The organism is Kineococcus lubricus (assembly GCF_050871965.1).
In the GTDB taxonomy this organism is placed as follows: Bacteria; Actinomycetota; Actinomycetes; order Actinomycetales; family Kineococcaceae; genus Kineococcus.
The window spans coordinates 1-185,990 of the sequence record NZ_JBJLSK010000007.1 but is presented as its reverse complement, the minus strand read 5'-3'; the positions used below and the strand labels follow the sequence as shown (position 1 = coordinate 185,990).

At 74.9% G+C, this 185,990-nt stretch carries 178 protein-coding genes, 5 tRNA genes, 1 rRNA gene, 1 pseudogene and 2 riboswitches; of the genes and pseudogenes, 139 read left to right on the top strand and 46 right to left on the bottom strand.

The genetic code is table 11. The features are described 5' to 3' along the window. Positions 1-117: ribosomal RNA gene (gene rrf / locus ACRYRX_RS07565) — 5S ribosomal RNA — on the top strand. Positions 118-235: 118 nt separating this feature from the next. Here rrf and ACRYRX_RS07560 read toward each other — a convergent pair. Then, on the bottom strand, positions 236-1,444 hold the full coding sequence (locus ACRYRX_RS07560; protein ID WP_432511222.1) for a DUF1015 family protein: 1,209 nt from the start codon (positions 1,442-1,444) through the stop codon (positions 236-238). A gap of 84 nt (positions 1,445-1,528) precedes the next feature. Here ACRYRX_RS07560 and ACRYRX_RS07555 point away from each other — a divergent pair, with 84 nt between their 5' ends. From ACRYRX_RS07555 to ACRYRX_RS07495, 13 genes are all read left to right on the top strand, one after another. Then, complete coding sequence (locus ACRYRX_RS07555) at positions 1,529-1,939, top strand: tetratricopeptide repeat protein (protein ID WP_432511221.1); 411 nt, start codon at positions 1,529-1,531, stop codon at positions 1,937-1,939. Next, positions 1,936-3,006 carry an HAD-IIA family hydrolase gene (locus ACRYRX_RS07550; protein WP_432511220.1) on the top strand — a complete coding sequence of 357 codons (1,071 nt, stop codon included), beginning with the start codon at positions 1,936-1,938 and terminating at the stop codon, positions 3,004-3,006. Before ACRYRX_RS07555 ends, ACRYRX_RS07550 begins: the two co-directional genes overlap by 4 nt. Before the next feature lie 78 nt (positions 3,007-3,084). After that, a complete protein-coding gene (locus tag ACRYRX_RS07545; protein WP_432511219.1) occupies positions 3,085-3,303 on the top strand; it encodes a hypothetical protein in 219 nt (72 codons plus the stop codon). Position 3,304: 1 nt separating this feature from the next. Then, the gene (locus ACRYRX_RS07540; protein ID WP_432511218.1) at positions 3,305-4,117 is read left to right on the top strand and encodes a TlyA family RNA methyltransferase; all 813 of its coding nucleotides are present in this window, start codon (positions 3,305-3,307) and stop codon (positions 4,115-4,117) included. Next, positions 4,114-5,046, top strand: coding sequence for an NAD kinase (locus ACRYRX_RS07535; RefSeq protein ID WP_432511217.1), 933 nt, complete (start codon positions 4,114-4,116; stop codon positions 5,044-5,046). The genes ACRYRX_RS07540 and ACRYRX_RS07535 overlap by 4 nt, the downstream gene beginning before the upstream one ends. Before the next feature lie 14 nt (positions 5,047-5,060). After that, positions 5,061-6,878, top strand: coding sequence for a DNA repair protein RecN (gene recN / locus ACRYRX_RS07530; RefSeq protein WP_432511231.1), 1,818 nt, complete (start codon positions 5,061-5,063; stop codon positions 6,876-6,878). A 14-nt stretch (positions 6,879-6,892) separates the two neighbouring features. Beyond that, a complete protein-coding gene (gene steA / locus ACRYRX_RS07525) occupies positions 6,893-8,113 on the top strand; it encodes a putative cytokinetic ring protein SteA (protein WP_432511216.1) in 1,221 nt (406 codons plus the stop codon). A 52-nt stretch (positions 8,114-8,165) separates the two neighbouring features. Next, a complete protein-coding gene (locus ACRYRX_RS07520; RefSeq protein WP_432511215.1) occupies positions 8,166-9,182 on the top strand; it encodes a copper transporter in 1,017 nt (338 codons plus the stop codon). Further along, the gene (locus ACRYRX_RS07515; RefSeq protein WP_432511214.1) at positions 9,179-10,018 is read left to right on the top strand and encodes a hypothetical protein; all 840 of its coding nucleotides are present in this window, start codon (positions 9,179-9,181) and stop codon (positions 10,016-10,018) included. The genes ACRYRX_RS07520 and ACRYRX_RS07515 overlap by 4 nt, the downstream gene beginning before the upstream one ends. A gap of 17 nt (positions 10,019-10,035) precedes the next feature. Continuing rightward, entirely contained in the window at positions 10,036-11,631 is a 1,596-nt protein-coding gene (locus ACRYRX_RS07510; protein ID WP_432511212.1) for a lipid II flippase MurJ, read from the top strand. A gap of 14 nt (positions 11,632-11,645) precedes the next feature. Further along, positions 11,646-12,695 (top strand): glycosyltransferase family 4 protein, encoded by a 1,050-nt coding sequence (locus tag ACRYRX_RS07505; RefSeq protein ID WP_432511211.1) that lies wholly within the window; start codon positions 11,646-11,648, stop codon positions 12,693-12,695. A gap of 45 nt (positions 12,696-12,740) precedes the next feature. Continuing rightward, positions 12,741-14,459, top strand: coding sequence for a CTP synthase (locus ACRYRX_RS07500; RefSeq protein ID WP_432511210.1), 1,719 nt, complete (start codon positions 12,741-12,743; stop codon positions 14,457-14,459). Then, positions 14,456-15,130 carry an NUDIX domain-containing protein gene (locus tag ACRYRX_RS07495; RefSeq protein WP_432511209.1) on the top strand — a complete coding sequence of 225 codons (675 nt, stop codon included), beginning with the start codon at positions 14,456-14,458 and terminating at the stop codon, positions 15,128-15,130. Before ACRYRX_RS07500 ends, ACRYRX_RS07495 begins: the two co-directional genes overlap by 4 nt. 3 nt (positions 15,131-15,133) lie before the next feature. On the opposite strand, the gene ACRYRX_RS07490 is transcribed toward ACRYRX_RS07495, so the two are convergent. Then, positions 15,134-16,054: a methyl-accepting chemotaxis protein gene (locus tag ACRYRX_RS07490; protein ID WP_432511208.1), complete on the bottom strand. Its 921-nt coding sequence runs from the start codon at positions 16,052-16,054 to the stop codon at positions 15,134-15,136. Next, positions 16,051-16,590: a PAS domain-containing protein gene (locus ACRYRX_RS07485; protein ID WP_432511207.1), complete on the bottom strand. Its 540-nt coding sequence runs from the start codon at positions 16,588-16,590 to the stop codon at positions 16,051-16,053. Before ACRYRX_RS07485 ends, ACRYRX_RS07490 begins: the two co-directional genes overlap by 4 nt. Positions 16,591-16,695: 105 nt before the next feature. Between ACRYRX_RS07485 and xerD the strand changes: the two genes are divergently transcribed. The 15 genes from xerD to ACRYRX_RS07410 all read left to right on the top strand — a co-directional run bounded on the left by xerD (position 16,696) and on the right by ACRYRX_RS07410 (position 31,683). Continuing rightward, positions 16,696-17,754: a site-specific tyrosine recombinase XerD gene (gene xerD / locus ACRYRX_RS07480; RefSeq protein WP_432511206.1), complete on the top strand. Its 1,059-nt coding sequence runs from the start codon at positions 16,696-16,698 to the stop codon at positions 17,752-17,754. A 310-nt stretch (positions 17,755-18,064) separates the two neighbouring features. Then, a complete protein-coding gene (locus ACRYRX_RS07475) occupies positions 18,065-18,880 on the top strand; it encodes a ParA family protein (RefSeq protein ID WP_432511230.1) in 816 nt (271 codons plus the stop codon). Between the two features lie 208 nt (positions 18,881-19,088). Then, positions 19,089-21,698: an AMP-binding protein gene (locus ACRYRX_RS07470; protein WP_432511205.1), complete on the top strand. Its 2,610-nt coding sequence runs from the start codon at positions 19,089-19,091 to the stop codon at positions 21,696-21,698. Between the two features lie 161 nt (positions 21,699-21,859). Further along, positions 21,860-22,591 carry an SAF domain-containing protein gene (locus tag ACRYRX_RS07465; RefSeq protein ID WP_432511204.1) on the top strand — a complete coding sequence of 244 codons (732 nt, stop codon included), beginning with the start codon at positions 21,860-21,862 and terminating at the stop codon, positions 22,589-22,591. Between the two features lie 3 nt (positions 22,592-22,594). Next, positions 22,595-23,413, top strand: a complete 819-nt coding sequence (locus tag ACRYRX_RS07460) for a hypothetical protein (RefSeq protein WP_432511203.1) — start codon at positions 22,595-22,597, stop codon at positions 23,411-23,413. Continuing rightward, positions 23,410-24,747: a CpaF family protein gene (locus tag ACRYRX_RS07455; RefSeq protein ID WP_432511202.1), complete on the top strand. Its 1,338-nt coding sequence runs from the start codon at positions 23,410-23,412 to the stop codon at positions 24,745-24,747. The genes ACRYRX_RS07460 and ACRYRX_RS07455 overlap by 4 nt, the downstream gene beginning before the upstream one ends. Beyond that, positions 24,744-25,616, top strand: coding sequence for a type II secretion system F family protein (locus ACRYRX_RS07450; RefSeq protein ID WP_432511201.1), 873 nt, complete (start codon positions 24,744-24,746; stop codon positions 25,614-25,616). The genes ACRYRX_RS07455 and ACRYRX_RS07450 overlap by 4 nt, the downstream gene beginning before the upstream one ends. After that, on the top strand, positions 25,613-26,575 hold the full coding sequence (locus ACRYRX_RS07445; protein ID WP_432511200.1) for a type II secretion system protein: 963 nt from the start codon (positions 25,613-25,615) through the stop codon (positions 26,573-26,575). Before ACRYRX_RS07450 ends, ACRYRX_RS07445 begins: the two co-directional genes overlap by 4 nt. A 24-nt stretch (positions 26,576-26,599) precedes the next feature. Next, a complete protein-coding gene (locus ACRYRX_RS07440; RefSeq protein ID WP_432511199.1) occupies positions 26,600-26,827 on the top strand; it encodes a hypothetical protein in 228 nt (75 codons plus the stop codon). Continuing rightward, the gene (locus tag ACRYRX_RS07435) at positions 26,794-27,231 is read left to right on the top strand and encodes a TadE/TadG family type IV pilus assembly protein (RefSeq protein ID WP_432511198.1); all 438 of its coding nucleotides are present in this window, start codon (positions 26,794-26,796) and stop codon (positions 27,229-27,231) included. Before ACRYRX_RS07440 ends, ACRYRX_RS07435 begins: the two co-directional genes overlap by 34 nt. Beyond that, the gene (locus ACRYRX_RS07430) at positions 27,228-27,629 is read left to right on the top strand and encodes a TadE/TadG family type IV pilus assembly protein (protein ID WP_432511197.1); all 402 of its coding nucleotides are present in this window, start codon (positions 27,228-27,230) and stop codon (positions 27,627-27,629) included. Before ACRYRX_RS07435 ends, ACRYRX_RS07430 begins: the two co-directional genes overlap by 4 nt. After that, positions 27,626-28,087 (top strand): pilus assembly protein TadG-related protein, encoded by a 462-nt coding sequence (locus ACRYRX_RS07425; RefSeq protein ID WP_432511196.1) that lies wholly within the window; start codon positions 27,626-27,628, stop codon positions 28,085-28,087. The genes ACRYRX_RS07430 and ACRYRX_RS07425 overlap by 4 nt, the downstream gene beginning before the upstream one ends. Further along, positions 28,084-28,641 carry a hypothetical protein gene (locus ACRYRX_RS07420; RefSeq protein WP_432511195.1) on the top strand — a complete coding sequence of 186 codons (558 nt, stop codon included), beginning with the start codon at positions 28,084-28,086 and terminating at the stop codon, positions 28,639-28,641. Before ACRYRX_RS07425 ends, ACRYRX_RS07420 begins: the two co-directional genes overlap by 4 nt. Further along, positions 28,641-29,807: a hypothetical protein gene (locus tag ACRYRX_RS07415; RefSeq protein WP_432511194.1), complete on the top strand. Its 1,167-nt coding sequence runs from the start codon at positions 28,641-28,643 to the stop codon at positions 29,805-29,807. The genes ACRYRX_RS07420 and ACRYRX_RS07415 overlap by 1 nt, the downstream gene beginning before the upstream one ends. Before the next feature lie 19 nt (positions 29,808-29,826). Continuing rightward, entirely contained in the window at positions 29,827-31,683 is a 1,857-nt protein-coding gene (locus ACRYRX_RS07410) for a LysM peptidoglycan-binding domain-containing protein (RefSeq protein WP_432511193.1), read from the top strand. 28 nt (positions 31,684-31,711) lie between these two features. On the opposite strand, the gene ACRYRX_RS07405 is transcribed toward ACRYRX_RS07410, so the two are convergent. Next, positions 31,712-32,407, bottom strand: coding sequence for a YqeB family protein (locus ACRYRX_RS07405; RefSeq protein ID WP_432511192.1), 696 nt, complete (start codon positions 32,405-32,407; stop codon positions 31,712-31,714). A 39-nt stretch (positions 32,408-32,446) separates the two neighbouring features. Next, positions 32,447-36,985 (bottom strand): FtsK/SpoIIIE domain-containing protein, encoded by a 4,539-nt coding sequence (locus ACRYRX_RS07400; protein WP_432511191.1) that lies wholly within the window; start codon positions 36,983-36,985, stop codon positions 32,447-32,449. 113 nt (positions 36,986-37,098) lie between these two features. On the opposite strand from ACRYRX_RS07400, the gene ACRYRX_RS07395 reads away from it, so the two are divergent. The 9 genes from ACRYRX_RS07395 to ACRYRX_RS07355 all read left to right on the top strand — a co-directional run bounded on the left by ACRYRX_RS07395 (position 37,099) and on the right by ACRYRX_RS07355 (position 44,619). Further along, on the top strand, positions 37,099-38,055 hold the full coding sequence (locus tag ACRYRX_RS07395; RefSeq protein WP_432511190.1) for a segregation and condensation protein A: 957 nt from the start codon (positions 37,099-37,101) through the stop codon (positions 38,053-38,055). Between the two features lie 92 nt (positions 38,056-38,147). Beyond that, positions 38,148-38,855: an SMC-Scp complex subunit ScpB gene (gene scpB, locus ACRYRX_RS07390; RefSeq protein WP_432511229.1), complete on the top strand. Its 708-nt coding sequence runs from the start codon at positions 38,148-38,150 to the stop codon at positions 38,853-38,855. A gap of 179 nt (positions 38,856-39,034) precedes the next feature. After that, entirely contained in the window at positions 39,035-39,847 is an 813-nt protein-coding gene (locus tag ACRYRX_RS07385; protein ID WP_432511189.1) for a pseudouridine synthase, read from the top strand. Between the two features lie 35 nt (positions 39,848-39,882). Continuing rightward, complete coding sequence (gene aroH / locus ACRYRX_RS07380; RefSeq protein ID WP_432511188.1) at positions 39,883-40,245, top strand: chorismate mutase; 363 nt, start codon at positions 39,883-39,885, stop codon at positions 40,243-40,245. 7 nt (positions 40,246-40,252) lie between these two features. Next, on the top strand, positions 40,253-41,365 hold the full coding sequence (locus ACRYRX_RS07375; protein WP_432511187.1) for a prephenate dehydrogenase: 1,113 nt from the start codon (positions 40,253-40,255) through the stop codon (positions 41,363-41,365). 47 nt (positions 41,366-41,412) lie between these two features. Beyond that, positions 41,413-42,201, top strand: a complete 789-nt coding sequence (gene cmk, locus ACRYRX_RS07370) for a (d)CMP kinase (protein WP_432511186.1) — start codon at positions 41,413-41,415, stop codon at positions 42,199-42,201. Next, positions 42,198-42,962: a lysophospholipid acyltransferase family protein gene (locus ACRYRX_RS07365; RefSeq protein WP_432511185.1), complete on the top strand. Its 765-nt coding sequence runs from the start codon at positions 42,198-42,200 to the stop codon at positions 42,960-42,962. Before cmk ends, ACRYRX_RS07365 begins: the two co-directional genes overlap by 4 nt. A gap of 110 nt (positions 42,963-43,072) precedes the next feature. After that, a complete protein-coding gene (gene der, locus ACRYRX_RS07360; protein WP_432511228.1) occupies positions 43,073-44,488 on the top strand; it encodes a ribosome biogenesis GTPase Der in 1,416 nt (471 codons plus the stop codon). A gap of 57 nt (positions 44,489-44,545) precedes the next feature. Next, positions 44,546-44,619 (top strand) — tRNA-Pro (locus ACRYRX_RS07355). 100 nt (positions 44,620-44,719) lie between these two features. Here ACRYRX_RS07355 and ACRYRX_RS07350 read toward each other — a convergent pair. Both ACRYRX_RS07350 and ACRYRX_RS07345 read right to left on the bottom strand, forming a co-directional pair. Further along, complete coding sequence (locus tag ACRYRX_RS07350; protein ID WP_432511184.1) at positions 44,720-45,280, bottom strand: TetR/AcrR family transcriptional regulator; 561 nt, start codon at positions 45,278-45,280, stop codon at positions 44,720-44,722. Positions 45,281-45,307: 27 nt separating this feature from the next. Beyond that, on the bottom strand, positions 45,308-45,643 hold the full coding sequence (locus ACRYRX_RS07345; protein WP_432511183.1) for a YnfA family protein: 336 nt from the start codon (positions 45,641-45,643) through the stop codon (positions 45,308-45,310). Positions 45,644-45,750: 107 nt separating this feature from the next. On the opposite strand from ACRYRX_RS07345, the gene ACRYRX_RS07340 reads away from it, so the two are divergent. The 3 genes from ACRYRX_RS07340 to ACRYRX_RS07330 are packed head-to-tail and all read left to right on the top strand — an operon-like array spanning position 45,751 to position 48,478. Further along, the gene (locus tag ACRYRX_RS07340; RefSeq protein WP_432511182.1) at positions 45,751-46,590 is read left to right on the top strand and encodes an ABC transporter ATP-binding protein; all 840 of its coding nucleotides are present in this window, start codon (positions 45,751-45,753) and stop codon (positions 46,588-46,590) included. After that, positions 46,587-47,360, top strand: coding sequence for an ABC transporter permease (locus tag ACRYRX_RS07335; protein ID WP_432511181.1), 774 nt, complete (start codon positions 46,587-46,589; stop codon positions 47,358-47,360). The genes ACRYRX_RS07340 and ACRYRX_RS07335 overlap by 4 nt, the downstream gene beginning before the upstream one ends. 23 nt (positions 47,361-47,383) lie before the next feature. Then, positions 47,384-48,478, top strand: coding sequence for an ABC transporter substrate-binding protein (locus ACRYRX_RS07330; protein WP_432511180.1), 1,095 nt, complete (start codon positions 47,384-47,386; stop codon positions 48,476-48,478). 12 nt (positions 48,479-48,490) lie between these two features. Here ACRYRX_RS07330 and ACRYRX_RS07325 read toward each other — a convergent pair whose 3' ends face one another. Next, on the bottom strand, positions 48,491-49,078 hold the full coding sequence (locus ACRYRX_RS07325; protein WP_432511179.1) for a hypothetical protein: 588 nt from the start codon (positions 49,076-49,078) through the stop codon (positions 48,491-48,493). Between the two features lie 182 nt (positions 49,079-49,260). Between ACRYRX_RS07325 and hrpA the strand changes: the two genes are divergently transcribed. Then, positions 49,261-53,421 (top strand): ATP-dependent RNA helicase HrpA, encoded by a 4,161-nt coding sequence (gene hrpA, locus ACRYRX_RS07320; RefSeq protein WP_432511178.1) that lies wholly within the window; start codon positions 49,261-49,263, stop codon positions 53,419-53,421. A 12-nt stretch (positions 53,422-53,433) separates the two neighbouring features. Here the strand turns inward: hrpA and ACRYRX_RS07315 are convergent, their stop codons facing one another. Continuing rightward, positions 53,434-54,189, bottom strand: coding sequence for an SDR family NAD(P)-dependent oxidoreductase (locus ACRYRX_RS07315; RefSeq protein WP_432511176.1), 756 nt, complete (start codon positions 54,187-54,189; stop codon positions 53,434-53,436). 132 nt (positions 54,190-54,321) lie between these two features. Here ACRYRX_RS07315 and ACRYRX_RS07310 point away from each other — a divergent pair, with 132 nt between their 5' ends. The 9 genes from ACRYRX_RS07310 (at position 54,322) to ACRYRX_RS07270 (ending at position 60,066) form a co-directional block, all read left to right on the top strand. Beyond that, positions 54,322-54,930: a CDP-alcohol phosphatidyltransferase family protein gene (locus ACRYRX_RS07310; protein ID WP_432511175.1), complete on the top strand. Its 609-nt coding sequence runs from the start codon at positions 54,322-54,324 to the stop codon at positions 54,928-54,930. Next, positions 54,927-55,799 (top strand): DUF881 domain-containing protein, encoded by an 873-nt coding sequence (locus tag ACRYRX_RS07305; RefSeq protein WP_432511174.1) that lies wholly within the window; start codon positions 54,927-54,929, stop codon positions 55,797-55,799. Before ACRYRX_RS07310 ends, ACRYRX_RS07305 begins: the two co-directional genes overlap by 4 nt. An 11-nt stretch (positions 55,800-55,810) precedes the next feature. Then, complete coding sequence (locus tag ACRYRX_RS07300; protein WP_432511173.1) at positions 55,811-56,143, top strand: small basic family protein; 333 nt, start codon at positions 55,811-55,813, stop codon at positions 56,141-56,143. Then, a complete protein-coding gene (locus tag ACRYRX_RS07295) occupies positions 56,140-56,913 on the top strand; it encodes a DUF881 domain-containing protein (protein WP_432511172.1) in 774 nt (257 codons plus the stop codon). The genes ACRYRX_RS07300 and ACRYRX_RS07295 overlap by 4 nt, the downstream gene beginning before the upstream one ends. Before the next feature lie 40 nt (positions 56,914-56,953). Continuing rightward, the gene (gcvH, locus tag ACRYRX_RS07290) at positions 56,954-57,337 is read left to right on the top strand and encodes a glycine cleavage system protein GcvH (protein ID WP_432511171.1); all 384 of its coding nucleotides are present in this window, start codon (positions 56,954-56,956) and stop codon (positions 57,335-57,337) included. Between the two features lie 134 nt (positions 57,338-57,471). Continuing rightward, positions 57,472-57,996 (top strand): FHA domain-containing protein, encoded by a 525-nt coding sequence (locus tag ACRYRX_RS07285; protein WP_432511170.1) that lies wholly within the window; start codon positions 57,472-57,474, stop codon positions 57,994-57,996. A 41-nt stretch (positions 57,997-58,037) separates the two neighbouring features. After that, positions 58,038-58,751: a transcriptional regulator FtsR gene (ftsR, locus tag ACRYRX_RS07280; protein WP_432511227.1), complete on the top strand. Its 714-nt coding sequence runs from the start codon at positions 58,038-58,040 to the stop codon at positions 58,749-58,751. Positions 58,752-58,838: 87 nt separating this feature from the next. After that, positions 58,839-59,318, top strand: coding sequence for a bifunctional nuclease family protein (locus tag ACRYRX_RS07275; protein WP_432511169.1), 480 nt, complete (start codon positions 58,839-58,841; stop codon positions 59,316-59,318). Positions 59,319-59,466: 148 nt separating this feature from the next. Next, positions 59,467-60,066 (top strand): MerR family transcriptional regulator, encoded by a 600-nt coding sequence (locus ACRYRX_RS07270; RefSeq protein ID WP_432511168.1) that lies wholly within the window; start codon positions 59,467-59,469, stop codon positions 60,064-60,066. Between the two features lie 74 nt (positions 60,067-60,140). On the opposite strand, the gene ACRYRX_RS07265 is transcribed toward ACRYRX_RS07270, so the two are convergent. Next, entirely contained in the window at positions 60,141-60,833 is a 693-nt protein-coding gene (locus tag ACRYRX_RS07265; RefSeq protein WP_432511167.1) for an SMI1/KNR4 family protein, read from the bottom strand. Between the two features lie 141 nt (positions 60,834-60,974). Then, positions 60,975-61,736, bottom strand: a complete 762-nt coding sequence (locus tag ACRYRX_RS07260; protein WP_432511166.1) for a ParA family protein — start codon at positions 61,734-61,736, stop codon at positions 60,975-60,977. A 50-nt stretch (positions 61,737-61,786) separates the two neighbouring features. Further along, positions 61,787-61,882, top strand: a riboswitch (glycine riboswitch). A gap of 79 nt (positions 61,883-61,961) precedes the next feature. Between ACRYRX_RS07260 and gcvP the strand changes: the two genes are divergently transcribed. The 6 genes from gcvP (at position 61,962) to ACRYRX_RS07230 (ending at position 68,982) form a co-directional block, all read left to right on the top strand. Then, complete coding sequence (gcvP, locus tag ACRYRX_RS07255) at positions 61,962-64,838, top strand: aminomethyl-transferring glycine dehydrogenase (protein WP_432511165.1); 2,877 nt, start codon at positions 61,962-61,964, stop codon at positions 64,836-64,838. Between the two features lie 38 nt (positions 64,839-64,876). Beyond that, positions 64,877-65,359 carry an NfeD family protein gene (locus tag ACRYRX_RS07250; RefSeq protein WP_432511164.1) on the top strand — a complete coding sequence of 161 codons (483 nt, stop codon included), beginning with the start codon at positions 64,877-64,879 and terminating at the stop codon, positions 65,357-65,359. Next, a complete protein-coding gene (locus ACRYRX_RS07245) occupies positions 65,359-66,414 on the top strand; it encodes an SPFH domain-containing protein (RefSeq protein WP_432511163.1) in 1,056 nt (351 codons plus the stop codon). The genes ACRYRX_RS07250 and ACRYRX_RS07245 overlap by 1 nt, the downstream gene beginning before the upstream one ends. Before the next feature lie 70 nt (positions 66,415-66,484). Further along, positions 66,485-67,996 (top strand): cryptochrome/photolyase family protein, encoded by a 1,512-nt coding sequence (locus ACRYRX_RS07240; RefSeq protein ID WP_432511162.1) that lies wholly within the window; start codon positions 66,485-66,487, stop codon positions 67,994-67,996. After that, positions 67,993-68,400, top strand: a complete 408-nt coding sequence (locus ACRYRX_RS07235) for a PPOX class F420-dependent oxidoreductase (RefSeq protein WP_432511161.1) — start codon at positions 67,993-67,995, stop codon at positions 68,398-68,400. Before ACRYRX_RS07240 ends, ACRYRX_RS07235 begins: the two co-directional genes overlap by 4 nt. An 18-nt stretch (positions 68,401-68,418) precedes the next feature. Next, a complete protein-coding gene (locus tag ACRYRX_RS07230; RefSeq protein WP_432511160.1) occupies positions 68,419-68,982 on the top strand; it encodes a dienelactone hydrolase family protein in 564 nt (187 codons plus the stop codon). 32 nt (positions 68,983-69,014) lie between these two features. On the opposite strand, the gene ribA is transcribed toward ACRYRX_RS07230, so the two are convergent. Genes ribA through ACRYRX_RS07215 form a run of 3 tightly spaced genes read right to left on the bottom strand, consistent with a single transcriptional unit; the run spans position 69,015 to position 71,024 of the window. Then, positions 69,015-69,662: a GTP cyclohydrolase II gene (gene ribA / locus ACRYRX_RS07225; protein ID WP_432511159.1), complete on the bottom strand. Its 648-nt coding sequence runs from the start codon at positions 69,660-69,662 to the stop codon at positions 69,015-69,017. A 10-nt stretch (positions 69,663-69,672) separates the two neighbouring features. Continuing rightward, the gene (locus ACRYRX_RS07220; protein WP_432511226.1) at positions 69,673-70,086 is read right to left on the bottom strand and encodes a SufE family protein; all 414 of its coding nucleotides are present in this window, start codon (positions 70,084-70,086) and stop codon (positions 69,673-69,675) included. Positions 70,087-70,130: 44 nt separating this feature from the next. Further along, positions 70,131-71,024: a sulfurtransferase gene (locus ACRYRX_RS07215; protein WP_432511158.1), complete on the bottom strand. Its 894-nt coding sequence runs from the start codon at positions 71,022-71,024 to the stop codon at positions 70,131-70,133. Between the two features lie 138 nt (positions 71,025-71,162). On the opposite strand from ACRYRX_RS07215, the gene zapE reads away from it, so the two are divergent. Beyond that, positions 71,163-72,191 (top strand): cell division protein ZapE, encoded by a 1,029-nt coding sequence (gene zapE, locus ACRYRX_RS07210; protein WP_432511225.1) that lies wholly within the window; start codon positions 71,163-71,165, stop codon positions 72,189-72,191. 22 nt (positions 72,192-72,213) lie between these two features. On the opposite strand, the gene ACRYRX_RS07205 is transcribed toward zapE, so the two are convergent. The 4 genes from ACRYRX_RS07205 to glgX are packed head-to-tail and all read right to left on the bottom strand — an operon-like array spanning position 72,214 to position 79,251. Continuing rightward, positions 72,214-72,855, bottom strand: a complete 642-nt coding sequence (locus ACRYRX_RS07205; RefSeq protein ID WP_432511157.1) for an NUDIX hydrolase N-terminal domain-containing protein — start codon at positions 72,853-72,855, stop codon at positions 72,214-72,216. Between the two features lie 17 nt (positions 72,856-72,872). Beyond that, entirely contained in the window at positions 72,873-74,606 is a 1,734-nt protein-coding gene (gene treZ / locus ACRYRX_RS07200) for a malto-oligosyltrehalose trehalohydrolase (RefSeq protein WP_432511156.1), read from the bottom strand. A gap of 59 nt (positions 74,607-74,665) precedes the next feature. Then, positions 74,666-77,095, bottom strand: a complete 2,430-nt coding sequence (gene treY / locus ACRYRX_RS07195) for a malto-oligosyltrehalose synthase (protein ID WP_432511155.1) — start codon at positions 77,093-77,095, stop codon at positions 74,666-74,668. Positions 77,096-77,109: 14 nt separating this feature from the next. After that, entirely contained in the window at positions 77,110-79,251 is a 2,142-nt protein-coding gene (glgX, locus tag ACRYRX_RS07190) for a glycogen debranching protein GlgX (RefSeq protein WP_432511154.1), read from the bottom strand. Between the two features lie 243 nt (positions 79,252-79,494). Here glgX and ACRYRX_RS07185 point away from each other — a divergent pair, with 243 nt between their 5' ends. Further along, a complete protein-coding gene (locus ACRYRX_RS07185) occupies positions 79,495-80,493 on the top strand; it encodes a YihY/virulence factor BrkB family protein (RefSeq protein WP_432511224.1) in 999 nt (332 codons plus the stop codon). Between the two features lie 4 nt (positions 80,494-80,497). On the opposite strand, the gene ACRYRX_RS07180 is transcribed toward ACRYRX_RS07185, so the two are convergent. The 5 genes from ACRYRX_RS07180 to ACRYRX_RS07160 form a co-directional block, all read right to left on the bottom strand. Further along, on the bottom strand, positions 80,498-81,421 hold the full coding sequence (locus tag ACRYRX_RS07180) for a hypothetical protein (RefSeq protein WP_432511153.1): 924 nt from the start codon (positions 81,419-81,421) through the stop codon (positions 80,498-80,500). A 456-nt stretch (positions 81,422-81,877) separates the two neighbouring features. Further along, a tRNA-Val gene (locus tag ACRYRX_RS07175) sits at positions 81,878-81,952 on the bottom strand. Between the two features lie 34 nt (positions 81,953-81,986). After that, positions 81,987-82,060, bottom strand: a tRNA-Cys gene (locus ACRYRX_RS07170). A gap of 32 nt (positions 82,061-82,092) precedes the next feature. After that, positions 82,093-82,165 (bottom strand) — tRNA-Gly (locus tag ACRYRX_RS07165). A 243-nt stretch (positions 82,166-82,408) separates the two neighbouring features. After that, positions 82,409-82,837, bottom strand: coding sequence for an SsgA family sporulation/cell division regulator (locus ACRYRX_RS07160; RefSeq protein WP_432511152.1), 429 nt, complete (start codon positions 82,835-82,837; stop codon positions 82,409-82,411). Between the two features lie 309 nt (positions 82,838-83,146). Between ACRYRX_RS07160 and ACRYRX_RS07155 the strand changes: the two genes are divergently transcribed. From ACRYRX_RS07155 to ACRYRX_RS07105, 11 genes are all read left to right on the top strand, one after another. Next, positions 83,147-83,761, top strand: a complete 615-nt coding sequence (locus tag ACRYRX_RS07155) for a TIGR02611 family protein (RefSeq protein WP_432511151.1) — start codon at positions 83,147-83,149, stop codon at positions 83,759-83,761. A gap of 88 nt (positions 83,762-83,849) precedes the next feature. After that, a tRNA-Val gene (locus tag ACRYRX_RS07150) sits at positions 83,850-83,921 on the top strand. A 17-nt stretch (positions 83,922-83,938) separates the two neighbouring features. Continuing rightward, positions 83,939-84,502, top strand: a complete 564-nt coding sequence (locus tag ACRYRX_RS07145; RefSeq protein WP_432511150.1) for an MOSC N-terminal beta barrel domain-containing protein — start codon at positions 83,939-83,941, stop codon at positions 84,500-84,502. Positions 84,503-84,544: 42 nt separating this feature from the next. Then, positions 84,545-86,515, top strand: a complete 1,971-nt coding sequence (thrS, locus tag ACRYRX_RS07140) for a threonine--tRNA ligase (RefSeq protein WP_432511149.1) — start codon at positions 84,545-84,547, stop codon at positions 86,513-86,515. 1 nt (position 86,516) lies between these two features. Further along, on the top strand, positions 86,517-87,068 hold the full coding sequence (locus ACRYRX_RS07135) for an HIT family protein (RefSeq protein ID WP_432511148.1): 552 nt from the start codon (positions 86,517-86,519) through the stop codon (positions 87,066-87,068). Between the two features lie 18 nt (positions 87,069-87,086). Beyond that, positions 87,087-87,710 carry a phosphatidylinositol phosphate synthase gene (gene pgsA / locus ACRYRX_RS07130; RefSeq protein WP_432511147.1) on the top strand — a complete coding sequence of 208 codons (624 nt, stop codon included), beginning with the start codon at positions 87,087-87,089 and terminating at the stop codon, positions 87,708-87,710. Further along, positions 87,707-88,627 (top strand): phosphatidylinositol mannoside acyltransferase, encoded by a 921-nt coding sequence (locus ACRYRX_RS07125; RefSeq protein ID WP_432511146.1) that lies wholly within the window; start codon positions 87,707-87,709, stop codon positions 88,625-88,627. Before pgsA ends, ACRYRX_RS07125 begins: the two co-directional genes overlap by 4 nt. Before the next feature lie 2 nt (positions 88,628-88,629). Next, a complete protein-coding gene (locus ACRYRX_RS07120; RefSeq protein WP_432511145.1) occupies positions 88,630-89,760 on the top strand; it encodes a glycosyltransferase family 4 protein in 1,131 nt (376 codons plus the stop codon). Then, positions 89,757-90,314, top strand: a complete 558-nt coding sequence (locus tag ACRYRX_RS07115; protein ID WP_432511144.1) for a hypothetical protein — start codon at positions 89,757-89,759, stop codon at positions 90,312-90,314. Before ACRYRX_RS07120 ends, ACRYRX_RS07115 begins: the two co-directional genes overlap by 4 nt. Before the next feature lies 1 nt (position 90,315). Continuing rightward, positions 90,316-91,269 (top strand): pyridoxal 5'-phosphate synthase lyase subunit PdxS, encoded by a 954-nt coding sequence (pdxS, locus tag ACRYRX_RS07110; RefSeq protein WP_432511143.1) that lies wholly within the window; start codon positions 90,316-90,318, stop codon positions 91,267-91,269. Further along, positions 91,266-91,787, top strand: a complete 522-nt coding sequence (locus ACRYRX_RS07105; RefSeq protein ID WP_432511142.1) for an NUDIX hydrolase — start codon at positions 91,266-91,268, stop codon at positions 91,785-91,787. Before pdxS ends, ACRYRX_RS07105 begins: the two co-directional genes overlap by 4 nt. A gap of 18 nt (positions 91,788-91,805) precedes the next feature. Here ACRYRX_RS07105 and ACRYRX_RS07100 read toward each other — a convergent pair whose 3' ends face one another. Both ACRYRX_RS07100 and ACRYRX_RS07095 read right to left on the bottom strand, forming a co-directional pair. Beyond that, the gene (locus tag ACRYRX_RS07100) at positions 91,806-93,071 is read right to left on the bottom strand and encodes an amidohydrolase (RefSeq protein WP_432511141.1); all 1,266 of its coding nucleotides are present in this window, start codon (positions 93,069-93,071) and stop codon (positions 91,806-91,808) included. 35 nt (positions 93,072-93,106) lie between these two features. Next, entirely contained in the window at positions 93,107-94,669 is a 1,563-nt protein-coding gene (locus tag ACRYRX_RS07095; protein ID WP_432511140.1) for an AbgT family transporter, read from the bottom strand. Positions 94,670-94,826: 157 nt separating this feature from the next. Here ACRYRX_RS07095 and ACRYRX_RS07090 point away from each other — a divergent pair, with 157 nt between their 5' ends. The 4 genes from ACRYRX_RS07090 to ruvC are packed head-to-tail and all read left to right on the top strand — an operon-like array spanning position 94,827 to position 98,020. Further along, positions 94,827-95,879 carry an Lrp/AsnC ligand binding domain-containing protein gene (locus tag ACRYRX_RS07090; RefSeq protein WP_432511139.1) on the top strand — a complete coding sequence of 351 codons (1,053 nt, stop codon included), beginning with the start codon at positions 94,827-94,829 and terminating at the stop codon, positions 95,877-95,879. A 28-nt stretch (positions 95,880-95,907) separates the two neighbouring features. Next, positions 95,908-96,525, top strand: a complete 618-nt coding sequence (gene pdxT, locus ACRYRX_RS07085; RefSeq protein ID WP_432511138.1) for a pyridoxal 5'-phosphate synthase glutaminase subunit PdxT — start codon at positions 95,908-95,910, stop codon at positions 96,523-96,525. A gap of 54 nt (positions 96,526-96,579) precedes the next feature. Further along, positions 96,580-97,341, top strand: a complete 762-nt coding sequence (locus tag ACRYRX_RS07080) for a YebC/PmpR family DNA-binding transcriptional regulator (RefSeq protein WP_432511137.1) — start codon at positions 96,580-96,582, stop codon at positions 97,339-97,341. A gap of 58 nt (positions 97,342-97,399) precedes the next feature. Then, positions 97,400-98,020, top strand: coding sequence for a crossover junction endodeoxyribonuclease RuvC (gene ruvC, locus ACRYRX_RS07075; RefSeq protein ID WP_432511136.1), 621 nt, complete (start codon positions 97,400-97,402; stop codon positions 98,018-98,020). Here the strand turns inward: ruvC and ACRYRX_RS07070 are convergent. Next, the gene (locus ACRYRX_RS07070; protein ID WP_432511135.1) at positions 97,933-98,658 is read right to left on the bottom strand and encodes a dienelactone hydrolase family protein; all 726 of its coding nucleotides are present in this window, start codon (positions 98,656-98,658) and stop codon (positions 97,933-97,935) included. The genes ruvC and ACRYRX_RS07070 overlap by 88 nt on opposite strands. 108 nt (positions 98,659-98,766) lie before the next feature. Here ACRYRX_RS07070 and ruvA point away from each other — a divergent pair, with 108 nt between their 5' ends. From ruvA to ACRYRX_RS07035, 7 genes are all read left to right on the top strand, one after another. Continuing rightward, the gene (gene ruvA / locus ACRYRX_RS07065; RefSeq protein WP_432511134.1) at positions 98,767-99,390 is read left to right on the top strand and encodes a Holliday junction branch migration protein RuvA; all 624 of its coding nucleotides are present in this window, start codon (positions 98,767-98,769) and stop codon (positions 99,388-99,390) included. Continuing rightward, on the top strand, positions 99,390-100,451 hold the full coding sequence (gene ruvB / locus ACRYRX_RS07060; protein WP_432511133.1) for a Holliday junction branch migration DNA helicase RuvB: 1,062 nt from the start codon (positions 99,390-99,392) through the stop codon (positions 100,449-100,451). The genes ruvA and ruvB overlap by 1 nt, the downstream gene beginning before the upstream one ends. A 144-nt stretch (positions 100,452-100,595) precedes the next feature. Then, positions 100,596-100,970, top strand: a complete 375-nt coding sequence (gene yajC, locus ACRYRX_RS07055; RefSeq protein WP_432511132.1) for a preprotein translocase subunit YajC — start codon at positions 100,596-100,598, stop codon at positions 100,968-100,970. 186 nt (positions 100,971-101,156) lie between these two features. Next, positions 101,157-103,025 (top strand): protein translocase subunit SecD, encoded by a 1,869-nt coding sequence (gene secD, locus ACRYRX_RS07050; RefSeq protein WP_432511131.1) that lies wholly within the window; start codon positions 101,157-101,159, stop codon positions 103,023-103,025. Beyond that, complete coding sequence (gene secF, locus ACRYRX_RS07045; protein ID WP_432511130.1) at positions 103,025-104,002, top strand: protein translocase subunit SecF; 978 nt, start codon at positions 103,025-103,027, stop codon at positions 104,000-104,002. The genes secD and secF overlap by 1 nt, the downstream gene beginning before the upstream one ends. Next, positions 103,999-104,553 carry an adenine phosphoribosyltransferase gene (locus tag ACRYRX_RS07040; RefSeq protein ID WP_432511129.1) on the top strand — a complete coding sequence of 185 codons (555 nt, stop codon included), beginning with the start codon at positions 103,999-104,001 and terminating at the stop codon, positions 104,551-104,553. The genes secF and ACRYRX_RS07040 overlap by 4 nt, the downstream gene beginning before the upstream one ends. A gap of 111 nt (positions 104,554-104,664) precedes the next feature. After that, complete coding sequence (locus tag ACRYRX_RS07035; protein ID WP_432511128.1) at positions 104,665-107,121, top strand: RelA/SpoT family protein; 2,457 nt, start codon at positions 104,665-104,667, stop codon at positions 107,119-107,121. On the opposite strand, the gene ACRYRX_RS07030 is transcribed toward ACRYRX_RS07035, so the two are convergent. Beyond that, entirely contained in the window at positions 107,093-107,719 is a 627-nt protein-coding gene (locus ACRYRX_RS07030; RefSeq protein WP_432511127.1) for a hypothetical protein, read from the bottom strand. The two genes, ACRYRX_RS07035 and ACRYRX_RS07030, sit on opposite strands and share 29 nt — an antisense overlap. An 85-nt stretch (positions 107,720-107,804) precedes the next feature. Continuing rightward, complete coding sequence (locus ACRYRX_RS07025; RefSeq protein WP_432511126.1) at positions 107,805-109,400, bottom strand: DUF349 domain-containing protein; 1,596 nt, start codon at positions 109,398-109,400, stop codon at positions 107,805-107,807. A 125-nt stretch (positions 109,401-109,525) separates the two neighbouring features. Between ACRYRX_RS07025 and ACRYRX_RS07020 the strand changes: the two genes are divergently transcribed. After that, entirely contained in the window at positions 109,526-110,209 is a 684-nt protein-coding gene (locus tag ACRYRX_RS07020) for an MBL fold metallo-hydrolase (RefSeq protein ID WP_432511125.1), read from the top strand. Here ACRYRX_RS07020 and ACRYRX_RS07015 read toward each other — a convergent pair. Next, positions 110,206-110,874 carry a pentapeptide repeat-containing protein gene (locus tag ACRYRX_RS07015; RefSeq protein WP_432511124.1) on the bottom strand — a complete coding sequence of 223 codons (669 nt, stop codon included), beginning with the start codon at positions 110,872-110,874 and terminating at the stop codon, positions 110,206-110,208. The two genes, ACRYRX_RS07020 and ACRYRX_RS07015, sit on opposite strands and share 4 nt — an antisense overlap. Positions 110,875-110,905: 31 nt before the next feature. Beyond that, the gene (locus tag ACRYRX_RS07010) at positions 110,906-111,577 is read right to left on the bottom strand and encodes a hypothetical protein (protein ID WP_432511123.1); all 672 of its coding nucleotides are present in this window, start codon (positions 111,575-111,577) and stop codon (positions 110,906-110,908) included. Between the two features lie 337 nt (positions 111,578-111,914). On the opposite strand from ACRYRX_RS07010, the gene ACRYRX_RS07005 reads away from it, so the two are divergent. The 5 genes from ACRYRX_RS07005 to ACRYRX_RS06985 all read left to right on the top strand — a co-directional run bounded on the left by ACRYRX_RS07005 (position 111,915) and on the right by ACRYRX_RS06985 (position 115,935). Beyond that, positions 111,915-112,283 (top strand): hypothetical protein, encoded by a 369-nt coding sequence (locus ACRYRX_RS07005; protein ID WP_432511122.1) that lies wholly within the window; start codon positions 111,915-111,917, stop codon positions 112,281-112,283. Between the two features lie 128 nt (positions 112,284-112,411). Then, a complete protein-coding gene (locus tag ACRYRX_RS07000; protein WP_432511121.1) occupies positions 112,412-113,005 on the top strand; it encodes a GTP-binding protein in 594 nt (197 codons plus the stop codon). Then, positions 113,002-113,391 carry a roadblock/LC7 domain-containing protein gene (locus ACRYRX_RS06995; protein WP_432511120.1) on the top strand — a complete coding sequence of 130 codons (390 nt, stop codon included), beginning with the start codon at positions 113,002-113,004 and terminating at the stop codon, positions 113,389-113,391. Before ACRYRX_RS07000 ends, ACRYRX_RS06995 begins: the two co-directional genes overlap by 4 nt. A 73-nt stretch (positions 113,392-113,464) precedes the next feature. Beyond that, positions 113,465-115,294, top strand: a complete 1,830-nt coding sequence (gene aspS, locus ACRYRX_RS06990; protein ID WP_432511119.1) for an aspartate--tRNA ligase — start codon at positions 113,465-113,467, stop codon at positions 115,292-115,294. Beyond that, positions 115,294-115,935 carry a phosphatase PAP2 family protein gene (locus ACRYRX_RS06985; RefSeq protein ID WP_432511118.1) on the top strand — a complete coding sequence of 214 codons (642 nt, stop codon included), beginning with the start codon at positions 115,294-115,296 and terminating at the stop codon, positions 115,933-115,935. Before aspS ends, ACRYRX_RS06985 begins: the two co-directional genes overlap by 1 nt. Here the strand turns inward: ACRYRX_RS06985 and ACRYRX_RS06980 are convergent. From ACRYRX_RS06980 to ACRYRX_RS06955, 6 genes are all read right to left on the bottom strand, one after another. Then, complete coding sequence (locus tag ACRYRX_RS06980; protein ID WP_432511117.1) at positions 115,873-116,082, bottom strand: hypothetical protein; 210 nt, start codon at positions 116,080-116,082, stop codon at positions 115,873-115,875. The genes ACRYRX_RS06985 and ACRYRX_RS06980 overlap by 63 nt on opposite strands. A gap of 121 nt (positions 116,083-116,203) precedes the next feature. Beyond that, the gene (locus tag ACRYRX_RS06975; protein WP_432511116.1) at positions 116,204-118,240 is read right to left on the bottom strand and encodes an ArnT family glycosyltransferase; all 2,037 of its coding nucleotides are present in this window, start codon (positions 118,238-118,240) and stop codon (positions 116,204-116,206) included. After that, complete coding sequence (locus ACRYRX_RS06970) at positions 118,237-119,556, bottom strand: bifunctional glycosyltransferase family 2/GtrA family protein (protein ID WP_432511115.1); 1,320 nt, start codon at positions 119,554-119,556, stop codon at positions 118,237-118,239. Before ACRYRX_RS06970 ends, ACRYRX_RS06975 begins: the two co-directional genes overlap by 4 nt. 18 nt (positions 119,557-119,574) lie before the next feature. Next, complete coding sequence (locus tag ACRYRX_RS06965; RefSeq protein ID WP_432511114.1) at positions 119,575-121,152, bottom strand: sensor histidine kinase; 1,578 nt, start codon at positions 121,150-121,152, stop codon at positions 119,575-119,577. Positions 121,153-121,176: 24 nt separating this feature from the next. Next, positions 121,177-121,935: a response regulator transcription factor gene (locus ACRYRX_RS06960; RefSeq protein WP_432511113.1), complete on the bottom strand. Its 759-nt coding sequence runs from the start codon at positions 121,933-121,935 to the stop codon at positions 121,177-121,179. Between the two features lie 152 nt (positions 121,936-122,087). Beyond that, entirely contained in the window at positions 122,088-122,543 is a 456-nt protein-coding gene (locus tag ACRYRX_RS06955) for an STAS domain-containing protein (protein WP_432511112.1), read from the bottom strand. A 114-nt stretch (positions 122,544-122,657) separates the two neighbouring features. On the opposite strand from ACRYRX_RS06955, the gene ACRYRX_RS06950 reads away from it, so the two are divergent. Together ACRYRX_RS06950 and ACRYRX_RS06945 are read left to right on the top strand one after the other, a co-directional pair. Next, a complete protein-coding gene (locus ACRYRX_RS06950; protein ID WP_432511111.1) occupies positions 122,658-124,013 on the top strand; it encodes a replication-associated recombination protein A in 1,356 nt (451 codons plus the stop codon). Then, positions 124,013-124,531 (top strand): type II toxin-antitoxin system PemK/MazF family toxin, encoded by a 519-nt coding sequence (locus tag ACRYRX_RS06945; protein ID WP_432511110.1) that lies wholly within the window; start codon positions 124,013-124,015, stop codon positions 124,529-124,531. The genes ACRYRX_RS06950 and ACRYRX_RS06945 overlap by 1 nt, the downstream gene beginning before the upstream one ends. A 7-nt stretch (positions 124,532-124,538) precedes the next feature. Here the strand turns inward: ACRYRX_RS06945 and ACRYRX_RS06940 are convergent, their stop codons facing one another. Further along, entirely contained in the window at positions 124,539-126,884 is a 2,346-nt protein-coding gene (locus ACRYRX_RS06940) for a glycoside hydrolase family 65 protein (RefSeq protein ID WP_432511109.1), read from the bottom strand. Between the two features lie 194 nt (positions 126,885-127,078). Between ACRYRX_RS06940 and alaS the strand changes: the two genes are divergently transcribed. Genes alaS through ACRYRX_RS06920 form a run of 4 tightly spaced genes read left to right on the top strand, consistent with a single transcriptional unit; the run spans position 127,079 to position 132,293 of the window. After that, positions 127,079-129,760 (top strand): alanine--tRNA ligase, encoded by a 2,682-nt coding sequence (gene alaS / locus ACRYRX_RS06935; protein ID WP_432511108.1) that lies wholly within the window; start codon positions 127,079-127,081, stop codon positions 129,758-129,760. Positions 129,761-129,767: 7 nt separating this feature from the next. Beyond that, complete coding sequence (gene ruvX, locus ACRYRX_RS06930) at positions 129,768-130,322, top strand: Holliday junction resolvase RuvX (RefSeq protein WP_432511107.1); 555 nt, start codon at positions 129,768-129,770, stop codon at positions 130,320-130,322. An 11-nt stretch (positions 130,323-130,333) separates the two neighbouring features. Continuing rightward, complete coding sequence (gene mltG / locus ACRYRX_RS06925) at positions 130,334-131,428, top strand: endolytic transglycosylase MltG (protein WP_432511106.1); 1,095 nt, start codon at positions 130,334-130,336, stop codon at positions 131,426-131,428. 4 nt (positions 131,429-131,432) lie between these two features. Then, positions 131,433-132,293 (top strand): shikimate dehydrogenase, encoded by an 861-nt coding sequence (locus tag ACRYRX_RS06920; protein WP_432511105.1) that lies wholly within the window; start codon positions 131,433-131,435, stop codon positions 132,291-132,293. A 15-nt stretch (positions 132,294-132,308) separates the two neighbouring features. Here the strand turns inward: ACRYRX_RS06920 and ACRYRX_RS06915 are convergent, their stop codons facing one another. Further along, positions 132,309-132,941, bottom strand: coding sequence for a hypothetical protein (locus ACRYRX_RS06915; protein WP_432511104.1), 633 nt, complete (start codon positions 132,939-132,941; stop codon positions 132,309-132,311). Between the two features lie 221 nt (positions 132,942-133,162). Between ACRYRX_RS06915 and ACRYRX_RS06910 the strand changes: the two genes are divergently transcribed. After that, positions 133,163-134,401: a globin domain-containing protein gene (locus ACRYRX_RS06910; protein WP_432511103.1), complete on the top strand. Its 1,239-nt coding sequence runs from the start codon at positions 133,163-133,165 to the stop codon at positions 134,399-134,401. Here ACRYRX_RS06910 and ACRYRX_RS06905 read toward each other — a convergent pair whose 3' ends face one another. After that, positions 134,402-135,946: a GGDEF domain-containing protein gene (locus ACRYRX_RS06905; protein WP_432511102.1), complete on the bottom strand. Its 1,545-nt coding sequence runs from the start codon at positions 135,944-135,946 to the stop codon at positions 134,402-134,404. It lies immediately after the preceding gene. Between the two features lie 275 nt (positions 135,947-136,221). On the opposite strand from ACRYRX_RS06905, the gene ACRYRX_RS06900 reads away from it, so the two are divergent. From ACRYRX_RS06900 to aroB, 15 genes are all read left to right on the top strand, one after another. Next, positions 136,222-137,562, top strand: coding sequence for a type IV pilus twitching motility protein PilT (locus ACRYRX_RS06900; RefSeq protein WP_432511101.1), 1,341 nt, complete (start codon positions 136,222-136,224; stop codon positions 137,560-137,562). Positions 137,563-137,576: 14 nt separating this feature from the next. Further along, positions 137,577-138,830, top strand: coding sequence for a type II secretion system F family protein (locus tag ACRYRX_RS06895; protein ID WP_432511100.1), 1,254 nt, complete (start codon positions 137,577-137,579; stop codon positions 138,828-138,830). A gap of 225 nt (positions 138,831-139,055) precedes the next feature. Next, entirely contained in the window at positions 139,056-139,529 is a 474-nt protein-coding gene (locus ACRYRX_RS06890) for a type II secretion system protein (RefSeq protein WP_432511099.1), read from the top strand. 101 nt (positions 139,530-139,630) lie between these two features. Then, positions 139,631-140,023: a type IV pilin protein gene (locus tag ACRYRX_RS06885; protein ID WP_432511098.1), complete on the top strand. Its 393-nt coding sequence runs from the start codon at positions 139,631-139,633 to the stop codon at positions 140,021-140,023. 35 nt (positions 140,024-140,058) lie between these two features. Beyond that, positions 140,059-141,321, top strand: coding sequence for a type IV pilus modification PilV family protein (locus ACRYRX_RS06880; protein ID WP_432511097.1), 1,263 nt, complete (start codon positions 140,059-140,061; stop codon positions 141,319-141,321). Next, a complete protein-coding gene (locus tag ACRYRX_RS06875) occupies positions 141,318-142,022 on the top strand; it encodes a PilW family protein (RefSeq protein WP_432511096.1) in 705 nt (234 codons plus the stop codon). The genes ACRYRX_RS06880 and ACRYRX_RS06875 overlap by 4 nt, the downstream gene beginning before the upstream one ends. Before the next feature lie 12 nt (positions 142,023-142,034). Then, complete coding sequence (locus tag ACRYRX_RS06870; protein ID WP_432511095.1) at positions 142,035-143,744, top strand: pilus assembly PilX N-terminal domain-containing protein; 1,710 nt, start codon at positions 142,035-142,037, stop codon at positions 143,742-143,744. A gap of 1 nt (position 143,745) precedes the next feature. Then, positions 143,746-144,534, top strand: a complete 789-nt coding sequence (locus ACRYRX_RS06865) for a prepilin peptidase (RefSeq protein WP_432511094.1) — start codon at positions 143,746-143,748, stop codon at positions 144,532-144,534. Positions 144,535-144,639: 105 nt separating this feature from the next. After that, positions 144,640-145,686, top strand: coding sequence for a type IV pilus assembly protein PilM (gene pilM / locus ACRYRX_RS06860; protein WP_432511093.1), 1,047 nt, complete (start codon positions 144,640-144,642; stop codon positions 145,684-145,686). Then, positions 145,683-146,333, top strand: coding sequence for a PilN domain-containing protein (locus tag ACRYRX_RS06855; RefSeq protein ID WP_432511092.1), 651 nt, complete (start codon positions 145,683-145,685; stop codon positions 146,331-146,333). Before pilM ends, ACRYRX_RS06855 begins: the two co-directional genes overlap by 4 nt. 25 nt (positions 146,334-146,358) lie before the next feature. Next, the gene (gene pilO, locus ACRYRX_RS06850; protein WP_432511091.1) at positions 146,359-147,012 is read left to right on the top strand and encodes a type 4a pilus biogenesis protein PilO; all 654 of its coding nucleotides are present in this window, start codon (positions 146,359-146,361) and stop codon (positions 147,010-147,012) included. Then, positions 147,012-148,196, top strand: a complete 1,185-nt coding sequence (locus ACRYRX_RS06845; protein ID WP_432511090.1) for a hypothetical protein — start codon at positions 147,012-147,014, stop codon at positions 148,194-148,196. Before pilO ends, ACRYRX_RS06845 begins: the two co-directional genes overlap by 1 nt. Positions 148,197-148,239: 43 nt before the next feature. Next, complete coding sequence (locus ACRYRX_RS06840; protein ID WP_432511089.1) at positions 148,240-149,682, top strand: cell wall-binding repeat-containing protein; 1,443 nt, start codon at positions 148,240-148,242, stop codon at positions 149,680-149,682. A 107-nt stretch (positions 149,683-149,789) separates the two neighbouring features. Further along, positions 149,790-150,404: a shikimate kinase gene (locus ACRYRX_RS06835; RefSeq protein WP_432511088.1), complete on the top strand. Its 615-nt coding sequence runs from the start codon at positions 149,790-149,792 to the stop codon at positions 150,402-150,404. Further along, positions 150,401-151,489, top strand: a complete 1,089-nt coding sequence (gene aroB / locus ACRYRX_RS06830; protein WP_432511087.1) for a 3-dehydroquinate synthase — start codon at positions 150,401-150,403, stop codon at positions 151,487-151,489. The genes ACRYRX_RS06835 and aroB overlap by 4 nt, the downstream gene beginning before the upstream one ends. A 9-nt stretch (positions 151,490-151,498) precedes the next feature. On the opposite strand, the gene ACRYRX_RS06825 is transcribed toward aroB, so the two are convergent. Further along, positions 151,499-152,209, bottom strand: coding sequence for a hypothetical protein (locus ACRYRX_RS06825; protein WP_432511086.1), 711 nt, complete (start codon positions 152,207-152,209; stop codon positions 151,499-151,501). 97 nt (positions 152,210-152,306) lie between these two features. After that, positions 152,307-152,675 carry a hypothetical protein gene (locus tag ACRYRX_RS06820; RefSeq protein ID WP_432511085.1) on the bottom strand — a complete coding sequence of 123 codons (369 nt, stop codon included), beginning with the start codon at positions 152,673-152,675 and terminating at the stop codon, positions 152,307-152,309. Positions 152,676-152,962: 287 nt separating this feature from the next. Between ACRYRX_RS06820 and efp the strand changes: the two genes are divergently transcribed. Next, positions 152,963-153,526, top strand: a complete 564-nt coding sequence (gene efp / locus ACRYRX_RS06815; RefSeq protein WP_432511084.1) for an elongation factor P — start codon at positions 152,963-152,965, stop codon at positions 153,524-153,526. Continuing rightward, positions 153,526-153,936 carry a transcription antitermination factor NusB gene (gene nusB, locus ACRYRX_RS06810; protein ID WP_432511083.1) on the top strand — a complete coding sequence of 137 codons (411 nt, stop codon included), beginning with the start codon at positions 153,526-153,528 and terminating at the stop codon, positions 153,934-153,936. The genes efp and nusB overlap by 1 nt, the downstream gene beginning before the upstream one ends. A gap of 74 nt (positions 153,937-154,010) precedes the next feature. On the opposite strand, the gene ACRYRX_RS06805 is transcribed toward nusB, so the two are convergent. Both ACRYRX_RS06805 and bldD read right to left on the bottom strand, forming a co-directional pair. Beyond that, positions 154,011-154,493: a hypothetical protein gene (locus tag ACRYRX_RS06805; RefSeq protein ID WP_432511082.1), complete on the bottom strand. Its 483-nt coding sequence runs from the start codon at positions 154,491-154,493 to the stop codon at positions 154,011-154,013. A 684-nt stretch (positions 154,494-155,177) separates the two neighbouring features. Further along, the gene (gene bldD / locus ACRYRX_RS06800; RefSeq protein ID WP_106206055.1) at positions 155,178-155,672 is read right to left on the bottom strand and encodes a transcriptional regulator BldD; all 495 of its coding nucleotides are present in this window, start codon (positions 155,670-155,672) and stop codon (positions 155,178-155,180) included. 280 nt (positions 155,673-155,952) lie between these two features. On the opposite strand from bldD, the gene pyrR reads away from it, so the two are divergent. From pyrR to ACRYRX_RS06705, 19 genes are all read left to right on the top strand, one after another. Next, positions 155,953-156,510, top strand: coding sequence for a bifunctional pyr operon transcriptional regulator/uracil phosphoribosyltransferase PyrR (gene pyrR, locus ACRYRX_RS06795; RefSeq protein WP_432511081.1), 558 nt, complete (start codon positions 155,953-155,955; stop codon positions 156,508-156,510). After that, positions 156,510-157,469: an aspartate carbamoyltransferase catalytic subunit gene (locus tag ACRYRX_RS06790; protein WP_432511080.1), complete on the top strand. Its 960-nt coding sequence runs from the start codon at positions 156,510-156,512 to the stop codon at positions 157,467-157,469. Before pyrR ends, ACRYRX_RS06790 begins: the two co-directional genes overlap by 1 nt. Then, complete coding sequence (locus ACRYRX_RS06785; protein ID WP_432511079.1) at positions 157,466-158,758, top strand: dihydroorotase; 1,293 nt, start codon at positions 157,466-157,468, stop codon at positions 158,756-158,758. The genes ACRYRX_RS06790 and ACRYRX_RS06785 overlap by 4 nt, the downstream gene beginning before the upstream one ends. Continuing rightward, complete coding sequence (locus ACRYRX_RS06780; protein WP_432511078.1) at positions 158,755-159,273, top strand: PH-like domain-containing protein; 519 nt, start codon at positions 158,755-158,757, stop codon at positions 159,271-159,273. The genes ACRYRX_RS06785 and ACRYRX_RS06780 overlap by 4 nt, the downstream gene beginning before the upstream one ends. Further along, positions 159,270-160,475, top strand: a complete 1,206-nt coding sequence (gene carA / locus ACRYRX_RS06775) for a glutamine-hydrolyzing carbamoyl-phosphate synthase small subunit (RefSeq protein WP_432511077.1) — start codon at positions 159,270-159,272, stop codon at positions 160,473-160,475. Before ACRYRX_RS06780 ends, carA begins: the two co-directional genes overlap by 4 nt. Then, positions 160,475-163,780, top strand: coding sequence for a carbamoyl-phosphate synthase large subunit (gene carB / locus ACRYRX_RS06770; RefSeq protein WP_432511076.1), 3,306 nt, complete (start codon positions 160,475-160,477; stop codon positions 163,778-163,780). Before carA ends, carB begins: the two co-directional genes overlap by 1 nt. Beyond that, a complete protein-coding gene (gene pyrF, locus ACRYRX_RS06765) occupies positions 163,777-164,631 on the top strand; it encodes an orotidine-5'-phosphate decarboxylase (RefSeq protein WP_432511075.1) in 855 nt (284 codons plus the stop codon). The genes carB and pyrF overlap by 4 nt, the downstream gene beginning before the upstream one ends. A 38-nt stretch (positions 164,632-164,669) precedes the next feature. Continuing rightward, positions 164,670-164,990, top strand: a complete 321-nt coding sequence (locus ACRYRX_RS06760) for a hypothetical protein (RefSeq protein WP_432511074.1) — start codon at positions 164,670-164,672, stop codon at positions 164,988-164,990. 368 nt (positions 164,991-165,358) lie between these two features. Further along, positions 165,359-167,074: an ABC transporter substrate-binding protein gene (locus tag ACRYRX_RS06755; RefSeq protein WP_432511073.1), complete on the top strand. Its 1,716-nt coding sequence runs from the start codon at positions 165,359-165,361 to the stop codon at positions 167,072-167,074. 28 nt (positions 167,075-167,102) lie between these two features. Continuing rightward, entirely contained in the window at positions 167,103-168,107 is a 1,005-nt protein-coding gene (locus ACRYRX_RS06750; protein ID WP_432511072.1) for an ABC transporter permease, read from the top strand. Then, positions 168,104-169,015: an ABC transporter permease gene (locus ACRYRX_RS06745; protein ID WP_432511071.1), complete on the top strand. Its 912-nt coding sequence runs from the start codon at positions 168,104-168,106 to the stop codon at positions 169,013-169,015. The genes ACRYRX_RS06750 and ACRYRX_RS06745 overlap by 4 nt, the downstream gene beginning before the upstream one ends. Continuing rightward, entirely contained in the window at positions 169,012-170,007 is a 996-nt protein-coding gene (locus tag ACRYRX_RS06740; RefSeq protein ID WP_432511070.1) for an ABC transporter ATP-binding protein, read from the top strand. The genes ACRYRX_RS06745 and ACRYRX_RS06740 overlap by 4 nt, the downstream gene beginning before the upstream one ends. Then, the gene (locus ACRYRX_RS06735; protein WP_432511069.1) at positions 170,004-171,044 is read left to right on the top strand and encodes an ABC transporter ATP-binding protein; all 1,041 of its coding nucleotides are present in this window, start codon (positions 170,004-170,006) and stop codon (positions 171,042-171,044) included. The genes ACRYRX_RS06740 and ACRYRX_RS06735 overlap by 4 nt, the downstream gene beginning before the upstream one ends. A gap of 98 nt (positions 171,045-171,142) precedes the next feature. Next, positions 171,143-171,475: an integration host factor, actinobacterial type gene (gene mihF / locus ACRYRX_RS06730; protein ID WP_432511068.1), complete on the top strand. Its 333-nt coding sequence runs from the start codon at positions 171,143-171,145 to the stop codon at positions 171,473-171,475. Next, complete coding sequence (gmk, locus tag ACRYRX_RS06725) at positions 171,472-172,053, top strand: guanylate kinase (protein WP_432511223.1); 582 nt, start codon at positions 171,472-171,474, stop codon at positions 172,051-172,053. The genes mihF and gmk overlap by 4 nt, the downstream gene beginning before the upstream one ends. A gap of 31 nt (positions 172,054-172,084) precedes the next feature. After that, positions 172,085-172,348, top strand: a complete 264-nt coding sequence (rpoZ, locus tag ACRYRX_RS06720) for a DNA-directed RNA polymerase subunit omega (RefSeq protein ID WP_106206095.1) — start codon at positions 172,085-172,087, stop codon at positions 172,346-172,348. Continuing rightward, the gene (gene coaBC, locus ACRYRX_RS06715) at positions 172,345-173,622 is read left to right on the top strand and encodes a bifunctional phosphopantothenoylcysteine decarboxylase/phosphopantothenate--cysteine ligase CoaBC (protein ID WP_432511067.1); all 1,278 of its coding nucleotides are present in this window, start codon (positions 172,345-172,347) and stop codon (positions 173,620-173,622) included. Before rpoZ ends, coaBC begins: the two co-directional genes overlap by 4 nt. Then, on the top strand, positions 173,623-174,822 hold the full coding sequence (gene metK, locus ACRYRX_RS06710; RefSeq protein WP_432511066.1) for a methionine adenosyltransferase: 1,200 nt from the start codon (positions 173,623-173,625) through the stop codon (positions 174,820-174,822). Positions 174,823-174,863: 41 nt separating this feature from the next. Then, a complete protein-coding gene (locus ACRYRX_RS06705) occupies positions 174,864-176,870 on the top strand; it encodes a primosomal protein N' (protein WP_432511065.1) in 2,007 nt (668 codons plus the stop codon). A 20-nt stretch (positions 176,871-176,890) separates the two neighbouring features. On the opposite strand, the gene ACRYRX_RS06700 is transcribed toward ACRYRX_RS06705, so the two are convergent. Further along, entirely contained in the window at positions 176,891-177,187 is a 297-nt protein-coding gene (locus tag ACRYRX_RS06700; protein WP_432511064.1) for a DUF6458 family protein, read from the bottom strand. 226 nt (positions 177,188-177,413) lie between these two features. Here ACRYRX_RS06700 and def point away from each other — a divergent pair, with 226 nt between their 5' ends. The 5 genes from def to ACRYRX_RS06675 all read left to right on the top strand — a co-directional run bounded on the left by def (position 177,414) and on the right by ACRYRX_RS06675 (position 182,299). Then, the gene (gene def / locus ACRYRX_RS06695; protein WP_432511063.1) at positions 177,414-177,959 is read left to right on the top strand and encodes a peptide deformylase; all 546 of its coding nucleotides are present in this window, start codon (positions 177,414-177,416) and stop codon (positions 177,957-177,959) included. Then, a complete protein-coding gene (gene fmt / locus ACRYRX_RS06690) occupies positions 177,959-178,879 on the top strand; it encodes a methionyl-tRNA formyltransferase (protein ID WP_432511062.1) in 921 nt (306 codons plus the stop codon). Before def ends, fmt begins: the two co-directional genes overlap by 1 nt. Next, the gene (locus tag ACRYRX_RS06685; protein ID WP_432511061.1) at positions 178,876-180,327 is read left to right on the top strand and encodes an RsmB/NOP family class I SAM-dependent RNA methyltransferase; all 1,452 of its coding nucleotides are present in this window, start codon (positions 178,876-178,878) and stop codon (positions 180,325-180,327) included. The genes fmt and ACRYRX_RS06685 overlap by 4 nt, the downstream gene beginning before the upstream one ends. 72 nt (positions 180,328-180,399) lie before the next feature. Next, the gene (locus ACRYRX_RS06680; RefSeq protein WP_432511060.1) at positions 180,400-181,176 is read left to right on the top strand and encodes an isocitrate lyase/PEP mutase family protein; all 777 of its coding nucleotides are present in this window, start codon (positions 180,400-180,402) and stop codon (positions 181,174-181,176) included. Between the two features lie 79 nt (positions 181,177-181,255). Then, positions 181,256-182,299, top strand: coding sequence for an alpha-hydroxy acid oxidase (locus ACRYRX_RS06675; RefSeq protein ID WP_432511059.1), 1,044 nt, complete (start codon positions 181,256-181,258; stop codon positions 182,297-182,299). A 13-nt stretch (positions 182,300-182,312) separates the two neighbouring features. Here the strand turns inward: ACRYRX_RS06675 and ACRYRX_RS06670 are convergent, their stop codons facing one another. Beyond that, positions 182,313-182,717 (bottom strand): type II toxin-antitoxin system death-on-curing family toxin, encoded by a 405-nt coding sequence (locus ACRYRX_RS06670; protein WP_432511058.1) that lies wholly within the window; start codon positions 182,715-182,717, stop codon positions 182,313-182,315. Beyond that, a complete protein-coding gene (locus tag ACRYRX_RS06665) occupies positions 182,714-182,965 on the bottom strand; it encodes a hypothetical protein (protein WP_432511057.1) in 252 nt (83 codons plus the stop codon). Before ACRYRX_RS06665 ends, ACRYRX_RS06670 begins: the two co-directional genes overlap by 4 nt. Positions 182,966-183,029: 64 nt before the next feature. Between ACRYRX_RS06665 and rpe the strand changes: the two genes are divergently transcribed. The 4 genes and pseudogenes from rpe to ribH all read left to right on the top strand — a co-directional run bounded on the left by rpe (position 183,030) and on the right by ribH (position 185,870). Further along, entirely contained in the window at positions 183,030-183,701 is a 672-nt protein-coding gene (rpe, locus tag ACRYRX_RS06660) for a ribulose-phosphate 3-epimerase (RefSeq protein ID WP_432511056.1), read from the top strand. 94 nt (positions 183,702-183,795) lie between these two features. Then, positions 183,796-183,922, top strand: a riboswitch (FMN riboswitch). A gap of 192 nt (positions 183,923-184,114) precedes the next feature. After that, positions 184,115-184,759 (top strand): riboflavin synthase, encoded by a 645-nt coding sequence (locus ACRYRX_RS06655; protein ID WP_432511055.1) that lies wholly within the window; start codon positions 184,115-184,117, stop codon positions 184,757-184,759. After that, positions 184,756-185,358 (top strand): annotated as a pseudogene (gene ribB / locus ACRYRX_RS06650) (3,4-dihydroxy-2-butanone-4-phosphate synthase); the annotation flags it as partial. The gene ACRYRX_RS06655 and the pseudogene ribB, both read left to right, overlap by 4 nt. A gap of 29 nt (positions 185,359-185,387) precedes the next feature. After that, positions 185,388-185,870, top strand: a complete 483-nt coding sequence (gene ribH / locus ACRYRX_RS06645; RefSeq protein ID WP_432511054.1) for a 6,7-dimethyl-8-ribityllumazine synthase — start codon at positions 185,388-185,390, stop codon at positions 185,868-185,870. The last annotated feature ends 120 nt before the right edge of the window (positions 185,871-185,990 follow it).

Here is a 185,990-nt window from a genome sequence, read left to right as displayed (position 1 = left end):
TCCGGTGGTCATAGCGGTGGGGAAACGCCCGGTCTCATTCCGAACCCGGAAGCTAAGCCCACCAGCGCCGATGGTACTGCCCGGGAGACTGGGTGGGAGAGTAGGTCACCGCCGGCCACTCACTCTTTGAGTAGTGAGACCAGTTGAGGGAAGATTCGCCCCGAACGCGTTGAGCGTGTGGGGCGGGTCTTCCCTCTTCTGCTTTCTAAGGTCGCGAGTCACAGGTTCACGTGGCTCAGCGCAGCCGCAGCACAGTGCCGGCGAGAGGTTTCGGTCTGAAGGACGTGGTCTTGCGTCCCATCACGTGCCCGCCCTCGACCGCTCGCAGCAGGGCGGGGAACGACGACTGCGGGAGAAGGACCGCTGCGGCTGGGTCCACCGACGTCCAGATCTCGTCGAGGTCATGTTGATAGCGCACCGCTTCCGAGGGGACGCCACTCGCACGGACGACCGCGTCGACCCAGGCGCCGCTCCCGATGGCACGACCGGCCTCGACGGGAGCCGCCTCCACCACGATGGCGCGATCCGGCAGGAGGACCAGCGCCTGCTCACCGCCCAGCCCAGCGGCGATGCGACGGGCCGCCTCGCGCGTGGTCGCCGTCACCGTGCGGCACCGAGGGGCGTGCTCGACGAGCTCTCGAGCAGCCGTCGCAGGCAGCACGCGGTGCAGGGCCAGCAAGTCGACCGGCTCGAGGCTTTGATCCGCCACGGCCACGAGGAGGGCCGCCGGACGTCCCGTTCGTCGGGCGATGCGCTGCACCGCGGCGAACCGGTGGTGGCCGTCGGCGATGAGGAACCGGTGCTCGGCCGAGGCCGTCGCCAGGGCCTGGACCGTCGTCGGGTCGCGCAGCTGCCAGATCTCCAGCCACGGGACCTCGTCGTCGTGCAGGGCGACCCCCACCAGGCGGCCCAGCTCCTCCGGACGGGTCCAGGCGATCGGCCAGGGGGCGTCGTCCACGAGGAGCACGGGTTCGGAGTCGACGCCGGTGGCCTCCAGACGTTGCACGCGGGCGGCGACGACCTGGTCGAACACGTCTTCGTGGGGGTGCACGCGCGGGTCGCCCGGGCTCACGGCGAGGGAGGCGAGCAGGAAGTGCTGCGTACGCCCCTCCCGTCGCTGCCGCACGACGTAGAACGACGACGGGTCCTGGACCAGCACCCCGGTGTCCAGCCAGCGGTGCACCTCCGGCCCGACGCCCGAGCCGTACTCGGGGCGTTCCAGGTGCGTGACCACGTACGGCGACGACGCCAGGAACGCCGCCCGGTGGGACCGGCCGAGCTCGGTGTGCGGGGGCGCCACCAGCGAGGCGAGGGGACCGGCGACGGCCGGGTCGTACCGCAAGCCGGGGAAGGGCGCCAGCAACGGTCCGTGCGGCGGGGCGGCGAGTGCGGTGCCGTCGCGCGAGTCCGGCTGGGCGCGCGCCCCCGTGCGTGCAGCCTCCACCCGTCGCATCCTACGGTCGGGGTCCGCGGCGTCCGCGTCATCGGGTGCTGCTCGACCCCCGATCGCACCGGAGGAGGACCGTCCGTGTCAGGAGCCGTCGGCAAGCCGGCCGGGGGACCGTACGAGTGGCTGCAGCGGGGACTGGCGCTGCTCGAGGCGGGCGAGGCCGCCGCCGCCGCGACCCTGCTCGCCCGAGCCCACGCCGAGGAACCGGGCTCGACCGGCGTCCTCGAAGCCCTCGCCCGGGCCCGGTACGACGCCGGCGACGTGGCGGGAGCGGCGGAGGCCTTCCGGGCCCTCACGTCCGCACGGCCCGCCGACGACTACGCTCACTTCGGGCTGGGGCTGAGCCTCAGCCGTCTCGGTCAGTTTGGCCTCGCCGCCGAGCACCTGGCCATGGCGCACGCGATGCGCCCGGACAGGCCCGAGTACGCCGACCGCCTGCGACAGGTCCGCGCCACCATCCGGGCGCGGCAGAGCCCGGAGACCCCGTGAGCACGCCGACCACCGCCACCCTGCTCCCGTCCACGGGAACGCTGCTCGACGAGCACGACGTCCTCCTGCTCGACCTCGACGGCGTCGTCTACGTCGGCGCCGACGCCGTCCCGCACGCGCCGGCGGCGCTGCGGCGCGCCGTCGAGGCCGGTCACCGCCTCGGGTTCATCACCAACAACGCCTCGCGCCCGCCCGAGACCGTCGCCGCGCACCTGCGCGACCTCGCCGTCCCGGCCGCCGACGAGGACGTCGTGAACTCGGCGCAGACCGCCGCCGACCACCTCGCCCTGCGGTTCGCCGCGGGGTCGCCGGTCCTCCTGGTCGGCACCACGGGTCTGCGGGTGGCGCTGGAGCAGGTGGGGTTGCGTCCTACCGAGGACCGGCACGAGGCCGTCGCTGTCGTCCAGGGGTTCTCTCCGGACCTGGGCTGGCGGCAGCTGGCCGAGGCGACCCACGCCGTCCGCTCGGGTCTGCCCTGGATCGCGACGAACCTCGACGCGACGGTGCCGACCCCGGGTGGGCCGGCGCCGGGCAACGGCCTGCTGGTCGACCTGGTGGCGCGCGCCGCGGGCCGGGCCCCCGACGTCGTGTGCGGCAAACCCGAGCGGGCGCTGTTCGACGCGGCGGTGCAACGGCTCGGGGCCGAGCGCGCGGTCGTCGTGGGCGACCGCCTGGACACCGACCTGCAGGGCGCCCGGACGGCCGGGCTGCGCGGTCTCCTGGTGCTCACCGGGGTCACCGGGGTCCGCGAGCTGCTCGCGGCGCAGCCGCACGAACGCCCCACGTACGTGGGGCAGGACCTCCGCTCGCTCGAGGACGTCCACCCCGAGGTCGCGGTCGAGTCCGTCGGCGGGACCGTCACGGCGTCGTGCCGGCGGGCCCGGGTCAGCGCCGGTCCGGCCGGGATCGACGTGCGTGCCGAGGAGGCGGGGCCGGACGGGCTGGACGTCCTGCGCGCGGCCGCCGCCGCGGTCTGGGCCGTGCACGACACCGGCGCCGCGTGGGGGGACGAGGTCGTGACCGCGGCGGTCACCGTCGTGGAGAAGGCGCTGCGGACGTCCGCCTGAGCGGCCGAGCCGCCGGTCGACGCGCGGTTGTGGACGGTCTGCCGGGCGATGTCCGGGACGGCTTGTAGCGTGACGCCCGTGACCGATCCCGAGGGCCCGTCGACCCCCGCGCCCGCGCCGCCGCGTCCGTCGGTGCCCGTGCCCGCGCCCGAGCAGGCCGGTGAGCACGACCGGGTGCTCGAGGCCGCCCTCGCCCGTCTCGACGGGCTCGACGCCCTGGGCGTCCACGAGCACGTCGAGGCCTACGCCGCCGTCGACCGCGCGCTGCGTGAGCGACTGGCCGGCGCGGAGGGCTGACGTGGCTGCACGCCGACTGCGGCTGGACGCCGAACTCGTGCGCCGGGGACTGGCGCGTTCGCGCGAGCACGCCGGGCAGCTGGTGACGTCCGGGCGGGTGCGGGTCGCCGGTTCCACGGCCTCCAAACCCGCGACCCAGGTCGACCTGGCCGCCGCCATCGTCGTGGAGGACTCCGGTGAGCACGACGAGTACGTCTCGCGGGGCGCGCACAAGCTCGTCGGCGCGCTGGACGCCTTCGGCGTCGACGTCACCGGTCGCCGGTGCCTGGACGCCGGGGCCAGCACGGGAGGCTTCACCGACGTCCTGCTGCGCCGCGGCGCCGGCCACGTCGTGGCGGTCGACGTCGGGTACGGGCAGATCGCCTGGTCGCTGCGCACCGACGAGCGGGTGACCGTGCTGGAGCGCACCAACGTCCGGACCCTGGAGCCCGAGGTGGTCGCCCCCGCCCCCTCCCTCGTGGTCGCCGACCTCTCCTTCATCTCCCTCGGCCTCGTGCTGCCGGCCCTGGTCCGCTGCGTCGCACCCGACGCCGAGCACGTCCTGATGGTCAAACCCCAGTTCGAGGTCGGCCGCGAAGCGCTCGGCGCCGGCGGGGTCGTCCGCAGCTCCGAGCTGCGGGCCGAGGCCGTGCGGGGCGTCGCGGCCGCGGCCGCCGCCCTGGGCCTGGGGGTCCGGGGCGTCGCGGCCAGCCCGCTGCCCGGGCCCAGCGGGAACGTCGAGTACTTCCTGCACCTGGCCGCCGGCGCCCCGGCGCTGGCGGAGGACGACCTCGCCCGGGCCATCGCCGAGGGCCCGCAGGCGGGGCTCGCGTGAGCGGCGCCGGGCGCGGACCCTCCGCCCGCAGCGTGCTGGTGCTCGCCCACACCGGGCGCCCGGAGGCGCTCAACGCCCTGACGAAGGTGGTGCACCGCTTCCACGAGGCGGGCATCCGCACCGTCATGACCCGCGAGGAGGCGGCCGCCCTCAGCGTGGCCGACCGCGGGCTCGTCGAGGAGTGCGAGCTCGAAGGCGCCCTCGACGGCGCCGAGATGGTCATCGTCCTCGGCGGGGACGGGACGATCCTGCGCGCGGCCGAGCTCGTCCGCGGCACCGACACCCCGCTGCTCGGGGTGAACCTCGGGCACGTCGGGTTCCTCGCCGAGGCCGAGCGGGAGGAGATCGTCGGCACCGTGGCCCGCGTCGTGGCCGGGGACTACCGCGTCGAGGAACGCATGACGCTCGACGTGCGGGTGAGCGTCGAGGGCCGCGTCGTCGCTTCGTCCTGGGCGGTCAACGAGGTGTCGGTCGAGAAGGCCAACCGCGAGCGGCTGCTCGAGCTCGTCGTCGACGTCGACGGCCGGCCGTTGAGCACCTTCGGCGGTGACGGCGTCATCGCGGCCACGCCGACCGGGTCGACGGCCTACGCGTTCTCCGCCGGTGGCCCCGTGGTCTGGCCCGAGGTCGAGGCGCTGCTCGTGGTGCCCATCAGCGCCCACGCCCTGTTCGCCCGGCCCCTGGTGATCGCCCCGACCTCGGTCGTGGGGGTCGAAGTCCTGTCCGGGACGGGCGGGGGAGGCGTCCTGTGGTGCGACGGCCGCCGCACCTTCGCCGCCCCCGCCGGCGCGCGCGTGGAGGTGCGCCGCTCGGCCCTGACCGTGCGGCTGGCCCGCCTGAGCACCGGCGTCTTCACGGATCGTCTCGTCGCCAAGTTCGGGCTCCCGGTGGTCGGCTGGCGCGGACCGCGATCGACGGACGGAGGCTGACCGTGATCGAGGAGATGCGCATCCGCTCGCTCGGCGTCATCCGCGACGCCCGGCTGCCCCTGGGCCCGGGGCTGACCGTCATCACCGGGGAGACCGGTGCGGGCAAGACGATGGTCGTCACCGGCCTGGGTCTGCTCATGGGGGAGCGCGCCGACGCCGGGGCCGTCCGCGCCGGTGACGACGCCGCCGTCGTGGAGGGCCGGCTGCAGGTCGCCGACGACGGCCCGGTCGCCGCCCGCGCCCGCGAGGCTGGTGGCGAGGTCGACCACGGCGAGCTGCTCATCGCCCGCACGCTGTCGGCCAACGGCCGCAGCCGGGCGCACGTGGGCGGCCGCAGCGCCCCCGTCGGGGTCCTCGCCGAGATCTCCGAGCACCTCATCGCCGTGCACGGCCAGACCGACCAGCTCCGGCTGCGCTCGGGCAGCCAGCAGCTGCGCGTCCTGGACGCCTTCGCCGGAGCCGACCTGGTCGACGACCTCACCACCTACCAGCGCGTGCACGCCCGCTGGCGCGCGGTCGGCGCCGAGCACGACCACGTCGCGGCGCACACCGTCGAACGGGCCCGCGAGGCTGAGCTGCTGCGCCTGGGCCTGGAGGAGGTCGAACGGGTGGACCCCCAGCCGGGGGAGGACGCCGCGCTGCGGGAGGAGGCCGAGCGGCTCGCCCACGTGGAGGTCCTGCGCGCCGCCGCGGCGACCGCGCACGAGGCGTTCAGCGGCGAAGGGGCCGAGGGGGTCCCCGAGGGCGGCGCGGACAGCCGGGTCGACGCCGCCCGCCGGGCGCTGGAGCAGGCCGGCGACCACGACCCCGCGCTGGCGGCCCTCGCCGCCCGGGCCCAGGAGCTCTCCTACCTCCTGGCCGACCTCGCCACCGACGTCGCCGCCTACGCGCAGTCCCTGGACGCCGACCCGGTGCGCCTGGAGGTCGTCCAGGAGCGGCGGGCCCAGCTGAGCGCCCTCGTCCGCCGGCACGCCGACGACCCGTCCGAGGGGGTCGCCGGGGTGCTCGCCTGGGCCGAGGGCGCGTCGCGGCGGCTGCTCGACCTCGACGACGACGGCCGGCTGGAGGCGCTGGCGAAGGAGCGCGACGAGCTGGAGGCGGAGCTGCGCACGCTCGCGGCCCGGTTGAGCGCGGTGCGCCGCTCGGCGGCGGCCGACCTCGAGGAGCGCGTCGCGGCCGAGCTGGTGGCGCTGGCGATGCCCAGCGCCCGCCTCCAGGTGGCGGTCAGCACCGGGCAGGACCTCGGTCCGAGGGGGTGCGACGGCGTCGAGCTGCTGCTGGCGGCGCACTCGGGCGCCGCGCCGCGGCCCCTGTCCCGCGGAGCCTCCGGCGGTGAGCTGTCCCGCGTCATGCTCGCCCTCGAGGTCGTCCTCGCGGGCGCCGACCCGGTGCCCACCATGGTCTTCGACGAGGTCGACGCCGGGGTCGGTGGGCGGGCCGCGGTGGAGATCGGCCGGCGCCTGGCGCGGCTGGCCCGCAGCACCCAGGTCGTCGTGGTGACGCACCTCGCCCAGGTCGCCGCGTTCGCCGACGCGCACCTGACCGTGGTCAAGACCGACGACGGCAGCGTCACCGAGTCCGGGGTCGTCCGGCTCGACGACGACGGCCGGGTCGACGAGCTGGCCCGCATGCTCTCCGGGCGCGGGTCGGGGACCGAACGCGCCCACGCCGAGGAGCTCCTGCGCTCAAGCCGTGCCGAAGCGGTGCAGGACGAGCCGGCCGGGCGTCCTGCCCGCGCGCGCAGCACCAGGGCCGCGCGGTCGGGCGGCCCGCGCGTGGGACGATCGGGGGCGTCCCCGGGCACGGGCGGGGGACGACGGGCACAGGGGTGAGGGGGAACGGACCGGTGGCGAGACGTCGGCGGGGGCACGGCGTCACCGCGTCGGGAGCGGCGGTCGGTTCGGCCGCCGACGCCGACGGGGCCCGCGGCACCGTCCGCGTGGACCGCCGGACCAAGCGCCTGACCAAGCGGCTGCGCCCCGGCGACATCGCCGTCATCGACCACCTCGACCTGGACCGGGTCTCGGCCGAGGCGCTCGTCGCCTGCGCCCCGGCCGCCGTCGTGAACGCCTCGCGCAGCACCTCCGGCCGGTACCCCAACCTCGGCCCCGGCATCCTCGTCGAGGCGGGCATCCCCGTCCTCGACGACGTCGGCCCCGAGGTCATGGCCGAGCTGTCCGAGGGGGCGACCGGCACCCTCACCGAGGACACCCTGCTCGTCGACCAGCGCGTCGCGGCCCGCGGCCGCCGCCTCAGCGCCGACGTCGTCGCCGCCGACATGGAGACCGCCCGCGCCGGGCTGTCCCTGCAGCTGGAGGCCTTCGCGGCCAACACCATGGAGTACCTGCGCCGCGAGCGCGAGCTCCTGCTCGACGGGGTCGGGGTCCCCGACATCCGCACCGACCTCGACGGCCGGCACGTCCTCATCGTGGTCCGCGGCTACCACTACAAGGAGGACCTGGTCACGCTGCGGCCCTACATCCGTGAGTACAAGCCGGTCCTCATCGGGGTCGACGGCGGGGCGGACGCGATCCTGGAGGCCGGGTACAAGCCGCAGCTCATCGTCGGTGACATGGACTCGGTGTCAGACAACGCGTTGCGCAGCGGCGCGGAGGTCGTCGTGCACGCCTACCGGGACGGGCGCGCGCCCGGCCTGGAGCGGGTGCGCTCGCTGGGCATCGACGCCGTGGTCTTCCCCGCGACCGGCACCAGCGAGGACGTCGCGATGCTGCTGGCCGACGACAAGGGCGCCACCCTCATCGCCGCCGTCGGGACGCACGTCACCCTGGTGGAGTTCCTCGACAAGGGCCGCGCCGGCATGGCCAGCACGTTCCTCACCCGGCTGCGGGTCGGGGGCAAGCTCGTCGACGCCAAGGGCGTCTCCCGGCTGTACCGCTCCCGGGTCTCCGACGCGCAGGTCCTCGTCCTCGTCCTGGCCGGGGTCCTCGCCCTCGTCGCGGCGCTGCTCGTGACCCCCACCGGGCAGGCGATCCTCGCGGTCACCGGCGCGCGGCTGGAGGACGCCTGGGCCTGGGTCGCGGGGCTGTGGCCCGGACAGGGCCCGTGACCGGGCCCGGCCCCACCCGCACCCGCACCAGCTCCGACCGACAGGACACGCAGTGATCGACTTCCGGTACCACGTCGTCTCGCTGGTGTCGGTGTTCCTCGCCCTCGCGGTCGGCATCGTGCTCGGCGCGGGCCCGCTCAACGAGGGCATCTCCACCGGCATCACCGACCAGGTCAGGCAGCTGACCGAGGAGAAGAACGCCCTGCGCACCGAGCGCGACGACGCGCTGCGCACCGCCGACCAGCAGGACGCCTGGGCGCAGGCCGTCGCCCCGGCCCTGGTGGCCCGCCAGCTCGGCGGCCGCAGCGTCGCCATCGTCGAGCTGCCCGGCGCCGACTCCAGCCAGGTCGACGCCACCGTCGACGTCCTGGAAGCCGCCGGAGCCTCGGTGTCCTCGCGGGTCACGGTGCAGGACAAGTGGTTCGACACCTCCTCGACCGCGGTGGCCGACCGCCGGTCCACGGCGTCGGGCCTGGGCGCCCAGCCCGCGGCGACCCCCACCACCGACGGCGGCGCCACCGACGACAGCACCGACGACAGCACCGGCACCGCGCAGGCGGACGCCCTGCTGGCCACCGAGCTCGCCCGGTCGCTGGTCACCCCCGAGCTCGCGCAGGCCGGGGCGCCGGACCCCGGCGCGCAGACGGCGCTGGCCACCCTGGTGGACGCCGGGCTCGTCGAGGTCAGCGGCGGGGCGGACTCCGCCGCGGCCCGCGGCACCCTGGCCCTCCTCGTGGGCGGGGCGGCCGACACCGACGCCACCAGCGCCGCGCAGGACTCGACCGCCGCCGCCCTGAGCGCGCTGGCCCGCGAGCTCGACGCCGCCAGCGCCGGCGCGGTGCTCGCCGGCCCCGCCGAGTCCGCCGCCGACGGCGGCCCCGTCGCGGTCCTGCGCGCCGACGGCGACCTGGCCGCCGCCGTCAGCGGTGTCGACGACCTCGACTCCCCGATCGGGCAGGTCAACGTCGTGCTGGCCCTGCGCCAGCAGCTGTCCGGCGGAGCGGGGCAGTACGGCACGTCCGACTCGGCGACGGCCGTCAGCCCGCCGCTGCCGGCGGCCGCGCCGTGAGCGCGCTGCGCACCGCGCTCGCCGTCGCCGCGGCGCGCGGGGCGGGCCGGCGGGCCGGGGAGCTGCTGCGGCGGCGACCGCCCGGCGGGACGCAGCGGTGGGACCGCGTGAACCACGCCGGACGGGTCGTGACGCTCCTGGAAGGGCCCACGGCCGCGCTCGCCGTCACCGCCGGGACCGTGGCCGCGACCTCGCCCTGGCGGGCCGCGGGAGCGCTGGCCGCGGTCGGCGCCGCCGGCTTCGGCGCCCTCGACGACCTCACCGAACGCGCCGGTGACCGGGCCGGCGGGGCCCGCGGGCTGAAGGGGCACCTCGCCGCGCTGCGCCGGGGCCGGCTGACGACCGGCGCCTGGAAGGTCCTCGGCATCGGGGCCACCGGCCTGGCGGCCGCCGCCGTCGTCGAACGCCCCCGCACGCCCGCCGCCGTCGCCGACACCGTGCTGGGCGGCGCGCTCGTCGCGGGATCGGCGAACCTGCTCAACCTCTTCGACCTGCGACCGGGGCGGGCCGCGAAGGTCGCCGCCGTCACCGGCCTGTCGCTGTGCCCGGGACGGGGAGCCGGACCGGCCCGCCCCCTGGCCGGGGCCGTCGTGGGCGCCTGCACGGCCGTCCTGGCCGACGACCTCGCCGGGGGCAGCATGCTCGGCGACACCGGGGCCAACGCGCTGGGAGCCGTCCTCGGCGTCGCCGCCCTGGCGCGCTGGCGCCGCCCCGGCCGGGCCGCGGCCCTGGCCGTCGTCGTCGGGCTCACCCTGGCCTCGGAGAAGGTGAGCTTCAGCCGGGTCATCGAGGCGCAGCCGCTGCTGCGCGAGCTCGACCGGCTCGGGCGCCCGTGACGGCACGGACCCGGTCCGTGGCGGCCGCCGCGGCGTCCGTGGCGATCCTCACGGTCTTCGCCCGGATCGCCGGGTTCGGGCGGGTCCTCGCCTTCAGCCAGACCGTCGGCGAGACGTGCCTGGGCACCGCCTACACGACCGCCAACCTCGTCCCGAACGTGCTGTTCGAGGTCGTCGCCGGGGGAGCGCTGGCCGGGGTCCTCGTGCCGCTGCTGTCCTCCCGCCTGGCCTCGGCCGACCCCGCGGACCGGGCCGCCGCCTCGCGCACCGCCTCGGCCGCGCTCACCTGGAGCGTGCTGGTGCTGCTGGTCGTCGCCGCGCTCACGGCCGCCCTGGCCCGGCCCGTCATGGCGCTGATGCTGCAGGACGGCGCCTCGGCCCGCTGCGGGGACTCGCTGCTGACCACCGGGACGGTGATGCTGTGGGTCTTCCTGCCCCAGGTCCCGCTCTACGCGGTGGCCGTGGTCTTCGCCGGGGTGCTGCAGGCACAGCAGCGGTTCACCGCCGCCGCCGCCGCCCCCCTCGTCTCCAGCCTCGTCGTCGGCGTCAGCTACCTCGTCGTCGGCGCGCTCGTGCCGGCGGCCGTCGTGCGCGCCGGGCTCGCCGACGTCCCCGCCGCGGGCGTGGCCGTGCTGGCCGGGGGCACCACCCTGGGGGTCCTGGCGATGGCGCTGACCCAGGTGTCGGCCCTGCGCGGACCGGTCCGCTGGCGCCCCGCGCTGCGCCCGGCCCCCGGCGACGGCGGCCGGCTGCGGACGCTGGCGCTGTCCGGCCTGGCCGTCCTGCTGGCCCAGCAGGTCGTCACGGTCGCGGTCGCGGTCGTGTCCAACGACGCCGGCGAGGGCGCGCTCAACCGGTGGAACTACGCCTGGACGCTGTTCCTGCTGCCGTACGCCGTCCTCGCCGTCCCCGTCGCGACCGCCGTCTTCCCCCGGCTGGCCCGCGCCGCCGACGCCGGCCGCGCCGAGCTCGCCGGCCTGCTGGCGCCCTCGGTGCGGGTCGTGCTGCTCGTCAGCTCCCTCGGGGCGGCCGCGCTGGCCGCGGTGGCCGCCCCGGTGGCCGTCGTGTTCGTCGGCGGCGCCGTCGGGTCCGGCCGCACGGGGGACCTGTCCTTCGCGCTGGTCCTGTTCGCCCCCGCCCTGCTCGGCTACGGCCTCGTCGCGCTGCTGACGCGGGCGCTGTACACCCTCGGGGCCGGTCGCAGCGCCGCCGCCGGGGCGGTCGCCGGCTGGGCGGTGGTCCTCGCCGGCCTGCTCGTCCTGCCGCCGCTGCTGCCCGGCGACCGCGTCGTGGCGGCCCTCGCGCTCGCGCACACCCTCGGCCTGAGCACCGCCGGGGCCCTGTTGCTGCGGTCGGTGCACCGCGCGGTGCCGGGGGCCCTGAAGGGGCTGGGCCGCGCCCTGGGCGCCGGGCTGCTGTGCGCGGTCGCCGGCGGCGCCGCCGGGGTCGCGCTCACCGCCCGCTGGCACCTGGAGCACCCCGTCGCGGCCGTCGGGCAGGGCGTGCTGGCGGCCGCGGTCGCCACCGTCGTCTGGGCCGGCGTCGCCCGGCTGAGCGTCCCCCGCGAGCTGACGGCGCTCGCGGGCAACCTCCGGCGGGTCGTCCGCCGGTGAACCCGGGAGGCACCGTGGGACCGGTCGTGTTCGTGCTCGGCAGCAGCGCCGGCGGCGTCGGGCGGCACGTCGCGGCGCTGTGCGCCGGGCTGCGCGCCGACGGCACCGACGTGCGCGTCGCCGCCCCGGCCCAGACGTTGCGGCGCTTCGACTTCGGCGTGCCCACGACCGCCGTGGAGATCGGCGCGAGCGTCGACCCGGTCCGCGACCTGCGGGCCGCGCGGGCCCTGCGCCGGGCCGTCCGCGCGCTGCCCGGGGCGCTCGTGCACGCCCACGGCGTCCGTGCCGGCTTCGTGGCGACGCTCGCGCTGGGGAGCCGCACCCCGTTCGTGGTGACGCTGCACAACGCCGTCCTGGGGTCGGGGGCGAGGGCGCGGCTGGGTGCGGCGGTGCTGGGCGTGGTGTGCCGCCGCGCCGACGTCGTCCTCGCCGTCTCCGGGGACCTGCTCACCCGGGCCCGCCGGTCCGGCGCGGGCGTCGCCGACCGGGCCCTCGTCCCGGCGCCGCCGCTGCCGGCCGGGGACGCCGCCCGGGGCCGGGCCGTCCTGGGCCCCGGGCCCGTCGCGCTGGCCGTCGCGCGGCTCGCGCCGCAGAAGGGCCTGGGGACGCTGCTGGAGGCGGCGGGCCGCAGCGGCGTCCCGGTCGCCGTCGCCGGGGACGGGCCGCTGCGCGCGCAGCTGGCCGCCACGATCCGCGAGCGCGGTCTGCCGGTGCGGCTGCTGGGCCGGCGCGACGACGTCGCGGACCTGCTGGCCGCCGCCGACGTCGCCGTGAGCGCGAGCGTCTGGGAGGGGCAGCCCGTCTTCGTCCAGGAGGCCCTGCGGGCCGGGGTCCCGCTGGTGGCGACCGACGCCGGGGGAACCCGGGAGGTGACCGGTGAGGCCGCCGTCCTGGTGCCGGTGGGTGACGCGGCGGGCCTGGCCGACGCCCTGCGGCGGCTGGCCGCGGACCCGGCGGAGCGGGCCGTGCGCGCCCAGCGCTCGGCCCAGCGGGCCGCGGAGCTGCCCACCGGCCGGGCCGCCCTCGAGCAGGTCCGGCGGGTCCACCGCGCCGCGCGCGGCTGAGCCGGTCGTCGCGGTGCCGGGGGCCGTCGGGTACGATCGAACCCCGTGGCGAACCGCAGCACCCCCGAGTCCCAGACCCAGCACGTCTTCGTCACCGGGGGGGTGGCCAGCTCCCTCGGGAAGGGTTTGACGGCCTCCAGCCTCGGTCGCCTGCTCCGTGCCCGCGGTCTCCGCGTGGCCATGCAGAAGCTCGACCCGTACCTCAACGTCGACCCCGGCACGATGAACCCGTTCCAGCACGGTGAGGTCTTCGTCACCGACGACGGCGCCGAGACCGACCTCGACATCGGCCACTACGAGCGCTTCCTCGACGTGCGCTTCGACGCCTCGGCCAACGTGACCACCGGGCAGGTGTACTCCTCGGTCATCGCCAAGGAGCGGCGCGGGGAGTACCTCGGCGACACCGTCCAGGTCATCCCGCACATCACCAACGAGATCGTCGACCGGATGCGCGCCCAGGCCCGCGACGACATCGACATCATCATCACCGAGGTCGGCGGGACCGTCGGCGACATCGAGTCGCTGCCGTTCCTCGAGGCCGCCCGCCAGGTCCGTCAGCGCCTCGGGCGCGACAACGTGTTCTTCGTCCACGTCTCCCTGGTGCCCTACATCGGGCCCAGCGGGGAGCTGAAGACCAAGCCGACCCAGCACTCGGTGGCGCAGCTGCGCAACATCGGCATCCAGCCCGACGCGATCGTCTGCCGCGCCGACCGGGAGATCCCCGAGGGGGTCAAGCGCAAGATCGCCTCGATGTGCGACGTGGACGACGAGGCCGTCGTCGCCGCGATCGACGCGCCGTCGATCTACGACATCCCCAAGGTCCTGCACCGCGAGGGCCTGGACGCCTACCTCGTCCGCAAGCTGGGCCTGAGCTTCCGCGACGTGGACTGGTCGACCTGGGACGACCTGCTGCGCCGCGTGCACAGCCCCCGCCGCCGCGTCGAGATCGCGCTGGTCGGCAAGTACATCGACCTGCCGGACGCGTACCTGTCGGTCACCGAGGCCCTGCGCGCCGGTGGTTTCGCCGAGGACGCCAAGGTGGACATCCGCTGGGTCCCCGCCGACGAGTGCGCCACCCCCGAGGGCGCGCAGAAGCAGCTGCACGGGGTCGACGCGATCTGCGTGCCGGGTGGTTTCGGCGTCCGCGGGATCGAGGGCAAGCTCGGCGCGCTGAAGTGGTCGCGCGAGAACGGCGTCCCGACCCTGGGCCTGTGCCTGGGCCTGCAGTGCATGGTGATCGAGTACGCGCGCAACGTCGCGGGCCTGAAGGACGCCAGTTCCACCGAGTTCGAGCCGGACGCGCAGCACCCGGTCATCGCGACGATGGCCGAGCAGCGCGAGATCGTCTCCGGCGAGGGCGACATGGGCGGCACGATGCGCCTGGGCTCCTACGAGGCGTTGCTGCAGAAGGGTTCCGTCGTCGCGGCGACCTACGGCAGCGAGCGGATCTCCGAGCGGCACCGCCACCGCTACGAGGTGAACAACGCCTACCGCGACACGCTGTCCGCGAAGGGGCTGGTGTTCTCCGGGACCTCCCCGGACCGTGAGCTGGTCGAGTTCGTCGAACTGCCCGCGCAGGTGCACCCGTACTACGTGGGCACCCAGGCGCACCCGGAGTTCAAGTCGCGCCCGACCCGCTCGCACCCGCTGTTCTCCGGACTGGTGGCCGCGGCCCTGGACCGCCAGCGCGAGGGGCAGCTCATCGACGTCGACCCCGAGCCGGTCGCCGAGCTGGGCGAGGAACTCACGGAGTCGAACGCGTGAGCTTCCCCGCCGAGCTGGAGGTCCCCGTCGTCGACGGCGCGGACCTGTCCGACGTGCCCGTCCAGCGGCGGCTGGCCGGGTCCGAGGTCGTGTTCACCGGCCGCGTCTGGGACGTCGTGCGCGAGGAGGTCGAGCTGCCGGACGGGAAGACCGTCGTGCGCGACCTGCAGCGCCACCCCGGGGCGGTGACGGTCCTGGCCCTCGACGGCGAGGAGAACGTCCTGTTCATCCGGCAGTACCGGCACCCCGTGCGGCGGGAGCTGTGGGAACTGCCCGCGGGCCTGCTCGACGTCGACGGCGAGGCGCCCCTGCTCGCCGCCCAGCGCGAGCTGGCCGAGGAGGCCGACCTGGTCGCCTCGGACTGGGCGGTCGTGGCGGACTGGTTCAACTCCCCGGGCGGGTCCAGCGAGGCGAACCGGATCTACCTGGCGCGCGGCCTGTCGGCCGTGCCCGAGGCCGACCGGCACGTGCGCGAGGACGAGGAGAAGGACCTGGTGCCGGTGCGGGTGCCGCTGGCGCAGGCCGCGCGGGCGGTGCTGGAGGGGCGGTTGACCAACCCCGGCACCGTCATCGGCGTCCTGGCGCTGCAGGCGGCCCTGGCGCAGGGGCCGGCCGTGCTGCGCCCGGCCGACGTCCCGTGGCCGACCGGGCTGAGCACGCCGGCGCGCTGAGGCTCAGGACCCCCGGACCGTCGCGACGAAACCGGTCACCTGCTGCTGCAGGAGACCGGCGACCTGCGACAGCCCGGTGGTCCCGGAGCCGCCGGAGACGGCGTCGGTGATGGCGCCCACCTCGGCGTCCATGCCCTCGATGCTGCGGGCGACGCCCTCGATGACGCCCACCGCCTCCTCGGTCGCCTGCTGGGAGGCGGCGACCTGGGCGGCGATGACGGCGTTTGACTGCGCGGCCTGGTCGGCCAGGCGCTTGACCTCCTCGGCCACGACGGCGAACCCGCGCCCGGCCTCACCGGCGCGCTCGGCCTCGATGGTGGCGTTGAGCGACAGCAGCCGCGTCTGGGCCGCGACCTTCTCGATGAGCTTGACCGCCTCCTCGATGCGGGCCGAGGCCTCGCGCAGCGACCCGACGGTGTGCACGGCGCGCTGCGCCTGCTCGACGGCCTCGCGGGCGGTGCGGGCCAGCTCCGCGGCCCCCGACCCGGCGCTGGTGGCGCCGGCGCTGACCTGCTCGGAGGCCGACAGCACGGTGCTCTCCAGCTCGTCGGCCAGCGCCAGCCGCGCCGCGGTGGCCCGGTCCAGCTCGGCGCCGGCGTTCGCGCTGGCCTGCCGGGCCGCGTCCAGGACCCGGGCGCCGTTGCGGAACGCCCCGCGGGTCCCGCCGAGCAGGAACCGGCGGTGGAACCGGCCCTCGCTGGCGGCCGTCAGCGTCGCCGAGGCGTCGCGCACGAAGGCGTCGGTCATGTCGAGCTGGTGGTTGAAGGCGGTGCGCAGCTCCACGAGCAGCGGGTCGTCGCCCAGGTGCGGGACGCGGGCCTCCAGGTCGCCGTCGGCGGCCCGGGCGGCGACCTGGACGACGGCGCGGACGGCCGTGCCGTAGTCGGTGCCCCGGGCGGCGGTGGTGCGGCGCAGGCGGTTCACGCGGCGTCCCCGGCCGGGATGAGGGACCAGACGAACTCGTCGTAGGTCTGGCCGGCCAGGCGCTCGGTCAGCAGCGCGCGGGAGGCGGCGAGGGCGTCGGCGGGGCGGGCGTGACCGGCCTCGGCGGCCAGCAGGTCGTCGTACAGGCGGCGCACCGCGGCCACGGCCGCGGGGGCCGGGGCGCGACGGCTGGAGTGGTAGCCGAGCAGCCGGCCCGTGGCGTCGACGCTGGGGGTGACGTGCGCCAGGACCCAGTAGTGCGCGCCGTCGGCCGCGAGGTTGACGACGTAGGCGAAGATCTCCTGACCGCCGCGCAGCGTCTCCCACAGCAGGTCGAAGATCGCGCGGGGCATCGCGGGGTGACGGATGAGGTTGTGCGGCTGTCCGACGGCCTCGGCCTCGGTGAGGGCGGAGACGCGCAGGAAGACGTCGTTGGCGTAGGTGATCACACCTCGGGAGTCGGTCTTGGTGACGATGAGCTCGTCGTCGCCGAATCGGCGTTCGACCCCGGACGGTGACGTTCTCGGTGCGCGCACGTCGTCGTCATCGGCCGAACGGGTGACGGCCTTGAGGGGACCTGCGGCCCTGGTCCCCGCGTGGGGCCCCGTCCTGGACCGGGTCGGTCCCCTAGGGTCGTCCGTGTGTCCGCACCGTCCCTCGCCACGCGCCCGGGTCCGCCCGAGGGGGAGGAGCCGGCGGCGCTGCACCGGGCGGTGCGCGACTACCTCGGGCACCTGCAGGTGGAGCGCGGGCTGTCGGCGAACACCCTGGGCGCCTACCGCCGGGACCTGGCCCGCTACGTGCGCTTCCTCACCGCCCGCGGGGTGCTGGACCCGGCCGGCGTCGACGAGGCCGCCGTCAGCGCCTTCGTCGTGGCGCTGCGCTCGGGGGGTGACGGCGGTGCGCCCCTGACGGCGAGCTCGGCGGCGCGCGCAGCCTCGGCCGTGCGCGGCTGGCACCGCTTCCTGCACGCCGAGGGCCGCAGCCAGGACGACCCGGCGGTGGGGGTGCGCCCGCCGACCCCGCCGCGGCGGCTGCCGTCGGCGCTGACGCTGGAGGAGGTCGAGCGACTGCTGGAGACGGCCGGGCTGGGCGGGGACGGGGCGCTGGCGGCGGTCCCGCTGCGGGACCGGGCGCTGCTGGAGGTCCTGTACGGCTGCGGCGCGCGCATCAGCGAGGCCGTGGGCCTGGACGTGGACGACGTCTCGGCCGAGGTGCTGGGGGAGACCGGCGTCGTCCGGTTGCGCGGCAAGGGGTCCAAGGAGCGGGTCGTCCCCGTCGGGTCGTACGCGCAGCGGGCGCTGGAGCAGTACCTGGTCCGGTCCCGGCCGCAGCTGGTCGGTGGCGGCCGGGGGACGCCGGCGCTGTTCGTGAACAGCCGGGGCGGGCGGCTGTCGCGGCAGAGCGCGTGGGCGGTGCTGCAGTCGGCGGCGCGGCGGGCGGGCATCACGCGCGCGGTCTCCCCGCACACCCTGCGGCACTCCTTCGCCACGCACCTGCTGCGCGGCGGGGCCGACGTGCGCGTGGTGCAGGAGCTGCTGGGCCACGCCTCGGTGACGACGACGCAGGTCTACACGCTGGTCACCGCGGACGACCTGCGCGAGGTGCACACCGGAGCGCACCCGCGGGCGACCGGGACGGACGGTCCGCGCACGGATCCTCACGACCCGTCGACCCCGGTTCCCCGGACGGGCGACTAAGGTCACCGCAGACCGTCCTGACCGCCGACCGCTCCGACGACCGCCCGAGGAAGTGCCACCTCCCGTGACCAGCGAGTTCCCGCCGCCCGCCACCGCCACCCCGTCCGTCTTCGGGCCCGGCGTCGACGCGTTCCGTGAGCGGGCGTCGCAGCCGCCGGCGCCGGTGGCCGTCGCCCCGGCGGGTCCGTCCGAGCCGCAGCCCCCGCAGCCCGCGCCGGCGGCCGCCGAGGCGGGCCTGCCCGGCGGTGAGGCGCGGGCCGTGCAGTCGCAGATCGAGCTCGGCCCGCAGGACGGCCCCACGGGCCGGCCGATGCCGGTGTTCCCGGTGCCGGCCCGTCTGGAGCACCACGGCCCGGCCCGGGTGATCTCGATGTGCAACCAGAAGGGCGGGGTCGGCAAGACGACGACCACCATCAACCTGGGGGCGGCGCTGGCCGAGTACGGCCGCCGGGTGCTGCTCGTCGACTTTGACCCGCAGGGGGCGCTGTCGGCCGGGCTCGGGATCAACCCGCACGAGCTGGACAAGACGGTCTACCAGCTCCTCATGGAGCGCGGGACCGACGTGCGCGAGGTGATCCGGGAGACGTCGGTCGAGGGGCTGGACCTGCTGCCGGCGAACATCGACCTGTCGGCCGCCGAGGTGCAGCTGGTGGGGGAGGTGGCGCGCGAGTCGGTGCTGGCCCGGGCGCTGCGCCCGGCGCTGGCCGACTACGACGTCGTGCTCATCGACTGCCAGCCGTCCCTGGGGCTGCTGACGGTGAACGCGCTGACCGCCTCGCACGGCGTCCTCATCCCGCTGGAGTGCGAGTTCTTCGCGCTGCGGGGGGTGGCGCTGCTGGTCGAGACGATCGAGAAGGTCCAGGAGCGGCTGAACCCGGCGCTGGAGATCGACGGGATCCTCGCCACGATGTACGACGGCCGGACGCTGCACAGCCGGGAGGTCGTGACGCGCGTCGTGGACGCCTTCGGCGACGACGTGTTCCACACCGTCATCGGCCGCACCGTGAAGTTCCCCGACGCGACCGTCGCCGCCGAGCCGATCACGTCGTACGCCGGCACCCACCCCGGGGCGGAGGCCTACCGGCAGCTGGCGCGCGAACTCGTGGCGCGCGGCGACGCGGCCTGAGACCTCCCGCCACGGAAGGGTTCTCTACGTTCCCGACCCTGTCCTGCCACTCCTCGTGACCCCGGAAAAACCCTCGGTAGCAGATCATCGACCAGTCGGAGAGATCTGACCGGGAACTGCTCCACTGGGCCGAACGGCTGCCCCGGTTCGGGCTATGGTTCGGCCACACGAGACCGGATCCCGCACCGGTCGGGGGAGGGGCTCACCCGTGGGGGGCAACGCAACGACGGACGTCGTGGACGAGGGGTTCACGAGGTTCTCCGAGGAACACGCGCAGGGTCAGCTGATCCCGCGCATCGTCGACGTGGCCCTGGCCCGCGCCGAGGAGGTCGTCGCCGCGGACGGCGCGGCGCGGCTGCGCGGGGCGGACCTGCTGGTGCGGGCCGCGCGGGTGCGCGAGGCCGTCCTGGCCCACCACGCCGCGCCGGGCGCCGTGGCCCAGGACCTGCCCGTGGCCGTGCTGCGCGGCCACGACGTCGGTGCCGTGGCCGCCGTCGTGGGCGTCATCGCCGCCGGCCACCCCGTCGTCGTGCTCGACCCGACGACGCCCGCGGCCCGGCTGCGGCACTACGTGCAGGCGGCCGGCGCCACGCTCTGCGTGAGCGACGCCGACCGCCGCTCCACCGCCGCCCAGGTCGCCGACACGGTCGTCGACCCAGACGGTTCCGCGCCCGCCGGCGCCGACCACCTCGCCGCGGCCGCCGCCCTGCTGGGGACCACCGCCGCCCCCGACGACGTCGCCGTCATCGTCTACACCTCCGGGTCCACCGGGGCGCCCAAGGGCGTCGCCTGCGACCACCGCTCGATCCTGCACGACACCTGGGTCAACTCCGAGGGCACCGGCGCCTACGGCGCCGGGAGCGTCGTGGCCCACCTGCTGCCGATGGCCTTCAGCGCCGGCACCACCCCCACGCTGGCCGGCCTGCTGGCCGGGGCCCGCCTGGAGCTGTTCGACCCCCGCCGCCGCCCCGTCACCGACCTGCCCGGCTTCCTCGCCGACGTCGGCGCCGACGTCCTGCTCGCCTCCCCGGCCATCCTGCGCGGCCTGGTCACCGCGCTGGGTCCCGCGGGCCGCCTCGACGGGCTGCGCACCGTCACCATGGCCGGCGAGACCGTCCACGGGGCCGAGCTGGCCGCCGTGCGCCGCGTCGTCGGTCCCGACTGCGTGCTGCGCAACCGGTACGGCTCCACCGAGACCTGGCTGATGACCGAGTACGCCATCGGCGGTGACGACGAGGCGCCCGAGGGCGCCACCCCCGTCGGGTGGGCCGTCCCCGGGGCGCGGCTGCAGGTCGAGCTCGAGGACGGCGCCCTGGCCGACACCGGCAGCGGCCGCATCGTCCTGACCTCCCGCTGGCTCGGGGCCCGCTACTGGCGGAACCCCGCCAAGACCGCCGAGGTGTTCACCGACAACCCCGACGGCTCGCGCAGCTTCCGCACCAGCGACGTCGGCACCCTCGGGGCCGACGGGTGCCTGCGCCTGCTCGGCCGCCGCGACCACAGCGTCAAGATCCGCGGCCTGCTCGTCGAACCCGGCGAGGTCGACGCGCTGCTGTTCGCCCAGCCGGAGGTCCGCGAGGCCCTCGTCGTGGGGCGGGAGAACCCGCGGACCGGGCGGACGGGCCTGGTCGCCTACGTCGTCCCCGAGGGCCCCCGCCCGCAGGCCTCGGCGATCCGCGCCACCGTCCGCGAGAACCTGCCCTCGCACATGGTCCCCGAGCACGTCGTCTTCCTCGACGCCCTGCCGCGCACCGAGCGCGGCAAGCTGGACCGGTCCCTGCTGCCCGAACCGCCGCGCAGCAGCGCCCCGTTCGAGATCCCCCGCTCCAGCTGGGAGGAGGTCGTCCACGAGCAGTTCTGCGCCGTCCTCGAGCTCGACGACGTCTCCGTGCACGACGACTTCTTCGAGCTCGGCGGCGACTCCCTGGCCGCCGAGGCGCTCGTCAGCCGCATCGAGGCCCTCGGCGACGCCCAGGTGAGCACCCGCGGGGGGACGTCGCTGCTGGCCCAGGCCCCCACCGTCGCCTCCTTCGCCGCCGCCGTCCGCTCCACCACCCGCAGCGCCCGGCCCACCCTGGTCCCGCTGCGCCCCGAAGGCCACGACCGGCCGCTGTTCCTCGTCGCCGGCGCCGGCGGGGCCGCGCTCGCCCTGCGCACCCTGGCCCGCCGGATCGCCCCGGGGATCCCCGTCCTGGGGCTGCAGGCCAACGGCCTGGAGAACCGGGCCCTGCCGGACTGGTCGGTCGAGCGGATCGCCCGCCGGCACGTCGCCACCGTCCGCGAGCAGCAGCCGACCGGCCCGTACCGGCTCGCCGGCCACTCCCTGGGCGGGCTCGTCGCCCTCGAGATGGCCCACCAGCTGCGCCGCGCGGGGCAGGAGGTCGAGCTCCTCGCCGTCCTGGACTCCTTCCCGCCGGACCCCGCGCTCATGCCCGTCCCGCAGTACCCCAGCACCCTCGCCAAGGTGAAGGAGGGCCTGTCCCTGGCGCTGACCGGCGTCAAGGCCCACGCCGGCCTCGGGCACTACGTCCGGTTCTTCCGGCAGGGGAACTTCCTGCAGCGCAGGTACACCACGGACGTCTACGACGGCCGGACGCTGGTCCTGGTCGCCGCCGACGACGTCGACGCCCCCGCCCGCCGGCAGTGGGGACCGCACCTGTCCGGGCCGTTCGAGGTCGTCCCCGTGCCCGGGGAGCACATGTCGATCCTGCGCGAACCGCGGGTCGGCCTGGTCGCCGACCTGCTCTCGCAGTGGTTGCGACCCGAGGTCGTCGACCTGCGCGACCCCAGCCCCGCGCCGGGGCACGCCCACCGCTGACCCGCCCCCGGGGGGTCCCGCCGCCGGCGGCGGGACTCACCCGATCCGACCACGCAGCGCCACCGCGGTCTGGGCGAGGCGGGTGACAGGCGGGCCCCGGACGGCGCAACCGGACGCCGTGCGTCAGCGGCCCGGCGTCCGGGGCTGGCACCGTCGTGGCCATGCCCACCGCTGTCCCGGCGATGCCACGCGCCCCGAAACCCGCCCCGACCGCCCCCGGTGCGCGGTTGCCCGGGCCCGTGCGCGAACGGCGTCCCGCCCTCATCGCGTTCGGCCTCGTCCTCGTCGTGGGGGGCGCGCTCGGCAGCGCCCTGGTGGTGCACCGCAGCGGTGACCGCGTCGACGTCCTCGTGGCCCGGCACGACATCGCCCCCGGTGACCTGCTCACCGCCGACGACCTCGGCACCGCCCGCGTCGCCGCCGAGGGCGCCGCGACCGTGCCCGCCTCGGCGCTGGGCAACTTCGTCGGCACCTACGCCACGACCCGCATCCCCGCCGACACCCTCGTCAACCGCACGATGTTCCTCGCCGGTGACACCGTCCCCGCCGAGGCCGCCGTCGTCGGCGTCGTCCTGGGCCCCGAGCAGCGCCCCACCACCCCCCTGACCTCCGGCGACGTCGTGCGCGCCTACCTCGTCTCGGCCGACGGGGCGACCACCGTCACCGGCCAGCCCGCCGGGACGGTGCTGCTGGGCGCCGCCCGCGTCGTCGCCGCCGGCGGCGCCTCCACCGGGACCGTCACGGGACCGGTCACCAGCGACTCCGGGACGGTCTCCCTGCTGGTCCCGGCGGACGACGCCGCCGGCGTCGTCGCCGCGGCCGCCGCCGGCCAGATCGCCCTCGTCCGGCTCGCCGACGCCACCACCCCGCCCGTCGACCTGGTCCGGGAGTGAGTCGTGGCCGTCGTGACCTTCCTGTCCGCCAAGGGGTCCCCGGGCGTGACCACCACCGCCCTGCTCGCCGCCGCGCTGTGGCCGCGCCCGGCCGTCCTCGTCGAGGCCGACCCGGCCGGCGGTGACCTCGCCGCCCGCGTCCCGGCCCCCGACGGCGCCCCGCTGGACGCCGACCGCGGCCTGCTGCCGCTGCTGACCTCCGCCCGCCACGGCCTGCGCGCCTCCCAGGTCCTCGACCAGGCGCAGGTCGTCGCCGGGGGCACCCGCGTCGTCGTCGGCGTGGGTGGCCCCGAGCAGTCCACCGCCGCCGGACCGGCGTGGTCGGCGCTCGCGGGCGCGCTGCGGGAGCTGGACCGCGAACCCACGGGCCCCCTCGACGTCCCCCTCGACGTCCTCGTCGACGCCGGCCGGGTCGGGGCCGACCCGGTCCACCTGGACCTGCTGCGGGCCAGCGACCTCGTCGTCGCGCTGGTCCGCTCCGAGGTCGCCGCGGTGCTGCACGCCCGCGAGCGGCTGCGGGTGCTGGGCGGTGCGCTGCGCCGCCCGGACGGCTCCGCGCCGCGCACCGGGGTCGTCGTGGTCGGTGACCTGCGCCGGGCCGCGCGCCGCGCCGACGACTGCGCCGCGGTCCTGGCGGGCCCGGCGGTCGAGGACCTCGGGCGGCTGCCGCTGGACCCGGCCGGGGCCGCGGTGTTCGACGGCGCCGGGACCGCCCGCCCGGAACGGACCGCGCTGGTGCGCGCCGGGCGCGCCGTGGTGGCGACGCTCGCCGCCGCCGCGACCACCGCTCACCGCCTCCCGGCCGGGGCGGGCGCCGCGTGAGCACCGCCACCCCCACCGCCCGCGAGCGCGTCGACCACGACCTCGTGCGGCGCCTGCGCGGCGCCGTCGCCGAACGGCTGAGCGCGCAGCGGCGGCGCGACGACGACGCGGGCCGGCGGCCCGTGTCGGGCGCCGACGAGCGCCAGTTCGCCCGTTCCCTGGTCGTGCAGGTCCTGGAGGACCACGCCCGCGCCGAGCTGGAGGCCGGCCGCACGCCCCTGTCGGCCCCCGCGGAGGAGGCCGTCGCCGGGGCCATCGTCGCCGCCCTGTTCGGCGTGGGCCGGCTGCAGCCGCTGCTGGAGGACCCCGACGTGGAGAACGTCGACATCAACGGTTTCGACCGGGTCTTCGTCAGCTACGCCGACGGCCGGGAGGAGCTGCACGGCCCGGTCGCCGAGTCCGACGAGGACCTCGTCGAGCTCGTCCAGGTCCTCGCCTCCACCGTGGGCCTGACCAGCCGGCCCTTCGACGCGGCGAACCCGCAGCTGGACCTGCGGCTGCCCGACGGTTCCCGGTTGTCGGCGGTGATGGGCGTGTGCCAGCGCCCCGCGCTGAGCATCCGGCGCGCCCGCCTGTCCAGCGCGTCGCTGACCGACCTGGTCGGCTCGGGCTCGATGACCGAGGACCTCGCGCAGTTCCTGCGCGCCGCCGTCCGCGCCCGCAAGAACATCATGATCGCCGGGTCGACGAACTCGGGGAAGACGACGCTGCTGCGCGCCCTGGCCGCCGAGATCGGCCCGCACGAGCGCATCATCACGGTCGAGCGCGCGCTGGAGCTCGGGCTGGACGCCCAGCCCGGGCACCCCAACGCCGTCGCCTTCGAGGAACGCCTGCCGAACTCCGAGGGCGTCGGCGGGGTGACGATGGCCGAGCTCGTGCGCCGGTCGTTGCGCATGAACCCCAGCCGGGTCATCGTCGGGGAGGTCCTGGGCGACGAGATCGTCACCATGCTCAACGCCATGAGCCAGGGCAACGACGGCTCGCTGTCCACGATCCACGCGAACTCCTCCGCGGAGGTGTTCAACCGCATCGCGACCTACGCGCTGCAGGCCGAGGAGCACCTGCCCGTCGAGGCCAGCCACATGCTCATCGCCGGGGCCGTCGACTTCGTCGTGTTCCTCGACAAGCAGAACACCTACCACCTCGGCGGCGGGCTGCGCCGCGTCGTCGCCAGCGTCCGCGAGGTGACCGGTGTCGACGGCCGGGTGCTGAGCTCGGAGGTGTTCGTGGCCGGCGCCGACGGCGTGGCCCGGGCGCACGCGCCGCTGCAGTGCGCCGACGACCTCGAGGCCGCCGGGTACGTCGCCCCCGTCGTGCAGCGGTGGGGTTCGTGAGCCCCGTGGACCCGCTGACCGCGGTCGCCCCGGAGGTCCTCGCCGCGCTCACCGCCGCGGCCGCCGGGCTCGGTGTCGTCGTGGTGGTCCTCGGCGTCCGGGGCCGGGTGCCAGGCCCCAGCGGCCGCCCCGGCCGACGGGGCGTCGCGCGCCTGGGCCGGCAGGCCCTGTTCGGCCTCGGCGCGGGGCTGCTCACCCTCGTCCTGACCCGCTGGGTCGTGGCCGGGATCGGCATCGGCCTGCTCGTGGCCGGCTGGCAGCGCCTGCTCGGCGGCAACGCCGAGGAGCACCGCGGCATCGCGCGGCTGGACGCCCTGGCGAACTGGACGGAGTCGTTGCGCGACACCATCGCCGGGGCCATCGGCCTGGAGCAGGCGATCCCGGCCACGGCGGGGACGTCGGCGCCGGCGCTGCGCCCGGCGCTGAACCTCCTGGTGGACCGGCTGCGCATCCGCGAACCCCTGCCCGGCGCGCTGCAGCGGTTCGCCGACGACGTCGACGACCCCAGCGCCGACGTCGTGGTGGCCGCGCTCGTCCTGAACGCCCGGCTGCGCGGCCCGGGGCTGCGCGACGTCCTCACCGCGCTGGCGGCCTCGACCCGCGAGGAGCTCGACGTCCGCCGCCGCATCGAGGCCAGCCGGCGCAGCATCCGGCGCAGCGTCCAGATCGTGCTGCTCATCGTCCTGGGCGTCATGGGCCTGCTCGCGGTGTTCAACCGCGACTACGTCGCACCGTACTCGACGTTCTCCGGCCAGGTGGCGCTCGTCCTCGTCGCGGCGCTCATGGTCGCGGGGCTGACGTGGCTGCGGCGCCTGGCGCGGGTGGAGACCCACGAACGGTTCCTGGTCGGGGCGGGGGGTGCGCGGTGAGCGACCTCCACCTGGCGCTCGGGACCGGTGCCGTGACCGCGGCGGGACTGGCCGTGCTGTGCGGTGCGCTGGTGCGCCCGCGCCCCTCGGTGTCCGCGCAGGTGGCCCGCTACGACGGGGCGCGCCGCTCGAACCAGCGCACCGTCCTGTCCGCCGCCGAGGCCGCCGCCTCCGCCGCGCCCGACCGCGGGTTGTTCGGGATCTCCGCCGCGTTCGGCCGCGGCATGGCCCGGGTCGCGGACCGGCTGGAGGTGCTGGCCGCCGAGCGCGGCTGGCGGCTGCGGCGCACCCGCGCCGACCTGGCCGTCCTGGGCCGGCGGACCGGGGAGTTCCTGGCCACGAAGGTGGTGGCCGGTCTCGTCCTGCTCCTGCTGGCGCCGGTGTGCTGGTTCGTGCTGCGCGCGTTCGGCGTGCCGCTGCCCGGCGGGGTCCCGCTGTCGCTGGCGGTCGTCCTGGGCGGTGCAGGTTTCCTCGTGCCCGACCTGGCCCTGCGCGGCGAGGCCGCCCGCCGGCGCAAGGACTTCCGCCGCGTCGTCGGGGTGTTCTCCGACCTCGTCGCGATGAACCTCGCCGGCGGCCGCGGCCTGCCGGAGGCGCTGCTGAGCTCGGCGTCGGTCAGCGACTACTGGGCCCTCGTCCGGATCCGGCAGGCGCTGTCGGGGGCCCGGCTGGCCGGGGGAACCCCCTGGCAGGCCCTGGGGGACCTGGGCACCGAGCTCGCGGTCACCGAGCTCACCGACATGGCCGGGGCGCTCGCGCTGGCGGCCGACGACGGGGCGAAGATCCGCGCCTCGCTCGCGGCGCGCGCGGCCACGCTGCGCCGCAAGGACATGGCCGACGTCGAGGGGGAGGCGGGGGAGAAGTCGCAGTCCATGCTCGTCGCCCAGCTCGTGCTGTGCACCGCGTTCATGGTGTTCCTCGCCTTCCCCGCCGTCCACAACCTCATGGCCACCTCGTGAAAGAAACCCTCGAAGGAGAAACCGATGTCCTCCACGTTCCTCGTCCGCTGCGCGCGGATCCTCTCGGCCCGCACCCGGCGGGCGGCGGCCACGGGCCGCGACGCGGGCGCCTCCGCGCTGGAGTGGGCGATCATCGCGGCCGTGGCGGTCGTGGCGGCCGCGTTCATCGGCGGCGCGATCTTCAACATCGTCAAGACCAAGAGCACGGAGCTGACGACGTGCTCGGAGGTCACCGTGGGCACCGCCTGCTGACCCACCTGCGCGGCGACACCGGTTCGGCGGCGCTGGAGATGGCGTTCATCGCCCCGGTGTTCCTGCTGCTGGTGTTCTCCGGGATCCAGGTCGGGTTGTGGGCCTACGGGCGCTCGGTCGCCCTGGCCGCGGCCCGCGAGGGCGTGGCGCAGCTGCGCGTCGTCCCCGACGAGCAGTTCGCCGCGGCCGCCGACCCCGTCGTGCGGGCCCACGTCGAGCAGTTCGCGACGAGCATCGGCCGCGAGTCCCTGCTGTCCCCGCAGGCCGGCACGAGCTGGAGCGCGGACGGGGTGTCCGTCACCGTCCAGGTCACCGGCCGCGTCATCAGCCTCGTCCCGGGCCTGGACCTGACCACGACCCAGCGGGCCACCGGGACGGTCGAGCGGTTCGGGAACACCCGGTGAGGCGGGACGAGGGGTCGCTGGCCCTGGAGTTCACGCTCGTCGCACCCGTGCTGCTGCTCCTCATCGCGCTGCTGCTGGCCTGCGCGCGGGTCTCGACGAACTCGGCGACCCTCGACACCGGGGTCCGCGACGCCGCCCGCGCCGCCACGACGTCGCGGTCGGCGGACGCCGCGGCCCAGCGCGCGTTCGCCGTCGTGCAGGCCGCGGTCGGCCCCGGCGACTGCGCCGACAGCCTCGTGGTGGAACCGGTGACGGAGTTCACCGCGGGCCGGCCGGTGACGATCACGGCCCGCTGCACGTACCCGGTGGCCGACCTGGGCCTGCCCGGCCTGCCGGGGAGCCTGACCGTCAGCAGTTCGTTCTCCTCCCCGCTGGACCCGAACCGGGAGCTGTCGTGAACCGCTTGCGCGACGAGGGCTCCATCGCGCCCGCCGTCCCGGTCCTGGCCCTGGTGCTGCTGCTGCTGGCCGGGCTGGTCGTCGACGCGTCGCGGCAGCTGGCGGCCCGCGCGCGGGCCGTCGCCTACGCCGAGGAGGCCGCCCGGGCCGGGGCCGCGGCGATCGACCTGGACGCCCCCGAGCTGGAACTGCTGCCCGAGGGTCGGGTCGCCGAGCGGGTCACCGCGTACTGCCGGGCGGCCGCCGCGTCGGGCGCCCCCATCGTCGACCCCGGGAACTGCTTCCGGGGCACCACGGCCACCGGCGACCCGCAGGGACGCCGCATCGTCGTGCAGACGCACGTCGAGATCGTCCTGCCGTCCACGCTGCTGGGCATCGTGGGCGTGCAGGAACTGCGGGCCGCCGGTGACGGCCGGGCCCGCCCCTTCGAAGGAACCCGAGAGGAGGACGCGCAGTGAGGAGGACCGTGCTGCTGGTGCTGCTGGTGCCGCTGCTCGCCCTGGCGGCGTGCTCGCGCCCGTCGGACGTCGCACCCCCGGTCGCCGCCGCGGCCCCGGCGACGGCGAGCCCCGCCCCGACGGCGGCGCCGGGTCTCGACGGGGACGCCGCGGTGGCCGCCTTCCGCGGGTACCTGCGCGAACAGGCCCTCGCCGTCAACGCGGGGACCGCCGACCCCGCGGCCGTCCCGGGGTTCACCGCGACCCTCACCCCGGCGGCGCTGTCCTGGGCGCTGCCCCTGCTGGCCGACAACCTCGGCGACCGGATGCCCGGGCCGTACCCCTCGGGCGTCCTGGAGTCCCGGCGCCCGGCCGAGGACCGCGTCGAGCTGCGGGTCTGCCTGCAGGACAGGGGCTGGCAGGTCGACCGCACGAGCGGGCAGACCCTCAACGCCGCCCACCACGGCACCGCGCAGGTCGTGGTCGTCCGGGTGGACGACCGCTGGCTCGTGGACGACGTCGTCGCCGACGGCGGCGACTGCGCGGCCACCGACGTCGTGCCGGAGCGGTTCTGATGCGCCGGCTCTGCGCGCTGCTCGGGGTGCTCGCCGTCGTGGCCGCCACGGCGGGGGCCGTCCCGGCGCAGGCCGCCGAGGCCGGCGGTGCCCGGTTGCTGTCGGGAGGCGGTGGCGACGGCTTCGGCTCGGTCGGGGCGTGCAGCTACCGCACGAGTTCCACCGGCGGGTACTGGATGCGGTGCTCCGACGCCGGCGCGGCCCGCAGCTACCGGGAACTGCTCGCCGGTGCCCCGGTCCCGACGTGCTGGCTGCTGCCCCGCGGCAGCGAGGCGAACCTGACCCCGAAGGACTCCGCGCCCTTCGCCCGGACCCTCGCCCGGACCGCTCCTCAGCCCACCGCCCAGCCCGCGCTGACGCCCGACCCCGTGCCCACCCCCACCGAGGCGCCCACGCGAACCCCTACCGGAACTCCCACGGGAACTCCCACGGGAACTCCCACGGGAACTCCCACGGGAACTCCCACGGGAACTCCCGTGGTCACCGAGACGACCCCGACGACCCCGACGACCCCGACGACCCCGGTCGAACCCGTCGAGACGTTCCTCCAGGCCTGCCTGTCGACGCCGCCGAACCCGGTGACCCTCGCCCCGCCGTACGACCTCGGGTTCACGACCCGCGAGGTCGAGTTCCGGCGCAGCGACCCCACCCGGCCGCCGTTCTGGTTCGAGCTCACCGCCGGGCAGCGGGCCTACCTGGTCCGCAGCGAGTACCGCGGGAACATCAACCCCGGGACCCTGGTGACCACCCCCTCGCGCACCCCGCGCATCGGGCAGACCGTGGGGTTCACCGTCCTGGGGGAGGACGGCCGCGAGATCGAGAAGGGGACGTCGAGGATGCGCGGCGTCCTGGAGTTCCTCGAGGTGCGGACGGGTGAACCCGGCCGGCCCACCGTGCGGTGCACCGGGTCCGGACGGGTCCTGGAGGCCGGCGCCACCGACCGCACCGGCGAGGACGTCTGCTCGTTCACCTACCGCCAGACCTCCGCCGGGCGCAGCACCACCCAGCCCGACACCTACCCCGTCCGCGGGACCGAGCACTGGCAGATCCAGGTCAGCGACGACGACGGCGCCAGCTGGGGCGACGTCCGTCCCGTCGAGCGACCCGTCGAGCTGGACCTGCGGGTCACCGAGATCCAGACCCTCGTCGTCCCCCTCGCCCCCTGAGCACCCGGAAGGTCCCGACGTGAGCACCGCCACCCCCACCCGCAGCGGCCGCCGCTCCGCGGCGCGGCTGCCCCGCGCACCGCTGACCCCCCGCGAGCGCGCCGGGGAGGTCGCCCGCGGGCTGCTGGCCGCCGCCGTCCTGCTCGCCGTCCTGACCGGGGTCCCGTGGGCCCTGGCGGTGCTCGTCGGGAACCCGCTGCCGGGCACCCTGCCCGAGCGCGGGTGGCTGGACGCCGAACTGTCCGCGACGGCCGTCCTCGACGTCCTCGCGGTCGTGCTGTGGGGGGCGTGGGCGCACTTCGTCGTGTGCGTCGTGGCCGAGTTCCGCGCCTGGGCCGTCGGCGCCCGGGCCGCCGCGGTGCCGTTCGGCGGCACCAGCCAGGTGTTCGCGCAACGGCTCGTGGGCGCCGTGCTGCTGCTGGCGGCCGGAGCCGTCTGGGTGCCGGGGACCGTGACCGTCGTCGACGCGGTGGCGGTGAGCGCGCGCACGTCCGTCACCGCGGACGCGACCGGTCCCGGGATCGGCACGGGGCCCGGTGGGGAGTCCGGGGCGGCCCGGCAGGTCGCCGCGCCCGACGTGTCCTGGTCCGCGGGACCCTCCGTCGCCGCCGACGCGGCCGCACCCGTGGTGCACGTCGTGCAGCCCCCGAACGGCCGGCACCACGACTGCCTGTGGGACATCGCCGAGCGCACCCTCGGCGACCCGTTGCGCTACCACGAGATCTTCGAGCTGAACCGCGACCGGGTGCAGCCCGACGGCGCCCGCCTCGTCGACGCCGACCTGATCCGGCCCGGCTGGACGCTGCTGCTGCCGGCCGACGCGACCGGTGCCGTGGCGGCCCTGCCCGCCCCGGTCGGTGAACCGGCTCCTGCCCCGGCGCCGGCCCCCGCTCCCGCGCACGACGCGCCGGCCTCCCCGGGCGTCCTGGAGCGCGGTGCCCTGTCCGGCGGGCTGGTCGCCGTCGGCCTGCTCACCGCGACCCGCCGGACCCGCCGGGACCAGGTGCCCGCCCCCGCCGAGCGCGGGCTGGACGACCCCGCCCGCGCGGCGTTCCTCGACCGCGCGCTGCGCCACCTCGCCGCCGCCGCGGACGGGCAGCGGGCGGTGCTGCCCGAGCTGCTCGCCGCCCGCCTCGGGCCGGACGCGCTGCGCCTGCACTTCGCGGCCGCCCCCGCGCTGCCCGCCCCGGCCCCGTTCACCGCCGACGGGACGACCTGGACGGTCCAGCGGCAGGCGCTGGAGGCGAGCGCCCCGGTCGCCGGGCGCCCCGCGGCGCCCTACCCCGCGCTCGTCGACGTCGCCCGCGTCGGCGAGGAGGACCTGCTGGTCGACCTGGAGGCCGCCCCCGGCCTGGTCGCCCTCGGTGGCGACGACGCGACCGCGCACGGGCTGGCGCTGTCGGCGGCGGCCGAGCTGGCCGTCAACCCCTGGTCCGACGGCGTGCAGGTGCACCTGGTGGGGTTCGCCGGCCCGCACGCCGACCTCGCGCCCGGCCACGTGCGGGACGTGTCCTCCCTCGCCGGTCTGCTGCACGACCTGGAGCAGGTCGCGGCCGAGCACGAGCGCACCGCCCGCGCCCTGGGCCTGGACGGCGTCCTGCTCGGCCGCCGGTCGCGGGAGGCCACCCGCCCGCGCCCCCACGTGGTGGTCCTGTCCGGCCCGCCGTCGCCGGCCGACGCCGCGCGGCTGGGTGCGCTGGTCGCCGCCGGGCGCACGCCGTTCGCGGTGCTCGTCGTCGGGGTCGTCCCCGACGCGCGGTGGCGGTTCGGGTGCGGCGCCGACGGTTCGATCGACCTCGGCGTCCTGGGCGTGCGCGGGCGCGCGTTCACCCTCACCGAGGCCGACTACGCCGAGCTGGGCCGCCTCGGCGACTGACGCCGGCCCTCCGGGGCGGGCGGGCCCGTCAGCCCTCCCGCACCCGGCGCACCTGCAGCCGGCCGTCCCGGACCCGCGCGACGAGACCGGCCCCGGTCAGCTCCTCGTCGACCGCCCACCGCGCCGCCACCTGCTCGGCGCCGTTCCCGGCCGCGGCCCGGCGGCGGCGCAGCAGCGCGGTCTCCTCACCGCTGAAACCGGGCCGGCCGTCGGCCCACGGGACGAAGTCGGCCTCGAACGGGTCCTCCGCCCCCAGCGGCCAGCCGTGCGCGGCCAGCGCGTCCCGGACCCGGCCGGCGGACAGGTCCGCGACGTCCAGGCGGGCGCGCAGCCCGCCGCCGGGGCGCAGCAGGACGAGGTCGCGCCCGTCGCGGAAGGCCGCGTCCACCTCCTCCCGCCCCACCCACACCTCCCGGCCGCGGTGGCGGTGCTCGAGGTGGTCGTCGTCGACGTCCAGCTGCGGGGCGTCGGCGACCGCGCTGGCCGCCAGGGCGACCCCGCCCAGGAGCCCGGCCCCGCCCAGGACCGGCAGCGACCAGACGCGGTCGACGTCGGCGAGCAGGCGGACCAGGCCGTGCACCGGGATCGGCGTGCGGTCGAGCAGGGCGCTCAGGCCGCGGGCCAGGTCGGGCCCGAACCACCCCAGCGCCACCCCCAGCAGCGTCACCCCGCCGAGCAGGACGGCCAGCACGACGCGCGACAACCGCACCCGGGACGTGTCCACGCACCGATCATGGAGCGCCCGCGGCCCCGGGCACCAGGGTCAGGGCAGCAGGACCTGCACGCTCTCCCCGGACCCGGCGCGCACCAGGAACCCCCGCCCCGGCGGGCCGCCGAGCACGCTGCGGGACAACCGCAGGCCGAACAGGTCGCCGTCGTTGACCGACCGCGGGGTCAGCAGGATCCCCGAACGGCCCCGCTTCAGCGCCGTCACCGGCCCCCGGTACATCGCCTGCAGCTCCTCCAACCCACCGGCCCCCACCACCAGGCACCCGCTGTCGCGCGACGCGTCCAGGTGCGCGCTCACCGCGTCGGCCAGCAGGCCGTCCTGCCCCAGCAGCTCCAGGTCGTCGACCAGCAGCACCGACGGCGCGAGCCCCGCCCCGGGAGCCAGCGCCGCCGTCGCCGCCGCGACGGCCTCGCGGTCGGACTCGGTCGTCAGGCACGCCAGCACCCCGGCGCGGTCGGCCAGCTCGCGCAGCGGCGACCGGCGCGCGGTGACCACCCCGACGCGGAACCCGCGCTCCAGGGCCTGCTCGGCCAGCACCCGCAGCACCGTGCTGCGCCCCGACCGGCGCGGGCCGGCGACCAGCAGCCCCGGGCCGTCCTCCAGCGGGTCGAAACCCCGCAACCCCAGGGTGTCCCCACCGACGGCCACCTCCAGCCGGTCCGGCGCCCCCGTCGCGGGGAACCCCGCCGGGAACTCCTCCTGGGCCCGCGACAGCGCCAGCCGCGTCGGCAGCACGTCGACCCGGAACGGGCGCAGCGCCACCGGCAGTTCCCCCGCCCCGGCGCTCGCGCGCCGCCCGAGCCGTTGCAGCGCAGCGACCTGCTCGGTGCCCGAGGGGTCCTCGACGAGCAGGTGGACCTGCGTCTCGACGGGCTGCTCGGCGGTGGGGTCGGCCCGGAAACCCCGGCCGGCGGGCATGGTCGCGGGCACCTGCCGACTCGGCAGCCCGATGGCGCCGAAGTCGCCGGGGTCGGTCAGGCGCAGGACGAGCTTGTCGTCCAGCAGCGTCGAGACGCGCCCCACCAGACCGGTCCGGTCGACGGTCGCCACGACGCTGACGCCCATGGCGCCGCCCTCGGCGAGGACCTGCTGCCAGGCGTCGACCAGGCGCCCGCCGTCCAGCGGCTCGAACGCGGCGACGAAACCCTCCCACCGGTCCAGCAGCACCAGCAGGTGCGGCAGCCGGTCGGCGGGGTCGGCGGCCGCGCGCTGCTCGGTCACCGAGGCGAAACCCAGGTCGGCCAGCAGCGCCTGCCGCCGCGCGATCTCCGCGCGCACCCGGTCGGTGAGCCGCGCGACCCGGTCGACCTGGTCGCGGGTGACGACGGCCCCGGTGTGCGGCAGCGCCGTCAGCGGCAGCAGGGCGCCGCTGCCGCAGTCGATCCCGTACACGTGGACGTCGGCCGGGTGGCAGGTCGAGGCCACCGCCCCGGCCAGGGCCCGCAGCACCGAGGAACGCCCCGACCGGGAGGCGCCCACGACCCCCAGGTGCGCGCCGGAGGTCAGCGAGAACACCGCGTCGTCGCGGCGCTGGTCGGCCGGCAGGTCCACCGTCCCGAACCGCAGCCCGGGGACGGTGCCCCGCACCACCTCGCCCGCGGGCAGGACGGAGCGCCCGGGCAGGGCGGGCAGCCACGGGCTGCGCCGGGCGCTCAGTCCCAGCGAGCCCGCGGCCGCGCGCAGCCCGCTCACCAGCCGGGCCAGGTCGGTGGGGCCCTCTCCGGACGGGTCCTCCTCAGCGGCCGGTTCCCGCCGGTCCGGCACGAGCGCGAGCTCGCCGACGCGGGTGCGGGCCCCCGCCCCGGCCCGGCCCCCGACGCGGGCGGTCTGGAACGCCGTCAGCGACGACGTCCCGGAGCGGGAGTACGCCCGGCCCGGGGTGGTGCGGGCGATCCGCGCCGCCTCCGGTCCGTCCAGCACGTCCTGGCTGTCCTGGACGTCGGTGACGCGCAGCGCGATCCGCAGCGCCGTGTTCGACCGGATCTCGGCGCTGACGACCCCCGCGGGCCGCTGGGTGGCCAGCAGCAGGTGCACCCCCAGCGAGCGGCCCCGCCGGGCGATGTCGACCAGGCCGGTGACGAAGTCGGGCAGCTCGGCGACGAGCGCGGCGAACTCGTCGATGACGATGAGCAGCCGCGGCACCGGCTCCAGGGCGCCGTCCCGGTCGCGGGCCGCGGTGTAGTCCTCGACGTCCTTGGCGCCGGCGGCGGCCAGGAGGTGCTCGCGACGGCGCAGCTCGGCGCCCAGGCTCACCAGCGCACGGGTCGTCAGGTGCCCGTCCAGGTCGGTGACCAGGCCGACGGTGTGCGGCAGGTCCCGGCAGTCCTCGAACGCCGCCCCGCCCTTGTAGTCGACGAGCACGAACGTGAACTCGTCCGGCCGGTTCCCCACCGCGAGCGAGGCGATGATCGTCTGCAGCAGCTCGGACTTGCCCGACCCGGTGGTGCCCGCGACCAGGCCGTGCGGGCCGTCGGCGCGCACGTCCAGGACGTGCGCGCCCTCGGGACCGACCCCCACGGGGGCCAGCGTCGTCCGCCCGCCGGCGCCCCAGCGCCGCACCAGCTCACCGGGCAGGGCGTCGGCGCCCAGGTCGAGGCCGAGCAGGTCCAGCAGCCGGGAGGAGGCCGGCAGGTTCGCCGCGAGGTCCTCGTGCGAGGAGTCCCGCAGCGGCGCCAGGGCCCGCGCGACCCGCTCGCACCACCCCGGCGTGACCTCGTCCAGCCGCACGTCCTCCACGACCTCCGCCCCCGTCACGCTGACGGTGGCCGCCCCGGTGGCGGTGAACTCCACCACGGCCGCGCACTCCTGCGGCAGGGCGCGGACGTCGTCGTCCAGGCACAGCAGCCGGACGCCGACCGCCGGGCCGTCCCGCAGCAGCGTGACGACCCCGGGCAGCGCCCGCAGCCGGTGGGCCCCGTCGAGCACGACGAGGACCTCCGGGCCGGCCGGGGCGGCGTCCCGGTGCGGGCCGCGCAGCGCGTGCCGGGCCCCGACGAGGTCGGTCAGCTCGGACAGCCGCGCCGTCAGGGACGCCTCGTCGACGCCGGCGGCGACGTCCGCCCCGGGACCGGCGTCCTCGCGGTGGGCGTGCGGGAGCCAGCGCACCCAGTCCCACCCGCGGGTGTCCGCGGCGGTGCTCAGCAGCACCACCCGCAGGTCCACCGGGCTCGTCAGCACCGCCTGCTGGGCCAGGACCCAGCCGGCCACGGCACCGCGCCGGGCGGCGGGCCCGGCCACGCCCAGCACCCCCGCGGCGGCCAGGTCCACCACGACGGGGACGTCGGGCGCGCTCCAGCGCAGCGGGCCCTCGTGGGCGGCGCGCGCGGGGTCGGTCAGGGTGACCTCGCTGGGCTGGTCGGCGGTCCCGATCCGGGTGGCGAGCCGGTCGGGGTCCTCGCGGCGGCGCTCCCACAGCCGCGCCCGCGGCCCGACGGCCGTCAGCAGCACCGTCGCGGGGTCCGGCGCGGCGGCGTGCCGGGCGCGCTGCTCGGCCAGCAGCGCGGCGTGGGCGTCGGCCCGGACCGCCGCCGAGCGCGCGCGGTGCCCGGCCAGCTCCCGCCGGTACCGCCGGGAGGCCTGCCGGCGGGAGGTGGTGACGTTCCCGACGGCCATCACGGGGGACAGGACGGCGAAGGCGAGCGTGTACGGCGAGCGCGTCGCGGCGTACAGGGCCAGCGACAGCACCAGGGGCGCCAGGACGGTGAGCCACCCGACGGCCTGCTTGTCGGGCCGGGTGGGGACGGCGGGCAGGGCGAAGGCGCTGGGGCGCTCGGGCGGCAGCAGCCGCGGCGGCCGGTTGACGTCGACCGTCGCGCCCCGGGGGGAGCGCTCGAGCACGGCGTCGGGGGTGCTGTCCGCGGCCCGCAGCTCCAGCACGGTCCCCGGGCCGGTGTCGGCGCCCACGACGAGCTGAGCGCCGGGCGGCCACGGCTGGGACGGGGCGAGCGGGCGCCGGTCGAGGCTGAGCAGGGGGCGCCCGGCGTCCGGGTCGAGGGTCTGCACGGGGTCGGCGGGGCCGGTGCGGGCGGCCCGCCGCCGGGCGCGGCGGCCGGTGGCGGTGGTGGCTCCGGCGGGCACGACCAGCGGTCCGGGGAGCCGTCGCCGCCGCACGGGGGCGGGGCGCAGCGTCGCGGCCAGGGCGGCGTCGGTCTCGAGGTGGACGGCGCCCCCGGCGGTGACGGTCAGCCGCACCGCCCGCGGCGGCCCCTCACCGAGCACGACGTCGGCGGCCGGATCGGACCCGACGTGCACGGTCCCGGTGCGCAGCCGGTGGACCCGCCCGGCGCCGGGACCGGAGACCACCCGCAGCTCCACCGCGCCGTCGGGTTCGGTGAGGACGTCGGGGACGGCGGCGCCGGCGCCCAGCACGACGCCGCTGCGGATCCGGCTGAGTCGCAGCGGTTCGGCGGGGTCGAGGGCGTCGGCCCCGAGGAACAGGGGCGCGTCGCCCGCGCCGAGCGCGCGGGCCAGGTCGCCCACCGAGGCGTCCTCGCCCACCTCGACCGCGACGTCCCGCGGCCCGCGGCCGGCGGTGGACCCGGCGGGCGGCAGCAGGGTCAGCAGGAGGCGCACCCACCCATGCTGTGCGCCGCCGGTGCGCCGGGGCGGGGCCCGGCGGCCGGACCACCCGGACGCACGCACCGACGGTGACCGGCTTCACCCGTCCGGTCGCTACCGTGGGGGCCGTGAGCGCACCGCCCCGGACCCCCGCCGCCCCCGGGCCGGACGCGCCGGCGAGGAGCCCCGGGGAGGACCCGGGTGGGCGGCGGGGCTTCACCGTCACCCTCCCGAACTTCAGCGGCCCCTTCGACCTGCTGCTCGGCCTGATCACCAAGCACCAGCTCGACGTCACCGAGGTCGCGCTGGCCGGCGTCACCGACGAGTTCATCGCCCACATCCGCGCCGCGCAGGAGGCCGCCCGGCAGGGCGGGGCCGACTGGGACCTGGACGAGGCCAGCGAGTTCCTGCTGGTGGCCGCGACCCTGCTCGACCTCAAGGCGGCCCGGTTGCTGCCGGCCGCCGAGGTGGAGGACCCCGAGGACCTGGCGCTGCTGGAGGCGCGGGACCTGCTGTTCGCCCGGCTGCTGCAGTACCGCGCCTACAAGCAGGTGGCGCAGCTGCTGGCGGACCGCTTCGCGCAGGCCTCCCGCCGGGTGCCGCGGGCGGTCGCGGTGGAACCGCACTTCGAGAAGCTGCTGCCCGAGCTGGTGCTGCGGGTCAGCCCCGAGCAGTTCGCCGCGGTCGCCGCCCGCGCCCTGACCCCCCGGCCCGTCCCGGCCGTCGCGCTCGACCACCTGCACGCCAGTTCGGTGAGCATCCGCGAGCAGGCGCTGCTGGTGGTGGACCGCTTGCAGCGCAACGGGACCGCGTCGTTCGCCGACCTCGTCGCGGACGCCGGGGACGGGGAGCTGGGGACGCTGGTCATCGTGGCGCGGTTCCTGGCGGTGCTGGAACTGTTCCGCGAGCGGCGGGTGCGGCTGGAGCAGACCGAGGCGCTGGGGGAGCTGACCGTCCGCTGGGACGGGCACCCCGGCGCCGGGGAGCTGGACCCCGCGGCGGCGGTGCCGGCCGGGCTGGACGAGTTCGACGGGACCAGCGCCGGGACGGCCGGCGGGGGACGGACGGAGGGGGACGCACCGTGAACGCAGACGCCGATCAGGGCCCCGGCACCGCGGTGCCGGAGCACGACGAGGACCCGGGCCGGCGCGTGCGCGGCGCCCTGGAGGCCGTGCTGATGGTCGCCGACGAACCGGTGACCGCGGCGGCGCTGGCCCGGGCCACCGGCGAGCAGCCCGACGAGGTCGACCTGCTGCTGCGCGAGCTGGCGGGGGAGTACTCCGAGCAGGGCCGCGGGTTCGAGCTGCGCGAGGTCGGCGGGGGGTGGCGGGTGTACTCGCGCGCCGACCACGCCGACGTCGTGGAGGCGTTCCTGCTGGACGGCCAGACCGCGAAGCTGACCCAGGCGGCGCTGGAGACCCTGGCGATCGTCGCCTACCGCCAGCCGGTCAGCCGGGCCCGCGTCTCGGCCGTGCGCGGCGTCAGCGTCGACGGGGTCATGCGGACGCTGCTGACCCGCGGGCTGGTCTGCGAGGCGGGGGTGGAAGCGACCTCGGGGGCCACGCTCTACCGCACGACGGAGGAGTTCCTGCAGCGCATGGGCCTGGACTCCCTGGAGGACCTGCCGCCGCTGGCGCCCTTCCTGCCCGACGAGGTGTCGGTGGAGGACCTCGAACCGGTCGAGGTGCTCGCCGGGTCCGCGCCCGCCCCGGTCGAGGAGACCCCGACCGAGGACGTGGCGGCCGAGGACGTGGCGGTCGAGGACGCCCCGGAGCTGAGCGACAATGGTGGGTCGGACCCGGCCCACCCGCCGGCCGACCCGCGGCCGGTCGCCCGGCCGCACCACACCGAGCACCACCCCCAGCAGACGGAGGACCAGTCATGAGCCCGCAGGCACCCCGCGCAGGCGGCGGCCGAGGGCAGGGCCGCCCCCAGCGACCCGCGACCGGCCGCGGCCAGTCCCCCAAGAACCAGCCCCCGAAGGGGAAGAGTCCCCGCGGGGGTTCGTCGAAGGGCGCGGCGGGACCGGCGCAGCCCGGTCAGCGCCGCGGCGCGGCGAAGCGGATGACGGACCGGATCGCGCCGGCGCCGCAGCCGCCCCGCCGCGGTCCCGCCCAGCCCAAGGCCCGCCCGGGCGTCGACGTGCACGACCCCGAGGGCGTGCGCCTGCAGAAGGTCCTCGCCCAGGCCGGGGCCGGTTCGCGGCGGGCCTGCGAGGAGATGATCGCCGCCGGGCGCGTCACCGTCGACGGCGAGGTCGTCACCGAGCTCGGCGTGCGCATCGACCCCACCCGGCAGGTCGTCCACGTCGACGGCATGCGGTTCAGCATCGACGACGAGCTCGTCTACATCATGGTGAACAAGCCCAAGGGCGTCGTCTCGACCATGTACGACGAGCAGGACCGGCTGAACCTCGCCGACATGGTGGGCCCGCGCGAGCAGCGCCTGTTCCACGTCGGCCGCCTCGACCTGGACACCGAGGGGCTGATCCTGCTGACCAACGACGGGGCCCTGACGCACCGCCTGCAGCACCCGTCCTTCGGCGTGAAGAAGACCTACCTCGCCGAGGTCCGCGGTCCCGTCAAGCGCGACCTGGGCAAGAACCTGCGCGCCGGGGTGGAGCTGGAGGACGGGCCCGTCGCGGTCGACTCCTTCAAGCTCGTCGACTCCAAGCCGGGGTACGCGCTCGTCGAGGTCGTGCTGCACGAGGGCCGCAAGCACGTCGTGCGCCGCCTGCTGGAGGCCGAGGGGTACCCCGTCCTCAAGCTCGTCCGGGTCCAGATGGGCCCGATCGTGCTGGGCGACCTCAAACCCGGCAAGAACCGGCGCCTGACCCGCGGGGAGATCCAGCAGCTCTTGGCGGTCGCGGGTCTGTGACCGGGCCGGGGGGAGCAGCCGGTAGCCTGCCGCGCGTGTCGGTGCGGGCGGTTCGTGGTGCGGTGCAGGTCGACGTGGACGAGCGCGAGGAGGTGCTGGCGCGGACGCGGGAACTCGTCTCGGAGGTCATCCGGGTCAACGACCTGACCCTCGAAGACTTCATCAGCGTCATCTTCACCTCCACCGCCGACCTCAACTCCGAGTTCCCCGCCGTCGCCGCGCGTGAGCTCGGCATGGGGGACGTGCCCCTGATGTGCGCCCGCGAGCTGGAGATCACCGGGTCGATGCCGCGGGTGATCCGCCTGATGGCGCACGTGGAGACGGCGCGCCCGCGCAGCGAGGTCCGGCACGTCTACCTGGGCGGTGCGCAGGCCCTGCGGCGCGACATCGCGCAGTGATCCGCCGGTGACCCTCGACGCGGCCGCCCCGCCCCGCACCACCGGCACCGTCCGGGTGGTCGGGACGGGGCTGCTGGGCACCTCGGCGGCCCTGGCCCTGTCGCTGCGCGGCGTCGACGTCGTGCTGACCGACCCGTCCCCGACGGCCGTGGCGATCGCCCGGGACCTGGGGGCCGGGCGCTTCGCCGCCGACGGCGACGACCCGGCGCTGGTCCTGGTGGCCTGCCCGCCGGACGTCGTGGCCGACGTCGTGGCCGACGAGCTGGACCGGTTCCCGGCCGCCGTCGTCACCGACGTCGCGAGCGTCAAGGGGGGCCCGCTGGCGGCGCTGCGGGCCATGGGGGCCGACCTGTCGCGGTACGTCGGCTCGCACCCGATGGCCGGCCGGGAGCGCTCGGGCGCGGTGGCCGCCCGCAGCGACCTGTTCGCCGGCCGCCCGTGGGTCGTGGCGGCCACCGAGGACTCCCGTCCCGTCGCGGTGCAGGCGGTCCACGACCTCGCCGTCGACTGCGGGGGCGTCCCGGTGACGATGGCCGCCGACGCCCACGACGAGGCCGTCGCCCTCGTCTCGCACGCCCCGCAGGTGGCCTCCAGCCTGGTCGCGGCCCGGCTGCGGGAGGCCTCCGAACCGGCCGTGGGGCTCGCCGGCCAGGGGTTGCGCGACGTCACCCGGGTCGCGGGCAGCGACCCGGCGCTGTGGGCGCAGATCCTCGCCGGCAACGCCGGTCCGGTGGCCGGCGTGCTGGAGGCGCTGCGCCGCGACCTCGACGACGTCATCGGCGCCCTGCGGGCCCTGGCCGAGGACCCCGCGGCCCCCGGGGCGCGCATCCGGCTGGCCCGGGCGATCGCCGACGGCGGCGCCGGCCGCGACCGCATCCCCGGCAAGCACGGCTCGGCCCCCGCGCTGTACACCGCCGTCGTGGTCGTCGTCCCCGACCGCCCGGGCGCGCTCGGGCGGCTCCTGACCGACGTGGGGGAGGCCGGGGTGAACCTGGAGGACCTGCGCCTGGAGCACTCCGAGGGGCAGGCCGTGGCGCTGGCCAGCATCGACGTGCTGCCCGCGGCGGCCGCCCCGCTGACCGAGGCGCTGCGCGCGCGGGGCTGGACCGTCCCGGGCTGACGGCGGCGGGTTCCCGGGGAGGGGGCCGCGTCGACTAACCTCGTCCGGTGTCCTCCACCCCCACACCCAGCGGTCCTGTCGCGTCCCCGGACGCCGCCGGCGAGGTGCCCGTCGTGACCGGTGCGCTCGTCGTCGCCGTCGACGGCCCGTCCGGCAGCGGGAAGTCCAGCGTCAGCCGGGCCGTGGCCCGGGCCCTGCGGGTCGGGTTCCTGGACACCGGCGCGATGTACCGCGCCGTGACGTGGTCGGCGCTGCGGGCCGGGATCGACCTGGCCGACCCGGCGGCCGTCGCCGCGCACGTGCGCACCGTCGCCCTCGCGGTGGGCACCGACCCGGCCGCCCCGACCGTCGCGGTCGTCGCGGACGGCGCGGAGACCGACCTCACCGAGGCCGTCCGCACGCCCGAGGTGACCGCGCACGTCAGCGCCGTCGCCTCCGTCCCGGCCGTGCGCCAGGACCTCGTCCTGCGCCAGCGCGCGCTCATCGAGTCCGCCTGCCTGGCCCCCGCGGCCGGGCGCGCGCCGGGCGTGGTGGCCGAGGGGCGCGACATCACGACCGTGGTGGCCCCCGAGGCGGACGTGCGCGTGCTGCTGACGGCCGAGGAGTCGGTGCGGCTGGCCCGCCGCGCCCAGCAGGACCTCGGCGCGGCCGACGAGGCCGCCCTGGCCGCCACCCGCGGGAGCGTCGTGGACCGCGACCGGGTCGACGCCCGCACGACCGCCTTCACCACGGCCGCCGACGGCGTCGTGACCGTCGACTCCACCCACCTCGACTTCGAGGGCACCGTCGCGGCGGTCCTCGAGGTCGTCGCGCGGGTCCGGGGGGAGGGCGCGTGAGGCTGCGGCCCAACCGCGCCCCCTCCGGCGGCGGCGCGCCGGGCGCCCCGTTCGCGTGGACCCGCCTGGTCGGCAAGGTCCTCGCGCACGGCGCCTGGGACTCGCGAGTGATCGGCGCGCAGAACGTCCCGGCGACCGGCCCGGTCCTGTTCGCCGCGAACCACGCCTCGATCATGGACGGGCCGCTGCTGTACGGCGTCACGCCCCGCCCGGCGCACTTCCTCGTCAAGCGCGAGATGTTCGAGGGGCCCCCGCTGAAGCGGTTCGTCGGGTGGGCGCTGCTGCAGGCCGGCCAGATCCCGATCGACCGCAGCCGCGGCGACCGGGACGCCCTGCAGTCGGTCCTGGCGGTGCTGGCCGCCGGGGGTGCCGCCGGGGTGTTCCCCGAGGGCACCCGGGGGCGCGGCGACGCCGCCAGCGTGCGGTCCGGCATCGCCTGGATCGCTCTGCAGTCGGGGGCGCCGGTGGTGCCCGTGGCGTGCCTGGGCGCGCACCTGCCCGGCGAGCCCCGCCGGTCGGTGCCGCCGGTGCGCCGCCGGCTCACGTTCTGCTTCGGCGAACCGTTCAGGGTCGTGCGCGCCCCCGGCGTCCCCGGCCGCGCCGCCCTCGCCGAGGCCGTGGAGCAGGTCCGCGAGAAGCTCTCCGGCCACGTGCTGGAGTCCCTGCAGCGCACCGGGATCGCTCTTCCCGATGACGAAGCCGCCGACGAGCTCGGGCTCGGCGAGATGGCGTCCGACGACGTGCCAGGAGGCACCCGGTGAGTCCCACCGACGACACCCCCCAGAACACCACCCAGAACACCACCCAGAACACGTCCCAGGACGTCTCCGGGAACCCCGGCGAGGTCCCCGACGAGAACGTCGAGCAGGCGCTGCGCGTCGGCCTGCAGGAGTACGACCTCTCCGAGGAGGACGTCGCGCTCCTGGACGCCGACGGCGCGCAGGACGACGGGGACGCCCCCGCCGGGCCGCTGCCGGTGCTGGCCGTGGTCGGCCGCCCGAACGTGGGCAAGTCGACGCTCGTGAACCGCATCATCGGCCGCCGCGAGGCCGTCGTGGAGGACGTCCCCGGCGTCACCCGCGACCGCGTGGCGTACCCGGCGAACTGGGCCGGGCGCGACTTCACCCTCGTCGACACCGGCGGCTGGGAGGCCAAGGCCGAGGGGCTGAACCTCGCCGTGGCCGACCAGGCCGAGCTGGCCATCGAGCTGGCCGACGCCGTGATGTTCGTCGTCGACGGGACCGTCGGCGCGACCGCCGGGGACGAGCAGGTCGTGCGGCTGCTGCGCCGCTCCGGGCGCCCCGTGGTGCTCGTCGCGAACAAGGTCGACGGCCCCAAGCAGGAGGCCGACGCCACCGAGCTGTGGTCCCTGGGGCTGGGGGAGCCGTTCCCCGTCTCGGCCCTGCACGGCCGCGGCACCGGCGACGCCCTCGACGCGGCCGTCAAGGTGCTGCCGGAGGTCTCCGCGGTCGGCGGCGGCCTGCTGCCCGAGGGCGGCCCGCGGCGGGTGGCCCTGCTGGGCCGGCCCAACGTCGGCAAGAGCTCGATGCTCAACCAGCTCGCCGGCTCCGAGCGCGTCGTGGTCCACCCCACGGCCGGCACGACCCGCGACCCGGTCGACGAGATCATCGAGCTGGGCGGGCGCACCTGGCGCTTCGTCGACACCGCCGGCATCCGCCGCCGCGTGCACCTGACCAAGGGCGCGGACTTCTACGCCTCGCTGCGCACGCAGACGGCGCTGGAGAAGGCCGAGGTGGCCGTCGTGCTCGTCGACGCCAGCGTGCCGATCGCCGAGCAGGACATCCGGATCATCTCCACCGTCGTGGAGTCGGGCCGGGCGCTGGTCGTGGCCTACAACAAGTGGGACCTGACCGACGAGGAACGCCGGCACTACCTCGAGCGCGAGATCGAGAAGGAGCTCGTCCAGATCCCGTGGGCCCCGCGGGTCAACGTGTCGGCGCAGACGGGCCGGCACATGGAGAAGCTCGTGCCGGCCATCGACCAGGCCCTGGAGTCCTGGGAGACGCGCATCCCCACCGGCCGGCTCAACGCCTTCCTCGGGCAGATCGTCGCCGCCCACCCGCACCCGGTCCGCGGGGGCAAGCAGCCGCGCATCCTGTTCGGGACGCAGGCCTCGACCCGCCCGCCGCGCTTCGTCGTCTTCGCCAGCGGCTTCCTGGAGGCCGGGTACCGCCGGTTCATCGAGCGCCGGTTGCGCGAGGAGTTCGGTTTCGTCGGCACGCCGATCGAGCTGAGCGTGCGGGTGCGGGAGAAGCGCAAACGATGAGGTAAGGTTCTACCCGGCTCGCAGGACGGGGGCCGGGTAGTACCAGCACCATCGATTCGGGCTGTGGCGCAGCTTGGTAGCGCACTTGACTGGGGGTCAAGGGGTCGCAGGTTCAAATCCTGTCAGCCCGACCGGATCGCAGCGGGTGTCCACCTCACGGGGTGGGCACCCGCTTCGTCGTTCCCGGGGCGGGGCCTGCCCGGGGCCTGCCCGGTGCCTGCCCGGTGGGCCTCAGGCGCCCAGCGGCCACCAGGACGGCACGAGCCGCGCGAACGCCGCCAGGAAGTCCCCGGCGTCGCGCACCTCGCGGGTCAGCCACGCCGACAGCGCCCCGGTCGTGCCCTCGGCCACGTACCGGGCCACCAGGTCGACGTCGGCGACGGGGGAGCGCAGGGCGCCGCGGTCGGCCAGCAGCAGGATCGAGGCGTGGAAGTGCTCGGCCAGCAGCGTGCGCAGCGTGCCGTCGGTCGGGCTGCCCAGGCTGCGCAGGTAGACGGCGCGGTGCCGTTCGAGGTGGGCCAGGACGTCCAGGGTGGTGGCGCGCACGGCCGCGGCCCAGTCCCGGTCCCCGCTCCCGCCGAGGTGGCGCTCGCGGGCGTCGTCGAGCTCGCCGCGCAGCACCTCCCGCAGCAGCGCGGAGGGGGACTCGCTGTGCTCGTAGAACGTCGACCGGTGCACGCCGGCGGTGCGGGCGACCTCGGCGACGGACAGGGTCTCGGGGGCACCGCCCGCGGCCAGTTCCAGCACGGCGGCCGACAGGCGCTCGAAACTCCTCTGCGCCCGTGCGTCCACCCCGGAACCCTACCCGCGCCGGCCGCCTCAGCGGGGACGGGGCGCGTACATGATGATCGCGACCCCGGCCAGGCACACCAGGGCGCCGGCGACGTCGTACCGGTCGGGCCGGTAGCCGTCCACGAGCGCGCCCCAGGCCAGGGACCCGGCGACGAACACGCCGCCGTAGGCGGCGAGGACGCGCCCGAAGGAGACGTCGGGCTGCAGGGTGGCGACGAAGCCGTACAGGCCCAGGGCGATGACGCCCGCCCCGACCCACGCCAGGCCGCGGTGCTCGCGCACGCCCTGCCACACCAGCCACGCCCCGCCGATCTCCAGGACGGCGGCGAGCACGAAGAGCACGATCGAGCGCACGGTGTCCACCCCGCGGACGGTACCGGCGGGCCGTCCGGGGCGGATCCCTGCTTCAAGGTTCAAGCAGAGCGGGGGTGGCGCGGCTGCCGGCCCCCGCGCCCGGATAGGGTCGCGACATGCCCAGCGAGCAGCCGTCCGACCTGCCCTTCGTGGCCGTCAGCGACGCCTGCAAGACCTACGGCAGCGGCCAGCGCGCCGTCCAGGCCCTGGCCCACGTCGACCTGCAGGTCCCGCGGGGCCGGTTCGTCAGCGTCATCGGCCCCTCCGGCTGCGGCAAGTCCACCCTGCTGCGGATGATCGCCGGGCTGGAGGAACCCGACCGCGGGACCGTCCGCATCTGCGGGCGCACCACCGCCCAGGCCCGCGCCGCCAAGGTCGTCGGGTTCGTCCCGCAGGCCCCGGCGCTGCTGCCCTGGCTGGACGTCCTCGGCAACGTCCGGGTGCTGGAGAAGGTCAACCGGCGGGCCGGGCGCGGCCGCGAACCCCAGCGCGGCCTGGCCTCGGACCCGGTGGCGCTGCTGACCCGGCTGGGGCTGGGGGACGTCCTGCACCGCCGTCCCGGGCAGCTGTCCGGCGGCATGCAGCAGCGCACCGCGATCGCCCGCGCGTTCGCCCTCGAACCCGACGTCCTGCTCATGGACGAGCCGTTCTCGGCGCTGGACGAGTTCACCCGCGAGTCGGCGCAGCTGCAGCTGCTCGACGTCTGGCAGGAGCTGCGGACCACCGTCGTGTTCGTCACCCACTCCATCGCCGAGGCCGTCCTGCTGTCCGACACCGTCGTGGTCATGGCCGCGGCCCCGGGCCGGGTCGCCGGGGTGGTCGAGGTCGACCTCGACCGGCCGCGGCACCACGGCCTGCTGGACTCCACGGCCATGCACGACCACGAGCACCGCGTCCGGGAGATCCTCGAGACGGCCTGGAACCCGCTGGCCGGTTCCGGGCGGGACGTGGCGTGAGCGGCACCCCCCGGTGGGTCCACCCGAGGTTCTGGCTCCCCACGCTCGTCGCGCTGCTCGCCGCCGCGGCCGCCTGGACCTGGGTGGCGCGCGAGAACCCGTACGTGCTGCCGAGCCTGTCCAGCGTCGGGCAGCAGTTCCTCGACCAGCCCGAGCTGTACCTGACGAACGCCTGGACGACGCTGCAGGAGGCCCTGCTGGGCCTGCTGACCGGCGGTGTCGCGGCGGCGCTGCTCGCGGTGCTGGTCTGCGAGTCCACGATCTTCCGGCGCGGGCTGACGCCGCTGGCCGTCATCCTCAACGTCACCCCCGTGGTGGCGATCGCCCCGGCGCTCGTCGTCGCGTTCGGGTTCGGCATGCTGCCCAAGGTCATCGTCACCGGGCTCATCACGTTCTTCCCCGTGCTCATGAACACCGTCACCGGCCTGCGCTCGGTCGACCGCCACGTCCTGCAGGTGTTCCGGACCGTGGACGCCTCCCGCCTGGACGTCCTGCTGCGGCTGCGGTTCCCCAGCGCCCTGCCGTACCTGTTCTCGGCCCTACGCGTGGTGTTCCCGCTGTCCCTGGTCGGGGCCATCGTCGCGGAGTTCTCCGCCGCCGGCGCCCAGGCCGGCCTGGGCACCCTCATCAGCGTCGCCAGCTCGAACTCCCAGCTGGACCGGGTTTTCGCCGCGATCGCCTGCCTGGCCGCGATGGGATCGCTCATGCTGCTGGTCGTCACCACCGTCGAGCGTCGTGCGCTGTCGTGGCACGACTCCCAGCACCGCTGACCGCCGAGGACCAGGAGAGACCCGTGAACCGCCTCCGCACCGCCGTCACCGCCGGCGCGACCGCCGCGCTGCTGCTCACCGCCTGCGGCGGCGCCGACGAACCCACCGGGGGTTCCACCCCCACCGGCAGCCGGGGGTCGGCGGTCACGCCGGAGCGGTGCCGCGCCAACGAGGCCGCCGGGACGATCACCTACGTCACGGGGTTCCAGTACCAGGCCTCGGCCAGCATCCTGGACCCGATCGCGGCGCGCGCCCTCGGCTACTTCGACGACCTGTGCCTCGACGTGGAGATCCAGCCCGGGACGGGGGAGACCGCGCAGAACGCGCAGCTGGTCGCCGCCGGCACCGCGCAGATCTCCTCCATCGCCGGCAACGGCGACGTCCTGGTCAACGTCGCCAACGGCGTCGACGTCCAGGCCGTCGCGATGTTCGGGCACGTCCCCGTCGCCACCCTCATGACCGAGCCGGGCACCACCGACCTCAAGCAGCTCGAGGGGACCACGCTGGGCCAGAAGGGCGCCCTGCCGGTGACCATCGAGGCCATGCTGCGCGCCGCCGGCGTGGACCTGTCGAAGATCACCCAGGTCGTCGTCGGCTACGACCCCACCGTCCTGGTCCGCGGCCAGGTGCAGTCGCTGACCGGTTACAAGTCCAACGAACCCCTCACCCTGGCCGCGAAGGGCGAGGAGGTTACCCAGTGGAACCCCGAGGACTTCGGCGTCCCCGGGTCGATGGCCACCACGATCGTCGACCCGGGGTTCCTCGCCGAGCACCGCGGTGCCGTCGAGGACTTCCTGCGCGCCCAGCTGAAGGCCTACGCCTACTGCGGGGAGCACGCCGCCGAGTGCGTCGCCGACGCCGCGGCGCTGTCCCAGGCCGGGTACGACACCGACCACAACGTGCAGGTCTGGCAGACCGAGGACCGGCTCGTCCGGGACTCCCTGCCCGCCGGGCAGGTGCTCGGCCAGATCGACGAGACCACCGTCCGGACCGAGGGCGACTTCCTCGTGCGGATGGGGCAGATCCCCGCCGTCCCGGACCTGTCGCAGGTCGTCGTCGCCGACCTGGTGCCGTCGCTGTACGACGACGGCGGCAGCCTCGTCTGGCCCGTCCCCTGAGGACCGGCCCGCTCAGGCCGCCGGCGCCGGGAACCGGTACGACACCCAGGTCGACCCGGTGTCGGTGCCCAGGACGGTGCCGTCGAAGGCGTGCCGCTGGGAGCTGAAGCCGGTCACGAGGTAGCGGTGGAAACCGGCCTGCTGCCCCGCCGCGCAGGTCTTCTCCCGCACCAGCCCGGCGCGGTCGGCCAGGACGTTCTTCAGCACGACCGGGGCGGAGACCGACGTGGTGCCGGCGGGGGCGACCGCGTCGACGAGGTAGCCGTTGTTGTACCAGGGCGCCCCGCCGAGGTCGCCGGTGACGACCCGGCCCACGTCGGTGCCCGTGCCGGGCACCACCTGGCCGCCGGCGAAGCACGCCACGGACAGGCGCCCCACGAGGCGCGACTCGACGTAGGTGTTCTCCGGGTGCGCGGCCAGCGCGCTGCGGACGCTGAGGGCGCCCCCGCGCAGGACCACGGAACTGTCCACCGAGGTGTCCCCGGCGGTGGCGTGGGCCGCCTGGGCGCCCACGGCGGCCAGGCCGGTGCCGAGGGCCAGCGCGGCGGCGGCGCCGAGCGCCCGCCGGGCGACGGTACGGGTGCGTGCGTGGACGAACATGGTGTCTTCCCCCCAGAAGATCGTCGAGTCGTCACCCCCCGTGACGACCGGAGGCAGCTTGGCCCGTCCGGGGGACGCGGCACAAGCGGAATGCCCGAATCGGACCGCGGGAACCGCACGGGGGGTGAGGGACTGGTCCGAACGGGTGGGGGTGCGCCCCGGGCGCCTAGACTCGACGGGCCATGTCCTCCTCCTCGTCCTCGTCCTCCTCCCGATCCCGGTCCCGCAGGCGCTCCTCCCGCGACACCGGTCCCCGGCGCACCGGGGCACCGGCGCGGGCCCTGCCCGACGACCCCCGCGCGCTCGACCTCGCGCAGCGCCTCGGCGCGGTCTCGCTGCGCGAGGAGGACCGCGTCCGGCGCCGACTGGCCGGGCTCGCGCGCCGGCCCCGCGAGGCGTTCGAGGCCGAGCTGCCCGCCCTGGAGGAACTCACCGCGGCGGCCGAGGCGCGCACCGCCCGGCGGGCCGCGTCGGTGCCCGCGGTCGACTACCCCGAGCAGTTGCCCGTCAGCCAGGAGAAGGACCGGATCGCCGCCGCCCTGCGCGAGCACCAGGTGATCGTCGTCGCGGGGGAGACCGGGTCGGGCAAGACGACCCAGCTGCCGAAGATCTGCCTGGAGATCGGCCGCGGCGTGCGCGGCCGCATCGGGCACACCCAGCCCCGGCGCATCGCGGCCCGCGCCGTCGCCGAGCGCGTCGCCGAGGAACTGCACACCGAACTCGGCGGGACGGTCGGGTACGCGGTCCGGTTCACCGACACCGTCGGCGAGGACAGCCTCGTCAAGGTCATGACCGACGGCATCCTGCTGGCCGAGATCCAGCGCGATCCCGAACTGCTGCAGTACGACACGCTCATCGTCGACGAGGCGCACGAGCGCAGCCTGACGATCGACTTCCTGCTCGGCTACCTCGCGCGGCTGCTGCCGACCCGGCCCGACCTCAAACTCGTCATCACCTCCGCGACGATCGACCCCGAGCGGTTCTCCCGGCACTTCGGCGGGGCGCCGATCCTGGAGGTCTCCGGGCGCACCTACCCGGTCGAGGTCCGGTACCGGCCGCTGCTGGCGGCCGAACTGGCCGAGGAACTCCTCGGGGCCGACCTCGACGACGCCGGGGACTCCCTGGACTCCGACGACGCGCTGGAGCAGCTGGTCGGCGACGACCGGGACCAGACCGAGGCCATCCTCGACGCCGTCCGCGAACTGGGCGCCGAGGGTCCCGGCGACGTCCTGGTGTTCCTGCCCGGTGAACGGGAGATCCGCGACACCGCCGACGCGCTCGGCGACCTGGTGCGCGAACGGGAGTTCCGCGGGACGGAGATCCTGCCGCTGTTCGCGCGGCTGTCCGCCGAGGAGCAGCACCGGGTGTTCCGGCCGCACGGGAACCGGCGGATCGTGCTGGCCACGAACGTCGCCGAGACGTCCCTGACGGTGCCCGGGATCCGGTACGTCGTCGACGCCGGCACCGCCCGCATCTCGCGGTACTCGCACCGCACGAAGGTGCAGCGCCTGCCGGTCGAGCGGATCTCGCAGGCGTCGGCGAACCAGCGCGCCGGGCGCTGCGGCCGCGTCGCCGACGGCATCTGCATCCGGCTGTACTCCCAGGCCGACTTCGAGTCGCGCCCGGAGTTCACCGACCCGGAGATCCTGCGGACCAACCTCGCCGCGGTCATCCTGCAGATGGCGTCCCTGGGGCTGGGGGACATCGCCGCGTTCCCCTTCGTCGAACCCCCCGAGCAGCGCGCGATCACCGACGGCCTGGGGCTGCTGGCCGAGCTGGGGGCGCTGGAGGAGGCCCGCCCGGCCGACCGTGGGGTGCCGCGGCTGACCCGGACCGGCCGGGACCTGGCCCGGCTGCCGATCGACCCCCGGCTGGGGCGGATGGTGCTGGAGGCCCAGCGCAACGGCTGCCTGCGCGACGTCCTGGTCGTCGTCGCGGCGTTGTCGGTGCAGGACCCGCGCGAACGCCCCCTCGAGCAGCGCGACCGGGCCGCGCAGCTGCACGCCCGGTTCCGGAACGAGACGTCGGACTTCCTGACCTACCTGAACCTGTGGTCCTACCTGCAGAACCTGCAGCGGGACCTGTCCAGCTCGGCGTTCCGGCGGCGGGTCAAGAGCGAGATGCTGCACTTCCTGCGCATCCGCGAGTGGCAGGACACCTACGCCCAGCTGCGCCGCGTCGTGCGGGACCTGAAGTTCGAGGTCGAGCGGCCCGAACCGGCCGAGCTCGCCGAGGGGGAGCTGTTCCCCGACCCCGGGTACGACGCCGACGCCGTCCACCGGTCCCTGCTGGCCGGGCTGCTGGGCAACATCGGGCTCAAGGACGTCCGGGAGGAGCAGAAGGGCCGGCGGGAGAACCGCCGGGCCCAGGTGGAGTACCTCGGCGCTCGAGGGGCGAAGTTCGCGGTCTCGCCCGGTTCGGCGCTGGGCCGCAAGAACCCCGACTGGGTCGTGGCCGCCGAACTCGTCGAGACGTCGCGGCTGTGGGCGCGCGTGGTCGCCGGGATCGACCCCCGCTGGATCGAGCCGCTGGCCGAGCACGTCGTCAAGCGCACGTACTCCGAGCCGCGGTGGTCGCGCAAGCGGGCCGCGGTCGTGGCCGACGAGCGGGTCACCCTGTACGGCGTCCCGGTCGTGGCGAACCGGACCGTCCCCTACGGCGGGATCGACCCGGAGCTGTCCCGCGACCTGTTCCTGCGCAACGCCCTGGTCGAGGGCGACTTCGAGACCCGCCACGAGTTCTTCCACCGCAACCGCGAACTGCTGGCCGAGGCCGAGGAGCTGGAGCACCGCGCCCGCCGCCGCGACATCGTCGTCGACGACGAGGTGCTGTTCGCGTTCTACGACGCCCGGATCCCCGCGGACGTCGTCTCGGGCCGGCACTTCGACGCCTGGTGGAAGGACGCCCGCCGCCGCGACCCCGACCTGCTCACCTTCGACCCGGCCATGCTCGTCACCGAGGAGGACGCGGTCAGCGAGGAGCAGTTCCCGCTGTCGTGGCGCCAGGGCGACCTCGACCTGCGGCTGGAGTACGTGTTCGACCCCGGCTCGCCCGCCGACGGCCTGACCGTCGACGTGCCCGTGGAGGTCGTCAACCGCTTCGACGACCGGGACCTGCTGTGGCAGGTGCCGGGTTTCCGGCACGAGCTGGTGACCGCGATGATCCGCTCCCTGCCCAAGGAGCTGCGCCGCAACCTCGCCCCGGCGCCGGACAAGGCGGCCCGGTTCCTGGAGCGGGTCCGCCCGCACGAGGAGCGGTTCTGGGCCGCGTTCGAGCGGGAACTGCCGCGGCTGGGCGACGGCACCGAGATCTACGAGCAGGACGTCGACTGGTCGAAGGTCCCGGCGCACCTGCGCCCCACCTTCCGGGTGCGCGGCGCCGACGGGGAGGTCCTGGCCGCCGGCAAGGACTTCGCCCGGTTGCGGGCCCAGCTGGAGCAGACGGTCGAGCAGACCCTCACCGAGGCCGCCGACGAGGTGCAGCGCACGGGGGAGACGTCCTGGGCGAACCTGCCGCCGGAGATCCCCCCGACCCACACCAGCGTCGTCCGGGGCACCGACGTCACCTCGTTCCCCGCCCTGGTCGACGAGGGGGCGACCGTGGGGTTGCGGACGTTCCCGACCGCCGGGCAGGCCGCCGTCGCGCACCGCGAGGGCGTGCTGCGGCTGCTGTCGCTGGCCCTGCCGTCCCCGGCGAAGGCCGTGCTGGACGGCCTGTCCAACGACGCGCGGCTGCTGCTGGCCCGCGCCCCGCACGGCGACGCGAACGCCGTCGTCGCCGACGCGGCCCGCGCCGCGGCGGCGCACCTGCTCGACGAGGCCGGCGGGGCGGGCGTGCGGACGGCCGCGGGTTTCGCCCGGCTGGTCGAGGCCGTGCGGCCGCGGTTCACCGCGCTCACCGCGACGACCGTGGACCGGACGCTGCGGGTCCTGCGCACCGCCGCCGCCGTGGAGAAGAACATCTCCCGGACCGGCAGCCTGGCGCTGGTGCCGTCGCTGGCCGACGTCCGCGAGCAGTTCACCGGGCTCGTGCACGCCGGTTTCGTCGCCGAGACGGGCGTCGACCGCCTCCCGGACCTGCTGCGGTACCTGCAGGGCATCGACCGCCGGCTGGCGACGATGCCCGACAACCCGCAGCGGGACCGGGTGCGGATGGCCGAGTTCGCCCGCGTCCGCGACGCCTGGGTGCAGCGGGTGCGCCGGGCCGGGACCCCGGTGCCGCCCGAGCTCGCGCGGATCCGGTGGACCCTGGAGGAACTGCGGCTGCAGAAGTTCGCCCAGGGGATCCCGACGGCGCACCCGGTCAGCGACGAGCGCGTCCTGAAGGCGCTGGCCGAGACCTGAGCCGTCGCCGCCTCAGTGCGCCGCGTAGCCGCCGTCGACGAGGTGGTAGGACCCGGTCACGAAGCTCGCGGCGTCGCTGGCCAGGAAGGCGGTCAGCGCGGCGACCTCCTCGGGGGTCCCGAGCCGGCCGGTGGCGTGCTGGGCGGCCAGGGCGGCCTGGGCCTCGTCGGACAGGTTCGCCTCCAGCAGCGGGGTGCTGATGAACCCCGGGCCGATCGCGTTGACCCGCACGCCCTGCGCGGAGTACTCCAGCGCGGCGTTCTTCGTGAGGCCGACCACGGCGTGCTTGGAGGTGACGTAGGCGCTGGAGCGCGCGATGCCGACGCTGCCGAGCACCGAGGCCATGTTCACGATCGAGCCGCCGCCGGCGGCGACCATCGCGGGGATCTGGGCCTTGAGGCCGTAGAACACGGCGTTGAGGTTGACGTCGATGACCTTGTGCCAGGAGTCGAGGGAGTACTCGGCGACGGGTTCGGCGTCCCCGCCGATGCCGGCGTTGTTGACGGCCACCCTCAGCGGGGCCAGCTCACCCGCCGCGGCGACCATCGCGACGTTCGCGTCGTAGTCGGTCACGTCCCCCGCGAACGCGCGCGCGGTGCCACCGGCGGCGGTGATCTCGGCGGCGACCGCCTCGGCGGCGGTGCGCGACAGGTCCGCGACGAGGACGGCGGCGCCGTTGCGGGCCAGTTCGAGGGCGACGGCGCGGCCGATGCCGGAGCCGCCGCCGGTGACGACGGCGGAGCGGTCGGCGAGGTCGTAGGTGGGCACGGTGATCTCCTCTGATCGTGTCTTCGACAGGTGTCGGACTACCGTCCGACTGTACGCCGGGCGGGCGGCCCCCGGAGGGCGGGGACGTAAGCTGCTGGGTCCGGACGGGTGAACGGGTGGGGGGCGGACGGCGTGACGACGGCGGACGGTCAGGTCGTCAGCGACCGGGTCCTCACGCTGCCCAACGCGCTGAGCGCCCTGCGCCTGCTGCTCGTCCCCGTCTTCGCGGTGCTCATCGTCGCCGGCCACGACGGCTGGGCCCTGGTGGTGCTCGCGGTGAGCGGGGCCAGCGACTACCTCGACGGGAACCTCGCGCGGCGCTGGAACCAGGTGACGCGGCTGGGCCAGGTGCTCGACCCGTTCGCCGACCGGCTCTACATCCTCACGACGCTGCTGGGGCTGGCCTACCGCGGGCTCATCCCCTGGTGGCTCGTGGTCGTGCTGGTGGCCCGCGACGCCACGATGCTGGCCACCCTGCCGGTGCTCGCGCGGCTCGGCCACAGCGCGCTGCCCGTGCACCTGCTCGGCAAGGCCGGGACGTTCTGCCTGCTGTACGCCTTCCCGCTGCTGCTGCTCGGGGAGGTCTCCCGCACCCTGTCCCTGGTCGCCGGGGCGCTGGGCTGGGCGTTCGCCCTGTGGGGCACCGGGCTGTACTGGTGGGCCGGGGTCCTCTACCTGCGGCAGGTCGCCCAGCTCCGGCGCGAGCACCAGCAGGAGCAGCAGCGGGAGCGGGACCGGTGAGGTTGCCGAAGCTGCCGAGGCTGCCCGTCCACCCCGACCCGGACCGCGACCCCGCGGCCAGCACCCGGCTGCTGACCGAGGTCATGACGCGGCCGCTGGACCCCGGGTACGCCGCCGCGGCCGAGCGCGGGGCCCGGACGGGGGCCGGCCGCTCCGCCCCGGCGCGGGCCGGGACGGTCCTGGCGCTGCTGGCCGTCGGCGTGCTGTTCGCCGTCGCCGGGGTGCGGGCGGCGGCCGCCGGACCCGCCGACGACCGCGGGCGCGCCGCGCTGGTCGAGCGCATCGAGGACGGCACCGCCCGCGCCGACGCCCTCGGGGCCCGGGCCGCGGACCTGCAGGCGGGCAACGCGGAACTGGCCGCCCGGCTCGGGGGCGCCCCGGCCGCCTCGGCCGACGCCGAGTCCGCCGCGCTGTCGGTCGCCGCCGCCGGGACGCCCGTCACCGGCCCGGGGCTGGAGGTCGTCCTCGACGACGCGCCGGCCACCGCCGAGGGCACGGGCACCTCGGGGCGGGTCGTCGACCGCGACGTGCAGCTCGTCGTCAACGGCCTGTGGGCCGCCGGGGCCGAGGCGGTCGCCGTCAACGGCCAGCGGCTGGGGGCGCTGTCCTCGATCCGGGCCGCCGGGGAGGCCGTGCTCGTCGACTACCGCCCCCTGACGCCGCCGTACACGATCTCCGCCGTCGGTGACCCCGCGGCGATGCAGACGGCGTTCGCGACCTCGGTCGCGGGCCGGTACCTGCAGGTCCTGCGGGACAACTACGGCGTGCGCGCGCGGGTCGGCGCGGCCGACGACCTCACCCTGCCCGCCGCGCGGCTGGACCTGCGCTCGGCCCGCGGCGCGGACGGGTCCGCGGGGCCGGGACAGTAGGGTCTCCCGTCGTGATCGCCGCCCTCGGACTCCTGGTGGGCATCGTCGCCGGGGTGCTGCTGCACCCCGAGGTGCCGGTGTTCCTGCAGCCCTACCTGCCGATCGCGGTGGTGGCCGCGCTCGACGCGGTCTTCGGCGGCCTGCGCGCGGTGCTCGACGGGATCTTCGACGACAAGGTGTTCGTCGTCTCGTTCCTGTCCAACGCCGTCGTCGCGGCCGTCATCGTCTACCTCGGCGACCAGCTCGGCGTCGGGTCGCAGCTGTCGACGGGCGTCGTCGTCGTGCTGGGGGTGCGCATCTTCTCCAACGTCGCCGCGATCCGCCGGCACCTGTTCCGCGCATGAGCGGGCCGACCCCGCCCGCGGGCCGCGGCGGACCGCGGCCCCGGCCGTGGCGCCGGCTGTGGCGGGCCGCGTCCCCGCGGGTGACCCGCGGTCAGGTCCTGGCCGGGGTCCTGTGCGCCGCACTGGGTTTCGGTTTCGCCGTCCAGGTCCGGCAGACGTCGACCTCCGGGCTGGCCGACCTGCGCGAGAGCGACCTGGTGCGCATCCTGGACGACACCACCGAGCGCGGGGACCGGCTGGCCGGGGAGGTGCAGGAGCTCGAGGCCACCCGCCGCGAGCTCACCGAGGGCTCGGACCAGGCCCGGGCCGCCGAGGAGGCCGCGGCCGCGCGGGCCCAGGAGTTCGGCCTGCTGGCCGGGACGCTGCCGGCGCGCGGGCCGGGGATCGTGGCGACCGTCACCGACCCGGCGGGCTCGCTGCGCTCGACGAACTTCATCCAGCTCGTCCAGGAGCTGCGCGACTCGGGGGCCGAGGGCATCCAGGTCGGCCGGACCCGGGTGGTGGCGCAGACGGCGTTCACCGACGCCCCGGCCGGCTCCGGCGGCGTGCTGGTGGACGGGACGCTGGAACGCTCCCCGTACGTCGTCACGGTCATCGGGGACCCGCCCACCCTGGCCACGGCCCTGGACATCCCCGGCGGGGTGCGCGAGACGCTGCGCTCGGCCGGCGCCGACCTCGACGTGCGGCAGGCACCGGGGGAGGACGGCGTGTCGATCACCGCCTTGCACGCCGTCTCGGCGCCTCAGTACGCTCGCCCGGCACCGCCGTGACCCGTCGGCGGGTCCCGTCTGCCGAGGAGCCCCCCGCCCCATGTCGAACGTCCCCGCCGACCTGCGGTACACCAGCGAGCACGAGTGGGTGCGCGTCGAGGCCGACGGCACCGTCCGGGTCGGGATCACCGACTTCGCCCAGGACCAGCTCGGCGACGTGGTCTACGTCTCGCTGCCGGCCGAGGGGGAGACCGTGACCGCGGGCGCGGCGGTCGGGGAGGTCGAGTCGACCAAGAGCGTCAGCGAGATCACCGCGCCGGTCTCGGGCACGGTCTCGGGCCACAACCCCGGGCTGGAGACGCGCCCGGACCTGGTCAACACCGACCCCTACGGCGACGGCTGGATGTTCACCATCACCCCCGAGGACCCTGCGCAGGCCGCGGCGCTGCTGGACGCCGGGGCGTACGCCCAGCACGTCGGCTGACGCCCCGCCCACGACGTCCGGCAGGCGGGCTGACCTGCGCGGTCGGTCCCGGCTACTGTTGTCCACGAAGATCCGAGCGTGACCGCCCGCCTGCAGGGAGTGGTCACGTGCTGTGCCAGCGAGAGGTGGTGTCGATGTCTGCGCCGGGCTCCGGGCCGACTCAAGGGCCGACGGGTGGTCAGGACGAGGGGACGGGCCCGGAGCGTTCCTCCGCCGAGCGCCCCGTCGACTCCACGATGTCCTTCGCGGGACTGGCCGTCCCCGAGGTCCACGAGAGCGCCGACCGGGGGCTGACCCCCGACGACACCGAGGCGATCGACGCCCTGCCCGCGGGGTCGGCGCTGCTGGTGGTGCGCCGCGGGCCCAACGCCGGGTCCCGCTTCCTGCTCGACGCCGAGCGCACCTCGGCGGGGCGTCACCAGACCAGCGACATCTTCCTCGACGACGTCACCGTCTCGCGCCGGCACGCCGAGTTCCTGCGCGCGCCGGACCCCGTGACCGGTCCCGGTTTCCGGGTGCGCGACGTCGGCAGCCTCAACGGCACCTACGTGAACCGCGAGCGCATCGACGACGTGGTCCTGCGCGCCGGTGACGAGGTCCAGATCGGCAAGTACCGGCTGGAGTTCCACCCGAGCCCGCGGGTGCAGGGGGAGGCGTGAGCGCGGCGAGCGCCCGGTCGCTGGACCCCGCCGCGCCGCGGATGACCATCGGGGAGGTCATGGCGATCCTGTCGCCGGAGTTCTCCGACCTGACGATCTCCAAGATCCGCTTCCTGGAGGAGCAGGGCCTGGTCGAGCCCGGGCGGACGGCGGCGGGCTACCGCAAGTTCTCCTCCGACGACGTGGACCGGTTGCGGTACGTCCTGGCCGCCCAGCGCGACCACTACCTGCCGCTGAAGGTCATCCGGGAGAACCTCGAGGCCCTCGACCGCGGCCTGGAGCTGCCCGACCCCTCCGAGTCCGCCCCCCGGGTGCCCGGGCACGCGGTCCCGGTGGGCGTCCCGGGGACGGACCGCTTCGACGGGCACGCGGCGAGCCTGCGGCTGACCCGCGGTGAGCTGCTGCGCGAGTCCGGGGTCGAGGCCGAGCTGCTCGACGCGCTGGAGGGGTACGGCGTGCTGTCGCCGGCCCCGGGCGGCCCCTGGTACGACGGTGAGGCGCTGGAGGTGCTGCGGGCCGCCGCTGCGCTGGCCGCGCACGGCATCGAGGCCCGGCACCTGAGGGTGTTCCGCACGGCCGCCGACCGGGAGGTCGCGCTGGCCGAGCAGGTCGCGGCCCCGCTGCAGCGCTCGGGCCGGGCCGGGTCCGCCGAGCAGGCCGCCCGCGCCGACCAGGTCGCCCGCGAGATCGCCGCGGCGTGCCTGCGGCTGCACACCGCGCTGGTCGCCGGGGCCCTGGGGCGGACCGGCCGGTGAACGCGCCGGGGCCCTGGGGCGGACCGGCCGGTGAACGCGCCGGGGCCCGACCGGCCCACCGGCCCGTTCCGGGGGTACGGTGAACCCGTGCGAGCGCTCGATGTCATCGGCGTCAGGGTCGAGATGCCTTCCAACAACCCGATCGTGCTGCTGCGCGAGCGGGACGGCGACCGTTACCTGCCCATTTGGATCGGCGCGCCCGAGGCCAGCGCGATCGCCTTCGCCCAGCAGGGCGTCGTGCCGCCGCGGCCGCTGACCCACGACCTGCTCAAGGACGTCATCGAGGCCGTCGGCCGGCGTCTGGAGGAGGTCCGCATCGTGGCGGTCAAGGACAACGTCTACTTCGCGGAGCTGGCCTTCGACGGTGGGCTGACCGTCAGCTCCCGCACCTCCGACGCCATCGCGCTGGCGTTGCGCGTCGGGTGCCCGATCGTGAGCGCCGAGGGGGTCCTCGACTCCGGCGGGGTGCCCGTCCCGGACGAGGACGAGGACGAGGTGGAGAAGTTCCGCGAGTTCCTCGACCACATCACCCCGGAGGACTTCGAGTCCGGTTCGGGCGACCGGTAGGGCCTGCGGGCCCGGGAGGTGTCACAGGATGGTCACGAGGAACGCCACGCCGCGCGCCTCGTTGACGCTCCGGGGGTGCTCTTCTACGGTCAGTACAGGGAACGCTCCGGTCGAGACCTCGACGGGTGGCGATGACGAGGAGGCCGGCGTGAGCAGTGGCGACGCAGTCGCAGGGTCGTCGCAGAAGGTGTCCCCCCCTGCGCGTGCCCAGGGCGTGCTGTTCGCGGAGGACCTCCCCGTGCTCGACGACGAGGTCGGCTACCGCGGGCAGACCGCGTGCAAGGCCGCCGGGATCACCTACCGCCAGCTCGACTACTGGGCCCGCACCGACCTGGTCGCCCCCAGCGTCCGCGGGGCCTCGGGGTCGGGTTCGCAACGCCTCTACGGGTTCCGGGACATCCTCGTCCTGAAGGTCGTCAAGCGGCTCCTGGACACCGGGGTGTCGCTGCACCAGATCCGCACCGCGGTCATGCACCTGCGCGAGCGCGGCATCGACGACCTCGCCCAGATCACGCTGATGTCCGACGGCGCCAGCGTCTACGAGTGCACCTCGGCGGACGAGGTGATAGATCTCGTCCAGGGTGGCCAGGGCGTCTTCGGGATCGCCGTCGGCCGCGTGTGGCGCGAGGTCGAGGGCGAGCTGGCGTCGCTGCCCAGCGAGCGTCCGGCCGACCGCGCCCAGGGCGACAGCGCCATGGTGCTGGCCGACGAGCTGTCCCGCCGCCGGGCCGCCCGCGAGGCCGGCTGACCCACCCGTCACGCACGACGACCCCCGCACCGCCGAGCGGTGCGGGGGTCGTCGTGCGTGCGGCCGGTGTCCGGTCAGTCGAGCAGTTCGGCGCGGGGCAGCGCCTGCAGGGCGAACGGGTCGGTGACCCAGTCGTGCGCGTCGGGCAGCCAGATCACCGCGGCCAGCAGCGCGTCGGCCCAGGTGCTGAGCAGCTCGTCCAGCCCCACCCGCCAGGAGTGCTGGTAGCTCTCCTTGTCCTCGGCCAGCACGAGCTGCTCCACCACGGCCCGGCTGGAACCCAGCCGGACGGCGATCAGCTCCTCGTCCCGGGCGAAGACCGGCAGCAGGGCCGGGGGTGCGGCCAGCCCCGGGCCCTGGCCCGTGGCGCGCTGCACGGCCTCGTCCAGACCCAGCGGCACCCAGCCGCCGGGACCGACGGTCGGCGCGCTGGTCCGGAAGGTCGTGCGGACCGGGTCGACCCCGTCGGCCGCGCGCCACCAGGCGCGGGCCCCCCGGGGCAGCAGCAGACCCATCTGGCGTTCCACGGCGTCCAGCCGGGCGTCGTCGACGCCCGGGCGCAGCCGGGTCGCGATGTCGGCGCCGGTGCGCGTCCAGTGCGACCGCAGCCGCTGCACCAGACCGGCGATGCGGTCGGCCTCGGGATCGGCCACCGCGACCCGCACGGGGGCCGGGACCGGTGCGGCGGTCCGGGCGGCCCGCACGACGCGGGCCTGGTCGGCGCGGCCGGTGCGCCCGGCCTCGAGGGGGGTGTTCGACGACGTCACGGAACCTCCTAGGACCCGCAGCGGAGCGGGGAGAGCGGGGCAGTACCCACGGGGACGATCCCGGGCACACGCCGTTCCTGGACGGTAGACGCTCGGCGATCATCCCGCACCTCGGACGGCGGCCGAACCCCGCCGGTTCCCTCAGCCGCGCAGCAGGACCCGGTCCAGGACGTCGTCGAACTGCCCGGCGAGCGTCTTGGCGGTGCGGGCCCGCAGCGAGTGCAGCGGCACGCCGGCCCCCTGCGACTGCGGCACGCAGACGCGGTCCGGCAGCGGCTCCAGGACGAGGTCGCCGAACAGCGACCGCAGCTCCTCGTACCGGAACCGCTGCTCGCCCGAGCGCTGGGTGAACCGGTTGACGAGGACCCCCACCAGGCGCGGGCCCGAGCGCAGCGCGCGGATCTCGCGCAGGGTGCGGTCGACGGCGGCCACCGAGAACCGGCTGGCGTCGGAGACGACGAGGACGGCGTCGGCGGCCTGCCACGCCGAGCGGGTCAGGCCCCCCAGCGACGGCGGCGTGTCGATCAGCGCGACCTCGTGGTCGTCGAGCTTCTTCAGCGCCCGGCGCAACGCCTTCAGCCCCTCCTCGTCGGCCTCGGGGGTGTCCAGCCGGGCCGAGGACGCCGACCCCGTCAGCACGTCCAGCAGGCCGGGGTGGTCGTCGACCCACCCGCTGGGGGCCACGGCCTCCTCGGCCACGCGGCGCTTGGGGGCCTGGAGCACCGCGGCGACGTCGTGCCGGCGCTGGGCGGTCACGTCGAGGCCGGACGTGGCGTCGGCCTGGGGGTCGAGGTCGACGACGAGGGTGCTGGTGCCGCGGTGGAGGGCTGCGGACGCGAGCCCGAGGACGACGGAGGTCTTGCCCACCCCACCTTTGGCGCTGCTGACGGCGAGGCTGATCACGGCGGGCAGGATACCGGCGCGCCGGACCCCCTAGACTCCACGCAGGCCGTTCACCTCGTGTGGGAGAGACCTCGATCCGTGCGGACCGGGGCGCCGAAGGGGCAACATCCCCGGAACCTCTCAGGCGGAAGGACCACGCGGGGCAAGGCCGCTCTGGAGCCGGTCCCTCGCGGGCCGGTGACAGACGGGGAGGTCCACCCGGTTCCCGCGATCCCCCGGAGCGTCATGACCTCGCTGTCCGTCCCCCCCGCGCCCGCCGTCCCGGCCGCCGAGCGCACCGCCGCACCCGGCGCCCTGCCGTTCAGCGCCCGGCACATCGGCCCCGACGCCGGCGCCGTCGCCCGCATGCTGGAGGTCGTCGGGCTCACCGGCCTGGACGACCTCGTCGACCGGGCCGTCCCGGCCGGCATCCGCGACGGCGCCCTCGACCTGCCCGCGGCCCTCGACGAGACGTCGGTGACGGCCGCGCTGCGGGCGCTGGCCGCGAAGAACCGCGTCGTGCCGTCGATGATCGGCCTGGGCTACCACGGCACCCGCACCCCGGCCGTGGTGCGCCGCAACGTCCTGGAGGACCCCGCCTGGTACACGGCCTACACGCCGTACCAGCCGGAGATCTCCCAGGGCCGCCTCGAGGCGCTGCTGAACTTCCAGACCGCCGTCACCGACCTCACCGGCCTGGACGTCGCCAACGCCTCGCTGCTCGACGAGGGCACCGCCGCGGCCGAGGCCATGACGCTGGCCCGCCGCACCTCCAAGGCCCCCGCCGGGGCCGCGTTCGCCGTCGACGCCGACGTCCTGCCCCAGACCCTGGCCGTCCTGCGCACCCGCGCCGTCCCGCTGGGCCTGCGCCTGGAGGTCGTCGACCTCGACGCCCCCGACCCCCTCGCCGGGATCGGCGACGTCTTCGGGCTGCTCGTGCAGTACCCCGGCACCTCCGGCCGCGTCCGCGACCTCACCGGCGTCGTCGCCGACGCCCACGCCCGCGGGGCGGTCGCCGTGGCCGCCGCCGACCTGCTGGCCCTGACGCTGCTCGTGGCGCCGGGGGAGTTCGGCGTCGACGTCGCCGTGGGCTCCAGCCAGCGCTTCGGCGTCCCGATGGGCGCCGGCGGCCCGCACGCCGCGTACATGGCCGTCCGCAAGGGGCTGGAGCGGTCGCTGCCGGGCCGGCTCGTGGGGGTCTCCGTCGACGCCGACGGCAACCCGGCCTACCGGCTGGCGCTGCAGACCCGCGAGCAGCACATCCGCCGCGACAAGGCGACGTCGAACATCTGCACCGCCCAGGTCCTGCTGGCCGTCATGGCCGGCTGCTACGCCGTCTGGCACGGGCCGGACGGCCTGCGCGCCATCGGGACGCAGGTGGCCCGCCGGGCCGCGGGGCTGGCCGGTGCGCTGCGCGCCGGGGGCGTCGAGGTCGTCCACGACGAGTTCTTCGACACGGTCCTGGCCCGCGTCCCCGGCCGGGCCCGCGAGGTCGTCGCCGCCGCGCTGGCGGCGGGCGTGAACCTGCGCCCGGTCGACGCCGACCACGTCGGGCTCACCGTCGACGAGACCACCTCCGACGCGCACGTCGCCGCCGCGCTCGCCGGGTTCGGGGTCCAGGCCCCCGCGGCGGACGCCGACCCCGCGCTGCCCGCCGCGCTGCGCCGGACGTCGGGGTTCTGCACCCACCCGGTGTTCTCCCGGCACCGCTCCGAGACGGCGATGCTGCGCTACCTGGCCCGGCTCTCCGACGCCGACTACGCCCTGGACCGCGGGATGATCCCGCTGGGCTCGTGCACCATGAAGCTCAACGCGACGACCGAGCTGGAGCCCATCTCCTGGCCCGAGTTCGCCGACCTGCACCCCTACGCCCCGGCCGACCAGCTCGCCGGGACCGCCGAGCTCGTGGCCGACCTCGAACGCTGGCTGGCCGAGGTCACCGGGTACGACGCGGTCTCCCTGCAGCCCAACGCCGGGTCCCAGGGCGAGTTCGCCGGGCTGCTGGCCATCCGGGCGTACCACCTGGCCCAGGGGCAGGGTGAGCGGACGACCTGCCTCATCCCCAGCTCCGCGCACGGCACCAACGCCGCCAGCGCCGTCATGGCCGGGCTGAAGGTGGTCGTCGTCGCGTGCGACGAGGCCGGGAACGTCGACCTCGACGACCTGCGCGCGAAGGTGGGCGAGCACGCCGACGACCTCGCCGCGCTCATGGTGACCTACCCCTCGACCCACGGGGTGTACGAGGAGTCGATCCGCGAGGTCTGCGCCCTCGTGCACGACGCCGGGGGCCAGGTGTACGTCGACGGGGCGAACCTCAACGCCCTGGTCGGGCTCGCGCGGCCGGGCCGGTTCGGCGCCGACGTCTCGCACCTGAACCTGCACAAGACGTTCTGCATCCCGCACGGCGGCGGCGGCCCGGGCGTGGGGCCCGTCGCGGTCCGCTCCCACCTCGCCCCGTTCCTGCCCTCGACCGCCCCCGACGCCGGCGGCGTCGGGATGGTGTCGGCGGCCCCGTTCGGCTCGGCCGGGATCCTGCCGATCCCGTGGGCGTACCTGCGGCTCATGGGCCCCGACGGCCTGCGCGCCGCCACCGTGCAGGCGGTGCTGTCGGCGAACTACGTCGCGGCGCGGCTCGCCGACGCGTTCCCCGTGCTCTACCGCGGCCCGGGCGGGCTCGTCGCCCACGAGTGCATCCTCGACCTGCGCCCGATGACGAAGGCCACCGGCGTCACGGTCGACGACGTCGCCAAGCGGCTCATCGACCACGGGTTCCACGCCCCGACCATGTCGTTCCCCGTGGCGGGCACCCTCATGGTCGAACCCACCGAGAGCGAGGACCTCGCCGAGCTCGACCGGTTCTGCGACGCGATGCTCGCCATCGCCGCGGAGGTGCAGGAGATCGCCGACGGCCGCTGGGCCGTCGCCGACTCCCCGCTGCGGCACGCCCCGCACACCGCGGCCTGCCTCACCGGCGAGTGGGACCACCCGTACACGCGCGCCGAGGCCGTCTACCCGAACGGCACGGACCCGCGCACCAAGTACTGGCCGCCGGTGCGGCGCATCGACGGGGCCGCGGGCGACCGCAACCTCGTCTGCTCCTGCCCGCCCCTGAGCGCCTACTGAGCACCGCGCGGCCCCCTGGGTAGGATCCGGCCCAGGGGGTGATCACCGTGGAGTTCCTGGACGCGCTGCTGGACCGCAGTTGGCTGCTGTGGATCGCCGCGGCCCTGGTCCTGGGGATCCTGGAGATCACCGCGATCGACCTGGTGTTCGCGATGCTGGCCGGCGGGGCGCTCGCGGGCGCCGCCGCCGACGCCCTCGGCCTGGGCTTCGTGGGGCAGGTGCTCGTGGCGGCCGCCGTCGCCGGCCTGCTCATCGGCACGATCCGGCCGGTCCTGCTGCGCCGGTTGCGGATGCCCCCCGTCGGCACGACCAACGCCGCCGCCCTCGTCGGGCGGACGGCGCTGGTCCTGGCCGAGGTCACGGTCCGCGGCGGCCAGGTCAAGCTGGTGGGGGAGACGTGGTCGGCCCGGTCGGCCGGCCCGTCCTTCGCCGTCGGCGACGACGTCGTGGTCACCGCCATCGACGGCGCGACCGCCGTCGTCGGGCCCCTGCCCGTCGCACCGCTGGAGGAGAAGCCCTGATGGACAACGTCGTGACCCTCGTCGTGCTGCTCCTGGTCGTCCTGTTCGTGGTGACCGTGATCATCCGGACGATCCGGATCGTGCCGCAGGCCACCGCCGTCATCGTCGAACGGCTCGGCCGGTACTCCCGGACCCTGGACGCGGGGCTGCACTTCCTGGTCCCGTTCATCGACAAGGTCCGCGCGAACGTCGACCTGCGCGAGCAGGTCGTCTCGTTCCCGCCGCAGCCGGTCATCACCTCCGACAACCTCGTCGTGAGCATCGACACCGTCATCTACTACCAGCCGACCGACCCGAAGTCGGCGACCTACGAGATCGCGAACTACATCCAGGGCATCGAGCAGCTGACCGTCACCACGCTGCGCAACGTCATCGGCTCCCTGGACCTGGAGCAGACCCTGACCAGCCGCGACCAGATCAACGGCCAGCTGCGCGGGGTGCTCGACGAGGCCACCGGCCGCTGGGGGATCCGCGTGAACCGCGTGGAGCTCAAGGCGATCGACCCGCCGGCCAGCGTGCAGGACTCGATGGAGAAGCAGATGCGCGCCGAGCGCGACCGGCGCGCCGCGATCCTCAACGCCGAGGGGCTCAAGCAGTCGCAGATCCTCACCGCCGAGGGCGAGAAGCAGTCCTCGATCCTGCGGGCCGAGGGGTCGGCGCAGGCGGCGATCCTGCGCTCGCAGGGTGAGGCGAAGGCCATCACGCAGGTGTTCGACGCCATCCACCGCGGCGACCCCGACCCCAAGCTGCTGGCCTACCAGTACCTGCAGACGCTGCCGCAGATCGCCAAGGGCGACGCGAACAAGGTGTGGATCGTGCCGAGCGAGCTCAACGACGCGCTCAAGGGTTTCGGCTCGATGTTCTCCGCCCACGGCGCCACCCCGCCGGGTCCGGACGCTCCCCGGCCGCCCCGGGCCCCGCGGGAGGAGCCGCGGACGCACTTCGAGGAGGTCGTCCTGGAGGACCCGGACGAGGCGCTGAAGCGGGCCCGGGCCGAGGCCGAGGGCGCGACCCGCGACGCCGAGGGCGCCACCCGGCTCGGCAAGGACGCCTGACCCCGCCGTCCGGGCCCGTCCCGGGCCGTCCCGGGGTGCCGAACCGCCGCCGCCTGGTCACAGTGGGACCGTGCCGGAACCAGACACCTCGCCCCGGACCCGGCGGTGGCTGTTCGCCGACCAGCTCGGACCGCACTTCCTCGACGCCCCGCGCCAGCCCGTCCTGCTCATCGAGTCCCGCGAGGTGTTCCGCCGCAGGCGGTTCCACCGGCGCAAGGCGCACCTGGTGCTGTCGGCGCTGCGGCACCGGGCGGCCGAGCTGGGGGACCGGGCGGTGTTCGTCCGGGCCGGGACCTACCGCGAGGGGCTGGCCCGCTACCGGGACGGGCACGACGAACCCCTGAGCGTGTGCGACCCCACGTCGTACCGGGCGCGGCGCTTCGTGCGGACGCTGCCGGACGTCGAGGTCCTCCCGTCCCGGGGTTTCGTGGTCTCCGAGGAGCAGTTCGCCGGGTGGGCCGCGCGCCGCGGTGACCGGCGCCTGCTCATGGAGGACTTCTACCGCGACGTCCGGCGGCACCACCGGCTGCTCATGGACGGCGACGGCCCCGTGGGCGGGACCTGGAACTACGACCACGACAACCGCGAGGGCCCGCCGAAGCGGGACCGCCTCGAGGTCCGCGAACCCTGGTGGCCCACCGAGGACGCGATCGACGAGGAGGTCCGCGCCGACCTCGACCGGTGGGTGCGCGACGACGGGATCGAGTTCACCGGCACCGACGGCCCGCGCCGGTTCGCGGTCACCCGCCGCGAGGCCCTCACCGCGCTGCGGCACTTCCTGCGGCACCGGCTGGAGCAGTTCGGCGTCTACGAGGACGCCATGCTCGCGCAGGACCGGTGGATGTCGCACTCCCTGCTGTCGGCACCGCAGAACCTCGGCCTCCTCGACCCCGTGGAGGTGGCGCGCCGCGCCGAGGAGCACGGCCGCGCGCACGGCGTGCGGCTGGCCTCGGTCGAGGGTTTCGTCCGGCAGGTCGTGGGCTGGCGGTCCTACACCTGGCACCTGTACTGGCACCTGGGGGAGGACTACCGGCGGCGCAACGCCCTGCGGGCCCGGCGCCGGCTGCCGCGCTGGTTCACCGACCTGGACGCCGACGCCGTGGAGGCGAACTGCCTGCGGGACGTCCTGGCCGGGGTGCGCGACGAGGGGTGGGTCCACCACATCCCGCGGCTCATGGTGCTGGGGAACTGGGGGCTGCAGCGCGGCTACGACCCCGCGGACCTGGCCGACTGGTTCTGGACGAACTTCGTCGACGGCTACGACTGGGTCATGACGACGAACGTGGTGGGCATGTCCCAGCACGCCGACCACGGTGTGCTGGCCACGAAGCCGTACGCCTCCGGCGGGGCCTACATCGACCGGATGAGCGACTACTGCGGGGGGTGTCGCTACGATCCGAAGGTGCGGGTCGGTGAGGACGCCTGCCCGTTCACCGCCGGGTACTGGAACTTCCTCGCCGGGCACCGGGAGGACCTGGCGGGCAACCGGCGGATGACCCGGGCCCTGCGGGGGCTGGACCGGCTGCGCGACCTCGACGGCGTGCTGCACCAGGAGTCCGAGAGAGGGAGTGGGCCACCGTGACCGACGTCGGCCGCGCACGGGAACTGCTGGGGCGGACGTCCTTCGTCCTGCTGACGACGTTCCGCCGGGACGGGCGGCTCGTGCCGACCCCGGTGTGGGTCGCGCCGCTGGACGAGGAGCGGCTCGTGCTCGTCACGCAGGACACGACGGGGAAGGTGAAGCGGGTCCGCCGCGAACCCCGGGTCCTGCTCGCCCCCTGCGGGCGGCTGGGCAAGCCGCTGGGGCGGCCCGTCGACGGGCACGCCGTCGTGCTGGACGACCGGGAACTGCCGGAGGCCGAACGCGTCCTGTCCGCCAAGTACGGGCTGCAGTTCGGGGCCTTGAACGCCGTGGAGGGGCTGCTGCAGCGGCGGGGGCGGATGACCGGGCGCCGGGTGGCGGTCGCGCTGACCGTCACGGGATGATCGCCGAGTGAGCGACCGGTGAGCGACGTCGTCGTCTTCCACCACGCCCAGGGGCTGACCGCCGGGGTCCGGTCCCTGGCCGAGCGGCTGCGCGACGCCGGGCACCGCGTCCACACCCCCGACCTGTACGACGGGCGGACGTTCGCCACGCTGGAGGACGGCGTCGCCTTCGCCCGCACGACCGGTTTCGAGGAGGTCGCCGCGCGCGGGGTGCGGGCCGTCGAGGGCCTCACCGGCGACCTGGTGCTCGTCGGCGTCTCGCTGGGCGTCGTGCCGGCCGAGGGCATCGCCATGACCCGCCCCGGGGTCAGCGGCGTCGTGCTGGTCAGCGGGGTCGTCCCGCCGGCCGCCCTCGGCCGGCCCTGGCCCGAGGACCTGGCCGTGCAGGTCCACGCGATGCGCGACGACCCCGACGGCGACGTCGAGGAGGCGCGGCAGCTGGTCGCCGGGCTCGACGCCGCGGAGCTGTTCCTCTACGACGGCGACGCGCACCTGTTCGTGGACGACAGCCTGCCCGAGTACGAACCCGCCGCCACGCAGCTCCTGGTGGAGCGGGTGCTGGCCTTCGTCGCCGACCACTGACCCCGGACCGCACGCCGGGGCGTCGCGGCGGGTCAGCCGACGCCCGGCAGCCGGTGGCCCATCCGGTCCCGCTTGGTCCGCAGGTACCGCAGGTTGTCGCTCGTCTGCGCGACCGGCAGGTCGCGGCGGCGCAGCACCGGGATCCCGTGCGCCTCCAGCGCCCGCACCTTCACGGGGTTGTGCGTCATGAGCTCGACGTCGCGGACCCCCAGGTCGCGCAGCACGGCCGCGGCGCCGGTGTAGTCGCGCGCGTCGACGGGCAGCCCGAGGTCGAGGTTCGCCTCGACCGTGTCGCGCCCGGCCTCCTGCAGGGCGTAGGCGGCGATCTTCTCCGCCAGGCCGATGCCCCGCCCCTCCTGGCCCCGCAGGTACAGCACCACGCCGCGGCCCTGCGCGGTGATCGCGTCCAGGGCCGCGTGCAGCTGCGGGCCGCAGTCGCAGCGCAGCGACCCCAGCACGTCGCCGGTCAGGCACTCCGAGTGCAGGCGGACGAGGACGTCGTGCCCGTCCCCGATCTCCCCGGCGACCAGGGCCAGGTGCTCCACCCCGTCGGCCTGCCGGTGGGCCACGGCGCGGAACGTCCCGGAGGTCGTCGGCAGCACGGCCTCCCCGACCCGGGTCACCGGCAGGTGGGGGTGCTCGTCCAGCCCGTCGGCGTGCAGCTCCGCCGCGTCCGTCACGGGACCCCGGTCAGGCCGCCGTGGCGACGCGCACCTGGCGCTTCACCCGGGCCAGCATCCCCGTCATGCCCCGCATCCGCAGCGGGCTCACGGCCTGCTCCAGGCCGAGCCGGTGGCACACGTCCGCGGGCAGGTCCAGCACGACGTCCGCGGGCAGCCCGTCCAGGCCCTCCTGCAGGACACCGGCGAACCCGCGCGTCGTCGGGGCCTCCGCGGGAGCGGCGACGTGCAGGTGCACGGCGTTCGCGTCGTCCACCTGCACGGCGATGAACACCGGCGACTGGCACTCGTCGACGCGTTCCATCCTCTCCAGGTGCCCGTCCAGCTCCGGCGGCAGCGGCCGCAGGCCCTGGCTGAACTCCAGCAGCAGCTGCAGGCGCTCGCGCTCGCCGAGCGCCTGGAAGTCCTCGACGATCCCGGCCATCGCCGGCGGCAGACCGCTGGTCGGGTCGTCGTCCAGCCCCGACGTCACTTGACCGAACCCTTGTCCTCGCCGCGGGCGATGGGGACGCGCACCGCGTTGCCCCACTCCGTCCACGAGCCGTCGTAGTTGCGGACCCGCTCGAAACCGAGCAGCTGGGACAGCACGAACCAGGTGTGGCTGGACCGCTCCCCGATGCGGCAGTACGCGATCACGTCGTCGTCGGGGGACAGGCCCTTCTCGTCCTGGTAGATCGCCTCCAGCTCCGCCCGGCTGCGGAAGGTGCCGTCCTCGGCGGCCGCCCGCGCCCACGGCACCGAGTCCGCGCCCGGGATGTGCCCGCCGCGGACCGTGCCCTCGTCGGGGTAGTCGGGCATGTGGGTGCGCTCACCGGTGTACTCCGGCAGGGAGCGGACGTCGACGAGCTTGCCGCCCAGGTGGGCCAGGACGTCCTCCTTGAACGCGCGGACCGCCGCGTCCTGGCGCTCCACGACCGGGTACTGCGTCGCCGGCCGCCGGGGCGCCTCGGTGGTCATCTCGCGCCCCTCGGCGACCCACTTCGCGCGGCCGCCGTCGAGCAGCCGCACGTCCGGGTGGCCGAACAGGGTGAAGACCCACAGCGCGTACGCCGCCCACCAGTTGTTCTTGTCGCCGTAGATCACCACGGTGTCCTCGCGGGAGATGCCCTTGGCCGACATCAGGCGGGCGAACCCCTCGCCGTCGACGTAGTCGCGGGTCACCGGGTCGTTCAGCTCGGTGTGCCAGTCGACCTTCACCGACCCCGGCACGTGGCCGGTGTCCCACAGCAGCACGTCCTCGTCGCTCTCGACGACGACCAGCCCGGGCTCACCCAGGTGCTGCGCCAGCCAGCCGGTCGTGACCAGCTTCTCGGGGTGTGCGTAGGCGGCGAGCTTGGCGTCGGTGTCCAGCGGGGTGCTCACGTGCGTCCTCCAGCGACTCGGTCGGCTACGAGAACGTCGTGGGCTGCCCGACCGTTCCCGCCGCCCGCGATCCTGCCAGACCCGTCCGGCGCCGGCGCCGTCCGCTCACTAGGCTGGACCGTCGTGACCGGCTCTCAGATGCGACTGGACTCCCTCGCCGACCGCAACCCCCGCGTCCCCCCGCAGCAGCTGGTCGCCGAGCTCGTCCCGCCGCCCCGGTTCTCCGACGTCCGGTTCGCCACGTACGTGCCCGCCCCCGAGCACCCCTCCCAGGCCGAGGCCGTCGCCGGCATGAGCGCCTTCGGCGAGCGCGTCCTGGCCGGCCCGCCCCGCCGCCGGCTCTTCGGCCGGCGCTCCGCGCCCGCCGGGCCGCCGGGGATCTACCTCGACGGCGGGTTCGGCGTCGGCAAGACCCACCTGCTGTCCTCCCTGTTCCACCAGGTCGTCACCGAGGGCGGCCGCACCGCCGCGTACGGCACCTTCGTGGAGTACACCAACCTCGTCGGGGCCCTCGGCTTCCTGCCCGCCGTGGAGGCGCTGGCCCCCCACCAGCTCGTGTGCATCGACGAGTTCGAGCTCGACGACCCCGGCGACACCGTCCTGATGTCGCGCCTCATGCGCGAGCTCGTCGACCGCGGCGTCAAGCTCGCCGCCACCTCCAACACCCTGCCCGGGGCGCTGGGGGAGGGCCGGTTCGCCGCCCAGGACTTCCAGCGCGAGATCCAGGCCCTCGCCGGGCAGTTCGCGGTCCAGCGCGTCGACGGGGAGGACTACCGCCACCGCGGCCTGCCCGCCGCCCCCGCCCCGCTGTCCGACGCCGACGTCGAACGGGTCGCCACCGGCCGCGAGGGCGCCACGTTCGACGACTTCGCGACCGTGCTCGCCCACCTCGCCGAGGTCCACCCCAGCCGCTACGGCGCCATGGTCGGCTCCACCACCGCGGTCTGCTTCCGCGACGTGCGCACCGTCACCGACCAGATGGTGGGGCTGCGGCTCGTCGTCCTCGCCGACCGGCTCTACGACCGGAACATCCCCGTCGTCGCCTCCGGCGTCCCGTTCGACGCGGTGTTCACCGACGAGCTCGTCAACGGCGGGTACCGCAAGAAGTACCTGCGCGCGGTGTCGCGGCTGTCGGCGCTGGCCCGGGACGGGGCGGCGCTCGCCTGAGCGCCGCCCCCCGGCAGGGGCCTCAGTCCCACTCCGTCGGCAGCGACGGGTCCCGGTGGTGGGCCAGCAGCCGCTCCAGCTCCCACCGGCTGATGCGCCGCTCGCTCAGCTCCGGCAGCTCCTCCAGCCCGAACCAGCCCACCTCCAGGGTCTCCAGCTCGCTCGGCGCGACGCGCTCGCCGACGACCCGGCACAGGAAGTACAGGTGGAACACGCTGACCGGCATCGGCGGCTGCTTGCCCCGCGCGTCGCGCTCCCAGACCCCGACGACCTTGACGACCTCCACGGGCCAGCCGGTCTCCTCCAGCACCTCCCGCACGGCGGCCGGGCCGGGCCGGTCGCCGGGGTCGGCCCAGCCGCCCGGCAGCGACCACAGCCCGTCGCTGCGCTCGCGCAGCAGCAGGAACCGCTCGCGGTCGTCGACCACCCCGGCCCGCACGTCGACCTTCGGGGTCGCGTACCCGGTGTCGGCGTCCAGGACCGCGCGCAGCACCTCCCGCGGGGTCGTGGACACCGCGGTCAGCAGGTCGGCGGCCAGTTCGGTCAGCTCGCGGTAGCGGGCCGCGTCGTAGTCCTTGGCCGGGTCCCCCACGGAGTACGTCAGCCCGTCCTGGGCCAGCGCGGCGATGCGGACCGCCGCCCGGCGGACGTCGTCGGTGGGCACGGGGCCGGACGGTCCGGTCACGCCGGCGACGCCACCCGCAGCACCACGACGGCCTCGGCGGCCGTCCGGACGCCCTCGCCGAGCAGTTCGGGGGCGGGTCCGTCGGTGAACGCGGCGAGCACCTCGAGGGGGGCCCCCTCGACCTCGACGTCGGCACCCTCGCCCAGCGTCACGACCACCCGCACGTCACCGCGGTGCAGCACCAGCGCGTTGCCGGCGACGTCCACCCGCACCCGGCGCAGGTCCGTGAACGGTGGCAGCTCCCGCCGCAGCGAGGTCAGGGTGCGGTACCAGTCGAGCACCCGCGCGTGGGCGGGTTCACCGAGCTCCTCCCAGCGCAGCACCGAGTTCTCCCGGGTCGCGGGGTCCTGCGGGTCCGGCACGTCCTCGGCGTCCCAGCCGTGGCTGCCGAACTCCCCGCGCCGGCCCTCGCTGACGGCCTTGCCCAGCTCGGGGTCGGGGAAGCTGGTGAAGAACTGCCACTTCGTCGAGGCGTTCCACTCCTCACCCATGAACACCATGGGGGTGAAGGGTCCCAGCAGGTAGAGCGCCGCGCCCGCGGCCTGCCGGGTGACGGGCAGCAGGTGCCCGATCCGGTCCCCGACGGCCCGGTTGCCGACCTGGTCGTGGGTCTGCAGGTACCCCAGGAACGCCGTGCCCGGGACCGCCGCGCGGTCGACGGGTTTCCCCCACACCCGGTCGCGGAACGTGGAGAACCGCCCGGCGTGGAAGAACGCCTCCTCGAACACCGTCTTGACGACCTCGGGGTCGCCGAAGTCGGCGTAGTAGCCCTGCCGCTCACCGGTGAGCCAGGCGTGCAGCGCGTGGTGCACGTCGTCGTCCCACTGCGCGTCCATCCCGAACCCGCCCTGCGCGGTGGGGGTGACCATGACGGCGTCGTTGAGGTCGGACTCGGCGACCAGGCCCAGCGGCCGGCCCAGCTCGCGGGACAGCTCGGCCGTCTCGTCGGCCAGCTGCTGCAGCACGTGCCGGCCGGAGTCGTCGACCAGGGCGTGCACGGCGTCCAGGCGCAGCGCGTCGACGTGGAAGTCGCGGAACCAGCGCAGCGCGTTGTCGACGATCCAGCGGCGCACCTCCACGGAGTCGTCGTCGTCGAGGTTCACCGCGGCGCCCCACGGGGTGTCGTGCTTGTCGGTGAAGTACGGGCCGAACTCGGCCAGGTAGTTCCCGCTCGGGCCCAGGTGGTTGTAGACGCAGTCCAGGGCCACGGCCAGGCCCCTGGCGTGGCAGGCGTCCACGAACGCGGCCAGGCCGTGCGGGCCGCCGTACTCGTGCTGCACGGCGTACGGCGCGACGCCGTCGTACCCCCAGTTCCACGGCCCGTCCCACGCCGAGACGGGCAGCACCTCCACGACCTCCACCCCGAGGTCGACGAGGTGGTCGAGGTGCTCGGCGGCCGCGGCGAACGTCCCGGCCTCGGTGAACGTCCCGACGTGCAGCTCGTAGAACACCGCGCCGCGCACGTCCCGGCCCGGCCAGTCCCCGTCGGTCCAGCGGAACTGCGCGGGCTCGACGACGGCGCTGGGGCCGTGCACCCCCTCGGGCTGCCAGCCCGACCGCGGGTCCGGGCGCGGGTCGCCGCCGTCGAGCCGGAACGCGTACCGGCTCCCGCTCCCCTCGGCGCTCCACCACCCCGGCCGGGGGGAATCGGTGCGCCGCATCGGGACACCGGTTCCGTCGAGGACGAGTTCCACCTCACGCGCGCGCGGCGCCCACACTCCGAACTGCATGGGCCCACCCTGTCGGACGAGCGGCCCGGCGGCGACTCGTGGCCGCCGGGCCGTCCGGGTCAGGGTTCGCGGACGAGCAGCGCGACGGGCAGCGCGGCGAGCAGGTCGGCGATCCGCACCGAACCGCCGTCGTGCACGGCGTCGTCGAAGGCGTTGCGCCAGCGGCCCTCGGGCAGGGTCAGGGTGTGCTCGCCCCAGCCGCCGTTGCGTTCGAGCGAGACGGACAGCCGGGTGGTGACGGCGACCGCCACCGGGGCGGCCACCGGCCCGCGGGCGAACGCGAGGGCGTTGCCCGTCGAGGTCGGCACGGGGGAGTAGTCCCCGCCGGCGAACGCGTCCGGGTGGTCCCGGCGCACGCGCAGCGAGCGCGAGACGACGAGCAGCTTCTCGTCGTCGAGGTCGGCCGGGGCCCGGCCCGCGTCCAGCGCCTCCAGCCGCTGCGCCCGCTGCCCGTAGTCGACGGCCCGCCGGTTGTCCGGGTCGACCAGGGACAGGTCGACGACCTCGCTGCCCTGGTAGACGTCGGGGACGCCGGGCATGAGCAGCTGCACGAACTTCTGGCTCAGCAGCGCCACCCGCGCGGCCGGGGCGGAGGCGTCCACGAACGCCGCGACGGCGGCCAGGACCTGCTCGTCGCCCAGCACGCCGGTCGCGAACCGCTCCACGGCGGCCTCGTACGCCTCGTCCGGGGCCGTCCACGTGGTGTGGTCCTTCGCCTCGCGGGTCGCCTTGCGCAGGTACTCCAGGAGCCGGTCGGCGCTGATCGGGCCGTCCGCGCCCCAGGTGCCGAACACCGTCTGCCAGATCAGCACCTCGGTGCGGGCGTCCAGCTCGGCCGAGCGGTGCTCGGCGGCCAGCTCCCGCCACGACGCCAGCGCCTCGGCCCACTCCGCGGTGAACTCCGACAGCACCGACAGCCGCGCCCGGACGTCCTCGCTGCGCTTGGTGTCGTGCGTCGACAACGTCGTCATGGTCGCGGGCCAGTCCCGGGCCAGGCGGCCGGCGAAGGCGTGGAACTCCTCCGGGGAGGTCCCGAACCGGGTCGGGTCGCCGCCGACCTCGTTGAGCGAGCTCAACCGGAACCACCGGTAGAAGGCGGTGTCCTCGATGCCCTTGGCCATCACCGGCCCGCAGGTCTGCTGGAACCGGACGACGAACTCGGCCGCGCGCGGGTCGTCCGCGGCGGCGCGGCCCAGCGCGAGGTCGACGACGACGGCGAGGGTGTCGTGCCGCTCGGCCGGCAGGCGGGTCCGTGCGGTCTCGGCGGCGTGGTCCAGCACCGCGACCGCCTCCGCCGGGGCCGTCTCGCCCGGGACGACGTAGGCGCGGTACTGCTCGACGGCGACGAGGAGCTCCACGACGGACTCGTGCAGACCCCGGCGGGTGTGGTCGCGCAGGTTCACGTCGTCGTGGCAGATGCCGGCCAGCAGCTCGACGAGGCGGTGGACCTCGGCGTACAGGCCGTGCTCGACGACCTCGCGCTTGGCCTCCTCGACGATCGCGTGGAAGGGGCGCGACTGCTCGGTGAGGTCGGCGTACAGCGTCGACAGCGGCTCGGCCCCCGCGGGGTCGAGGAACACCCCGCCGACGCGCTGCAGCGCGTCATACCCGGTCGTCCCGGCGCACGCCCAGTCGGTCGGCAGCAGCTCGTCGCCCTCGAGGATCTTCTCCACCACGACCCACGCCGACGACCCGTCCCGCTCGGTGGCGGCGGCCAGCCGGGCCAGGTACCCGCGCGGGTCGGCCAGGCCGTCGGGGTGGTCGATCCGCAGGCCCTGCAGGTCCCCCGAGCGCACCAGCTCCAGCATCAGCTCGTGGGTGGCGTCGAAGACCGCGGGGTCCTCCACGCGGACCGCGGCGAGGGTGTCCACGTCGAAGAAGCGCCGGTAGTTCAGCTCCTCGTCGGCGACCCGCCAGTGCGCCAGCCGGTACCACTGCCGGTCGACGAGCTGCTCCAGCGGCAGGTCCTCGGTGCCCGGCCGGACCGGGAAGACGTGGTCGTAGTAGCGCAGCACCGGTTCGTCCCCGCTGCGGTCCAGGGACAGCTCCCCGGCCGCGAGCACCTGGCCGATCCGCTGCCCGAGCACGGCCATGAGGATCGCCCGGTCCGGCACCGACCAGTCGACGTCGAACCAGGACGCGAACGGCGAGCCCGGCCCCTCGCGCAGCACCGACCACAGCTGGGCGTTGTCCCGGGCGGGGGTGGGGACCGCGACGTGGTTGGGCACGACGTCGGCGACCGCGCCCAGCCCGTGCGCGCGCAGCTGCGCGGACAGCCGGTCGAAGGCCTCGCGCCCGCCCGCCTCGGGGTTCAGCCGCGAGTGGTCCACGACGTCGTACCCGTGCATCGACCCCTTCGCGGGGGCCAGGATCGGGGACAGGTAGGCGTGCGAGACGCCCAGCGCGGCCAGGTACGGCGCGCGGTCCGCGGCGTCGTCGAAGGTGAAGGCGGGCTGGATCTGCAGCCGGTAGGTGCCGGTCGGTACCACCGCGGGGCGGTAGCTCACTTGTCCCCCAGGGGTTCACGGGCCAGGACGAGGATGGAGCGGGCCGCCACCGGCAGCCGGGCGCCGGGGGAGAAGGCGGACTCCTCGGTGAAGATCGAGACGATGCCGACCTGGTCGTCGGCGGTGTCCAGCCGCGGGCGCCAGTCGTCGCCGTAGGCCTTCTCCGGCAGGGTGAACTCCACCTGCTCGTGCCAGGGGTTGTACAGCACCAGGAACGAGTCGCCGACGATGCGCTCCCCGCGCCGGTCCGGTTCGGGGATGGCCTCGCCGTTGAGGAACACCATGACGGTGCGGTTGGAGTGGTCGGCCCAGTCGGCGTCGGTCATCTCGTGGCCCTCGTTGGAGAACCACTCGATGTCGCCGACCTCGCTCTCACCGCCGCGGCCGGCCTCCCCGGCGAAGAACCGGCGGCGCTGGAACACCGCCTCGGAGCGGCGCAGCGCGACGATCCGGCGGCTGAACTCCAGCAGCTCGCGCTGCGGCTCGGACAGGTCCCAGTGCACCCAGGACAGCTCGTTGTCCTGGCAGTACACGTTGTTGTTGCCGCGCTGGGTGCGGCCCAGCTCGTCGCCGTGCAGGATCATCGGCACGCCCTGCGACAGCAGCAGCGTCGTCAGCAGGTTGCGGTGCTGGCGCGCGCGCAGCGCGATGATCTCCGGGTCGTCCGTCTCGCCCTCGACGCCGCAGTTCCAGGACCGGTTGTGCGACTCGCCGTCGTTGCCGCCCTCGCCGTTGGCGTCGTTGTGCTTCTCGTTGTACGAGACCAGGTCCCGCATCGTGAAGCCGTCGTGGGCGGTGACGAAGTTGATGCTTGCGATGGGCTTGCGCCCGGAGTGCTCGTACAGGTCCGAGGAGCCGCTGATGCGGCTGGCGAACTCGCCCAGCGTCTTCGGCTCCCCCCGCCAGAAGTCGCGGACGGTGTCGCGGTACTGCCCGTTCCACTCGGTCCACAGCGGCGGGAACCCGCCCACCTGGTACCCACCGTCGCCGACGTCCCAGGGCTCGGCGATGAGCTTGACCTGGGAGACGACCGGGTCCTGCTGCACGAGGTCGAAGAAGGCGCTGAGCCGGTCGACCTCGTGGAACTGCCGGGCCAGCGTGGCGGCGAGGTCGAAGCGGAAGCCGTCGACGTGCATCTCGGTCACCCAGTACCGCAGCGAGTCCATGATGAGCTGCAGGACGTGCGGGGACCGCATGAGCAGGCTGTTGCCGGTGCCGGTGGTGTCGAAGTAGTGCTTCTTGTCGTCGTCGACGAGGCGGTAGTACGCCTGGTTGTCGATGCCGCGGAAGCACAGCGTCGGGCCCATGTGGTTGCCCTCGGCGGTGTGGTTGTAGACGACGTCGAGGATGACCTCGATGTTCGCCTCGTGCAGCGCCCGCACCATCGACTTGAACTCCTGGACCTGCTGACCGCGCTGACCGGTCGAGGAGTAGGCGTTGTGCGGGGCGAAGAAGCCGATGGTGTTGTAGCCCCAGTAGTTGGACAGCCCCTTGTCGACGAGGTGGGTGTCCTGCACGAACTGGTGGACCGGCATCAGCTCGACGGCCGTGATGCCCAGGGCGGTGAGGTGCTCGATGACCGCCGGGTGGGCCATCGCCGCGTAGGTCCCGCGGATCTCCTCCGGCACGTCCGGGTGCAGCATCGTCAGGCCCTTGACGTGCGCCTCGTAGATCACCGACTCGTGGTACTCGTGCCCGGGGCGGCGGTCGTTGCCCCAGTCGAAGAACGGGTTGACCACGACCGAGAGCATCGTGTGCCCCAGGCTGTCCTCGACGTTCACCTCGTCGGGACGGTCGAAGTAGTAGGAGAACAGCGACTCGTCGCCGTCGACCTGCCCCTCGATGGCCTTGGCGTAGGGGTCGAGCAACAGCTTCTCCGGCTGGCAGCGCGACCCGCTCTCGGGGTGGAAGGGACCATGGACGCGGTAGCCGTAGCGCTGGCCGGGCATCACCGCGGGCAGGTAGGCGTGCCAGACGAAGCCGTCGACCTCGGGCAGGTCGAGGCGCTGCTCCTCGCCGCTGTCGTCGATGAGGCACAGCTCGACCCGCTCGGCGACCTCGGAGAACAGGGCGAAGTTCGTCCCGGCCCCGTCGTAGGTGGCGCCCAGGGGGTAGGGCCGTCCGGGCCAGATCTGCATCGGGGGGGTTCCTCCAGCGGTGAGGGCGGTCGCGCGGTGATCGGTGGAGCGGGTGGTGCCACGTCATCATGTCGGTAGACGCCGCCGAGCACCTCCCGAGCGCCCCCGCGGGCCCGGCCGGGGTGGCGGCGGACCCGGGGCCGGTGGTCCGGCTACCGTGTCCCGGTGCCCGTGGAGCCCTCCCGTCCGGGTCAACACCGCCCCGACCGCGGCGCGCCGGACCACCGGGAGGACGAGGTGAGCATGCACGAGGCCCTGCCCGGTCGCCAGACCCCGCCGCCGGCGGAGCCGGACCGGCCGCGGGCCGAGCGCGCCCGGGGCCCGCTGCCGCTGCGCGCGTGGCGGGACCTGCGGACGCTGGCCGCCGGGACCCTGGAGGCCTGCATGCGCTTCCGGGTGACGGGGCTGGCGGCCGAGGGCGGCTTCTTCGCCCTGCTCTCCCTGCCGCCGCTGGTCTTCGGGCTCGTCGCGAGCCTGGGGTACCTGGGGCGCTGGCTGGGGGAGGAGGACGTCACCGCCGCCCGGTCCGAGCTCACCCGGGTCACCGAGTCGCTGTTCACGTCCCAGGCCATCGCCGACGTCATCCTGCCCACCTTCGACTCGGTGACGACCGCCGGGCGCGCGGACCTGACCCTGCTGGCCTTCGCGGTGAGCGTCTGGTCGGGGTCGCGCGCGCTCAACGTCTACGTCGACACGATCGCGATCATGTACGGCCTCGGCGGGCACCGCGGCATCGTCCGGACCCGGCTGCTGTCCCTGTCGACGTACCTGGTGGCCCTGCTCGTCGGGGTCGTCGTCGTGCCCCTGGTGCTCATCGGGCCGCGGCTGCTGGGGCACTGGCTGCCGGCCGACCTGGGCTGGCTCGTGACGCTGTACTGGCCGGTCGTGCTCGTCCTGTCGGTCTTCTGCCTGGCGACCCTGTACCACCTGTCCACACCCGTGCGCTCGCGGTGGTGGCGCGACGTGCCCGGCGCGCTGCTGGCGCTCGTGGGCTGGCTGGGCATCTCCTGGGTCCTGCGCTGGGCCCTGTCGTTCTCGGTGGCCGGGCCGTCCACGTCGATCTACGGCCCGCTGGCCGCCCCGATCGTCGTGCTCATCTGGTTCTACTTCCTGGCGATCACGGTGCTCATCGGGGCGGCGCTGAACTCCGCGGTCGACCGCGTCTGGCCCGACCCCACCAAGGCCGCCGCCCGCGAGGCCGCCCGGGTGCAGGCGGCCGAGCGGCGGCGGTGGGTCCCCTGAGCGGTCAGCGGCGCGGCAGGGCCACCCGCGAGTAGCGGTAGCCGACCATGCGCTGGAAGTGCCGCAGGCCGTTCGACAGCTGCGGCGGTGGGGTGGAGTCGGTCAGGTAGCGGACGCCGCGCTCGGCGAGGGCCTGCACGAGCACCGGCATGAGCAGGTAGCGCGCGTCGCTGTGCGCGGGGGAGGCCCCCAGCGTGCGGAAGTACCGCAGCAGCGCCCACTCGCCGTCCACCGGGGTGACGGACAGCATGATCGGCTCGCCGTCGGCGTCGGTGGCGACGATCCACAGGTCGTGCTCGAGGAGGTCGGAGTTGTCGGGGGCGGCGTTGCGGTACTGCGCGTCGGCGTGGACCTGCTCGGCGGCGTTGGCGCGCTCGACCAGGGCCCGGCGCTCGGCCGGGTCGTCGACGAAGCGGTACCCGACGCCCTTCTTCTGCGCCGCGCGGACCTTGCGGCGCAGCGTCTGGCGGTTGGCGCCGACGACGTAGTCCGCCCCGTCGGCCGGGACGTCGAGCACCGCGACCCCGGTGGAGGCCACGGTCAGGCCGCCCAGGTGGCGGGTGAGCAGCGTCGAGCGCAGCACCCGCCCGGCCGGGCCGTCACCCAGGACCGCCGGGATCCGCGGCAGCCGCAGGACCGCCCCGACTGCCGCGGCGGTGGTCACGGGGTTGCGGGCGGCGAACCGCAGGGCGTGCCCGCTGCCGTCGGCCGCCTTCTCCTCGCGGTCGGCGACGTAGTCGGTCAGGAAGGTCGCCAGGGCGGCCTCGGAGGTGCGCTCGGCGAGCCGGCGCGGCAGGTCCTCGCGCACGAACCGGGCGGCCGCGCCCAGGCCGTCCCGGACCCGTGCGGGGCGCGGACCGCCGTCCTCGGGGCCGTGGCGGTGCGGGGCACCGGTGGAGACGAGACGGACCAGGTCGAGCGCGCGCACGGCAGAGGACTCCTCGGGTCGGGATCGGTGGGGTGGTGCCTGTCGGTCAGCGGGTGGTGCGGCCGCGGCCGGCGGGCGAGGGGCCCGGCGGCGCGGGGGGCGGCGCGGCCGGGACCGGCGCCGGCGAGCGCGAGGTCACGGGCGCAGCCTGCACCGCGGACCTGGGGGGAGGCTCGGACCCGGTGCACGCGGACCGTGTGACTCCCGAGCTGTCGGGCGCTGGGAGGGGGACGGCATGGACGTCACAGTACGTACTCGGCGTCGCGCCCACGGCCTCGTTACGGATTCGTTAACCCGTTGAGCCGCAAGCGGATCCGCCACGTGAGTGACGACTCGTCACCGTCCGTTCCTCACGTTGCGTGAGGGTGCGACGAGTGGATGCCGTGCGTGAGGGGGACTGTCCCCGGGAACGACGAGAGGGCCGGGTCCGTTGTCGGACCCGGCCCTCTCGGGGGGTGGTGGGCGATACTGGGATCGAACCAGTGACCTCTTCCGTGTCAGGGAAGCGCGCTACCGCTGCGCCAATCGCCCTCGTCCTCCGTCCTGGGAGCTACCCAGGACCGAGTGGAGGTGGAGACGGGATTCGAACCCGTGTGGACGGCTTTGCAGGCCGCTGCCTAACCTCTCGGCCACTCCACCGTGAAGCTCGTGCCCGGCAAGCCGAACCCCCGAGCGGACGACCGGACTCGAACCGGCGACCCTAACCTTGGCAAGGTTATGCGCTACCAACTGCGCTACGTCCGCGTGCCCCGCGTTCCCCCGCCGTTTCCGGCCGGTTCCCCGTGGCGTTGAAAACATTAGCCGACATCCCCGGCTCGGCCAAATCCCCTCCCGGCCGGCGCGGGCGGACCGCGGGGAACCGTTGCGGCGCAACACCCCCGGTGGCGGCTGAGGGGAGCCGGGACGCCCGGCCCGGCCGGGACGACGACGGGCCCGCCCCGGCCTCGGTGCCGGGACGGGCCCGTCGGGGCACGTCGCGTCGTCGGGTCAGGACACCAGGCGGGCGATCAGCTCGTCCAGGTCCAGGTGGCGGCTCTCCCGGCCGGGGGGCACCAGGGCGTCGGCGCGGCGCAGGAAGCGCCGCACGTCGGCCTCGTCGGCCTCCAGCTCCGCGTTGCCGTCCGGGGACGACAGGCGCAGCAGGGTGCGCGGGCGACCGTCGGGGGACTCCGGGCACGGCCGCACCTGCACGTCTCCGGTGCCGGCGGGTGCGGTCAGCCCCTCCCTCAACAGGTCCCGAGCGAAGACCCACTCCACGTCGGCGTCGCCACCGCGGAAGACCGCGTGGATGGCGTACGGGTCGTCAGCTCCGTAGTGGAGGCTGGCGGGGACGGGGAGTCCCGGACCGCTGGTGGTCCGGAGCCGCAAGGACACGTCGACGTCGACCTCGGTCTTGCGGTGCGGCAGTGCAGGCACGTCGACCTCCGTGTGCTCATGGCCGCTGACGGGCTCCAGCGACCGTGTTGACGAGTTTCCCACCGATGCGGCTCTTGAAACACTCGAACGACGCAACTCGGACGTCGGCGCGTCGCCGTCGGTTCCCCCGGCGTTCGGCGGGGTGTGCCGGGCGGGCGCGGCGGCCGGTCCGGCGTCCCCGAAACCTGCACATCCGCCGGGAGCGTCCGGCCCCCGTCGGTCGTTGGACACCCCGACGACGAGGACGGCGGGACGCGACCGGTGGGCGGTCGCCGGGCCCGCGGTGGACGGGAGCACGGGGTGCGAGCTGTGCACGACACGCACGACGCGAGGGGCGCCGGGGACGCCGTGGAGCGGTCCGGTGAGGACCCGGTGGCCCCCGGGGGCGGGGCGTTGCCCGACCCTCCCGCGGCACCCGCGCGGGTGCGCGGGGAGGTGGGTGGCGAGGCGCCCGGCGGGGCGGCCGGCGAGACGGCCGGCGAGGCGGCCGCGCTGACCCCCCACCAGCACCGCGTGCGCCGGGCCCGGGCGGCGCTGCACGCCCGCCGCGAGCGCATCCGCGCCGACGCCCACCGCAACCGCGTGTACCGCGCGGTGGTCGGCGCCCTCGGCTCCCTGGTCGTCGTCGTGGGGCTGGCGCTGGTCCCGCTGCCCGGTCCGGGGTGGCTGGTGGTGTTCATGGGGCTGGCGGTCCTGGGGACGGAGTTCTCCTCCGCGCAGCGCCTCAAGCGCTTCGGGGAGCGCCAGGTGCACCGCTGGACCCGGTGGATCGCGCGGCGGTCCCTGGCCACCCGCGCCGCCCTGGGGACGGGGGCCGCCGCCGGGGGGGCCGCGCTGGTCTGGGGGTACCTCGCCTGGCAGGGGCTGCCGAGCTGGACGCCGGAGGTCGTCACCGCCCAGCTGCGCTGGGTCCCGGGGCTGTGACGCCCGAGGGCCCGCGGACCTGCGTGGTCGTGAGCACGGCCCCGGGTCCGGTATGGTTCTCAGGCCGGTCGCGTTCAGCGCGACGACCGGGCGATTAGCTCAGTGGTAGAGCACTTCGTTCACACCGAAGGGGTCACTGGTTCGAACCCAGTATCGCCCACCCAGCACAATCGCGGGGTGTCCGTCACCGGAACCCTGCGCGAGATCGGCCTCTTCCCCGTGAAGTCCACCCGGGGGCTCTTCCCCCCGTCGGCGCCCGTCGGTCCCGACGGCCTGGACGGTGACCGCGCCTTCGCGGTGCTCGACGCCGCCGGCGACGTCCTCGCCGCCAAGCGGCACCCGGCCCTGGCCCGGCTGACGCCCGTGCCCTCCCCGGCCGGCCCGCGGCTCGCCGTCCCCGGCGACGTCCCGCTGGAGGACTTCCTCGGCGTCCCCGGGGCCGTGGTGGGGCCCGTGCCCGGCGGTGCCCGGCAGGTCGCCGCCGTCCACGTCGTGACCGTGCGGCAACGGGCCGCCGCCGGGGCGGGGGACACCTCCCGGGCCAACCTCGTCCTCGACCTGCCCGGGCCCGACGAGCCGCCGGCCGGGGACTGGGTCGGGCGCGGGCTGCGGGTCGGGGCCGTCCACCTGGAGGTCGTGGCCGTCCCCCGGCACTGCGGGGGAGCGTTCGCCCGGGTGCGCACGCCCGGCACCGTCCGGGTCGGGGACGTCGCCGAACTCCTGCCCGCCGGGCCCGGCTAGAGTCGTCCGGTCGACCCGTCCGACCAACCCCGGAGGCCCGCGGTGCCCGCCCAGCTGTCCATCACCCGTTCCGGCGAGCCGCAGCAGGTCGCCGCCGGCACGACGGCGGGCGAGCTGTTCACCGAGGACCGGGACGTCGTCGTCGCCCGCGTCAACGGCGAGCTGCGCGACCTCTCGCACGTCCTGGCCGACGGGGACGTCGTCGAGGGGGTCCCGGTGTCCTCCGACGAGGGCCTGGCCGTCCTGCGGCACTCCACCGCGCACGTGATGGCCCAGGCCGTCCAGCAGCACTTCCCCGAGGCCAGGCTCGGCATCGGCCCGCCGATCCGCGACGGCTTCTACTTCGACTTCGACGTCGAGCGGCCCTTCACCCCCGAGGACCTCAAGACGATCGAGAAGACGATGCAGCGCATCGTCAAGGAGGGGCAGCGGTTCGTCCGCCGCGACGTCTCCGACGACCAGGCCCGGGCCGCGATGGCCGCCGAGCCCTTCAAGCTCGAGCTCATCGGGCTGAAGTCCAGCGCCGGGGAGGCCGCCGAGGGCGCCTCCGCCGAGGTCGGCGAGGGCGGCCTGTCGATCTACGACAACGTCCGGCGCGACGACACCGTCGCCTTCAGCGACCTGTGCCGCGGCCCGCACGTCCCCACCACCCGGCTCGTCGGCAACGGCTTCAGCCTGCTGCGCAGCGCCGCCGCCTACTGGCGCGGCAGCGAGAAGAACCCGCAGCTGCAGCGCATCTACGGCACCGCCTGGCCCTCCAAGGACGAGCTGAAGGCCTACCAGGAGCGGGTCGCCGAGGCCGAGCGCCGCGACCACCGGCGCCTGGGCGCCGAGCTGGACCTCTTCTCCTTCCCCGACGAGATCGGCTCCGGCCTCGTCGTGTTCCACCCCAAGGGCGGGGTGGTCAAGCGGGAGATGGAGGACTACGTGCGCCGCCGTCACATCGAGGAGGGCTTCTCCTACGTCGGGACGCCGCACATCTCCAAGGGCGGCCTCTTCGAGACCTCCGGGCACCTGCCGTACTACGAGGACACGATGTTCCCCGGCATGGAGCTGGAGAACTCGAAGTACTACCTCAAGGCCATGAACTGCCCGATGCACAACCTGATCTTCCGCTCGCGCGGCCGGTCCTACCGGGAGCTGCCGCTGCGGTTCTTCGAGTTCGGGTCCGTGTACCGGTACGAGAAGTCCGGCGTCGTGCACGGCCTGACGCGGGTGCGCGGGCTGACCCAGGACGACTCGCACAGCTACGTCACGCCCGAGCAGGCGCCGGGTGAGATCAAGCACCTGCTGGACTTCGTCCTGGGGCTGCTGCGCGACTTCGGCCTCGACGACTACTACCTCGAGCTGTCCACCCGCGGGGACTCGGACAAGTTCATCGGCTCCGACGAGGAGTGGGCCAAGGCCACCGAGGTCCTGGAGACCGCGGCCCGCGAGACCGGCCTGGAACTGGTCGCCGACCCCGGCGGCGCGGCGTTCTACGGCCCGAAGATCTCCGTTCAGGCCAAGGACGCCATCGGCCGCACCTGGCAGATGTCGACCATCCAGTACGACTTCAACCAGCCCGCCCGGTTCGAGCTGGAGTACACCGCCACCGACGGCTCCAAGCAGCAGCCGGTGATGATCCACTCGGCGAAGTTCGGCTCGCTGGAACGGTTCTTCGGGGTGCTCGTCGAGCACTACGCCGGCGCGTTCCCCCCGTGGCTGGCCCCCGTCCAGGTCGTCGGCATCCCCGTCGCCGACGCGCACGTCCCGCACCTGCTCGAGGTGGCGGACAAGCTGCGGGCCGCCGGGGTCCGCGTCGAGGTCGACGACACCGACGACCGGATGCCGAAGAAGATCCGCACCTGGACCAAGCAGAAGATCCCGTTCCTGCTCATCGCCGGGGCCGAGGACGTCGAGAACGGCGCGGTGTCCTTCCGCTTCCGCGACGGCAGCCAGGAGAACGGCGTCCCCGTCGCCGACGCCGTCGAACGCATCGCCGCGGCGGTGCGCGACCGGGTCCAGGTCTGAGGTGGGGACCGAACCCGCGGGGGACTTCGCGGGCGAACCCGACGGGTTCGGCCGGCTGTGGACCCCGCACCGGATGGCGTACATCCAGGGTGAGCACAAACCCGCCGACGCCGAGGCCGGGAGCTGCCCGTTCTGCCGGGCCCCCGGCCGCTCCGACGCCGACGGGCTGATCGTGCACCGCGGGGAGCACGTGTTCGCCGTCCTCAACCTGTTCCCGTACAACCCCGGCCACCTCATGGTGTGCCCCTACCGGCACGTCTCGGCCTACGTCGACCTCGACGCCGCCGAGCTCGCCGAGTTCACGGCGTTCACCCGTTCCGCCGTCCTGACCCTGCGGGCCGCCTCGAACCCCGCCGGGTTCAACCTGGGCATCAACCAGGGCGCCGTCGCCGGGGCGGGCATCGCCGCGCACCTGCACCAGCACGTCGTGCCCCGCTGGCAGGGCGACGCGAACTTCCTGCCCGTCGTCGGCCGCACCAAGGCGCTGCCCGAACTGCTCGAGGACACCCGGGCGCGACTCGCCGAGGCGTGGGTCACCGACCCGATCGCCTGAGCCCTACCCTTCGAGACGATGCTCAACAAGTACGCACGCGCGTTCGCCACGAAGATCTTCACCCCCCTGGCGCGCCTCCTGCTGCGGCTGGGGGTCACCCCCGACGCGGTCACGATCGTCGGGACCCTCGGGGTGGTCGCCTGCGCGCTCGTGCTGTACCCCACCGGGCACCTCTTCTGGGGATCGCTGGGCATCACCGTCTTCGTGCTGTCCGACACGATCGACGGGACGATGGCCCGCATCCGGGGGCGTTCGGGGAACTGGGGCGCCTACCTGGACTCCTGCCTGGACCGGTTCGCCGACGGTGCGATCTTCGCCGGGCTCGTCGTGTGGTTCGCCCGCGGCGGCGACAGCGACCTGACCGCCGGGCTGGCCCTGGCCTGCCTCGTCCTGGGCAGCGTCGTGTCCTACGTCAAGGCCCGCGCCGAGGGGCTCGGCCACACCGCGAACGTCGGCATCGCCGAACGCGGCGAACGGATCGTCGCGGTCCTCGTCGGCGCCGGCTTCGTCGGCCTCGGGGTCCCGCTGCCGTTCCTGCAGGTCATCCTCGGCCTGCTCGCGCTCGCCAGCCTCGTCACCGTCGCCCAGCGCATGACGACCGTGCGGCGCCAGGCGCTGGCCGCCCCCGCCGCCGACGCGTGAGCGCGCGCGACCGGCTCACCACCGCGGGCTTCCGGCTGGGCTGGCGCCTGACGCGCGCCCTGCCCGAACCCCTCGCCGTCGCGGCCACCGCCCGCCTCGCCGACACCGTCGCCGCCCGCGGCGGGCCCCGGGTGCGCCAGCTGCGCCGCAACCTCGCCCGCGCCCGCCCGCAGGCCACGGCCGCCGAGCTCGACGCCCTCGTCCGCGACGGGCTCCGCAGCTACGCGCGGTACTGGCTGGACGTCTTCCGGCTGCCGTCCTGGTCGCCGGAGCGGATCACCGGGACCGTCCGCGCCCGGGGCGCCGAGCGGGTGCGCGCCACGCTCGGCTCCGGCCGCGGGGTCGTCTGCTTCCTGGGGCACCTGGGCAACTGGGACCACGCCGCGGCCTGGGCGACGTTCGACCTGGCCCCCGTCGTCACCGTCGCCGAGCGGCTCGAGCCCGAGGCGGTGTACCAGGAGTTCCTGGCCTTCCGCCGCTCCCTCGGGATGGAGGTCCTGCCGCTGGGCGACCCCGCGACCTTCCCGACGCTGCTGCGCCGGCTGCGGGCCGGGGCGTTCACGGCGCTGCTGGCCGACCGCGACCTGTCCGCCACCGGGGTGCCCGTCGACTTCCTCGGCGAGCGCGTGTCGATGGCCGCCGGACCCGCCACGCTCGCCGTCGCGACCGGGGCCGCGCTGGTGCCCGTCGGCGTGTTCCACGAGATCCGCGACGGTGAGCGGGTGCTCGTCGTCGACTTCCGCCCCGAGGTCCCCGTCCCCGCCCCGGCACCGGGGGAGAGCACCCGCGAGCACCGGCGGCGGGCCGTGGCGACCCTGACGCAGCGCTGCGCCGACGAGATCGCCGCCGCCGTGCGGGCCCACCCCGACGAGTGGCACGTCCTGCAGCCCCTCGTCCCCGCCGGCCCGGAGCGCTGACGGTGCGCATCGGCATCGTCTGCCCGTACGCCTTCGACGTCCCCGGGGGCGTGCAGTTCCACGTCCGCGACCTCGCCGAGCACCTCATCGGGCTCGGGCACCACGTCCGCGTCCTGGCCCCCGCCGACGACGAGTCGACGCTGCCGCCGTTCGCCGACCCCGGCGGCAGCGTCGTCGCCGTGCCCTACAACGGGTCCGTGGCCCGGCTCTCGTTCGGCCCGGTGACCGCGGCGAAGGTGCGCCGCTGGCTCACCGACGGCGCGTTCGACGTCCTGCACGTGCACGAACCGCTCTCGCCCAGCACCTCCCTGCTGGCGCTGTGGGCCGCCACCCCCGAGCTCAGCGGTCCCCTCGTGGCCACCTTCCACACCGCCAACCTGCGCTCGCGGGCCATGCAGGCGGCGTTCCCGCTGCTGCGGCCCAGCCTGGAGAAGATCTCGGCGCGCATCGCCGTCAGCGAGGACGCCCGGCGCACCGTGGTCGAGCACGTCGGCGGCGACGCCGTCGTCATCCCCAACGGGGTGTTCACCGGCGACTTCGCGCGCGCCCCGCGGCGGCCGGAGTGGACCGGCACCCCCACCGCGCCCGTCGTCGCCTTCGTCGGGCGGCTCGACGAACCCCGCAAGGGGCTGCCGCTGCTGTGCGAGGTCGTGCCCCTCGTGCGGGCCGCCCTGCCCGGCACCCGCTTCCTGGTGGCCGGCCGCGGGGACGTCGAGGCGGCCCGCGCGCTGCTGACCGACCCCGCCGACCGGCGGGCCGTGGAGTTCCTCGGTCCGGTCGACGACCGCGCCAAGCAGTCGCTGCTGGCCGGGGCCGACGTCTACCTCGCCCCGCACACCGGCGGGGAGAGCTTCGGCATCGTCCTGGTGGAGGCCATGGCCGCCGGGGTCGCCGTCGCCGCCGCCGACCTGGGCGCCTTCCGCCGGGTCCTGGGCGAGGGGGCGCACGGAGCCCTGTTCGCGTCCGGGAACGCCCGGGCCGCCGCCGCGACGGTCCTGGCGCTGCTGCGCGACCGGCCCGCCCGCGACCGCCTCGCCCGGGCCGGGCAGGTCGCCGCCGGCCGCTACGACTGGTCCGTCGTGGCCTCGGAGGTCCTGGCCGTCTACGAGACCGTCGCGGCGGGGGCCCGGTGACGGCGCTCGTCTGGGCCCTGACCGGGCTGCTCGTGCTCGCCGCGCTGGCCGGGTGGCTGTCGGCGACCGCCCAGCGCGTGGACCGGCTGCACCGGCGCGTGGAGACCAGCCGGGCCGCCCTCGACGCCGAGCTGACCCGCCGGGCCGCCGCGGCCCTGGAGTACGCGACCTCCGGTGAGCTCGACCCCGCCTCCGCCCTCGTGCTGGCCGACGCCGCCACGGCCGCGCTCGACGCCCCCCGCACCCCCGCGGCGCTGCGGGAGGCCAGCGACGCCGACGACGCCCACCGCTGGCGGGCCGAGAGCGACCTGACCCGCGCCCTCGGCGCGGCGCTGCCCCCCGCCGACGGGCCAGGACTGGCCCGGGTGGCCGACGCGGCCCGCCGGGTGGAGCTCGCCCGCCGGTTCCACAACGACGCCGTCGTGCAGACGCGCCGGTTGCGCGGCAAGCGGATCGTGCGCTGGGCGCACCTCGCCGGGCGGGCCCGGGTGCCGGAAACGGCCGACTTCCTCGACGAGTTCCGCGGTGGGGGCGGCGGCGTCGCCGGGTCGTAGGATGACGCCCCCTGAACCGTCCGGACGATCGCGAGGCGACGACCCAGTGAGCACCGACAGCACGACCAGCGGCCCCAGCGTCGGGACCAGCCGCGTCAAGCGCGGGATGGCCGAGATGCTCAAGGGCGGCGTCATCATGGACGTCGTCACCGCCGAGCAGGCCCGCATCGCCGCCGACGCCGGTGCCGTGGCCGTCATGGCCCTCGAGCGCGTCCCCGCCGACATCCGCGCCGAGGGCGGCGTCTCGCGCATGTCCGACCCGGACGTGATCGAGCAGATCATCGACGCCGTCTCCATCCCCGTCATGGCCAAGGCCCGCATCGGCCACTTCGTCGAGGCGCGGGTGCTGCAGTCCCTCGGCGTCGACTACATCGACGAGTCCGAGGTCCTCACCCCGGCCGACTACACCCACCACATCGACAAGCACGAGTTCACCGTCCCGTTCGTGTGCGGGGCGACGAACCTGGGGGAGGCGCTGCGGCGCATCACCGAGGGCGCGGCGATGATCCGCTCCAAGGGCGAGGCCGGCACCGGTGACGTCTCCAACGCGGTGACCCACATGCGGACCCTGCGCGCCGAGATCAACCGGCTGCGCTCGACGCACCCCGACGAGCTCTACGTCGCCGCCAAGGAGATGAGCGCCCCCTACGACCTGGTCAAGGAGGTCGCCGAGACCGGGAAGCTGCCCGTGGTGCTGTTCACCGCCGGCGGCATCGCGACCCCCGCCGACGCGGCGATGATGATGCAGATGGGCGCCGAGGGCGTGTTCGTCGGCTCCGGCATCTTCAAGTCCGGCAACCCCGCCCAGCGCGCCGAGGCCATCGTCAAGGCGACCACGTTCCACGACGACCCCGACGTCATCGCCAAGGTCTCGCGCGGCCTGGGCGAGGCCATGGTCGGGCTCAACGTCGAGGCCATCCCCGAACCGCACCGGCTGGCCACCCGCGGCTGGTGAGCGACCCCCTCGGCCCGGAGTGGGGCCACGGCCCCGACGGCCGCCGCACCCGCAGCGCGTCCCGCGTCGTCCTGCTCGACGACGCCGGGCGCGTCCTGCTGCTGCGCGGGACCGACCCCGCCCGCCCCGGCACCGACTGGTGGTTCACCGTCGGCGGGGGCCGCGGACCGGGGGAGGACGCCCGCGCGGCCGCCGTCCGGGAACTGCGCGAGGAGACCGGCCTGGTCGTCGACCCCGCCGTCCTGGACGGCCCGGTCTGGGTCCGCACCGCGGAGTTCGACTTCCTCGGCGCCGCCTGCCGCCAGCACGAGGAGTTCTTCGTCCACCGCGTGCCGGCCGCGACCGCCCTGGACGACGCCGGGTGGACCGACCTGGAGCGGTCGTCGGTGAGCGGGTGGCGGTGGTGGGCCCCCGCCGAGCTCACCGCCGCGGCGGTGACGCACTACCCGCCCGACCTGGCCCGGCTCCTGGCGCAGCTGCCCGCGGTCTGGACCGGGGAACCGCTCACCGTCGAGTGACCCCCGGCCCGCGCCCGGTCAGCCGCGACGCACCAGCCGCTCCAGCACGTCCACGGCCACCACGAGGCAGTCCTCGTCGACGTCGAACTCGGCGTGGTGGTGCGGGCCGGGGTTGCCCCCGCCCACCAGCACGTACGCGGCCGTCCCGCCGGCGTCCTGCACCTGCCGCATGAACAGCGTCGCGTCGTCGCTGCCGGACATGGTGTGCGTGCGGCGGAACTCCAGGACGTGCCCGGCCGTCTCCGGGGCGTCCTCCACCGCCAGCTCCACCAGGTCGATCACCGCGTCGTCGGGCACGGTGCCGGCCGCCGCACCGGTGACCTCCACGGCCACGTCCACGCCGTAGGTCGCCGCCGCACCGCGCACGGCCCGCAACGCCCCGTCCCGCAGGTCCTCGTGGGCGCGGTCGGTGCTGCCGCGGACCTCGAAGGTCAGCCGGGCGCTCGCGGGCACGATGTTCGCCCCGCCCCCGGCGTGCAGGGTGCCGACGTTGACGCGGGTCTCCCCGGCGCTGTGGCGGGGCAGGCCCAGCAGGGTCAGCGTCGCGCTCGCGGCGGCGGCCAGCGCGTTGCGCCCCCGCTCCGGCGCAGCGGCGGCGTGCGCGGCCTCCCCGGTGAACTCCACCGCGAACTTCGTCGTGGCCAGCGCCCCCGTGGCGCCGCCGACGACGGTGCCCACCGGCAGGTCCAGGCCCACGTGCACGGCGAGCATCCGGTCGACCCCGGCCACGACGCCCGCGGCGACCATCGGCCGAGCGCCGCGCACCCCTTCCTCGGCGGGCTGGAACACCAGGCGCAGGGTGCCGGGGAAGTCGCGGTCGGCCAGCCGGTGCAGCAGGCCCACCCCGATCGCGGTGTGCGCGTCGTGCCCGCAGGCGTGCATCCGGCCCGTCGTGGACCCGAAACCCTCCCGCTGCGGCCGGTGGTGCGCGGCGGTGGACTCGGTGACGCCCAGGGCGTCGAGGTCGCAGCGCAGCCCCCACACCGGGCCGGGCCGGTCCCCGGTGATCTCGGCGACCAGGGCGGTGCCGTGGTCGCGGAAGAACGCGGCGCGGTCGGCGGGGGTGCCGGCGGCCACGGCCCGCTCGGCCCAGCTGGCGCGCTCGGCGGCGTCGGGGTAGCCGGACACGTCGCCCAGGTCCATCGCCTCCGCCCCGGTGCGCAGCGTCAGCGGCAGCCCGGCGAGCTCGGTCTCCACCCGCCACGCGGTGCGGATCTCGCAGAAGCCCGGTTCGGCGTGGCGGTGCAGGTCGCGGCGCAGCCGCACGAGGTCGTCGCGGTTCACGGTGGTCGTCTCCAGATCGGTCGGGGTCGCTCGGGTCACTCGGGCAGGCGGATCGGACCGCCGGGGCCCAGGGGCAGGTCGAAGGCGAAGAACAGGCCGAGGACCACCAGCCACACGACGAGGAAGGGCAGCACGAACACCGCCATGCGCGACATCACCGTCCCCAGCTTCGCCCCCGGTTCCCAGCGCTGGACGAGGGTCAGCAGGATCACCAGGTAGGGGTTGAGCGGGCTCAGCGGGGAGGACGCCGAGTCGCCGATGCGGAACGCGGCCTGCGTCAGCGCCGGGTCGTAGCCGAGCAGCATGAACGCCGGCACGAACACCGGGGCGACCAGCGACCACAACGCCGACCCGGACGTGATGACGAGGTTCAGCGTGAACACCAGCAGCACGAACAGCACGACGGCGGTGAACCCCGTCAGCCCCACCGACTCCAGCAGCGCGGCCCCCTCGACGGCGAGCCAGGACCCGAGGTTGGACCAGCTGAACAGGGCGATGGCCTGGGCGATGACGAAGATGAGGACGACGTAGCCGGCCATGGTCTTCACCGACTCGGCCATGACCGCCGGCAGCGCGTCGCGCCCGGGCAGCGTCCCCGCGACCACCCCGTAGACGATCCCGGCGAGCAGGAACGCGCCGAAGATCACCGGGATGACCCCGCTCAGCAGCGGGGAGGGCACCAGGGTGCCGCCCTCGCCCTGCAGGGGGCTGCCCGGCCACAGCCACGCGAGCGCCAGGCCGCCGAGGTAGACGACGAGGACGGCCACGGTCGCCAGCAGGCCGCGGCGCTGCGCCGGTTCCAGGCGCAGGCTGCCGAGGTCGTCGGTGGCCGCGGTCGAGGCGGCCGCGTCGAAGGCCCCCAGGCGCGGTTCGAGGACGCGGTCGATGAGGAAGCCGCCCAGCAGACCCAGCACGACCCCCGAGGTGGCGGTGAAGGCGATGTTCATGAGGACGTTCAGGTCCGACACGTCCGCACCGGGCAGCACCGAGGCGGCCTCGACGGTGATGCCGTACAGCAGCGTGTCCAGGACGCCGACCAGCACGCCGCCGGAGTACCCGGCCACGACGCAGGCGAAGGTGCCGATCATCCCGGCCACCGGGTGCCGGCCCGCCTTCAGGAACACCAGCGCGGCCAGCGGCGGCAGCACGATGGTGGCGACGTCGCTCATGACGTGCCCCTGGCAGGCGACCAGCGCGACGGCGTAGGGCACGACGCGGCGCGGGGCGCGGCCGAAGACGGCGGTCACCGCCGCCCCCAGCAGCCCGGACCGCTCCGCGACGCCGACGGCCATCAGCATCATCAGCACGGTGCCGAACGGCGGGAAGGAGGAGAAGTTCGTCGCGAAGCTCGACAGCAGCCACAGGACGCCGTCGGTGGACAGGAACCCCTGCACGGGCAGGACCTCGTCGCTGCCGGGCACGGTGACGGTGGCTCCCGCCCACGCCATCGCGCTGGAGACCAGCGCGATCGCCGCGAACAGGTAGCAGAACAGGAAGAACGGGTGCGGCAGGGCGTTGCCGGCCCGCTCGATGCCGCGCAGGACGCGGTCGAAGGCGCGTGCGGCGGGCGAGGGACGCGCGGTCGTGGACGCGGACACGGGGCTCCTCGGGGGTCGGGGGCGCAGGGCGCGGGGAGGACGGCCACGAGCGGTGGCCGCCGCGGCTGGTGACGACCCACCCTGCGGGTCGTGGCAGTCTCGGGGCCCGAAGTGGCGGATAGTGCCACGCAACGGCGGTCGGGAGGCGGATCGGGTCGTGTTGAGCGAAGCCGACCTGGAACTGGTGGAGGCGCTGCAGATCGCCCCGCGCGCCAGCTGGGTGCAGCTGGGGGAGGTGCTGGACCGGTCCCCGGCCTCGCTGGCGCGGCGCTGGCAGCGGCTGGAGTCCACCGGCCGGGCGTGGACGGCCCTGGTGCCCTCGGCGCGGGCGCTGGAGGAGATGGCCCTGACGCACGTGCAGGTCCGCTGCCGGCCCGGGCAGGTCCAGCGGGTCGCGCGCGACCTCGCCGAGGACCACCAGGTGCTCACCGTCCACTCCATCACCGGCGACTACGACGTCCTGCTGCTGCTGCGCACCGACGGGGCGGCCTCCCTGGAGCGCTACCTCGGCGAGCGGATCGGCTCGCTGCCCGGGGTCGTGCGGCAGCGGGCGCTGCCGGTGCTGCGACCGGTCCGGCACGGCAGCACGTGGCGGCTGGGGACGCTGGACCCGCAGCAGCGCCGGCGGCTGCGCGAGGCGGCCCCGCCGCCCCCGTCCCCGGGGGCGCGCCCGGCCCCGTTCGACGAGCGGGTGGTGGCGGCGCTGACCGTGGACGGTCGCGTCACCGCGACCGAGCTGCAGGAGCGCCTGCGCGACGAGGGCGACGGGACGCGCTCCAGCCTGAGCACCGTGCGCCGCGACCTGGCGCGCGTCCTGCGCTCACCCGCGGTGACCGTCCGCTGCGAGGTGTCCGCCCCCGAGGCGGGCTGGCCGATGGCCGGGGTCCTGTGGTGCCGGCTGCCCGCGGCCCGGCTCAGCGAGCTGGCCGCCGGGGCGTGGGACGACGGGACGGAGTTCGGCGCCGGGCTGCCCGAGGCCCGCTCGTGCACCGTCGTGGCCGGCAGCGTCAACCTGCACCTCACCGTGTGGCTGCGCGGCATGTCCCACCTGCAGGCCATCGAGCACCGGCTCGCCGCGCTCGAACCGGAGCTGGAGGTGGTCGACCGCTCCGTCGTGCTGTCCAGCCTGAAGCGCATGGGGGCCCTGCTGGAGGACGGGCGCCGCGTGCGGGCGGTCCCCACGGCCCTGCTGGGCGGGGGGAGCTGGTGAGGACCCGCCCAGCCCCTACGCTGCCGCGGTGAGCGCACCGCACCCCACCGTCGGCGTCCTGGCCCTGCAGGGCGACGTGCGCGAGCACGTGGCCGCGCTGGAGGCCGGCGGGGCGCGCGCGGTGCGCGTCCGGCGGCGCTCGGAGCTGGAGGACGTCGACGGGCTGGTCCTGCCCGGCGGTGAGTCGACGACGATCGACCGGCTGCTGCGCGTCTTCGAGCTGCGCGAGCCCCTGCGCGCCCGGATCGCCGACGGCCTGCCGGTGTACGGGTCGTGCGCGGGGATGATCCTGCTGGCCGACCGCCTGCTGGACGGTGCGCGCGACCAGCAGACGCTGGGCGGCCTCGACGTCACCGTGCGCCGCAACGCCTTCGGCCGCCAGGTGGACTCCTGGGAGGAGGACCTGGAACTGGCCGGGATCACCGGGGCGGGGCCGCCCGTGGACGCCGTCTTCATCCGCGCCCCGTGGGTCGAGGAGGCCGGGCCGGACGTCGAGGTGGTCGGCCGACTGGGCGCCGGGCCCGCCGCGGGTAGGATCGTCGCCGTGCGGCAGGGCGCCCTGCTGGCCACGTCGTTCCACCCGGAGATCACCGGGGACGACCGGGTGCACCGCCACTTCGTGGCGATGGTGCAGCAGCGCCTCTGAACGGGCACACACGTTTTTCGAACGGCCAGGTTTCAGCGAGGCGGAGGGAAGCACATGTCCGGCCACTCCAAGTGGGCGACGACCAAGCACAAGAAGGCCGTCGTCGACGCCAAGCGCGCCAAGAGCTTCGCTCGGCTCATCAAGAACATCGAGGTCGCGGCCCGCACCGGCGGCGGCGACCCGGCCGGCAACCCGACGCTCTACGACGCCATCCAGAAGGCGAAGAAGACCTCGGTGCCGGCCGACAACATCGACCGCGCCGTCAAGCGCGGCTCCGGGGCCGAGGCCGGCGGTGCCGACTGGCAGACCATCACGTACGAGGGCTACGGCCCCAACGGCGTCGCGCTGCTCGTCGAGTGCCTGACCGACAACAAGAACCGGGCCGCCATGGAGGTCCGCACCGCGATGACCCGCAACGGCGGCTCGCTGGCCGACCCGGGGTCGGTCGCGTACATGTTCAGCCGCAAGGGCGTCGTGGTCGTCGGCAAGGAGGGCACCAACCTCACCGAGGACGACGTGCTCACCGCGGTCCTGGAGGCCGGGGCCGAGGAGGTCACCGACCAGGGCGACACCTTCGAGGTCGTCAGCGAGGCCACCGACCTCGGCGCGGTCCGCGACGCGCTGAAGGAGGCCGGCATCGAGTACGACTCGGCCGACAACAGCTTCGTCCCCAGCGTGCAGGTCCCGCTGGACGCCGAGGGCGCCGCGAAGGTGTTCCGGCTCATCGACGCCCTCGACGACTGCGACGACGTGCAGAACGTCTACGCGAACTACGACGTCTCCGACGACGTCCTGGCGGCCCTCGAGGACGCCTGACGCTGCGGGCGAGGACCGGTCACGGCCCCCACGACGGCTTCGTGCCATCGTGGGGGCCGTGCGCGTCTTGGCGGTCGACCCCGGGCTGACCCGTTGCGGGATCGGGGTGGTCGACACCGTCGCGACGGGCCGGCGGGCCGCGATGGTCGGCGTGGGGGTCGTCCGCACCCCGGCGACGGACCCCGTCGAGGCGCGGCTGCTGGCGATCAGCGAGGGGCTGGAGTCCTGGCTGGACGAGCACCGCCCCGACGTCGTGGCCGTCGAGCGGGTCTTCGCGCAGTCCAACGTGCGCTCGGTGATGGGGACCGCGCAGGCCGCGGGGCTGGTGCTGGTGGCGGCCGCCCGCCGCGGGCTGCCCGTGGCGATGCACACCCCCAGCGAGGTCAAGGCCGCCGTCACCGGCAACGGGCGCGCCGACAAGGAGCAGGTCACCGTCATGGTCACCCGCATCCTCGGCCTCGACGCGCCCCCGCGACCGGCCGACGCGGCCGACGCCCTGGCCCTGGCGCTGTGCCACCTGTGGCGCGGGGGTGGGACCTCCCGGCTGGAGGCCGCCGCCCACGGCGCGCTCGTGACGGGGCGCCGGAACGCCTACGCCGAGGCCGAGGCGGCCGCCAGGCGCCCGCGCAGGAACGTCGTCGTCCGCTCCCAGGCCAGCTCGGCCGACTCCCGCCGGTAGCTGGGCCGCTCGTCGTTGTAGAACGCGTGCGGGGCGGGGTACTCGTGCACCGTCACCTCGACCCCGGCCTGCTCCCGGATCCGCTGCGCGGTGGCGTGGACGGCCTCGAGCGGGACGGAGGTGTCCTCCTGGCCGTAGTGGCCCAGCACCGCGGCCCGCAGCCCGGAGTAGTCGGTGTCCGGGCCGGGGACGCCGTACCAGGGGACGGCCGCGCCGATCCGCTCGCCCTGCTGCGCGGCCAGCGTCAGGACGAACGCACCGCCCATGCAGAAGCCCACGGCACCGACCGCGGCCGACGTGGTCTCCGGCCGCTCGAGCAGGTACGTCACGGCGCCGGCCAGGTCGCGGGCCGCGCGTTCGGGCGGCAGCTCGGCCAGGAACCGCGCCGCCTCGGCGGAGTCGTGGGTCGTGCGGCCGCCGTACAGGTCCGGGGCCAGCGCGACGAACCCCTCGGCGGCGAGGCGGTCGACGACGGCGACGACGTGGTCGGTCAGGCCCCACCACTCCTGGACGACGATCACGCCGGGTCCGCCACCGGACGCGGGCGTGCGCAGGTAGCCGTGGGCGTGGCCGGTCTCGGTGCCCGGGGCGTCGAAGGTGACGTTCTGGCGCGGGTTCTCGTGCTGCTCGTGGCTCACGGTCGCACTCTGCACCCGGCGCCGCGGCGGCGCGCCTGGGGGGTCGTGTCGGCGGGGGCGTCTAGCCTCTCGTACACGTGTTCGTGCTCGTTCGTCCCTGGAGGTGTGGTGATCGCGTCGGTGCGCGGGCAGGTGCTCGCGGTGCGGCTGGACTCCGCGGTCGTGGAGGTCGGGGGGGTCGGCATGTTCGTCCTGGCCGCCCCGGCGACCCTGGCCGGTCTGCGCGTCGGTGAGGAGGCGCTGCTGCACACCACCCTGGTGGTGCGCGAGGACTCCCTGACGCTGTTCGGGTTCGCCGACGCCGACGAGAAGGAGGTCTTCGAGATCGTCCAGACCGCCTCCGGCGTCGGGCCGAAGATGGCGCTGGCGATGCTCGCCGTCCACCGCCCCGACGGGATCCGCGCGGCCGTGGCCGCCGAGGACCACGCGGCCCTCGTGCGGGTCCCCGGCATCGGGAAGAAGACCGCGCAGCGCATCTGCCTGGAGCTGGGCGACCGGCTGGGCCCGCCCTCGGGCGCGGCCCCGGCGCAGGCGGCCGTCCCGACCGGTGACGCGCGCAAGGACCAGGTCGTCGAGGCGCTGGTCGGCCTGGGGTACCCGCTCAAGCAGGCCGGCGACGTCGTCGACGTCGTGCTCGGCGGCCCGGACGGTGGCCCGGACGGGGACTCCCCGGCCGACCTCGACGTCGCCGCCACGCTGCGGGCGGCCCTGCGGCACCTGTCGGGCCGCTGATGGAGGACCGTCTGGTGACCACGGGGGCCGACGAGCGCGAGCGCGCCGCCGAGTCCGCCCTGCGCCCGCACGGCCTCGACGAGTTCGTCGGGCAGAAGGTCGTGCGCGAGCAGCTGTCCCTCGTCCTGGACGCGGCCCGGGCCCGCCGGGCGCCGAGCGACCACGTCCTGTTCTCCGGCCCGCCCGGGCTGGGCAAGACGACGCTGGCGATGATCGTCGCCGAGGAGATGGGCGCGCCGCTGCGGCAGTCCAGCGGGCCGGCGATCCAGCACGCCGGGGACCTGGCCGCCGTGCTGAGCTCCCTGGACGAGGGCGAGGTCCTGTTCCTCGACGAGATCCACCGGATGGCGCGCCCGGCCGAGGAGATGCTCTACATCGCGATGGAGGACTTCCGGGTCGACGTCGTCGTGGGCAAGGGGCCGGGCGCGACGGCGATCCCGCTGGAGCTGCCGCGCTTCACCCTGGTGGGGGCCACGACGCGGGTGGGGCTGCTGCCGGCGCCGCTGCGCGACCGGTTCGGCTTCACCGGGTACCTCGACTTCTACACCGCCGAGGAGCTGGTGCAGGTGCTGCGCCGCAGCGCGTCCCTGCTGGGGGTGCAGCTGACGGCCGAGGGGGCCGCCGAGATCGGCCGCCGCTCGCGCGGGACGCCGCGCATCGCCAACCGGCTGCTGCGGCGGGTGCGGGACTGGGCCCAGGTGCGGGGGTCCGGGATCGTCGACCGCGCGGCCGCGCGGGCCGCGCTGGCGGTGTACGAGGTCGACGAGCGCGGCCTGGACCGGCTCGACCGCGCCGTCCTGGACGCCCTGTGCCGCCGCTTCGGCGGGGGGCCGGTGGGCCTGTCGACGCTGGCCGTCGTCGTGGGCGAGGAGGCCGAGACCGTCGAGACGGTCGCCGAGCCGTTCCTGGTGCGCGAGGGGCTGCTGGGCCGGTCCCCGCGCGGGCGGATCGCCCTGCCGCAGACGTGGGCGCACCTGGGGCTGACCCCGCCGCCGGACGCGGCGGGTTCGGCGTGGCAACCCGCCCTGGACGACGAGGATCCGCCGGGGCCGACCGGGTGACCCCTAGACTCCTCGGGCGAGTCGGTCCCGCGCGGGTCCTGCGGAACCAGGCAGGTCGTCGCCGCGTTGGGTCGGCCGAGTCGGCACAGGGCCGGCGCAGGCACCGGCGAGCCGTCGATCCCGCCGGTGCGGAGAGGGATTGTCGTGGGTGGTAGCAGCAGCTCCTTGTTCTTCCTGCTGATCATGGCTGCCCTGCTGGTGTTCATGTTCAGCCGGACGCGCAAGCAGCAGAAGGCCCAGCAGCAGATGCAGAACAGCATCGGTCCGGGCTCGGAGGTCATGACGACCTCGGGCATGTTCGGCACCGTGGTGGAGCGGACCGACGAGTACGTCGTCATCGAGATCGCCCCCGGTCTGCGGACCCGGTGGACGCCGCGGGCCGTGGCGCGCGTGGTGACCCCGGCCGAGCAGGTCCCCGACTCGCTGGAGGGGCTGGACCTCACCAAGCGCGACGACGTCCCCACCCGTGAGCAGGACACGCCGGGTGACGACACCCAGGGCGGTGCTCCCCGTCCCTGACGACTACTGGTAAGACAGCAGTCGTCCACGAGCAGTGACAAGCTTGTGCTGACCGGGTGACGCTCCGTCACCCGGTCGGCCCCTGTCCCGAGGTATCGAGTGTCCAACGACCGGCCCACCGGGCCCCCACGCGTGCGCCGCGGCGCACCGATCCGTCGACCCCGCCCCGGCCGCACGCTGGCGGCCATGGTGCTCGTCGTCGTCGCCGTCTTCGCCGCGGTGGGGGCCGGGTCGATCTGGAGCGACGCCCGCTGGTCGCCCGGGCTGGCCCTCGACCTCGAGGGCGGGACGCAGGTCGTCCTCACGCCGCGCTCGCTCACCGGCGGGGCCGTCCCGACCGAGCAGGTCGAGCGCGCGGCCGAGATCATCCGCCAGCGCGTCGACGCCACCGGCCTGTCCGAGACCGAGGTCCAGGTCCAGGGCGGGCAGAACATCTCCGTCTCGATCCCGGGGCAGGCGACCCGCGAGCAGCTCGACCTGATCTCGCAGTCGGCGCAGCTGCGCATGCGCGTCGTGCTCTACGCCGAGCCGACGCAGGCGCCCGCCGCCGAACCCACCCCCAGCCCGACCGACGGGGCCACGCCCACCGACGGCGCGAGCGCGACCCCCGAGCCCACCGCCACGGTGACCTCGACGGGCGAGCCGACCCCGACGCAGAGCGCCGACGGCGCCGCGGCCCCGGCGGCCCTGCAGGCCGCGACGACGCCGCCGGCCGAGGTCCCCGCCGACACCGCCACCACCCCGCCGACGCTGGCCGACATCGCGACCCCGACGCCCACCCCCGGTCCCGGGCAGCCCAGCAGCACGCCGTCCGTCGCGCCGACCGACGCCAGCGACCCGGCCTGGCGGGACATGCCCGAGGTCGCCCAGCTCTTCTACGCCCTCGACTGCTCCGACCCGGCCCAGCGCCAGGGCGGCATCGTCGACGACCCGGCCAAGCCGCTGGTGACCTGCGCCCAGGACGGCTCCGTCAAGTACGTCCTGGGCCCGGCCGAGCTCCAGGGCACCGACCTCGTCAGCGCCACCTCGGCGCAGGAGACGAACAGCTCCGGGTTCAACACCGGCCGCTGGGTCGTGCGGCTGAAGTTCAACGCCGAGGGTGCGCGCACCTTCTCCGACCTCACCACGCGCATCTCCACCCTGGAGTCGCCGCGCAACCAGTTCGCCGCCGTCCTCGACGGTCTCGTCGTCACCGCCCCCTCGGTGGACCAGCGCTACGGCGCCGACGTCGACATCACCGGGAACTTCACCCAGGAGTCCTCCGAGGCGCTCGCCCAGCAGCTGCAGTTCGGCGCCCTGCCGGTCTCCTTCCGGGTCGACACCGAGCAGCAGGTCTCGGCGACCCTGGGCTCGGACCAGCTGCGCAACGGCCTGATCGCCGGGCTCGTGGGCCTCGTCCTCGTCGTGGCGTACATGCTGGTGCAGTACCGCGCGCTCGGGCTGGTGACCGTCGCCAGCCTCGTCCTGGCCGCGGCCCTGAACTACGGCGTCATCCTCCTGCTGGGCTGGCTGCAGGGCTTCCGCCTGAGCCTGGCCGGCGTGGCCGGGCTCATCGTCTCCATCGGGGTCACGGCGGACTCCTTCATCCTGTTCTTCGAGCGGGTGCGCGACGAGATCCGCGACGGGCGCATCCTGTCCTCGGCCGTGGAGGCCGGCTGGCGCCGGGCCCGGCGCACGATCCTCGTCTCCGACGCCGTCAGCCTGCTGTCGGCGGTCGTGCTGTACCTCCTGGCCGTCGGCAACGTCCGCGGCTTCGCGTACACCCTGGGCATCACGACGATCATCGACCTCGTCGTGGTCGTGCTCTTCACCCACCCGGTCGTGGCCCTGCTCGCGAGGACGAAGTTCTTCGGCGGCGGGCACAAGCTGTCCGGGTTCGACCCCGAGCACCTCGGGTCGGTCGTGGCCCGGCACGCGCTGCACCACGGCGAGCACCGCCCGACGGTCGCCGAGCTGCGCCGGGCCGAGCGCGAGGCCGCGCGCGAGAAGGCCCGCAGCGGCGGCGGGACCGAGGCCGGGCACGGCGCGGACGACGAGAACGAGGGCGGTTCCTGATGGGCATGGCGCAACTGGGCAACCGGCTCTACACCGGTGAGTCCGCCTTCGACTTCGTGGGCCGCCGGAAGCTGTGGTTCCTCATCGCCGGCGCGCTCGTCCTCGTCTCGGCGGTGCTGCTGTGGAAGCCGGGGCTCACGTACGGCATCGAGTTCGAGGGCGGCACGGAGTTCCGCGTGTCGGGCACCTCCGACCAGCAGGCCGCGCGCGAGGCCGTCGAGGCCGTCGTGTCCGGTTCGGTCCCCACGGTCACCACCGCGGGATCGGGGGTCCGCGTCCAGACCGAGACGCTGACTACCCAGCAGCTCGACGCCGTCAGCGGTGAGCTCGCCCAGCGCCTGGACGTCCCGCGGGACAACGTCACGACCTCGACGGTCGGGCCGAGCTGGGGCTCCGACGTGACGCGCAAGGCCCTCACCGGGCTCGTCGTGTTCCTGGTGGTCGTCTCGATCGTCATGGCGCTGTACTTCCGGGCCTGGACGATGGCGGTCGCCTCGCTGGTCGCCCTCTTCCACGACCTGATCATCACCGCGGGGGTCTACGCGCTCACCGGGTTCGAGGTCACGCCGGCGTCGGTCATCGGGTTCCTCACCATCCTGGGGTACTCGCTGTACGACACCGTGGTGGTGTTCGACAAGGTGCGCGAGAACACCGAGGAGGCCTTCCTCCACCGCGACCGCACCTTCGCCGACGCCGCCAACCACGCCGTGAACCAGACCGTCGTGCGCTCGGTCAACACGACCGTCGTCGCGCTGCTGCCCGTCGCGGCCATCCTCTTCATCGGGGACCTGCTGCTGGGCGCCGGGACGCTGCGGGACATCAGCCTGGCCCTGTTCGTCGGGATGCTCGTCGGGGCGTACTCGTCCATCTTCGTGGCGACCCCGCTGCTGGTGACGCTGCGCACCCGGGAGGCGCGGGTCGCCGCGCTGGACCGGGACGTGCGCGCCGGCGCGCAGGAACCGGCGGCCTCGCAGTGACCTCGTCGCCGACCGCCGGTGCCGGGTCGACCTCGGCGGTCGTGGCCGCCGGGATCCGCGACGTCCCGGACTTCCCGCAGCCGGGCGTGGTGTTCAAGGACATCACCCCGCTGCTGGCCGACCCCTCCGCCCTGAGCCGGGTCACCGCCGCGCTGGTGGAGGTGGCGCAGCAGGTCGGCGCCACCGTGATCGCCGGGATCGAGGCCCGCGGGTTCATGCTCGCCGCGCCCGCGGCCGAACGGGCCGGCCTGGGGTTCTGGCCCGTGCGCAAGGCGGGCAAGCTGCCGCCGCCGGTGCTGCGCCGGGACTACGCGCTGGAGTACGGCACCGCCGCGCTGGAGCTGGCGGCCACGGCCGTCCGCCCCGGCGAGCGCGTCCTGCTGGTCGACGACGTGCTCGCCACCGGCGGCACGGCCCGCGCGGCCTGCGAGCTGCTGGAGGAGGCCGGGACCGAGGTCGCGGCCCTCGTGGTGCTCCTGGAGCTGGCGGCCCTGGGCGGCCGCGCGCCGCTGGGGGACCGGCCCGTGGTGGCCCTGCGCACCGAGCCCTGAGGCCGGGCCCGGGGCCGGGCCCCGGGCCGGGTGGCGCGGCGCTGACCGGTGGTGTCACGCCGTGCCGGGCCGCGACCTAGACTGGACCCCCGGACGACGACGGAGGACGCCATGGCAGACGGCACCCACACCCACGCCGAGCCCCCCGCCGCCAGCACCCCGGCCCAGCCCGCGGCCACCCCCGAGGCGGGGGCGAGCCGGCCGGCGGCGATCGTCCCGGCGCCCGGCCCGGTCCAGCGCCCCGCGAACGGCTCCCGGCCCAACGGCCCCGAACGCCGCCGCGGTCAGGAGAGCTACACCGGCCCGGTGACCGCGGGGCGGATGCTGTCCCGGCTGGCCCGCTTCGGCCAGCAGCGTCAGCAGACCGTCTCGCCCGTGCTCGAACCGTTGCTGCGGACGGTGCGGACGACCCACCCCAAGGCCGACCTGTCGGTGGTGGAGAAGGCCTTCGAGCGCGCCGAGCGCGCCCACGACGGCCAGCGGCGCAAGAGCGGCGACCCGTACATCACCCACCCCGTCGCGGTCGCCACGATCCTGGCCGAGCTGGGCATGACCCCGCCCACGCTGGCCGCGGCGCTGCTGCACGACACCGTGGAGGACACCGACTACCAGCTCGCGACGCTGCGGGAGGAGTTCGGCGACGAGATCGCGCTGCTCGTCGACGGCGTCACCAAGCTCGACAAGGTCACCTACGGCGACGCCGCGCAGGCCGAGACGGTCCGCAAGATGATCGTCGCGATGGCCAAGGACATCCGCGTCCTGGTCATCAAGCTGGCCGACCGGCTGCACAACGCCCGCACCTGGCGCTACGTCTCGGCCAGCTCGGCGGAGAAGAAGGCCCGCGAGACGCTGGAGATCTACGCCCCGCTGGCGCACCGGCTGGGCATGAACACCATCAAGTGGGAGCTGGAGGACCTGTCGTTCGCGACGGTCTACCCCAAGGTGTTCGACGAGATCGTCCGGCTCGTCGCCGACCGCGCCCCGGCCCGCGAGGAGTACCTGCAGGGGGTGCGGGCCCAGATCGAGGAGGACCTCAAGAGCGCGCGGGTCAAGTCGACCGTCACGGGCCGGCCCAAGCACTACTACTCGATCTACCAGAAGATGATCGTCCGCGGCCGGGACTTCGCCGAGATCTACGACCTCGTCGGGGTCCGCGTCCTGGTCGACTCGGTGCGCGACTGCTACGCCGTCCTGGGCGCGCTGCACGCGCGCTGGAACCCGGTCCCGGGCCGGTTCAAGGACTACATCGCGATGCCCAAGTTCAACATGTACCAGTCGCTGCACACGACGGTCATCGGGCCCGAGGGCAAGCCCGTCGAGATCCAGATCCGCACGTACAACATGCACCAGCGCGCCGAGTACGGCGTCGCGGCGCACTGGAAGTACAAGGACGACCCCAACGCCGTCGCCGGGCAGGCGCGGCCGCAGACGGAGATGGACTGGCTGCGCTCGGTCGTGGAGTGGCAGCGGGAGTCCACCTCGGGCGACTTCCTGGACGACCTGCGCTGGGAGATCGGCGCGAACCAGGTCTTCGTGTTCACGCCCAAAGGCGACGTCCAGCAGCTGCCCGCCGGGTCCACCCCGGTCGACTTCGCCTACGCCGTCCACACCGAGGTCGGGCACCGCACGATGGGGGCCCGGGTCAACGGCCGCCTCGTGCCGCTGGACTCGACCCTCGACAACGGCGACCTCGTGGAGATCTTCACCTCCAAGGCCGACGGGGCGGCCCCCAGCCGCGACTGGCTCAGCTTCGTCAAGAGCCCCCGGGCGCGGAACAAGATCAAGCAGCACTTCTCGAAGGAGCGCCGCGAGGAGGCGATCGAGGAGGGCAAGGACGAGATCGCCCGCGCGATGCGCAAGCAGCACCTGCCGCTGCAGCGGCTGCTCACGCACGACTCCCTGCTCGTCGTCGCCCGCGAGCTGAACCACCCCGACGTGTCCGCGCTGTACGCGGCGGTGGGGGAGCGGCACGTCTCGGCGCAGCACGTCGTCGACAAGCTCATCGCGTCCGTCGGCGGGGAGGCCGCCGTCGAGGAGGACCTCGCCGAGGCCACCACCCCCGGCCGCAACCGGCCCAGCCGCAGCAGCGGCGAGGCGGGGGTCGTCGTGGCGGGCGCCGGTGACGTGTGGGTGAAGCTCGCCAAGTGCTGCACCCCGGTGCCCAACGACCCCATCGTCGGGTTCGTCACCCGCGGGGCCGGGGTCTCGGTGCACCGCGGCGACTGCGAGAACGTCGTCCGGCTGCGGGAGGAACCCGAGCGCATCGTCGAGGTGCAGTGGGCCTCGGCGATGCCGAGCGGGCAGGCGCGGCTGTTCCTGGTGCAGATCCAGGTCGAGGCGCTGGACCGGGCCCGGTTGCTGTCCGACGTCACGCGGGTCCTGTCGGACAACCACGTCAACATCCTGTCGGCCACGGTGAGCACCAGCCGGGACCGGGTGGCGCTGTCGAAGTTCTCCTTCGAGATGGCCGAGCCGAGCCACCTGAACCAGGTGCTGGGCGCGGTCCGCCGCGTCGACGGCGTCTTCGACGCCTACCGCGTCATGGCCTCGCGTCCGCAGAAGGGCTGAGCGGCCCGGTCCGGCGCCGGCCGTCGCGGGGCAGGGCCAGCGCGCGCCGCGCGGTCCGGACGTGCGCGCGGCCGCGGGCGAGCTCGCTGGCCGCCTGCACGGCCGCCTCGTCGAGCAGCCCCGCCGCGGCCAGCGCCGTGCGCAGCCGCTCCGCGCGGTGCGGGTGGACGGCGGCGACGTCGAGCAGGCCCCGCGCCGGCACGGTCAGGGTCAGCGGGCCCAGCGTCGTCAGCTCCCGCGGGTCGGGCCGGCGCCGGCTCACGGCGAACCGCAGCCCGGTCCCGGCCGGGACCGGCGGCAGCCGCCGGCCGCACAGCAGGACCTCGGCCGGGGTCCGCACCGGGTCGCCGAGGTGCACCCACAGCGCGGCCGCGCCGAGCACGACGGCGCCGGGCGGCAGCAGCAGGGCCAGCGCCCGGGCCCGCACCAGCGCGTCGACCCCCACGTCGGCGGCCACGACCACGTCACCGACCACCCGCTGGAGCACGCCCGCGCGCAGGTCGCGCTCGGTGCCGGCGCGGTCCGGCGCCCGCCAGGGGTGGGTGGGGTCGACGTCGGCGCCGCGGCGCAGGACGGAGGGGAGCCAGCCGGTGTCCACCCCCGCAGTCCAGCAGGTGCGCCCGGACGGCGCACGGCCCCCGCCCACGGGTGTGGACGAGGGCCGTGCGGTGGTGCCGGTGCGCTCAGCGGGCGTCGCGCAGCGTGGCCTGAGCGGCGTCGAGCCAGGCGCGACGAGCGCGCAGCGCCTCCTCGGCGCGGGCCAGGGCCCGGGTGTCGCCGGCGGCGCGGGCCTTCTCGACGTCGGCCTCCAGCTCCCGGATCGCGCTCTCGAGCTGACCGGCGAGGCCACCGGCGCGCGCCTGGGTCTCGGGGTTGGTGCGCGACCAGCGGGCCTGCTCGGCGTCGCGGACGGCGGTCTCGACGGCCCGCAGCCGGCCCTCCACCCGGCCGAGGTCGGCGCGCGGCACCTTGCCCGCGGCCTCCCAGCGGTCCTGGATGCTGCCCAGCGCCTTCTTGGCGGCGTTCAGGTCCTTGATCGGCAGCAGCGCCTCGGCCTCGGCCAGCAGCTGCTCCTTGACGACGAGGTTCTCCTTGAACTCCTCGTCGACGGCCTCGTTGGCGGCCGTGCGGGCGGCGAAGAACACGTCCTGGGCGGCGCGGAAGCGGTCCCACAGCGCGTCGTCGTCCTTGCGGCCCAGCCGGCCGGCGGCCTTCCAGCGGTCCATCAGCGCGCGGTAGGCGTTGGTGGTGCCGCGCCAGTCCGTGGAGGTCGACAGCGCCTCGGCCTCGGCGACGAGCTTCTCCTTGTCGCTGCGGACGGAGTTGCGCTGCTCGCCGAGGGCGGCGAAGTGGTGCCGGCGCATCTTGTCGAAGGCGCTGCGGGCGTGGCTGAACCGCTTCCACAGGTCGTCCTCGGAGCGCTTGTCGAGCCGGCCCTCGCGCTGGGCGGCCTTCCACTCCTCGAACAGGGTGCGCAGCCGCTCGCCGGAGGCGCGCCACTGGACCTTCTCGGGGTCCTGGGCGGCGATCTGCTCGGCCTCCTCGACGATGCGCAGGCGCCCGGCGCGCAGTTCCTCGCGGTGCGCGGCGCGGGCGCGGTCGGCGGCGGCGCGGGCCTCGTCGGCCACGGTCGCCAGCGCCTCCACCCGGGCGGCGAGGTGGTCGAGGTCGCCCACGGCGCGAGTCTCGGCCAGCGCGGTGCGCAGGGCGCTGACGCCGGCGACGATGTCCTTGCCGCCCAGCTCGGTGCTGCGCAGCCGCTGCTCGAACAGGTCGACCTGGGCCACGACCTCCTCGAACTTGCGCACGTAGTAGGCGATCGCCTCCTCGGGGGTGGCGTCGGGGTAGGCGCCGACCTCGTGCTCGCCGTCGGCGCGGCGGACCCAGACGGTGCCGTTCTCGTCCACGCGCCCGAAGGCCGCCGCCGCCTCGCGGTCGACGTTCGTGGTGTGCCCGACCTCGGCGGCCGCCTCACCGGTGCCGCTCGCGGCCGCCGGGTTCGCCGGCGGGGCCGGGACGGCGGGGGCCGGGCGCGGGGTCGGGCGCGGGGAGCCGGGGACGGGGCGGGGCCGCGGACCGGCGGCGCCGGCCTGCGAGGGCTCGCCGTTCTCCTGCGGTTCCTCCTGCGGCTGCTCCCCGGCCTCGTCGGCCGGCGGCTCGGCCACCGGGGCGGCCGTCTCCTGGACGGTCTCCGCGTCGGTGGTCACGGGGGTCTGGGGGGTGTCCGCCACGTCCTGGGGGGACGCCGGCTCCTGGGGCTGCTCGGTCACCTGCCTCATTCTAGGTCCCAGGCCCTCGAACGGCGCAGCCCGTGACCGCGCGCCGCCGGAACGTGCACGACGTGGCGGTGCGGCCGGTGCCGCCGGACCCGTGGTCGCGGTAGGTCGTCAGTACGCTCCCGTGCGTGCTCATCGATCGCGTCGAGGCGTCCGTGTTCGGGACGAACTGCTACGTCCTGGCCCCCCAGGCCGGTGCCGAGTGCGTCGTGGTCGACCCCGGGGTCGACGTCGCCGACCGGCTCGCCGAGGTCCTGCGGCGGCACCGCCTCAAACCGGTCGCGGTCCTGCTGACGCACGGCCACGTCGACCACACCTACTCGGTGACGCCGGTGTGCGGGGCGTACGGGGTGGCCGCGACCATCCACCACGACGACGCGCACCGGTTGCGCGACCCGCTCGCCGGGCTCGGCGAGCCGCTGCGGGCGGCCCTGGAGGCCACGACCGGCACCGTCCGCTGGAAGGACCCCGAGGAGGTGGTCACGGTGGGCGACGCCCAGCGGCTGGCGCTGGCCGGGCTGGACCTCACCGTCTCCCACGCCCCCGGGCACACCGAGGGGTCGGTGCTGTTCTCCCTGGAGCCGTCCGCCGCACGCGGGCAGGACGTGCCGCTGCTGCTGTCCGGGGACGTGCTGTTCGCCGGCTCGATCGGCCGGACCGACCTGCCCGGCGGGGACCCGCTGGCCATGCGGCGCAGCCTGGCGACCCGGGTCCTGCCGCTGGCGGACGCGACGGTGGTGCTGCCCGGGCACGGGCCGGCGACGACGATCGGCCGTGAGCGCGCCGCGAACCCGCACCTGCGCGGCCTCTAGACGACCTCCACCCCGAGGTGCCCGGCGAACAGCGGCGCCAGCTGGGCCAGCTGCACCCGGCTGACCCGCGCCCCGCGCAGGTGCCCCACCCCGGACAGGCCCGACAGCTCGCTGGAGGTCAGGTCCACCGCCGACAGGGTCGCCGAGCCGACGTCCAGGTGCCCGATCCGGCAGCCCGCGAAGCGCACCCGCGTCAGCCGGGCCCCGCTGACGTCGACGTCGCGCAGGTCGACGTCGGTGAACGTGACGTCCACCAGCTCGGCGCCGCGCAGGTTCACGAAGTCGTAGCGGCCGCCGCGGACCTCCACGCGGTCCCAGCCGGTCGCCGACAGGTCCAGGGCCCCCACGCGCGCCCCCGACAGCACCGTGTCGCGCCAGGTCCCCGCGCGCCAGGGCGCCTCGGCCGCGGCCAGGTCGGCGAGCAGGCAGTCCACGACGCGGGTCCCCACGAGCACGAGGCCGTCGGCCCGGGCGGGCCGCAGGACGCAGCCGAGGAAGCGGGCGTCGCGGGCGTCGACGCCGGACAGGTCCAGCTCGGGACCGAACCGCTGCCCGTCGTAGGAGCCGCCCGCCCGCGGCGCGGCGGTCGCCGCGAGCAGGTCGGCCTCGTCGGCGGGCAGGTCGGGGTTCGGCGGGGCGGGGCGCGGGTCGGGCTTCCTCGGCACGCCCCGACCCTGGCACGGCCGGGGGCCGGTGTCAGCCGGCGTCGACGTCCTCGGCCGCGAACCCCAGGACCCGCACCCCGCCGCCGGGCCCGGACAGCACGCGGCCGCGGGCGAGCACGACCGCGCGCCGCGGGGGCGGGACCCGGAACCGCACGTCGTAGGGCCGCCCCGTCGCGGCCGAGGACCGCAGGGCGGCGGCGACCGGCGACCGGTCCTCCTCGTGCACGCCGCGGCGCAGCCACTCCGCCAGCGGCGCGACCCCGGCGCGGTCACCGAGGCCGCACAGCGCCCCGCCGCGCGCGTCCCACGAGACGGTGCCCTGCTCGGCGTCGTACTCCCAGGCCCCGGTCGCCTCGCTCGGCAGGGCCACCTCGCCCGCCTCGCGCAGGTCGACCACCCGCGCCGCGGCGGGCGGCAGGCCGGCGAGCCGGGCCCGCAGGTCCGCCGGGACCATGGCCGGGGTCGCGCCGGAGCGCACGTCGGCCAGGATCGCGGCCAGCGCCTGCAGGCTCAGCCCGTCGCCCTGCACGACGAGGTGGTCCTGGACGCCGTGCTGGTCGTCGACGGCGACGGCGTCGACCAGGACCGTCAGGACGGGGTCGGGGGCGTCGGGCAGCCGGTCGCCCCACAGCGCCTCCAGCACGGCCCGGACCCGTTCGGCCCGCCGCCGCAGGTGGTGCTCGCGACTGAGCGCGTCCGGCACGACCGGCCTCCCTCCCGCCGCGCACCGCCGCGGTCGTCGCGGACCACCCAGCGCCTCGCGGCGCGACGTCGGGGCGAGGTACCAGGAGTGAACCCCCGCCGCCGGGGCGAGGACAACCCGAACGGGCCGCGAGCCCGTCCGGGGCAACCCGGCCCGTCCGCCTTGACGAACGGATCAGCTTGTGCAGCAGCCCCTCTCACCCGTTCGTCGCAACGAGGATCACCCGTTGAGATCGGCCCGGACCGTTCAGCCCGGGTGCGGGACGACCGAACTAGTACGGGACAGCCCGGAACGCGGATCGGCCGCGGTCCGTCTCCACGAACCAGAAGGAGCAGACGTGACCAACGTCGACGCCACCCTCAAGGCCGCCCTCGAGATCGACGGCGCCACCGCCGCCGCCCTCGTCGACTACGAGTCGGGCATGTCCCTCGGCCAGGCCGGGGGCGGCTCCCTCGACCTCGACGTCGCCGCCGCCGGCAACACCGACGTCGTCCGCGCCAAGCTGCGCACGATGCAGCGCCTGGGCCTGAACGAGCCGATCGAGGACATCCTCATCACCCTCGGCTCGCAGATCCACCTGATCCGCCTCATCCAGTCGCAGTCCGGCCAGGGCCTGTTCCTGTACCTGGTGCTGAAGAAGGACTCCTCGAACCTCGCCATGGCCCGCCGCCAGCTGACGATCCTCGAGCGCGACCTCACCATCTGACGAGCACCCCGCACCACCACCTGCACGACCACCCGCACGACCGCAGCACCCGTCGGCGGTCGGCCGGGCGCAGCCGCGCCCGCCGACCGCCGACGCGCACCACCCACCACCACCCACCGGGGAGCGCCGTGAGCACGCCAGCCCGCAAGATCGTCGTGACCGGGCCCTTCGGGGCGGGCAAGACGACCTACGCGCAGACCCTCGGCGCGGGTCTGGGCGGGGACGCCCTGACCACGACCGAGACCGGCGTCAGCGACGAGACCGCCGCGCTGAAGACGTCCACGACCGTCGCCCTCGACCACACCGGCTTCGTCGTCCCGCCCGCGGCCACCAGCGCCTGGGGCCCCACCCGCGTCAACCTGTTCGGCACCCCCGGCCAGGAGCGCTTCGCCTTCATGTGGGAACTGCTGGCGCAGAACATGGACGGCTACCTCGTCCTCGTCGACGCCAGCCGGTCGGCGAGCATCGCGCAGGCCGCCGGCATCGTCACCGCCTTCGCCCGCCTCGCCCCCGCCTGCCCGCGCCTGGTGGCGGTCAGCCGCTGGGCCGACCCCGCCGGCACCCGGGCCCACCTGGCCCAGCTGCTCGGCACCTCACCGGCGGCCCTCGTCGCCTGCGACCCGCGCGACCTCGACCAGAGCACCGCCGTCCTGCGCCTGCTCCTGGACGGCGTGCACACGCTGGAAGCCCGGCGCGCCGTCCCCGATGGAGTCCACACATGATCGTCAAGCAGCACGCCCTCCGCGTCAGCGGCGCCCTCAAGCGCGACGTCGACGGCGTCCGCCGCGTCCTGATCGCCCGCACCGACGGCCTGGCCTTCCACGACGACGGCCCCGAGCGCGACCACGAGTCCGCCGCCGCGATCGTCGCGACCGTGCTCGGCATCGCCCAGCGCGCCACCGCCGCCGGCGGGCTGGGCCCGTTCCAGGTGAGCACCGTGCGCGGCGCCGACGGCTGCCTCGTCGTCTACGGCATCGGCAGCACCCACATCCTGGCCGTCGTCACCGAACCCCGCGTCAACCTCGTCCTGCTCGACCGCCTCGCCCTGCGCCTGGTCGGCGAGCTCGTCGGCGCCGAGGCCGGCGTCCCGGCACCGCGGGCCCGCTGAGGGCGGCGCCCGCCACCGGTTCCGTAGGATCGTCGCTGCGCACCCCGCGCACTGACGATCGAAGGGACTCCCCGTGCTCCGCACCCACGAGGCCGGCAGCCTGCGCGCCGGTCACGCCGGACAGACCGTGACGCTCACCGGGTGGGTGGCGCGTCGCCGGGACCACGGGGGAGTGGCGTTCCTGGACCTGCGCGACGCCTCGGGCGTCGTGCAGGTCGTCGCCCGCGACGAGATCCTCGACGCCGGCGGCGCCCACGACCTGCGCAACGAGTACTGCGTCCGCGTCACCGGTGACGTCCGGCTGCGCCCGGAGGGCAACGAGAACCCCGCCCTGGCCACCGGCGAGGTCGAGGTCGACACCACCGCCCTGGAGGTCCTGTCCGAGGCGGCGCCGCTGCCGTTCCAGATCGACGACCACCTCACCGTCGGCGAGGAGACGCGGCTCAAGCACCGCTACCTCGACCTGCGCCGCACCGGTCCCGCGAACGCCCTGAAGCTGCGCTCGGCGGCCAGCCGCGCCGCCCGCGCCGTCCTCGAGGCGGACGGCTTCACCGAGGTCGAGACGCCGACGCTGACCCGCTCCACCCCCGAGGGCGCCCGCGACTTCATCGTCCCGGCGCGCCTGGCGCCCGGCTCCTGGTACGCGCTGCCGCAGAGCCCGCAGCTGTTCAAGCAGCTGCTCATGGTCGGCGGCCTGGAGCGCTACTACCAGATCGCCCGCTGCTACCGCGACGAGGACTTCCGCGCCGACCGGCAGCCGGAGTTCACCCAGCTCGACATCGAGATGAGCTTCGTCGAGCAGGACGACGTCATCGCCCTGGGCGAGCGGATCGTCGCGGCGCTGTGGAAGCTCATCGGTCACGAGGTGCAGCTCCCGCTGCCCCGCATGACCTTCGAGGAGGCCATGCGCCGCTACGGGTCCGACAAGCCCGACCTGCGGTTCGGCCTCGAGCTCGTCGAGTGCGCGGACTTCTTCGCCGACACCGGCTTCCGCGTGTTCCAGGCCCCGTACGTCGGCGCCGTCGTCATGCCCGGCGGGGCGTCCCAGCCGCGCAAGACCCTCGACGCCTGGCAGGAGTGGGCCAAGCAGCGCGGCGCGCGCGGGCTGGCCTACGTCCTGGTCGGCCCGGACGGGGAGCTGTCCGGCCCGGTCGCCAAGAACCTGTCCGACACCGAGAAGGCGGGCCTGGCCGCCCACGTCGGGGCGAACCCGGGTGACTGCATCTTCTTCGCCGCCGGTGCGGTGAACCCCTCCCGCGCGCTGCTCGGCGCCGCGCGCGCGGAGATCGCGCAGCGGATCGGCGCGATCGACGAGGACGCCTGGTCGTTCCTGTGGGTCGTGGACGCGCCCATGTTCAAGTCGGCCGCCGAGGACGACGACGTGGCCCTGGGCGCCGGCCAGTGGAACGCGGTGCACCACGCGTTCACCGCGCCCAAGCCCGAGCACCTGGCCACCTTCGACACCGACCCCGGCTCGGCGCTGACGAACGCCTACGACATCGTCTGCAACGGCAACGAGATCGGCGGCGGTTCCATCCGCATCCACCGCCGCGACGTGCAGGAGCGCGTCTTCGCGGTCATGGGGATCGACGAGGAGACGGCCCGCACGCAGTTCGGGTTCCTGCTCGACGCCTTCGCCTACGGCGCCCCGCCGCACGGCGGCATCGCCTTCGGCTGGGACCGCGTCGTGGCGCTGCTGGCCGGGGCCGACTCGATCCGCGAGGTCATCGCGTTCCCGAAGTCCGGCGGTGGGTACGACCCGCTGACCGCGGCCCCGGCGCCCATCACGGCGCAGCAGCGCAAGGAGGCCGGTGTCGACGCGAAGCCGGCGGCCAAGGGCGAGACCAAGGGCGAGACCAAGGGCGAGACCAAGGACGAGGCGAAGGGCGACGCGCAGGGGTGATGCGGCTCGTCGCGCTGTGCGGCCTCGGGTTCGTCGTCCTCACCGTCGTCGTGGTGGCGGGGACGGTGCCCGGGGACGCGCGGGTCTCCGCCGCGGCCGTGGACGCGGCCCTGGCCAGCCCGGGCCCGACGCGGGTGGCGCAGGTCGTCGAGGCCGTCACCCAGCCCGTGTGGGTGTACCTCGCGGGGCTGGCCGGTGTCGTCGTGGCGCACCGGCGGGGTCGGCGCCGGCCGGCTCGGGCGGCGCTGGCCGCCGGGGCGGTGGCCGCGGTCGCCTCCCCGGCCCTGAAGGCGCTCACCGACCGCGCCCGCCCGGCCCTGGAGGCCGGGCTGACCACGGCGGACGGCGGGTCGTTCCCCTCCGGGCACGTGCTGGCCTCCACGACCGTGGTGCTGTCCTTCGTGCTGCTGCTCGTCCCGCCGTCCCGGCGCGCCGCCGTGGCCGCCGTGGGGGCGGTGGAGCTGGTGGTCGTGGCCGTGGACCGGGTCTGGCTGGGGGCGCACTGGCCCAGCGACGTCCTCGGCGGGTGGCTGCTGGCCGCGGTGCTGGTCGGGACCGCGGCGTGGTGGGCGTCGCGCTCAGAGCGTGATCGTCACCTGCGTGGTGCGCCGGGTGGCGCCCGCCTCGACGGTGGCCGGTAGCGCGGTCGGGGAGACCGGCGCCACCTGCACGCTCTGGCGCGTGCCGGTGCTCACCGTCGCCGCCTGGGCGGTCGAGGCGAGACCGGCGGTGGTGATGCCGGCGACGAGGCCGGCGGCGAGGAGGCGGCGGTGCAGTCGCTGAGTCATGGCCCCAGGGTGCGCGGCCGGCCTGTCCCCGTCGTGGGCGTCCCCTGTGCGGCCCCTGTTCACCCCACCACACCACCGCGATCAAGGACACAGGAGTCCTTGATCGCGGTGGTGGGAGGCGTCAGGAGGTGGCGGTGGCCACCGCCCGGGCGGTCAGGTCGTGCACGGTGGTGCCGTCGACGTCGAGGGCGGTGAAGTTCTCCTCGACCCAGGCGGCGATCTGCGCGGAGACGTCGCTGCCGCCGGTGCCGGTCGAGGCCCTCGACCCGCTCTCGACGTAGTAGTGGATCCGCCCGGCGGCGACGTACGCCTGGAACTGCGCCAGCGTCGGGGCGGGGTCGGTGCCGTTGAACCCGCCGACGGCCATCACCGGTTCCTGCGTGGCCAGCTGGTACCCGGCGGCGTTGTTCGAGCCCGTGGTGGCCGCGACCCAGGTGTAGGAGCCGGCGTCGGCCGCCAGCAGCGACGTCAGCTCGGCGCCCGGCGTCGTCGCGTTCAGCAGCCCCGCGCCCCCGCCGGCGCCCGGACCGCCCATCGCCCCGGCCATCGCCCCTCCGAGGAACCCGCCGGTGGACGGGGCCGGTCCCAGCGCGGACCTCCCGCCGAACTGCCCACCGCCGCCGGTCGGGGAACCCCCGGTGGAGCTCGGCCCGGCCGACACGATGGCCCCGGTGTGCGCGGTGGACGCGGTCTGGAGGGAGTAGGCCACGGGTCCGGCCAGGACCGCGATCGCGGCCGCGACCGCACCGGCCTGCTGCACCGAGCGCAGCAGCGGGCCGCGGACGACCCCGGCGGCCGCGAGCAGCCCGGTGCCCATCACCCCGGCGACCAGGACGACCCAGCGCAGCCACGGCAGGAAATCGCCGCTGCGGCCCAGCAGGACGAACGACCACCCGGCGCTGACGGCGACGACGGCGGCCAGGACCGGCAGGGCGAACCGGTGGTTCCGCAGCCTCCACAGGTCCACCGCCCCCAGCGCGACGAGCGCGGCGACGGCCGGGGCCAGGGCGACGGAGTAGTAGGGGTGGATGATCCCGGACATGGAGCTGAAGGCGGTGAACGTCACCACCAGCCAGCCCGTCCACGCCAGGTACCCCGCGCGGCGGGCGTCGGTGCGCGGGGCCCGCCGGGTCAGGACGAACCCGGCGGCGGCCAGCGCGAACGCCGCCGGCAGCAGCCAGGAGACGTTCCCGCCGAAGTCGGCGTCGAACATCCGGCCCAGGCCGGTCTCGCCCCACCCGTTGGAGGCGCCGACGCTGCCGGTCTCGTCCCCGGTGAGGCGGCCGAACCCGTTGTAGCCGAGCGTGAGTTCCAGGAACGAGTTGGTCTGCGAACCGCCGACGTAGGGCCGCCAGGAGTCGGGGACGAGCTCGACGACCGCGACCCACCAGCCGCCGGCCAGGACCACGGTGCCCGCGGCGAGCAGCAGGTGCCGGACCCGCCGCCGCAGGTCGTGCGGTGCGGCCCACAGGTAGGCCAGGCCCAGACCGGGCAGCACGAGGAACACCTGCAGCTGCTTGGTGAGGAAACCCAGCCCGATGAACACCCCCGCCCAGTACAGGGACCGGGCCCGGCCGGTGTCGACCGCCTCCAGCACCCCCCGGGTCGCCGCGACCATCAGCAGCACCAGCAGCGCGTCGGGGTTGTTGAACCGGAACATCAGGACCGCCACGGGGGTCGTGGCGAGCAGCAGACCGGCGATCAGGCCCGCCGCGGGGGTGCTGCGGCGGCGGACCGTCGCGTACAGCACCCCGACGGCGGCGACCCCTTCGAGCGCCTGCGGGACGAGGATCGACCAGGACGAGAGCCCGAACAGCCGCACCGACAACCCGGTGACCCACAGGGCTGCCGGGGGTTTGTCGACGGTGATGGCGTTGGCGGCGTCGGAGGAGCCGTAGAACCACGCCTCCCACGACTGGGAACCGGCCTGCGCCGCCGCCGAGTAGAACGGGTTGGCCCAGCCCGAGACGGACAGCCCCACCAGGTACAGGACGGCGGTGGCGGCCAGCAGCGCCGCCAGCGCGGGACGCACCCAGCGGGGGTCGGTCTCCCGGCCGCGCCAGGCGGCCCGGGCCAGCCGGCGGGTCCGGGTGGCCCGGGCGGGTCCGGTGCTGCGGGCCCGGGTGCCGGAGCCGGCGGCGTCGGAGGTCGTGGTCACGCCTGCTCCTGCGCGGTGTTCCGCCCGGCGGCGTGGTCGGCGCCGGGCCGGTGCTGGCGGCGGTCGGCGAACACCCAGGTCCGCAGCAGCAGGAACCGCACGACCGTCGCGGCGAGGTTCGCGACCGTCAGCACCGCCAGCTCCACCCCGTGGTGGGCGTCGGGCCGGGCGGAGTGCAGCAGCCCCAGGCTGCCCGAGGTGATGGCCCAGCCGAGCAGGAACACGAACAACCCCTGGGCCTGGTGCCGCGCCGCGCCGTCGGGACCGCGCACCCCGAAGGTCAGGCGCCGGTTCAGGGCGGTGTTCCCGACGGCGGTGACGAGCAGGGCGAGGAAGTTCGCGACCTGCGCGCCGGAGAACTCCTGGAACAGCAGGTACAGCGCGGCGTACGCGAGGGTGCTGGCGATCCCCACGCCGACGAAACGGGTCAGCTGCCCGGCCAGCGGCGCCGGGACCCCGGCGACCTGCGGTCCCCGCCCCAGGCTCGCCCGGATCTCCTTCAGCGGCAGCCGGCCGGTGGCGATCGCCCCGGCCAGGCGCCGGATGCCGCGCAGGTCGGCCAGCGCGGTGGCGACGATGTCGACGCGGCTGTCCGGGTCGTCGACCCAGTCCACGGGGATCTCCTGGATGCGCAGGCCGGACCGCTCGGCCAGGACGAGCACCTCGGTGTCGAAGAACCAGCCGGTGTCCTCCACCAGCGGCAGGATCTGCGCGGCCACGTCCGCGCGGATCGCCTTGAAACCGCACTGGGCGTCGGTGAACCCCACCCGCAGCGTGCCGTGCAGGATCCGGTTGTAGCAGCGGGAGATGAACTCGCGCTTGGCCCCGCGCACGACGTGCGAGCCCCTCGCCAGCCGGGAGCCGATCGCCACGTCGGAGTGCCCGGACAGCAGCCCGGCGACCAGCGGCAGCAGGGCGGCCAGGTCGGTCGACAGGTCGACGTCCGTGTAGGCGAGCACCTGCGCGTCCGAGCCGCTCCAGACGTGCTTGAGGGCGCGGCCGCGGCCCTTCTGCTCCAGCCGGACGTGGCGGACGTCGGGCAGCTCGGCGGCCAGCGCGGCGGCGACCGCCGGGGTGTCGTCGGTGGAGGCGTTGTCCGCCACGGTGATGCGGGTGCGGAACGGGAACCGGCCGACGTGGGCGTGCAGCCGGCGCACGCAGGGTTCGAGGTCGACCTCCTCGTTGAACACCGGGACGACGACGTCCAGGACCGGGGCGGTGCGGGGGGAGTTCCACGGCGCGGGGTCCGCCGCCGGGCGGGGCCGGGGAGCGGTCCCCGGGGCGGTGCCCGTGGTGCTGGAGGTGGTCGCTGTCATGCCCTCAGCGTCGGGCGGTCACCTCCGCGGGTCGTTGGCCGCCGCTGTGGTCGGCCTGTGAGCCCCGTGCTCCGGCGCCGAGGGGAGCGTGACGCGGAACGCGGTGCGGCCCGGCCGGCTCTCGACGCTCACGCTGCCGTGGTGCGAGCTCACGACGGCCTGCACGATCGCCAGGCCCAGCCCGGTGCTGCCGGCCGCGCGCGAGCGCGAGGAGTCCCCGCGGGCGAACCGCTCGAAGACGCGCGGGCGCAGCTCCTCGGGGATGCCGGGGCCGTCGTCGACGACGTCGACGTGGGTGCGCTCGCCGTCGGGCACCAGGCCCACGGTGACCGTCGTCCCCGGCGGGGTGTGGGTGCGGGCGTTGGCCAGCAGGTTCGTCAGGACCTGGTGCAGCCGGCTGGGGTCGCCCACGACCTCGACGGCCTCCTCGGGCAGGTCCAGCCGCCAGGTGTGGTCGCGGCCGGCGACGCGGGCGTCGCTGACGGCGTCCAGCACGGTCATCGTCAGGTCGACCGGTTCGCGGTCCAGGGGGCGGCCGGAGTCCAGCCGGGCCAGCAGCAGCAGGTCCTCCACCAGTCCCGTCATGCGCACGGCCTCGGACTCCACCCGGCCCAGGGCGTGCCGCACGTCGTCGGGCACGGGTTCGCGGCTGCGCCGGGTGAGCTCGGCGTACCCGCGGATCGCGGCCAGCGGGGTGCGCAGCTCGTGGGAGGCGTCGGCGACGAACTGCCGCACCCGCTGCTCGGACTCGTGGCGCGCCTCCAGCGCGGAGCCGACGTTGTCGAGCATCCGGTTCAGGGCCACGCCCACCTTGCCGACCTCGGTGCCCTCGTCGGTGTCGGCGTCGGGGACCCGCAGCGACAGGTCGACCTCCCCGCGGTCCAGCTCCAGCTCCGAGACCCGCGCGGCGGTCGCGGCGACCCGGCGCAGCGGGGCGAGGTCGCGGCGCACGAGGAAGGAGCCGGCGACGGCGGCCAGCGCCACCCCGCCGAGGACGACCGCGGCCTCCACCCCCACGACGGTCAGCAGGGTGCGGTCGGCCTCGGCCAGCGGGACACCGGTCACCTGCAGCGAGCCGTCGCGCAGGACGTCCCCGCGGATGAGGTAGGACCCCAGGCCGGGCAGGTCCACCCGCGAGGTCTCGTCGTCGGTGACGGCGCGCAGCTCGTCGGCCTGGGCGGCGGTGAGCTCGCGGACGCAGGGGTCGTCGCCGGTGGTGCCCGCCTCGTCGTCGAACACCCCGGACTGACCGGTGAGCAGCTGCCCGTCGGCGAACCGGGCGTACAGGGTGCCGTCGCGCTGGCCGGGGCCGACGAAGGAGGGGGTGGTGCCGTCCACGCAGCTCGCCGCGACCCCCGGGGGCGGGACCCGGGCCCCGCCCCCGGCGTCGGGGCCGTCGGGGTCGCCGACGAACCGCTGGGACCGCTGGGCGGTGGTGCTCAGCTGGTCCCGGGCCTGCCCCGTCAGCGAGAGGTGCAGCGCGAGCGTCGTCACGACCCCGATGACCAGGCCGACCGCGACGAGCAGGGCGCTGGTGGTCAGCACCAGCCGGCTGCGCAGCGAGCGGCGGCGCAGCCGGGTGAGCGGCGAGGGCACCGGTGGTACCAGCTCCGGGTCGGGTCAGCTGGCGGCGGCCGCGACGGCGCCGTCGGCCGGCTTGAGCACGTACCCGGCCCCGCGCACGGTGTGGATCATCGGGTTGCGCCCGGCGTCGATCTTGCGGCGCAGGTAGGAGATGTACAGCTCGACGATGTTGGCCTGGCCGCCGAAGTCGTAGTTCCAGACCCGGTCGAGGATCTGCGCCTTCGACAGCACCCGGCGGGGGTTGCGCATGAGGTAGCGCAGCAGCTCGAACTCGGTGGCGGTCAGCCGGATCTCCTCCCCGGCGCGGGTGACCTCGTGGCTGTCCTCGTCCAGCACCAGGTCGCCGACGCACAGCACGGGCTCGGCCTTGGCGGCGGCCAGGCCCGAGCGGCGCAGCAGGCTGCGCAGGCGGGCCACGACCTCCTCCAGGCTGAACGGCTTCGTCACGTAGTCGTCACCGCCGGCGGTCAGACCCGCGACGCGGTCCTCCACGGCGTCCTTGGCGGTGAGGAACAGGACGGGCACGTCGGTCGCGTCGGCGCGCAGCCGGCGCAGGACCTCCAGGCCGTCGATGTCGGGCAGCATGATGTCGAGGATCACGGCGTCGGGGCGGAAGGTGCGGGCGGCGCGGACCGCGTCGAGGCCGTTGGCGGCCGTCTGGACCTCCCACCCCTCGTACCGCAGGGTCATGCTCAGCAGCTCGGACAGCGTCGACTCGTCGTCGACGACGAGCACCCGCAGGGCGGTGCCGTCGGGGCGGGTCAGGTCCGAACGCCGGTTGGTGGTCGCGGTCATGACTCCATGGTCGACCCCGTACCTGCCAGATGTCCCGGGAAAGCCTGGGTTGCACCTGTGCGTCTCACCGGAACGGACCAGCGGGACCGGTGCGGTCCCTGAGGTTTCCACCTGCACTCATAACCGGCGCCGATGGGTGCCGGTGCCGAAACTCAGGACGAGGCCAGGGACGCGCCGGGCACCGCCCGGGCCAGGTCCAGGACGCGGGCGACGACCGGCCGCGCCGTCGACGTCGTGCACCCCGCACCGCGCCCGGCGCACACCGCGCGCACGGCCTCCACGAAGCGCAGGCCCGCGGCGTCCAGGGCCCGCACCTCCCGCACGTCCAGGTGCACCCGGGCGCGCGGGTGCCGCGCGCAGTGACGCTCCACCCGGTCGCACACCGCGGCCAGCTCCAGCGCCAGCGCCAGGTCCACGTCACCGCGCAGGACCACCTCGAGCCGGTCGCCGGCCCCGCGCGTCGTCACCGACGACGCCCCGGCGGCCTCGTGCGGGCCCGCGGCGGCGCGCGCGGACCGCAGGGCGGTGGGCAGCTCCGCGCCGCGCGGGTCCGCGGGCGCGGTGGTGGAGGACCACGTGACGACGGGGGTGAAGGGGGTGCGGGTCATGCCCCCACCGTCGGTGCCGGGGGTGGGAGCCGGTCCGGGAAGGGCTGTGAGACACCTGCGACTCCGGCGCCCGCCGGGACCGGCGCGCCCGGGGCACGCCGTACCGTGCCGTGCGTGTCCGACCTGTTCTCCACCGAACCCGCGGAGGGCTCCGGGCGGCCCTCGGTGCTGGCCGGGGCCCCCCTCGCCGTGCGGATGCGGCCGCGCACCCTCGACGAGGTCGTCGGCCAGCAGCACCTCCTGGGCCCCGGTTCCCCGCTGCGGCGGCTGGCCTCCGACGGCGACCTCGGCCGCGCCGGGCCGGCCTCGGTGATCCTGTGGGGCCCGCCGGGCACGGGCAAGACGACGCTGGCCACGGTGCTGGCCTCCTCGGGCGGGCGCCGGTTCACCGAGCTGTCCGCCGTCACCGCCGGCGTCAAGGACGTCCGCACCGTCATGGAGACCGCCCGCACCGACCGCGACCTGTACGGCCGCCAGACCGTCCTGTTCCTCGACGAGATCCACCGCTTCACCAAGGCCCAGCAGGACGCGCTGCTGCCCGGGGTGGAGAACCGCTGGGTCGTGCTGGTCGCGGCCACCACCGAGAACCCCAACTTCTCCGTGGTCACGCCGCTGCTGTCCCGGTCGCTGCTGCTGACGCTGCGGCCCCTGACCGCCGACGACGTGCGCGACCTGGTCCGCCGCGCGGTCGCCGACCCGCGCGGCCTGGCCGGGGAGGTGCGCGTCGAGGACGACGCCCTCGACCACCTCGTCCGCGTCGCCGACGGCGACGCCCGCCGGGCCCTGACCGCCCTGGAGGCCGCGGCGGGCACCGCCCTGGACGGCGAGGGCGAGCCGGTGGTCACCCTCGCCGACGCCGAGCGCGCCCTGGACCGGGCCGCGGTCCGCTACGACCGCCAGGGCGACCAGCACTACGACGTGGCCAGCGCGTTCATCAAGTCGATGCGCGGCTCCGACGTCGACGCCGCCCTGCACTACCTGGCGCGGATGATCGAGGCGGGGGAGGACCCGCGGTTCATCGCCCGCCGCATCGTCATCTGCGCCAGCGAGGACGTCGGGATGGCCGACCCGTCGGCGCTGCAGACCGCGGTCGCCGCGATGCACGCGGTCGCCCAGATCGGCATGCCCGAGGCGCGGATCGTGCTGGCCCAGGCCGTCGTGCACAACGCCACCGCGCCGAAGTCGAACGCGGCGTACAACGGCGTCAACGCCGCCATCGCCGACGTCCGCGCGGGCCTGGGCGGGCCCGTGCCGCCGCACCTGCGCGACGCCCACTACGCCGGGGCGGGCGAGCTGGGCCACGGCGCCGGGTACGTCTACACCCACGACGTGCCCACCGGGGTCGCGCCGCAGCAGTACGCCCCGGACGCGCTGGTGGGCAAGGACTACTACGTCCCCACCGACCGGGGTTTCGAGGCCGCCGTGCGGGAACGGCTCGCGCGGCTGCGCAGGATCGTCAGGGGGCGTTGATGTTCGGTCAGATCGTGCGGGTGCTGCTGCGCGAGGTGGAGCGCCAGCTCGCCGTGCCCCGCAGCGCGCCCCCCACCCCCGAGGCCGCCCCGGCGCGCCCGGCGCCCCGCCGCGGCCGCGGCGCCCGCGACCTCGGCGCAGCCGCGCACGTCGTGCTGGACTACGCCCCCCGCGCCGACGGGCGGCCCGACCCCGGCGAGGTCGTCTGGGCCTGGGTGCCGTTCGAGGAGGGCGACGGCCGCGGCAAGGACCGGCCCGTGCTCGTCGCCGGCCGCCGCGGCGACGAGCTCGTCGGCTTCATGATGACCAGCAAGGACCACGACGCCCGCCCCGCCGACGGCCGGGTCTGGGTCGACGTCGGGACCGGGGCCTGGGACCGGCAGGGCCGTCCCAGCGAGGTCCGCCTCGACCGGGTCCTGACCGTCTCCCCGCGCGACGTGCGCCGCGAGGGCGCCGCGCTGGACCGGGCCCGGTTCGAGGAGGTCGCCGCCCGCGCGCGGCGCCTGCACGGCTGGTGAGCGCCGGTCAGCGGCGCCGCCGGGGCTCCAGGTGCCGCGGCTGCCGCGGCCGGACCAGGCCCTCGTCGGCCACCGGCGGGACCGCCAGCACGACGGGGGCCGACCGGTCGACGGTGAACCGCTCCCCGTGGTGCACCGCGTGCACCGGGCCCCCCTCCACGACCGCGTAGTGCACGTCCGCCGCGCCCACCGACACCTCCAGGCACGACCCGCGGTGGCGGGTGCGGAACCGCAGCCCCCGCAGCCCCTCCGGCAGCCGCGGCGCGAACGACAGCTCCCCGTCGGCGTCCCGCATGCCCCCGTACCCGGCCACCAGCGCAGTCCACGCCCCGGCCAGGGACGCGATGTGCAGCCCGTCGGCCGTCTTGCCCCGCAGGTCGTGCAGGTCCACGAACGCCGCCTCGTGCACGTAGTCCGCGGCCAGCCCCAGGTGTCCCACCTCGGCGGCCACGACGGCCTGCACCGACGCCGACAGCGAGGAGTCCCGCACCGTCAGGCCCTCGTAGTACTCGAACGCGGCCCGCTTCTCCTCCCGGGTGAACGCCTCCGGCCGCAGGTGCATCGCCAGCACCAGGTCGGCCTGCTTGACGACCTGCCGCCGGTAGATGCTGAAGTAGGGGAAGGAGTCCTGCAGCGGGTACTGCTCGGCCGAGGTGCTCTCGAAGTCCCAGCGCTGCCGCTGGGTGGCGCCCTCGTCCTGGGCGTGCAGACCCGTCTCGGGGTCGCGGGGGACGTGGACGGCGTCGGCCAGCCGCGTGAACGTCGCCACCTCCTCCTCGTCCACCCCCAGCGCCGCGGCCCGCTCGGGGAACCGCTTCACCAGGTCCACGGCCGCCCGCAGGTTCGCCTGCGCCATGAGGTTCGTGTAGGCGTTGTCGTCGACGAGCGCGCTGTACTCGTCGGGCCCGGTGACCCCGTCGACGTGGAAGCGGCCCGCGGAGTCCTCCCGGCCCAGCACCACCCACGACCGCGCGGTCTCCACCACGAGGTCGACCAGCGCCTCGCGGGCCAGGTCGTCGTCGCCGGTGGCGTGCAGGTGCCGCACGGCCGCGTCGGCGATGTCGGCGTTCAGGTGCACCGCGGCCGTCCCGGCCGGCCAGTACCCCGAGCTCTCCCGGCCGGTGATCGTGCGCCACGGGAACGTCGCCCCGGCCAGCCCCAGCTCCCGGGCCCGCTCGCGGGCCGCCGGCAGCATCCGGTGCCGCCAGCGCAGCGCGTCCGCCGCGGCCTGCGGCCACACGTGGTTCAGCACCGGCAGCACGAACACCTCGGTGTCCCAGAAGGTGTGCCCGTCGTACCCGGTGCCGGTCAGCCCCTTCGCCGGGATGCCCCGGTCGGTGCCCTGCGCGGCGGCCTGGAACACGTGGAACAGCGCGAACCGGACCGCCTGCTGCAGGTCGTCGTCGCCGTCGACGTGCACGTCGGCGTGGGACCAGAAGTCGTCCAGGACCGCCCGCTGCTGGGCGCGCAACCGCTCCCAGCCCTCGCGGACCCCCTCGGCCAGCAGCGCGTCCAGCCGTCCGCCGAGGTCGTCGCGCTCGGCCTGCGGCGCCCAGCCCAGCGCCACGACCTTCGTCACCCGCAGCGCCTCGCCCGCCTCCAGCCGGACCCGTGCCGAGGTCACCAGCCGGTCGCCGGTGGTGTGGGTGCGCACGTCCGTCGCGGCCGGCCCGACGACGTCGTGCTCGACGTGCACGGCCACCGCCAGCCCGCTGCCGTCGGTGCGCTGGCGCAGCACCCCGCCGCGGTGCCGGGCCGCGGTCACCGTCTCGTGCAGCTGCTGGGAGGCCACCACGGACGACCGGACCTCCACCTCCACGGGCTCGGAGTCGGCCCGCACCCGGTAGTCGAGGGCGAACAGCCCCGGCCGCTCCAGCGGGACGAGCCGCTCGGCGTCGACGACGACCCGGTGCCCGGCGGGGGAGGTCCACCGCAGGTGCCGCTGCAGGGTGCCGCTGCGCAGGTCCAGCACGCGCTGGTGGTCGGTGAGGTCGCCGGTGCGCACGTCGAGGCGCTCACCGGCCACGAACAGCTCCACGCGCGTCGGGTCGGGCACCCCGACCAGCCGCTCCTGCACGGTGGGGTAGCCGTAGGCGTACTCCGGGTAGCTCAGCGGCCACAGCTCGTAGGCGCCGCTGAGGTAGGTGCCCCGAGCCCCCGCCGGAGCGCCCTCCTCCAGGGAGCCGCGCACCCCGACCCGGCCGTTCGACAGCGCGAACAGCGACTCCACCTGCGCCAGCCGGCCCAGGTCCAGCGGGCCCTCCCGCACGGCCCACGGGTGGGCGGCGGCGAGCTGGTGCACGGCGTCCTCGACGCGGTCCGGGACGGAGTCGGCGGCGGGGTCGGTCGGCATGGGAGCGGGGTCCTCCACAGGTGTCGGACGGGCGGCGGTGCCCACATCCGAGCAGCCACCGCGGACTCCCGCACCTCCAGCCCGCCCGCACCCCGCCGTGCACCCCGCCGGGCCGCCCGGACGGACGGGTAGGGTCGAGGGCTGTACATCCAGGCACCCTCGCGGGTGGAGACGCACAGCAGGAGGCACGTCCGATGCAGACGGCAGAGATCCGTCGCCGGTGGCTCGACTTCTTCGAGCGCAAGGGGCACACCGTCGTCCCCAGCGCCTCGCTGGTGTCGACCGACCCCAGCCTCATGTTCACCGTCGCCGGGATGGTCCCCTTCATCCCGTACCTCACCGCCCAGGTGCCCGCGCCGTACAAGCGCGCCACCAGCGTGCAGAAGTGCCTGCGGACCCTCGACATCGAGGAGGTCGGCAAGACCACCCGGCACGGCACGTTCTTCCAGATGAACGGCAACTTCTCCTTCGGCGACTACTTCAAGCGCGAGGCCATCGCCTTCGCCTGGGAGCTGCTGACCACCCCCGAGGCCGACGGCGGCCTCGGCTTCGACCCGCAGCGCCTGTGGACGACCGTCTACCTCGACGACGACGAGGCGTTCCAGCTCTGGCGCGAGCAGGGGATGCCCGCCGAGCGCATCCAGCGCCGCGGCAAGAAGGACAACTACTGGAACACCGGCCAGCCCGGCCCCGGCGGCCCCTGCTCGGAGATCTACTTCGACCGCGGCCCCGAGTTCGGCGCCGAGGGCGGCCCCGAGGCCGACGAGGACCGCTACATCGAGATCTGGAACCTCGTGTTCATGCAGTACCAGCTCTCCGCGGTGCGCTCGAAGACCGACTTCGACGTCGCCGGCGAGCTGCCCGCCAAGAACATCGACACCGGCATGGGCCTGGAGCGCGTCGCGTTCCTCAAGCAGGGCGTCGACAACATGTACGAGATCGACGAGGTCCGGCCCGTGCTGGACTACGCGGCGCTCGCCTCCGAGAAGGAGTACGGCGCGAACCACGACGACGACGTCCGGATGCGCGTCGTGGCCGACCACGTCCGCAGCGCCCTCATGCTCATCGGCGACGGCGTCACCCCCGGCAACGAGGGGGCCGGGTACGTCCTGCGCCGCCTCATCCGCCGCGCGGTCCGCGCGATGCGCCTGCTCGGTTTCGAGGACGAGGCGCTGCCCATCCTGCTGCCGGCCTCCATGGAGGTCATGAGCGCCTCCTACCCCGAGCTGCGCACCGACTTCGACCGCATCGCCAAGGTCGCCTACGCCGAGGAGCAGGCCTTCCGCCGCACCCTCGTCTCCGGGACGGCGATCTTCGAGACCGCTGTGGCGCAGGCGAAGTCGGCGGGCGCGACGACGCTGTCGGGCGAGCGCGCGTTCGCGCTGCACGACACCTACGGCTTCCCGATCGACCTCACGCTGGAGATGGCCTCCGAGGCCGGGGTCACCGTCGACGAGGCCGGGTTCCGCACGCTGATGGCCGAGCAGGTCGGCCGCGCCAAGGCCGACGCCAAGGCGAAGAAGACCGGTGGGGTCGACCTGACCGTCTACCGCTCCACGCTGGAGACCCTCGCCGCGCCCGTCGAGTTCACCGGGTACGTCGAGGCCGCCAACGAGGCCCGCGTCCAGGTCGTCCTGCAGGGCGGGGTCAGCACCCCGTCGGCGCCCGTCGGCACCGACGTCGAGGTCGTCCTGGACCGCACGCCGTTCTACGCCGAGGGCGGTGGGCAGCTCGCCGACCACGGCACCGTCACCACCGCCTCGGGCGCGGTCGTCACCGTCACCGACGTGCAGCAGCCCGTCCGCGGGCTGATCGTCCACAAGGGCACCGTCACCAGCGGCGAGCTCGTCGCCGGCGAGAGCGCCCACGCCGTCGTCGACGCCGCCCGGCGCCGCTCGATCAGCCGCGCGCACACCGCCACCCACCTGGTCCACCAGGTCCTGCGCGAGCACCTCGGCGACACCGCCACCCAGGCCGGGTCGCAGAACGCGCCCGGGCGGCTGCGCTTCGACTACTCCTCCACCACGCAGGTCGGCACGCAGGTCGTGCGCGACATCGAGGGCGTCGTCAACGAGCGCGTCCACGACGACCTGCCCGTCGCGGCCGAGATCATGGACCGCGACGCCGCGCTGAACTCCGGTGCGATGGCCCTGTTCGGGGAGAAGTACGGCGACCGCGTGCGCGTCGTCTCCATCGGGGAGAACTGGTCCAAGGAGCTGTGCGGGGGGACCCACACCCTCACCTCGCAGCAGGTCGGGATGGTCTCGATCCTGTCCGAGAGCTCCATCGGGTCCGGCGCGCGCCGCATCGAGGCCCTCGTGGGCGCCGACGCGTTCGACTTCCTCACCCGCGAGCACCTGCTCGTCAACCAGCTCACCGACGTCGTCAAGGCGCGGCCCGAGGAGCTGCCCGACCGCATCGGCTCGCTGCTGACGCGCCTGTCGGAGGCCGAGAAGGAGATCGCCAAGCTCAAGGCCGGGCAGGTCCTGGCCCAGGCCCCGACCATCGCGGCCAGCCCGATCGACACGTTCGGCGTGCGGGTCGTCGCCCACGACGCCGGCGCGGCCTCGGCCGACGACGTCCGCACCCTGGTCCTGGACGTCCGGTCCCGGCTCGGGGACGAGCGGCCCGCCGTGGTCGCGATCGCCGGCGTCGCCAAGGACCGTCCGGTCGTCGTCGTGGCGACCAACGCCGAGGCCCGCACCTGGGGCGTCAAGGCCGGTGAGCTGGTCCGCACCGCGGCCCAGACCCTCGGCGGCGGTGGCGGCGGCAAGGACGACCTCGCCCAGGGCGGCGGGCAGGACGCCTCGAAGGTCGGCGCGGCGCTCACCGCGATCGTCGACTTCGTCGGCGCCCGCGTCACGGGCTCGGTGTGATCCGTCGGTGAGGCCCGGTGTGCGACTCGCCGTCGACGTCGGCAGCGTCCGGGTCGGCCTCGCGGCGTGCGACCCTGCTGGCGTGATCGCCTCACCCGTCCGGACCCTGGTCCGCGACGCCGAGCACGACGCCGACGTCGCCGAGATCGCCGACGAGGCCCGGCAGCGGGCGGCCGTGGAGATCGTGCTCGGCCTGCCGCTGTCGATGGACGGCACGCAGGGCCCGGCGGCCTTGCGCGCGCTGGACTACGCCGACAAGATCAGGCGGGCCGTGCCCGAGGTGCCCGTCAGGCTGGTCGACGAGCGCCTCAGCACGGTGGACGCGCACCGCGCGCTGCACGCCGCGGGCAAGCGGGAGAAGCAGTTCCGGGCCGTCGTCGACCAGGCGGCCGCCGTGGTGCTCCTGCAGGCAGCGCTCGACGCGGAGCGTGCGGGGCACCCCGCCGGACGGGTGGTCGAGGGGCCGAAGGTGCGCCGCAAGGCCCGGCACCGTGCGCAGGGTGGGGCAGGGAACGCGCAGACGAGGACGTCGGGACCCGACGCCACGGAGGGCAGGGACTGATGATGGACCTGATGGACCTACCGGACACGCAGGACGCCGGCGCCCGCCGGCGCCGCAAGGTGAAGCGCCGTCGCGCGCTCGTGGCGATCGTCGCCTCCCTGGCCGTCCTCGGCGGCGGCACGGCCGCGGCCTGGGGCACCCTGGGCCCGGTGGTGGCCCGGCTCACCGAGAGCGACGACTGGGACGGCACCGGCACCGGCACCGTCGACGTGAAGATCGTCGCCGGGGACACCGGCCGCGCCATCGGGCGCACCCTCACCGAGGCCGGCGTCGTGAAGTCCGGCAGCGCCTTCGTCTCGGCCGCCGCCGCGCAGCCGAAGATGGCCGGCATCCAGCCCGGCACCTACCGCCTCAAGGAGCGCATGTCCGCCGCCGCCGCGGTCGCCCTGCTGCTCGACCCCACCTCCAAGGTGACCACGAAGCTCACCGTCCCCGAGGGGCTGACGGTGAAGCAGGTCGTGGCGCTGGTGGAGAAGGCGACCGGCATCAACGGCGACGAGCTGAACGCGGCCCTGGCCGACCCGGTGGCCCTGGGGCTGCCCGCGGCGGCCAACGGCAACGCCGAGGGCTACCTGTTCCCCGCCACGTACGAGGTGAACCCCGACGAGACCGCCGTGCAGGTGCTGGCGGCCATGGTGGCCCAGACCACGACGGTCCTGTCGTCGCTGGGGGTGGCCCCCGAGCAGGTGCACGACGTCGTGGTGAAGGCGAGCATCGCGCAGAAGGAGGCGCGCAGCGCCGAGGACATGACCAAGGTCGTGCGGGTCCTGGACAACCGGCTGGCGATCGCCATGCCGCTGCAGCTGGACTCGACCGTCAGCTACGGCGCCGGGTCGACCGGCACCGTCACCACGACGGCCGAGCAGCGCGCCACCGACACGCCCTGGAACACCTACCTGCACCCCGGGCTGCCCGCCGGGCCCATCAGCAACCCCGGGGAGGACGCGCTGCGGGCCGCGCTGGCCCCCGCGGAGGGTCCGTGGCTGTTCTTCGTCACCGTGGACCTGGCCACGGGGGAGACCCGGTTCGCCACCACGGCCGCCGAGCACGACGCGAACGTGAAGCTGTTCCAGCAGTACCTGCGCGACCACCCGGACGCGAAGTAGTCACGTGAGAGCAGCGGTCTGCGGTTCGCCCATCGCGCACTCCCTGTCCCCGGCGCTGCACCGCGCCGCGTACGCGGCGCTGGGGCTGACCGGGTGGGACTACGACCTCCTGGAGGTCGACGAGGAGCGGCTGCCCTCGGTGGTGGAGGCGCTGGACGCCACCTGGGCCGGGCTGAGCCTGACGATGCCGCTGAAGCAGGCGATCGTCCCGCTGGTCGACGAGGTCAGCGACTTCGCCCGCGCCGTCGGGTCGGTGAACACCGTCGTGGTGACCCCCCGGCTGGACCGCCGCAACACCCCGGGCCGGCGCGGGGTGCGGTTGCGGGCGGAGAACACCGACGTCATCGGCCTGGTGACGGCGCTGGCCGAGGCCGGGGCCGCGCGGATCCGGCGCGGGGTCGTCCTGGGCGGGGGGGCCACGGCCCGCTCGGCGGTCGTGGCGCTGCTGCAGGCCGGGTGCCCGCGGCCGGTCGCGGTCGTCCGCTCGCCCGACCGCGCCGCCGAGCTGCGCGGCGTCGCGGCCCGCCTCGGCGGTGAGGTCGAGATCCGCGACTGGTCCGAGCTGCCCGTCGCCCTCACCGCCGACGTCGTCATCTCCACCGTGCCGATCGGCGGGTCGCAGGCGATGACGGACGCGCTGCTCGGCGCCTTCCGGCCCACGTGGTGGCCGCTGCTGCTCGACGTCGTGTACGCGCCCTGGCCCACGCCCCTGGCGCAGCGGTGGGGCGGGACCGTGGTCAACGGTTTCGAGATGCTGCTGCACCAGGCCGTCGCGCAGGTCGAGCTCATGACCGGGCGCGAGGGCCCGGTGGCGGCGATGCGCGCGGCGGGGCTGGCGGTGCTGGCCGAGCGGGCCCGCGCCTGAGGTCCCGCCCCGGCCTCAGTCCGCGGTGAACTCCGCCGCGGCCAGGTCCACGACGAACGTCACGGCCGGGTCGGTGTCCACCGCCGCGCCCGCGCCGTCCTGCGCCGGCTGCGCGGTCAGCCGGGTGGGCCCGGCGCCCCACGCGCCGTCGCGCGGGAACTCCTGCCAGTCCTGCACCGTGGCGTCCGGCGCGACGTCCGCCGCGGCCGGTGCGTCGCGGCGGCAGCGCGAGGCGGTGGCCCCGGCGGCCGCCCCCGGCACCTCGACGGACGCGCTGCGCCACGTGTCCAGCGGCACCGGTCCCGGGCAGGACCACGGCAGCTCCTGCCCGGCCGCGTTCGTCCAGGTGAACAGCACCCGCACCCCGTCGGGACGGACCTGCGCCTGCGTCGCGGTCAGCCGCCACAGCTCCGACGGCTCCTGCGTCAGCTCCGCCCCGCGCAGCGCGTACGTCCCGACGGCCGGCAGGTTCCGCCCGGCCTCCTCCACGGCGCGGGACTCGCGCGCGGACCCCACCAGGAGCGTGGCGACGTACACGAGCACCGCGACGGCCCCGACGCCCACGACGGCCGCGACCCAGCTCAGCCAGGCGCCCGGCGGGCGTCCGGAGGTGGGGGCGGGCGGGCTGGCGAGGTGCTGGTCGTCCACGCCGCCCACTGTCCTCCGCGCGGGTGCGACGGCCTCCGCCGGGGTCGGTGACCGCCCCGGACCCGCCCACCGACCGGCACCTGACCAGGGTCGGAAGTCCCTGCACCGCAACGAGATCGGGGCTCCAGGAGGAAGGTTCCCCTGAACGGACGGGTGCTCGCGGGCCCCGCTACGTTCGGTCGTGCAGCAGCTGCTGCACCCGCCGCCTGGAGGAGACCGCCGTGCTGTCGGACCGTTCCCGCCCCGTCGTCGAAGCCACCCTGCCCGTGGTCGGCGAGCACATCGCCGAGATCGCGCGGCGCTTCTACGCCCACATGTTCGCCGCCCACCCCGAACTGCTCGACGGGACCTTCAACCGGGGCAACCAGGCCCAGGGGACCCAGCAGGTCGCGCTCGCCGGGTCGGTGGCCGTGTTCGCGAGCGCACTGCTGCGCACCCCCGAGCAGCTCCCCGAGCAGCTGCTGTCGCGCATCGCCCACAAGCACGCCACCCTCGGCATCCGGCCCGAGCAGTACGACGTCGTCCACGAGCACCTGTTCCACGCCATCGGGGACGTCCTCGGCGACGCCGTGACCCCCGAGGTGGCGCGCGCCTGGGACGAGGTCTACTGGCTGATGGCCTACGCCCTCATCAACATCGAGCGCGGCCTGTACAGCGCCCGGGGCGTCCGGCCCGACACCGTGTGGCGGACGTGGCGGGTCGTGCGCAAGCAGCAGGAGACGGCCGACGTCGTCACCTTCCTCGTCGAGCGGGCCGACGACCGCCTCGTGAAGACGTCGCTGCCCGGCCAGTACGTCACCGTGCAGGTGACGATGCCCGACGGGGTCCGCCAGCCCCGGCAGTACAGCCTCACCCGCGCCGACGACGGCCGGCACCGGCAGTTCTCGGTCAAGCGGGTCCACGGCGGCGGCCGGCCCGCGGGGGAGGTGTCCAACCGGCTCGTCGACGACGTGCGGGTCGGTGACGAGCTGACCCTGTCGGTGCCCTTCGGCGACGTCGTCCTCGACGACGGCGGCCGCCCGGTCGTGTTCGCCAGCGCCGGCATCGGGATCACCCCGATGGCGGGGATGCTGTCGCACCTGGCCGCGGCCGGGTCGCACCTGCCCGTCCTGCTGCTGCACGCCGACGCGAGCGCGCAGTCCTTCGCGCTGCGCGAGCAGGTGCTGGCCGACGTCGCGGCCCTGCCCGGGGCCCGCGCGCACGTCTGGTTCGAGGACGGCGGGGGAGCGGACCTGCCGGTGCAGGGCGTCCACGAGGGGTTCCTGGACCTCGACGACCTCGACGACGCCGACCTGCCGCCGGACGCGATCTACTACCTGTGCGGGCCGGTGCCGTTCATGAAGGCCGTCCGCTCGGCGCTGCTGGAGCGCGGCGTGGCGGCCCGCGACGTGCAGTACGAGGTCTTCGGGCCGGACCTGTGGGCCGCCGACCTGGCCGGGGTCCCGACGCCGGGGGCCTGATCAGCGGTCCCGGGCGTGCCGGCGGGCCTGCTTGTGGGCGTACATGCGCACGTCCGCGACGTGCAGCGCCCCGGGCAGCCCGTCGGCGCCGACGGCCGCGGTCCCGGTGGACAGCCCCACCGCGGCCACGCTCCCCGACGGCAGCCGCACCGGCTCGGGGACCCGGGCCTGCAGGCGGTGCAGCAGCCCGGTCAGGTCCACCGGGTCGGGGACGTGGACCAGCAGCACGAACTCGTCGCCGCCCAGCCGGGCCACGACGCCGTGCCCCTCGGCGACGGCGGCCAGCCGCGACGCGACGACCCGCAGCACCTCGTCACCGGCCGCGTGCCCGTGGGTGTCGTTGACGGCCTTGAAGCCGTCGAGGTCGGCCAGCAGGACGTGCCAGCCGTCCGCACGGGGCGCGCGCGGGCGCGGCAGCAGCCCGGCCGGTTCGGCGGCCAGCACCTGCGCGGCGAGGTCGCGCAGCCCCCGGCGGGTGTAGGCGCCGGTCAGGTCGTCGCGCCGGGCGGAGCCGGCGGCGTGCTCGTCGCGGTGCGCGTCGCGCACGCGCAGCCCCGCCAGCGCCAGCGCCAGCACCAGGCCGGTGCCCACGGTGCCGAGCGTGGCCGCCCCGGGGGCGTCCGTGCCCAGGGCGATCCGGTGACCGGCGATCGCCGCGGTCGCGGCGGGCGCCAGGTACTGCGTCAGCAGCGTCCCGGCCACCACGAGCGCCTCGGGGGTCCGGGCCGGGACCGCGGGGAGGGCGCTGGGGGCGGGGCGCGCGTCGGCCGGGCACCCCAGGTGGGTCAGGACGAGCAGCACCACCCCGCCGAGGGTCGTGCACAGCCCGGCGAGCCAGCCGGGCCCGGAACCGGCGGTCTGGCCGACGACCATCCCGACGTCGCCGACGACGAGCGCGCTGACGCCGACGGCGGTCAGCAGGGCGGGCAGGTGCGCTCCCCGCGCGGTCTCCCGACCGGCCAGGCGCCGCCACACGACCGCGGCGGCGTCGACCAGGACGAGCAGGTCGAACGTGCAGAACAGCGCCCAGGACGTCCCGTCGTCGACGGCCCGGCCCAGCGGGGTGAGGAGCAGGACCAGCGCGACGGCGGTGGCGGTGAGGTGCAGGTGGACGACCGTGGGGCGGCCCCGGTACAGCCGGCGCCGGGCCGGGCCCCCGGTGGTCCCGGCCGGGGTCTGGTTCGCCAGCACGGCCAGCAGGGCCAGGTAGCGCAGGAGCCCGAGCATCACCGTGGGCCCGGGTTCGAACTGCCCGTCGACGTAGCGCAACCCGGTGTCGGAGGACGTGGCCAGCCAGTAGGTGTCGCCGAGGGCCGTGGCGGCCAGGTAGGTCCCGACCAGGCGCAGCGCGCACCGCCCCGCCCGGGTCGGGCTCAGGACAGCGGCGGCGAAGGCCGCTCCCGCCGCGGCGAAGGCGCCGGCGACGACGGCGACGGTCACGGTGGCGGCCGGTCCCAGGAGCACCCACAGCCAGGTCAGGGCGAGGGGGAGCAGGGTGGCGCACCCCAGGAGCAGGCGGGTCCTGCCGGTCCGGTGCCTCAGCACGCCGTCCCCCATGCGTCAGAGTCATCGATTGATCACTGTCCGTCAGATCATGGAGTCCTCGCGACGGCGCCACGCGGTGTTCCAGGACATTGGCCCCCGCAAGGGGGCCACCCGCCGGACGGCCCGCCACCCGAACGGCCCACGCCCGTGATCGCCGCCCTCAAGGGCCTCCCGGGGCGGACCGATGAGCACAGGAGAGCGACGGCACTCCGCCGTCCGTTCCGTCGTGCCGTGTGGGGAGCGAGATGGACAACGCTGGTCAGGGTGGTCAGCCCGTGGAACCGTACGTCCCGACGAACCTGCGCCCGGGCGCCGACGGCGTCCCCGCGGCGCGGCCGAACATCAGCGCGCTGCTCAAGCAGCTCGAGCAGGACCAGGCGGACCTGGGCGCCGCGCCCACCGCCGCGCCCACCGCCGCGCCCCAGCCCGTGCCGCAGCCCCGGGCCGTGCACCTGGCCCCCGAGGCCCAGCCGCCCGTGGCGCAGCTGGCCCCCACCCACGGCGACCTCGCCCACGAACCCCTCGTCACCACCGGCGACCCCCGCCAGGCGGCGAAGCTGCGCGTCAACGACGTCCTCGTCCGGGCCCTCGAGCTCGGCGCCTCCGACATCCACCTCACCACCGGCACGCACCCCACCGGGCGCGTCTCCGGCGAGATGACCGCCATGGACGAGTTCCCGAAGCTGACCTCGAACGTGCTGCAGGAAGCCGTCTACGCCATCCTCACGCAGAAGCAGCGGGAGACCTTCGAGGCGAACCTCGAACTCGACTTCGCCTACCAGGTCCCCGGGCACTCCCGGTTCCGCGTCAACGTCTACCGCCAGCGCGAGTCCATCGGCGCCGCCTTCCGGCAGATCCCCTTCGACATCCGGCCGCTGGAGGACCTCGGCGTCCCGCCCGTCGTCGGGTCCTTCGCCGGCCTGCAGCGCGGGTTCGTGCTGGTCACCGGCCCCACCGGGTCCGGCAAGTCGACGACGCTCGCCTCGATCGTCGACCTCGCCAACCGCACCCGCAAGGACCACATCATGACGGTCGAGGACCCCATCGAGTTCCTCCACCGCCACAAGAGCTGCATCGTCAACCAGCGCGAGGTCGGCGAGGACACCAAGAGCTTCGCCAACGCCCTCAAGCACGTCCTGCGCCAGGACCCCGACATCATCCTCGTCGGCGAGATGCGCGACCTCGAGACGATCTCCGTCGCGCTGACCGCCGCCGAGACCGGTCACCTCGTCTTCGGCACCCTGCACACCCAGAGCGCCGCCTCCACCATCGACCGCGTCATCGACGTGTTCCCCCCGCACCAGCAGACCCAGATCCGCACTCAGCTCGCCGGCGCCATCCAGGGCGTCGTCTGCCAGACGCTGTGCAAGCGCGCCGACGGCCGCGGCCGCGTCGTCGCCACCGAGGTCATGGTCGCCACCCCCGCCATCCGCAACCTCATCCGCGAGGGCAAGACCCACCAGATCGGCTCCGCCATGCAGGCCGGCGCGCAGTACGGGATGCACACCCTCGACCAGCACCTCGCCGAGCTGGTCCGCACCCGCCAGATCACGTTCGAACACGGCCTGGAGAAGTGCTCCGCCGCCGACGAGTTCCGTCGCCTGACCGGGCGCTGAGGAAGGACAGGACGATGGCAGCCGCCACCAAGGCCCCGGCCAGGACCGGGCACACGACCTTCGAGTACTCCGCGCGCGACCGCTCGGGCAAGCTCGTCAAGGGCACCCTCGAGGCCAGTGATTCCGGCGCCGTCCTGACCCGTCTGAAGAGTCAGGGCCTCGCGCCCGTCTCGGTGGAGGCGTCCAAGGTCGGCAAGGGCATGCAGATGGAGATCAACCTGCCCGGGTCCAACCGGGTCGGGTTGAAGGACCTCGCGCTGATGTCGCGGCAGTTCGCCACGATGGTGTCGTCGGGGCTCTCGCTCATCAAGGCGCTGGCGATCCTGGCCGAGCAGACGGAGAGCAAGAAGCTCGCCGAAACCCTCGGCGAGGTGCGTGCGGAGGTCGAGACGGGCGTCGCGCTCTCCACGGCCCTGGGCCGGCACATCGACGTCTTCCCGCCGCTGATGATCAACATGATCCGCGCTGGCGAGGTCGGCGGCTTCCTCGACCAGGTCCTCGTCCAGCTGGCCGAGAACTTCGAGTCCGAGGTGAAGCTGAAGGCCAAGGTCAAGTCGGCGATGACCTACCCCGTCGTGGTGTTCGTCATCGCCATCCTGGCGGTCGTCGGGATGCTGCTCTTCATCGTGCCCGTGTTCACGAAGATGTTCTCCGACCTCGGCGGGGAGCTGCCGCTCCCCACGAAGATCCTCGTCTTCCTGTCCGCGGCGATGAAGTGGGTGGCGCCGATCGGGCTGGTGCTGTTCATCGTCTGGGCCATCACCTGGAAACGCGTCAAGCACAACGACGCCGTCCGCAACGTCGTCGACCCGTTGAAGCTCAAGCTGCCCATCTTCGGCACGCTGACGCAGAAGATCGCGCTGAGCCGCTTCACCCGCAACCTCGGGACCATGCTGCGCTCCGGCGTCCCCATCCTGCAGAGCCTCGACATCGTCGGTGGTGCAGCGGGCAACGTCGTCGTCCAACGAGCGGCCGTCGACGTCATGGAGAGCGTGCGGTCAGGCCAGTCGCTGGCCGGGCCACTGGCCCAGCACCCGATCTTCCCCGCGATGGTCGTGCAGATGATGAGCGTCGGGGAGGACACCGGGGCCCTGGACTCGATGCTGCACAAGATCTCCGACTTCTACGACCAGGAGGTCGAGGCGACCACGGACGCTCTCACGAGCCTCATCGAGCCGCTGATGATCGCCGTCCTCGGCGGCATCATCGGCGCCATGATCATCGCTCTCTACATGCCGATCTTCGGGGTCTTCAACCTCATCAACTGACCCGATAACCCCGCCGGAGGTGTCGGCAGGCGGCCCGTGAGCTCCCACGCTCACGGGCCGTCGCCGTTCCCGCGGAGGGCTCTTGCTCCCTCCGGGTGATCGGGTCACTTCGGTGCTCAAGCCGGTCGGTACGCCGGTCGATCACTTCAGTACAAGAGCCGCCACACCGGTCACCCGGTGCGCGACCCGCGAGCGGCTCCAGGTTCTCACGAAGGGGAGCATCAGATGCTCGCTCGCATCCGCAAGTCGATCGAGGACAAGGACCAGGGCTTCACCCTGATCGAGCTCCTCGTCGTCATGATCATCATCGGCATCCTGGCTGCCATCGCCATCCCGGTCTTCCTGTCGCAGCGCGCGAAGGCGCGCGACACCGCCACCAAGTCGGACGTCTCGACCGTCGGCAAGGAGATCAGCAGCTACTACGTCGACGGGACCGGTTCTCTCGCGATCGCCATCTCCAGCGGTACCTACAGCCTCACCGAGACCCCCGCGGTCGCCGGCGCTGCGGCTATCGCCACCTCCAAGGTCAGCGATGGCACCGAGGTCAAGACCGCGACCATCGTGTACTCGGACACCACCAACAAGGCTGGTTCCTGGTGCGTCGCGCTGACCAACCCGAACGGCACCAAGAAGGACTGGCAGTACTCCGCCAAGACGGGCCTCACCCAGGGCGCCTGCACCACCGCCGGTACCTACTGATCCGGAACATGTGACGAAGGGGGTGGGCGCGAGCCCACCCCCTTCCTGTCGAAAGGGCGAGCGTGCGAAACGAGCGACGCGGGGATGCCGGCTTCACCTTGATGGAACTCCTCGTGGTCATGATCATCATCGGAATCCTGGCGGCTGTGGCCATTCCGGTGTTCCTGTCGCAGCGCGCCAAAGCCCGTGACGCCGCGACCAAGGCTGACGTCTCCCGGGTGGGCAAGGAGCTGGCGGCGTACTTCGTCGACGGCACCGGCACCATCCAGGCGCTGGACACGACGACCAAGCCCGGCTACGTGCTGATCACCGACAACCGCAACCCGGCGTACGGCGCCGAGGTGCAGCTCACGGGTGGAACCCGGCTCGCCACCTCGTCCCTGACCAACCCCGCGAGTTCCACGACCTGGTGCGTCGCGCTGACCAACGACGCCGGGAGCAGCAAGACCTACCGGTTCAGCGCCGACGGCGGCCTCGCCGTCGGCGTCTGCTGAGCAACCCGACCACCGACCGACCGAGGAGCGAACGAGTGGACGCGCGCCACGACGAGGACGCCGGATTCACCCTCACCGAGACGATCATCGCGATGGTGATCTTCGCCCTGGTCGCGGTGGCCACCGCCGGTGTCCTCATCAAGTCCGCCACCCTCACCAAGGACAACCGCGGCCGGGCCGTCGCGTCCAAGCTGGCGATGGAACAGTTGGACCTCGTGCGCGGCACCGCCTACGCCAAGATCCTGAGCAGCACCAAGCCGGTGGCCGGTCCGGCCGGCATCACGTACACCGTGAGCACCCTGGTCACCCCCGTCTTCATCGACAGCGACGGCAAGAAGCGGTCCTGCAGCGCCGGCGGTGTGGGCGGCCAGCTCTACAAGAAGGTGGGCGTCGTCGTGACGTGGCCGAACAGCAGCCAGGTCGCCCCGGTCCGGGAGGACACCATCGTCCAGTACGCCGGTGACATCGCCGACGGCAGCAAGGGCGCGCTCGCGGTCGTCGTGCGCGATTCGGGCGTGGGCAAGGCGGCGCCCGGGCCGGTGGCCCAGCAGCCGGTCACGCTGGCGACCGGGGAGACCGCCGTCACCGACGACGACGGGTGCGCCTTCTTCGACGGCCTGACGCCCACCACCACCAACAGGGTCACTGTCGCCCGCACCGGGTGGGTCGACTCCACGAGCACCAGCCCGGCCACCTCGGAGCCGGGCATCGCCGCCGGCCAGGTGGCGACGTCGTCCATCAGCTTCGACGAAGCGACCACCTTCAACCTCAGCTTCGGGCCGACGGGGCAGCCGCTCGGCACCTACCGCGTGCCGACCGCGGCGAAGTACACCGTTGTCCCGCAGCTCCTCTCGGCGGACCTCACCAAGCGCAAGTACCAGACCCTGGCGTCCACGCCCGGGTACAGCGGCTCGTCGCAGTGGTGGCCCGAGGCCGCGGGCTACGCGGTGTGGCTCGGCGGGTGCACCCCGAGCAGTCCTGCGGAGCAGACGCTCGTCAACGACGCCCTGCCCGGCGCCCAGATCACCAAGGTGGTGCCGACCGGCGGTCTGACCGCCACCTTCGCGGCGTCCTCGGGCGCCCGCACCCTGTACCTCACGAACACCTCCGCCGCCGCGACCTGCAGCGGTGGCGCCACCGAGCAGCTCAGCGTCCCCGTCACCGCGGGGGCGGCGTCGGTGAAGGTCGCCCTCCCGTTCGGCTCCTGGAAGGCGAGCTGGGGCACCGCACCCGCCAGCACGCTCCTGCCGACCACGCTGAGTGCCGCGCTGCCCCTGCAGTCGGTGGTGGTCCCGTGAACGCGCTCCGCCGGCGGATCCGCCGGTCCCGCGAGTCCGGCGATGCCGGCATCACCTTGGGTGAACTGAGCGTGACCATGCTCATCATGGGCATCCTCATCTCGGTGGTGGCGGTCGTCGTGGTGCAGTCCTACCGGCTGCAGCGGTCGACCATCACCCGGGAGAACGACACCACCGACGTGCAGATCGCCATGGACACCGTGAGCCGGTCCCTGCGCATGGCCAGCTATCTCCAGGACCCCAGCGCGGCGGCCACGATCACCGACCCGCCCAAGCTCGCAGCGTTCACCGAGGTCGCAGCCGACGCCGTCACCTTCACCGCGACGGTGGGGGCGAGGCCGAACCCCGCCCTCCCCGGTGCCGCCGCCGATCCCGTGCGCCTGACCTACAGACTGTCCGGGGGAGTGCTCAGCGAGACCACGATCAAACCCCTCGTCGCCGGCAAGGGCCTCAAGTCCACCTACGGCACGGTCGGGACCACCCGCGTCATCGCCCGCAACGTCGTGAGCAGCTCCAGCCAGCCCCTCTTCACCTACCTGTACGAGCAGCCGGACAAGAAGATCTCGACCACCGTCCCCTCGGGGAACGCCGCGCTGGCGATCCGCCAGGTGCGCGTGAACCTCACCGTCGACTCCGACGGAAGCGGCCCGCTCCAGGGGACGACCTTCACCAGCACCGTCGTCAACCAGAACCTCGACTAAGGACGCCACACCATGCGCACGTTCCTGCGCCGACGTTCCGGGGAGGACGCCGGCTTCGCGATGATCACCGTGGTGATCGCCCTCGTCATGCTCATGCTCGTCTCGACGCTGGTGCTGACCACGGTCCTGCGCAGCCAGTCCTTCCAGCGCAACCAGCAGGACTACGATGCGGCCCTGCAGGCGGCGCAGGCGGGTGTGGACGACTACGTGCAGCGGCTGAACACCGACCGGCTGTACTACAAGTACGACGGCCGCACCAGCGTGGACGCCGCCAACCCGGCGATGGGCAAGGACGTCTCCGGGAACCCCAACTGGAGCCCGGTCCCTCAGTCGGGAGCGGTCCAGCGGGGGTACTTCCACTACGAGGTGAACACCGAGACCTACACGGGCAAGCCGGCCGTCGGGGGGGCGGCGGCCGTCGCCGCGAACGGCACGATGGCCATCACGTCCACCGGGCGCGTCGGCGGGGAGAGCCGCACCGTCGTCAGCACCATCCGACGCTCGGGGTTCCTCGACAACCTCTACTACACCCAGTACGAGACGAAGGACCCGTTCCAGTACTCGCCGACGGGGAACCCCAGTCAGGCGTGGGCCACGGCCAACTGCGAGAAGTACTACGAGTACCGCCCCAGCGGCTGCGGCAACATCCAGTTCGCGGACGACACGTTGAGCGGTCCGGTGTACAGCAAGGACGTCATGCTCATCTGCGACAACGTGACGTTCAACTCGCCGGTGTACACCGACCACGCTCCGTACTACGGCAAGTACTACCGCACCGACTCCTGTGGCAGCACGCAGAACCAGAAGTTCCTCGGCGGTACCCCGGCCCTGGCCAAGTCCCTCGACATGCCGGAGACGAACGGTGAGCTGAAGGAGCAGACCGCGGCCCCGGCCAGCCCTCCCGGCTGCCTGTTCGTCGGGCCGACGCGCATCACCCTCAAGGGGGACAAGATCAGGGTCGAGAGCCCCTGGACGAAGACCACGACCAGTGCGTGCGCCCTCAACACCTGGATCGACGTGCCGGTCAACGGGGTCATCTACGTCGACAACGTCCCGTCGCTGTCCAACGACCCCAACTACTGGCCCGCGACGAACCTCAAGACGCCACCGCCCACGTGCCCCACCGCCACCGGCAAGGGAGCGAACAACCTCGGCTTCCCGATCTCGGGCGAGACGAACTTCAGCGACCTCGACCTCTACAACTGCAAGGTGGGGGACGTCTTCATCAGTGCGCAGGACGGACTGAAGGCCAATGCCTTCGACGGCCGGCTGACCGTCGCCGCCAAGAACGACCTCATCATCACGGACAACATCGACTACAAGAACGGGACGAACGGGGACAGCATGCTCGGCCTCATCGCCGAGCGGAACATCTGGTACTGGCACCCGACGAACTCCAACAAGCAGGACCTGGACTACCTCGGCAAGGGGAGCGAGGACGGCAAGGCCCGGGTCAGTGCGGCGCTCCTCAGCGTCCAGCACTCGATCGGTCTCATGCGTCCGGACCTCGGGAGCTTCGCGAGCACCTTGTCGATCACCGGGAACCTGACGCAGAAGTTCCGTGGTGTCGTCAAGAACAAGTCCGGGTACCTGAAGAACTACCTCTACGACCCGCGACTGCAGTACGACGCACCACCCCACTTCCTGGAGCCGACGACGAGCTCCTTCCAGGTGAAGCAGACCGCGGAGACTTCTCCCCAGTACCAGTCGCCGGAGGACTGAGGTGACTGTGCTGATCGCCACCTGCGCGCTCCTCGGCCTGCTCATCGGTTCCTTCCTCAACGTGGTCGTGCACCGCGTTCCGAGGGGCGAGTCCGTCGTCCGGCCGGCTAGTCGTTGCCCCGGGTGTGAGCGGGAGATCCTGCGCCGGGACAACGTGCCCGTGCTGTCCTGGCTCGTCCTGCGCGGCCGGTGCCGCGGTTGCGGGGTGCCGATCAGCGTGCGCTACCCCCTCGTCGAGGTCGGTACCGCCGCTGTCTTCACCGCCCTTGGGTGGGTCGTCGGTCCTAGCGCCGCCCTCCCGGCCTACTTGTACTTCGGTGCGATCGCGGTGGCCCTGGCCCTCATCGATCTTGACGTCCGGCGGCTGCCGGATGCCATCGTGAAACCGTCCTACCTGGTCGCCCTGGTGCTGCTGGCCGCGGCCAGCGCCGGGACGGGGGACTGGGGCGCGTACGGACGAGCCCTCGTCGGTGGGGCGGGTCTGTGGTTCCTGTACCAGGTCACGGTCATCGTCAAGCCAGGCGGCATGGGGTACGGCGACGTGAAGCTCGCCGGCGTGCTCGGTCTGTACCTCGGGTGGTGGGGGTGGGATGCGCTGGTCGTCGGTGCCTTCGCCGGGTTCCTCATCGGTGGGGTCGTCGGTGTGGCCGTCCTGCTCACCGGCGGGTCCCTGAAAACCAAGGTGCCGTTCGGCCCCTCGATGCTGCTGGGTGCTTTCCTCGCCTTGTTCATCGCGTCGCCGGTCGCCCAGTGGTACCTCGGGATGGCGGGCATTGCGCCGTCCGTGTGAGTTCGGATCACGCTGTGCGTCCGGCCTCAAGGCCGGTGCCGGCCGGCCCGACACAGCAAGTGAAGCGCCTGCGAATCCGCGGGCTCGAGAAACGAAGGAGGCGACGTGCCCGGACGGACCGCCATTGGTCTCGACATCGGGACGTCGGGCGTGCGCGCCGCCGAACTGTCCTACGGCCGCGGTGGCATCACGCTCGACAAGTTCGGGCAGGTCGCCCTGCCGGAAGGAGCTGTGCGTGACGGAGAGGTCGTCGACCGCGCCATCGTCGCCGACGCCCTGAAGGCCCTCTGGAAGGGCAGCGGTTTCACCGGCAAGCGGGTGGCGCTCGGCGTCGCCAACCAGAAGGTCATCGTCCGTCAGGTCGACCTGCCCTGGATGCCGGCTTCGGAGCTGAAGGAGTCCCTGCCCCTCCAGGTGCAGGACTTCCTGCCCATGCCCGTCGAAGAAGCCGTCCTGGACTTCCACGTCACGGAAGAGCTGTACGAGGAGGGTCAGCGCGGTCTGCGCGGACTGCTCGTGGCAGCTTCGCGCGAGATGGTCATGAGCAACGTCCAGGCCGTCGAGGCGGCCGGCCTGCGCGTCACCTCGGTGGACCTCAACTCGTTCGCCGTGCTGCGCAGCGTCGGTAAGCCGAACACCGAGGTGGCTACCGAGGTCCTCATCGACGTCGGTGCCCGGGTCACCAACCTCGTCATCCACTCCGACGGGCACCCGCGCTTCGTGCGAGTCCTCCTCATGGGCGGTCAGGACGTGACCGATGCGGTCGCCGAGCGCATCGGTGTCCCCACCAACCACGCGGAGGGCCTCAAGCGAGGTTTCGCGGCAGAGCTCGACGAGCGTGAGCAGCAGCTCGCCGGCAGCGCCATCGAGCTCATGCAGGAGGTCTTCGTCGACGAAATCCGCAGTTCCCTCGACTACTACGGCGTGGCCAACCCGCGCTTCCCCGTCGAACGCATCGTGGTCACCGGCGGCGGTTCGCAGCTGCACGGGTTGGTCGAGCGACTCGAGCACGTCACCCGCCGCATCGTGGTGGCGGGTCGCCCCACCGACGGTCTGCACGTGGGCCGCACCGGCCTCGACGACCAGCAGTTGGAGAGCATCCAGCCCCTCGCCGCGGTTCCCGTCGGCCTCGCACTCGGAGTGATCTCATGAGTTTCCAGACGCTGGAGGCGGTGGCCACCCGTCAGCGCGTCGTGCGTGTCGACCTGCTCCCGCCGGAGATCGCACAGGCGCGGCGCTCCAAGCGGTTGCGCGCTGGCCTCGCCGGTTCGCTGGCCGTGGTGGCCGTCGCCGCCGGAGCGGCCTACGCCATCTCCGCCGGGCACGTCGCCGACGCGGAGTCCGCCTTGGCTGCGGAGCAGGCCCGCACCCCGGCGCTGCAGGCGGCTCAGCGGCCGTACGCCGAGGTCCCCCAGGTCTACGCGCAGTTGCGTCAGGTGCAGCAGGTGCAGGACTCCGTCACCGCGAACGACGTCGCCTGGTACCGCTTCGTCGATGGCATCGCCGCCGGGGCTCCGGCTGACACCGCCCTGACCACGGTTTCCTTCGCCCTGGCCGACGCCGCTCAGGCGTCGGGTGCAGAAGGTGACCCCCTGGCGGTGCCGGGCATCGGAACTCTGAGTGTCAGCGGCCAGACCACCTCCCAGGCGCAGGTCGCCACCTGGATGGAGAGTCTCACGCGCACGGCCGGGCTGGTCGACCCGCGCTTGAGCAACTCCTCCTACGACCCGCAGACGGGGCTCGTGACTTTCACCACATCAGCCACCGTGACGGCCGACGCGCTGTCCCACCAGCAGTGACGCCTCAGGACTCAGGAGCCACGACATGACACGGTCCAAGGACACGGTGTGGATCGCCGGCACCGGCGTGCTCGCGCTGCTGGTGCTGGTGGCCACGTACTTCCTCCTCGTCGCCCCGGCGCGGGCGCAAGCGGCGGACGTCGCCGAGCAGACTCTCTCGGTGCGGCAGAGCAACGCCGTCATCGAGCAGCAGACCGCGCAGCTGAAGAGCCAGTACGCGTCCCTCGGGGAGAAGAAGCTGGAGCTGGCGTCCATCACCTCCACGCTCCCCGCGAACGCCGAGGTGCCCGCCCTGCTGCGCACGCTGGAGGGCTACGCCACGACCGCCGGGGTCACGCTGACCAGCGTCGCACCCGGCTCCCCGACAGCCTTCACCGCGAACGGTGCTGCCCCCTCCACGACGACCGCGGTCGTCCAGATCCCCCTCACGCTGAGCACCACCGGCAGTTTCACCCAGACCGAGCTGTTCCTCAAGAACGTGCAGGCGGACATGGGCCGCTTCTACCTGGTGAGCAACGTCTCCCTGCAGACCGGTGACACCCAGGACGCCGGGGCGGTGAACGGCACCATCACCGGAGTCGTCTTCGTCCTGAGCGACGCCTCGACGACCACTGCCGGTACCTCGACGACCGCCCCGGCGACCGCTGACGCGACGCCCTCCACCGAGACGGTGAGCTGATGAGCGAACAGAGCCCTGCTGGCGACGCGCTGTCCCCGGAGGTCGCCTCCGAGGCGATGTCGTCCCGGGTGCGCGACGGAAAGGCCCTGCGCACTCTGCTGACCGGCGCTGCGGGTGTCGTCGTGCTCGGTGGGGGCGCGCTCGCTTTCGTCTGGTTGAGCAGCGCCCCAGGCGTCGACAGCGCACTGGCGGCCGGCCTGCCCGGCGCCGTGTCCACCTCGACGGCCACCTCGTCCTCGTCGACGCCGTCGACCGGGACGTTCGTCCTCAGCGGCCGTGACGTGTTCGTGCCTCTGGCCACGCCGACCACTGCTGGTGTCGAGGCCGTCGGAGGGACGACGGCGGGCGCAGGCGGTTCGACGACCACGGTCGCCCCGGTCTCAGCTGGGAAGGTGGCGACAGGCGTGAAGTCGACGAGCTCCCCGGCGTCCACTGCGGCGGGAGCGAAGGTGCCGGCGACGACGAAGGCGCCGACCACCGCGCCGACGGTGTCCGCCACGACGAGCCCCACGCCGACGGTCAGCCGTTCTACCGCCGCGCCGTGGCAGCCGGGGAGCGTCGTCTTCAAGGAGATCCCCGTCAAGAGCACTGACGGCACCGGTAAGTTCGTGCTGGACGCCGACGGTCTCAACCCCGTCTCGGGGTCGCTGACCGCCGGCTCGCTCATCCCCTCCACCTCCACCGTCTACCGTCCCTGGGGCACCACGACGGAACGGGCCATGACGGCCGATGAGATCACGGCTTGCCAGGCGCGGATCAAGGCGGCGGCCACCACGGAGGAGGCGGCCAAGATCTCCCGAGCGACGAAGGACTGCACGGTGGTCGACGACTACGTGTGGCAAGCGGTCTTCGTCCCCAGCAGCCAGGCAGCGCTCGCTGCCACCAACGAGGAGAGTTACGGATGGCTGGTGCCCGCGGGCACCGAGCTGCCCGACGCCGTCATGGGCAAGGTCACCGGCACGATCCGGTGGATCGGTCAGCGGGGGGAGAAGCACCTCGTACAGGTCGACAACGGGGCGGGCGCCTGGGTCGCGAAGGGCGAGACCGTCCCCGGTACCTCGCTCGTCTTCACCGGGATCGGCCTGGAGTCGATCGGCAGGACGGACGTCGCCGTCTTCAGCGGCGGCGGCGCGACCTACTTTACCGTCCTCGGCGGCGGCGAGCGTGCCGGCATCACCTTCTGAGACGCCTACCTTGTCCCGCTCTTCCTCCACCTCGGAGCCCCTCATGATCTGCAAGCCTCGTACCGCAGGCAGGCGCGCTGCTGCCGCGATCGTCCTCGCCGGCCTGGTCGGTGGGACGGTCGCGGGTGCCGCCGCCGCTTCCCCCGTCCGCTTCACGCCCACGTACGGCGTCGACCGCTACATGACCTCGGCCTTCGCCGACGACGACCCGGTGCAGACCGCGTACCTGGTGACCGGTGAGAACTACCCTGACGGCCTGACGGCCGGCGCGGTGGCCGGGGCCCAGGACGGCAACGTCTACCTGGTCCAGAAGAACTCGATCCCCGACTCGGTGCGTGCCCGCCTCGTCTACGCGAAGAAGATCGTCGTGGTCGGTGGGGAGGGTTCCATCGGGGCGGACGTCATGACGTGGTTGCAGCAGAACACCCGCGCCCAACTCTCCCGGGTCGCCGGTAACGACCGGTTCGAGACCGCCGCCGCCCTCTCGCGGGTGAACTACCCGCTGACGGTGGACACGGTGACGCTGCCGGTGAGCAACGTCGTCGTCGCCACGGGCTGGGACTACCCGGACGCCCTGGCCGGGAGCGCGGCCGCGGCGCACGCGAACTCCCCGCTGCTGCTGGTCTCCCGCGACGAGGTCCCGGCCGCGGTCGGCGCCGAGCTTCAGCGCCTGAAGCCCGCGGCCATCACCGTCGTGGGCGGCACCGACCGCGTCTCCGACGCCGTCCTGCAGCAGCTGAAGGCCTACACCACCGGGTCCGTCGAGCGGGTGTCCGGTGCGAACCGCTACCAGACCGCCGACGCGGTGAGCGCCAAGTTCTTCACCGGGGCGCGAAACGTGACCCTGGCTTCGGGGGAGACGTTCGCCGACGCGCTCGCCGCCGGTGCCCGCGCCGGCCGCTACGGTGGCCCGCTGCTGCTCACGGCCGCGGCGTGCCTGACCGAGGGGACGAACCTGGAGATCGAGCGCCTCCAGGCCTCCTTCGGCGAGAGCGCCCGGCTGGCTTCCTTCGGCGGGCTGCAGCGCATCAGCGAGGCCGCCGCCAAGCGCACCAACTGCCAGCCGGCGGGGACCGCGCCCAAGACGTACCTCGACGAGCTCGCCTACGTCGAGGGCAGTGGCCGGTACCGGGTGGACCACGCCGAGATGGCGGACCGCTTCTACCCCCGGTCCACCGCGTTCGACGCCGACCCCCGCAACTCCGACTACGGGACGTGGACGCTGGGCGTGAAGTACTCGCGCTTCACCGCGGTGGCCGGGGTGGCGGACGGCAACACCAGCGGCATCACCTCCACCGTCCAGGTGTTCGGGGACGAGCGGCTGCTGGCGACCGCGACCGTGAAGAACGGGGCCCCCGTGGCCCTCGACGTGGACGTCCGCGGAGTGGACCGGCTCAAGATCGTCACGACGACGCCGAACGCCTCCCTCAGCCCGGCGTCGGCGCAGGCGAACTACGTCTACTTCGGGGACGCCGCCGTCAGCTGACTCGCCCGACCGCCAGGCCCGCACCCCGACCCGGGGTGCGGGCCTGGCGCGTTCCCGGGCCTAGGATCGGGGGACCCGCCCGCCGTCCCGTCCGCAGGAGTCCGTCCGTGATCGTCCTCGTCGGCTTCATGGGTGCCGGCAAGACGACCGTGGGCCGTCTCCTCGCCGAGCGCCTCGGCCTGTCCTTCGTCGACACCGACCACGTGATCGAGGAACGCGACGGGCGCTCGATCCCGCAGATCTTCACCGAGGACGGCGAGCAGGGTTTCCGCGACGCCGAGCAGGCCGCCGTCGCCGACGTCCTGCGCGGCGACGAGGCCGTGGTCTCCCTCGGTGGAGGGGCGTGCGGCCGGGCGGCGACGCGGGAGGTCCTGCGCGCGCACACGGTCGTCCACCTCGACGTCTCCCTCGCCCAGGCCCGCCTCCGGACGGCCGGGGACGGGAACCGCCCGATGTTGCAGCGCCCGGACCTGGCGGAGCTGCACGCCGCGCGCCGGGCCGTCTTCGCCGCGATCGCGGACGTCGAGGTGGGCACCGACGGCCGCGAGGCCGCGGCCATCGCCGGCGAGGTCCTCGCGGGGCTCGCCGCCCTGCCGGACGGGGAACGCACAGACGGGGCCCGGTCGCTGCTGCGGCGCGACCCGGGCCGGCCCGAGGCGGGAGTCCCCGCCTCCGACGACGCACCGGCCGGTGCGCTGGACGACTCCGCGGAGGACCGATGAGCACCACAGAGACCGTTCGCATCACCGTCGAGGGCGACGCGCCCTACGACGTCCTCATCGGCCGCGGCCTGCTGGGGGAGCTGCGCGACCTGCTGGGCCCGAAGGTCGCCAAGGTGCTGGTGGTGCACCCGCGGGCGCTGCGCTCCACCGGTGAAGCCGTGCGCGACGACCTCGTCGCGCAGGGGCTGCAGGCGATCCTCGCCGAGGTCCCCGACGGCGAGGAGGCCAAGTCCGCGGAGGTCGCGGCGTTCTGCTGGACGGTGCTGGGGCAGTCCGACTTCACCCGCTCCGACGCCGTCGTCGGGGTCGGCGGGGGAGCGGTGACCGACCTGGCGGGTTTCGTCGCCGCGACCTGGTTGCGGGGGGTCCGCGTCGTCCACGTCCCGACGACGCTGCTGGCGATGGTCGACGCCGCGGTCGGGGGCAAGACGGGCATCAACACCGCCGAGGGCAAGAACCTCGTGGGGTCCTTCCACCCGCCGGCGGGGGTCCTGTGCGACCTGGACGCCCTCGACACCCTCCCGCCGCACGACCTGCGGGCGGGTCTGGCCGAGGTCGTGAAGTGCGGGTTCATCGCCGACCCCTGCATCCTCGAGCTCGTCGAGGCCGACGTCGACGCGGCGACCGACCCGCACTCGCCGGTGCTGGCCGAGCTCGTCGAGCGCGCCGTGCGGGTCAAGGCGCGCGTCGTGGGGGAGGACCTCAAGGAGTCCGACCTGCGGGAGATCCTGAACTACGGGCACACCTTCGCCCACGCCGTGGAGCTCGTCGAGAAGTACCAGTGGCGCCACGGCGCGGCCGTCAGCGTCGGCCTCGTGTACGTCGCCGAGCTCGCGCGGATGGCCGGCCGGCTCTCCGACGCCGACGCCGACCGGCACCGCACCGTGCTGGAGTCCCTGGGGCTGCCGACGACCTACCGCGGGGACCGCTGGCCGCAGCTGCTCGACGCGATGAAGCGGGACAAGAAGTCGCGCGGCGCGCTGCTGCGGTTCGTGGTCCTCGACGGCATCGGCCGCCCGTCCCGGCTGGAGGGCCCGGACCCGGCGATGCTGCAGGCTGCCTACGCGGAGATCAGCCGGGACTGACGTGCGCGCTCATCCGCAGGGCCGGTCGCTCACCTCGCGGCCGGTCGACAGGTAGAGCACGACCCCGCCCGTGACGGCGGTCCCCTTGAGGCAGTAGGTGGTCGCCGTGGCTGAGACCACGGTGACGGCGTTCACGGTCGCGGGCATGCTCAGCGCCGCGAAGTCGGTGCCGTAGACGCCGTTGAGCTTGCGGTAGGACTCCTGGCCCGCTGCGACGTTCCGCAGGTCCTGGGTCACCGCCTCGATCTCTTTGGCGTGCAGGAGGTCCTGGGCCACCGGGTACCCGTACTTCACGCCGATGGCGCCGACCACGAGCACCGTCGCCCACGTCAGGAGCGTCTTGACCGGGTTGCGGCCCGCGCGCCGCGGGACGGCCTCGGTCCGCGGGACGTGGAACGGGCTGGTGTTGCCGGGGTTGAAGACCGGGCGCGCGCCGGAGGGCCCGTAGAAGCCCTCCGGAGCCGGCGCGGCCGCGCGCGGGCGGGGCGGCGGGGCAGCGGCGGGGACCTCGGGGGCCGGCCGCGGCGCGGGCGGCGGCTCCGGGGCGGACTCGAGGTCGGGTGCGAGCACGGGCGTCGGTGCTGCCGGCAGGGGGTACTCGGCGGGCTCGGGTCCGGGGTCCTCGACCCGGTGCCGGCCGCGGGGGACCGCGGACTCGAGGTACCCGCCCCCGAACGTGCGGGCGGTCTGCGGTCGGCGCTGCGCCGTGTCGTCGGTCACGCTGTCCTCCTGAGTGGTCCTACGAGGCATCGGCGCCCCGGCGCCCGTGATCCAGCCACCTCACCCGGTCGGACCCCCGGGTGCCCGGGACCGGTGCTCACGAGCAGGCCTCGGCGCTGAACCCGCCGGCCGGGGAGTAGAACAGCGCCGTCCGGGTCGCCCCGTCGTAGGCGCCGACGCAGTAGGCGTCGGGCCCGGCGCTGACGATCGCCAGCTCCGCGCGCGCCCCGGTGACCCCGAGCTCGTCCAGCGAGGTGGAGAAGGACCCGTGGGCGTCGGCGAAGGCGGCCTGGGCGGCGGCGACGCGCCCCAGTTGCTCCTGCAGCCGGTCGTCGGCGTGGGCGGCGCGCGCCTGCAGTGCAGCGGGGACGCCGAGGAGCGCCAGGGCCGCCGCGACGCCCGCACCGAGGGCCACGAGGCGCCCGGGGCGACGGCGCAGCGCTTGGCGGGGACGGTGCTCCACCATCGGCGACCTCCTTCCCGTCCGGTGGGCCTGCTGCTGTCCAGGAGGGGATCGGACCGCGGGCCGCCGCCGCTGAGCGTCCCGGCGCCGGGCCACCCGTGTGCGCGCGGACCTCCACCGTCCGGCGCAACGCCGCACGCCGTCGCGGGCGGACGGTGGACACCCGCTCACCCGCGCGCCGCACCTGCGCACGGCCGCGCCGCCGCCGCGCCGGTAAGATGAGGGCGCCCAACCCGCGTCCGGTCCCGGTCGGCGGGTGACTGACGCACCGAGACGGACTGAGAGACGACGTGGCATCGACGAACGACCTGAAGAACGGCACCGTGCTGAACCTCGACGGCAACCTCTGGTCGGTGGTCGAGTTCCAGCACGTGAAGCCCGGCAAGGGCGGTGCCTTCGTCCGGACGAAGCTGAAGAACGTCCTGTCCGGCAAGGTCGTCGACCGGACGTTCAACGCCGGCAGCAAGGTCGACACCGCGACGGTCGACAAGCGCGACATGCAGTTCCTGTACAAGGACGGCGAGGACTTCGTCTTCATGGACTCCGCCACCTACGACCAGATCCACATCAGCGCGGCGACCGTCGGTGACGCGGCCAACTACATGCTCGAGAGCACCGAGGCCATCGTCGCCACCCACGAGGGCACGCCGCTGTACGTGGAGCTGCCGACGTCGGTCGTGCTGGAGATCACCTACACCGAGCCGGGTCTGCAGGGCGACCGCTCCACCGGCGGCACCAAGCCGGCGACGGTCGAGACGGGCTACGAGATCCAGGTCCCGCTCTTCCTGGAGGCCGGCACGAAGGTCAAGGTGGACACCCGCACGGGCGACTACCTCGGTCGCGTCAACGACTGATGGCCGCTCGCCGCAAGGCGCGCAAGCGCGCGCTGGAGGTCCTCTTCGAGGCCGACCAGCGCGGGCTCGCCCCGCTCGACGTCCTGCGGGACAAGATCCAGCGCGCCGACCCGCCCGTGGGTGAGTACGCCGTCACCCTCGTCGAGGGCGTCGTCGCGCACCTGGAGCGCATCGACGAGGTGCTCTCGACGTACTCGATGGGCTGGACCGTGGACCGAATGCCGGCCGTCGACCGCGCGATCCTGCGCATCGGCGTGTGGGAGGTCCTGCACGCCGCGGACGTGCCCGACCACGTGGCCGTCAGCGAGGCCGTGGAGATCGCCCAGGAGCTGTCCACCGACGAGTCGCCCAAGTTCGTCAACGGGCTCCTCGCGCGGATCGCGGAGCTCAAGGAGACCCTCTCCGCCTGACCGCTCCGTGGTGGTGGGTTCGGATCGTTGGCCCCGCACTCCCGATGATCGGGAGCGTGGGGCCAACGATCCCTTCACGTGAGCACGCCGCGCATCCGGGCCGCCGTCGCCAGCGTGGCGGCGAGCTGCCGCAACGACTCCTCGGGATCGTCCAGGAAGTCCCGCGGCGAGATCGAAACCAGCAGGATCCCCGCCTCGGTGTAGCGACGCTGCTTCGCCTGGGTGCGCCGCAGGTCCGTCGGTGAGGAGTGCCAGCGGACGCTGTCGATCTCCAGCACGACACCCAGGCAGGGCCAGTAGGCGTCCGCGTACCCGATGACCGTCCCCTCGACGACGACGGGTTCGTTCCACACCGGCTGCGGCAGGGTCGATGCCGACACCCGCCGGAAGATCTTCCCTTCCGCTGCACTGCGCGTGCCGGCCGACACCTCCGTGAGGATCTTGCGGGCCGACGCCGAGCGTTGGGTCGGCCCGTCGAAGACCTCCTCGTGCAGCTCGCCCAGCGTGCAGCGCCTCTGCTGCAGCGTCGCCCCGAACAGCTCCCGGACCCGGTCCACGTCCGCGCCGTGCCGGGAGGCGTCCGCGGCAGCGCGGGCGGGATCGACGACGGGCAGGCCCCGTCGACGTGCGACCCGGGGTTCCGCTCGGTCCGCTCGACGGTGACGAAGCCCGACGACAGCCGTCGTCGCGTCCAGGGGATCAGCACGAGGACCTGGTCGACGATCGTGACGCGGTCACCGGTGATGCCGTGCAGGTCCAAGGCGTGTTCGCCGGAGATGACCGCACCCTCCCCGGCGTAGGCCAGCGCGGCCAGTCGTCGCTGGTGCAGGCTCAGGGGGCCGCGGTGACCGGCGATGACTCCGGGCAGCACGCGCTGCCACGGGCCGGTGTTCGCCCAGCGGGCGATGGTGGACACCGGCATCCCCACCCCGATCAGGTCCGCGTGAGCGGCGATGCCGTCGTTCCCGCGCAGGACCGCGTCCACGTCGGCTGAGTCGAAGGTCCTGCGTCGAGGCACACGGGGAGCGTGCCGCCGCTCCACCGCGGGGACGGACCGCCGGTAACCCGGTTGTGGACGCCCGGGCGTTTGTGGGGACCACGAGGACACGGCGGGGTTGGGATCGTTGGCCCTCCGCTCCCGATCATCGGTAGTGAGGGTCCAACGATCCGAACCCCGAGCCGCCGCCGGGAAGCAGAACGGCCCGGCCCCACGAGGGGACCGGGCCGTGGTGAACGGAGGGTCAGCCGTGCTCGACGGCGCGGCGGGCGTCGGCGTTCAGCACGCCCCAGGCGATGAACTCGTCGCACAGCGTCGTCGCGGGGACGTCGTAGATGACGGCGAGGGTGCGCAGGTCGTCGGCGCGGATCGACAGGACCCGGCCGTTGTAGTCGCCGCGCTGGGACTGGATGGTCTTGGCGTAGCGGTCGAGGGGGCCGGCCTTCTCGGCGGGGACCTCCTGGAGGCGCTCGAGGTCGAGCACGAGCCGCGGCGGCGGCTCGGAGCTGCCCTGCGGGGCGCCTTCGGGGAGCAGGGCGGAGACGGGGACCCCGTAGAAGTCCGCGAGTTCAGCCAGTCGCTGGACGGTCACCGCACGGTCGCCGCGTTCGTAGGACCCGACGACGACGGCCTTCCACCGTCCCTCGGACTTCTCTTCGACGCCGTGCAGGGACAGCCCCTGTTGGGTACGGATAGCGCGAAGGCGCGATCCGAGTGCGCGGGAGTAGTCCGATGCCATACGAGAATCGTCACGGAGCGTGAACGCCTTCGTCAAGCTGACCTGCCGTTTCACACCCGGTTCTCGGGAATCACCACTCTCTCGGCACGATGACCGTTACTCCGTGTGAGCGTTTGATCTCACAACGACAGCGCCACGGACACCGTGCGACCCGGGGCGGCTGGCCCAGCGTGCTCCTGTAGGGTCGCCGGTGGCCACCGACCCGCGGGCACGTCCTGCGGGGAGCTGGTGAAGACGTCCTTTAAGGATCCGTCCCGTGAGGCGGGGAAGGAGGTCCGCAGTGAACGCTGCCCCGGACCAGTCCGCGAGGGTGCTCCTCGAGGGCGCCGACATCGCCCGCGCCGTGACGCGCATCGCGCACGAGCTGCTGGAGTCCAACAAGGGCCCGCAGGACCTCGTCCTGCTGGGCGTCCCGACCCGCGGGGTCCCGCTGGCCCAGCGCCTGGCCGCCCGGCTCGCCGAGGTCGAGGGCACGACCGTGCCCACCGGGTCGCTCGACGTCACGATGTACCGCGACGACCTGCGCCGGCACCCCACCCGCGAGCTGCTGCCCACGACGCTGCCGGCCGGCGGGATCGACGACAAGGTCGTGGTCCTGGTCGACGACGTCCTGTACTCCGGCCGCACCATCCGCGCCGCGCTCGACGCCCTGAGCGACCTCGGCCGCCCCCGCGCGGTCCGGCTGGCTGTCCTCGTCGACCGCGGCCACCGCGAGCTGCCCATCCGGGCCGACCACGTCGGCAAGAACCTGCCCACCTCCAGCGCCGAGCGCGTCAGCGTCCTGCTCGAGGAGCTGGACGGCCGCGACGCCGTCCTCATCACCGGAGGGGCGAACTGATGCGCCACCTGCTCTCGGCCGCCGACCTCGACCGCGACGGCGCCGTGCGCGTCCTCGACGTCGCCGAGGAGATGGCCGCCACCCAGCGCCGGGAGATCAAGAAGCTGCCCACCCTGCGCGGGCGCACGGTCGTCAACCTCTTCTTCGAGGACTCCACCCGCACCCGCACGTCCTTCGAGGCCGCCGCCAAGCGCCTGTCGGCCGACGTCATCAACTTCTCCGCCAAGGGGTCCAGCGTCTCCAAGGGCGAGAGCCTGAAGGACACCGCGCTGACCCTGGAGGCCATGGGCGCCGACGCCGTGGTCGTCCGGCACGGCTCCTCCGGGGCCCCGCACCGGCTCGCGCACGCCGGCTGGACGCGGGGAGCGGTCGTCAACGCCGGCGACGGCACCCACGAGCACCCCACCCAGGCCCTGCTGGACGCCTACACGATGCGCCGCCACCTCGCCGGCGGCACGGGGGACCTGCGCGGGACGAAGGTCGTCATCGTCGGCGACGTCCTGCACTCGCGGGTCGCCCGCTCGAACGTCCTGCTGCTGCACACCCTCGGCGCGGACGTCACCCTCGTCGCCCCGCCGACGCTGCTGCCCGTCGGGGTCGGGGACTGGCCGTGCGCCTCCTCCCACGACCTCGACGCCACGCTCGCGACGGTCGGGCCGGACGCGGTCATGATGCTGCGGGTGCAGGCCGAGCGGATGGACGCCTCCAAGGGCTCCTTCTTCCCCTCCGCGCGCGAGTACAGCCGCCGGTACGGCCTGGGCCGCGAGCGGCTCGGGCTCCTGCCCGACCACGCGATCGTCATGCACCCCGGCCCGATGAACCGCGGCCTGGAAATCTCCGCCGACGCCGCCGACTCGGCCCGCTCGACCATCGTCGAGCAGGTCGGCAACGGCGTCGCGGTGCGGATGGCGGTCCTCTACCTGTTGCTGGCCGGCGAGCTCCCGGGAGGGGACGCGTGAACACCACCCTGATCCAGAACGTCAGGCCGCTCGGCGGTGAGGTGACCGACCTGCTGCTGCGCGACGGCCTCATCGCCGGGATCGGCCCCGGGCTGAGCGCCGAGGGCGCCACCGTCCACGACGGGCGCGGCCTGCACGCCCTGCCCGGCCTGGTCGACCTGCACACCCACCTGCGCGAACCGGGTCGCGAGGACGCCGAGACCGTCGAGTCCGGCACCCGCGCGGCCGCCCGCGGCGGCTACACCGCCGTGTTCGCCATGGCCAACACCTTCCCCGTCGCCGACACCGCCGGCGTCGTCGAGCAGGTCCAGCGCCTGGGCGAGGAGGCCGGCTGGGCCGACGTCCGGCCCGTCGGCGCCGTCACCGTGGGCCTGGCCGGGCAGCAGCTCGCCGAGCTCGGCGCGATGGCCGACTCCCGGGCCGGCGTGCGCGTCTTCTCCGACGACGGGCACTGCGTCTGGGACGCCGTCCTGATGCGCCGGGCGCTGGAGTACGTCAAGGCCTTCGACGGGGTCATCGCCCAGCACGCCCAGGAACCGCGCCTGACCGAAGGCGCGCAGATGAACGAGGGCACCGTCAGCGCCGTCCTCGGCCTGCGCGGCTGGCCCAGCGTGGCCGAGGAGGCGATCATCGCCCGCGACGTGCTGCTGGCCGACCACGTCGGCTCCCGGCTGCACGTGTGCCACCTGTCCACCCGCGGCTCGGTCGAGATCGTCCGCTGGGCCAAGGCCCGCGGCGTCCAGGTCACCGCCGAGGTCACCCCGCACCACCTGCTGCTGACCGACGAGCTCGTCCGCGGCTACGACCCGGTCTACAAGGTCAACCCGCCGCTGCGCACGCAGGCCGACGTCGAGGCCGTCCGCGAGGGCCTGGCCGACGGCACCATCGACGTCGTCGCCACCGACCACGCCCCGCACCCGGTCGAGGCCAAGGACTGCGAGTGGTCCGCCGCGGCGATGGGCATGACCGGGCTGGAGACCGCGCTGAGCGTCGTGCAGCACACCATGGTCGACACCGGCCTCATCGGCTGGGACACCCTGGCCGACCGGATGTCCCACGCCCCCGCCCGCATCGGCCGCCTCGCCGGGCACGGCGAGCCGCTGGCCGTGGGGTCCGCGGCCAACCTCGTGCTCGTCGACCCCACCGCCCGCTGGACGGTCGACCCCGCGGCCATGGCCACGGCCGGGCGCAACTCCCCGTTCCGCGGCACGGAACTGCCCGGGAAGGTCGTCGCGACGTTCCTGCGCGGCCGCCCCACCGTGCTCGACTCGGAACTGGTGGGCGCATGAGGTGGGTCGCCGTCGTCCTGCTGGTCCTCGCGCTGCTGCTGGTCTGGCGGATGATGTTCATGGGCTACCGCGGCCGGGCGCTGCGGCAGAAGCAGGAGTTCCCCCGGCCCGTCGGGTCCAGGGACTGGAAGCGCCTGCGGGACACCGTCGAGGGCACGTACGTCTCCACGACGGACGCCGAGAACGCCCTCGACCGCATCGCCGCCCACGGTCTGGGGACCCGCAGCGCCGTCTCGCTGGGTTTCCTCGACGAGGGCGTCGGGCTGCTGCGCGAGGGGGCCCGGTCGTTCGTCATCCCGACCGCCGACATCGTCGGCGTCGGCCACGGGCCGGGCATGGTCGGCAAGTGGATGGGCAAGGAGAAGGGCCTGCTGGTCCTGCGGTGGAAGCTCGGCGAGCGCATCGTCGACACGGGAGTCAAACCGCGCCACCCCGAGCAGGGGGCGAGGTTCGCGGAGCAGGTGGAGGAACTCGTGCGGAACAACCAGAACAAGAACACCGGAGGTGCCCAGTGAGCGCGCGCGTTCCCGCAGTGCTCGTCCTCGAGGACGGCCGCACGTTCCCCGGCCAGGCCTACGGCCACGTCGGGCAGACGGTCGGCGAGGCCGTGTTCTCCACCGGGATGACCGGGTACCAGGAGACCCTCACCGACCCCAGCTACCACCGCCAGGTCGTGGTCATGACCGCCCCGCACGTGGGCAACACCGGGTGGAACGACGAGGACGACGAGTCGGGCCGGATCTGGGTCGCCGGGTACGTCGTGCGCGACCCCGCGCGCATCCCCTCGAACTGGCGCTCGCGGCGCACCCTGGCCGACGAGCTCGACGCCCAGGGCGTCGTCGGGATCAGCGGTGTCGACACCCGCGCCCTGACCCGCCACCTGCGCGAGCGCGGCGCCATGAAGGTCGGGGTCTTCTCCGGCGAGGCCGCCGCCCGGTCCGCCGAGGAGCTGCTGGCCGTCGTCCGCGACGCCCCGGACATGGTCGGCACCGACCTCGCCTCGCTCGTCAGCACCGACGCGAACTACGTCGTCCCGGCCGTGGGGGAGCGCCGCTTCTCCGTCACCGCCGTCGACCTCGGCATCAAGTCCATGACGCCGCAGCGCCTGGCCGAGCGGGGCATCGAGGTCACCGTGGTGCCCTCCACCGTGACGCTGGAGGAGGTCCTCACCTCCGGGCCGGACGGGAGCGCCCCCGACGGGGTGTTCTTCTCCAACGGCCCCGGCGACCCGGCCGCCGCGACCCACGAGATCGAGGTCCTGCAGGGCGTCCTGGAGCGCAGGATCCCGTTCTTCGGCATCTGCTACGGCAACCAGCTGCTCGGCCGCGCCCTGGGGTACGGCACGTACAAGCTGAAGTACGGCCACCGCGGCATCAACCAGCCCGTCATGGACCTGGCCACCCGCAAGGTCGAGGTCACCGCGCACAACCACGGCTTCGCCGTCGACGGCACCGCCGGGGAGGTCCGCGACACCCCCTACGGCCGGGCCGAGGTCAGCCACGTGGGCCTCAACGACGGCGTCGTGGAGGGCCTGCGCTGCCTGGACACGCCGGCGTTCTCCGTCCAGTACCACCCCGAGGCGGCGGCCGGCCCGCACGACGCCGCCTACCTGTTCGACCGGTTCGTCGACCTCATGGGCGGCACGCCCGCCGCGCAGCTCGTCGACGACCGGGGCCAGACCGACACGACCGAGCCGACCGCTGAGAAGGACGCCTGATGCCCCGCCGCTCCGACCTGAAGTCGGTCCTCGTCATCGGCTCCGGCCCGATCGTCATCGGCCAGGCCGCCGAGTTCGACTACTCCGGCACCCAGGCCTGCCGCGTGCTGAAGGCCGAGGGCCTGCGCGTGGTCCTGGTGAACTCCAACCCCGCGACGATCATGACCGACCCGGAGATGGCCGACGCCACCTACGTCGAGCCGATCACCCCCGCCACGGTCGAGGCCATCATCGCCAAGGAGCGCCCCGACGCGGTCCTGGCGACCTTGGGCGGGCAGACCGCGCTGAACACCGCGATCGCCCTCTACGAGAGCGGTGCGCTGGCCCGGTACGGCACCGAGCTCATCGGCGCCGACGTCGACGCCATCAAGCTCGGCGAGGACCGCCTGCTGTTCAAGGGCGTCGTGGAGCGCTGCGGGGCGGAGTCGGCCAAGTCGCACCTGTGCCACTCGATGGACGAGGTGCTCGCCGCCGCCGGCGACCTGGGCTACCCCGTCGTCGTGCGCCCCAGCTTCACCATGGGCGGGCTCGGGTCCGGGTTCGCCTACGACGAGGCCGACCTGCGCCGCATCGCCGGCCAGGGGCTGCACCACTCCCCGGTCACCGAGGTGCTCCTGGAGGAGTCCATCCTCGGCTGGAAGGAGTACGAGCTCGAGCTCATGCGCGACCGCGCCGACAACGTCGTGGTCGTCTGCTCGATCGAGAACTTCGACCCGATGGGCGTCCACACCGGCGACTCGATCACCGTCGCCCCGGCGATGACGCTCACCGACCGCGAGTACCAGCGGATGCGCGACATCGGCATCGCCGTCATCCGCGAGGTCGGCGTCGACACCGGCGGCTGCAACATCCAGTTCGCGGTGAACCCGGCCGACGGCCGCATCATCGTCATCGAGATGAACCCGCGCGTGTCGCGGTCCTCGGCGCTGGCCTCGAAGGCGACCGGTTTCCCCATCGCCAAGATCGCCGCGCGCCTGGCCGTCGGGTACACCCTGGACGAGATCCGCAACGACATCACCGAGGTCACCCCGGCCAGCTTCGAGCCCACCCTCGACTACGTCGTGGTCAAGGTGCCGCGGTTCGCGTTCGAGAAGTTCCCGGCCGCCGACCCCACCCTCACCACGACGATGAAGAGCGTCGGCGAGGCGATGGCGCTGGGCCGCAACTTCACCGAGGCCCTGCAGAAGGCGCTGCGCAGCACCGAGAAGCGCGGCGCGCAGTTCAGCTGGGCCGGACCGGTGGGGGACCGCCAGGACCTGCTGCGCCGCGCCCAGCAGCCGACCGACGAGCGCATCGGCCTGGTCATGCAGGCCATCCGCGCCGGTGCGACCCCGGCCGAGCTGTTCGAGAGCACGAAGATCGACCCGTGGTTCCTCGACCAGCTGTTCCTCATCGACGAGATCGCGGTCGAGGTGCGCGAGAGCGACGACCTGACCCCCGAGCTGCTGCGGCACGCCAAGCGGCACGGGTTCTCCGACGCCCAGATCGGGGAGCTGCGGCACCTGCCCGAGGCCGTGGTCCGCGGCGTCCGGCACGCCCTCGGCGTCCGCCCGGTCTACAAGACGGTCGACACCTGCGCGGCGGAGTTCGCCGCCAGCACGCCGTACCACTACTCCTCCTACGACTCCGAGGACGAGACGCGCGGGCGGGAGAAGCCGGCGATCATCATCCTGGGGTCCGGCCCCAACCGCATCGGCCAGGGCGTCGAGTTCGACTACTCCTGCGTGCACGCCAGCTTCGCGCTGGCCGAGGCCGGGTTCGAGACCGTCATGGTCAACTGCAACCCCGAGACGGTCTCCACCGACTACGACACCTCCGACCGGCTCTACTTCGAGCCGCTGACCCTCGAGGACGTCCTGGAGGTCGTGCACGCCGAGACCCGCTGCGGCCCGGTGGCCGGGGTCATCGTCCAGCTCGGCGGGCAGACGCCGCTGGGCCTGGCGGCTGCGCTGGAGCAGGCGGGCGTCCCGATCATCGGGACCTCGCCGCAGGCCATCGACCTCGCCGAGGAGCGCGGCGCCTTCGGGCAGGTGCTCGAGCGCGCCGGGCTGGTCGCCCCCAAGCACGGGACGGCCTCCAGCTTCGAGCGGGCCCGCGCGATCGCCTCCGAGATCGGCTACCCGGTCCTGGTCCGCCCCAGCTACGTCCTGGGCGGGCGCGGCATGCAGATCGTCTACGACGAGGCCACCCTCGAGCAGTACATGGCGACCGCGACCGAGGTCTCGGCCGAGCGTCCCGTGCTCGTCGACAAGTTCCTCGACAACGGCCTCGAGATCGACGTCGACGCGCTGTTCGACGGCGAGGAGATGTACCTCGGCGGGATCATGGAGCACATCGAGGAGGCCGGGATCCACTCCGGCGACTCGGCCTGCGTCATCCCGCCGCCCACCCTGGGCGCCTCCGAGCTCCAGCGCGTGCGCGAGGCCACCGAGGCCATCGCCCGCGGGGTCGGGGTGCGCGGACTGCTGAACGTCCAGTTCGCCCTGGCCGCCGACATCCTCTACGTGCTGGAGGCCAACCCGCGGGCCTCGCGGACCGTCCCGTTCGTCTCCAAGGCGACCGGGGTGCCGCTGGCCAAGGCCGCGGCGCGGCTCATGGCCGGCACCTCCATCCGCGACCTGCGCGCCGAGGGCCTGCTGCCCGCGCGCGGCGACGGCGGGGCGCTGCCGGCCGACGCGCCCGTCTCGGTCAAGGAGGCGGTGCTGCCCTTCGCGCGGTTCCGCACCGCCGAGGGCGTGGTCGTGGACTCCCTGCTGGGGCCGGAGATGCGCTCGACCGGTGAGGTCATGGGCATCGACGTCGACTTCCCGACGGCGTTCGGCAAGTCGCAGACCGCCGCCTACGGGGGCCTGCCCACGACGGGCACGGCGTTCATCTCCGTCGCCGACCGCGACAAGCGGGCGATGATCTTCCCGATCAAGCGCCTGGCCGACCTCGGGTTCACCCTGCTGGCCACCGAGGGCACCGCGCAGGTGCTGCGCCGCAACGGGATCGCCTCCACGGTCGTGCGCAAGCACTCCGAGGGCACCAGCGAGGACGGCGAGCTGACGATCGTCGGCCGCATCGCCGCCGGGGAGGTGGCGATGGTGGTCAACACCCCCTCGGGCAACCAGGCCCGCGCCGACGGCTACGAGATCCGCGCCGCGGCGACGTCGGTGGGCTCGCCCATCATCACGACGATCCAGGAGCTGGCCGCGGCGGTCCAGGCCATCGAGGCCTACCGCAACGGGCAGGGCCTGAACGTCGCCCCGCTGCAGGAGCACACGGCCCGCCTCGAGGCGGCCTGGGACGGTTTCCGGGCATGACGGTCGCGACGGTGCCCTTCGGGCAGCGGCTGGCAGCGGCCACGGCCGCCCACGGCCCGCTGTGCGCGGGCATCGACCCGCACACCCCGCTGCTGGCGGCGTGGGGCCTGGACGACGACGCCGCCGGCGTCGAGCGCTTCGGGCGCACCGTCGTGCAGGCCCTGGCCGGGCACGTGGCCTGCGTCAAACCGCAGGCCGCGTTCTTCGAGCGGCACGGCTCGCGCGGGGTCGCCGCGCTCGAACGGGTCGTCGCCGACGCCCGCGAGGCCGGGCTGCTCACGATCGTCGACGCCAAGCGCGGCGACATCGGCTCGACCATGGCCGGGTACGCCGACGCCTTCGTCGGGGACTCCCCGCTGGCCGGGGACGCGGTGACGGTCTCGCCGTACCTGGGGTTCGGGTCCCTGCAGCCCGTGCTGGACCTGGCCGCCCGGCACGGGCGGGGCGTGTTCGTCCTGGCGCTGACGTCGAACCCCGAGGGCGCCTCGGTGCAGCACGCCGTCGGCGCCGACGGCCGGCCGGTGGCCCGCGCGGTCGCCGAGGCCGCCGCGCAGCGCAACGCCGGCGCGGCCCCGCTCGGCGACGTCGGCCTCGTCGTCGGGGCCACCGTCGGCACCGCCGTGACCGACCTCGGCATCGACCTCGACGCCGTCAACGGCCCGCTGCTGGCCCCCGGGGTCGGGGCGCAGGGCGCTACGGCCGCGGACCTGCAGCGGGTGTTCGGGACCGCGCGCCGGCTGGTCCTGGCGGCCAGTTCCCGCGAGATCCTCGCCGCCGGGCCGGACCCGGTGGCGCTGCGCGACGCCGCCCGCCGCTCGGCGGACGCCGTCCGGGCGGCCCTGGCCGGCTAGGACGCGCCGGGGCCGGGAGCACCTGGGACAGTGGTGCGGTGACGAGCAGGCAGCAGTTGAGCGCCGAACTCGGCAGCGGCATCGCGGCGCTCGTCGTGACGGCCGTCGAGGTCGGTCACGGCGAGCTGGAGGCCCGGCGGCAGGTGGCGGGTTTCCTGCGCGGGTTGCGGCTGGACCCCGGCGCCGTCCTGCACGCGGCCGTGGCCGGCGTCCCGGGGCTGGCCCCGGCCGAGACGGTCGACCCCGGCGAAGGGCCCGGGGTGGCCGACCAGCTCCTGGCCGCCCTCGAGGCGCGGGAGTGGCTCGAACGCATGGCGTCCGACGTCTCGGCGGGCCGGGTCCTGTGGCCGCCGCACTGACCGGCGCGCGTCCCGCCCCGCGGTGAACCGGACGCCGGCGCGGGGCGGGCCCGCGGCGACGCGCCGTCGAGGAGGACGGTGAGCGTCGGGAACTGCCCCGCCTCGCGGTGACCCCGACGTGCGGACCGGCTCCGGACGTGGGTTGCTGGAGCCGGTGATCGGGGGAGTCCTGTCGGGGGAACCCGGTCGACCGGGCGGATTGCCCACTCGCCGGGGTTCCGGGTAGGCAGTCCTCACTCCCGAGGGGCTCGGACGACCACGGCGTGTCGAAGGCGCGGTGGGTTGAGTGGACACGGGTGATCCCCTAGCGTCAGCCTCCGCACCGCCGAGCAGGACCCGTCAGGACCACCGCCGGAACGAGGACGTCGATGTCAGTGCAGTCGCCCACCGAGAACCACCCGCCCCGCGACCCCGCCCACCCCACCCGCCGGGCCTTCACGGTCGCCGCCGTCGCGAGCGCGGGCCTGGCGACGCTGTCCGCCTGCGCGCAGAGCGAACGCGACCCCGAGGGCGGCGGGGAGAGCTCCGGCAGCGGGCGGGACACGTTCGTCTTCGGCGGCTCGGCCGACCCCGACTCCCTGGACCCGGTGTTCGCCTCCGACGGCGAGACGTTCCGCGTCACCCGGCAGATCTTCGAGGGGCTCGTCTCCACGAAACCCGGCACCACCGAGCTCGCGCCGTCGCTGGCCACGAAGTGGGAGACGTCCGAGGACGGCCTCAGCTACACGTTCACGCTCCAGGAGGGCGTGACGTTCTCCAACGGGAAACCGATCGACGCCGCGGCCGTCGTCGCGAACTTCGAGCGCTGGTACAACCTGCGGGGCCTGGCCCAGGGCGAGGACCTGGCGTACTACTACCGCTCGATCTTCCGCGGGTTCAAGACCAACGACGACCCCGCCCTGGGGACGTCCCTGTACGCGGGGTCGACGGCCAACCCCGACGGCACCGTCACCGTCAACCTCACCGCCCCCTTCGCGGGGTTCCTCGCCTCCCTGACGCTGCCCGCGTTCTCGATGCAGGAGACCGGGGCCGTGGAGGCCGCCGGCGGCAACGGCGTCGACGGCGCCGACCCGCGCCAGAGCGAGTACGCGACGTCGGGCCCGGTCGGCACCGGCCCGTTCACCTTCGCCAGCTGGGAACGCGGTCAGCAGGTCACCCTCAAGCGCAACGACGACTACTGGGGCGAGAAGGCCAAGGTCGCCACCGCCGTCGTCCGCGTCATCGGCGACGGCACCGCCCGCCGGCAGGCGCTGCAGAACGGCGACATCGACGGGTACGACCTCGTCGCCCCGGCCGACGTGCAGACGCTGGAGTCGGCGGACTTCCAGGTGCAGAACCGGCCCGCGTTCAACATCCTCTACCTCGGCATCAACCAGGCGTACCCGCCGCTGGGGGACCTGAAGGTCCGGCAGGCCATCGCGCACGCCATCGACAAGGACGCCGTCATCAAGAACGCCCTGCCGGAGGGGACGAAGGCGGCGACGCAGTTCACGCCGGACAACGTCATCGGCTGGAACGAGGGCGTCACCACCTACGAGTACGACGTGGCCAAGGCCAAGCAGCTGCTCGCCGAGGCCGGGCAGGCGAACCTGACGATCCCCTTCAACTACCCCACGGGCGTCTCGCGGCCCTACATGCCCAACCCCGAGACGATCTACTCGGCCATCAACCAGCAGCTGACCGCGGCGGGCATCACCACCACGCCCGTCGCCGAGCAGTGGACCCCGAACTACCTGGGGACCGTGCAGGGCGGGACGAACCACGGGATCCACCTGCTGGGCTGGACCGGCGACTACAACGACCCGGACAACTTCATCGGCGTGTTCTTCGGGGCCGCCACCAACGAGTGGGGTTTCTCCGACGCCGGGTTGTTCGAGGCGCTGGCCTCGGCCCGCACCGTGACCACCGAGGCCGAGCAGGAGAGCGCCTACCAGGACATCAACGAGCAGATCATGACGCTGCTGCCGGGGATCCCGATCGCCAGCCCCGTCCCGTCGCTGGCGTTCGCGCCCGGCGTCGAGGGGTACGTCGCCAGCCCCGTGCAGGACGAGGTGTGGAACACCGTCACGGTCGCCGACGCCTGATGGTCCTCGCGCGCAGCGGGGAGGCGGCGTGCTGACGCTCGTCGTGCGCCGCCTCGGCCTGCTCGTGATCGTCCTGTTCGGGTTGTCGGTGCTGCTGTTCGCCTGGGTGCGTGCGCTGCCCGGCGACCCGGCGCGGGCGCTGCTGGGGGAGAAGGCCACCCCGGCGGGCATCGCGGCGGTCACCGAGCGGTACGGGTTCGACCAGCCCGTGTGGCAGCAGTACGCGACGTACGTGGGCCGGCTCCTGCACGGCGACCTCGGGGCGTCCATCAACACCGGCGAACCCGTCGTGCAGACGTTCACCGAACGGTTCCCGGCGACCGTCGAGCTGGCCGTAGCCGCCCTGGTCCTGGCCGTCGTCGTGGGGATCCCGCTGGGGTACCTCGCGGCCCGCCGCCGCGGCGGGTGGCTCGACCACCTCGTCGTCGGCGGCTCGCTGCTCGGCGTCGTCGTGCCCGTGTTCTTCCTCGCGGTCGTGCTGAAGTACCTGCTGGCCATCCAGCTGGGCTGGTTCCCCACCTCGGGGCGCCAGGACGCGCGGATCGACGCGACGCACGTCACGAACTTCTACGTCCTCGACGGGCTGCTGACCCGGGAGTGGGACGCCAGCTGGGACGCCCTGGTCCACCTGGTCCTGCCCGCGCTGGCCCTGGGGTCGATCCCGCTGGCCATCATCGTCCGCATCACCCGCGCCTCGGTCCTGGACGTCCTGGGCGACGACCACGTCCGCACCGCGCAGGCCAAGGGGCTCTCGCGCGGCGTCGTCAGCCGCCGCCACGTCCTGCGCAACGCCCTGCTCCCGGTCTCCACGACCCTGGGCCTGCAGGCCGGCGCGCTGCTGTCGGGGGCGGTGCTCACCGAGACGGTGTTCTCCATCAACGGCATCGGCAGCTACCTGTTCGACGCCGTCACGCAACTGGACTACCCCGTGCTGCAGGGCTTCATCCTGTTCATCGCCGTCGTGTACGCGCTGGTGAACCTCGCGGTGGACGTCAGCTACGGGTTCATCGATCCGAGGGTGAGGGTCTCGTGAGCGCCCCCGTGGTGGAACCGACGGTCGCCGAGGCGACCGGGGCCGACGGCGTCGGCCCCTGGCACGCGGCCTGGCGGCGGTTGCGCCGCAACCCCGCCGGGATCGTCGGCGCCGTGATCGTGCTGGCGTTCGTCGTCGTCGCGGCCGCCGCGCCGCTGCTGGCGCCGCACCGGCCCGCCAGCGCGGAGTGGTTCGCGCAGGTGACCCCGACGACCGTGCCCGGCCCCAGCGCCGGGCACCCCCTGGGGCTGGACTCCTTCGGGTCCGACCTGCTGACCCAGCTGTTGTACGGGGCGCGCTCATCCCTGGTCATCGGCGTCGTCTCGACCGCCGTGGGCCTGGCCGCCGGCTCCGTCCTGGGCATCCTGGCCGGGGGGCTGGGCGGCAAGGTCGACACGGTCCTCATGCGCGTCGTCGACGTCCTGCTGTCCATCCCCGCGCTGCTGCTGGCGGTGTCCGTCGCGGCGCTGCTGGGCCGCAGCTCCCTGTCGGTGATGCTCGCCATCTCCGCCGCCCAGGTCCCGATCTTCGCCCGGCTGCTGCGGGCCTCGCTGCTGGCCCAGCGCGGGCAGGACTACGTCGTGGCGCTGCGCTCGCTGGGCCTGCGACGGCGCCGGATCGTCGTGGGGCACATGCTGCCGAACTCCCTGGGGCCGGTCCTGGTGCAAGCGACGCTGACGCTGGCCACGGCCGTCATCGAGGTCGCCGCGCTCAGCTTCCTGGGGCTGGGCGACCCCAACCCCGCCGTCGCGGAGTGGGGTCGCATGCTCGTCACCGCGCAGGCGCGGCTGGACCAGGCGCCGATGCTGGCGATCTACCCCGGCCTGGCCATCGCCGTCACCGCGCTGGGGTTCACCCTGCTCGGCGAGGCGCTGCGCGAGGCCCTGGACCCCCGGAGCGGACGGTGAGCCTGCTGCAGGTCGAGGACCTGCGCGTCACCTTCACCCGCAAGGGGTCCCCGCCCACCACGGCCGTCGACGGGGTGTCGTTCGACGTCGCCGCCGGTGAGGTCGTGGGCCTGGTGGGGGAGTCCGGCTGCGGCAAGTCCGTCACCTCGCTGGCCGTCATGGGGCTGCTGCCCGCGCGCGGCACCCGCGTCAGCGGGTCGGTGCGCTTCGACGGCGACGAGCTGCTCACCGCCTCCCCGCAGCGGATGGCGGCCCGGCGGGGCAAGGACCTCGCGATGGTCTTCCAGGACCCCATGACGTCGCTGAACCCCGTCCTGACCCTGGGCCGGCAGCTCACCGAGGTACTGCGCGCCCACACCGACCTCAGCCGCGCCGCGGCCGCTCGCGAGGCCGTCGAGCTGCTGGGCCGCGTCGGCATCCCCGACCCGCGCCGCCGGGTCGGGGAGTACCCCCACCAGCTCTCCGGCGGGATGCGCCAGCGCGTCCTCATCGCCATCGCCCTGGCCTGCTCGCCGCGCCTGATCATCGCCGACGAGCCGACCACCGCCCTGGACGTGACCATCCAGGCGCAGGTCCTGGACCTGCTCACCGGCCTGGTCCGGGAGTCGGGGACGGCGATGGTGCTCATCACCCACGACCTCGGCGTGGTCGCCGGGACCTGCGACCGCGTCAACGTCCTGTACGCCGGCCGCGTCGTGGAGCAGGCCTCGCGGGGGGAGCTGTTCGCCGCCCCCCGCCACCGCTACACCACGGGCCTGCTCGCCGCCGTCCCGCGCGTCGACGCACCGGAGGGCACTGCGCTGCGACCGGTCCCCGGATCCGTCCGGGACCTGCTGCCGTGGGCGCAGGGCTGCGCGTTCGCCCCCCGCTGCGCGTTCGCCGACGCCGCCTGCCGCTCGGGGGAGATCGCCCTCGGGGCCGGCGCGCACCCCGTCCGCTGCGTCCACCCCGCCGACCCCGCCGACCCCGCCGACCTGGAGGTCCCCCGGTGACCGAGGCCCTGCTGTCCGTGCGCGACCTGCAGGTCCACTACCCGATCCGCTCGGGCCTGCTGCAGCGCACCGTCGGGACCGTCAAGGCCGTCGACGGCGTCTCCTTCGACGTCGAGCGGGGCACCACCTTCGGGCTCGTGGGGGAGTCCGGGTGCGGCAAGTCGACCCTGGGCCGGGCCGTGCTGCGGCTGTCCGAACCCACCGGCGGCCAGGTGCACCTGGACGGCCGCGACGTCCTGGCCCTGGGACCGGAGGAGCTGCGGCGCGAGCGCCGGCGCATGCAGATGGTCTTCCAGGACCCGCTGGCCAGCCTCGACCCGCGCCAGAGCGTCGAGAGCGCGCTCGTGGAGCCCCTCGCGGTGCACGCGGTCCCCGGCGGGCCCACCGCGTGGCGCTCGCGGGTGCGGGGGCTGCTGGACCGGGTGGGCCTGCCCGCGGGCGCGGGCCGCAAGTACCCCCACGAGTTCTCCGGCGGCCAGCGCCAGCGCGTCGGGATCGCCCGCGCCCTCGTGCTGGACCCCGACCTGCTGGTGGCCGACGAACCCGTCTCCGCGCTCGACGTCTCGGTGCAGGCGCAGGTCCTGGTGCTGCTGGAGGAGCTGCAGCGCGACCTGGGCCTGACCTACCTGGTCATCGCGCACGACCTCGCCGTCGTCCGCCACGTCTCCACGACCGTGGGGGTCATGTACCTGGGGGGCCTGGTCGAGCAGGGGCCCAGCGCCGCGGTGTACGCCCGGCCGCTGCACCCCTACACGCGGGCGCTGCTGTCCGCGGCGCCGGTGCCCGACCCCGTCGCCGAGGCCACCCGCGAGCGCATCCTGCTCACCGGGGACCTGCCCAGCCCGGCCGACCCGCCGTCGGGCTGCCGCTTCCGCACCCGCTGCCCCTGGGTGCAGCCCACGCGCTGCCACGACGAGCGCCCGCAGCTGCGGGTCGTGGCGGGGCACCCGGCGGGCCAGCAGGTGGCCTGCCACTGGGCCGAGGAGGTCGAGAGCGGGGCGCTCGCACCGCGCGGGGCCTCCGGCGCGGTGGCCTGACCGTCCGCGCCCACCCCCGCCGTTGCCGCCCCCTGACCAGGGTGGATAGGTTCACCGGGACCCGCCGCCCCCCGAGCACGACGACCCGAGGTGATGAAGTGGCCCTGCCTCCCCTGACCGCCGAACAGCGCGCCGCCGCACTGGAGAAGGCGGCTGCGGCGCGCCGCGAGCGGGCCGAGGTCAAGCACCGCCTGAAGTACACCGGCGGCAGCCTGGAGGAGGTCATCAAGGAGGGCCAGGAGAACGAGGTCCTCGGCAAGATGAAGGTCTCCGCGCTGCTGGAGTCCCTGCCCAACGTCGGCAAGGTCCGCGCCAAGCAGATCATGGAGGAGATCGGCATCTCGGAGTCGCGCCGCGTGCGCGGCCTGGGGGCCCACCAGATCGCCGCGCTCGTGGACCGCTTCGGCACCCCCGCCGGGAGCGAGTCCTGAACGTCACGCCCGCCCGCCTCACCGTCCTGGCCGGACCCACCGCGGTCGGCAAGGGCACCGTCTCGGCCGACCTGCGCGCCCGCTACCCCGAGATCTGGATCTCCGTCTCCTGCACCACCCGCGCCCAGCGCCCGGGCGAGGTCGACGGGGTGCACTACCACTTCGTCTCCGAGGACGTCTTCGACCGGTACGTGCGCGACGGCGAGCTGCTGGAGTGGGCCCGCGTCCACGGCCGGCACCGCTACGGCACCCCCCGCGGGCCGGTCGAGCAGGTCCTGGCCTCGGGCCGGCCGGCCCTGCTGGAGATCGACCTGGCCGGGGCCCGGCAGGTGCGCGAGGCCACCCGGGCCGCCGGCGTCGACGCCGGGTTCGTCTTCCTGGCCCCCCCGAGCTGGGAGGAGCTGGTGCGCCGCCTCGTCGGTCGCGGCACCGAGACCGAGGAGGAGCGCGAGCGCCGGCTGGCGACCGCCCGCGTCGAGCTGGCGGCCGAGCCGGAGTTCGACGTGACCATCTACAACGACGACGTGCAGCGCGCGACCGACGAGCTCGTAAGATGGATGGGTCTGCCGGTCAGCTGACCTGCGTCTTTCGACACCGAGGAGATTCATCGTGGCTGGAACCGTCGCGGCGCCCGAGGGCATCACCAACCCGCCCATCGACGACCTGCTGACGGTCGCCGACTCCAAGTACGCCCTGGTGATCTACGCGGCCAAGCGCGCGCGCCAGATCAACGCGTACTACTCCCAGCTGGGCGAGGGCCTGCTGGAGTACGTCGGTCCGCTCGTCGAGACCCACGTGCAGGAGAAGTCGCTGTCCGTGGCGATGCGCGAGATCAACGAGGGTCTGCTGACCTCCGAGCCCATCGAGCAGTGAGCACGCCTCCTGCCCGGGGCCCCCGGGTGGTCCTGGGGGTCGCGGGCGGGATCGCCGCCTACAAGGCGGCGACGCTGCTGCGCGAGCTGACCGAGTCCGGGCACGACGTCACGGTCGTGCCCACCGCCTCCTCCGAGCACTTCGTCGGGCGCGCCACCTGGGAGGCCCTGTCCGGCAAGCCCGTGGCCACCGACGTCTGGACCGGCGCCGACGCCGTCCCGCACGTGCGGCTGGGCCGGCACGCCGACCTCGTCGTCGTCGCCCCCGCCACCGCCGACCTGCTGGCCCGCGCCGCCCACGGCCTGGCCGACGACCTGCTCACCAACGTCCTGCTCACGGCGACCTGCCCGGTGCTGCTGGCCCCGGCCATGCACACCGAGATGTGGCTCAACCCCGCCGTGCAGGCCAACGTCGCCCTGCTGCGCTCGCGCGGGGTCACCGTGCTCGAACCCGCCTCCGGGCGCCTGACCGGCGCCGACACCGGCCCCGGGCGGCTGCCCGAACCCGCCGACATCGCCGCCGCCTGCCGCCGCCTGCTCGGCTCGGGCGCGCGCGGGCAGGACCTCGCCGGCCGCCGGGTCGTCGTCTCGGCCGGCGGCACCCGCGAGCCCCTGGACCCCGTCCGGTTCCTCGGCAACCGCTCCTCCGGGCGCCAGGGCGTCGCGGTCGCCGCCGCCGCCGTCGCCCGCGGGGCGCGGGTGACGCTCGTGACCGCCCACGTGGAGGTCCCCGCCCCGGCGGCGGTGGACGTCGTGCCGGTGCGGACCGCCGCGCAGCTCGCCGAGGCCGTGACCCGCGCCGCCGCCGGCGCCGACGTCGTCGTCATGGCCGCCGCCGTCGCCGACTTCCGGCCCGCCGCGCGCGCCGAGGCCAAGATCAAGAAGTCCGAGGACCCCGCCCGCGACCCCGTCGTCGTGCTCGAGCGCACCCCCGACGTCCTGGCCGGGCTGGTGCGCGCCCGCTCCGGGCCCTCCCCGGTGATCGTCGGCTTCGCCGCCGAGACCGGCGACGAGACCGGCTCGGTGCTCGAGCACGGCCGCGCGAAGCTGGCGCGCAAGGGCTGCGACCTGCTGGTGCTCAACGAGGTCGGGGAGACCAAGGGGTTCGCCACCGCCACCAACGCGGTGACGCTGCTGGGCCGGGACGGCACCGAGCGCGAGGTCCCCGAGTCCAGCAAGGACGTGGTGGCCGACGCGGTCTGGGACGCCGTGGTGCCTATGCTTCCCCCGAGCCCCGCTGGTGCTGCCGCCGAACCGTCGAAGTCTGGAGCCTGAGTGACCACCCCGTTGCGACTGTTCACCTCCGAGTCGGTCACCGAGGGGCACCCGGACAAGATCTGCGACCAGATCTCCGACGGGATCCTCGACGCGCTGCTCGCCCAGGACCCCCGCAGCCGCGTCGCCGTCGAGACGATGGTCACGACCGGCCTGGTCCACGTCGCCGGCGAGGTGACCACCGAGGCCTACGCCGACATCCCGACCATCGTGCGGCGCACGCTGCTCGACATCGGCTACGACTCCTCCGCCAAGGGGTTCGACGGCCGCACCTGCGGCGTCGAGGTCTCCATCGGCTCGCAGTCCCCGGACATCGCCCAGGGCGTCGACGCGGCCTACGAGAACCGCGTCGACGGCGGCGCCGACCCGCTGGACCTGCAGGGCGCCGGTGACCAGGGCCTGATGTTCGGCTACGCGTGCGACGAGACGCCCGAGCTCATGCCGCTGCCGATCCACCTGGCCCACCAGCTGTCCCAGCGGCTGTCGGAGGTCCGCAAGAAGGGCGAGGTCCCCTACCTGCGCCCCGACGGCAAGACCCAGGTCACCATCGGCTACGCGGGCGACCGGGCCGTCCGGCTCGACACCGTGGTGCTGTCCACGCAGCACGAACCCGACGTCGACCTCGTCAAGACGCTGACCCCGGACGTGCGCCGGCACGTCATCGAGCCGGTCCTGGAGGGCCTGGACCTCGACACCTCCGACATCCGGCTGCTGGTGAACCCCACGGGCCGCTTCGAGATCGGCGGCCCGATGGGCGACGCCGGCCTGACCGGCCGCAAGATCATCGTCGACACCTACGGCGGGATGTCCCGGCACGGCGGCGGCGCCTTCTCCGGCAAGGACCCCTCGAAGGTGGACCGCTCGGCCGCCTACGCGATGCGCTGGGTCGCCAAGAACGTCGTGGCCGCCGGGCTCGCCTCCCGCTGCGAGGTCCAGGTCGCCTACGCCATCGGCAAGGCCCAGCCCGTGGGCCTGTACGTCGAGACCTTCGGCACCGAGAAGGTCGCCCGCGGCCGCATCGAGGCCGCGATCCGCGACGTCTTCGACCTGCGCCCGGCGGCGATCGTGCGCGACCTCGACCTGCTGCAGCCGATCTACGCGCCCACCGCGGCCTACGGTCACTTCGGCCGGGAACTGCCCGGGTTCACCTGGGAGCGCACCGACCGGGTCGACGCGTTGCGCGCCGCGACCGGGTCCTGAACGCCGCGGAGCAGCCCCAGCCCGAGCTCGCCGGGCTGGGGTTGCCCACCCCGCCGAAGAAGCCGGCGCGCCGGAAGAAGGCGCCGGAGGACGTCACCACCACCGATCCGGTCGCCCGGGTGCTGGTCAGCTCCCAGCTGCCGCACCTGGACCGGCCCTTCGACTACCTCGTCCCGGCCTCGATGGAGCACACCGCCGAACCGGGCCGCCTCGTGCGCGTCCCCTTCGCCGGGACCGACGCCGAGGGCTACGTCCTGGAACGGCTCGCCACCAGCGACCACACCGGCCGCCTGGCCCGGCTGCGGCGGGTCGTGTCCGGGCTGCCCGTCCTGACGCCCTCCACCCTGGAGCTGTGCCGGCTCGTGGCCGCCGAGTACGGCGGGACGCTGTCCGACGTCGTGCGCCTCGCCGTCCCCGGCCGGCACGCCGCGGCCGAGGAGTCCGTGCTGCGGGCCGACCCCGTCGTCCACGAGCCGGTCGACCTCGGCGCGGACCTGCACGGCTGGGAACGGCACAGCGCCGGGCCGGCCTTCCTCGGGCACGTGCGCGAGGGGTCCTCCCCGCGGGCCGTGGCGACCTTCGCCCCCGGCAGCGACCCCTCCGCCCTGCTGGCGCTCGCCGCCCGCGCCGCCCTGGCCTCCGGCCGCACGGCGCTGCTCGTCGTGCCCGACCACCGCGACCTGGACCGGCTCTCGGCCGCCCTGGACCGGCTGGTCCCGGCCGGGCACGTCCGGCTCGAGGCCGACGTCGGGCCCGCCGCCCGGTACCGCGCCTTCCTGCAGGCCCTCACCGGCCGGGCCCGCGTGGTCGCCGGGACCCGCGCGGCCGTCTTCGCCCCGCTGCCGAACCTGGGGCTGATCGCCGTCCTGGAGGACGGCGACGACTCCCACGCCGACCAGCGCGCCCCGTACCCGCACGTGCGCGAGGTCGCCGTGCTGCGCGCCGAGCAGACCGGGGCGGCGGCGCTGTTCGCGGGCTGGACCCGCACGGCCGAGACGCAGCTGCTGCTGGAGTCGGGCTGGGCCCGGCCCGTCCTGGCGACCCGCGACGTCGTGCGCGCGAGCGCGCCGCGCATCGCGATCGCCGGCACGTCCGGGCCCGACGCCCAGGACCCGCTGGCCGCCGCGGCGCGGCTGCCCAGCGACGGCTGGCGGGTGCTGCGCCAGGCCCTCGGGCAGGGCCCGGTCCTCGTGCAGGTCCCGCGCACCGGGTACGTGCCCACGCTGGCGTGCCAGACGTGCCGCGAACCGGCCCGCTGCCCCTCCTGCCACGGGCCGCTGGCCGTCCCCGACGCCGGGGAGCGCGCCACTTGCCGCTGGTGCGGGCGGCCCGCGACCGACTGGACCTGCCCGACGTGCCACGACACCCGGCTGCGGGCGGTGGTCACCGGCGCGCGCCGCACGGCCGAGGAGCTCGGCCGCGCCTTCCCCGGCGTCGACGTCCGCACCTCCGGGGGCTCGCACGTGCTGGACGCCGTCGGGTCCGGCCCGGCCCTGGTCATCGCCACCCCCGGCGCCGAACCCGTCGCCGAGTCCGGGTACGCCGCGGCGCTGCTGCTGGACGGGTGGGCGCTGCTGGCCCGCCCGGACCTGCGCGCGGCCGAGGAGGCGTTCCGCCGCTGGAGCGCCGCGGCGGCGCTGGTGCGGCCCGCCGGCGCCGGGGGAGCGGTGTTCCTCGTCGCCGACCCGCAGGCCGCCCCCGCCCAGGCCCTGGTCCGCTGGGACCCCGCCGGGTTCGCCGAGCGCGAGCTCGCCCAGCGCCGCGAGCTGGACCTGCCCCCCGCGGCCCGCTTCGCCGGGCTCATCGGCGTGGCCGCCGACGTGGAGGAGTTCGTGGCCGCGCTGCCGCCGCTGCCCGGCGTGCGGGTCCTGGGGCCGCTGCCGGTGCCCGACCAGCCGGGTCGGGCCCCGATGGTCCGCAGCGTCGTGCGGGTGCCGCGCACCGCCTCGGCCGAGCTGGCGCGCGCGGTGAAGACCGTCACCGCCGGGCGCAGCGTGCGCAAGCTGCCGCTGGTCCGGGTCCGCGTCGACCCCCTCCAGATCGGCTGACGCCCGCCCCGGGGCCGGGCTCAGGACTCCCGGGCCGGCCGGGGGACGGGCCGGAACTCGCGGGTGTCCCACGGGGCGAGGGACGGGGTGACGCGCGCCGGCACCACGCGGGCCGGGGTGGGCTGCGCCGCGGACGCCGCCCGCAGCGCGCGCTCGCGGGCCCGCCGGCCGGCGACCTCGAGCAGGGTCGCCACCACCGCGACGAGCATGAGGATCCAGCCGACGACCTCCACGTCGACCACGTCGAGGTCGACGTGGACGGCGAAGGCCAGCACGGCGCCGACGGTGAAGAGGAGGCGGTGGTTCGCGAGGTGCACGGGCCGACCCTGCGCCGTCCCGCCCCGCCGGCGGGACCGGGTTCACCCGGGCGCCCGAGCCGGGTCCCCCGGGCAGGCCAGAGGCGGCACGGTGCGCGAGCGGTCGTCACGGACGGTGCGCCGCGCTCGGCGGGCAGCGCTCGCCCGGTGGATCGCCGCGACCGGACCGCGAGCGGCCGGACGTAGGATCGAGGGCGCACACCGCCCACCACCAGCAGGGAGAACCGTGGCGATCCAGCCGATCCGACTCTTCGGGGACCCCGTGCTGCGCCAGCGCGCCGCAGAGGTCACGACCTTCGACAAGGAGCTGCGCCAGCTCGTCAAGGACCTCGAGGACACGATGCTCGCCGCGCCCGGCGCCGGTCTGGCCGCCCCCCAGCTCGGGGTCTCGCTGCGCGTGTTCACCTACCACGCCGACGGTGAGCTCGGGCACCTCGTCAACCCCGTCCTGGACCTGTCCGAGGAGTGCCAGGACGGCGACGAGGGCTGCCTGTCGTTCCCCGGCATCGTCGCCGATACCCGCCGGTCCCTGCACGTCGTGGCCAAGGGGTTCGACATGCACGGCGAACCGGTCACCATCAGCGGGTCGGAGTTCAAGGCGCGCGCCATCCAGCACGAGACCGACCACCTCGACGGCGTGCTGTTCATCGACCGGCTCGACAAGGCCCAGCGCAAGCTCGCGCTCAAGGCCGTCCGCGAGGCGGAGTGGCTCGGTCTGGACACCCCGCAGGTCAAGGTCTCCCCGCACGCCACGTTCGGTCAGGCGAGGTAGTGCGCCTCGTCGTCGCCGGCACCCCCGACGTCGCCGTCGCCTCGCTGGACGCCCTGCTGGCCAGCCGGCACGAGGTCGTCGCCGTCCTGACCCGCCCCGACGCCGCCGCCGGCCGGGGCCGCAGGAGCACCGCCTCGCCCGTCGCGCAGCGCGCCCGGGAGGTCGGGCTGCCGGTCCTGCAGCCGGCCCGGCCGCGCGGGGAGGACTTCCTCGCCGACCTGCGGGCGCTGGCCCCCGACGCCTGCCCCGTCGTGGCCTACGGCGCGCTGGTGCCGCGCGAGGCCCTGGACGTCCCGCGCTTCGGCTGGCTCAACCTGCACTTCTCGCTGCTGCCCGCCTGGCGCGGTGCCGCACCCGTGCAGCGGGCCGTCATGAACGGCGACGACGTCACCGGCGCGTGCGTCTTCGAGCTGGAGGAGGGCCTGGACACCGGGCCCGTCTACGCCCGCCTCACCGAGCCGGTCGGCCCCACCGACACCTCCGGCGACCTGCTCGCCCGGCTGGCCGTCTCCGGGGCCGGCCTGCTGGTCTCCGTCCTGGACGCCCTGGAGGACGGCACGGCGACGAAGACCGCCCAGCCCGCCGAGGGGGTCAGCCTGGCGCCGAAGATCTCCGTCGAGGAGGCCCGGGTCGACTGGGCCGCCGGCGCCCGGGAGGTCGACCGGCGGGTGCGGGGCTGCACGCCCGACCCCGGGGCGTGGACGACGTTCCGCGGCGAGCGGTTCAAGCTCGGCCCGCTGACCCCCACCGGGGAGGACCTGCCCCCGGGCCGGGTCGCGGTGGAGAAGAAGCGCGTGCTGGTCGGGACCGGCGCCGGGTCGGTCGAGCTCGGCCGGGTGCAGCCCGCGGGGAAGAAGGCGATGGGCGCGACCGACTGGGCGCGCGGGACCCGGCCGGAGCCGGGAGAGGAGTTCGTGTGACCGGACGGTCCATCCCCGGGCAGAGCACTGCGCGGCGCGGGGTGAAGCAGGACCGCTTCACCCGCGTCGACGAGTCCCGCAAGGTCGCCTACGAGGTGCTGCGCGCGGTGTCCGCCGAGGACGCCTACGCCAACCTCGTGCTGCCGAAGCTGTTGCGCGCCAAGCGGTTGAACGGCCGTGACGCCGCGTTCGCGACGGAACTGGCCTACGGCGTCCTGCGCGGGCGCGGCACCTACGACGCGCTGCTGGCCACCCTCGTCGACCGGCCGCTGGCCGACCTCGACGCCGGCGTCGCCGACGTCCTGCGGATGGGGCTGCACCAGCTCCTGGCGATGCGGGTGCCCGACCACGCGGCCGTCGCGACCAGCGTGGCGCTGGCCCGCAACGTCCTCGGCGGCGGGCCGTCGGGGCTGGTCAACGCCGTCCTGCGCAAGGCGTCCGGCCGCGACCTCGACACCTGGGTCGCCGAGGTGGCGCCGGGGGAGGGCGACGACGACCTCGCCGTCCGGTTCTCGCACCCGCAGTGGGTGATCCGCAGCCTGCGCGAGGCCCTGCGCGCCCACGGGCACGACCCCGCCGAGCTGCCCGAGCTGCTGCGCGCCGACAACACCCCCGCGCACGTCGCGCTCACCGCGCTGCCCGGGCTCGGCTCCGTCGACGACCTCGTCGGCCGCGACGCCGGCCTCGAGATCGGCACCGGGCGCTGGGCGCCGACCGCGGCCCACGTCGTGCACGGCGACCCGGGCAAGCTCGCCGCCGTCCGCGAGGGCCGGGTCCGCGTCCAGGACGAGGGCTCGCAGGTCGTGGCGCTGCTGCTGGCCGCCGCCGACGTCGAGGGCCGCGACGAGCGCTGGCTGGACCTGTGCGCCGGCCCCGGCGGCAAGGCCGCCCTGCTGGCCGCCACCGGCGCCGCGCGCGGGGCGCGGCTGACGGCCGTGGAGGTGGCCGCCCACCGCGCCGAGCTGGTCCGGCAGTCCCTGGCCGCCGTCCCCGGCGACGCCGACGTCCGCGTCGGCGACGGCCGCGAGGTCGGGGCGGCCGAGCCCGCGGCCTACGACCGCGTCCTGGTCGACGCGCCGTGCACCGGCCTGGGCGCGCTGCGCCGCCGCCCCGAGGCGCGCTGGCGGCGGACCCCGGCCGACCTGGGGGGCCTGGCCCCGCTGCAGCGCGAGCTGCTCGGCTCGGCCCTGACGGCCGTGCGCCCCGGCGGCGTCGTCGCCTACGCCACCTGCTCCCCGGTCCTGTCCGAGACCCGCCTCGTCGTGGACGACGCCGTGAAGGCCGCCGCCCGGGCCGGGGTCGGCGTCGAGCGCCTCGACACCCCGGTGGTCCTGGAACGGGTCGTGCCGGGGATGCCGGCCGCAGCCGCCGGGACGGCCGTGCAGCTGTGGCCGCACACCCACGGGACCGACGCGATGCACGTGGCGCTGCTGCGCCGCACCAGCTGACCCGCCCGCGCGGGGTCACCGGCGCCCGGGGCGCCGGTGACACCGCGACCGGCGCGTGAGAGGTTCACCTGCGTGAACTCCGCTGAGAAGGCCGCACGTCTGCGGCAGCTGCACGCCGACCCCGAGCTGCTCGTCCTCGTCAACGTCTGGGACGCCGTGTCGGCGACCGTCGTGGCCGGCGAGCCGCAGACGAAGGCGCTGGCGACCGCCGGGCACTCCATCGCCTCCACCTTCGGCTACGGCGACGGCGAGCAGGTCCCGCTCGACCTGGCCCTGTCGCTGGTCGAGCGCATCGTCGTCGCCGCCGGGGACCTGCCCGTCAGCGCCGACCTCGACGGCGGCTTCGGCGACGCCGGCGAGACGGTGCGCAAGGCCATCGGCGTCGGCGTCGTGGGCGCCAACGTCGAGGACCAGCTCCGGCCGCTGGCCGAGTCCGTGGCCCGCGTCGAGGCGGTCGTCGCCGCCGGGGAGGCCGAGGGCGTCCCCTTCGTCCTGAACGCCCGGACCGACGCGTTCGTGCGCGGGGGCGACCGTCCCCGCGAGGTGGTCCTGGCCGACGCGGTCGAGCGGGGGACGGCCTACCTGGCCGCCGGGGCGACCAGCGTGTTCGTGCCCGGTCCCCTCGACGAGGACGCCGTGCAGCAGCTCGTGGCCGCCTTCGGCCCGCAGAAGCTGTCCGTCATCGGGATCCCCGGGGTCCCGGCGCAGAGCCGGCTCGCCGAGCTCGGCGTCGCGCGCATCACCTACGGCCCGCTCACCCAGCGCGTCGCCCTGACCGCGCTGCAGGACGCCGCCCGCGGGATCTACGCCGGCGGGGGCGTCCCGGAGGGCACCCGGCCGCTGAACTGACGCCCGTTCGCGTGGACCTTCGGCCCTGATCGGGCCGGAGCGGCCCGCCGGGCCCGGCCGGTGGGCGAGGATACGGCCCGTGACCTGGATCGAGGACCTCGCCCGCCGCGCCGACGCCGAACTGCCGGACTACGTGTCCGCGTACTACCACTCCTCCGCCGGCGACGGCTCCTGCGACCGCGAGGGCATCGCGGACTGGAACGCCTACCGCATGCGCCCCACCGTGCTGCGCGACGCCTCGGCCCAGGACCTCACCACCGAGGTGCTCGGCACCCCCGTCGCCGCGCCCGTGCTCGTGGCGCCCATGGCCCAGCAGGTCGGCGCGCGCCCCGAGGGGGAGGTGCTCACCGCGCAGGGCGCGGCCAAGGCGGGCACCCTGCTCGGCGTCTCCACCAACACCGGCGCCCGCTTCGAGGACATCGCGGCCCAGGGCGCCCCCTGGTGGTACCAGGTGTACGTGGCCCGCGACCGGGAGGCGACCCGGCTGCTCGTCGAGCGGGCCGCCGCGGCCGGGGCCCGGGCGCTGATCCTGACGGTGGACACCACCCCGCTGGGCCGGGAGGTCCCGGCGATCGACCCGCGCAACTGGCCCGCCGGGCCCCGCAAGAACCGCACCGCCAACCTCACCGCCGCCGAGCTGGAGCGCTTCGGCACCGACACCGACATGGCGCTGGACCTGACGCCGGACACCATCGGCTGGCTCGCGGAGGTCTCCGGCCTGCCCGTGCTGTGCAAGGGCGTCCTGACCGCCCGCGACGCGCGCCGCTGCGTCGACGCCGGCGCCGAGGGGATCATCGTCTCCACCCACGGCGGCCGCCGGCTCGGCAACTCCGTGACGTCGGCGTTCGCGCTGCCGGAGATCGTCGCCGAGGTCGGCGGGGAGGCCGAGGTGCACGTCGACTCCGGCATCCGCGGCGGGGCCCAGGCCGCGGTGGCGCTCGCGCTGGGGGCCAGGGCCGTCCACGTGGGCCGGCCCGTGATGTGGGGGCTGGCCGCCGACGGCGCCGAGGGGGTCGCGGCCGTCCTGGACACCTACCAGGCCGAGCTCACCACGACCCTGCGGCAGATGGGCCTGGGGTCGGTGCAGGACCTGCGCCCGGCCGACGTCGTCGCCCGCCGCTGAGCCTCCTGAGCTCTCAGTCCCCGCTCAGGCCCCGGTCGACCAGGGCCAGCAGCCGGGCCGCGATCTCCGGGACGTCGTCCAGGGAACCCTGCGCGACGTCCCGGGTCAGCGCCAGGCCCGCGCGCGGGGACGTCGCGCCCACCCCGGTCCCGTTGAGGTGCAGCATCGCCAGCGCCGCCAGCAGGGCCGTGCGCTCGTTGCCGTCGACGAGGGGGCGCGTGCGCACGATGGAGTGCAGCAGCGCCGCGGCCTTGCGCGGCAGGTCCGGGTAGGCGTCGGCGCCGAGGACCTGCAGCTGCGGCCGCTGGACCGCCAGCGCCAGCAGCCCGGCGTCCCGGACGTCGTAGGGGCCGTCGGGGAAGATCCGGGTGAACCGGACGACGTCGCCGACCGTCAGGTAGCGGGTCGGGAGGATCACGCGCCCTGGGCCGTGACGTCCTCGACGGCGGGCCAGTCCTCCACGAGGGAGTCGAACAGGTCGCGGTTCTCCGCGTAGATCGCGCGCGCGATGTCCTGCACGTCGGCGCGGTCAGCCTCGTCGGCCTTCTCCAGCAGCCCCTCGAACAACCGCTGCCGGGAGACCCCCGGGTTCCGCGACTGCAGCCGCTCCAGCATCGAGCGGTGCTCGGGGTCCAGGCGGAGGGTGAACGCGGAGACGGGAGGCATGACGTCACCGTACACCAGTGGTTCGCCGTGACGTCAGAGCCGGACGGGGCGGTACTGTCGCCGCGTGCCGCAGCCTCGTGAACCCCGCGTCAACCCCAGCATCCTGTCCGCCGACTTCGCCAACCTCCAGGCCGAGCTCGCCCGCATCGCCACCGCCGACGCCGCCCACGTCGACGTCATGGACGGGCACTTCGTCCCCAACCTCACCCTCGGGCTGCCCGTCGTCGAGGCCCTGCAGAAGGTCTCCCCGGTGCCGCTCGACTGCCACCTCATGATCGAGGACCCCGACCGCTGGGCCCCGGCGTACGCCGAGGCCGGGGCCGCCGGCGTCACCTTCCACGCCGAGGCCGCCGCCGCCCCCGTCAAGCTGGCCCGCGAGATCCGCGCCGCCGGGGGCCGCGCCGGGATCGCGCTGCGGCCCGCCACCCCCGTCGAGCCCTACGTCGACCTGCTCGCCGAGTTCGACATGGTCCTCGTCATGACCGTCGAACCCGGCTTCGGCGGCCAGAGCTTCCTCGACGTCACCCTCCCCAAGATCCGCCGCACCCGCGCCGCCATCGGCGACCTCGACATCCGCCTGCAGGTCGACGGCGGCGTCTCGGTCGACACCGTCGAACGCGCCGCCGCCGCCGGCGCCGACGTCTTCGTCGCCGGGTCCGCCGTCTACGGGGCGCAGGACGCCGCCGCGGCCATCGAGGAGCTGCGGACCCTGGCGACCCGCGCCTGCGGCCACTGACCCGCTCACCCGCCCGGACCCCCGGGGTCCGGGACGGGAACCGCGCGGCGGTGGCCCGCGTGGCACACTGACCGGCACAGCAAGACCGCACGACACGCGTGCTCCGGGGTCGGTGGAAATCCGAACCGGCGGTGACAGTCCGCGAGCCCCCACCTCGGTGGGTGGTTGATCCGGTGGAACTCCGGGGCCGACGGTGAGAGTCCGGATGGGAGGCAGCGCGCGGCGTCGTCGTCGTGCGCCGTCGTCGTCCCCTCGGGGGCCCGGCGGCTCCCGTCGTCGACGCCCGGGTCGACGGTCCCGCCGTGGTGCACCCACCTGCGCGTGGGCGACCCGCCGGGCCACCGCCGACGCCTCCCCGCACGCCTCCCCGGAGCCCGCTGACCCAGCGTCGGCACCGTTCGAGGAGGCAGTTCGTGTTCACCGGGATCGTCGAGGAGATCGGCGAGATCGTCGCCGTGGAGCCGGGGGCGGAGTCGGCCCGCCTGACCGTGCGGGGGCCCGTCGTCGTCTCCGACGCCGTGCACGGGGCCTCCATCGCCGTCGACGGGGTCTGCCTGACCGTCGTCGACCAGCCCGAACCCGGCACCTTCACCGTCGACGTCATGCAGGAGTCGCTGCGGCGCAGCTCGCTGCGCGACGTCGCCGTCGGACGCCGGGTCAACCTCGAACGCGCGCTGCCCGCCGGCGGTCGCCTCGGCGGGCACATCGTCCAGGGGCACGTCGACGGCACCGGCACGCTGCTGAGCCGGACACCGGGGGAGGCCTGGGAGGTGGTCCGGTTCGCCGTCCCCGCCGACCTGGCCCGCTACGTCGTGGAGAAGGGCTCCATCACGATCGACGGGACCTCCCTGACCGTCTCGGCCGTCAGCGCCCCCGCCGACCCCGAGCCCTGGCTGGAGGTCTCGCTCATCCCCACCACCCTGGAACTGACCGTCCTGGGCACCAAGCAGCCCGGCGCCACGGTGAACCTGGAGGTGGACGTCCTGGCCAAGTACGTCGAACGGCTCCACGCGTTCGCCGTCCCGGCGGCCCCCACCGGGCAGGGGGTGCGCCCGTGAGCGTCGCCACCGCCCACGCCGTCGAGGCGGCGCTCGCGGCCCTGCGGGCCGGGCGGCCCGTCCTGGTCACCGACGCCGCCGACCGCGAGAACGAGGGCGACGCGGTCCTGGCCGCCGAGCTGGCCGGCCCCGAGTGGATCGGCTGGACCGTGCGCCACACCTCCGGGATGCTCTGCGCCCCCATGCCCGCCGACCGCGCCGACGCCCTCGAGCTGCCGCGGATGGTCGAGCGCAACGAGGACACCCTGCGCACCGACTACACCGTCAGCTGCGACGCCGCCACGGGCGTGACGACCGGCATCTCCGCCGCCGACCGCGCCCGCACCGCCCGCGTCCTGGCCGACCCGGCCTCCGCGCCCGCCGACCTGGTCCGCCCGGGCCACGTCTTCCCGCTGCGCGCCCGGCCCGGCGGCGTCCTGGAACGCCCCGGCCACACCGAGGCCGCCGTCGACCTGTGCCGCCTCGCCGGGCTGGCCCCCGTCGCGATCATCGCCGAGCTCGTCGAGGACGACGGATCGATGTCACGCTGGGACCAGGTCGTCGCCCTGGGGGAGCGGTACGACCTGCCCGTGCTGACGATCGAGGACCTGCGGGCGCACCTGTCCGCACCGGCTGGAGGAGGTAACGCGTGAGCGGGGACGGAAGCCCGGAGATCAGCGTCGACGGCACGGGGCTGCGCGTCGCGGTCGTCGCGGCGCGCTGGCACGCCGAGGTCATGGACGGCCTGCTCGAGGGGGCCCGGCGCGCGCTGGCCGCCTCCGGGGTCACCGACGTCGTCGAGGTGCGCGTCCCGGGGGCGTTCGAGCTGCCGGTGGCCGCCGCGCGGCTGGCCGCCGCCGGCTTCGACGCCGTCGTGACGCTCGGCGTCGTCATCCGCGGCGGCACCCCGCACTTCGAGTACGTGTGCGACGCCGCGACCTCGGGCCTGACGCAGGTCGCCGTCAGCACCGGCGTCCCGATCGGGTTCGGGGTGCTGACCGTCGACAACGAGGCGCAGGCGCTGCACCGCGCCGGGCTGCGCGGCTCGCGCGAGGACAAGGGCGCCGAGGCGGTGCTGGCCGCGCTGGAGACCGTCGTGGCGCTGCGCGACGTCGCGCCCCGGCGCGGCTGAGGGCGGGGGAGGCGGGGGGGGGGGGGGGGGGGGGGGGGGGGGGGGGGGGGGGGGGGGGGGGGGGGGGGGGGGGGGGGGGGGGGGGGGGGGGGGGGGGGGGGGGGGGGGGGGGGGGGGGGG

Coding starts and splice junctions, on each gene's coding strand:
- ACRYRX_RS07465 (WP_432511204.1), top strand. CDS start 21,860: ATGCCCACCGCTGTCCCGGCGATGCCACGCGCCCCGAAACCCGCCCCG.
- ACRYRX_RS06960 (WP_432511113.1), bottom strand. CDS start 121,935: ATGACCGCGACCACCAACCGGCGTTCGGACCTGACCCGCCCCGACGGC.
- ACRYRX_RS06985 (WP_432511118.1), top strand. CDS start 115,294: ATGCGGCTCGTCGCGCTGTGCGGCCTCGGGTTCGTCGTCCTCACCGTC.
- recN (WP_432511231.1), top strand. CDS start 5,061: ATGCGCATCCGCTCGCTCGGCGTCATCCGCGACGCCCGGCTGCCCCTG.
- ACRYRX_RS07025 (WP_432511126.1), bottom strand. CDS start 109,400: ATGAGGCAGGTGACCGAGCAGCCCCAGGAGCCGGCGTCCCCCCAGGAC.
- ACRYRX_RS06755 (WP_432511073.1), top strand. CDS start 165,359: ATGTCAGTGCAGTCGCCCACCGAGAACCACCCGCCCCGCGACCCCGCC.
- ACRYRX_RS06790 (WP_432511080.1), top strand. CDS start 156,510: ATGCGCCACCTGCTCTCGGCCGCCGACCTCGACCGCGACGGCGCCGTG.
- ACRYRX_RS06970 (WP_432511115.1), bottom strand. CDS start 119,556: ATGACAGCGACCACCTCCAGCACCACGGGCACCGCCCCGGGGACCGCT.
- gcvP (WP_432511165.1), top strand. CDS start 61,962: ATGACCTCGCTGTCCGTCCCCCCCGCGCCCGCCGTCCCGGCCGCCGAG.
- secD (WP_432511131.1), top strand. CDS start 101,157: ATGGTGCTCGTCGTCGTCGCCGTCTTCGCCGCGGTGGGGGCCGGGTCG.
- ACRYRX_RS07415 (WP_432511194.1), top strand. CDS start 28,641: ATGCGCCGGCTCTGCGCGCTGCTCGGGGTGCTCGCCGTCGTGGCCGCC.
- bldD (WP_106206055.1), bottom strand. CDS start 155,672: ATGGCATCGGACTACTCCCGCGCACTCGGATCGCGCCTTCGCGCTATC.
- secF (WP_432511130.1), top strand. CDS start 103,025: ATGGGCATGGCGCAACTGGGCAACCGGCTCTACACCGGTGAGTCCGCC.
- ACRYRX_RS06895 (WP_432511100.1), top strand. CDS start 137,577: ATGGCAGCCGCCACCAAGGCCCCGGCCAGGACCGGGCACACGACCTTC.
- alaS (WP_432511108.1), top strand. CDS start 127,079: ATGCAGACGGCAGAGATCCGTCGCCGGTGGCTCGACTTCTTCGAGCGC.
- ACRYRX_RS06890 (WP_432511099.1), top strand. CDS start 139,056: ATGCTCGCTCGCATCCGCAAGTCGATCGAGGACAAGGACCAGGGCTTC.
- ACRYRX_RS07220 (WP_432511226.1), bottom strand. CDS start 70,086: ATGGCCGGGATCGTCGAGGACTTCCAGGCGCTCGGCGAGCGCGAGCGC.
- aroB (WP_432511087.1), top strand. CDS start 150,401: ATGAGCACCACAGAGACCGTTCGCATCACCGTCGAGGGCGACGCGCCC.
- ACRYRX_RS06955 (WP_432511112.1), bottom strand. CDS start 122,543: ATGACCCGCACCCCCTTCACCCCCGTCGTCACGTGGTCCTCCACCACC.
- ACRYRX_RS06870 (WP_432511095.1), top strand. CDS start 142,035: ATGCGCACGTTCCTGCGCCGACGTTCCGGGGAGGACGCCGGCTTCGCG.
- ACRYRX_RS07340 (WP_432511182.1), top strand. CDS start 45,751: ATGCCCAGCGAGCAGCCGTCCGACCTGCCCTTCGTGGCCGTCAGCGAC.
- gcvH (WP_432511171.1), top strand. CDS start 56,954: ATGTCGAACGTCCCCGCCGACCTGCGGTACACCAGCGAGCACGAGTGG.
- glgX (WP_432511154.1), bottom strand. CDS start 79,251: ATGCAGATCTGGCCCGGACGGCCCTACCCCCTGGGCGCCACCTACGAC.
- pgsA (WP_432511147.1), top strand. CDS start 87,087: ATGCTCAACAAGTACGCACGCGCGTTCGCCACGAAGATCTTCACCCCC.
- hrpA (WP_432511178.1), top strand. CDS start 49,261: ATGTCCTCCTCCTCGTCCTCGTCCTCCTCCCGATCCCGGTCCCGCAGG.
- ACRYRX_RS07295 (WP_432511172.1), top strand. CDS start 56,140: ATGAGCGGGCCGACCCCGCCCGCGGGCCGCGGCGGACCGCGGCCCCGG.
- ACRYRX_RS07440 (WP_432511199.1), top strand. CDS start 26,600: ATGTCCTCCACGTTCCTCGTCCGCTGCGCGCGGATCCTCTCGGCCCGC.
- pdxS (WP_432511143.1), top strand. CDS start 90,316: ATGACGCCCCCTGAACCGTCCGGACGATCGCGAGGCGACGACCCAGTG.
- ACRYRX_RS07475 (WP_432511230.1), top strand. CDS start 18,065: ATGCCGGTGTTCCCGGTGCCGGCCCGTCTGGAGCACCACGGCCCGGCC.
- nusB (WP_432511083.1), top strand. CDS start 153,526: ATGGCCGCTCGCCGCAAGGCGCGCAAGCGCGCGCTGGAGGTCCTCTTC.
- ACRYRX_RS07385 (WP_432511189.1), top strand. CDS start 39,035: ATGACGGACCGGATCGCGCCGGCGCCGCAGCCGCCCCGCCGCGGTCCC.
- ACRYRX_RS07035 (WP_432511128.1), top strand. CDS start 104,665: ATGGCAGACGGCACCCACACCCACGCCGAGCCCCCCGCCGCCAGCACC.
- scpB (WP_432511229.1), top strand. CDS start 38,148: ATGGTCGCCGACGAACCGGTGACCGCGGCGGCGCTGGCCCGGGCCACC.
- ACRYRX_RS07285 (WP_432511170.1), top strand. CDS start 57,472: ATGTCTGCGCCGGGCTCCGGGCCGACTCAAGGGCCGACGGGTGGTCAG.
- ACRYRX_RS06980 (WP_432511117.1), bottom strand. CDS start 116,082: ATGACTCAGCGACTGCACCGCCGCCTCCTCGCCGCCGGCCTCGTCGCC.
- pyrF (WP_432511075.1), top strand. CDS start 163,777: ATGACGGTCGCGACGGTGCCCTTCGGGCAGCGGCTGGCAGCGGCCACG.
- mltG (WP_432511106.1), top strand. CDS start 130,334: ATGGACCTACCGGACACGCAGGACGCCGGCGCCCGCCGGCGCCGCAAG.
- treZ (WP_432511156.1), bottom strand. CDS start 74,606: ATGCAGTTCGGAGTGTGGGCGCCGCGCGCGCGTGAGGTGGAACTCGTC.
- ACRYRX_RS06995 (WP_432511120.1), top strand. CDS start 113,002: ATGATCGTCAAGCAGCACGCCCTCCGCGTCAGCGGCGCCCTCAAGCGC.
- ACRYRX_RS06940 (WP_432511109.1), bottom strand. CDS start 126,884: ATGCCGACCGACCCCGCCGCCGACTCCGTCCCGGACCGCGTCGAGGAC.
- ACRYRX_RS07185 (WP_432511224.1), top strand. CDS start 79,495: ATGCACGAGGCCCTGCCCGGTCGCCAGACCCCGCCGCCGGCGGAGCCG.
- pilO (WP_432511091.1), top strand. CDS start 146,359: ATGACACGGTCCAAGGACACGGTGTGGATCGCCGGCACCGGCGTGCTC.
- ACRYRX_RS06780 (WP_432511078.1), top strand. CDS start 158,755: ATGAGGTGGGTCGCCGTCGTCCTGCTGGTCCTCGCGCTGCTGCTGGTC.
- ACRYRX_RS07080 (WP_432511137.1), top strand. CDS start 96,580: ATGTCCGGCCACTCCAAGTGGGCGACGACCAAGCACAAGAAGGCCGTC.
- carB (WP_432511076.1), top strand. CDS start 160,475: ATGCCCCGCCGCTCCGACCTGAAGTCGGTCCTCGTCATCGGCTCCGGC.
- ftsR (WP_432511227.1), top strand. CDS start 58,038: ATGACCATCGGGGAGGTCATGGCGATCCTGTCGCCGGAGTTCTCCGAC.
- ruvB (WP_432511133.1), top strand. CDS start 99,390: ATGGAGGACCGTCTGGTGACCACGGGGGCCGACGAGCGCGAGCGCGCC.
- ACRYRX_RS07245 (WP_432511163.1), top strand. CDS start 65,359: ATGGACAACGTCGTGACCCTCGTCGTGCTGCTCCTGGTCGTCCTGTTC.
- ACRYRX_RS06840 (WP_432511089.1), top strand. CDS start 148,240: ATGATCTGCAAGCCTCGTACCGCAGGCAGGCGCGCTGCTGCCGCGATC.
- ACRYRX_RS06945 (WP_432511110.1), top strand. CDS start 124,013: ATGTTCGGTCAGATCGTGCGGGTGCTGCTGCGCGAGGTGGAGCGCCAG.
- ACRYRX_RS06820 (WP_432511085.1), bottom strand. CDS start 152,675: ATGGTGGAGCACCGTCCCCGCCAAGCGCTGCGCCGTCGCCCCGGGCGC.
- zapE (WP_432511225.1), top strand. CDS start 71,163: ATGCGACTGGACTCCCTCGCCGACCGCAACCCCCGCGTCCCCCCGCAG.
- ACRYRX_RS07325 (WP_432511179.1), bottom strand. CDS start 49,078: ATGTTCGTCCACGCACGCACCCGTACCGTCGCCCGGCGGGCGCTCGGC.
- ACRYRX_RS06845 (WP_432511090.1), top strand. CDS start 147,012: ATGAGCGAACAGAGCCCTGCTGGCGACGCGCTGTCCCCGGAGGTCGCC.
- ACRYRX_RS06665 (WP_432511057.1), bottom strand. CDS start 182,965: ATGCCTCCCGTCTCCGCGTTCACCCTCCGCCTGGACCCCGAGCACCGC.
- ACRYRX_RS06855 (WP_432511092.1), top strand. CDS start 145,683: ATGAGTTTCCAGACGCTGGAGGCGGTGGCCACCCGTCAGCGCGTCGTG.
- ACRYRX_RS06885 (WP_432511098.1), top strand. CDS start 139,631: ATGGAACTCCTCGTGGTCATGATCATCATCGGAATCCTGGCGGCTGTG.